Genomic DNA, 230686 nt, shown 5'->3' with positions numbered 1-230686 from the left:
GTCAGTCGCGACGAGCACGGCCGCCGGGTCGCCAATCCGATCCTCGGCAAGGCCTCGCTGCGGCTGGTGCACTACCGCGGGGCCGCGACCGCGACGATGGTCTACGACAAGCACCCGATCTTCGATCACTTCCGCAAGATCGACGACGATTCCGTGCTCGGCGTCATGGACCGCAAGGGCGACGCGGCGCCGCTGTTCTTCTACCTGCGCCGGCTGCCGTCACCGTAGAGGAGGCCTCGACATGACCACGATCTCGTCCGTGATCCGTACCCACGCCGCCGATCGCCCTGACGCGGTCGCGCTGGTGTGCGGCGACCAGAGCCTCACCTGGGCCCAGCTGCATGCGCGCTCGAATCGGGTCGCCGACGCGCTGCGAAAGGCCGGGGTCGGCTTCGGCGACCGGGTCGGATTCCTCGACAAGAACTGCAACGAGTACTTCGAGCTGCTGTTCGCCGCCGCCAAGCTCGGCGCGGTGTTGGTCGCGGTCAACTTCCGCCTGACCGCGCGCGAGGTGGGGTTCATCGTCAACGACGCCGAGGCGCGGGTGTTCGTGGTCGGCGCCGAGTTCATGCCCTTGGTGGCGGAGCTGGCCGGCGCGCTCGAGACGGTGCAGACGCTGGTGGTGATCGGCGGCGACGCATCGCAGCAGTCGTACGCGGCCTGGCGCGACGCCGGCGCCGACGTCGACCCGGGCGTGGCGCCCACCGGCAGCGACGTCGCGTTCCAGTTCTACTCATCGGGCACGACGGGCAACCCGAAGGGCGTGCTGCTGAGCCACGACAACGTGTTCGGCCTGCTGCCGACCTCGGCCAAGATGTGGGGCGTGACCGGCGATTCGGTCAACCTGGTCGCCCTGCCGCTGTTCCACGTCGGCGGCGGCGGCTGGGCGATGGTCGGCATGTTCCACGGCTGCAAGTCGGTGGTGGTTCGCGACGTCGATCCGACCGGTATAATAAAGCTGATCGGCGCGCACCGGGTCACCCACGCCTTCCTCGTGCCGGTGCTGCTGCACTTCATGCAGCAGGTGCCTGCGGCGGCCACCGGCGACTTCTCGAGCGTGGAGCTCGTGGTCTACGGCGCGTCGCCGATCAGCGAGCCGGTGCTGGCCGGCGCGGTGCGCTTGATGGGCTGCAAGTTCGCGCAGGCCTACGGGCTCACCGAGACCACGGGGGCGATCGTCACGCTGCCGCCTGAAGACCACGACCCGCAGGGTCCGCATCGCCACCGCCTGCGCGCGGCCGGCAAGCCGCACGAGGGGGTCGAGCTGAAGATCGTCGGGCCCGACACGGGGGCTGAATTGCCGGTCGGCGTGCCCGGGGAGATCTGGACGCGCTCGAGTCAGAACATGCTGGGCTATTGGCGCAACGCCCAGGGCACGGCTTCGTCGGTCACGGGCGACGGCTGGCTCAAGACCGGCGACATCGGCTACTTCGACGACGACGGCTATCTCTACATCCACGACCGCGTGAAGGACATGATCATCTCCGGCGGCGAGAACATCTACCCCGCGGAGGTCGAGAACGTCCTGATGAAGCACCCCAGCGTCGCCGACGTCGCGGTGATCGGGATCCCCTCCGACGTCTGGGGCGAGTCGCCGTTCGCGGTGGTGGTCGCGCGGCCCGGCGCGACGGTCGAACCGCAGGAGCTGCAGGCGTTCGCTCGCCAGCACCTGGCCAAGTTCAAGGTCCCCGTCGGCGTGTCGGTGGTCGCCGCGCTGCCGCGCACGCCGACCGGCAAGCTGCTCAAGCGCGAGCTGCGGGCGCCGTTCTGGCAGGGTCGCGAGCGGGCGGTCAGCTGAGGCGCCGGTGCATGCCGGCGACGAACAGGAGTTGAAGTCGTGGCGGCGGCGCGCGACCATGAGCGGCCATCTCGGCGGCCCGAGTCGTCGGACCACGAAGCAGCAGCGAGGAGAGCACCATGGAGAACCAGCAGGCAGCGAGCGATGAATCGACCCTGGCGCACATGCGCGACGTCCTGCGACGCCAGCGGGAGGCGTTCACCGCCGAGCTGCCGGTGGGCGCGGCGATCCGCAAGGACCGGCTGCGGCGGGCGCTCGAGCTCGTGATGAACAATCAGGACCGACTGACGCAGGCGCTGTCGGCCGACTTCGGCCACCGCTCGGCCACGCAGTCGACGATCACCGACATCATGTCGTCGGTGAAGGCGCTGAAGCACGCGCTGGCCCACGTCGACCGCTGGATGCGGCCCGAGAAGCGCAAGCTCGACTTCCCGCTGGCCCTGCTGGGCGCGCGGGCCCACGTCGAGCACCAGCCGAAGGGCGTCGTCGGCATCATCTCGCCGTGGAACTTCCCGGTCTACCTGACCTTCGATCCGCTCGCGCAGATCTTCGCGGCCGGCAACCGGGCGATGGTCAAGCCGTCCGAGCACACGCCGCGCACCGCGGAGCTGATGCGCGAGCTGGCGGCGCGGTTCTTCCCCGAGCACGAGCTGGCGTTCATCCTCGGCGGCGCCGACGTCGGCAAGGCGTTCGCCGGCCTGCCGTTCGACCACCTGATCTTCACCGGCGGCACCGGCATCGCGCGCCACATCCTCCACGCGGCCGCCGACAACCTGGTGCCGACGACGCTCGAGCTCGGCGGCAAGTCGCCGGTGATCGTCGGCGAGAGCGCCGACGTCGCCCGCGCGACCGAGCGCGTGGTCGCCGGCAAGCTGCTCAACGCCGGCCAGGTGTGCCTCGCGCCCGACTACATGCTGGTGCCGCGGGCCAAGGAGCAGGCGATCGTCGCCGCGCTGCAGGCTGCTGTCGCTCGCCTGTACCCGACGATGCTCGCCAACGACGACTACACGTCGATCGTCGACGGTCGCCACCGCGAGCGCCTGCAAGGCCTGCTCGAGGACGCGAAGGCCAAGGGCGCAGAGGTGATCGCGATCAATCCGGGCAACGAGGACTTCGCGGGCGCGCGCAGCAACAAGATGCCGCTGCACCTGGTCCGCAACACGAAGCCGGAGATGCGAGTGACCCGCGAGGAGATCTTCGGGCCCATCCTGCCGATCGTGCCGTACGACCGCACGGAGGAGGCGATCGCGTACGTGAACGCGGGCGAGCGTCCGCTGGCCCTCTACTACTTCGGCGACGACTCGGATGAGGAGCGCCGCGTGGTCGAGCGCACGGTGTCCGGCGGCGTGACGCTCAACGACGTGGTCTTCCACGGGGTGCCGGAAGACCTGCCGTTCGGCGGCATCGGCCCGTCCGGCATGGGCAGCTACCACGGCTTCGACGGCTTTAAAACGTTCAGCCACACGAAGGCCATTTACAAGCAGCCGAAGCTCGACATCGCGGGGCTGGCGGGGCTGAAGCCGCCCTATAACGAGAAGACCCGCAAGACGCTGAAGCGCGAGATCGGCGGATAGTTCGCAGAGGTGGTGCGCGGGCCCGACCGAGGCCCGCGCGTCGGCGAAGCGCACGGGTGCGCGGGCCAGCGGCTCACCGATCCCCGGGCGCACGGACAGCTGTACGTCGTCGGGGTCGCCCGCTGGTATGAATGCTGGACGGAGCACACTGATGAGTGCGGCGCTCGCTGCGCTGCCGATCGCGGTGGCTGCATTCAGGCCGTGGCCGCGGTCCCGTGAGTGGCGGATGTCGTGTACGCTTGCGACCACACCGTAGGAGAGGACGGCCTGCGATCATTGGCGTGCGGGTCCGTCCGGCTCACCGCGGGGCCATGAAGCAATCGATGCGCATTCGATGGGCCTGCGCGACGGCGGCGAACGAGGCTCGTACCGAGATTCGCCGCGCCGGCACTTCATGAATTCTTGGTGCCCGCGGGGTGCGGCCCGAAGCACATCGCCGTATCCGCGAGGATGGCCGGGTGTGCCGCGCCCGACCTTGCGCCTGGCTCGTCGCTGGCTGTCTTGCACGATCTCGCCATACCTGGACGGAGCCCTCGAACGGGCGGGAGACAGGTATGAAGATCACGGGATTGTGGTGGGTTGGCGTCTGCGCGGGCGCGTTCGCGTGTGAAGCGAGCGAGGTGGTCGAATTGGAAGAAGTGTCGGCCGTCACCGACGACGCGCGGGGCCTCTGCGAGGACGAGACCGAGGCCTGCGAGCTCGAGGCTCTGGACAGCGCGCCGGGGCATGACGGCAGCTGCGGCAATCACCCGACTGCCGCCGAGGTCGTCGCGCTGGAGGCGGAGTTCCGCGAGCGCATGGCAGTCGCGCCGCCCGCTGCCGAGGTCCGGGCGGCGATCCCGGTGTATGTCCACGTGATCAGCGACGACAGCGGGGTGGGCGACGTAACCGAGGTCCGGATCGATCAGCAGATCGCGGTGCTCAACGATGCCTTCGCGGGCACAGGTTTCAGCTTTGCCCGCGCCGGTGTGACTCGCACCCGCAAGACCGCCTGGTTCAACATGGCCCAGGACAGCGCCGCCGAATCGGAGGCGAAGAGCGCTCTCCGGGTCGGCGGCGCCAAGACCCTCAACATCTATGTCGTCAACGCCCTGAACCTGCTGGGGTGGGCCACCTTTCCGTGGTGGTACGGCCTCGATCCGGACGACGACGGCATCGTCGTCGACCACGCCACCTTGCCCGGCGGCGCCGCTGCGGGCTTCAACAGCGGCAAGACTGCGGTCCACGAGGTCGGCCACTGGCTGGGCCTCTATCACACCTTTCAAAACGGCTGCTCGACCTTCAATGACTTCGTCGCCGACACGCCGGCCGAGTCGACCCCCGCCTCCGGCTGCCCCGCGACCCGCGACACCTGCAAGGCCTCCGGGGTCGACCCGATCCACAACTACATGGATTACACCAATGATAGTTGCAGGGACCGGTTCACCCCCGGACAGCGGAGCCGCATGTCCGGGCAATCGCGTTCTTCCGCTGAGCCGCGCCGCCGCTGCCGTCATCCGGCCTGAAACAGCGCTCGGCCGCTGCCGGCGACGTAGATCGCGCCGTCGCCGAAGCTGAGGCCGATCCGGTCGAGCAGCTGCATGAGGAAATCGTCGAGGTCGACCTCGGCCTGGACGCCGATCGGCCCGCCGAGGCACCAGCCGGCCCGCTGCCACAACAGCCGCCGCGCCGCCTGCACCGGCGGCGCATCCCCGCGGCCGCCGTCTTGGCGGGGGCTTTCTTGCGCGGCTGGGGGTCGCTCACGCGGGGAGACAACTGCGAGGGCAGGCGGATGTCAAGCGATCCGCCGCTCCCATGGACAATGCCCCGATCGACGCTTCAGGTCGACAGGCGGTCGATGCCGGCGCGGAGCAGCGGCAGCACTGCGTCGCCGGTCGTAGCGAAGCCGTCACCGACGGTGAGGCCGGCGCAGAAGCGTTGATAAATACCCTCGGCGATCACGGCCAGTTTGAAGAAGCCGAGCGCCACGTAGAAATCGAGGTCGGCGAGGGCCCGGCCAGACTGTTGTGAATAGCGCGCGACCAGCTCCTCGGCCCCCGGGAAAGAATTCTCCGAGCTGCGAATGTGGCGCACGCCGAGGACCGGCTCGGTGAGCGGGTCCCAGTAGACCAGCGCGAGGCCGAGGTCGGCCAGCGGGTCGCCGAGGGTGCACATCTCCCAGTCGACGATCGCCGCGACTTCGATGCGGTCGGGCGCGAGGATCACGTTGTCGAGGCGATAGTCGCCGTGGACGATGCTGCGATCGGAGCGCTTGGGAAGGGCCAGGCGCAGGCGGCCGGCCAGCTCGACCGGCTCGGGGACGTCGCGGGTGTGGACGCGCTCCCACTGGTCCATCCAGCGGCGGATCTGCCGCTCGAGGTAACCCTCGGCGCGGCCGAAGTTGTCGAGGCCGACGCTGCCCGGATCGACCGCGTGCAATTGGCACAGGCGATCGATCAGCTCGAAGCCGCACTGGCGCTGCTCGTCGGGGCCGAGGCGCGCCGCGTCGTCGGCGCTCTGAATCACGCGACCGGGCACGAACGCGGTGACCGCGAACGGTACGCCGAGCACCGTGGTGTCCTCGCACAGCAGCACCGCCGGAGCGACCGGCACGCGCGTCGGCCCGAGCGCGGCCACGACTCGATACTCGCGGGCCATGTCGTGCGCGCTGGGGGTCAGCGTGCCGAGCGGCGGCCGGCGCAGCACCCAGTCGTGCACGCCGTCGCGCAGGCGGTAGGTGAGGTTCGACTTGCCGCCTGCGAGCAGTTGCGCGTCGAGCCGGCCGCCGTAGTCCGGCACGCGCTCGCCGAAGAATCGATGCAGCGCCGCGAGGTCGAGGCCGGGGGGTTCATGCGCGGCCTCGCTTCTTGAACGAGGAGACGGCTCGCTTGGCGATCGACCAGCGGTGCGTCTCGCTCGGGCCGTCGTAGATCCGGAACGGCCGCACCTCTCGCCAGTAGCGCGACAGCAGCCGATCGCCCGAGGTGCCGACCGCGCCGGTCATCTGCATCGCGCGGTCGACGATCCGTCCGACCGCCTCCGACACGAAGGTCTTGGCGATCGACGAGGCGGTGCCGGCGTCGCCGCCGGTGTCGAGCACCCACGCGGTATGCAGAATCAACGCGCGGCTGGCGGCGATGTCGATCTCGTTGTCGGCGATCTGCTGCTGCACCATGCCGAGCTCGGCGAGGCGGCTGCCGAACGCCTCGCGCGCGGTCACGTGGGCCAGCGCGAGGTCGTGGGCGCGGCGGGCGAGGCCCAGCCAGCGCATGCAATGGGTGAGGCGCGCCGGGGCCAGACGCACCTGCGCGTATTCGAAGCCGCGGTCGACCTCGCCGAGGATCGCGTCGTCGGTGACCACGCAATCTTCAAGAGGACCTCGCTGTGGCCGGCGAACAGGGCGTGGTCGAGGGTGTCGAGGTCGCGGACGATCTGCATGCCCGGGTTGCCGCCGTCGACGAGGAACATGGTCGCGCCGCCGCGGTCGCCCGGCGCGCCGGAGGTGCGCGCCATGACGATGGCGAACGCGGCCCCCCGCGCGCCGGTGATGAACCACTTGGTGCCGTCGATGCGCCAGCCGCCTTCGACTCGCGTCGCGTGGGTGGCGAGCGCGCGCGGGTCGGAGCCGGCGCCGGGCGGGGGCTCGGTCATGGCGAAGCAGCTGCGGACATCACCGGCCGCGAGCGGCGCCAGGTACTTCGCCTGCTGCGCCAGCGTGGCCACGCGCTCGAGCAGGTGCATGTTGCCCTCGTCGGGCGCCGAGATGTTGAGCGCGAGCGGGCCGAGCAACGAGTAGCCGGCCTCCTCGAACACTGCAGCCTGGCCGCGCACGTCGAGGCCGTGGCCGCCCCAGCGTTCACCGACGTGCGGCGCGAGCAGCCCCGCCGCACGCGCCTCGGCTTGCAGGCGCCGGCGGATGTCCTCGGCGTCGGGCGCGTCGTGCAGCGAGCCCTTGCACGCGAGCTCGACGGGGATGACGACGTCGCGGACGAACTCGCGGATGCGCTGGACCAGCGCGGCGAGCTCCGGCTCGAGGTCGAAGCGAATGGCCATGCGTCACCTGCCGGGGCCGCGGAGGAAACGGCGCCCCGAAACTGAGGGTCGCCCCGGGGCCGCCCGTGAGTCAAGTCTGCGGCCGTTCTTTTAATTCGTTGTAAAATTTTCGTCGCCGGGCTAGCTTGTCGACCATGGTAAGGAGCGCGTTCATCTACGACGCGATGCGGACCCCCCGCGGCAAGCTGAAGGGCGGGGCGCTGCACAGCATCAAGCCGGTCGACCTGGTCGTCGGGCTCATCGACGAGCTGGTGCCGCGCAACCCCGGGCTCCGGCTCGACCGCATCGACGACATCGTCCTCGGGGTGGTGTCGCCGGTCGGCGAGCAGGGCGGGTGCATCGCCCGCACCGCGGCGCTGGTGGCCGGGCTGCCGGAGACGGTCGCCGGCGTGCAGCTCAACCGCTTTTGTGCATCTGGGCTCGAGGCCGTCAACACGGCGGCGGCCAAGGTCGCGTCGGGGTCGGACGACCTCGTGCTGGCCGGCGGCGTCGAGTCGATGTCGCGCGTGCCGATCGGCGCCGACGGCGGGGCCTACCATCAGGATCCGACCACCGCGTACGACGCCTACTTCGTGCCGCAGGGCATCGGCGCCGATCTCATCGCCACGCTCGAGGGTTTCAGCCGCGAGGACGTCGACGCGTTCGCCGTCGGCTCGCAGCGCAAGGCCGAGCAGGCGTGGAAGAACGGCTGGTTCAAGCGCTCGGTCGTGCCGGTCAAGGACATGAACGGCGTGCTGGTGCTCGACCACGACGAGCACCGCCGCCCCGATTCGACGGTGCAGTCGCTGGGGGCGCTGCCGGCCTCGTTCGTCAAGATGGGCGAGCTCGGCGGCTTCGACGCGGTGGCGCTGCAGAAGTACCACCGGGTCGAGAAGATCCACCACGTCCACACGGCCGCCAACTCGTCGGGCATCGTCGACGGCGCGGCGCTGATGCTGCTCGGCAGCGAGGAGGCCGGCAAGCAGCTCGGCATCAAGCCGCGGGCCCGGGTCGTGTCGATGGCGGTGACCGGCAGCGAGCCGACGATCATGCTGACGGGGCCGACGCCGGCGACGAAGAAGGCGCTGGCGCGCGCGGGCCTGCAGATCGGCGACATCGACCTGTTCGAGCTCAACGAGGCGTTCGCGTCGGTGGTGCTCAAGTGGCAGCGCGACCTCGAGGTCCCGCCCGAGAAGGTCAACGTCAACGGCGGCGCGATCGCCATGGGCCACCCGCTCGGCGCGACCGGCTGCATGGTCCTGGGCACGCTGCTCGACGAGCTCGAGCGCCGCGACCTGCGCTACGGCCTGGCGACGCTGTGCGTCGGCGCCGGCATGGGCATCGCCACCATCATCGAGCGCGTGTGAGCGCGTACTCCGAGGGCACCGAGATGACCAGCGAGTCGAACACCAAGGCCTCTGCGATCCACTGGAAGCGCGACGACGACGGGGTCGTGATCCTCACGATCGACGACCCGAGCTCGAGCGTCAACACGATGAACGACGCCTACACCGAGTCGATGGCGGCCAGCGTCGAACGGCTCGAGGCGGAGCGCGAGTCGATCACCGGGGTGATCGTCACCAGCGCCAAGAAGAGCTTCTTCGCCGGCGGTGACCTCAATCGCCTGCGTCAGTACGACACGTCGCGCGCGGCCGAGCAGACGGCCCACATCGAGCGCGTGAAGGACCACCTGCGCCGGCTCGAGAAGTTCGGCCGCCCGGTGGTCGCGGCGATGGGCGGCACCGCGCTCGGCGGCGGCCTCGAGGTCGCCCTGGCCGCGCATCACCGCGTGGTCGCCGACGTGCCGGGCTGCCAGATCGGCCAGCCCGAGGTCACTCTGGGCCTTTTGCCCGGGGGCGGCGGCATCACCCGCATCGTCCGTATGATCGGCCTGCAGAAGGCGCTGACGCAGGTGATCCTGCCGGGCACCAAGTTCAATCCGCGCGAGGCGCTGGAGCTCGGCCTGGTCGACGAGCTGGTCGCGTCGGTCGATCAGCTGATCCCGCGGGCCAAGGCGTGGATCGCCGCGAACCCCAATGCGGCGAAACCGTGGGACAAGAAGGGCTTCGAGATCCCCGGCGGCAGCGCGGCGAGCCCGGCGATCTCGAGCGTGCTGCCGGCGATGGCCGCGAACCTGCGCAAGCAGCTCAAGGGCGCGCCGCTGCCGGCGCCGCGAGCGGCCCTGGCCGCGGCGGTCGAGGGCTCGCTGGTCGACTTCGACACCGCGTCGCTGATCGAGACCCGTTACCTCGTCAGCCTCACGACCGGCCCGGTGGCGAAGAACATGATCGGCGCGTTCTTCTTCGACCTGCAGAAGATCAACGCCGGCGCGAGCCGCCCGGCGGGGTTCCCCAAGTTCCAGGCCAGGAAGGTCGGCGTGATCGGTGCCGGCATGATGGGCGCGGCGATCGCCTACGTCGCGGCCAAGGTCGGGATCGAGGTGGTGCTCAAGGACGTGTCGCTGGCCGGCGCGCAGAAGGGCAAGAACTACGCGGTCAAGCTCGAGCAGAAGGCGGTCGAGCGCGGCAAGACGACGCAAGAGAAGGCCGACGCGCTGCTGGCACGGATCCACCCGACCGAGGACCCGAAGGACTTCGCCGGGGTCGACTTCGTGATCGAGGCGGTGTTCGAGAGCGTCGAGCTCAAGCACAAGGTCTTCAAGGAGATCGAGCCATACGTGGAGCCGACGGCGGTGCTGGGCTCGAACACGTCGACGCTGCCGATCGCGCTGCTGGCCGAGGGGGTGCAGCGCCCGGCCGACTTCATCGGCATCCACTTCTTCTCGCCGGTCGACAAGATGCAGCTGGTCGAGATCGTCCGCGGCAAGAACACGTCCGACGCGGTGCTGGCCAAGGTGTTCGACTTCGTGCTGCAGATCCGCAAGACCCCGATCGTGGTCAACGACGCGCGCGGGTTCTTCACGTCGCGGGTGATCGGCAAGTTTATCAATGAGGCCGTGGCGGCGGTCGGCGAGGGCGTCGAGCCGGCGACGATCGAGCAGGCGGCGCTGCAGGCCGGCTACCCGGCAGGCGCGCTGCAGCTGCTCGACGAGCTGACGATCACGCTGACGCAGAAGATCCGCCAGGAGACGCGCAAGGCCGAGGAGGCCCAGGGCAAGACCTGGGTCCCGCACGGCGCGGAGGCGGTGGTCGACCGCATGATCGAGGAGCTCGGTCGCAAGGGCCGCTCGACCGGCGGCGGTTTTTACGAGTACGACGAATCGGGCAAGCGCATCGGCATCTGGCCGGGGCTGCGCGCGGCGTTCAAGTCGGGCAGCAAGGAGATCCCGTTCATCGACATGCAGGAGCGGATGCTGTTCGCCGAGGCGATCGACACCGTGCGCTGCGTCGACGACGGGGTGCTGACTTCGGCCGCCGACGCCAACATCGGGTCGATCTACGGCATCGGCTTCCCCGGCCTGGACGGGCGGGGTGCTGCAGTACATCAATCAGTACGAGGGCGGCCTGCGCGGCTTCGTGCAGCGGGCGCGCCAGCTCGCGGCGGCCTACGGGCCGCACTTCGAGCCGCCGGCGTCGCTGGTGGCGAAGGCCGAGCGCGGCGAGCGATACGAGTGAGGTGAAGCGCTGGGCCGGGTCTGCCAGGTTTCATGAACGGCTCGACCCAGCGTCTGTCGCCTCACCCGGCGAACAGCGCCGGGTGGCCCATGCCGTATCTGACAAAATCTTGCGTCGCCTTGACCAGGTCGGCGAGCGAGCGCATGCGCGGGTTCCACCACTCGGCGGCCCAGTTCATCGAGCCGAGCAGCAGCAGGCGGGAGACGTTGATGTCGAGGCCGGGGCGGAGCTGGCCTGCGGCCTGGGCCTGGGCGAACAGGTCGCGCCACAGCCGGCTGTAGGTGGCCTCCTCGGCGGCGGGGCGGACCCGCAGCTGCTCGGGGACCTGGTTGGCGTTGCGGATCGACGCGGTCGTGTAATCGGAGATGTGGAGCTCGTAGCGGAGGTGCGCGGCGACGGCCTCGAGAATTTTCTCGAAGGGGCTGGTGCCGGCCGGCAGGGCGGCCAGGACCTCCTCGACGTGCATGCGCACGCGGTGGGCTCCGACCCACATGACCTCCTCGATCAGCGCGTCGCGCGACTCGAAGTAGTAGTAGATCGCCGGCGCCTGGACCTCGGCGGCCTCGGCCACGTCGGCCAGGCGCGTGCCGGCGTAGCCCTTGCGGCTGAGCACGTGCGCGGCGGCGTCGAGGATCCGCTCGCGCGTCCGGGCCGACTTGGTGTCTTCGCTCGCCATGTGCGCCGCCGAGTATAACCGCTCGCGCCCGCGGGCGCAGCCGGCGAGCTCGTGCGTCCGCGCGCGCAGCAGGGCGGCTGTCTCTTCGCGCATGCCCCCGAGGGCATGTGCGAGAGGACAGGTCACGGGCTGTCGGTGCTGACGTAGACCATGCCGAGGCACATCTCGTCCTCGGTGCCCTCGCCCCACTTGAGCGAGGAGTCGCCGGCGGAATTATCGAAGTGGCACTCGAGGCGGACGCTGTCGGTCGGCTCGATCGTGATCGGCGCGGCGAACTCGTAGATGCCCTGCCAGTTGAAGTCCCAGCGGGGCACGTCGATGAGGCAGGCCTCGGGAGCGCCGCCGCTCTGGACGACGAGGCTGGCCCGCGCGCCGCGGGTGTGCATGTGGACGCCGGCCATGTGGGCGAGCAGCGGCTTGCCGACGCCGATGGCCTCGTCCTTGTAGAGGTACTGGATCACCGAGCCGAGGTCGATGGTGAACGAGTGGGTGACGTCGGCCTCGCCGGCGGGGATCGTCATCGCCGGCGCGTCGACCATCCAGCCGGGGTGGGCGATCGGCAGCAGCAGGGCCGGGCGCGCGACGGTCTCGGCGGTGCGGACCATGATCGTCGACTGGTCGGCGACCGGCGCACCGTTCGGGTGGTAGTGCATCTGCATGGCGATCTTCGAGCCCGGCTTGACGCGGATGCCGGTGCCCTCCGGCAGCGCGCCGGAGCTGGCGCCCGGCACCCACGCGCCGAGCCACTGCGCGCGCGGGCTGGCCTCGCCGCCGGGGCCACCGTAGCACGGGTAGCCCGGCCCCGGGTCGGCGGCGTCGAGCGCCTCGAAGTCCTCGAGCTCGTCGGGCGGGATGATGAAGGCGATCACGTGATGCACGATCTCCCGCGCCCCGGGCTCGATCGTGAAGGCCGTCGCGTAGGCCTCCTGGTCTTTGGGCCAGTCGAGCAGGAAGCAGCGGTAGTCGTCCGCGACGCCCTGCGCCGGCGTGAAGGGCTCGGGGATCCCGATCTGCACGTCGTAGGCGATCGGCGGGGCGTCGTCGTCGGGCGGCGGGGGCGCGTCGTTCGGGTCGCCCGCCGGCGCGTCGGCGGCGATCCACGCGAGCACGAGCTCGCGCTCGGCGTCGGTGAGGCCGCGGTCGTGGGCGAACTGATTGCAATCGGCGCCCGGCGGCCACGGCGGCATGGTGCGATCCTCGATCGCGGGAGCGAGGATCTTGGCGAACATGCCGGCCTCGTCGTAGTTCGTCAGCGAGAACGGGGCGATGTCGCCGGGGCGGTGACAGGTCGCGCACTTGGCGTCGAGGATCGCCTTGATGTCGCGATAATAGGTCGGCCCGACGGGATCGCCGGTGGTGCCCGTCGGCGCGCCGGTGGTCGGCTCGTCGCTCGTGGTCGTCGAGGTGGTCGCGGGCGCGTCGGTGCTGGCGTCGGTGGTCGCGGGGCCGGGGTCGGTCGCGGCGGTGGTGCTCGAGTCGGTGCCGGACGTCGGCGTGTTCGACGAGTCGTTGCAAGCGGTGAGGGCGACCAGCGTGAACACGAACGAGCGCGCGCGAGACATCGCGGCCAGGATATCCCGCGCGGCCGGGGCGAGGGGGCCCGGTGCGCGGAGGAGTGACGGCGGCGGGCTCACGCGCCCGGTCGGGCGGGCCGCTCCGGCCCTTCGGCCGGGGTCGTGAAGCCGCGCGAGGCGCGGGGTGGTGAAGGCGGGGCGCGGCGACGGTCCGGGGTCTGCCGGCCATCGCCGCAGTGCGACGTCTTCATGGCTGCTCCCCGATCTGCGCGCACGTTCTCGTCGACCGCCCCCGTCGCCCCGGGGTCGCGGGCCCGATCCGGCGGTTCGCGGACGACCCGAGGCGGCGGGGCCTCCTGCGCGCGTTCACGGGGCTGCGCGGGTCGGGGCGCGGCGCAGCCACCCCGCGAGCAGGCCGACCAGCTCGTCGACGAGGGCGCCCGAGCGGGTGTCGTTCGGACGCTCGAGCACGCCGTGGTAGACGACCTCGCGGCAGATCGTCGCCAGCATCCAGCCGGCCAGATCGAGCCGCGGGGAGCGCACGCCGGAGGCGGCGAGGAACTCGACGACCCCGGTCGCGCAGCGCTCGCCGGCGGTGGCCGGCCGACGACCGCGGAGGCGCGGGACCTCCTCGGTGAACACCCGCTGCAGGGCGGGCTCGATCGACTGCGCGGCGACGTAGGCCTCGATCAGGGCGCGCAGGGTCGACTCGAGGTCGCCGCCGCGCGGGCGCACGAGCGCGGCCATCATCGCCGCGTCGGTGCGCTCGCCGTGCCGCCGCTCGAGCTCGACGACGATCGCCTCCTTGTTGGGGAAGAACTGGTAGAGCGAGGCGATGTTGACCCCTGCGCGCTCGGCGATCCGGTTGGTCGTGAGGCGGGCGTAGCCGTCGCGCACCAAAATGTAAGCCGTGGCTTGCAGAACGGCCTCGACCGTCGCCTGCGAGCGGCTCTGAACGGGACGACGGCGGGGCTCTACGCGACGCTTGACGGCCATGCGGGGGATGCTCGCGTCTCACACGCCGGCGATGCAAGCAATTGCTTGTGTTTTGCGGAGAGAGCGGGCGCCGCCGCCATTCGGCGGCCTGCATGCGCCGTGATGTTCGAGAGCGTCGCTCGTGCAACATCCGCCAGCGCAGCGCGTGCAGCCGCACCGCCCGCGGGCTCCGCTGCAGCGCCGCCTCGCATTCTGGGGCGAGTCGAGAAGGCGCAGAACTTGGGGCGGTCGCGGCCTTGCTCGACACGAACAAGCGTCAGGCGGTCGCGGCGGAGCCAGAGCCGCTGGAGGCGTCGTTCCGCGAGCTCGAGGAACTGTCGGAGGAGGACTCGGCCGCGCTGCTGGCCGAGTCCTCCAACACCTCGGCCTGAGCACCGGCGCGGCCGTTCACTTGCTGAAGTACTTCATGCCGGTGTCGCACATGAGCGTGACGACGGTCGCGTCCGGGCCGAGCCGCTCGGCGACCCGCAAGGCGGCGAGGACGTTGCTGCCGGTCGAGGTGCCGGCGAACAAGCCTTCCTCCCTGGCCAGTCGCTTCGTCATCGCGGTCGCCTCCGCGGTGGATACGAGCTCGATGTCGTCGACGATGTCGGGCCGCCACAGCGGAACCACAAAGCCGGCGCCCACCCCGTCGATCTTGTGGGCACCGGACGGACCGCCCGACAACACGGCCGACTCCGAGGGCTCCACGGCCACGATGCGGACGCCGGGATGATGGCGGCGCAGGGTCTCCGCGGTTCCGCGCAGGGACGCCGCGGTCCCGACGCTCTGGACGAAGGCATCGACGCGCCCGCCGGTCTGGGCCCAGATCTCTTCCCCCATGCGGTGGTAGGCGATGACCTGATCGGCGTTCTTGAGCTGATCGGTCCAATAACAGCAGTGCTTCTCCGCGATCACCCGTGCCGATTCGATCATGTCACGCGTGAGCTTCTCGGTCATACGCCCGTCATCGCTGTGGATGACCTCGAGCTGGGCCCCGAACGCCCGCATGTGCTCGAGCTTCTCGCGGGCGAAGGCGTCGGAGGTTACGATGTGGAGCGGGTAACCCTTGACGGCGCAGACGAGGGCCAGGGACACGCCCGTGCTGCCGCCGGTGTACTCGACGACGGAGCCGCCCGGCTTGAGCCTGCCGTCGGCCTCGGCTGCCTCGATCATGGCGAGCGCCATGCGGTCCTTCATGCTACCGGTCGGGTTCTCGCTCTCGAGCTTCACGAGGATGCGCGCTACCAGCAGGCACGACATTTCGCAGATGCAACAACGATGTGTTGCCGATACGGTGAAGAATGTTCGGCGTCAGTTCCGGCAAAGCCTCGCTCGGCATGCTTCAGGCTAGGTGCTGGTCCCCGTAGGTGTCAAGGTCGCGCATGCACTCGAGCGGCGGCGAGGAACAGAGTCAGGCGGGCGTAGGCGAAGAGACGGGCGATGTTTCGCCGGCGACGACGACGTCGCAGACGCGCCCCAGGTTCGCCCGGCTCGAGCGTCGAGTCGCGGTCGACGGACGGGGTGTCGTCAAGGCGGACGCGACGGCCCTGCTGCACGAAACAATGCCTGCGGTGGCGACCGAAAGCAGCTCGCGATTGCGAGGTGCTACTCGCGATCCACCGGCGGCGCCCGACTGACCTGGTACAAGGGACAGCATGCCCAAGCCTCGCACCGCACCGCGTCGTCGAGCGCCGCGATGTCGTGCTCGACGTATCCGAGCGTGTGCCCGATGACCTGGACGCGATGAACGAACTGTGTGCGGCGTACGAGCGAGTTGCGGATGTCGCGCGCGAGCAGGGAGACCTGACCCGGTCCCTCGAGATGGCCCAACGGAGCCTCGAGCTCAGCCGCGAACTCGTGGAGCGCGCCGGCGACGAGCTCGGTTTCAGCGGGGTTTGGCCATGCCTGCGAGAAGGTGGCCAACGTGCTGGGCAAGCATCGCGTGCACGAAGCGTTGACGCTGACCGAGCAAGGTCTGGCGATCCGCTTGCGGCTCTGCGAGCGACTGAGATGCGTCGACGACATCGTCGACGTCAGCGCCATCGAGGCGGGTCACCGAGTTCGACTATCGAGCTTTGGCGCACCGATCGAGGAAGAAGACCTTGACGGAGTCGTTGACGAGAAGGCACATCACGGCCGCGTAGCCGAAGACGAAGAGGCTCTGCCACCATGGTAGGGAGGAGCGCCGGCAGGCCTGCGAACGGCAGGGCCGCGCCCAGGGCCACGTCGGCGGCCAGGGCCGCGAGCAGGGGCATGCTCGGCGCGCTCGCCCAGAACCTCCGCCGCTCCCTCGCGGACAGGAGCGAGAACACGGCGAAGAAGAGCAGCAGTTGGAGGCTGAACGTGGCGACCGCGCGGTCGTCCACCGCCAGCCCGAAGTGCGACCAGGCGACGTACAGGAGCCCGAGCGACTCCGCGACCATCATCACCCCGACTGTCACCGACATGGCGACGAACCCGCCGATCTTCCATGTCTCGGGCGCGCGCGACGGGCGCACGCGATCGGTGGCCAGCGCGATCTTGGCGAAGTCCGTCATGAAGACGAGCAAGAGCATGGCGAACGCGGAGATCACGAACTCGCCTGTCACGACGTACGCGACGGCCACGAACGACGCCACGAGGATGGTCCAACTGATCTTGTTGATGATCCACGTCAAGATCCGCTGGTAGGTCCGCCGTCCCTCGTCGACCAGCGCGATGATGTCGATGAGTCCGGGCTCCGTCAGCACGACGCTGGCTGCCGCCTTGGCGACGTCGGTCGCGGTGCTGACGGCGATGCCCACCTCCGCTTGCCGCAGCGCGGGCGTGTCGTTGACGCCGTCGCCCGTCATCCCTGTGACGTGCCCCGCGGCCTGCATCCGCGCGACGATCATGTACTTGTCCTCCGGGTAGACCTCGGCGAACCCGTCCGCCGCGAGCACGGCGCTCGCCACGTCGGCGTTCGCCGCCCTCAGCTCGCCGGGGCGGCGGATCTCCTTCAGCCCGACCTCTCGCGCGAGCTCGCTCGCCACCTCGAGCGCGTCCCCGGTCACCATCTTCACCGTCACCCCGAAGTCGCGCAGCGTGGCGATCCACTGGCGGGCGTCGGGGCGCGGGGGATCGTAGAGCGACACCAACCCCAGCAGCTCGACGGGTCCGTCCTCGGGGCCCCGGGCGACGGCCAGCGTGCGATGGCCTCGCTGCGCCGCGTCGCGGACACGAGCCGCGAGCGTATCGAGCGCATCGGCTTCGATCCCGCACTCCCGAGCGATCGTCCGGACCGCGCCCTTCATCACGCGGAGCCGGCGACCGTCCACCTCGACGACCGCCTCCGTGCGCCGGCGCTGCGCGTCGAACGGCGCGAACGAGACGACCGTGGGTGCGGAGGTCGCGTCGAACAGTCGCCGGTCCTTCGCCGCGGTCAGGAAGGCGAGGTCGATCGGGTCCTGGTTGGCCTCCTGGGACGCGAGCGCGCCGGCGGCGAGCACGTCGGACTCCGTCGCACCGCCCCACGGGCTCACGCCGGCGACGTTCAGCCGATTCATCGTGATCGTGCCCGTCTTGTCGACGCACAGCACGTCCATCGTCGCGGCGTCCTCGACGGCGCTGAGGCGCACCACCAGCACCCCGTGCTCCGCGAGGTGACGCGACCCGAGCGCGGTGCTGACCGTGAACATGACGGGGAGAGCGACCGGGATCGCGCTCATCAACAGGACCAGCGCGAGCGGGGCCAAATCGAGCCGCAGCTCGCCGCGCACGAACGCCAGCACCAGCACGACCCCGAGCAGCGTCCCGACGATGATGAGCAGCCGGTGCACCAGGCTGGCGACCACGGCCTCGATGTGGAGCCGCGGTCGGGCCATGCGGACCAGCTCCGCCGTGCGACCGAAGGACGTGCGCGCCCCGGTCGCCAGCACGATGCCGTTCCCCTCGCCCTGGCGGACGACGGAGCCCGACGCCAGCACCTCGCCGACGACCCTCTCGACCTCGGCTGTCTCGCCGGTGAGCACCGACTGATCGACGCGCAGGGTGCCGTCGAGGAGTTCGACGTCCGCCGGGGCGATGTCGCCGGAGCGGAGCCGGACGATGTCGCCGGGGACCAGCTCGCGCGCCGAGATGATCCGCCAATCGGCGTCCCGGAGCGCGCGGGCGCGGACCTGCAGTCGGGTGCGCAGCGACTCGACGATCCCGGTCGCGCGCCGCTCCTGCACGAAGCCGACGATGGCGTTGACGACCAGGAGCCCGCTGACCACCGCGACGTCCGCATACTTCCCGAGCGCGGCGGAGAAGACGATGACGAGCTCGAGCATCCAGGCCGAGGCGCCCCAGAACTTCGCCAGCAGGGCGAGCGCCGGGTGCCGCTTCTTCTCGATCACCTCGTTGTAGCCGTATGTCCCCCGGCGCGCCTGGACCTCCGCGTGCGAGAGGCCGCGACGTGGATCCACGCGCAACTCGGCGAGCGTGCGGCGGAGCGACGCGGCTGCGAGGTCCCGCGCCTCGCGGGCCTCCGCATGCTGGCCGTCCTCGGGTCCCGACATGAGGACTTTGTAACTCTGACGGCGTGTCGTGTCGGAGCGAGCGGCTCGACGCTCCTTGTCGTGGGCCGTGGGACTGTGGCGGCGCACGCGCCCGCGAGCGGCGCCGCTGGCCCCGCGCTGAGCTTGCCGCTCATCAGCAAGCTTTGGGGACCGCGGGTGCGCGGCCCACGGGGACAAGGACGGCTGGCCGCGTTGACCTACGAGATGCAGGCGGGTACGTTGCAGCATGAACGAGCAGCCCGCACGGCCCTCGGGTGTGTCCCTCGCTAGAATCTGCGGGGAGTGCTCCTCCTCGGTGCGGCATTGCTGGTCTTGATCGTGATGCTCTTTTTCCCGGGCCGCCATTCAAAACCTGGCGAAGCCGCGTCCGAAGATGCGGCGGCCCCACCGTAGAGCCGAACAGGTTGCCGTGGGCGAGGCCGAGCGCCCCGAGGACCGGGATGTGCGTAGCGACCCACGCAAAGTCGGCGAGGATCGTGGCGACGGCAAGCGCCCCCCGCTTCTGCGAGGGGCGCTGCGAATGGCGTCGGCGCGACGATGAGTACTTCAGTCCGTTCCACCCTGACTCTTCTGTTCCTCCTTTCCGGCGTCCCAGCGATGACCGATACACCAGAGGTTCGATCCAGCGATGAGGCATTCTGCGCACACGGCGGAGCTCAAGATGCTGAGCTCCTGTATAGGGCCGTCCTTCAGGCGCCTTCCCAACACCGGCGAGCCATCTTCGCACTTTCTCCCGAAGCGAAGAGCTCGCTCTGGAAGAGCCATCTGGAGCGGTACAAGGCAGCACACCCACGGTTAACCGATGGTCAATTGCACGTCCTGTGGCCTGTGACGGAGAGTGCAGGTGACCGCGTTCACCAAAGGTCCCAGCGAGTTTCAGGACGGGCCGACTGAATCAGGGTCGGCCCTTCCTGCACACTGAGGCGAGCGGGGATGGTCCCCGCGCCGGCGGTCGCCCAGGCGTCGAGACGAGCGGACCCGGCTGCGGTGGGAGGCAATATGTCTCGAGGGACATGTTGCTCCCCTTTCGAGGCCCGCGCGGCGAGCCTGAGTGCCAGACCTCGACCCGGCAGGTCCCAGGGGCGCGTCGGGAGCGTCATCGCACCGACGCGCGAGCTCTTCCTCGTCGATTGCAGGGGGCCGAGGCTCTGACCACACGTGATAACCTGGGCGCCGCGGTGAACGGCCGACTGTGCGCGCATGCCCTCTGCCATGAGCTCGCATGAGACGGCCGTGACCGTCAGCGCGCACGCGGGGCAGGACGGCCCGCCCTGCGCGGCGCCCGAGCGGATCGGCCGCTACGCGCTCGCGGGTCCGATCGGCCGCGGTGGCATGGGCGTCGTCTACCTGGCGCGCGACGAGGTGCTCGGACGGCGCGTTGCGCTCAAGCTGCTCGACAGCGGCGCGGCCTCGGCGACGCAGCAGGCCCGGCTGCTGCAGGAGGCGCAGGCGCTGGCCCGCCTGGCCCACCCGAACGTCGTCACCGTGCACGAGGCGGGCGAGCACGAGGGGCGGATCTTCCTGGCGATGGAGTTCGTGCCGGGCGACACGCTGCGGGCCTGGCAGCGCGAGCGCGTGCGCGACCGGGCCGAGTTGCTGGCCGTGGCCGTGCAGGCCGGGCGCGGGCTGGCCGCGGCGCACGACGTCGGGCTCGTGCACCGCGACGTCAAGCCCGAGAACATCATGGTCGGCGCCGACGGTCGCGTGCGTGTGATGGACTTCGGGCTGGCGCGACAGGCCCGCACGTTCGCGGGCGACGACGACCTGACGTCGCCGCTGTCGACGGCCCCGCTGACGCAGGCCGGCGCGGTGATCGGTACGCCGGGGTACATGGCGCCGGAGCAGCGGCGCGGCGCCGTCGTCGACGCGAGCGGCGACATCTACAGCTTCTGTGTGGTGTTGTACGAGCTGCTGGCCAGCGAGCGTCCGAGCGGCGAGGCGGCGCAGGCCGTGCTGGTGCGGCGGGGTGTGCCGGCGTGGCTCGCGGCGGTGGTCGCACGCGGCCTCCTGGACGACCCCGCGGGGCGCTGGCCGACGATGCACGCGCTGCTCGTCGCCCTCGAGCAGGACCCGGCCCTGCGCCGGCGGCGGCGCCTGCGGATCGCCGGCATCGTCGCGCTCACCGGGCTCGTCGCGTCGGCGCTGGTGCTCGGCGGGCTGGCGTGGCGGGCCTCGATCCTGCGGGTCCGCGCCGAGCAGCTGGCCGCGGACCGGCTGGCGGCGATCGGGCAGGTCGAAGATCCGGAGGCGGCATTCGCCGCGTTCGTCGCCGATCCGGCGCACCGCGGCACGCGGGCGGTCGCCCACGCGTGGCAGCGGCGCGGCGACCAGGCGCGGGCCGCCGGGCGCGGCGACGAGGCGATCACCGCGTACGCGCGGGCCTACGTCGATGCCGTCCACCCTGACGACGCGACCGCGACGCTGCGCTCGCTCGCTGCGACGTTCCACGCCGACAGGGACGGGCCGGCGCTCGCGCCCGTGGTCGCCGAGCTGCACGCCCGCGGGGTCGACGACGACGAGCTGCGCGCGCAGTCGGTGCTCGCCGCCCTGGCCCTGCGCGATCTCCCGGGTGCGCTCGCCGACACGCCGGTGGACAGTCCGTGGCGTCCGCTGCTGGCCGCCCTGGCCGCCGGGCACCCGCTCCCGACGGAGGTGTTCTGGCCGGTCTACGCCCTTCCATCCGGGGGCCCGGCCGCGTACGCGTTCGGGTCGGCGAGCGGCGAGACGGTGCTGCTCGACGACCGGCTCGTGGAGGTCGGCCGCCGGCCGTTCGGCGCGGCGCCCCCTTCGGGACCACACGCAAGCTGGTCCGCGGGACCGACCTCGTCGACCTCGACGCCCCCGACGTCGTCCTGTGGCGCGCCGAGCACCCCGTCGCCTACGGGGAGATCCTGCGACCCGGGCCCGGCCGACCGCCGGTGAGCCTGTTCCAGTACATATGGCCGCACCTCGGCTTCTACCGCCTGGTCGAAGCGCCAGGTCAGCCGCTCTCCACCGCCGTCGCGCACACCGGCACCCACGCCGCGGAGGCGGCGTGGTCGGCGGCGTGGTCGGGTGATCTCGACGGCGACGGGCGCGAGGAGTTGGTCGCCAGCTTCGAGAGCCCCACCTACGACCTGCGGGTGTTCGACCTGGATGACGACGGCGCGCTGCGGCTGCGCTGGCGCGGGCCCGCGGGGTTCGTGAGGGGGATCGCCGGGGCGCGCCGCGGCGACGAGCGCCTCGTGGTCGTCGTCCGCGACGCCCTGGACGCCGCGCCGGACGTGTTCCCCGAGCCGCCGCACCTCGGCGGGCCCCCGGGGTTCGAGCTGCTGCGCTGGGACGGCGAGGCGCTGCGCCGGGTCGCGCACGTGCCGTCGCCCCACCCGGACCTCCATGCCTTCTCGCGCACCCTCCTCGCCGCCGACCTCGACGGCGACGGCGACGACGAACTGATTCAGCGCTTCCGTCTCGGCGAGGATCACGGCGTGCTGCTCGCGCGGGTGACCGGCGACGGCGGCGAGGCGCGGATGATCGGCGGGATCGATGCCCTCCTCGTGGTCGAGCGCGACGACGATCCCGCCGACGAGCTCGTCGTCCGCCTGGAGCCCGGGCACGGCGCGTGGGTCCTCGGCGACGGCGAGGCCGCGATGCCGGCCCTGCCGCCCGCGCTCGGCCCGGGCGCGACCTTCCCCGTCGACGACCCGTGGCTCGCCGAGCGCACCGTTCACGCCGAGGCGCTGGCCGGCATGGGCCGCGCCCGCGAAGCCGCCGGGGCCTACGCCGACTTCGCCCGCACGACCCCCGACCCCGACGTCCGCGGTCGCCTGCTCGCCCGCGCCGCCGCCTTGTGGTCCGCGGTCGGCGACGACGAGCAGGTGCTGGCGATCGACGCGCGCCTCGCCGACGACCCGCGACTCGGCGCGACCGCGCTGGCCCGCAGCGTCGCGGCGCTGGACCGCCTCGGTCGCCACGTCGAGGCCCACGCCGCGGCCGTCCGTCTCGCCGCTCACCCGGCGCGCAGCGACGCCGAGGCCGCGCAGGCGGCCGCCCAGATCGCCCGCCTGGAGCCGCTCGTCCGCCCGGGCGCCCGCATCGACGTCGACTTCGCCGACCTCGGCCGCTGGCACGTCGAGCGCCCCGCCGGCCTGCGCCGCGGCCCCGGGCGCGGCGAGCTCGCGCTGACCGCGGTCGGACCTGCGCCGGCGGCCTGGTTGCCGCTCGAGTGGGACGGCGAGGCGCTGGCCCTCGAGTTCGAGCTCGACGCCGACCGCCTGGAGAGCGGCGCGTGCCTGTCGGTCGAGGTGCAGGACGAGGCCGGCGCGGTGCTGATCGGCGCCCGCGTGTGCGGCGGGGCCCGTCCCAGCGCGCTGAACCGCAACCTGAGTTGTCGGTCCGGCGGCGGCCTGCCGGTCGTCATGTCCATACGAGATGTCCCTTCGGCCAGGTTCGCTAGCCGCCATGTCGTCCGCGTCGGGTGGTTCCGCGGCGGCGAGGCTGGGTGCAGCGCCGAGGGCCGTCGGGCCGTCCTTCCGGCTCCACCCGGGTCCGGACCGTTGCGGCTGGCCATCGGCGCGATGACCGACGTCCGCCCGACCCCCGCCGAGGGCACGCTGCGCCGCTTGACGGTCCACGGTGCCCGGGCCGGCGCGTCCGCGGCCGACGACGCGTGGGACCGGGCCGCCCGTCACCTCGCCGCGGACGACGCGGTCGCCGCGCGGGATGTCCTCGGGGACAGCCAGGCCCGGACCTCGCGCGAGCGGCTGCTCCTCGTCGACCTGCGCGACCGCCTCGGTGACGTCGACGGCCTGACCGCGGCGATCGACGCCGCCGCCGCCGACCTCCTCGCGCCCGCGCACCGGCCCGACCTCGCGCTCCTGATCCGCACCCGCCCGCTCGCCGCCGCGATCCTGCTGCGCCGCCTGGGCGGCCGCCTGCTGCCCGCGCTCACCGAGGTGTGGTCGGTCCTGCCCGTCCACCGCGACGACCACGAGACCCGCCAGGCGGCGCTGCGCGAGCTCGCCGGCATCGGCGACCTCGCACCGCAGAGCCCTGACGAGGCCGCAGCGCTCGCCCACCTGCTGCTCGTGCGCGGCCTGCTCGCCGCCGTCGAGGGTCTTCCGGACATGGCCGAGCGCGATCTCTCGGCGGCCCTCGCGCTCGCGGACGGCGCGCCGACCGACGTCCTGGTGGATCTACACCTCGCGCTCGCTCGCCTGTGGATCGCCGAGCGCTCCGAGGTCGCACGCGCGCACGCACGAGCGGCGCTCGCCAGCAGCCGCGAGCCCGAGCTCACGCGCGAGCGCATGCTCCGCGAGCCCGCGCTCGCGGGCTTGCTGGCAGGTCCGACATAGACGGGGCCGTCCGCGTCCCGGCATAGTGATCGACGCCATGGCGCGGCTGCGAAAGACCGACGGCAGCTTCGGCTGGCTGCTGCGCAGCCGCGACCTCGTCGGCCGCTCGCGGGCCTGCACGATCCGCCTCGACGAACCCGAGGTGTCCGGCGAACACGCCGTCCTCCGCTGGACCGGCGCCGGCTGGGACATCAAGGACCTGCACAGTCGCAACGGCGTCCACGTCGACGGCCGCCGGCTCGAGCCGGGCGTCCCGGCCGTGCTGACCGCGGGCAGTGTCCTCGGGTTCGGTCGCGCCGACGGCTACACGCTCGTCGACGCCGAGGAGCCCGTCGCGTTCGCCGAGCCGCAGGACGGCGGCGAGCCGATCGCGTCGCTCGGGGGCATCCTCGCGCTGCCCGACCCCGACGCGCCCGCGGCCATGATCTTCCGCGCCGGCGCGACCTGGTCGATGGACCAGGCCGGCGAGGTCGTCCCGATCGCCGACGGCGAGACCGTCCACATCGGCACCAGGGCCTTCCGCGTCCATCTCCCCGAGGCGCTGCCGCCGACCGCGAACGCGGCGCCCTCGGCCCCGCAACTCGACGACCTGCACCTCCGCTTCGCGGTCAGCCGCGACGAGGAGTACGTCGAGCTGATCGCCACCCACGCCGACCGCGTGTTCGACCTCCAGGCCCGCAGCCACCACTACCCGCTGCTCTTGCTGGCGCGCGCGCCCTACGCCAGCGAGACGTCCCGCCCGCCTACCAGGGCTGGGTCCACCAGCACGCGCTGCTCGATCAGCTGCGCATCGATCGCAACCAGCTTCACCTCAACATCTTCCGCGCGCGCCGCCAGTTCGGCGAGGCCGGCATCGGCGACGCCGCCCGCATCATCGAGCGCCGCTCCAACACCGGTCAGCTGCGCATCGGTGCGCAACATCTGCAGATCGTCGCATACGACGACGGTTCGGATGAGGCGCGCCGTCGCGTCGCGCGCTCACCTCGGTGACGGGGCCACGGCCGCGTCCGGCGGACCCGGCCTCGACCGCTGCGTGCGAACGGCCGCGTCGCCGACGCGACCGCTCACCGCTGAGCCGCGCGCCGCCCGGATCACCGGCGACGGCGCCTGGTCACGAGCCCGGCGACGCCGAGCAGCAGCAGGCCCCCCGCGTCGGGCCCGGGGGCGTCGCAGCCGCAGCCGCCTTCGCCCACACCGCTCGGGTCCGTGCCGGTATCGTCGCTGTCGCTCGCGGCCCCGCTCGAGCCGTCGCTGCCGGGGCCGCCGGTCGGGCCGTCGCCTCCGGTCGACGAGTCGCCGCCGGACATCGAGTCGCCGCCGGACATCGAGTCGCCGCCGGAGGCCGAGCCGCCTGTCGGGATGTCGCCGCCGGTCGACGCCTCGCCGGTCGACGCCTCGCCGGTCGTCGTGTCGGACGCGCACTCCTCGTCGATCTCGTCGTCGCAGTCGTTGTCGAGACCATCGTCGCACACCTCGGCGCCGGTCGGCGTGCACACGCAGGTGTGGGCCGCGGGGTCGCAAGTCGATCCGGCGGAGCAGTGGCCGTCCTCGAGGCACTCGACGCAGGCGCTGGGCTCGCTCGCGGCGTCGCAGTGGGGCAGGCTCGGGTCGGTGCACTGGGCGTCGGTCTCGCAGGGCACGACGAACACGGAAGTCGGCGCGCCCGGGAAGTTGCCGTCGCCGGTCGGCGTGTCGGTCGCCGCGGCGCCGAGCATGCCGGCCGCGTTGATCAGCGCCTGGTTGTCGATCTGCCCGGGGCTGTCGGCGGCGACGCTCACGCGGAACTTCACCGTCGAGGACGCGCCCATGGCGAGCGTCCCGCCGGCGGAGTCGCTGGCGTTCATGCCGAGGCGGACGACGATCGCGTTGCTGTTCATGTCGTACTCGCCCTGGTCGTCGCTCGCGGCGTCGGTCTTGGCGCCGGCGTTCGCGCCCGTGGTGATCTCGAGCGAGCCTGGCACGTAGGTCACCCCGGCCGGCAGCGGGTCGGTGAGGACGACCTCGATCGCGGTGTCGCTGCCGGTGTTCGTCACCTCGATCGTGTACTCGACCTCGTCGCCGGGCACGAGCTTGCCGCCGTTCACGTCGACGGCCGACTTGACCGACGTGGTGAACTCGGGCCGGAGGTCGGAGATCGAGGTGATGAAGCCCGACACGAAGAACTGGTCGCCGGTGGTGCTCGCCTGCAACATGGCCTCGGTCTGGCCCGCCGTGAGCTTGTCGGTGACGTCGACGGTGTCGAGGTCGATGCCCGACATCGAGTGGGGCTCGCCCGTCAGCTGCGGGAGGTCGCCGGCGACCGACAGCGCGCTGCCGAGGTGCGAGCGCGTGCTGTTGAAGAAGTTGTTGCCCGGGTTGAGCGGGTTGGCGAGCGGCGGGCCGCCGCCGAAGGTGAACTGGTCGCCCGAGAGGCCGATGTCGCCCTCGAACGCGACCAGGCCCAGCTTGCCCTCGATGCCGCCGTCGGGGACCTTGAAGCCCGAGAGGAGGATGTCGAGCGACATATCGGTCTCCACCAGGTCGAAGCCGTCGAACACCGCGAGGTTGCGGACCGGCTGGGCCGGGTCCTGGTAGAGGACGACCATCCACCAGCCGGCGAACAGCCCCTCGCTGTTGACATTCGCGAACGCCGCGGTGTCGACGCCGCCGACGCGGTAGGACCCGGGGCCGTGGGCCTGGACCAGGCCCGTGACGTCGGCGCTGCACTGGTAGGCGCTGAAGTCGGTGGTCACGCAATTCGCCGCGCCGTCGACGTCGGCGGAGAACCCGCCCGGGCGGTCGAGCGTGACCGTGCCGTCGGCCATACGGGCGTCGACGGAGGCGGCCCAGTAGAGGAAGGCGTGGGTGACGACGGCCTCCGCCGGCAGCCCCAGGACCGCGGAGGTGCGGGCGTCCGCGGCCGTGAGGGCCACGTTGGCCTCGGCCTGGTCGGGCTCCGGCGAGTCGGCGCGCCAGTAGACGTCGACCGACCCGTCGGCAGTGTTGGAACCGCACATCCCGACGGCGCCGACGACCGGCTTCGGCACGGCCGCCGTGCAGTTCTGTGCGAGCGTGTTGCCGATCAGCGCGAAGTCGCCGCGCTGGGTGACCTGCACCCGCAAGGTCGGCGCGGCCGAGACCTCGGCCGCCATCCACAACCAGCCCGCGATCGCGGGCAGACCCACTCCAAAACCAAGTTTGCGCATGACGATGACTCCGGGAAAGACCCGGCGACAGTAGCGTCAGCGGGGACCGACGAAATTTCAGCCGACTTTCACCGACGCGCGCACGCCGGCGCGCCAGCGCCCGTCTGCGAGCGGGCTGCAAGACTCGCTCATCGTGCCCGAAGACCGTCACGGGTGGGGAGATCCAGGAGCTTCGGAAATGGAGGGACGGTTCCCTACCGCTTCCCGTGGATGAGCGTCCGCACCGCGTCGTCGAACTCGACCTCGATCTTTCCGTCGACCGCGCGGATCACCGAGCCGGTGCGAGTCCGTCGAGGAACACGTGGGCGATGAATCGCGCCGGCCTCAACGAACCGGTGACGTCCGCCTGCCACCGCGGGGATGATCTGGCACTTGAGTCATGGTCACTGAGACATGACCTGTCGGACAGATTATCGCCACTCCCCGATAGAGCTCTGAGGGGTAGGTCGTCGCGGGCGTGTGGTCGACACTTGCCTGGCGAGATCGACGTTGACGCGATCGCGCCGGATCGCTACGTATCGCAGTGCATGTACGACCACGAGGAGCACATCGCGGCGTGGCGCTCGTTCCGGTCGCTGTGGCTCGCCGTGGCGATCGCAGTGATGTCGTGGCCGTTTCTCTGGCTCGGCTGGGAGGGGATAGACGGGCGCGCGCCCGGCGGGAGTCCGCGGGCCACGCTCGGCTTTGGCCTCGTCGTCCTGGCGGCGGCGGTCTTCGTCGGGGCTCCGCGGCGCCTGCGGACGTTACGCATGACACGCACCGCGTTTCTGGTCGACGGTCGGCCCCGGGAGCTCGGGCGATGGACGGACGAGGTGTTGACCGCGGGGATCTTGCGAGCGGGTGGTCAGCACGCCGACGCGCGGCGCTTCGTCGCGGTCCGACAGGCCCGCCTGCACCTCGCTGCCGCTCCGGCGGTCGAGTATACGGAGGAGCTGCGGCGCGGCGCGGACGCGATGGCGCACGCGGTGGGGCCGTCGTCGCAATGGCCATATGCCGCGCTGTTGGTGGAGCCGGGAGCGCCCGCGCAGGTGTGTCTCACTCCGGAGGCCGCGCGGGTGGCCGCGGCGAGCTCGTCGACGGCGTCGGTGTTCGTGCTCGCGGGTTACCTCTCGGGGCACGAGCATGCGCTGGCCGAGCGCGGGGCCGTGGTGCGGTCGCTGGCGCTCGTGAAGGACGATCCATTTCTGCGAAAGGCAGCGAGCAGCGCTCACCACGGCGGGCCGCTGGCCGCACTGGACGGCGGAGACCTCGACGATCTGGCCGGGGGGGTCGACCGCTTTCGGTCGCGGTCGGGTGCCGCGAAGGCGGACCGGGAGGCGGTGCCGGAGGTCGACGTGTGGCTCGCTCGACGCGGTCGGGCTAGCGACAGCGAATGGCCTGCTCGCCTCGCGGCACTGTTCGCCTATCGCGCGGTCGCCGGGCCCAGGACGGATCTCGAGGCGCGGGTCTTCGCGGTGCTGCTGCGCTGGAAGGCCCGGGATTCGGATGACGCCCTCGACACCTTCTTTCGGGCCTGGCGCGTGTTGATGGCCCAGCCGGCGGTCGAAGAGCCCTGTCAGTGCGTGTCGTGGCCCGAAGGACTCGCGCCTCCGACGTGAGACGCGGCGGTGCGCCGGGCCGGACGGAACGACAGCCGAAGTCGTCCGACCGTCTCTCCCGGAGCCGCGGAGACCTCGGTGAGCACGGCGAACACCTGGCTCGACGCCGGACCGTCCGTCAACGACATGCGCCGCCTGATCGTTGTCGATGTCGGCGACCTTCGATGGTGATTAGTCCTCCTGCGATCAATGGCGTCAGGGCTCGAACGTCACGCAGCCGTCGACCGAGCCGCGTGGGCTTGCGATGGCGCGGAGTGGGTCCGCGCGCGAGTCGGCAGCTCCGTTCGGCGCGGCTCTCGACCATGCACGCCGGCGCGTCACAGCCCTGTATCGCTCTGGTAGAGCAGCTCCGGCGGCGGCCCGTCGCGTGGCAAAATGTAAGCTGGAGCTCGCCGGAAGGCCTCGCTCGACGCCCGCGATCCGGCTTCGATAGGACTCGGTGCGCGGCTGCACGGCCGCGCGCACAGGCGGCGAACACAAGCTGACGAAGCAAGTCTTTGCTCATATTTTAAAGAAAGAGAAACGTGATGGACGGGACGCACGACGAACGGCCGCTCCGCGGCCTCAACTTCGCATTCAGCGGTGGGACCGCGGGGATCGGCCTGGCGGCGGCGACGGCGTTGGCGCGCCGCGGGGCGGCGCTCCTGCTGCTCGGGCGCGACCGCGATCGCGGAGACCGGGCAGTCGCGGCGGTGCGCGAGGCGGGGGCCGCCGAGGCGGTGTTCTGCGCGGCCGACCTGACGACGATGGCCGGGGTGGGGCGCGCGATCGAGGCGATCGGCGCTGGCGCCCGGCGCTGCACGGGCTGGTGCACACCGCGATGACTGCATCGATGCGGCGGGTCGACACTGCCGACGGGTTCGAGCGGGCGTTCGGGTTGCAATACTTGGCCCGCTACGCGCTCAACCGCGGGCTGCTGCCGGCGCTGGCGCGCTCGGGCGACGGGCGGATCGTCCACGTCGGCGCGAAGGCGCCGGCGGGCCTGGTGCCCGAGCTCGACGACCTGCAGTTCGAGCGCCGCCGCTGGTCGCTGCTGCCGGCATTGATGTCGTCGCAGGTGCTGGGCTACCTGCACGTGCAAGAGGCGACGCAGCGCTGGCGCGAGCTGCCGGTCAGCGCGAGCGTCGTCTGCGTCGGCATGACCCGCACCGACACGGCGCGCGAGTGGCCGTGGTTCATCCGTGGGCTCTACCGCCTGCTCGGGACCTCGCCCGAGCGATCGGCGGCGAACGTGATTCGGCTGCTCACCGCGGCCGATGTCCGCGGCGCGGGTGGATCGATCTTGTTCGACCCGCGGCGCTTCGAACCGACGCCGCTGCGCCTCGACGCCGAGCTGGCGCGGCGGACGTGGGAGCTGTCCGAGGCGCTGGCGCGGTCGCGCGGGCTGGTGCTGCCGGACTTGGCGAGCCAGTGACTGCCTTGGATCCGGTCATGTCTTGAGAGACATGTTGTCGCATTGGAGCATGTCGGCGAAGTCGAGTTCGTGCGGGTGCGGTGCGCTCGCGGCGTCTGCCTGGCGGGCGAAGAGCCTCGCGGGCACGCGTCGTGCTCCGGGGCGACCTCTGCAGGGGCGGGGTGCGGGCGTGCGCGCCTGGCGGGGTTCGGGCTGGAGGAGACCCCGGGAAATGTTGGCGGGACGTAACCGGGAGCCCTGCGCGGAAGCGCGCAATCGGCCTGAAACGCGCGGCAAGGGGGTGCTACGGGCTCCGCCTCCGGGGCGGGCGAGGGCCTCTGTAAAGCGACGGTAATCCGGCGTGCAGGGAGTCCGGGGGCGACCAATATCTGGATGCGAGCCGGGGCCCTGACCCGCGCGGCGATGGCCGCCCCCCGGTGCGAGGAGACACACCATGACACGCATCACCAAGGCCGCCTTCCTGTCCCTTTCCCTCCTGTTCGTCGCCTGCGACAAGGAGGAGACCGAGGAGCCCACCGAGCAGGAGCTCGCGGAGGTCGAGGGTGGTCACCACAAGGGCGGCTTCATGGCCAAGTTCGACGCGGACGGCGACGGCGCCATCTCCCGCGAAGAGGCCAAGGGCCACCGCTTCGAGGCGAAGTTCGCCGAGCTCGACGCCGACGGCGACGGCAAGCTGACCCGCGAGGAGATGAAGGCGATGAAGGGCCACCGCGGCGACCGCGGCATGCACAAGGACCCGGAGGCGCGGGCGAGCAAGCTGCTGGCCAAGTTCGACGCCAACAGCGACGGCGCGCTGTCCCGCGACGAGGTCACCGAGGGCCCGCTGGCCGAGAAGTTCGCCCAGGCCGACACCGACAGCGACGGCAAGCTGACCCGCGAGGAGCTCAAGGCGCTGAAGGGCCGCGGCGGCAAGCACGGCGACGGGCCCAAGGACCCGGCCGAGCGCGCGGCGATGATGATGGCCAAGCTCGACGTGAACAGCGACAACGCGCTGACCGCCGACGAGGTGGCCGGACACCACAAGCTGGCCGAGAAGTTCGCGGAGGCCGACAGCAACAGCGACGGCAAGCTGACCCGCGAGGCTGGTGGCGTTCAAGCAGGCCCACCACGGCGAGAAGCACCGCGGCCCGCGCGGCGAGTGAGCCGAACCTCCCGCGACGCCGGGTCAGGAACCCGAAGCGCCGCTGCCCCTCACGGGCGGCGGCGCTTCTCTCATGAGCCCGCTGCCGCGGCGCCCCTCGCAGCTGAAAGCGCGCGACGGTTCTCGCGGCCTGTCGTCGCGCGCGCTCGAGGCAGGCCCGTCTCTACCAGCGAGGTCCGTCTGCAGGGGCCGAGAGCCGAGCGATCTGCGCTTCGTCGCCTCTGCGCGGTCGGCCGCAGGTCCGCTCAGGACGGCTGTCCCCGCATGGCGATCGGGACATGTCTTAAATGGCATGCCCCATCGGACATGTCTTTGGATGGGGATTCGGCGACGGCGCGGCGAGCGGCGTCGACCTCGGCGAGGATGGCCCGGGCGTGGGCGAGGAAGCGCTCGCCGGCGGGCAGGAGGCGGACGCCGCGCGGGGTGCGGTCGAACAGGCGAGTGCCGAGCTCGTCCTCGAGCTGGCGGATCTGCCGGGTCACCGGCGGCTGCGAGACGTGCAGCCGCTGCGCCGCGCGGCCGACGTGCTGCTCCTCGGCGACGGCGACGAAGTAGCTGATCTGGGTCAGGCTCACGCACCCAGGCTACGCGCGAGCGGCCGCGGCAGGCAAGCGTGCGCGGTCGCGCCGGCGCACACGGGAGGAATCCGCGTCAGGGTAGGCGCACGGCGCTTCAGCGGCGGACCACGGGGACGCCGCCCTTGGGGCCGATGGTGGCGGCGCGCACCCCCGTCCGCGCCGGCGCGGCGGCGAGCTCGAGCTCGAACTCGAGGATCAGGGTCGCCAGCACGATCTTCATCTCGTGCAGCGCGAAGGCGGCGCCGAGGCAGCGCCGCGCGCCGCCGCCGAACGGCAAGTACTCGTGCGGCGGGGGATGCTTGCCGTCGAGGAAGCGCTGCGGGCGAAAGCTCAGGGGCTCGGGGTAGCGGGCCTCGTGGAGGTGGACGAGCAGCAGGCAAGCGCCCAGGCCGGCGCCGGCGGGCAGGAGGTAGCCGCCGAGCTCGAACGGCCGCAGCAGCTTGCGCGAGACCAGCGGGATCAGCGGGTGCAGCCGCAAGGTCTCGGCGCACACCGCGTCGAGCAGCGGCGACTGGGCGAGGCGGTCCGGATCGTCGCCGAGCGGCCGCAGCTCGTCGCGCAGACCGCCGAGCAGCTCGGGTTGCCGGAGCAGCTCGTCGACCGCCCACGCGAGCGCCGTGGCGGTGGTCTCGTGGCCGGCGATCACCATGGTGAACAGCTGCTCGACGATCTCCTGCTCGTCCATGGCGGCGCCCGACTCGTCGCGCGCGGCGACCAGGAGGCTCAAGATGTCGTCGCCGGGACGGGCCGGATCGCGGGCGGCGATCTCCTGACGCAGGAGGTCGTGGACGCCGCCGAGCAGCCGGCGCAACCGGGCCCACGGACCGAAGCCGGCGAATTCGCGCTGCAGGGCGCGGAAGGTGGCGATCAACGGGCCGAACGCGGCGATCGTGTCGCGCACGCCGCGGGCGCAGGCGGCGAGCCGCTCGCTGGTCGAGACGCCGAAGATCGTGCGGATGATGACGTCGAGCGAGATGTCCCGAAAGACATCTTCGATCGGGACCGGACGGTCGCGCGGGACGGCCGCGAGGTGGGCCCGCGCGCTGTCCCGCATGGTGGCGCCGTAGGCCCGCATGCGCGCGCCGTGGAAGGGCGGCTGCATCAACCTGCGGGCGCGGCGATGGGCGGCGCCGTGCTGCAGGAGGACCGAACCGCGCCCGAGCACGGGGGCCATGGCGTCGGCGGCGAACGGGGCGAAGGTGTCGGGCTCGGCAGAGAAGATGGCGCGCACGGCCTCGGGGGCGCTGGCGACCACGATCGCGCCGCCGAGGATCGGCAAGGTGAACAGATCGCCGTGCCGCCGGCCCACGTCGCGGATCGATCCGACCGGGTCGCGCAGATAACGAAGGGTCTGCCAGACGGCGCTCCTGGGCCCGGGCGGGAGTTGCGTGGGCTGATGCATCGGCGCGATTCAGTGTGCCCGCGGGTCGAGGTGCGCGCGAGGGGGTGCGGCACAGGAACATCGATACAATTCGGGCCCGTGCTACGAGCATTTCTCCCGAGCAGATCATCGTGACTCCAGACTATGGACATTCGCGGATCCTCGACGCGAACGTCGCCCGGTCCATGGACGTTGTTCTTCGCGGTGATGTCGCCGCGCCTCGCGCCATACCCAAATGGTATTGGACCGGTCGCGGCGGTCCGGCGCACGCTCGCGGCATGTCGGTGACGATCTACGGGCCGCGCGAGATCGCGGCGATCGAGCGCGCGGGAGCGGCGGCGGCGGGGACTCTGGCGTACGTGGCGGAGCGGCTGCGCGCGGGGGTGACGACGGGGCAGATCGACGCGTGGGTGCGCGAGGACACGGCGCGGCGGGGCGGGCGGCCGAGCCAGCGGGTACCGCGGGGCGGGGCCGGGGCCGTTTCCGGCGAGCGTGTGTACCAGCCGCAACGAGGTGGTGTGCCACGGGGTGCCGCGGGCCGACGTGGTGCTCGCCGACGGCGACATCGTCAACGTCGACGTGACCACCGAGCTCGACGGCTTCCACGGCGACACGTCGGCGACGTTCTGCATCGGGGCGGCGTCGGAGGAGGCGCAGCGGCTGGTGACGACCACGCGGGCGGCCCGCGACGCCGGGATCGCGGCGGTGCGGCCAGGGGCGCGGCTCGGCGACATCGGGGCGGCGATCGTCGAGGTCGCGCGGCGCGGCGGCTACGGGGTGGTGACCGACTTCGGCGGCCACGGGATCGGCCGCCACATGCACGAGGCGCCGCACGTGCCCCACGTCGGCCGCGCGGGCACCGGGCTGCGCCTGCGCGAGGGGATGGTGTTCACGATCGAGCCGATGCTGACGATCGGGACCCCCGAGGTCGAGGTGCTGAAGGACGGCTGGACGGTGGTCACGGTCGACCGCAAGTGGAGCGCGCAGTTCGAACACACGGTGTGCGTGACCGCCGACGGGGCGCGCGTGCTGACGTGAGCGGGCGGAGGAAACGGTCGCGGTGGCGCAGCCGCTGCGAGCAAGCGGGCCCGCGACAGCACGCGCGCTGACGTGGACGGGCGAGGGATACGGTCGCGGTGGCTCCGCGCTGCGAGCAAGCGGGCCCGTGACCGCGCGCGCGGGCGAGGGACGGCTGCCGCTGCGAGCAAGCGGGTCCGTGGCAGCATTGGCGCTGACGAGGAGGCCCGGGTGCAGCGGCGCAGTCTCATGTTTCAAGGGACATGCTCGGAGAGCAGGTCCTCGAAACAGTTGCGTTTCGCTCAGCCCCGGGCGAGCAGGGCGGTGAGGTCCTTTGTAAGATTCTTCTGGTGGGCCTCGATGGTGCCGCCGCCGATCTCGAGCAGCTTGGCGTCGCGCCACAGGCGCTCGACCGGGAACTCCTTGCAGTAGCCGGCGCCGCCCATGACCTGCATGGCGTAGTCGGCGACCTGCTTGCCGACGGGGGCGGCGAACAGCTTGGCGGCGTCGGAGCCGACGCGGTTGCGGACGTCGGGGCCGATGTCGCGGGCCACGTTGTAGACCAGGCACTTGGCGGCCTCGGTCATCGCGAAGCCGTCGGCCAGGTAGCGCTGGATCTGCCCGAAGCGGTTGATGCTCTGGCGGAACGCGTGGCGCTCCTCGGCGTAGCGGACCATGATGTCGACGCAGCGGTCGGCGATGCCGACGCTCATCGCCGCCAGGGTGGTGCGCTCGATCTCGAGGTTGCGCATCATGTGCGTGAGGCCGCTGCCGACCTCGCCGAGGACGTTCGCGCCGGGCACCTTGCAGTCCTCGAAGATCAGCTCCGACATGGTCGAGGCGCGCATGCCGAGCTTGTCGATGTGGTTGCTGGAGCGGAAGCCGGGGCAGTCGCGGTCGACGACGAAGGCGGTGATCCGGCCCTCGACCTTGGCGTAGACGAGGAAGCAGTGGCCCTCGCAGCCGTTGGTGATGTACGTCTTGGTGCCGTTCAGGACCCAGCCGTCGCCGTCGCGCACGGCGGTGGTGGTCATGCCGAGGACGTCGGTGCCGGCGCCCGGCTCGGTCATGCCCATGCCGGCGACCCACTCGCCCGACAGCACGCGCGGCAGGTAGCGCGAGCGCTGCTCGGGGTTCGAGCAGTGGTAGAAGTTGTTGACGAACAGCATCGAGTGGGCCAGGTACGCCAGGGTGAAGCCGGGGTCGTACTTGGCGAGCTCGTGGTGCACGATGACGGCCGCGACCGCGTCCATGCCGGCGCCGCCGTCGGCCTCTGGGATGGTGATGCCGAGCAGGCCGAGGTCGCCGAGGCGGCGGAACAGCGGGACGTTGAGCTCGCCCTTGTGGTCGTGCAGGGCGGCCTGCGGCTCGACTTCGCGCGCGGCGAAGTCGGCGACCATCTGCCGCAGCATGCGGTGCTCTTCCGTGGGGTTGAACAGCAGGTCCGAGGCGAGTCGCTCCATGTCGAGTCAAGGGTGGCACCGCTCGGCGCCGGCGCAGAAGCCCGCCGGACGTGCGATGGCTCATCGCTGCGGCTGCTCACCGGGCTCGGCAGTCGCGCCGCCGGGCGCCTGGCGCTACGACTCGACCAGTTTGGCCCGCACGTAGGCCTCGTAGTCGGCGCGCATCGGCAGCTCGAGGTCGGGGGAGATCCACGGCCTGTCGTCGGCGTCACGCGCCCACGCCAGACCGACGCCGCGGCGCTGCCACAGCGGGAGCTCGGCGAAGTTGGTGCCGGCGCGGAACAGCAGCTCGTGGCGCGCGTCGGGCCCGAGCCCGGCGAGCTCGGCGGTCGCTTCGCCCTCGCTGCGGCCCGCGGCGCGCAGGTCTCGGCCCTACCTTCGCGCTATTCAGGCGCTGCCGCCGCCGCCGACGACGCGATGGTCGGGAGGCTCGCAAAGAGGTCCTCTCCCGCAGCGAAGCGCTCGCACCTGTCATCGCCCGCCGCGAGCGCGAGTTCCAGGGCCGCCATGAACTCGAGCAATCTCATGTCGAGCTTCAGCGCCGCGAGCGCGACATTCGCGCTGGCGACGATCAACTTGTCGTACTGCCTGCGGACGCGGTCGATCGGGAGGCCTCCGCGCGCCTGTCCGTCCTCGCGGATGCTCTCGCACGCGTCCGCATCGAAGGAATGGAACATCCGGCAATTGAACGGCCTGAACTCGTAGACCGAGCAGTTTCCGCCCACATTGAGCGGGCACAGGTACCCTCGCTGCGGGTCGCCATGCTGCAGCGCAGCCTTGCGATCCTCCATCCGCCGCGCGAGCTCGAGCCGGTCCTGGGCCGAGAAAGTGCGGGCCACGACATGAGCGACGAGCACCGCCTCCGCGCCGACTACGCCGACCGGGGAATGACAACAGTGGTTGCAGCCCGGCTTGCACGCGAGCTGCATCTCCGTATCACCGAAGCGCAGCGCGCTCGGCCGAGATGCGGCGAGCCCGTCGTGGTGCTTGTGCCAGGTCTGGGTCGCCCAGAGCGCCCCGATCGACTTCGGGTGTCTGTCGTGGCCGGCGAGCACGTCGGTGAGGACCTTGAGGTGGAATTCTTTGTCTCGCCCGGGAGGTCGGAGATTGGCTCGACCCCGTATTTGACGAGCAGTTGTTCCGGGCCCGTGTCACGCACGCTCGGCGCCGCAGGGCTGACAGTGGGCGCCGCTCGCTGTTGACGCCCCCGCGCCCGTTCTCGGCGAGCCCTGGACTCCTTGCCCACGGCCCGAGGGTACGCGTGTGCCTCCAAGCGCGCAAGGCGCTCACTGTAGCGCTAGCGCCGCCTTCCGAGGGCCATGCGCGCGAACAGGGTAGCCTCGCGGTGGGTGCGGCGGTCACGAGACGAGCCTCCGGTCGGTGCTCTCGAAGATCTTGTCGGCCGAGCCCTCGATGAAGCCGCGGAACTGCCGGCCGTCGGGGCCGGGCCAGCGGCGCGCGAACTCGTAGTAGCAAGCGGGCACGGCGAAGGTGCCGTCGGTGAATTCGACGTCGACGACGTCGGCCACGGTCGACGATTGCTCGAGGCCCTGCGCGGGCGAGCCCTTGATCTCGCCGCCGGCGCCATTGAGGCGCAGGCCGCGGGCTTTGAGGAATTCGTCGAGCGCCGCGAGGTCGCCGAGGCGCGCGAGGGCGTGGACGGCGACGGTGAAGTGGTTGGCCCGCCAGCCGAACGCGGCCAGCCAGGCGGCGTACTCGCTCTCGCGCCGCAGCGCCTCGACGTCGGCGTGGGCGACCTGCCACGGGCGGCCGCGCGCGCACAGGTCCGGCGCGGCGAACGTGGCCTCGGGGACCTGCGCGAGGAGGCTTCGGACCATGTCCTGAAGGCCAGGTGAGAACGGGTCGAGGACGAGCTCGCTGACGAATACGAGCGGGAGGTCGGGGTCGTCGTGGGCGAAGTGACGGGCGACGAGGCGCTTCTCCGCGAACCGGTAGGCGCCGGCGGCGCGGTAGCCGGCGCGCACGAACGGCCGCGCCAGGACGTCGATGTCACAGCGTGGATCTCCCCAGGTGCGCAGGGCGATGTGGTCGTGGACGACGTGCTCGCCGGCCTCTGCCAGGAGCGCGTCGATCCGCTCGACCTGCGGGTTCAAAGCGGCGTAGTCGCGCCTCAGGCGAACGAGGAGGTCGTGGATGGCCACGGCGCCAGGATAGCGCTTGCGGCGGCGGCGCGGACGCGCCAAGTTCGCGCGCGTGGATTTCCGTTCGTTCAAGCTCCATCGGCCGGATCGGCACGTGCGCGCGGTGGTCGTCGGCGCCCGCGGCGAGCAAGGCCGCGACCTCGAGGGCGAGGCCTACGCGCGCGTCGACGCGGTCGCCGAGCCGATGTGGGCGGCGTTCGGGCGCCACGCAGGCGCCCCGGTCCGCGCGGTCGCGGTCGACGCATTCGCCCGCCACGCGACGCTGTCCGTCGACGACCCGGCCCGTCCGGGCTGCGGCTGACGCCGGCCGAGTTCGAGGCGTTCGTCGACGTGATCGCCCCGGTGGCCCGGGCGATCCGCGCCAAGCTGTTCGTGCGCACGCCCGACGCCGCCGGCGCAAACCCGGGCGAGGCGAGGTTCTGGGACCCGCTGTTCGCCGCCGACGCCGGCGGCTGGGAGCTCGGGCGGGCCGCGCCGCCGCTGGTGGCATGGTTCTCGGAACATGTCCCGAAGGGCATGCAGGCGCTGGTCCCCGGCTGCGGCCGCGGGCACGAGGCGCGCCTGCTGGCGGCGCTCGAGGCGACGGTCACGGCGATCGACCTGGCGCCGACGGCGATCGCGCAGGCGCAGGCGATGACGCCCGCGGGCCTGGCGATCACGTTCGCGGTGCAGGACCTGTTCGCGCGGATCGGTCAACCGCCGGCGTTCGACCTGGTGGTCGAACACACCTGCTTCTGCGCGATCGACCCGGCCCGCCGCGACGACTACGTGACGGCGGTGGCCGACTCGCTGCTGCCCGGCGGGATGCTGGTGGGCCTGTTCTACGCCCACGGCCGCCCCGGCGGGCCGCCGTTCACGACCGACCGCGCCGAGGTCGAGCGCCGCTTCGCGCCGCGCTTCGCCATCGAGCAGCTCGAGGTGGCGCACGGGTCGACGCTGATCCGCCACCGCCAGGAGCTGTTCGCGGTGATGCGTCGCCGGTGATGCGATTTCGCGCGGCGGCGCGGGGCTGCGCCGCGATGGCGGGACTTGCCACGCGCGCCGCGGGCTGGCAATCGTGCGCCATGTCCAGCCGCCCGCAGTACCTCCTGTGTCTGTTCCTCGCCTCCGCGTGCGGAGAGCGGCGACACGACGACCGCCGCCTCGACCGGGACCGAGACGACGAGCCCCACGACCGACCCCGCGACCACCGGCACCTCCGAGGCGCCGACCACCAGCGGTGATTCGAGCAGCAGCACGACCACGAGCGGCGAGTCGAGCAGCAGCACGAACGGCGAGGCGAGCAGCGGCACGACCGGCAGCGGCGAGGACCTCGAGATGCAGGCCGAGGACTTCACGTGCATCCTCGAGTGGGAGAAGGTCCGCAAGTTTCGCATCACCAACCTGCTCGGGCACACGGACGAGGCCCTCGAGGTCGCCAACAACCCGGCCGGCGGCACGTATCCGGTCGGTACCGTGATTCAGCTGATCCCGGGCGAGGCGATGGTCAAGCGCGCGGCCGGCTGGGCCCCGGACAACTCGGACTGGGAGTTCTTCGCGCTCGATGTCACGGCCGAGGGCACGACGATCATGGCGCGCGGGACCCAGGACGTGGTCAACGGCTTCGGCGGCAACTGCTTCGATTGCCACGCGAAGGCGGCGCCGCAGTGGGACCGGATCTGCGAGGAAGGCCACGGCTGCGACCCGCTGCCGTTCACGCCCGAGCAGATCGAGATGGTGCAGATGGCAGACCCGCGCTGCCCGTGAGGTGCAGGGCGCGATCTCGCGGCGATCTCGCGTCCTCGGCCGACGATGCTAGCGGCCCGCGGCCATGTCGCCGCGGAGGATCATGCACGTGCTGGCGAGGCGGGCGACGAGGCTCTGCTTGTCGTCGACGACGTCGCACTCGATATAGCAGATCGTGCGGGTGCGCTTGACGATCCGCGCGTTCGCGGTGAGCAGCTGATTCCACACCGGTTTGAAGAAGTTGGACTTGAGCTCGAGGGTGGTGAACGATTCGCCGCGCTCGAGGATCGAGCCGACCGCGGTGCCCATGGCGAGGTCGGCGAGGTCGCAGAGGACGCCGCCGTGGAGGGTGCCCATGGGGTTGGCGTGGCGCTCGGGGTCGGCCTGCAGTTCGGCGGCGGCGACGCCGTCCTCGGCGCGGAGCATGCGAATGCCGAGGAGGCGGGCGATCGGAGGGTGGGGAGCTCCCCGGCCATCACCCGCGCGAACCATTCGCGCGGGTGAATGACCGGGGCGTCGCTCTTCGGCGGAGGATTGGTGGCAGTCGAAGACATGACGGGGAGCTCCTATTTTGTTCAGACGCGCTCGACGATGACGGCGATGCCCTGGCCGCCGCCGATGCACATGGTCACGAGGCCGGTGGCGAGGTCGCGGCGCTCGAGCTCGTCGACGACGGTGCCGAGCAGCATGGCCCCGGTGGCGCCGAGCGGGTGGCCGAGGGCGATCGCGCCGCCGTTGACGTTGACGCGCCCCGGGTCGACGCCGAGGCTGCGGGTGGTCTCGAGCACGACCGCCGCGAAGGCCTCGTTGATCTCCCACAGGTCGATGTCACCGACCTGCATGCCGGCCTGCTGCAGGGCCTTGCGCGACACCGGGGCCGGCGCGGTCAGCATGAGCACCGGATCGCTGCCGATCGTGGCGATGCTCTTGATCACGGCCCGCGGCTTCAGGCCGTGGGCCCGCGCGTACGCCTCCGAGCCGATCAGCACCGCGGCGGCGCCGTCGGTCAGCGGGCTCGAATTGCCGGCAGTGTGCAAATGCTCGATGCGCGCGGTGTCGGGGATTGGGCCAGGGCGATCTGGTCGAGCGTGCGGCCGTCGGGCGTGACGGCCGTGTTGCCCAATTCGACGAACGACGGGGCGAGCTTGGCCAGGCCGGCCAGGCTGGTGTCGGGTCGGACCAATTCGTCGCGCGCGAGCACGACCTGGCCGGTGGCCGGATCGACGACCGGGACGAGGGCGCGGTGGAAGCGGCCCTGCTCGACGGCGATTGTGGCCTTGCGGTGCGAGTCGGCGGCGAAGCCGTCGAGCTGCTGGCGCGTGAAGCCCTCGCGGGTGGCGATGAGGTCGGCGCTGATGCCCTGGGGGATCTGGAACACGCGCTCGCGTAGGCGGGCGTTGTGGCCGTCCTGGCCGCCGCCGTCGCTGCCCATCGGCACGCGCGACATGCTCTCGACGCCGCCGGCGACGATCAATTGTTGAAAGCCCGAGGCGGCGCCGTAGGCCGCCATGGCGATGGCCTGCAGGCCCGAGCCGCAGAAGCGGTTGAGCGACACGCCGCTGACCTCTTGCGGCCAGCCGGCGGCCAGCACCGCGTTGCGGGCGATGTTGGCGCCCTGCTCGCCGACCTGCGACACGCTGCCGACGACCACGTCGTCGACCTCGGCGGCGGTGATGCCGGCGCGCGCGACCAGACCATTGAGGGCCTGCGCGAGGAGCTCTTGCGGGTGAATGGCGCTGAGGCTGCCCTTGCCGGCCTTACCGCGACCGCGGGGGTGCGAACAGCGTCGAGGATGAGTGCCTTGCCCATGATACATGTCCTCCGGGACTAATCGTTGCGGAACGCCTGTCGCGCGAAATCGCGGCAGGACTTGAGGATCTCGTCGGAAACAGGGGTGCCCTTGAGGGCGCGCGCGAGGCTGAGGCCGCCGTACATGAGGGACAGCAGGGCGAGCGCGCGCTGGCGGCTGGGCGCCGATCGGTCGGCGATGCATTCGGCCAGGGCGTCGGCGTAATCGCCGAGCTCGTGGGCGAGGCCCTCGCGCACCGGTTCGCCGGCCTGCGCCACGTCGGCGACCACGGCCGGCAGCGGGCAGCCCTCGCCGGGGTTGTCCCGGTGGCTGCGCGAGAGGTAACGGCGGACCACGAAGGAGACCGCCTCGACGCCGCGCAGCTTGCCGGCGCCGGCGACCAGGTTGCCCCACAGCTCGCGCAGCGACTGCCGCAGCGAGGCGGACACCAGCGCCTCCTTGGATCTCGAAGTGGGCGTAGAAGCCGCCGACGGTCAGGCCGGCGCCCTTCATCACCTCGGCCACGCTGGCCCCGCCGATGCCGCGCTCGCGCAGCAGACGGGTCGCCGAGGCGAGGATGTCTTGCCGGGTGCGCTCTTTCTGTTCGGTTCGGACGGTCACGGCGGGCCTCCTGGCGGACGGTTCGAGATGACGCCTGTAATATTACGGCCGTCATTCGAGATGTCAAGCGGGGAGGCGCCAGGGGCGCTTGCGCGGTGGTGCGCATGTAGGCGTAGGGTGTACTCGGAGGACCCCTGCGGCCGCCGGGGTGGCGACGGATCACGGGCGCGCGGGGCCGTTTCGTCACGATGCTGAAGTGAGGCGATTGGCTTGCGGCGCGGGTCTCATCGCATAGAACCTGCGGAGTTCGCTCGTCATGCGCGTCGCATTGGGGATAGCCTGCGTCCTGTCGTCGCTCCTCGCGTGCGGTCGGCTGGCGCCGCCGAAGGGCAGCGCGGAGGTCGACGAGACGGCGGCCAGCGCGCCCGATCCGGAGTCCTTCTATCGCGTGACCCGTCGTGACGACCGCGAGTGCGAGGGGCTCGTGTGCGGCGGCTTCTCCGCCCGACGCGTGGATCATGACACCGCAGTATGTGGTGATGGATCGCGGCGGCGGGAGTGCCCCGTCGGTGTGATCGATCTGTCGGCGCTCGGGCTCGAGGCCGGGCGCGAGCAGGAGCTGCGCGTGGCGATCGAGGACGGACGGGGGCTGGTCCGCGGCACGCTCGCGCGCCAGGGCGCGCTGATCGTCAGCGAGGGCTGGTTCGGGCGCACGGGGGCCGCGCCGAGCGGCGCGATTTATCGCCTCAACGGGATCTACGCCGGCTGCGCGCGGAAGCCGTGTCCGCTGGCGCACGCGTATCGCCTCAATGCGGGGTGGGACACCGTGATCGGGGGGCTCGACCTCGCGGGCACGGGGGTATCGCCGGGGGTCGAGGCGCTGACGCGGCGGGCGATGCACGCCACGCCCGACGGGGTATTGGTGGCAGGGACGACGCGGCTCGTCCGCGGGCCGGGCGGCAGCATGCAGGAATTGGTGGCCAGCGAGATCTACACGCGGGCGATCCCCGCGGGCGGGGTCGCGTGCGCGGGTGGCATGTGCGCGCCGGGGGAGTTCTGTCAGACGCCGCCCGGGCAGTGCGCGGCGATCGATCGCGGCACCTGCAGCGGGCCGGTCGGGGCGCACACCGTCGAGTTCGCGCCGGTGTGTGGTTGCGACGGCAAGACCTATCAAAATGACGGGGCGCGCTGGCTCGGTCGCACGGGCCGGGCCCACGAGGGCGCCTGCAAGTCGCCGGCGAAATCACCGCACACGCGCGGCGAGGGCTCGCATTGAGGGGCGCGGGAAGACCAGACGTCGACATGTCCTGATCGACATGTATCGAGTGCTTCGATGCGCTTCGGCGCAGCGGGGGTGCTTTCGCCGGCCCTGGAAGGGCCGGTCGCTTCTCCAGCCGCGGCGGTGCGTCCGCAACGAATTTCCGGGCGCGCGGCAGGCGGCGGAGCGAGCTGTCCCGGGGGACAGGCAGGCAGCCCGGCCTCGGGTCTCGCGCGAGCGACGAGGCGGAGGCGCGGCGCGGTCCCGGCCTCGACGGTGAGTGGGTGTGCGGCGGCGCGAACAAAGATGTCCCGAGGGACATGTCGGTGACAGGCGTCCGGGACGACCGCGACGGCGCCCCGCGTGTGTGAACCCTCGCGGGGCGTTCGTGCCCGCGCGGCCCGGCCCGGCCGCGCTGCACCTTCAAAAAACATTCACGTGACATGTTTGGGAGGACATGTCACGGCGGCCATGGGCCCGTAGCACCGACTTGTGGGTCGGGCGTCGCAAGGTGGGCGATGGATCGCGGAGTCGATGCCTCGTTACGTCACGAGCGGTCGCGGCGCCGGGGCTATTGCATCACGGGGGTCTTGGCATAGAACTCCCGCGCCTCCGCCGAGGCCCTTCATCACCATGCGCCATTCATCGTCTGTCTTGTTGGCCTGTGCCGCTGTTTTGTCGCTCTTCCCCGCTTGCGACGGTCCCGCCCCGAAGAATCCGGAGGAGGACCACGACCAGAGCGGGCCCAGCGATCCCGAGCAGGAGACGTTCTACGTGGTGACCCGTCGCGACGTCCGCAAGTGCGCGGCGCCGGCCTGCGGCGGCTTCTACGTCCAGCGCGTCAATCAGGGCACCACCACCTGCGCCGACGGCAAGGCGGACAAGGAGTGCTATGTCGGCACCGTCGATCTGGCGGCGCTGAAGCTCGACGCGAACAGCCAGAACACGTTCCTCGCCGCGTTCGCGGAGGGGCACGCGCTGGTCCGCGGGACGATCGGGCGCGAGGCCGATCCGAACTTCGCCGACGTCGGCGTGCTGCAGGTCAGCGAGGGCTGGGCCGGGCGTGTCGGCACCAAGCCGAACGGGGACTTTTATCGGCTGCGCGGGATCCATGCCAAGTGCTCGGCGATGCCGTGCCCGATGGCGCACGCGTTCCGCCTCAACACCGGCTGGGACATGATGGTCTCGGGCGTCGACTTCGCGGCCAGCGGGGCGTCGCAGGAGGTCCAGGACGCCGTCCGCCAGGTGATGTACGAGACGCCCGAGGGCGTCCTCGTCGCCGCCACGTCCTCGGAGGTGACGGGGCCCAACGGGACGAAGCCGGCGCTGGTGACCAGCGAGCTGTACACGCGCGCGGGCACGCCGGCCGCTGCCCCCAATCCGGAGTGCGGCGGGATCCGCGGGCTCTCGTGCGGCGAGGGCCAGTTCTGCGATCCGAGCCAGTGCGGCGGCGCCGACATCGGCGGGACCTGCCGCGCCAAGCCCGAGGCGTGCACGTTCGACTACAACCCCGTGTGCGGCTGCGACAGCAAGACCTACGGCAACGACTGCGCGCGTCTGTCGGCCGGGGTCGGGCTCGCGAACCCGGGCGAGTGCGAGAAGAATTGAGCTGTCCGAAGGGACAGGTGAAGGGCTGGTCGGTGAACCTCGCCCGCGGCACGGATGACTGAGGACATGTCCCGAAGGACATGTCATCAGGCGCCGGGGCGGAGCCGAAGCGCTCGCGGCCGAGCTCAGGGGCGGGCGGGCCATCCGTCAGGCCGCGCGGCCGGCGAACCTCGCGCGGCGAAGCGGGATGGTCTCCATGTCCCGAAGGACATGTCCTCAGGCGCCGGGGCGGAGGACGGTGCCGAAGCGCTCGCGGCCGAGCTCGGGCGCGAGCGCGCCGTCGTGCCAGGCCGTGCGGCCGGCGACGAGGACGCGGCGGACGGCGGCGTCGTTGCGGCGCACCAGGCGGCGCAGCTCGCTGAACGGGCCGGCGGCGGCGGGCGGGGCGACCGGCTGCTCGTGGAGGGCGTCGAGGCGGTCGTCGAGGGCCTCCGGGTCGACGACGACGAGGTCGGCGCGGGCGCCGGGGGCGAGCCGGCCGGCGTCGAGGCCGAACCATTGCGCGAGCTCGCCGGTGACGCGGTGGACCGCGCGCTCGGGGCTCATGATCGGACGGCCGCGCGCGCCGCGGCCCGCACCATTCGCAACAGGCGCAGCGGGAAGTTGTAATAGGCCATGTTGCGCAGGTGCGCGCCGGCGTCGGAGAAGCCGATCTGGGCGTAGGGGTGGCGGACGATCCACTCGAGCCGGTCGGGGCGGTCGTTGGCGACGATCGTCTGCCAGCGCAGGGCGGTGCCGTGCTCGGCGACGAGGTCGAGGAGGGTGTCGATCGGGTCGCTCCTGCGCGCCGCGGCGACCTCGGCGAACGACTTGCCGACGAGCTGGTCTTCAGGACATGCGAGGATCTGCGTGCGCCGGAGGTCGCGGTGGTAGGCGCGGCCGCGCAGGCGATCGCGCCACTGGCGGCGGAACCGCCGGCGATACGCGGGATCGCGCAGGAGGGCGGCGCGGGCCCCGGGCTCCTCGAGGTGGAGCGCCTCGGTGCCGGCGCCGAATTCCTCGAACACCGGGACCTCGATGCCGTCGACCCACATGTCGAACGGATTGGGCAGGGCCTGAAACCGCAGGTCGCCGCCGAGCAGGTGATTGACGAGTCGCGTCAATACGCCGGCGACGCGGTGGACGCCGCGGGCGGGCGGGGCGTCCATCATGGCGATGAGGGTGGTCTTGAGGGCGGCGCGGGCGATGCCGGTGCTGAGGGCGGCGAACAGCAATACGTTGAGCTTGGTCGACACGTCGGGCACGCCCTGGAGGACGCGGCCGCGGGCCCGCAGGACCGCGGCGAGGGCCCGGTACTCCGACCAAGAGGCGAACACCGAGGGCGTCGGGCGGCTGCGGAATTGCTGGCCGTCCATCTTGTCCCACGGCAAAGTGTTGATCGACAGGCCGAGGAAGCCGGCGTCGAGGGCCTCGTGCAGCAGCGCCTTCATGCGCGCGAGCTCGTCGGGGCGCGGGGCGGCGCGCGCGTCGAGGCTGCGGCCGAGGCCCATCGCGGCCGCGCGGATCGCCGAGTGGCCGAGCAATGCGGCGACGTGCGGCCCGAGCGGCAGCCGCTCCAGGTGCTGCAAATAGCTGGCCGGCCCGTCCCAGTCTTTCACGCGCGCAAGCATCGGCGCGACGCAGGCGCGGGGGATCCCCTCGACCCGACAGAACATGTCGGCCAGCTCGTCCGGCTCGCCGACCGCCAGGCTCAATCCGCAGCTGCCGAGGAATACGGTCGTGACGCCGTGGCGCACGGATTCGCCGAGTGCTGGCCATAGCTCGAGCTCGGCGTCGTAATGGGTGTGGATGTCGAGGAAGCCGGGGGTGACCCAGCAGCCGCGGACGTCGACCGGTTCGACGGTTTCACCCACGGTCGAGCCCGGTGGCAGAAGGGCCGCGATCGCGCCGGCATCGACCAATACGTCGAGCTCGCGGGCCGGGTTGCCGAGGCCGTCGAACACGAGGCCGCCGCGGAGGACCTGGGGGCGCATGCCTCAGCGTAACAGGCGGCGCGGGGGCCGGACAGCGCGCGGGGGCCGCGAATCGACGGATGTCTCGAGAGGCAGGTGCTGATACGGCGGGGAATCTACCGAGCGGCGAATCGTGCGAGGCACGTCGGCCGCGACTGGGTGCTGGGGACGACGGACGGGCCGTGACAGGGTTTGTTCGAGCTTTGTACTCTCCGCGTCGCGCGGCGGTGTCTATTCGCGGCGAGGGAGCCGCGAGGGGAACTGCTAGGCCAGCGGGGCGGCCGCCTCGGCGGAGGCGGTGAAGACCTGATAGACGGTGTCGGGGCCCTCGCCCTCGCGGCGGATGGCGCCGGCCTTGACCAGGCGATTGAGCACGGCCCGCAGATCGTCGGGCTGCAGGCCGACGCGCGGGCGCAGGTCCTTGGCCCGGATCGGCTCGCTGGTGGTGCGCAGGGCGTTCATGACCAGGGTGTCGGGATCGAAGCGATTGTGCTGGGCGAGCGTGCGAGACATGGCGCTGCGCACGACGTCGACATTGCTGCGATCGGAGACCGGTGCGATCTCGAGCTGGGCCGGCTCGGGCCGCGGGCGCCGCTGCGGGGCCTCGCTGCGCGCCACCCTGGGCGTCTGATTGGCGGCCGCCGGCTCGGGGCGGACCGCGAGCGCGGGCGCGGGCGCCTCGAGGGCCCGGGCGGCGGCGTCGGCGGCGGCCTGGGCCTCGGCGAGGTCGCCGGCGGAGACCGGCGATTGCGGAGCAGAGACCGGCCGCAATCGCGGGCGGGGCTCCTGCGGCGAATCGACGGACTTGTCGACGACACGCCCGGCGGCGCGGCGCGGGCTCTTGGCGGCGGCGGGCCGGGTGACCTCCGGGGCCGCGGTGCCGCCGAGCAGGGAAGACACCGGGAGGGTGCCGACGCTGCGTGCGGCGGGGCTGGTGAGGATCTCGCCGAGCTCGCGCAAGGTGAGACTGGGTAGTTCGTCCTGAATGAGCTGCAAGAACACCCGACGCTCGTGGTCCATCAGGGAGTCCCAGAGCTGGCGTTGAATCTGCTCGAACGTGGTCACACTCCGAGGTTACACGATCCGTGTAGAAACATCCATCGCAATCGTACGAGACAGTGATGCCGATGGCCGTCGGCGGACACCTGCGGCGAGCATGTGTCCGCTGCTGTCCGATCGGCCAGACGAGGCCGTCCAGGCCCTGCAGCGAATCGGCCGCCGCCCGTGTGTCCGCGAATGACTCCATTGTGGTCAGCGGCCCATTCGTCCATTGCCGCGCCGCATTGCCGGCGCGGTTCCGCCCCGGGGCGAGGTATGACGATTGCCGACCTGCGATCAGAAAGCGGTCCGCTCGAGCTCGAAGTCGGCGAACGCCCACGCGTCGAGGTAGTCCCGCTCGGCCTTCCGCGCGGCCGACTTCTTCTTTTGCGCCGCCAGCGACTTCCACAGGCCGAAGTAGGACCAGCCGTTGTTGGGGTTTCTCGCCAGGTCGGCGCGGTAGACGGCCTCGGCCTCGCGCGCGCCCGGCGTCGAGGAGGGCGGCGCCGAGGTAGTGACGGACCGGATAGAACCAATCGGCGGGCTCGTTGTAGGCGAGGGTGTCGGCGAGCGCGACGGCCCGCTCCCACCGCGCGACCGTCTCCGGCGAGCGCTCCGCCTGGGCGGCCCGCGCCTCGACGATGTCGGCCGCGAGCTGCAGCACCCGCCTGCCCTGATTGAGGCCCGCGAGCTGATCCTCGGGCAGCTGGCGCATGATGTCGCGGATCTGCATCGCCTCGGCGTAGGCGCCCTCGATCTCGTCGGTCGCTGCCAGCGCCATGCCCCGCGCGTGGTGCCACAAGGCGACCAGCGTCCGGTACTTCGGATCGGGCTTGGAGGCGCCGAACACCTCGTCCCACCGGCCGAAGCGGACCATCACCAGCAGCGGCTCGGACAGAAAGAAGTCCATGCCCGGCATGCCGCACACGATGTCGCGCGGCATGTGCTCGGCCGACTTGCGCGCGGCCTCGAGCGACTCGGCGCTGCGCCCCTGCATCGAGGTGGCATAGGCGAGGAAGCCGTATTGTGGGCGAGGTAGAGCGGATAATAGCCGATCGGCTCGACGCGGGCCAGGTAGCGGGCGTCGACCTGGATCGCGCGCCGGTTGGCCTCGGCGGCGTCGCCGTAGCGGCCGACCCGCTGATAGACGTGGGCCGGCATGTGGACCATGTGACCGGCGCCCGGCATCAGCGCCGGCAGCCGGTCGGCGGCCGCGATGGCCCGCTCCGGCCGCGGCGAGGCCTCGACGGCGTGGATGTAGAAATGATTGGCGCCAGGGTGCGATTCGTCGCGCGCGAGCACCGATTCGAGGGTGTCGACGATCTCCAGCGTGCCCGGCGCAGCGACCCCGTCGTCGCTCCACAGCCGCCACGGGTTGACGTTCATCAGCGCCTCGGCGAACAGGACCTGGACGTCGAGGTCGTCCGGGAAGCGCCTGGCGACGTCGCGCATCTCGGCGGCGTAGATCCGGTTATAGGCCTCCATCTCGGGCGGCGGCGCGTACTCCGAGCCCTTGAACCGCCGCGCCAGGGCGGCCACCAGGGCGACCTCCACCGGCTGACCGTATTGCGCGTGCTCCTGCGCCCGCGTGACCGCGTCCCAGGCGGCGTGGGCCCGGTCGGGCAGCATCGGGATGTTGTAATTGGGGCCCAGGGCGTAGGCGACTCCCCACAGACACATCGCGCAGCTCGGGTCGAGCTCGACCGCGCGGGCGAACGAGCGCGCGGCCTCGTCGTGGTTGAATCCATAGAGGAGGTTCAGGCCCTGGTCGAAGAAGGCCTGCGCCTGTGGCGATTGCGTGGTGACCGGCCGCCTGTGTTCGCCGAGGTCGTCGAACAGCACGGCGCCGCGCGCCAGCGACTTCAAGGTCCACGACTCGCCGCCCCCGGGGTCGCCCGCGCCGCCCCGGGCCGCCAGCGGCGAGCCGCCGCCCGGCGGTACGGACGCCGGGTCGCCGACCTGCCGGCCGCAGGCGCACAGGGCCATGACGGCGATCGTTCGCGCTCGAGACATGACAGTCAGGCTCCGCAGCTCAAGGTACGCCGAGTCGCAAGCCGCGCCCGAGAGGTCGCCGGGCCCCTCGCAGACGCTCGCCGCAGTGGGCTGGCGGCGACCGATTCGGGCGGTCGGCGGCCGGCGTCGGCGCCCTCCTGCGGGGGCGCGCTCGACCGCGCCGCGGCGCCTTCCTCATTCAGTGGCTGCAGCGGCCGCGGCCGCGACGACGCAGGCGTGACGCGGGTCGCACGCCGCCAGGAGGACGTGACGCGCGAGGCACGGACGTCACAGACGAAGGGCAATCCGTCGGTTCGCCACCTACGAACCGAGGTTCGCGCGCGCGACGGGCGGTCGCGCGGGACCGCCGCGCGGACCGCCGACAGTGTCAGATTCTGCCGCGCGGCCGGTGAGGGAATCGCCGCCGGCATCGCTCGCGGCGGTTGTGTCAGATTCTGCGGCGCGAGCCGGCGACCGATTCGCCGCCGAGCGCACGCCATGGACGAATCACCCTGTCGTCAATTGGCGCCGCCGCCATTGCTGCCCTTGGGATACTGCATGTACACGTCCCCGGCCTTGAGGTTGCTACGGACCTTGATTGTCTGCTTGCGATCGTTCATCCACCGAGCTTAGGGGACGGCCCGCGGGCCGCCAACGCGCGGCGGCGCGAGGGTGCCGGACACCAGGCCCGGGAGCAGGTGATCGCGCAGCTCGACCAGCGCGCGCGACTCCTGACGGGCGTGGTCGATGCGCGCCAGCAGCGGGCGCGTCACCTCGATGAAGGCGAGCCGCAGCCGCTCCGGCGGGAGGGCGATCACGTGGTCGAGCACGGCGTCGCGCGGCAGCGACAACACGGTGGTGCCGGCCGCGAACCCGGCCGCGCGCGCGCGGAACTCGGGCTGCTGCAGGGCGAAGTAGACGAACTCGCGCCAGCACTCGCGCCCGGGCAAAAACCGCACCGCGAAGGCGTGGTGGGAGAACAGCATCGGACTTTCGCCCAGGTCCGGGACCCGCAGCGGCGCACCGAGCAGCTCGCGGCGCTGGGTGAGGTCGGTGTTGGCGATCAGCAGATCGCCGGGGACGATCATGTGCCGCGGCTGGTGACGACCGGCGTAGCGCCGCGGGAAATCGTCGACGTCGAGCTCGGGCCGCGCGCCGAAGTCACCGAGGCCGAGCAAGCGCATGCCGCTGTCACCGAGCAGCTCGCCGCGGTACGACAGGCCCTTGTCGAGGTCGAGCAGCTCGCCGAGACGGACCCGCTTCCAGTCGCTCGGCGGGGACACGTCGACGAATTGCGCGCGGAAGCGGGCGCCCGCGATCTCGGCCAGCGTGTCGCACAGCCGGTGGTTGAGCTCGACCTTGTCGTCGAGGGCGCCGAGCGCCTCGACGATCGCCTGCTGCCGGCGCGGCGGCGGCAAGACGATCGGGATCCGCACCAGCCCCGACTTGGTGAGGAGCGGCTGGGCCGATCCGCCGGCGGCCGACCGCAGCTCGCGCTGACGCGACCGCAGATCGTAATAAACATAGCGCGGACAATTGGGCGGGTCGACCACGAGCGCGGCCAGCTGCTGATTGATGGCCGCGTCGACGCCGGCGCAGGCGGTCTTGCCGAGATCGGCGCCGATGCAGGTCAGAAGGACGCTGCCGTTGGGCACTCGCGAGGCGCCGACCAGGCGGGCGCCCAGCTCGGTGAGCGTGCGGGCGGCGCTGTCGATGGTGCGCCGGCCGTCGAGGTCGGTCGGGGTGATGAAGGGGATCGAGCCGCCGAAATGCGCCGGGTCGTCGGCGGGCGGGGTGCCACCGATGATGATTCGCCCGAGCGCGCCGAGCGTGCTGAGCCGCCGCTCGTTCGCGGCCGGGCCCGCGAACGCGGCGGCGCCGGGGAGGAGGCTGAGGGTGGTGCGCCGATCATTCATGGTCGAGCTCCCGGACGAGGTCGCGGAGCTTGCGGTCGAGCTCCGCGGCGGTGACGAGCTGGGCGTCGAGCGTCTCGGCGAGCCGACGCATGCGCTCCGCGTACGGCTCGGCCGGCGTCGGCTCGGCGGCGGCGCCGACGTAGCGCCCCGGCGTCAGCACGAACTCCTGCCGCGCGATCTCGGCGAGGTCGACGGCCCGCGAGAAGCCGGGGACGCTGGCCGCCCGCGTCGTCGCCTCGGCGGACGCCTCGACGTCCGACTCGCTCCGCCAGGCGCGATAGGTGCCGGCGATCGTGGCGATGTCGGCCCGCGACAGCTCGCGCATGGTGCGGGTGATCATGGTGCCGAGGTGACGCGCGTCGACGAAGAGGACCTCGCCCCGGCGGTCGCGGCCGTCGCCGCCGCGCTTGTCGTCGGCGAAGATCCACAGGCACGCGGGGATCGAGGTGGCGTAGAAGAGCTGCGACGGCAAGGCGACCACGCAGTCGAGCTTGTCGGACTCGACGATCGCGCGGCGAATCTCGCCCTCGCCCGAGCGGCGCGAGCTCAGGCTGCCGCACGCGAGCACGACCCCGGCCGAGCCGCCCGGCGCGAGGTGGTGGAGGACGTGCTGGACCCACGCGAAGTTGGCGCAGCGCGACGGCGGCAGGCCGTAGCGCCAGCGCGGATCTCTCGGCTCCGGCTCGCCCCACGCGCTGGCGTTGAACGGCGGGTTGGCGAGGATGTACTCGGCGCGCAGGTTCGGGTGGAGGTCGCGGCGCAAGGTGTCGCCGGGGCCCGGACCGAGGTCGCCCTGCAGGCCGCGCAGCGCGAGGTTCATCTTCGCCAGGCGCCAGGTGGTCGGGTTCGACTCCTGTCCGAAGAGACAGATATCGGCGTGGGCGCTGTGCACGAACATGCCGCCGCTGCCGCAGCACGGGTCGTAGACCCGGCCGGACCGCGGCGCGAGCATGGCGACGAGCAGCTGGACGACGCCGCGCGGGGTGTAGAACTGGCCGCCCTTGCGGCCCTCGGCGCTGGCGAACTCGGCGAGGAAGTACTCGTAGATCCGCCCGAGCAGGTCGCGGTCGCCGGCGATGTCGACGCTGCCGACCAGGCCGACCAGCTCCTTGAGACAGGCGGGGTCGAGGCCCGAGCGCTCGTACCTCGGGGTGAGCACGCCCTGCAGCGCCGGGTCGCTGCGCTCGATCGCCAGCAGCGCGGCGTCGAGGCGCGCGCCCAGGTCAGGGCTGCTGCTCGCGGCCGCGATCGCCGGCCACCCGCTCGAGGCCCAGCGCAAGAACACGAGCCCGAGCACGATGTGCTTGTACGCGGCCGCGTCGAGGTGATGGCGGAGCTTGTTCGCCGCGAGCCAGAGCTGGCGCTCGAGGGTCGTGTCGTCGCGGCGCATTCGCGGCTGCATCCGAACGCGAGGATACGCGAATCCGAACGCGGGAGGAGCGCAATCGCGCATGAGGCAGAACACGCGCGAACGGCCGCGGACGCCGGCGGATGCTGGGGTGAACTTGCCGATGCAACGACCAGAGCGGGTGTTCAGGTCGCGGCCGGACCACGGCCCCCAGCCCCACCCACGCGCGCGTTCGTGGCCGCGCGTCGGCGATCGCGGAGGCACGCTCCGCGAGCAAATCGTGTGACGGGGCATACATGCGCGGCAATCACCGGGGCGCTGACATTGGTCATTCGAGCCGCAAAAAATCGCGGTCATTTCTCGCGGTCCGAAGAGCGTGATCGCCGCCGCGCATCTGTCCTTCGAGACAGGAAGACGTTCACTCGCGTCGGCGCCGCCCCCGCATTTGCGAGCACGGGGGATCGCGGCGTCCCGGCGCGGTGAACCCCGCGGGCGAATGGAGCCGGCGCGAGGGATGCCCGGATGCGAGTCGGCGTCCGCACCGCCGTTTTTGATGGCTTGTTGATGGCGCTTCGTGACGCCGATCGCATGAACGGACCATGGCGAAAAAGATGGTCATCGTGGTGGGGCTATTGTTCGCGGCCTGCGGTCAGGGCGGGAACGCGGATTCGGCGACCGTGAGCGACAGCGGTACGACGATTGGCGCGAGCGGCGGGACAGCCACCGATACGGCGGCGGACCTCCCGACGTCGAGTGCGTCCAATTCGAACGGGCTGACGACGACGGCGGAGGGCACCGATTCGATGACGGGCGACTCCAACGGCGACAGCCTGACGGCGTCGGCCAGCGCGACCGACAGCGGCGCGACGGCGAGCGCGACGGACGGCGCGAGCGCGTCGAACGGCGCTTCGGACAGCGCGAGCGCGCCCGGCAGCGCTTCGGACAGCGCGAGCGCTTCGGACAGCGCGAGCGCGCCCGGCAGCGCATCGGACGGCGCGAGCGCTTCGGACAGCGCGAGCGCTTCGGACAGCGCGAGCGCGTCGGACAGCGCGAGCGACACGGAGGGGGCGGGCGACGATCCGCCGGCCTGTACCCCGCGGGTGTGCGAATACGACGGCAAGGTCCATCAGTGCGGCGATTGCCTCGACAACGACGGCGACGGCGGGGTCGACTGCGGCGATATCGAGTGCTTCGGGCCGTGCGACGACAGCGAGGCGGAGTACGGCTCGCCGCTGGAGGACAAGGACCCCTGCAAGCAAGACTGCTACTTCGACGGCAACGGCGGCCAGGGCGGCGGCGATTGCCAGTGGAACCTCAAGTGCGACCCGCTCGAGCCGGGCGGTCCGAACTGCAAGTACAACCCGACGCTCGACCCCGACGATCCCGACGACATGACCGACAACTACGGCAAATGCGTCGACGGCGACCGGGACAACTGCGCCGGCAGCTGCGTGGCGCCGAACGGGTGCGACTGCTTCGGCTGCTGCACGATCGAGGGCGTCGATCGCTTCATCGGCAGCCCCGGGTGCAAGGCCGACGACGTCGAGGCGTGCAATCCGTGCACCAAGCAGAACGAGCTGTGCGGCAACCCCTGCGAGGACGGCGAGACCTGCTACCCGGACATCGAACCGTCGCAGTGCTGAGTCGAATCGTCGTTCCGGCGGCGGGGTGCGATTTTATGTCCGTAAAGACATGTCGTAGGAGGCATGTGCAAACGGTCGGACGATCGCGGGGCGCCGGTCGCGGGTGACGCGAGGGCGGAGTGCGACATCGCTCGGGCGCGTCGGATACGCGCGCTGCGTGCCGGTCGAGGACCGACACGCTCGCCGTTCGCCGCGCTCGCCGCGGAGGCCAACAGCGGCGCGCGGGCGGTCCACGCTCAGCTGCCGGGGATCCGCAGCGACAGCAGGTGCTCGACGAGCGCGCTCTGCTCGGCCGGGGTGAAGCCGGCGCCGGGGTCGACCCAGAACTCGTGGCCGACGCCGCGCACGTGCAGCTTCCAGCGCGCGGTGTCGGCGTGGTTGGCCGCGATCACGCGGGCGCGCAGCTCGCGATCGACGAGCGCGCGCAGGCTGGCCCGCGGGTCGAGCGGGGTGTCGCGGGCGCGCAGGTTGCCGACGCCGACGACGCTCTCGCCGGGGCCGACGGCCACGCCGCCGTCGTGCAAGTACGGGGCGCTCCACCACAAGCCGACGAGGCCGGGAATTTTATAGCCACTCTGGCCATTGGCGCGCGCCGGGTCGGTGCCGACGCGGGCGTGCGGCAGCACGGTCTGCGTGGTGTAGGCCGGGCCCGCGTGGCAGCGCTCGCAGCCGGCGCGCGTGAACACCTCGCGCCCGCGGGCCGCGGCGGCCGCGTCGACGACGACCTCGGGCGGGCGCAACGCGTCCTGCCAGGCGGCCATGGCGACGATCCGCTCCCACTCCGGCGGCTCGACGTACGGCGCGCTGACGGCGTGCAAGGCGGTGGGCCCGTTGATGTAGAGCGCGAGACCGGACAGCGGCCCCGCGCGCGAGGAGCCGGTCCAGCCGAACGGCGCCTCCTCGTGGACGAAGACGTCGGGGATCCGCGTCGGATTGGCGGCGCCGTCGAGGGTGGCGTCGAAGCTGCCGGGCGGCCAGGCCGCGAGCGTGCGGTCGACGGCGGCCTCGACCTCGGCGGGCTCGGGGCCCGGGGCGGCGGCGGTGTGCAGGCGGAATGCCGCGCTGTTCGGCGCCAGAGCGAGCAAGAGGCCGGCCTGCAGGTCGCTGTTGGCGGCGCCGTGGATCACCTGCCGCGTCTCCGGGTCGACGGTCGAGTGACACAGCGCGCAGGTGATGCCGACGCGGATCTCGTAGCGCGTCATGTGAACCACGACGCCGAGCGGCAAGAACGAGCCGGCGGCGACGTCGAGGCCGGTGCCGAGCTTGCTGCCCTTGGCGTAGGTCTGGCCGGCGATCGTCACGTCCTCGGCGAGCTCGATCTCGAGGTCGGTGGTGCCCGCGCCGCGCAGCTTGAGCAAGGCCCGCGCCGCCGGCCAGGTGCGCAGCGGGCCTTGAAGCACGCCCATCACGTCGCTGAAGAACACCTCGTTGCCGAAGTCCTCGCCGTAGAAGTCGCGCCGGCCGCGGGCGAGGTCGGCGACGTCGACGGCGGCCGAGGCGACCTCGCCGTTCAGCGAGGCGCGGTCGCCCGGGCGCGAGGCGCATGACCACGGGATGAGCCCGACCAACGTGACCGCGGCGGCGAGCGCGATCGCAGCGATGGTGAGGGACGGCGCCAACGCGGCCGACGGACGTGAAATACGCGAACTGCGGCCATGACACCTCCCTTCTCGTCGCCTGTCCCCGGGGACTGGTGACGCACGGTAGAACCATGGGGCAGGCCCCCGGGCGTTCAACCACACCGGGCCAGGCGTAGAAGCCGCCTCGTGCGGGCGCGGAGGATCTCCGCGGTAGATGTACGCGTCGCGACGCGACGCGACGCGATACGCTCGCGGCGGGGCCTCCGCCCGCGCACGGCCTCGCCGCGAGCCCCGCTGCCGCGAGCAGGCCCGCGCTCCGGAGCCCTCAGCGCCGCTGCAGGGTGGCCCGCATGCCGCCCGCGGGGCGCAGCGTGATCGAGAATTGCGGGCGCGGGCGGTCGGCGGGGCGGACGACCGGGCGCCAGCGCCGGGCGAGGGTGGCGAGTACCAGCACGAGCTCGAGCATGGCGAAGTTGTTGCCGATGCACAGGCGCGGGCCGCCGCCGAACGGGAAGTAGGCGAAGCGGGGGATCTTCTTCAACAGGTCGCCGTCCCACCGCTCGGGCTCGAACGCCTCGGGCCGCGGGAAGTACCGCGCGTCGCGGTGGGCGGCCCACTGGAACATCCACAGCTGGGCGCCGCGCGGGACGGCGACGCCGCCGAGCTCGAGGTCCTCCAGCGCCTCGCGGCCGATGCTCCACGCCGGCGGGTACAGGCGCATGCTCTCGTGCGCGACCCAATCGGTGTAACGCAGCGCCGGCACGTCGGCGAGCGTCGGCGGCCGGTCGCCGAGCACGTGGTCGAGCTCGGCGCGCAGCTTGGCCCACGCCTCCGGGTGCTGCGACAGCAGCATCCACGACCACGACAGCGCCAGCGCGGTGGTCTCGTGGCCGGCGACGAACAGGATGAAGGCCTCGTCGCGCAGCTGCTCGTCGGTCATCTGCCCGCCCTCGTCGTCGCGCGCGCAGCAGCATCGACAGCAGGTCGCCCTCGTCGCGGCCGCTGGCGCGCCGGGCGGCGATGATGCCGCGGATGGCGCCGTCGATGCGCGCGCGGGCCTCGTGGAACCGGCGGTTCTTCGGCAGCGGCAGGCCGGCGAGCCACGGCAGGAACGCGTAGGTGTAGTCGGAGAAGCGCTCCATGATGACGTCGAGCGCGCCGCCGATGGTGTCGGCGATGGCCCGGTCGACGCCGGTGGAGAACAGGGTGTCGGCGACGATGTCGAGGGTGAGCCGCATCATCGCCGCGTGGATGTCGAGCACCTGTCCTTCGCGCCAGGTCGAGGCGAGGCGCTCGGCGTGGTCGACCATCACCGTGGTGTAGGAGGCGATCCGCTCGCGGTGGAAGGCGGGCTGGGCCAGCCGCCGCTGGCGGCGCCAGAAGTCGCCGTCGCTGACGAGCAGGCCGTTGCCGGTGACGAGCGAGAGGTCGCGGGTGAAGCGGTCCTTGATGAACAGCTTGCTGCGGCCGACCAGCACCTCGTCGATGAGCTCGGGGTCGGCGACCAGGTAGGGCGAGAACCAGGGCAGGACGACCTGGTGGATCGGCGCCACCGCGGTCTGCCGGGCGATGAACTGCTCGGGCCGGAAGGCCAGCTGCAGCATGTTGCCGGGGCCCTGCAATCGCCGGGGGAGCGGGATGTCGAGCATACGCGCCAGCGACGATAGCGGAGAGATCTCGACGCGTCCACGCGCGGGCCTCGGAAGCCCGACGTCGGGCCGCGCCGAACGCAGGGCCCGGCATGGTCCCAAGGCCATGTGCGGACGACCGTCCGCGCTCCGCCGGCTCGCTGCGCTCGTCGCCAGTCGGGGCGGTTTGGACATAGGATGCCGCCATGGACCCACTCCACGCCGCGTCCCTCGCGTGCCTCGGCGCCGCCACCCTGTGCTGGCTGCTCGGCGCGCTCACCCGCGAGTACTCGTGGGTCGACCGCTTGTGGTCGATCCTCCCGCCCGCGTATGTCGCATGGTTCGCGGCGCACTCGCACGGCGACCCGCGCCTTACCGTGATGACGACCCTCGCGGTGCTGTGGGGTGTGCGCCTGACCTTCAACTTCGCGCGCAAGGGCGGCTACGCGCCGGGCGGCGAGGACTACCGCTGGGTCGAGCTGCGCCGCCGCCTGTCGCCGCCGCTGTTCGCGGCGTTCAACCTGGTGTTCATCGCGTTCTTCCAGAACATCCTGTTGCTGCTCCTGGCGGCGCCCGCCTACGTGGCCGCGTCGCCGGAGGCCGCGCCGTGGGGCTCGCTCGACACGCTGGCGACGATCGTGTTCTTGCTGCTGCTCGCCGGCGAGACGATCGCGGACCAACAGCAGTGGCGGTTCCAGAACGCCAAGCGCGACCGCGGCGAGGCCTACGGGCCCAAGTTCCTGACCCAGGGGCTGTTCCGCTACTCCCGCCACCCGAACTTCTTCTGCGAGGTGTCGATGTGGTGGACGTTCTACGCGTTCTCGGTGGCGTCGGGGGCCGGCCTCGTCAATGTGGCGATCGTCGGCCCTGTCCTGCTGACGCTGCTGTTCCACGGCTCGACGACGTTCACCGAGCAGCTGACGCGCGCGAAGTACCCGACCTACGCCGACTATCAGCGGAGCACGTCGCGGCTCGTCCCGTGGTTCCCGCGTCGCTGAGCGCGCGAGCAAGCGGCCGCCGCGGCAGCCCGAAGCAGGCGCGCCCGGCGAGCGGCCGCGTGCATGCAGGCCTGGCCAGGGGCCGCGCGCGTTTGCGCCGCCGAACGAGCGCGCGAAGTGATAGAGTCCGGCCATGTCGGCCGTCCACGCGTGGGGGGATTGACGGTCTCGTGCCGGCCGAAGCTCCCGCTCGTGGGACACAGAGGTGATCATCGTGGCAACCGCGCTCTCTGTCCTCTTTGTCGGTCGTCTCCTGCTCGCCGCCTCTACTCCCGCCGTGCAGCCCGCCTGGGTGTCACGACCAGGTCCGGGCCCCGACGCAGCAGGCGTGCTCGTTCGCGTCTCGAAGCGAGACGTCCTCGCCCTGGCGGCGAGCGAGACGACGCGAGGCCTCGCGCGACGGGATCCCGAGACCGGCGCATGGGCGCCGCGCGCCTCCCTGCCGCAACCGCGGATCGCCTACGACGCCGTCGTCCTCCGTGGCGGCGACATCCTCGTCGTGGGCGGCGGCGAGACCAGCACCTACGATCGCAGCACGAGCGAGACCTGGCGCTACGATCCGGGCCGCGACACGTGGGATGTCGCCGCTCCGCTGCCGGTCGCCCGCCTCGGGCAAGCCACCGCACGCCTCGCGGACGGCCGCGTCCTCGTCGCGGGCGGCGTGGACGCGACGGGCGCTCCCCTCTCGCGCGTCGACGTCTATGATCCAATCACCGACCACTGGACCCAGGCGGCCGATCTGACGCACGCTCGCAGCGGGGGCGTCGCGTTTCCGCTGGCGCGCGGGGGGGTCATCGTGCACGGCGGCGACGGGAGCGACCCATCCGGTCGAGCATTCATCGTCTCTCGCTTCGAGCGCTGGGATCCACGGCGTGACCGCTGGCGCGCCGGCGACGTCCGGGGCCGGCACGAGCACGTCGCGGTGGCCCTGGCCGGAACCGGCCTCGTGATCGGCGGAAACGGCGACTATCGCGAAGGGTGGGGTATCCGCGAGATCGAACGGTTCGACGCCCTGGCGAATGCGTGGACGACCATGGGCCAGCTCCACGACGAGCGCTCCCTGGGACCTGTGGCCGTCGTGTTGCCCACGCGCCGCAAGATCGTCGTCGTCGGCGGCCTGGCCGAGACGGTCGAGGTGGTCGACCTGCGACGCGGGAGGTCCTCTCCCTCTGTCCCGCTTCCACCAGAGTTCGGCACGGCGGTCGCGGGACTCGCCATCGACGGTCGGGCGTTCGTGGTCAACATCCGCGGCGAGGCGATGTCGCTCGAGCCGTAGGCAGCGAGCCGTGCCCGAGCAGGTGCGGACGGCGAGCGACGGGCGAAGGTGAAGGTCGCCGAGGAAGCGCGTCAGTCGTCGGGGCGGCAGTCGGGGACGCAGCGCCGGGTGCTCGGGTCGCAGGTGCCGAATAGACAGGGGTCGCAGGTTTGGAACATGCAGGCGTCGTCGTCCGTCGCGACGGGCGAGCAAGGTTCGCCGAGGTCGAGCTCGGGCCGGCAGGTGCCGCTGGTCGGGTCGCAGAAGAGCGTGTCGCCGCAGTCGTCGTCGCTCTCGCAGGCCGAGCCGGTGTCGCGGCGCGCGACGCAGACGCCGTCCTCGCTGCAAAGCATGTCGGCGGGGCAGCGCGTGCCGTCGGCGGTGAATTCGCAGGCACTGCCCTGGTCGGCGACGGGGCGACAGACGCCGGGCCTGACCACCGCGCGCACCTCGTCGCGGCGGACCATATGGCCGATGTCGGAGACGGTGGAGCGATCGGCGAGCCAGAGGCCGTCGCAACGCAGGCCGTCGGCACACGCATCGACCGAAGGACACGCGGCTCCCGCCGGCAGCCGCACGCGGCATACGGGCACGGCAAGACCGAAGTCACAGAAGTACTCGACGGCGCAGTCGTCGTGGTCGAGCACGGTTCTCCGGCACGATTGACCGAGGCCGCGCGGAGGCTGGCACGTGCCGGGTCGTGCAAGCCGCGGTTCGTGCGGGCCGCCGTCGGGCGGGTATTGACATAGGAGGCCAGGTCGACAGCCCTCCCCGGTGCCCCCGATGCCGCTGCAAGCCGCGCCGAGGTCGCCGCGCGGGCGACAGGTCTCGCCGCCGCAGAAGAGGTGCTCGCTGCACGGTGTGTCCCGATCGCAGCGCCCGCCGACCTCGGACGTGTGCGCCCGGCAGACCCCCGGGCAGCCGATCGTGCCGGTGCAGGTGCCCTCGATGCACTCATCCTTGTGCTCGCACGCGCCGCCGGGCGGCACCGCGGGGTACAAGCCGGCGTCGCTCAGACAGCCGTCCGGGATCACCTCGTACGCGACGTGGCATGGCGCCTCGGCGAGGAATTTCAGGCAGTCGGCGGCGAGCGCCGGATCGAAGCGATAGCGGCCCGCCTTCAGGGCGCGCTCGGTGCCGTGGAGGACGCTCTTGCGCCGGGTCACGCGCAGACATCGCTCCCGCTCGGAGGCCCCGATCTCGCCGCAACGGATCGCGCGATCGCAGCGCAGCGGAGCCTCCCACGCGGCGGACTCGGCGGCGTCGCGCGGGCGCGGGTGGGTCGTCACGGGCGGCACCACCCGTGCGGCCGCGAGAGCGCCGGCCGGCGCCGCCGCCGAGACCGGACCGGTGGTGTCCGGGGTGCAGGCGAAAGTGGCGAGCAGCGCGAGCAGGCCGTGGCGCATCGACAAGAACCGTACCTTCGTTCGCAGCGTCCCACGGACGCCCGACCGCGAGGTTCCCGGCCCCGAGATCTTTCTCGGGATTTTTAGGAAACGAGCCGGTCCTTGCACGCGCGCCTGCGCGCCTTCTCGTCGCCCACTCGCGGCATTTGGAGATGGCGACGCCCAGCGGGCGCTGGGACCCACCTTCCCGGCTCCAGTGACGATACGCTTCGGCGTGGTCCGCAACCCCGTCACGCTCGCCGTCGGTTTGAGTATGGCTTGCAGCCCCGCAGCTCCGGTCGAGCCGCCAGCGGCCTCGTCGAACTCCGCGCCGCCGTCCGCGAACAACCCCCCGAAAAGCCCGTGGCCGACGAGTTCACGGCGACCGTGCGCGTCGACGCCGAGCCGGGCGACAAGAAGTTCCAGGGGGTGTGGCTCGAACGCGACGACGGCGTGCGCTGGGTCGTCGCGTACCGCCCCGAACCATGGCTCGCGGCCTTCGAAGGCCAGCGCGTGCAGGTGACCGGCGCCGTGTACCAGCCGGAGGGACAGGCGATCCTGGCGCCGCACTTCCGTGTCGAGACGCTCCGGCTCGCTCCCGGAGCGACGACGGACGCTCCATTCGTCGCCGTCCTCGCCGAGCGCCGACTCGCGGGGACGTTCCAGGAGCGCGTCGGTGGACCGGGCACCAAGCTCGAGGGTGAGCGCTACCTCGTGTTCGAGGCCGACGACGGCACTGCCTACCTGCTGGCGAACGCTCCGGCGGGCGGCGATTCCGGACGCGCGGCGACGGTGAAGGCTCGGGTCATCGAAATGTCGCCGTACGTCGCCCGTCGCGGCGGCCCATATTTGTGGGTGCTCGACGTCGAGCCCGGGCGAGCCAGCCCATCACGCGACGGGCGTCCATGAGCGTATCGAGGCGCGCGGCGCGAAGGTCCAGCGCCGCGGTTCATCAGGAGCACCTCCTGCTCTCCAGAGACTCCGCAGCCGTGTCGACGGCGAAGTCGAGATGCTCGCGCCGAAGCCCGACTGGGCGGCACCACCTGCATGGGGGTCGGCGCCAGCCTCAGGACGAGGCAATGACCATCAGAAGCTGCGCTCTGGGGTCGGAGCCAGCCGCTTCGCGCCATTCAGCGACGATCGCGCTCAAGCTGGCCCCAGCGATATTCTTCCCGAGAACCGGCGGGGGATTTGCTTTCCCGTCCGGGCCAATCGTGACAGTCCCGCTTCGAAACAAGTAAAATCCCTGCACCCCGGCGCCGTAGCTCGCCCTCACGGCCCCGATGTACGCGCCCGCGAGGGCGGCCTCAGAGGGTCTTGAGGTACTCGAGGATCGCCAGTCGTTCGTCGTCGGTGAGCACCGACGTGAACTCGTGGCCCTCGTTGCCCTGGCCGTGCATGTGGGTGTTGTAGATCTTCCGCTCCTCCATCTGCTCCTCGGTGAGGATCGGCGGATAGAGGATGTTCCACACGCCGATGAAGTTCGAATAGAGGGTGCTGAGGAGCAGCTGGGCCAGCGGGTCGTTGTCGCTGCCGGGAGAGCAATCGATGTACGGCGTCACGCCCACACCGGCCTCGCAGGCGAGCTCCTGGTAGTACCAGCCGACCTTCTCGGCGTCGTAAGCGGAGAGGCGGGTGTCGTAGCCCATGACGACGTCGCCGGCCTGGTCGGGCCGCGGCGGGGTCGACAGGCGCAGCCAGATGTTCTTGCGCTCCGACGGCTTCAGGATCTCCCAGACGTTGGGCACCGAGCCGTTGTGGAGGTACGGCGCGGTGGCCCACACGCCGTGGAGCGGCGGCGCGAGGTAGCCGAGCTCGCGATCGCCGCGCAGGTCCTCGCGGTTCTGCGGGCCGCAGTCCTGGTCGGTGCCCGCGGTCTCGGGATAGCCGAAGAAGTTCTTGGCGCCGGCGACCTGCACCGCCTCGTTGTTGGTCTCCATGCGCACGGGGTCGGTGCCGATGACGTCCAGCGGGGTGATGTAGCTGGCGACGCCCTCGAGCTCCGGCCGGGCGAGCCAGGCCGGGTCGTTGAAGAACCGCGGCGAGTACGCCCCGTGGCAGCTCGAGCACGAGCCGTTGCCGGCCTTGGGGTTCTTGACCGGGTTGTTGCGCTCGGGCGCCCACAGGTCGAGCGTATGAAAGAAGACCGCGCCGCTGCCCGCCAGGCCCTCGTCGATCGCAAACGGGTACCTCGGCGCCTTGAGCGTGACGATCCAGTCGTTGGCGTCGGGGCCGTGCTGGCGCATCCAGTCCTGACCGGACTCGCTGAGCTGACCGAGGATGCCGCCGAAGAGGCCGAAGAAGGGGGTGTAGAACACCATGTCGACGCGCGGGGCGTCCATCGGGAAGGTGCCGTCGACGAACTTGAGCGCGCGGTGGCCCATGTTCCACCACGACGGCGTGTTCATGCCCGCGGTCGAGCCGGAGGTGAGCACGCCCCACAGCGTCTGGAGGTCGTAGCCCTCCTCGTCCGGGAACAGGAAGGCGAGGTTCACGTCGCTGGCGTTGTTGACCCCGCGGGTGCGGTTCAGGTTGGCGATCGTGGCCGCCGAGGCGAGGTAGCCGAGCGGGAGCATGTCGCGGAGGAAGAGGTTGTGATCGGCGAGCGGGCTGCCGCTGCCGAGCATGAGGCCGAGGCCGGGTCCGTCGTCCGGCGTGCCGATGCTGCCGGAGTGGCAGCCCTGGCAAGTGATGCCGATCTTGCCGGTCCAGGTGCCGTCGGGCTCGCGCAGGTGGGTGAAGAATTGCGGGAGCCGGCCCGAGCCGCCGTCAGTGAGGTTGGGATCCTCGCCGGGCAAGGGATAGGGGTTCGGCGTCGGGCCGAAGGGCGCGCCGTAGCGCTGCGAGACCAGTTCATCGAAATTGTCGGGTCGCGACTGGAAGCCCCAGATCTGCCACAGCTTGTTGTATTGGGTCGCAGGGAAGGTGGCGATGCCGAAGCCGGCCGAGATGTCCTGCGGCTCGGTGCCCGAGAACAGCGCGCCGGCGCCGATCGAGCTCGGGGTGAGCAGGGCGCTGCCTCGCTTGGCGCGCTCGCGCAGCTCGCCGCACTTGGGGGCACCGACCTCCTTCACGAGCTCGGGATCGACGTGGCAATTCTTCCAGAAGGCGTTGAAGGCGACGGCCCGACCGTCGCCGACGCCCGGCTGGACCATGGCGCGCGGGTCCTCGGGCAGCACGGTGTCGTCCGGCTTGCACTGACAGAAGTCCCACAGGGCCCAGCCGCCGTGGCTGCTCCACAGCAGTTCGTCGGGCGCCGGCGGGGTCGGGTCGAAGTAGGGCTCGACGTAATAAGGGCTCGAGGCGTCGCAGCCGACCGGCTCGCCGCCGCTGCTGCTGCTGCTGTCGCTGGTGCCTTCGCTGCTGCTGGGGTCGCCGCTGGTGGGTTCGCCGGTGGTCGGCAGGGCGCCGTCGGTGGTGGGGCCGCCGCCGGTGGTGGGGTCGGTGGCGGGGCTGTCGCCGGTGCCGGTGGTCTCGGCGGGCGGCGTGTCCCCGCAGGCGAGCGCGGGGAGCAGCAGCGCGGCGAGAGCGAGCGAACATCGTGATGCGGTGGGTCGCGGTCGAAGCATCGAGGGCCTCCTCAAAGGTGCGAGTGATGGGTGCGGGCGAACGGAGCGGCGCATCACGTCAGTCCGCGATCGACGCGCCATCGGGCCATCGCTGCACGGTAGAGGGCATCCAAAATTTTTACAACGGATTAAAAAAAATGGACCCGATGTGGTCTTCAGGACCCGATTAACCACGATGGATGCTTCTTTTTAAACATGAGTTAAAAAATGAAAAGACGGGTCCCTGCGAGCCGAGGGAGCCGTCGAGGCCGCTCCACGCCGCTCGGGCGCGGTCGCCCTTGCCGGGGGCGATGCATGCGGAGGCCGGGGCGAAGGAGCCAGTGAGGACCTGGCCCGGAGGACGGCTCGGAGACCGAGGTCGAGCGCGTCGCTTCAGCTCGAGGAGCGGCGAGCGCGGCAGCGCGCGAGCGGCCCGCAGCGAGGACGTCCGAACCTCTTCGGCGAGGCGACACGTCGCTGCGAGCTCACTGGCGCGTGTGCGCAGGACAAGATGGCCCCCTCGTGGGGAGCACCGAGCCAGTGGGAGGGCATGGCGAGAGCGAGCTGGTCGAAGGGACGGACGTCCGAAAGGCCAGATGCGAGCGGATCAGTCCATCGGCCAGGCCATCGCGGCGGCCCGGCTCCCCATCATCAGGGCGGCGGCGCCGAGGATGCGGACGCCGTCGCTGGCGTGGAGCGCGGAGCGGGTGATGGTGCCCTTGTCGTCGAGGATCGGGACGCGGGCTCTGGCATCGCCGGTCTCCGGGATGCGAGCCGGTCAGGTCGGAGACCGTGGGTGCGGTCTCTTGCCGGGGCGCCGCGGGCGAACCCGGCGGCGACCGGGATAGACGTCGCGGATGCAAGCATTGAAGAATTGCCCCTGCGAATCGGCGCGGCATAGCCCGTCGAAGACGGCGGACGGTACTGCGGGATAATCGTAGGGGTCGCCGTTGCCGACGAACCAGATCGTCAAAGTTCGGGTCGACGGCTCGTACTCGGCCCGCCGGATCGCCGTCGAGTCGAAGTACGGCATCGTGCGCCTCCATGACCATGATTGCGCGTGATTTCGCCACCGACAAGCGGACCTGGCATCGCCGCAGAGCCCTGTTTTTTGTTGCTGCGAAGGCCTCTCCTGCGAGCTGCGCCGTGCGGAACGGGCGCAGGACGCTCGTCGTCGGGCCCGGTGAGCAGAGTGGCGAGCACTCAGGAGTCGCACGCCGAGCTGATCGGAGTGAAGCCGGCTCGCCGCGAGCTGCACGGTGCGAGGCCTGCGAATCGGCGATGCCGCGACCGAACGCGAAATTCAGGGCACATGACCGATTGGGCGATGGTCGCGCTGAATAGGATGTCGCGTGGTCAGCAATCCGAGATGTGGAGGCCGGTGAACCAGGCGACGTCCGCGAGGGCAGCACAGGCGAATCGACGGCTCTCCGGCGAATCGAGGTAGCGCCGCACCCGTCGTGAGACCTCGGCCAGCGAGCCCTGGGCGGCGAGGTCGTGGAGCTCGCGCGCGGCGGTCTCGTCCTCGGCGAAGGCGAACGCCGCGAGCCGGCCGGCTCGTGACAGCGCAGGATTGGCGGGCAGGGCGGCGGCGCCGTGGATTGCGGAGCACGTGAAGAGCTCGACGGGAGCGCCCTCCGAGAGCTGCACCGGCCACACGTAGGCCGCGAGGTACGGGAAGAACCCGGCCCAGCGGGCCGTGACGGAGGTGGCTCGCGGGGTCGTGGACAATCGCCGCAGGCGAGGCCGCGGACGGCGAGCTCGAGGGCGAGGGCCTGCCCGATCGCGCCCGCGAGCAGGCGATCGGACCACACTGCGGCGTCGGCGAGGCGCTGGGCCTCCTCGTGCGACGGCGGCGGCGAGCGGGCCGTGTATTCATAAAAGTGATCGTGGGCCGATTCGGTGAGGAGGAGCAGCGGTCGCAGGCGGCCGACGGCGGCCTGCGCGAGCACCTGGACAGCGCCGGAGGCCGGCGCGGGTTCGCAGCTCGCGTCGAACAGGAGCAGGCTCCACTGCTTCACCTCCGGCTCCCAGCGCGCGCAGGTGTGGCGATCGAGCTCGGCGCGCAGGGCTGCCGCGGTCAGCGGCGGTTCATGCGGTCGGCCGGCGCAGGCGGGTGAGAGCAGGGTCGCGGTGAAGAGGAGCCGTGTCGCGCGGGACATGCCGCGCGGTCGGAGGGCGCGAGCCGCCGAGAGCAGGGTGGCGGCGAGGCGTCGTGTCGCGCGTGACATGGAGAGCTGCGAGGACTGCGTCGCGGGCCGGATTATTTCGGGGAACACTCGCTTATTTCTTATAGTCAGTGGCGGGGAGTGACCGCGCTTCTTCTGTCGTCGCGTCGCAGGCCGGAGTGATATGTCCTTTCGGTCATATCAACGAAACAACAAACCTCAGTCGAGGAGCTCGACGATCTCGCCGGTGGCGACCGTCGAGTGGGCGTCGCGGAGGATGAAGCCGGGGGCGCCGGCGAGCACGGTCGGGACGTCGAGCACGAGCTCCGCGGCGACGCGCTCGCCTGGTTCGGCGCGGGAGGCGTCCGGCAGCATGATGGTGCAGGTGATGTCGGCGGTGCGGACGTAGAGGTGCGGCCGGTAGCCGCTGGCGATCGCGGACGGGCCTCGCCAGCTGCTGCGCGGGCGGGCGGAGGTCCGCGGCGGCAGCGACAGGCGAGCGATGACGCGGCGGTGGGTCGTGAGCGCGTCGGGGCTGGTGAGGACCATGCCGGGAGTGACCTCCCACGGCGGGACCTCGCCGAGCTGGCATCCGGCCGACTCGCCGGCGGCGAGCTCGTCGACCACGCGGTCGAACGCGCGGAGCTGTACACATTGGCCGCGGCGGGTCGGGGCGTGGCCGACGAGCTCGAGCATGTCGCCGGTGCGCAGGGTGCCGCGCTCGATGCGGCCGGCCAGCACGGTGCTCGGCACCTGCGCCGCGCCGGCGCGGCGGCCGAACCACCGGCTGTAGGTGCGCACGACCGGCAGCAGCAGCGCGCCCGCGGCATCGTGGATGCGCAAGGGCGCGGCGTCGAGGGCGTCGCGCAGGGCGTACAGCGGCTCGCGCCATTCGTCGCGGTCGGCCTGCGCCGCCGAGCCGCGGATCACGGGGGCCGTGTCGCCGTCGAAGCCGCACGCGTGCAGGAGCTCGCGCGTCTCGAGCTCGACGAGGTCGAGCAGCTCGGGCGAGTCCAGCAGGTCGCACATGTTCAGGAACACGATCACGTGGGTGACGGCGAGGGCCCGCGCGTACTGCAGGTGCTCGCGCGTCTGCTCGCGCGGGCCGGCGGCGGCCGAGACGACCAGGATGACGACGTCGACCTGCGACAGCGCCTTGATGGTGTTCTTGCAGCGGTCGGGGTGGCCGGGGCAGTCCCAGTGGACGATCCGCCGCCGCTCGGTGCAGTACTCGATGCACTTGGCGAGGACGGTGATGCCGGTGAGGCGCTCGCAGTAGTCGAGCAGCTGCTCGTGGGTGCGCGGCTGGCCGGCGGTGATGCGGGTGAGCGCGGCGGTGAGCGCCGTCTTGCCGTCGTGCACGTGGCCGATCACGCCGACCGCGAGGGTCGGCAGGCGCGGCGGTGCGGGCGGGGCCATCGCAATCAGGGTAGCACCGGCGGGGCGCGGGGTGACGTGGTCTTCAGGACATGCGGAGGCGGGGCGCCGGCGCGTCAGAAGACGCAGAGGTGGGCGCCGGCGGGCGCGCGACGCTTCGAGCATGCGGAAGCGGAGCGACGGCGGGGCGTGAGGCGACGTGGGCTTCAGGACATGCGGAGGCGGGGTGCCGGCGGGGCGGGTGGTGACGTGGCCTCAGGGACATGCGGGGCGCGAGTCGATGTTTCAGGACATGCGGTGGCGGGCGGGAAGTGACGTGACCTTCGGGACAGGCGTGGGCGCGAATCGACGCTTCAGGACCTGCGGAGGCGGGGCGTCGGCGGGCCCGGATCGACATGTCCTTCAGGATATGCGTGGGCGCGAGTCGACGCTACAGGTCATGCGGTGCAGGGCGCCGGCGGCCGCGGCTCGATGGGGCCTTCAGGATGTGCGGCAGCATCGGCGTGGCCTTGAGGACATGCTTTCAAAGACATGTCCTTAAAAATATGTCGATTTGCGTTCACTCGCGGCCGGGCAGGGCGATCGTGTAAAATCCGATCCACCGGCTGATCTGCTTGCGGTCGCGCTCGTAGTGCTTGGCGGTCGCGCGGATGCTCCACTCGTGCTCCTCGAGCACGCGCAGGAGCTCCTCGCGCGGGGGGCGGGGGCGATAGGCGCGGGTCTCCCTGGCGGCGGCGGGGGGCGGGGCGACGGCCTCGGCGGGGGCGGGGGCGGAGCGTCGGGGGGCGTCGGGGTGGTCAGCCACGCCGGCAGCTGGCCGGGGCGGATCGGGGCGGTGAGGCTGCGGCAGTCCATCACCAGGCGATGCAGGCCGCGCAGGTTCTCGGGCCAGGCGTGGAGCAGGATCGCCTCGGCGGCGCTGGTCGACAGCGCGGCGGCGAAGGTGCCGTTGACGGAGCCGAACAGGCGGTCGAGCCAGTCGAGCAGGTCGGCCCGGCGCTCGCGCAGGGGCGGCACGCGCAGCTCGGCGAGGGCGAGGCGGGCGTAGAGGTCGCGGCGGAACCGGCTGGCCTCGACCTCGCGGCCGAGGTCGCGGTTGGTGGCGCCGACGACCCGCACGTCGACGCTCTGCGCCCGCGACGAGCCGACCGGGATGATTTCGCCGTACTCGATCGCGCGCAGCAGCTTGGGTTGCAGCTCGAGCGGCAGCTCGCCGATCTCGTCGAGCACGAGGGTGCCGCCCTCGGCGGCGCGGAACAGGCCGCTCGAGCGCTGGCTCGCGCCGGTGAACGCCCCGCGGTCGTGGCCGAACAGCTGGCTCTCGATCAGCGTCGGGCTGAGGGCGGCGCAGTTGGCCACGATCAGCTCGCCGCGGCGCTTGCTGAGGCGGTGGATCTCGGCGGCGATCCGCTCCTTGCCGGTGCCGGTCTCGCCGATCACCAGCGCCGGGCTGCGCTGACCGGCGACCCGCAGCACGGCGCTGCGCAGGGCCGCGATCGCCAGCGAGTCGCCGGGGATGGCGGCGCGGTCGACCTCGGGCGGGTCGACGCGGCCGCGCGGGTCCTGGGCCATCTCATAGATCAGCAGGACGTCGCCTATGCGGATGACGGCGCCGTGAGCGAGGGCTCGCGGCAGTTCGCTTATCGCCTGTCCTTGCAGACAGGTGCCGTTGCGCGACTGCAGGTCGCGCAGCCAGTGGGCGCCGCGGTCGAAGCGGAGCTCGGCGTGGACCCGCGACAGGGTCGGGTGCGCGACCGCGAGGCCGCTGGGGGCCGGCGGCTGGCGGCCAAGCGTGACCGCGGCGGGGCCGAGGTCGACGACGCGCCGGAGCTCGGGCGGGTGGACGATCACGAGCCGGGCGGCGCCCGTGGAACCCCGTTCGGCCGCGACCTCGGCCGTGCGCGAGCGCTCCAGTGTCACATCGTCGTCGGGGCGCTGGCGCGATACCATGGGACATCCCGGTGTCCCCGGGGACATCGCCGATGTTGTCCCATGCGCCCTCGCGGGGTCAACCAGGGCAAATCTGTCCGGCGGCGCGTAAGCTCGGAGATTGACTGAGGAAGTGCGGGTGGAACGGGCGGTGCTCCAAGGACCTCCGAGGCGAACGACGGCGATGGAATTCATGAAAATGCGTATGATTACGATGATTTGTTCGGTCGGGCTGCTGGCCGGGGCGTGCGCGCCCGAGGACGACGAGCTCGCGTTCCGCGACACGACGACCGGATGCACCAACTGCGGGAACGGCTCGAATTCGGCCAAGGCCAACGGCTACCCGATCGACCAGCTCAACCTGTACGGGTGGCCCAACGACGCGGGGATCACCGTGACCGCGATCAAGAGCCCGCTCGGCTCGAGCTACACCCTGCGGACCTCCGGGCAGGAGCTGGGGGCGTGGGATACCACGACCGATACCTTCGTGGCGGTGGGCGAGGACCTGGTCGGCTGGACGATCAAGCTGTACGAGGAGAAGGCGGGCCTGATCGAGATCGAGATCGTCGATTACGGCACGGTCGCGTCGCTGGCGACGGACGGGCCCGACGTGTCCATCTACGAGCTCGCGTACCACAACCCGAAGAATCCCGGCGAGCTGCTCCCGATCTGCCCCGACCCGGAGGAGGACGGCGACGACATGATCATGGCCACCATCGTCCGCGGCGAGCTGTACGACGACGAGACCCATGACATCACGGTGAACGGCGAGTGGATCACGATCGCCTGCGAGCTCAACGCGGTCTACAAGCTCAAGCGGCTCGGCTACGGCCCCAACCAAAACTTCCCCGGAGCGAGCGCCCCCGCGACCCTGGACCAGCGCCAGGCGACGCTCCGCATGATCACCGCGGATTACTGCGGCACCGGCTATTCGTTTACCGAGTTCGGCACCCACGTGGGCTGGGTGAACGACGCGGAGACGGTGCCGTCGGCGTACGGGACGGCGTGGGCGGACGTCGAGGCGCTGTGGGACGAGGACGGGGCGATCTGCCTCAGCAACCCGCGGTTTACGACGCTCGGCGTGGTCCAGAACCAGTGCACCCTGCCGCTGTGCACGACGCAGATGGCGGCGACGGTGCCGCACGAGTGGACCACCTGGAGCGTGCCCTGAGCTGTCCGAAAGAGCAGGAACCGTGGCGAGCGTGACGACGAGGAGGAGATGGGGTCATGAAGATGCGTATGATCGAGAAAGTCGGGTTTGTTCTCGGGGTGACGGCGATGTTCGGGGCTTGCGCGAGCGAGCCGGAGGGCGAGCTCGAGCTCCGCGACGACACCGGATGCCCCAACTGCGGGAACGGCTCGAATTCGGCGCACGCCAACGAGTACCCGCTCGACAAGCTCAGCCTGTCCGGCGAACCCAACGAGGCCGGCATCGCGGCTGGCGACGCTCGCCGAGGTCGCGGTCCGCTGCACCTTGCCGACCTGCACGCCGCAGATGGTGACGACGGAGCAGCACGAGTGGACGAGCTGGCGCCTGCCCCTGGCTGAGTGAAAGGACAGGTCACTGCGTGAACGACGACGAGATCACCCGCGCCGGCGAGCGCCACAACCCGGCGACGCCGTCGCTCGATCGCAGCCCCTCGGGGACCGCCGACACCGAGGCCTCGGGCCGCACGGCCCAGGCCAGCGACGCGGCGCTGCAGCGGGCGGTGCCGACGTCGGGCCGCGTCGGTCGCTACGTGGTGATCGACCGGGTCGGCGCCGGCGGCATGGGAGTGGTGCTGGCGGCCTACGACCCGGAGCTCGACCGGCGGGTCGCGCTCAAGCTGCTGGCCGCCGGGCCCGAGTCGAGCGTCCGACTGCTGCGCGAGGCCCAGGCGCTGGCCCGGCTGTCGCACCCGAACGTGGTGCAGATCCACGACGTCGGGGTGCACGACGGCCAGGTGTTCCTGGCGATGGAGCTGGTCGCGGGCCAGACGCTGCGGGCGTGGCTCGAGGCCGGGCCGCGGCCGTGGCGGACGATCGTGCGGGTGTTCGTCGAGGCGGGGCGCGGATTGGCGGCGGCGCACGCGGCGGGGATCGTGCATCGCGACTTCAAGCCGGACAACGTGTTGATCGGCGCGGACGGGCGGGCCCGGGTCGCCGACTTCGGGCTCGCGCGCCAGCTCGAGGGCGGTGATGCATCTGCAGCGAAGGGCGCGGCCGCGGCGGCGCCGTCGACCGCGTTCGCGGTGCCGTTGACGCAGAGCGGGGTGCTGCTCGGGACGCCGGCGTACATGTCCCCGGAGCAGTTCGACGGCGGCCGCGCCGACGCGCGCAGCGACCTGTTCTCGTTCTGCGTCGCGCTGTACGAGGCGCTCTACGGCCGCCGCCCGTTCCGCGCCGACGACCTGGCGACGCTGCTGGCCAAGATCCGCGCCGGCGCGCTGGCCGAGCCGCCGGCGGCGAGCCCGGTGCCGCGGGCGATCTTCGAGCAGCTGCGGCGCGGCCTCGCGTTCGCGCCCGCGGACCGACCGGCGAGCCTGGAGCGGCTGCTCGCCGACCTGACGCACGACCGCGGCGCGCGACGCCGGCGCTGGCTGCTGGCGGGCGGCCTCGTGGCGCTCGGCGGGGGCGCGGCCGCGGCGGCGCTGACGTGGGCGATGCCGGCCGGCGAGGCGGCCTGCAGCGGCGCGGAGACGGGGCTCGCCGAGCTGTGGAACGACGGAGTGAAGGCCGCGCTGGCGAGCTCGCTGGCCGAGGTCGTCCGCCAGCCGGAGCAGCGCGAGCGGGTGCAGGACGGGCTGCAGCGCTACGCCGACGCGTGGTCGGCCGCGCGGCGCGAGGTCTGCCTCGATCACCGGCGCGGGGCCGACTCGGAGGCCGTCCGCGAGCTCCGCAGCCGTTGCCTCGACCGCCGCCGCAGCGCCTTCGAAGGGGCCGTGCAGCTGGTCCGCGCGACCCGACCCGGCGACGACGTCGTCCGCGTGGTCGCCGGCTTGCCGGCGATCGCCGACTGCGCCCGCGTCGACGCGCTGCTGGCCACGCCCGCGCGCGACCCGGCGCGCGCGAGCGAGGTCGCGGCGGTGGAGCGCCGACTCGACGGCGCGCGCACGCTCGCGGACGCCGGGCGCCTTGGCGAGGCCGACGGCGAGATCGCGGGGGCCCTGGCCGACGCCGAGGCGCTGGGCGAGCGCGGGCTGGTCGGGCAGGCGCGCCTGGCCGCGGCGCGGGTGGCGATGGTCCGCGGGGCCTGGGTCGACGCCGTGAGCGCTCTGCGGCTCGCCCTCGCCGACGCGCTGGCTGCGGGCGACGATCCGACGGCCGCCGAGGTGGTCGCGCGCCTCGTCTACGGGCGGGCGCAGACCGGTCACGAGCGGCCGGCTGAGATCCTCGGCGACGTGCCTGTGGCGCAGGTGCTGGTCGATCGCCAGGGCCCGCACGCGTTCGCCCGCCGCCGCCTGCTGGCCAACCTCGCCACCGTCCACCTGGCGGCCGGCGACGTGGCGGCGGCGCGCAGGACCGTCGTCGAGGCGACGAACGATCTCGAGTCGGTGGTCGACGCCGACCCGTTCGAGGCGGCCAACTTCCTGCGCCTCCTCGCCGTGCTCACCGACGACCCGGCGCGTCGGCGCGACGGGTTCACGCGGTCGGAGGCGATCTTCCGCGAGCTGCTCGGTGAGGACCACCTCGACCTGCTCAACCTCCGGCTGTATCGCGGACGCACCGCGCTCGACCTGGCGGAGGCCGACGAGCAGCTCACCGATGCGTGCGCCGGCTACGACCGGGTCGTCGCTCCCGCGGAGCGGCGCGACCCGTCGTGCGCCGAGTGCGGGCTGTTGCTCGGCGGCATCGCCCGCGAGCGCGACGACCTGACTGCGGCGCTGGCCCGCTACGGCGAGGCCGCGACCTGCGAGGCCGGGGCGCCGCGGGTCGGCGTCGACGCGCGCCGGCAGCTGGCGCGGGCCCACGAGGCGCGGCTGCGCGGCGAGTTCGCGGAGGCGATCGCGGCGGCCGAGCGGGCGGCGGAGATGTGGGCGCCGTACGCGACCGCGGACCGGCCGTGGATCGAGCTGCCGCGCGCCGAGGCCTGGCTGGTGCAGGGCGAGGCGGAGCTCGGGCGCGGCGACAAGGCGGCGGCGCGTGAGCGGTTGAGGCTGGCGCACGAGGTGTTCGCGCGCCAGGCGGAGCGGCAGATCGACGCGCTGCCGCGCTTTCACCGGGCGCGGGCGGCCGAGCTGCTGGCCGAGCTCGAGTGGGAGGACCCCGCCGGCAGGGTCCACGCGCGCGAGCTGGCCGGCGAGGCGCGGGCGTTCCACGCCGGTCGCGGCGAGGCCGGGGCGGCCCGCGTCGCCGCCCTCGACGCCTGGCTCGCCGCTCACCCGCTCGCGGCGCGGTGAGCGGACCGATTGATCATAGGTCCTTCAGGACATGACCTTCAAGCCACTCGTATGATACGCGGCGGGCTCAGTTGGTCTTGCGGATGATGAGGATCGGGTCGAGGACGATCTTCTTGCCGAGGCGCTCGGTGGCGTCGATGGTGACCTCGACGCGCCAGGAGTAGTCGGTGGTCAGGGTGGCCGGGAAGTTGGCCGTGTAGACGCCGGCGCTGCCCGTGAACGAGACCGACGGGGCGCTGCCGATCGGGGTGGCGGTGACGCCGGTGACCGAGGGGCTGCCGCCCGTCGAGTCGACGGTGCACTGCACGGAGCTGGCGGTGGTGGTGGCGGTCACCTCGTCGCGCGGGTTCATCTGCGGCGGCACCGCGGCCGAGGCGTCGGACTCGAGCAGCAGCACATAGCCGGCGGCGTCGCTGGCCTCGCTGAAGTGGACGGGAATCGTCGATGTGTAGTTCGCCATCGAGGCGCGACTCTATAGCAAGTGCGCGCGGCCGGGCTACCGCGCGGGCGCGACTTTCACGGCCGGTCGCGTGATCCCGCCCTCCGTGAGGACCTTGTCACGCCGCGGGCCGCGTGTTACCGGCTTTATGCAGGAGATTCGCACGCTTCGAGGCGAGGCGGTGACGTGGAGGCGACCACCCGCGAGAGCAAGGCGCTCGTCGACCGCGACACCGTCGACGCCGACGCGTGGCCGCGGGACGAGCTCTTGCCCGAGTCGGACGAGCCGCAGCAGATCGGCCGCTATCGCGTGCTGGGCCGGATCGGCGCCGGCGGCATGGGGACGGTCTACGCGGCCCACGATCCGATGCTCGGGCGCGAGGTGGCGATCAAGCTGGCGCGCGTCGACGGGCCCGCGTCGCTCGAGAGTCGGCTGTTGCGCGAGGCCCGGCTGCTGGCGCAGGTGCGCCACCCGAACGTGGTGGAGCTGCACGACTTCGGCAAATTCCGCGGCCAGATCTTCATCGTGATGGCGCGGATCCACGGCCAGACCTTGCGGGCCTGGCAGCGCGAGCGCGAGCGGCCGTGGCGGCACACGGTCGCGATGTACGTGGCCGCGGCGCGCGGGCTGCAAGCGGCGCACGCGGCCGGCCTGGTCCACCGCGACTTCAAGGCCGACAACGTGCTGGTCGGCGACGACGGCCGCGTCTACGTGGTCGACTTCGGCCTGGCCCGGCCCGCGGTCGAGGTCACCGGCGACGCGCCCCCGGCCACCCCGCCGATCGCCTCGTCGTCGCTCGACTCGCCGCTGACGCGCACCGGGGCGGTGGTCGGCACGCCGGCTTACATGGCGCCGGAGCAGCGCGCGGGTCGGCCTCCCGATGTCCGCAGCGACATCTACAGCTTCTGCGTGTCGCTGTACGAGGCGCTGCACGGGCAGCGGCCGGAGTACCGCAGCGACCCGACGAAGACGCGCGCGGGCAAGGGCGACGTGCCGCGGCGGATCGATCGCGCGCTGGCGCGAGGCCTGGCGCCGGCGGCGGCGCAGCGCTACGCGACGTTCGAGCCGCTGATCGCGGCGCTCGAGCGCGACCCGGCGCGGTGGTGGCGGGCCGTCGCGGTGGCGGTGGCGTTGCTGGTGACGGGCGGCTTCGCCGGCTTGATGGCGTCCGAGAGCGAGGGGCCGCGCGCGGCCTCGTGCGAGGCGGCGGCGCGCCGCATCGACGCGGTGTGGGGGACGTCGCAGCGCGAGGCGCTGGTCGCCGGCTTCGCCGCGCCGGGCGAGTACACGCGCGCTCGGCCGGCGCGTGACCGCGGCGCTCGACGACTACGCGGACGCATGGCAACAGGCGCGCCGGCGGGCCTGCGAGGCGACGACGGAGCTGTCGGCGGACTCGGCGGCGCGGCTGCACCGGCAGATCGGCTGCCTCGAGCGCGCGGCCCTGGGGCTCGGGCGCGCGATCGAGGTGCTGGCGTTCGCCGGCGGGGCGGACGCGGAGCAGGCGATGGGCGTGGTCGAGGCGCTGCCGCCGATCGACGGCTGTCGCGCGCCGGGCGACGACGACGGTGACATGGTCGAAAAGACAGGTCTCGTCGACGCCCTGCGGCGGGCGCTGATCGCCGCGCGGGTGCAGGCGGCGGCGGGCATGCGGCGCGAGGCGCTGCGGCTGGCCGAGCAGGTGCGGGCGCGGGCCGAGGCGGTCGGCGATCCGGGGCTGCAGGCCGACGCGCTGCTGACCGTCGGGCGCATGCGGGCCGAGGACGGCGAGATCGCGGCGGCCGAGAGCAACTTGCTGGCCGCGATCGACGTCGCCGAGGCGCGCGGGCTCGACGACACGGTGGCCAGCGGATGGGTCGCGCTGGCGACGGTGGCGGCGCGCCTGCAGGTCGACCCCGAGCGGATGCGCGAGCGGGCCCGCCGGGCCCAGGCGCTGCTCGACCGGATCGGCGACAGCGGGCCGCGGCGGGCCACGCTGCTCAACGCGCTCGGGGTCGCGGCCGTGGCCGAGGGCCGCCACGCGGAGGCGGTGCGGCTGCACCGCGAGGCCTTCGAGCGGCTGCGCTTCGCCGGCGGTCCGCCGCTCGAGTCGATCCGCACGCTGCAGAGCCTGGCCAACGCGCTCGAGGCCCTCGGTCGCCACGACGAGGCGCTGGCCCGCTTCGGCGAGGCGCAGCGGCTGGGCGCGGAGCACCTGGGGCCGCGCCACCCGCAGCGCGCCCGCGTGGCGCACGACCTCGGGGTGCTGCTGCTGGGGTCGGGCGAGCCGGGGCGGGCGCGCGAGCTGCTCGAGGCGGCGCTGGCGATCTGGACCGACACGTACGGCTCGGTCTGCGTCGAGTGCGGGCGGGCCCACTCGTCGCTGATGGGCCAGGCGAGCGCGGAGGGCGAGCTCGGTCGCGCGGAGCACCATGCCCGCCGGGCGCTGGCGATCTACCGCCAGGTGCTGCCGGGCGACCACCCGGACCTGGCGGCCGCGCTGGTCAACCTCGGGGCGGTGCTGCACTGGCGCGGCGACTTCGCGGGGGCGGTGCCGGCCTACGGCGAGGCGCTGCGGCTGCAGGAGCGCATCTTGCCCGAAGGACATCTGCATCGCGCGATCACCGAGAGCAACCTGGGCGAGAGTCTGGTGGCGCTGCAGCGCCACGCGGAGGCGCTGCAGCGGTTCGCTGCGGCGGAGCCGGTGGCTCGCGCCGCCGGCCAGCCCGGCGAGGAGCTGCTGCTGCTGGTGCTGCGCAACAAGGCGAAGGCGCTGCAGGGCACCGGCGAGGTCGGGGCCGCGAGGGTGGCGCTCGAGCAGGCGCGCGCGCTGCTGAAGCGCGACCCGGGCCGCGCGCAGGAGCTCGCCGAGGTCGAGCAGGCGCTGGCGCAGCTGCCGGTCCGCGCGGGCTGAGGGCGCCGGGGCCGTCATTGTGAGGATGTCTCGGAGGACAGGGCCCTTCGGACATGCACCGTGACCGCGGGTGCGCCGCGGCTTCGTGCCCGCCGACGCGGCGTGCTACCGTCGCGCGTGCTCTTCTTTCGTATCGCGCGCTACCTCCTGGCCATGGCGGCGCTCGTCCCGATCGCCGGTCTGCTCGGCGTGCCGTTCGCGTATCCGCTGCTCGTGCTCGCCGCGACCGCGCTGGTCTACCGCCTCGAGCGCGAGCCGATGTCCGAGCTCGGGCTGACTCCGACCTTCGAACGGATGGGCCTCGGCCTGCTCGGGCTCGTCGTCGGCGCGGCGATGGTGGCGATCCGGTCGTTCACGGTGAGCGGCGTGTTCGGCGGGCGCGTCGACCTCGACCTCTCGGTGCTCGTCGTGGCGATGCTGCGCGGCCTGCCGCGGTCGCCCGCCGCACCCGCGTAGGAGGGCGACGCGCGCGAGGTGTATTGAAGGACATGCTCTCGAGGACATGCTGCGAAGGACATGGCCTCGGTGACACGTCTCCTCTTACAGATTCGGGGCGCGCCCTCACGGCTCGCTGTAGCCGAGCACGCGGGCGCGGAGCTGGCCGGGGGCGGGGTCGGTCTGCAGGGTCGAGGCGCCGGCGCGGCTCGAGCGGCGGGGCACCTCGGGCAGGGTCAGCTCGGTGCGCTCGACGGGGGCGCCGTCGCGGACGAGGGTGACCTCGACGTGGACGTCGCCGACGGTGCGGTCGCCGTGGTTGGTGACGGTCACCGGGACCACGTAGTGCGGGGGCTCGACGTCCTCGGTGCGCGACGCGGCGCCGACGTGGACGCCGAGCCGCGGCGGCCGGTCTTCGTGGCGCACCGCGAGGATGACGAGGTAGCCGACGATCCCGAGCACCAGCGCGAGGCCGACGGCGAACACGGTCCATTCGAGCCAATTCTGCGGATGGTCATCGCGCTTGGAGGAGCAGGCGCCCGGCGGACGCGCCGATGGCGGTGGGGAGGCCGAGGACGATGACCTGCGCGAGGCAGGCCGGGAGGTCGCAGCCGTCGAAGCGGCCGAAGAACCACAGCAGGGCGACCGAGGCGAGGACGGCGGCGACGTAGCTGGCGAGCGAGCCGCTGAGCACGGCGATCCGCGGCGGCTCGTCGCCGTTGCGGGAGGTGTTGACGAAGTCGCTGAAGTGGAGGACGAGCGCACCGACGGCCAGGGTGACGCCGGTGAGGCCGAGCAGCGACCACTCGTGGAGGGTGCCGGCGATCTCGGGGATCTCCTCGGTCGGGGCGATGTTGGCGGCGACCAGCACCGCGCCGCACAGCGACAGCGACATCTGACCGACGAAGCTCAGGTCGTCGCGCTCGTCGCTCATGCCGCTGTCTTCGTCGTCGCCGCCGCCGAGCTGGGCGGTGCCGACCGAGACGCCGATCGCCACCGCCAGGCCGCCCACCAGCACCTTGCCGAGCAGCTCGGGCCCGGCCATGTCGGCGTCGATGCGCCCGAGCAGGACCAGCAGCGCGGCCGAGAGCAGCAGGCCGAGGCCGAGCTCCTCGATCGAGTCGAGCACGACCTCGAGCGCGCCGGCGTCCTGCCGCAGCCCGGCGTAGCGGTTGTAGCCGAGCAGGAGCACGAACACGCCGCCGAGGCCGAGCAGCAGCCGCTCCGGCGGGAGCAGCTCGCCGGCGCGCCAGATCTCCCCGGTGTAGAGCAGCGGCAGGCTGAACAGCAGGCCGCCGGCGACGCCGCGCCCGTACTCCCGCAGCGACTGGTCGACCGTCGGCGAGCGCCGACGATCGCCGGGGCGTCGCTCGAGGTCGTCTTTCGCGGCGGTCATGTTCGGCTCTTTCTAGCACGTCGGCGCGGCGTGCGAGCGCAGGGGCCTCGGGCTCCGGCGGCGCCCGGCGCGAACCTCGAGGGGCGGGCCAGGATTGCGGCGCGGCGGCGCGCGGCGTAGGCGCTGCGACTCGTGACATTGGCATCCGGCGAAAGCACGCACGCGCAGGGGGTCACCGGCGCGGCGGCGCGCGGCGAGGGCGCTGCGACTCATGACATTGGCATCCGGCGAAAGCACGCACGCGCAGCGCTCACCGGCGCGGCGAGGTCGCCGCGACTCGTGACATTGTCATCCGGCGAAAGCACGCACGCGTAGCGGTCACCGGCGCGGCGAGGGCGCCGCGACTCGTGACATTGACATCCGGCGAATGTGGGCACGCGCAGAGGGTCACCGGCGCGGCGGGGCGCGGCGAGGGCGCTGCGACTCGTGACATTGACATCCGGCGAATGTGGGCACGCGCAGAGGGGCACCGGCGCGGCGGGGCGTGGCGCGGGCGCTGCGGCTCGTGACATTGGCATCCGGCGAATGCACGCACTCGCCGTCAGCGCGGCGCCGGGTCTGCGCTCGCCGGCTTGCGCAGGCGCAGGACGTATTCTCCGTCAGCTCCGCGACCTCCTCCTCGCGCACCAGCTCGAAGCCGTCGGCGAGCAGCTCGGCGAGGAAGACGTCCTTGCCGGCGCGGACGTGGTCGAGCATCGCCGGGCTGGTCTTGCCGGGGATCCGCTCGAGCTCGACGAGCACCAGCTCGCCGCCCGGGCGCAGGGCGGCGCGCAGCGATCGCATCATGGTGCGCGGGTACTCGAAGTGGTGATAGGCGTCGCACATGAACAGGAGGTCGATCGAGTCGGGCGGCAGCGGCGTGCGATCCTCGGGGGTCACCATCGTCTCGACGTTGCCGAGCCCCGCGGCGCGCGCCTGGGCGGCGATGTTGTCGAGCAGGCCGCCGTTGATGTCGAGCGCGTAGACCTTGCCGCCGGGGCCGACGGCGCGCGCGAGCAGCAAGGTGAGGAAGCCCGAGCCGGCGCCGACGTCGGCCACCACGGCCCCGGGGCGGGCGGCGACGACGTCGACGACGCGCTCGCGCTGGACCCAGATCTCCCGCGACTCGGACTGCAGCCGCCGCACCAGCCGCCGGGTGTCGCGCCGACGCCAGTCGTCGTTGATGCCCGGCTTGACGCTGACCTCGGAGACATCGGCGGTCGGGACGGTGAGGGGGTCGACCGGGGCGGGGACGGGGTCGGTGACGGGTGCCGGCCGGGGTGCGCCGGTGCGAGCGACGGGCGCGGCGCAGGCGCCCAGCAGGAGCAGCGAGAGGCCGAGAGCGAGTCGCACGGCCGCAGTCTACAACGCCGCGGCGGGGCATGGGAACAGGCGCGGGCGCCGGGCGCGGGAGATGGTCTTTGGGGCATGTTCACGGGGGCAGGCTCGAAAATCGGCGCCGCGAGAGGCGCGGATCTCCTGGCGTCATGCAGGCGTGCGAGCGGAGCGCTCCGGGGCCGGCATGTACCGAGCCTCGCCCGGCCATCGAACCCGCGTCTCCGCGCCGCGAGGTCGGCGCTTCACCGGGTCACGATGGCCTCACGACATGTTCTTCAGGAAATGTTTTTTAAGACATGTCTCTTCAAGAATGTTTTGAAGAACATGTTCATGAGGACATCATCGAAGTCGAGCCGCGCGCGAGAGTGCCGAGGCCGCGGCGCGCCGCGCCCAGGCCGGTGAGGGCCCACGTCAGCGGGCGGGGCGCGTCGGGCAGGCCGCAGGCGCGGCGCACCGGCGGCTCGAGCAGCGCGGACAGGGCGGTCCGGCCGAAGGGCGCGAGCGAGGGCGGGAGGCGCTGGAGCATCGCCGACAGCGCGCCCTCGGCGACGACGCGGTTGGACTCGGCATCATGAAGGTGTTCGGCCTCGTAGGCGCGGGCCAGCTCGACCATCGCCGCGAAGCTCTCGGGGATGTCGCGGATGCCCATGCGCCGGCCCACGTCGCGCCAGAAGCGGCACGCGGCCTCGCGCTCGACGGGGCGCAGCGGGCGTCGACCGTACCGATCGATCACCCGCGCGGGCTCGGTGACGAAGGTGGTGAGGACGTACAGCATGTCGTCGTTGGCGAGCCCGTGAGGGGCGTGCGCGGCGTTCATGCGCGCCAGCGCGGCGGCGCCGTGGGGTCCGTCGGGGCCGTCCGCGACCAGGATGCTGAGCAGGTCGACCGTGCGCCCGAGGCGGCGCGTCGGCGTGTGCGTCCATCGGCCGGTGCGGGCGAGCAGCGCCGAGAGCCGCGGGATCGCAAACACCCGGAACAGGGCGAGGCCCGCGCCCAGGCGGATCTCCGGGGCGAACTCGCGGAAGAAGGCCCGGCGCATGATCGCCAGGTGGTCGTGCGCGTCGTCGGTCCGCGGGGCACGCGGGCGGTGGGTCAGCAAGTCGAGGAGGTCCAACATGTGCTTTCGCTCGGCTACGGGCAGCCGTCGCGCGCCGAGGTGGGGAGCGAGCGTCGCGACCTCGGGCTGCGGGGCTACGAGGCCCGGATTGCACGCGTCATGCCGCGGCGCCGTCGCGGCACGAGCCTGGCCTTGCGCGCCTCGTGGCAGGGACCGCGCCGCCGCTCTGCGGAATCTGCCGGCAGGACCGGCCGGCCACCGCGGCGGGGCTGCTCACGAGCGGGCGCGAGCGATCGTGCGGGTCAGCGTCGTGGCGATCTTGGCGGTCCTGCGGCGGGCAGCCGTCGCGCCCGCGGGCTCACGGGCGCATGCCGAGCGTCTGCCGCGAGGCCCACGTCCACGGCGCGTCCGCGGACTCCCAGCGGAAGCGGCCCCAGGTCGCGAGTACGGCTGCTCCTCGCGCCAGGTCGTGTACTCCGGCGCGCGGCCGAAGGCGACGCCCTCGAACGACCAGGCGTGTGCGAACAGCTCGGCGCCGTCGGTGCAGCGCAGGAACACCGCCGCGATCCTGGCCTCGCGCAGGGCCGCGTCGTCCTCGGCGATCAGCTCGAGCGCGGCGATCGGGGCGGGCTCGCGCGCGCGGTCGAGCGTGAAGCCCTCGCCGCCGAGGATGCACATGTCCTCGGCGCTGTCGCGGTCGATCCGGTCGGGTAGCTGCAGCCGCGCGGCAGGGGTCGGCGTCAGGACGCCCTGATCGTTGTCGAACCAGACGACACCGTCGGTGAGTTCGAGCCAGAACCCCGCGAGCAGGTGCGGCCGGTAGTACGGCAGCGGGAGCTCGTGCGAATGGCGGAGTCCGAGCACGAGCACGTCGCTCAGCCCCCGCGCGCGAGCGCGGCGAGGGTGCGGTCGAGAGGCGCGTCGTCGGGCATCGGCGCGGCGAGCGTAGCATCACTCCGAGGCTGCGTATCCGGCGGTCCGCGGCTCGTCCGCGCCCGTGAGGAGCGGTTCGGGCGAGCTCGCGGTCAGTGCCGGTCGAGCGCTGCGAGCCGGTCGCCGAGGTCGCCGTAGTCGCGCTGGGCCTCGAGGACGATCGTCTGCGCGTCGCGATCGCCGCGCTCGGGGAAGAACTTCTGCGCGAGCTCGGCGATGGCGGGCTGCGGCGACTCGCTCTCGGTCGATCCATATTGCACGACCTCGTACGGCCCGACGCCGGCGGCCAGCAGGTGCAGGAAGTCGGCGAGGTCCTTGGCGACCGGGCCGACCTCGCCCTCCGAGCCGAGGAACACGACGGGCTGCTCGACCAGCGGCCGCGCTGCGCCGCCGTCGTGGTGGACGACCCAGAACGCGACCAGGCCGCCCGAGCCGTCCTGCGCGAACACCCGGAACTCGTGCTCCGCCGCCGGGTTGCCGGTCCACGCCTTGGGTCCGCCGGCCTCGATCTCCGCCAGCAGCTCGAAGTCGATGTCGCCGAGGCCGTCGCCGTCCTGCAATTCATGAAGGGCCGCCAGCGCGGGGGGCAGCGGCTCGTTCTCGGGGGCCCGGCTGCCGTGTTTCGGGAACACGCGCGCTGGCGTCGGGGCGGCGTTCGCCTGCGCCTCCGCGGCCCACTGCTCGAGCGCCGGATCGGCGTCGTCGAGCTCCTCGAGCTGGAGGCGCACCTCGACGAAGGTGTCGTCGTCGCTGTCGTAGACGAACACGACCTCGTGGCCGTCGGCGCGCCGCACGACGTAGCCGCGGTACATCGACGTGTCCCACGTGCCGTCCTCGAGCCGCAGGGCCAGCGCCTTCGCGTCGGCCTCGGGCAGGGAGACGGTGAACTCGCCGGCGATCTGCCCGGCGAACGACGGGCGGAACTCGACCGACGACAGATAGGCGACGTACTTGCCGCCCTCCTTGCGCGGCGGATAGAAGCCGGCGCGCCGCACCTCCGCCTGGTAGTTCAACACCATGCCGGCCTGCTTGTCGCGCACGTCGTAGAGCATGTCGGTCTTGGTCACGACGGGCGGCGGCTTGAGGCCGCGCGCCGCGTGGAAGGCGATGACCGCGGGATCGTCGGTGCGTCGGCCGAGGAGCGGGAGGACTTGCTCGAACAGGTCGTCGGGAGGGGTCGCCATGCGGGCGAGGAGGACACGGCATCGCGGCTGCGCTGTCAAGCGCGCCGGCGCGTCGGGGCGGGGTGGATCCCCGGACCTGTCTCGAAGGACATACCCATGGACGGCCCCGGCGAGCGCCGGACGCGGGCGAAGTCGCGGAGGTCCCGCCGCGTGCTGCGTCGCGGCGGAGCGTGTGATTCACGGCGCAGCAGCGGCCGCCGCGAGGATCACGAGGTCGCCGTCTTCGAGGAAGAGGACGGAGTTCGGCGCGATGGTGAGGCCGCGGGGCGGGTCATCGGCTCGTCGCAGAGCATGATCGAAGGCGAGACGACGCGCGTGAATCGGCCGACGGAGCCTCTGACAGTCAGGGCAGCCAGGCGAAGGTCGCCGCGATCGCGGCGCGCGTGCGCCTGGAGGTCACGTCGCGCACGAACGGATCGGCGGACGGGGCGATCGTCACGAGGGCGACCACGCCGGCGTAGAGCACGGCGGTGATGAACCACTGGCGGCGGCTGCCGAGCTTGAGCGCGGTGCCGAAGGATCTTTGATGCGCGCGCCGACGAGGTCGACGCTGAACAGCTCGTCGAGCGCGAGGTGGACGAGAAAGCCGCCGGTGAGGAACACGCCCGCGAGCCAGGCGGGGGTCGGCGCGAGGTGGAAGGCGCGCGAGGCGACGAGCACCGCCGCGACGCCGACCAGCGCGGCGAACGGGAGCGAGTGCACGAGGCCGCGGTGGACGCAGAGCCAGGCGGTGAAGCCACGCAGGCCGACGCGGACCAGCAGGAAGGCGGCGACGGCCGCGAGCGCGACGAGCCACGGCGCGAGGTCGTCGTGGAGCGCCAGGACGACCGCCGCGGCCGCGGCCACGGCGAGGGCGCCGAAGATGATGCGGGTCGGCACGGAGCTGTCGGCGTCGATGTCGGGGAGCATGCCGCCGAGCACGCCGAGGCCGAAGCAGACGCCGCCGACCAGAGGCGTCGCCAGGCCGCCCGCGACCGCCAGACCTGCCGCGAGCGCCGAGGGGATCGCCGCACCGAGGACGTGGACGCGAAAGTTGGCCATGAAGCGGCGCGAGCTTAGGCCGGACCGCGCCTCGCGTTCGAATCCATGGTCGCGACGGATCGCGCGGTGCTGCGCGCTCGCGCGTCGCTGCGCTCGCGTCCACGGCTCGCCCGCGAGCGCAGCGACGAATGGAGCTCACGCCAGGAAGCCGCCGTCGACGGCGAGCGTGGTGCCGGTGACGAAGGACGCGTCGTCGGAGGCCAGCCACAGCACGGCGCGGGCGATCTCCTCCGGCGCGGCGAGGCGCCCGAGCGGGACGCGCTGGGCCATGACCTCGGGGTGGCCGCCGGTGAAGCGGTCGAGCATCGGCGTGGCGACGGGGCCCGGCGCGACCGCGTTGACGCGGATCTTGTGCGGCGCGAGCTCGAGCGCGGCGGAGCGCGTGAGACCCTCGACCGCGAACTTGGTCGCGGCGTAGACGCTCGCGCCCGGCATGCCGCGCATGCCGGCGACGGAGCCGAGGTTGACGATCGCGCCGCCGGGGCCGCGCAGGAGCGCGGGGATCTCGGCCCGCAGCGCCCGCCACACGCCCTTGACGTTGGTGTCGAAGGCGCGGTCGAAGGCGGCCTCGTCGCCGCCGTCGATCGCCCCGGTGACCTCGACCCCGGCGTTGTTGACGGCGACGTCGAGGCGGTCGAAGCGGCGCAGGCCGGCGGCCACCAGCGCCTCGAGGCCGCCGGAGGCGGTCACGTCGGTGGCGAGGAACAGCGCCTCGGTGCCGCGCTCGCGCAGCTCTGCCGTCAGAGCGTCGCCGGCGCCGGCGTCGCGGCTGCCGAGCACGAGCCGGGCCCCGGCGGCCGCGAAGGCCCGCGCGGTCGCGCGACCGATGCCCGAAGAGATGCCGGTGATGAGTACGACCTTGTCGGTGAAGTTGGCCATGGTTTGTGCCTCGCTGTCTGCGGCAGAACATGGCGGCAGGCGGGCGCGCGCAGTAGACCCGACGGGCACAAGGGACTCTTGCGTCGCGCGCAACAATCGGAAAAGCTCGCGGCATGGACCTCCTGAGCCAGATGGCGACGTTCGTGCGGATCGTGGAGGGCGGCAGCCTGTCGGCCGCGGCCCGCCGCCTGCGCCTGTCGACCCCGGCGATCAGCCGCCAGCTGCGCGCGCTCGAGGAGGAGCTCGGCGCGACGCTGGTGCTGCGGACGACGCGGCGCCTGACGGTGACGGAGGTGGGTCGGGCGTACTACGAGCGCTGCGTCCAGATCTTGCGCGAGGTCGAGGAGGCCCAGACGGCGGCCCGCCGCAGCGACGCGGTCGAGGGCCGGCTGGTGGTGGCGGCGTCGGTGACGTTCGGCGGGCTGCGGGTGGCGCCGACGCTGCCGGCGTTGTTCGCCGCGCACCCGCGCCTGCGCGTCGACCTGCGCCTCGAAGACCGCCTGACGGACCTGGTCGGCGACGGGGTCGACGTGGCGATCCGCGCGACCACGCTGCTGCCCCAGGCCTCCGACGCGCTGATCGCAGTGCCGCTGAGCACGGTGCCCCGCGTGGCAGTGGCGGCGCCGAGCTACCTGCGCCGCCGCGGCGAGCCGAAGGAGCCGGCCGCGCTGGCCCGCCACGACGCGCTGGTGCAGGTCTACGGCTCCGGGCGCCCGCGACCCGCTGGCGCTTCTCCCGGCCGCCGCGCGAGGAGACGGTGTCCGTGCGCGAGGTGCTGGCCTGCAACGTGCTGGCGGTGCTGCGCGACGCGGCCGTCGCCGGCCTCGGCGTGGCGCTGCTGCCCGACTGGCTGGTCGCCCCCGAGCTGGCCGCGGGCAAGCTGCGGGCGATCTTGCCGCAGTGGACGACCGCAGGCGCGTCGGTGGCCGCGCTCTACCGCGTCGAGCTGCGCGGCACGCCGCGCGTGCGCGCGTTCGTCGAGCACCTCCGCGGCGCTCTGGCGTGAATCATTGAAATGGCCAAATGGTCATTTCCTATGAGGCATGTCGAAAGCAACGCCCGCAGGCCTGGGTTCGTCCCGCGCCTGCGAGCGCGGGGCGAAGAAATGTCATGAATGTCCCATAGGACATGTGGGTGCTATCAGGAAGATGTCCCCGAGGACATGTCGATGGAGCTCGCGGCGCTCACTCGAGCGCGACCGCGAACAGGTGTTCGCCGTCTTCGGCCCAGACGATCCCGGTCAGGTAGATCGTGCCGGCCTCGTCGAGGGAGACGGTCATGCCGAGGCTGGTGGGGTCGCAGGCGTGGACCGCGACGACCTCGCCGCTCGCGTCGAGCCGGACGGCGGCGGCCACGTTCGTGTCGCCCAGGAGCGCGGGGACTGCCAGGACGATCTCGCCGGCCTCGTTGGTCGCCAGCCCGGAGACGGCGCCGTGGGCCAGCTGCGGCAGCTCGATCACCCTGTCCCATTGCACGCTGCCGTCGGCGGCCAGGCGGATCATGTGGGGCGGCCAGCTGTACGACGCCGCCACGACCTCGCCGCTCTCGGCGATGTCGGCGTGGCCGCGCGGATCGGTGGCGAACGGGTGCTCCCACAGCACGGAGGCGTCGGGCGCGAGGGCGATGACCGCACCTTCGGCGCCGTGGCGCAGCGCCACCACAACCCCGGCGGTGTTCATGGCGAACGGGTCGTCGAAGCGCTTGTCGGCGAGCGTCTTGTCCCACACCGTCGCGCCGGCGGCGTCGTAGCGTTCGACGCGGTCGTGCTGGCGGCCGCCGACGAGCGTCGTGCCGTCGGGCGCGACCGTCACCCGGCCGGCGAAATCCTGCGGGTCGGACGCCGGGCCGCGATCGATCTCCCACAGCGGCGCTCCGGTCGCCGCGAACTTGCGCAGCCCCTTGCGACCGCTCGCCTCGTCGTGGAACGACAGGTACACGTTGTCGCCCGCGTCGAGGCCGCCCCAGCCCCACGGCGGCGAAGCGTCGAGCTGGCCGACGAGCTGGCCGGTCTCGTCGAGGTCGAGGATCGACCACGAGCTCGTCACGCGCAGGTGCCCGCGCGAGTCGACGGCGGCGGCGCCCGGCAAGCTCGGCGTCGGGTCGACGAAGCGCCAGCGGGCGCCGGCGCAGGTGAACTGCTCGAGCGGGACGCCGGGGTCGGGCGGGAGCTCGGTGTCGGCGGTGTCGAAGCCCGTCGCGCCGGTGTCGTCGGGCTCGCCGGTCTCGCCGGAGGTCGCCGAGGTGGCGGGTGGGAGCGAGGTGGTGGGGTCGGGGTCGAGGGTGCCGCTGCCGGGGCTGCCCCCGGTGCCCTCGCTCGAGTCGGAGCTGGACTCGCCCGGCGCTCCGGGCCCGCAGCATGCCAGCAGGCAGGCCGTCGCGCCCCAGATCGTCATGTTTTGCCGCGTAAACCAAGCCATGGATGAAGGATGCACGACGACCGCGGGGGCTGCCAGCGACCCGACGTCGTCGCCCGTGCGTGTGTCCACGACGTCGATGTCGCGGGGTGATGGCGCTGTCGCGGCGGAGCGTGACCGAGATGTCTCTTGGGACATGCGACGTCCGTCGCGAATGCGCAGACCGTGGCGCCGCGATTGGTGGCACCGGCGCGGCGGCGACGCGGCCGCCGGCCGGGCGTGATCGCGCGTCGGGGCGGCGGGGCCTGCAGATGCACAGGTGGCTGCGCAGCGGCGAATTCGCGCGCCTTGAGGGTCTCAGGCCCCATCTGATAGCGTCCTGCGCCGTGAACCGCTTCGTCGCTCCGTGTCTCGTGGTCGCCGCGTCGTGTTTGGGTGCCTGTGCCAGCGGCGAAGATCCGTCGACCGGGTTCGGAACGTCGTCGGCGACCGCGACGATGACCTCGCCGTCGACGATGACCTCGCCGACGGAGGTGTCGACGAGCGCGCCCACCACCGGCGGTCCGGGCGACGACATGGGCGGCGGCGCGACGGAGCCGCCGATGCCGGAGTGCGGCGACGGCAAGGTCGAGGGCGACGAGGAGTGCGACGCCGGCGGCGACAACGACGACGCCGGCGCGTGCACGGCGGGCTGCAGGCTGGCGGTGTGCGGCGACGGGCTGGTGCAGACCGGGGTCGAGGCGTGCGACGACGGCAATCCGGACGACGGCGACGACTGCACCAGCGCGTGCGAGGCGGCCGGCTGCGGCGACGGGATCGTCGGGCCGGGCGAGGCGTGCGACGACGGCAACATGACCGACAGCGACGACTGCACCAACGCGTGCGCGCTGGCAGTGTGCGGCGACGGGATCGTCGGGCCGGGCGAGGCGTGCGACGACGGCAACGACGACGACGCCGACGCGTGTACGGCGATGTGCAAGAGCGCCACCTGCGGCGACGGGGCGCTGCAGCCGAACGAGGAGTGCGACGACGGCAACCAGGTCGACGGCGACGCCTGCCTCAACACCTGCTTGAACGCCGAGTGCGGCGACGGGGCGGTGCAGGCCGGGGTCGAGGAGTGCGACGACGCCAACCTCAGCAACCTCGACGCGTGCACGGTCGAGTGCAAGAACTCGAGCTGCAGCGACGGCATCCAGAGCGGCGACGAGACCGACATCGACTGCGGCGGGTCGTGCAAGACCTGCAACAAGGGCAAGAACTGCGCGGCCGACACCGACTGCTCGACGGGGGCCTGCGTCAACGGCTCGTGCAACCTGCCGATGAACTGCAAGCAGCTCAAGAGCGGCCTGCCGAGCACGCCGAACGGGGTCTACCAGATCGACGTCGACGGCGACGGGCCGCGCATGCCGTTCGACGTGTACTGCGAGATGACGATCGACGGCGGCGGCTGGACGCTGGTCGGCCGCTCGCGCAACACCCCGTCGGCGCCCGGCTGCGCCGACACCGACGGCGGCGGCAGCTTCGGCTGGCGCGCGGCCCAGGGCTCGCTCGCCGACGACGGCAACGCGTACGCGCTCGACGTCGCCGGCAAGGCCGTCGCGTTCACGCAGGTGCTGTTCGGCAACCACGCCGGCAGCAAGGCGTTCGCCGGCACGATCTACCGCCACACGGTGGTCGCCAACTTCGTCGACGTCCACCAGAACACGCACTACTACATCGGCGAGCCGACGGCGATCCAGGGCGCCTGCCCGAACGGGGCGTCGATGCTGGCGTGGATGGGCTTCACCAGCAACGTCGACTCGTTCCACATGCGCGACGTCGACGGCAACGGCTTCGGCCTGACCGCCAGCGGCTGGCGCACGTGCTACGACACGTGCGTCGGCGGCGACCTCAACGGCAAGCCGGGCCAGATCTTCGTCCGCTGAGGGCGGCGCGCCGAGGCGCGCATGGACATGTCTCGTGGGACATGTCTGAAAGGCCCTTGACGCGGGCGGACCGGGGGCTCGCAGCGCGCCGCCTCGGGAGGTCGCCGGCGCAGGGGCACGCGCACGCGGGGGCGGCCGCCGCGGGGCTCGCCAGAGATCTCGCAGGCGCGAGGTCGGGTCGCATGAGTCCGCTGCTCCGCCGGGAAAAGTTTCACGGGCAGCGACCCGGGGTCGCGGGCCGGACGACTGCACGGGTGCGGGCGCGAGTCGCTGTCCATTCCTGGGGTGACGACGCGCTCGCCGGCGCGGGCAGGTGCGGAAGCTCCAGGTGCGCTGCGGCCGCGAGCGTACCGCGACGCGCGGCGCGGGCGGGGGGCACCTGCTAAGCTCGCGTCCGTGTCCAGGCCGCTTTTCGAGGTCGATCCGACCCTGCGCGGCGACGAGGCCCCGCACGAGACGCCGCGCGGGGAGCTCTACGCCAATCGCTACCGGATCGAGGCCCTCGCCGGGCGCGGCGGGATGGGGGCGGTGTACCGCGCGGTCGACGTGCTGGTCGGCGACGTGGTCGCGCTCAAGGTGCTCGGCCAGTCGGTGACGCCGAAGCTGCTCGAGGGCTTCCGCCGCGAGGTCCGCCTGGCCCGCCGCATCAGCCACCCCAACGTGGCCCGCACCCACGACATGGGCGAGCACGGCGGGGTGCCGTTCTTGATCATGGAGTTCGTCGACGGCACGACGCTGCAAGAGCTGCTGCGCGACGACACGGGCGCCGCCGGCCTGGCCCCGGCCCGCGCGGCCCGCATCGCCCTGTCGGTGTGCGAGGCGCTGACGGCCGCCCACGCGGCGGGGGTGGTCCACCGCGACCTCAAGCCGGCCAACATCCTGCTCGAGGCCGAGGGCCGGGTGGTCCTCACCGACTTCGGCATCGCCCGCCCGCTCGACGGCCAGCACACCCAGGGCCTGCTGGGGACGCCGGTCTACATGGCCCCGGAGCAGGTCGCCGGCGCGCCGGTCGACGCCCGCACCGACCTCTACGCCGTCGGCCTGGTGCTGTTCGAGATGTTGACGGGCCGCCTGCCGTTCGCCGGCGACACCGCGTTCGCGGCGGCGGTGGCCCGCCTGAACGAGCCGCCGCTCGACGTGCTGGCGGTGCGCCCGGACGCGCCCGAGCCGCTGGCCGAGCTGGTGCGGCAGTGCCTGTCCCAGGAGCCAGATCGAAGGCCGGCCAGCGCGGCGGCGATCGCCGAGCGCCTGCGCGGGTGGCTGGTCGGCAGCGGCGAGACGATCTCGAGCGGCGCCGGGCCGCTGGCGACGCTGTCGACCCAGCGCCACCACATCGGCGCGACCACGCCGACCAGCACGCTGCAGGCGCCGATGGTCGCGGTGCTGCCGCTGCGCTACCAGGGCCCGCCGGCGACGGCGTACCTCGGCGAGGCGCTGACCGACGCGGTGATCGACGTGCTGCAGCAGACCGGCGGGATGCGGGTGCTCGGCAGCGGCGCGACGGCCCGCTACCGCGACGCCCGCGACCCGCGCGCGGTCGGCACGGAGCTCGGCGCGGCGATGGTGGTCGACGCGACGCTGCAGGTGACGCCGACGCTGCTGCGCGTGCAGGCGCGCCTGGTCGAGGTCCAGACCGGGCTGCAGGTCTACAACGAGCGCTTCGAGGCCCGCGCCGAGGACCTGCTCGACGCGCAGGAGATCGTCAGCAAGAAGATCGCCGAGGGCCTGCGGGTCGAGCTGACGACCTACGCCCACCGCCGCACCGGCACGCCCGAGGCGATCGCGCTGTACCGCCGGGCCCGCCGCAAGATCATCGGCAGCCACATCGTCGGCCCCGACGGCGCGATCGAGCTGCTCGAGGAGGCGCTGCAGGCGGCGCCGATGTTCCGCCCGGCGATCGCCAGCTACGCGGTCGCCCTCGCCCGCGCGTGGTTCTTCGCCGACCGCGTGGGCTCGCCGCGCGACTTCGCGGCGCTGTCGCGCCAGGCGGTCACCCGCGCGCTCGAGGTGGCGCCCGACCTGGCCGAGACCCACTTCGCCCGCGGCATGTACGAGGTGCAGGTCGGCGAGTGGCGCGACGCGGTCAAGGCGTTCGTCAAGGCGCTCGAGCTGGCGCCGACCTACGCGCACGCCCACGAGTACCTGTCGCAGCTGCAGTGCGAGGCCGGCAACATCGAGGACGGGGTCGGCCGCGCCCGCCTGGCCGCGGCGCTCGAGCCGAGCCTGCTGCAGGCCTACGCCCACGTGGCCCGCGTGCACGCGCTCCGCCGCGACCTGGCGGCGATCCACGAGTTCATCGACAAGCTCGAGCACCAGCCGCACTTCCAGTTCCAGGCCCTCATCACCCGCGTGCGCGTGGCCGGCTGGTTCGGCGACCTCGACACCGTCCGCACCTGCCTCGAGCGCTCGCGCGCGCTGGTCCACGGCGAGCGCGAGAACGCGGTCAGCTTCTCGGCCCACGGCCTGCTCGGCGACTACTCCCGCGAGCAGATGTGGGCCGGCTTCGAGGAGTTCATGCGCGGCGGGCCCAGCCCCCGCATGCTGACGTCGACCTGCCAGGTCAGCGCCGAGATCATGGGCATCCGCGGCTTCCACGACGACTGCCTGGCGCTCATCGAGCGCGCCTGCGAGGCCCGCCTCATCGACCTCGAGTGGCTCGACCTGTGCCCGGCCCTGGCCTCCGTCCGCTCCGACCCGCGGTTCTTGAAGGTCCGCCGCATCGTCGCCCAGCGCGTCGAGGCGATGTGGCTCGTCTGACCTGAAGGGCATGCCCGAAGGGGCATGCTCGAAGGGGCATGCTTGTAGGGGCATGTCCCGAGGGGCATGCTCGACGGGCTCGCGGGTCGGTCGAGCGGCGGGCTGGACCGCTCAACTCGAGCGGCCCCGGGTAGCCGTCGCCATTCCGGTGTGACTTCCATGATCGCGCTGTCCGCCGGCGGTCCTCCGGCGCCCGGCCGCGCTCGGGCCCGGCAGCGACAGGTGCAGCCGCTCGCTCGGCGCGGGGCCCTTCGGGAAATTTCAGCCCGCGCTCGGAGCAGGCGGGCCGGCGAGGCGGAAGAAGCGGAAGCCGCCGCCGCCGCGCCAGCCGGTGGCCGCGGTCGCGCCGCTCCTGTCGGCGCCGTCGACGACGGCGCGCAGGCGCGGCAGGCAATGGGTCTCGGCGTGGGGGCCGAGCTCGACGGCGAGCCAGCGGCGCCGCATCTTGTGGGCGACGGCGGCGGTGGTGCCGGAGCCGGCGAAGCAGTCGAGCACGAGGTCGCCGGGGGCGGTGGCGACGTCGAGGCAGCGCTTGAGCAGCAGCTCGGGCTTTTTGCCGTGCGAGAACTCGACCCCGCCCTCCTTGTGCAGGTTGTTGGGCAGGAGGTCGTCCCAGATCGTCGACAGCGCCTGGGCGGTGACCCGCCGGCCGTCGACCTCGCGCACCTTGGCGGAATAGAAGATCAGCTGCTCGCCGCCGAGGAAGTACATGTCCTCGCGGCCAGGTCGCTCGGCGCGCAGGACGACCCCGGGCTCGGCGGCCGAGCGGGCCAGGACCTGGCGCGCGGGCTCGCCGACGTCGCGGGCGGCGATCCGCGCGGTGCGGACGACCCGGTGCGGCGCGTCGAGCACGAAGGCCTCGAGCTCGGCCTCGCGGGCGCCGCCCCGCAGGCTCCTGGGGTCGAGGCCGCAGGCCCGCGCGAAGGCCTGGCGCAGCGGGACCAGCCGCCAGCGCTCGGGCGGGTCGTCGATGTTGTCGATCCACCGGGTGTAGCGAGCGTCGCGGGCGGTCGCGGCGTGGACCCGCCCGGGCCGCCAGGCGGCGCGCCGGCGGGCGTAGACGACGATGAAGCTGGCGGTGCTGACGAACCCGGCGTTGACGGCCTTGGGCCCCGAGACGGAGCTCTGTTTGAAGGTGATGACGGCGATCCGGTTGGCCCGCCCGAACACCTCGTCGGCGACGGTGATCAGGTAAGCCAGCTCGTTGTCGTCGATGTGGACGAACAGGGTGCCCGAGTCGGTGAGCAACGGGTGGAGGAGGAGCAGGCGCTGCCGCATCAGCGCGAGCCAGCGCTCGTGCTCGAGGCCGTCGTCGTAGTGCGCGAACACCTGGCCGGTGTTGTACGGCGGGTCGATGTACACGCATTGCACCCGCCCGGCGAACTCCGGCCCGAGCGCGCGCAAGACGGCGAGGTTGTCGCCGCGGATCAGCCGGTTGTCGAACAGGTCGTCCGCGCCCGCCTGCGCGGCGCGATGACCGAGCGCGAGGTCCTCGAGCAGCGCCGGCGCGGGGGCGTCGTCGGCCTCGATGAGCTGCGGTCGGCCGCGTGCAGGCATCGCTCGCGCGAGGGTAGCATCGTTCTCCGCGGGCCTGGCGGGCCGCGCGAGCGAGTGGGCGAACACGGCGCAGGCGAAGGCGAACGGGCGCCGCCGTTGCCGGAGATGGCGCCTGCGTGTAAGTTCGAGGCGCATGACGCCCGAGGACGTCGAGGCCCTGTTCCGCGAGGAGACCGCCCACGTCGAGTGGAAAGAGTCTGCCGAGGCCAAGGACGTGCTCGACGCCGTGTGCGCCTTCGCCAACGACCTCGCCGACAGCAAGCGCGAGGGCTACGTGGTCCTCGGCGTGCACGCGCGGACCGGCAGGCCGTGCGGCAAGTACCCGCGAGCCACCAGCAACGCCGACGAGATCCAGCAGCGGCTGGTGAGCCTCATCAGCTCGACGAAGATCATCCCGCACCCGGTGGTGCAGATCGAGACGCTCGAGCGCGAGGACCAGCTGGTGTTCGTGTTGCGCGTGCAGCCGTACGCCGTGCCGCCGGTGGTGAAGGTCAACGGCACGCCCTACGTGCGGGTCGGGACGGTGACGCAGCGGGCCAACGACGCGCAGCTGCGCCGGCTCGAGGAGCGCCGGCCGATCCATCACCAGCCGTTCGACGTCCGGCCTTGCGAGGGCGCGGTCGCCGACGACCTCGACGTCCCGCTGCTGTCGGCGAAGTACCGCGCCGCCCGCGAGCTCGACGGCGACCCCGACACGTTCCTCCCGTTCGAGCGCTGGCTGACCCAGCGAGAGCTCGGCCGGCCCGTCAACGGCACGTGGACGCCGAACAACGCCGCCGTGCTGGTGTACGGCCTCAGCCCGCAGAGCTTCTACTCCGGGGCCTATATCGACATGGTGCGCTACGCCGGTGACGACTACGACGCGCCGATCAGCGTGCGCCAGACGATCACCGGGCCCCTCATCGAGCAACTGAAGCAGGCGTGGACGGTCCTCGACGCGCTGAACCTCGACGTCGCCGGCGAAGAGCGCGGCATCCAGACCTCGCTGACCGCGATGTTCCCGGCGCCGGTGCTCAAGGAGTTGATCCGCAACATGGTCCAACACCGGGACTACGCGGCGACACGCGCGCCCAGCCGAGTGGCCTGGTTCGACGATCGCATCGAGCTGTCCAACCCCGGCGCGCCGTACGGACAGGCAGCGCTCGGCAAGTTCGGTGAGCACTCGGAGTACCGCAACCCGAAGGTCACGCAGTTGCTGCTCGAGGAGGGCTATGTCGAGCGCGCGGGCCGCGGAGTGCGTCGCGCAGAGGCGTTGCTCGCCCGTGAGGGCCATCCTCCGCTCGAGATCGAGACGAACGGCTTCACGACCGTGACGGTGCGGAGGCGCCGCGGATGAAGCGGCCTCGCGTCGCGCGCGGGCCGAAGAGCCTGGTCCTGTTCAACAACAAGGGCGGGGTCGGCAAGACGACCTTGACCTTCAACCTCGCGCACATGTTCGCCAGGTTGGGTCGGCGGGTCGCGTTGATCGATCTCGATCCGCAATGCAACCTGTCGGCGCTCGCGCTGCCGAATCAGGTCCTGGAGGCGATCTGGGACGACGCCGAGCTCGGACGAACCGTCGCCAGCTGTCTGGAGCAGGTGCGCGCCGGCAGAGGCGACCTCGTCGAGCCTGTCGCTTACGAGCTCGCCGACGATCTCTACTTGCTTCCCGGCGACTTGCGCCTGAGTCGTTTCGAGTCGCGGTTGGCGCGCGAGTGGCCCCAGATCCTGGCCGAGGATGCGGAGGCGGCGCTCCATGTCGTCACGGCGCTCGACCGCCTCGCGGTCCGGTTCGCCAACCAGGTCGAAGCAGAGCTGGTGCTCTTCGATGCCGGTCCGAGTTTGGGAGCCCTCAACCGCACCGTCCTCCTCGCCTCGGACGGGGTCGTGGTCCCGCTCGCGCCCGATCTGTCCAGCCTGCGTGGCCTACAGAACGTCGGCGAGGCGCTCCGAGAGTGGCGAGACGAATGGGACGACGCGCGGCTGAAGATCTTGCGCAGCGCGTCGCTACGCAAAGAATCGCCGCCGCTGCTGCCGCAACACGCGATGCAGCCGCTCGGCTACATCGTCCAGCAGCACCTCGCCGTCGCCGACGAGCCGGTGCGCGCGTATCAAAGGTGGTTGGAGCAGATACCGGCGTCCTTCGCCGCGGACGTGCTGCAGGGGCAGGCTCTGGCGCTGGATTCGGTCCAGGACGACCCGCATTGCCTCGGATTTCTCCGTCACTTCGCCAGCCTGGTGCCACTGGCGCAGGCTGCCCACAAACCGTTGTTCGAGCTGGCCCATGCCGACGGTGTCGTCGGATCACAGTATCAGACGGTCGCTCGCGCGACGAAGGCGTTCGAGCAGTTGGCCGCAGCGATCCTGGTCAAACTCGACGCGCTGGGCGTCGTGACCGCCAAAGAGTAGTCGTCCACGGGTTCGTCATGGAGCGCATGACCCTTCGGACAGGATCTCCATGCCGCGGTCATGGAGCCGGGCGGGGACACGTGGCGGGGGCGCACAGCCGCGTCTGCGCGTGCGGGGCGGGCGCCGGCGGAGGTGTCGGCGCTGGTGCGGACGCGTTTACTTGCGCGGGTGATTGATGCAGCATCGCGACCGATGCAGCGGCTGGTGGACGCGTTCCGGGCCCGGATGAACGACAACGTGGCGGAGTCCGCGGCCCGGATCCGGGCCGCCAAGCTGCCGTTCTACGAGGGCCTCACCGACGCGCAGCTGTCGGCCACGCTGGCCCGCGCGTTCGAGGCCGCGGCCGCCGACGTCGCGCGCGGGGAGCCGCACACGCTGCTGCAGCGCATGCGAGAGATAGCGATCGTCCGCTCGCAGAGCGGGGTCGCGGTGATGGACGTCGTCACGGGCCTGAACCTCGGGTTTCAGGCGGTCTCCGACGACTTCGCGGCGCTATGGCCCGACGACCTCGAGCTCCGCCTCGGCTGGGAGCAGGCGCGGGCGAAGATCGCCTACGCCGGCGCGGCGATGCTGGCCGACACGTACCTCGAGGCCCGCGAGGCGGTGGTGCGCGCCCAGTCCGAGGCGCTGGTGCGGCTGTCGCTGCGCGTGCTGCCGCTGTACCCGGGGGTGGTGGTGCTGCCGCTGCTCGGCGAGCTCGGGGCCGAGCGCGCGCAGCAGATCACCGAGGCGCTGCTGGCGGCGGTGGCCCATCACGCGGCGACCTATGCGTTGATCGATCTGTCGGGCGTGCCCAGCCTCGACACCGACGAGGCGGTGCAGCTGCTGGCCCGCGCGACGCAGGCGATCGAGCTGCTCGGGGCAACGCCGATCCTGGTGGGGATCCAGCCGGCCGTGGCGCAGTCGATGAGCGCGCGCGGGTGTCGGTCCGGGCGCCGACGCTGGCCGACCTGGCGAGCGGCCTGCGCCACGCGCTGCGCGGCCTCGGCGTCGAGCTCGCGGCGACGCGTCAGGCGTGATTCGCCCGGAATTTTCGAGGCTGTCCCCGGGGACATCTCAGGAGCGGCGCGCAGTGTAAACATGTCTGAAGGGACATGTCATCCGCGGCGGCCATGCCGCTCGTCGGCCTCGGCGGCGAGCGCGGCGAGCAGGCGGTCGGGGGTGAGGGGGAGGTCGCGCAGGCGGACGCCGATCGCGTGGTGGACGGCGCTGGCGATCGCGGGGGCGACCCCGGTGATGCCGATCTCGCCGACCCCGCGGCAGCCGATCGAATTGAAGGCGAGGTCGGGGACGTCGGCCAACCATTCGACGTCGATCTCGGGCACGTCGACGTGGGTGGGCAGCAGGTAGCCGGCGAGGTCGGCGTGGACGGGCAGGCCGTGCACGGAGTCGTGGACGAGCTGCTCGAGCAGGGCCTGGCCGACGCCGAACACGATCCCGCCGATCAGCTGGTTGCGGGTTGTGGTGGCGTCGACGACCTGGCCGACGTCGAAGACGCCGACGACGCGGGTGACGCGGATCCGGCCGAGCTCGGGGACGACGCGGACCTCGACGAACTGGGCCCCGAACGAGTGATGGGCGTGCGCCTCGCCGGCGTGCCGCGCGTCGGTGGTGCCGACCGCCTCGACGTGCCCCAGGCCCGCGCGGACCAGCAATTCGTGCCAGTCGACCGATTCGTCGGGGGCGCGGCGGAATGCGAGCAGTCGCCGGCGCAGCTGGACGCACGCGGCCCGGGCGGCCGGGGCGGCGCTGGCGGTGAGGTTCGAACCGCCGGTCATCGGGCACTGCGGCAGCCGGGTGTCGCCGAGCTCGACCGTGACCCACTCGATCGGCAGGTCGAGGGCGTCGGCGACGACGACGGCGAGCATGGTGTACATGCCGGTGCCGAGGTCGACGCCGGCGGTCGAGACCGTGGCGTGGACGCGGCCGTGCTCGCGGTCGAGGCGCACGCACACGCCGGCGGGGTCGCGATTGGCAGGGTGGGCGGCCGTGGCCACGCCCCAGCCGAGCCAGGCGTCGCCGTCGCGCATGCTGCGGGGCCGCGGGTCGCGGCGCGCCCAGCCGAATCGCTCGGCGCCGCGCTCATAGCATTCGCGCAGGTGCTCGCTGGCGTACGGCTTGCCGGTGTGGGCGTCGCAACTGCTGTGATTGCGCAGGCGCAGCGCCAGCGGGTCGAGGTGCAACGAGCAGGCGAGCTCGTCGAGGGCGCCCTCGAGCGCCCACAGGCCGGTGGCCTCGCCGGGGGCGCGCATCCACCCGGGCTTGGCGAGGTGCAGCGGGACGACGTCGTGGACGGCCTCGTATTGGGGCAGGCGTAGAGCCTGCGCGTGACGTCGCTGGTCGGCTCGTAGAAGGGGTCGCGGTCGGCGACGCCGTGATCGACGGCGCAGTGGCTGCGGGTGTGGTGGCGCAGCGCGAGGAGCCGGCCGTCGGGCGCGGCGGCGAGCTGGATCCGCTGGCGCGTGGCGGCGCGCGGGCCCACCGCGGTGAGCACCTCGGCGCGCCGCAGGACGACCTTGACCGGGCGCCCCAGGCGGCGCGCGGCGACCGCGGCCAGCAGGGTGTGGGCGGCCGTGAAGACCTTGGCGCCGAAGCTGCCGCCGACGAACGGCGCGAGGACGCGGACGCGCTCGCGCGGCAGGCCGAAGGCCTGGGCGAGCACCGCCTGGTCGCCGCCGACCCATTGCGTGGAGTCGTAGACGACGAGGTCGTGGTCGACCCAGTGCGCCACCGTGGCGTGCGGCTCGAGCGGGCAGGGGTGCTGGATCGGCGTCGAATAGAGGACGTCGAGCGTCACCGGGCCGGCGCGCAGGGCCGCGTCACAGTCGCCGCGGCGCGGCGCGTCGGCCAGGCGGGTGCCCTCGCCGTCGTCGATGTCGACCACGAACGGGGCCTTCTCGTAAAAAACCTCGACCTGCGAGGCGGCGTGGGCGGCCTGCTCCGCTGATTCGGCGACGACCATGGCGACGAGCTGGCCGCGGTAGTGAATGCGATCGTCGGCGAGCGGCGGGCGCGGGTCGGCGGTGAGGCCGGTGGCGTCGCCGTCGGGGAGGTCGCCGAGCGGGCCGCGATTGTGGTGCGTGAGGATCAGGAGCACGCCGCCGGCCTGCTCGGCGCGCGCGGTGTCGATGGCGAGGATGCGGCCGCAGGCGACGGGGCTGCCCACGAGGGCGGCGTGGGCGAGGCCGGGGAGCGCGACGTCGGCGGCGTAGCGGGCCTGGCCGGTGACCTTGATGCGGGCGTCGATGCGTTCGGCGGGTCCGCCGATCCGGGGGCTCGTGGTCGACATTGCGAGGACTCCTGCGAATGTCGTCACCCGGGGCGGGCCGCCAGCTCGGTCAGGGCGCGGGCGACGACGTGGCGGGCGAGCTCGATTTTGAAGCCGTTGTGGGCGCCGGCCACCGCGCCCGCGAGCGCGAGGTCGGCGGCGGCGCGGAAGGTCGCGGGTTCGGCCGGTCTGCCGCGCAGCGCCTGCTCGGCGGCAAGGCAGCGCCACGGGCGGGTGGCGACGCCGCCGAGGGCGATCCGGGCGTCGCGGACGAGGCCGCGCTCGACGTCGAGGGCGACCGCGGCGGAGGCGAGGGCGAACTCGTAGCTGGCCCGGTCGCGCACCTTGAGGTAATGCGAGCGGCGCGAGAGGGCGAGGTCGGGCAGCTCGAAGTGGGTGACGAGCTCGCCGTGATCGAGGACCGTCTCGCGCTCGGGGGAGCGTCCGGGCAGGCGGTGAAACCCGTCGAACGGCAGGCGGCGGGCGCCGCCGTCGCCGCGGCGGGTGTAAATAATGGTATCGAGGATCGCCAGGGCGGTGGCGAGGTCGGAGGGGAACACCGCGATGCAGTGCGGGCTTTGGCCGAGGACCGCGGCGTCGCGGTCCCAGCCGGTCCGGGCGGCGCAGCCGGTGCCGGGCTCGCGCTTGTTGCAGGCGCTGTGCGGGTCGCGATAATAGGGGCAGCGCGTGCGCTGGAGGACGTTGCCGGCGACGGTCGACATGTTGCGCAATTGCGGCGACATGCCGGACAGGAGCGCCTCGCCGACGACCGGCCAGCGGGCGCGGATGTCGGGGTGCTCGGCCAGCTGGGCGTTGCGCACGCAGGCGCCGATCCGCGCCCGGCGATCGTCGAGCTCGATGTCGTCGAGCGGCAGGCGGTGGACGTCGACGAGGGCGGCGGGCGCGAGCACGCCTGACTTCATGAGGTCGACGACGGTGGTGCCGCCGGCGAGGAACATCGCCGTCGGGGCGGCGTGCACGGCGGCCGCCGCGTCGGCGACGGTGACGCCCTCGACGTAGGCGAACGGCCTCATGTGCGCACCCGACGGATCGCCGCGACGATGTTGGGGTAGGCGCCGCAGCGGCACAGGTTGCCGCTCATGCGCTCGCGGATGGCGACGTCGGTGAGCTCGCGGCGGTGGTCGACCTCGGCCAGCAGGGCGACCGCGGACATGATCTGCCCCGGCGTACAGAAGCCGCACTGCAGGGCGTCGCACTCGATGAAGGCGAGCTGCATCGGGTGCAGGTGAGCGCCGAGGGCGAGGCCCTCGATGGTCACGATCTCGCGGCCCCGCTGGGCCACCGCGAGGGCGAGGCAGGACAGGACGCGCCGGCCGTCGACGTGGACGGTGCAGGCGCCGCACTGGCCGTGGTCGCAGCCCTTCTTGGCGCCGGTGAGGCCGAGGTGGTCGCGCAGGGCGTCGAGCAAGGTGGTGCGGGGGTCGAGCTCGAGCTCGTGGTGCTCGCCGTTGACGGTCAGGCGGACCATGCGTCAGCCCGCCCGGGGGAAGCGCGCGGCGAGGGTCATGGCCGCGAGCAAGGAGTCGAAGTCGAACGGGCCCTCGTGGCGGATGCCGTTGATGAAGAAGGTCGGGGTGCCGACGACGCCGCTGATGGCCCCGCTGTGCAGGTCGCCGCGGATCTTCTCGAGGAAGCGGTGGGCCTGCAGGTCGGCGACGAAGCGGTGCATGTCGAGGCCGAGCTGCTCGGCGTAACGCCCGAGGTGCGGGACCTCGAGCGCGTGCTGGTCGTCGAACAGGAGGTCGTGCATCTCCCAGTACTTGCCCTGGGCGCCGGCGGCCTCGGCGGCCTCGGCGGCGATCTGGGCGTTCGGGTGGGCGCCGACGACGGGGAAGTTGCGGAAGCCGAAGCAGAGCTGATCGCCGAGGGCGCGCGCGAGCGCCTGGACGACGATCTGCGCCTGGCCGCACAGGGGGCACTCGAAGTCGCCGAATTCGACGAGGTGGATCGGGCGCGAGAGCTCGCCGCGCAGGTGGTCGCGCGGGCCGAGCGGCGGCTTGAGGGTGCTCATGATCGGTCTCCTTCCTGCGGCCGCGGCCGCGACGACAATTCTCCGAGGCGCTCGAGCGCGGCGAGGATGCCGGCGGCGCCCGGGTTGATGCCCTTCGAGAGAGGTAGCTCCAGGCGATCCGTCCGTCGCAGTCGACGACGAACAGGGCCCGGCCGCTCATGCCCTCGGCCTCGTCGTAGCAGCCGTAACGGCGCGCCACGCCGCCCTTGGGCTCGAAGTCGGCGAGCAGCGGGAAGCTCAGCTCGTAGTGGCGAGCGAAGGCGAGGTGACACCAGGCGCCGTCGCAGGCGATGCCGAGCAGCTGGGCGCCGTGGGCCCGGAACTCGTCGATGACCAGGCTGTAGACGGCCATCTGCTCGGTGCACACGGGGCTCCAGTCGGCCTGGTAGAAGGCGAGCACGACCGGCTTGCCGCGGAAGTCGGAGAGGGCGAGCGTGTGGTCGGGCGTGGTCTTGAGCGCGAACTCCGGGACGCGTGCGCCGGGCTGAAGCATGGACGACGCTTCCACCCGCCAAGGCTGGCCCGAGGGCCCCCGCTGTCAATCACGAGGGCGAGGGTCCGCGGCCCGCCGGCCGCGTTGGCGAGCATCGCCGGACGTCCGCCTGGGGCCGCTCGCCGCAGACGCGAGGCCGGCGCCGGCGGGCGCGCTGGTGGCCGCGCGCGTGAATTGGTACGAGGTGTGGCATGAGCCTCGAGGAGTTCCTCGCGTGGGAGCAGACGCAGGCGCAGCGGTACGAGCTCGTCGACGGCGAGGCGTTCGCCATGGCCGGCGGCTCGACGTTCCACGCGCACATCGGCGTCAACCTCGCCGCGACGCTGCGCCAGCAGCTGCGGCCGCGCGGCTGCTTCACGTTCCACGAGGGCATGAAGGTGCGCGTCGGCGCCGACGTGCTCTACCCCGACGTGGTGGTGAGCTGCGATCCACAGCAGCTCGAGCGCCCCTTCGTCGAGCGGGCGGCGCTGATCGTGGAGGTGCTGTCGCCGTCGACGGAGAGCTTCGATCGCGGGCGCAAGTGGGCGCTGTACCAGCAGCTCGCCAGCCTGCAGGCGTACCTGCTCGTGAACCAGGACGCGCTGTCGGTCGAGGTGTTCGTGCGGGCGGCGCAGGGCTGGCATTACCGGCGGGAGGCCGGGGCCGCGGCGGTGGTCGAGCTGGCCGCGCCGCCGTGCCGCTTGGCGCTGGCGGACGTGTACGACGGCCTGCTGGAGCGCCTGGGCTGAGCGGGCTCAGGGGATGATGGTGCGCAGGCTGTCGACGGCGTGGACGGGGGCCATGTCGCCGGCCATGAGGTGGGCGATGGCGCCGTAGACGAGGCGTTGCTGGGCGACCATGGACTTGCCGGCGAACTCGGAGGAGACGACGACGATCGTGTAGTGGCCGCCGCCGCCCGAGACCTGGACGTCGTCGGCGGCCATCTTGGCGAGGATGGCCTCGCGGATCGCGTCGGTGACGGAGCCCTGGAAGTTGGTCGGGTGGTGACTCATGGGCCGGAGTTATACCGCCTCGCCGGCGATCTTGACCTCGAGCTCGAGCTGGGTGCCGGTCTCGGTCCGCACGCGCTCGCGCACGAGGTCGATCAGGGCCAGGAGGTCGGCGGCGCGCGCCTCGGGCACGCCCGGGCCGGGGCGCTCGACGACCAGCCAGTTGGCGTGCACCGGGCTGACGACCGCGGCGCCGACCCGGGTGCCCTTGAGGCCGACCGACTCGATGATGCGGCCCGCGAAGTCGCCCGGCGGGTTCTTGAAGGTGCTGCCGTTGTTGGCCACGCCGCTCGGCTCGCGCTGGCGCCGACGCTCGCGCAGGCCGGCGACGTCGAGCTCGATCTCCGCGCGCGGGCGCGGCCAGCAGCGCAGCTCGGCGCCGACGACGATCTCGTCGGGCGGCAGGTCGGAGCCGCGGTAGCGGAAGCCGCACTCGGCGTGCTCGCGGGTGCGCGCGCGGCCGTCGCGGTGCAGGCTGTGGACGCGGGTGACGACCTTGGTGAACTCGCCGAGGTAGGTGCCGGCGTTCATGATGAGGCCGCCGCCGACGCTGCCGGGCACGCCGCCGAGGAACTCGAGGCCGCCGAGCTCCCAGGTGGTGACGTGCTGCAGCAGGCGGCCGGTGGTCGCGCCGGCCTCGACTTCGACGCGCGCGGGGTCGGCGGGGTCCGGGCGCTCGACGCGGTTCATGCGCGCGAGGTTGATGACGACGCCGCGGATGCCGGCGTCGCGCACGAGCAGGTTGGAGCCGCCGCCGACGAAGCTGACGGCGATCGACTTTGTGTGACAGGCGGCCAGCAGCCGCTGCAGGGCGCGGGGATCGGCCGGCCTGGCCCAAAGGTCAGCCGGGCCGCCGAGCCGCAGGGTGGTGTGGCGCGCCATCGGCTCGTCGAGCCGCAGCTCGAGCGCGCCCGGCGGGAGGTCGAGGTCGCCGAGCTCGGCCAGCAGCCGCTGCCCGCGGGTGAGGCTCATGGCGGTCACGCCGCGGTGGGCTCGCCGCCGGCGTGACGCGGGGCCTCGAGGTGGGCGGCGAGCTCGCGGCTGACGTGGGTGACGCTGCCGGCGCCGAGGGTGATGATGAGGTCTCCGGGACATGACTCTCGGGCCAGGTACTCGGAGAGGCCGGCGACCGGCTTGTGGAGGACGACCGGGCGGTCGGGCCGGCGCGCGCACGGCGGCCGCGAGGGCCTCGACGGTGGCGCCCGGCAGCGGCGGCTCGCCGGCGGCGTAGATGTCGGTGAGGACGACGAGGTCGGCGGCGTCGAGGCTGGCGGCGAAGCCGTCGAGGTGGGCGCGCACGCGGGTGTAGCGGTGGGCCTGGAACACGGCGACGAGCCGGCGCTCGGGGTAGCTGGTGCGCGCGCCGGCGAGGGTGGCCCGCACCTCGGTCGGGTGGTGGCCGTAGTCGTCGACGACCATGACGCCGCCGGCGGTGCCGCGCACGGTGAAGCGCCGCTGCACGCCGTCGAAGCCGGCCAGCGCGTTGGCGACGGCCGCCATCTGCAGCTCGTGGAACTCGCACACGGCGATGGTGGCGAGCGCGTTGAGGACGTTGTGCACGCCCGGCATGTGCAGGGAGAACGGGCCGAGGTCGCGGCCCTGGCCGACCACGCGGAAGTGGGTCGTGGGGCCGTCGTGCACGACGTCGACCGCGCGGTAGTCGGCCTCGGGCGAGAAGCCGTAGGTGACGTAGCGCTTGTGCAGCCGCGGCAGGATGGCGGCGGCGTTGGGGTCGTCGAGGCAGACGACGCACAGGCCGTAGAACGGGACGCGGTTGGCGAACCCGACGAAGGCGTCCTGCAGCCGCTCCATGCTGCCGTAGTGGTCCATGTGCTCGTCGTCGATGTTGGTGACGACGGCGACCGTGGGCGTGAGCATGAGGAAGCTGCCGTCGCTCTCGTCGGCCTCGGCGACCAGCAGGTTGCCGCGCCCGTTCTTGGCGTTGCTGCCGAGCGCGTTGAGCTTGCCGCCGATGACGACGGTCGGGTCCAGGCCGGCCGCGTGCAAGGCGGTGGCGACGAGGCTGGTGGTGGTGGTCTTGCCGTGCGAGCCGGCGATGACGACGCCCTGCTTGAGCCGCATCAGCTCGGCCAGCATCTCGGCCCGCGGAATCACCGGAATCTTGCGCGCCCGGGCCGCGACGACCTCGGGGTTGTCGGACCGCACCGCCGAGGAGATGACGACGACATCGGCGTCCCCCAGGTGGGCCTCGTCGTGACCGCGGTGGACCGCCGCGCCCCGCTCGCTCAGCCGCCGGGTGGTCTCGCTCTCGGCCAAATCGGTGCCGGTGACGCGGTAGCCGAGGTCCAGCAGGATCTCGGCGATCCCGCTCATCCCGATCCCGCCGATGCCGACGAAGTGGATGTGTGTGTCGCTCTTGCGGAACATGCGGGGAAACGCTGGCCGGCGAGTGTACTGGTTCGCCGGTAAAAGGACACAAAAAGACCCGGCAGCGGCGGAGCCGCGCGCGGGCGACCCAGGCGTCAACGTGCCGACGATGGGGGCTTATTTCCGGCCCGGACATGCTATAGGAGCGCCGTGCTCGATCTCGCGCATCGCCTCGCCAAGCTCCTCGAACCCTGGTTCCTCCAGCACCAGCGCGACCTGGCGTGGCGGCGGACCCGCGACCCGTACGCCATCTGGGTCAGCGAAATCATGCTGCAGCAGACGCGGGTCGACACGGTGGAGCAGTACTACGGGAAATTCCTGGAGCGCTTCCCGGACATCGGCACTCTGGCGGCGGCCGACGAGTCGGAGGTGCTCGCGGCGTGGAGCGGGCTCGGCTACTACCGCCGCGCTCGCCTGCTGCACGCGGGGGCCCGCCACGTGGCCGCGTCGCACGGCGGCAAGGTGCCCGACGACCCGGAGCTGCTGCGCCAGATTCCGGGCGTCGGTCGCTACACCGCCGGGGCCATCGCCTCGATCGCGTTCGACCGGCCGACCGCGCTGGTCGACGGCAACGTGGCCCGGGTGCTGTCGCGGTTGCAGGCGATCGAGGACCCGAAGCTGCAAGAGGCGGGCGCGCCCGGCCACTGGACGATGGCGCAGCAGATCGTGCAAGCAGGGCCGCCGCGGGTGCTGGCGCAGGCGCTGATGGAGCTGGGCGCGACGGTGTGCACGCCGCTGGGGCCGCGCTGCGAGGGCTGCCCGGTCCGCAGCGAGTGCCAGGCGCTGGCGAAGGGGCTGCAGACGACGATCCCAAAGCCGAAGCAGCGCGCGCCGTCCCCCCGCGACGACCTGTGGGCAGTGGCGGTCCGCCGCAACGGCCGGGTCCTGCTCGAGCAACGCGCGAACGACGGGCTCCTGGCCGGGATGTGGTGCCTGCCGCTCATCGAACGCAAGATCACCGACCGCGCCGGAGCGCCGCCGCGAGCGATCGCAGAGGTCACCGGGGTGAAGGTGAAGTCGGTCGAGGCGCTCACCGAACCAGTGAAGCACGTGTTCACCCACCGCGTGTGGATGCTGTGGCCGTGCCGCGGCGAGGCGGCAGTCGTGGATGTGTCGCATATGTCGGGGTATGAGGACGGCCCCGGCCGCATGTGGATCGCGCCGGGCGAACGGCCGCGCGGGGAATTCCGAAGGTGACGGAGAAGGTGCTCGAGCGGCTCGGGTATTGAGCCCGGGTTGCAACCTCGGCTCGGTCGAATCGCGTCGCAGCACGGTGTTTCGCGGCCCATCGCCGATCTCGCTTGAACCGAGTCGGGGATCGGCGATTCTCATGCGCATGAAACTTCCCCTCGGATCTGCGTGCCACCCGGCGCCTCGAGCCCGGTATCGTCGTTTGTCACAAGAATGCCATAGGGGTCGAGTCCTTCGGCGTGATCGTCAGTGAGGTCGCAGGAACCTATCAGGTCGCCTATCCGTCGCGCCTCAGCCGTAAGGTCGTGGTCGTCCCGCTCGCGGACTTCGCACCGCTCGACCAAATCGGCGTACCGCAGGACCCGGAGCTCCAGCCGCGGGACAGGCTCCTCACGGCCCGTCGCGCGCTGGCCCTCGAGGGTCAGTCGCTCTCGCTGCTGGGCTCCAACACGGCCGAGTTCCTGTCGCTCTGTCTACACGGCGGCAAAGAGACTCACGTCGTCGACAAGCTCACGATCTCGCTCGGCCGAGGAGTGCTCGCATTGGGCATTTTCAGCGTCGTGCGTGATATCGGCGCGACGATCGGGGCAGGGGTCCGCCGGGCGCGTCGTCGTCGCTGAACGGACTCCGCTCATTGCGCCTCGGCGACCAGCCGGGGCAGTTTGACGACGAACACCGAGCCGGCGCCCGGGGCGCTGGTGACGCTGATGTGGCCGCCCATGGCCTCCGAGACGTGGCGGGCGACCCACAGGCCGAGGCCGAGGCCGCCGTAGTGGCGCTCGGACACGGCGCGTTCGAAGCGCTGGAAGATGCGGGCCTGGTCGCCCTTCGAGATGCCGATGCCGTGGTCGCGGACCGACAGGGTGATCGTCTCGCCGTCCTGCACCAGCGCCAGCTCGATCGGTTTGCCGCCGCCGTACTTCATGGCGTTGGCGAGCAGGTTGCTGACGATCTGCTCGAAGCGGGTGCGGTCGGTGCGGCCGGAGGCGTACAGCGGGGCGGTGAGGTGGACGTCGCAGCCGGCGCGGGCGAGCGGCTCGGTGAAGTGCTCGACGATGGCGCGCAGGAGCTCGGCGTAGTCGACGTCCTCGACCTCGATCTTGAGGCGGCCGCCGGTGATCCGCGAGACGTCGAGCAGCTCCTCGATGAGGCGGTGGAGGCGGTCGGCCTGGCGCTGGATGACGCCGAGCTTGGGCAGCGCGGCGGCGGCGGAGAACTCGTCGTCGCCGCGGGCGTGGCGGATCAGGCGGTCGACCTGGAGGACGATCGGGGTCAGCGGGGTGCGCAGCTCGTGCGAGGCGACGGCGATGAACTCCTCGCGCTTGGCCAGCGCCAGCTCCATCTCGTGGTAGAGGCGGGCGTTCTCGACCGCCTGGGCGGCGCGCAGGGCCAGCTCGTCGATCAGCGACAGCTCGTCGGGGCCGAGGGCGCGGCCGCGGGTGGCGAGGAGCATGACGCCGAGCGGGCGGCCGCGGGCGACCAGCGGGACGAGGGCGATCGCGCGGTAGCGCAGGCGCGGGGCCAGCCAGGCGTCGGTCTCGGGGACGCCGGGCAGGGTCAGCAGCGGGGCGTCGGGCCGCGCGGACGACAGCCGCACCTCGTCGCGCTGCAGGACCTCGTGCAAGGGACAGTCGGCGGGCAGCGGCAGGCGTCGGCGCAGGTCGACGTAGCGCGCCTCGAGCTCGGGGTCGCCGGCGGCGACGGTGACGCGGCGCGCGAGGCCGAAGCGGCCGTCGTCGTCGAGCAGCTCGACGGCGGCGAGGTCGGCCGGCTCGGGCACGAGGCGGCGCACGAACTCGGCCAGCGCGGCGTGGACGTCGCGCTGCGAGACCAGCAGCTTGCCGGCCTCGGCGAGGATGACGGCGCGCCGGCGGGCCCGCTGCTCGTCGCCGAGCAGGCGCTCGCGCTCGGCGTCGGCGCGCTTGCGGTCGCTGATGTCGAAGAACGAGGCGACGACGGCGTAGGGCGCGGCCGAGCCGGCGTGGTAGAGCGGCTGGGCGTTGATGGAGATCCAGGCGATGGCGCCGTCGGGCCGGTAGATGCCCATGATGACGCCGACCTGCGGCTCACCTGTCCTCAAGGCCAGGACGGCGGGCCAGCTCTCGAGCGGGAACGGGGCGCCGTCCTCGTGGATGGCGCGGAACGGGCTGGCGAGGCCGATCGGGTCGTGGAGCTGGGCGCGGGCGAGGCCGAGGATCCGCTCGGCGCTGGTGTTGCAGGTGACGACCCGGCCGTCGACGTCGACGACGACGATGCCCTCGGCGAGGGTGGCGACGAGCGATCGGTAGCGCTCCTCCTCGCGCCGCAGGGCCTCGTCGGCCTGCTTGCGGGCGGTGATGTCGACGACGCCGCCCACCATCTTGACGACGCGGCCGCGGTCGTCCTTGACCGGCTTGCCGCGCACGAGCAACCAGGCGATCTGCCCGCCCGGCTTGATGATGCGGTACTCGAAGTCGACGAAGTCCTCGACGCTGGCGACCTGGCGGGCGCGGGCGGCCAGGCCGGCGCGGTCGTCGGGGTGGAGGGTGTCCACGAGGTCGGCGAAGTTGCGCGGGACCTGCTCGGGGACGAAGCCGTGGAGCTGGCGCATGACCTCGTTCCACACGACGGTGTCGCTCTCGACGTGCCACTCCCACAGGCCGAGGCCGCTGGCGGCGACGGCGACGGCGAGCTGCTCCCGGCTCTCGCGCAGCTCGGCCTCCATGGCCACGCGCGTGGTGATGTCGTGGGCGATCAGTAGGAGGGCGACGACCCGGCCGTCCTCGCTGATGGCGCCGATCCGCGACTCGAAGCGGGTCGGGCGGCCGTACGCGCCGGTGCCGACGCACTCGTAGGACTGGGCCTCGCCGGTGGCGACCACCTGCTCGATCGCGACGCGCGCGACGGCGTGCGACTCCGGGGCGATGTATTCGAACACGCTGCGGCCGGTCGCCTCGGCCATCGAGGTGCCGGCGGCGGTCCGGTTCATGTGGCGGATGACCCCGGTCGGCGACAGCAGGAGGACGAACTCCGGCGCGTTCTCCATCAAGGCGAACAGCAGCGGCGCCAGGCGCTCGAGGTCGTCGAAGCGGAAGCCGCGAGGGCCGCTGGCGCTGGGGGAAGTCATGGCCGCCCCCTCGACTATGCGCCGGCAGGGCGGGCGTCCCAGCGGCGAGCGGCGCAGCGGCCCTGACCCGGGGCGCCGCCGTCGTCGCGGCCGCTCCGCCGCGCGCGGCGGACCGGCCGCCCGGGCGTCAACGCAGCTTCTTGACGAAGGCGGCGACCGCGTCGATCTCCTCCGGCTTCATCTTGGCGGCGAACGACTTCATCATCGTCCCCGGGATGCCGGCCTTGATCGCCCGCGCGACCGCGGCCTTGCCGTTCTTCTTCTGCCAGTTCTTGTCGGTCATGTCCGGGATGCCCTTGCTCTTGAGCCCCGGCTTGCCCTTGCCGCTGGCGTCGTGGCAGGCGGCGCAGTGCTTGACGTAGAGGCCGCGGGCGTCGATCGCCTTGGCCGGGGCCGGCTTGGGCTTGGCGGGCGCGGGCGTGGGCGCGGCGGCCGGCGGGGCGTCGTCGAGGACGACGTCGGGCTCGGCGGCCGGCGGCGGGGCGGCGGCGGGCTTGCTGTCCGCAGGGACAGGCTTGCTGTCCGTGGGGACAGGCTTGCTGTCCTCCGGGACAGGCGGTGCGCTGGCCACCGCGACGGCCGCCTGGACCTCGGCGCCGACGGCCGCGCCGAGGGTGGCGGGGGCGCTGGCGACCTCGTTCGGCGCGTACTTGCGGACCATGAAGGCGTAGCAGAGGTCGAGCTCGCCGGGGGGCGCGGCCATGCCGTTGTCGGCGACCATGCGCTCGATGACCTCCTTGACCTCGCGGGCCGAGGTCGGCGGCTTCTTGTCGACCTCGGCGAGCTCGTGGCACTCGCTGCAGCGGGTCTCGAAGGCCTTCTGCGCGGCGGCGGCGTCGTAGGCGGGGGCGGGCGCGGCCGGGTCGACGGGGGCGATGGCCTGCTGCTGCTTGAGCTTCTGCTCGCGCTGCTGCCGGGCGGAGCGCTGGAGGTCGCCGGTGATGGCGATGAGGTACGCGGTGACGTCGTAGAGCTCGCGCTCGGTCAGCGGGTCCTCGAAGGTCGGCTTGTCGGCCATGCGCTCGACGGTGCGCCACCAGCCGGCCGGGGCGCGCGGCTGGACGAGCACCGTCTTGAGGTCGTGGCAGACGACGCACTTGGTGGCGAGGATCTCCCGCCCGTGGCGCAGCGCGTCGATGGTGGTGAGCTCGGCGAACGGGGCGTCAGCCGGCATCTCGGCCAGCGGCAGCAGGCGGGCCACGCGGTCCCGGTTCTCGACGCTGTAGACGCCGCCGCCGACCTGGCCGCGGGCGAGGCCGTACTCGCGCAGGGCGCTCGGGACCGACAGGCCGAGCAGCAGCACGGCGCAGCCGACCGTCGCGGTGGCGAGCGGCGGGACCCAGTCCTGCAGGTGGCGGAACACGCGGTAGAACGCGAGCTCGACCAGGAGCAGTACGCCGAGCAAGAAGCCGAGGCTGACGTGGACGGCCGAGCGCGGCGGCAGCTCGACCTGGTAGTTCCACAGCCGCGGGACCATGACGGCCATCATCACCACGTAGAGCGCGGTGAAGACGACCTTGAAGATGTCGTGGAGGCGCACCAGATGCGACGGCGCCTTCGACATGCCCGGTTGATGCCCGTCCGGCCAGCCCCACAGCTTGAACATCAAGAAGAGGGACGCGAAGCCCGAGATCAGGAACAAGAGTCCGAGGGTGACGCTCGCTGCGATTTCCATGGCCGTCCTGGCGCTCGCGACCGTATCGCAACTCGCGCGGGCCAGCCAGAGCGCGGTTGACCCGCGCGAGTGGTGTCGGTACACCAGGTCGGGTGGCGGAAGGCCCCACGCCGTCTCGCGCCGACCCCGCGGCCGCGGTGCCACGGGTGGAACTGCTGGCCGGGCTGCCCGACATCACGGTGTCGCGGCACGTGTGCCACGCGGGGCCCCGCGACCGGCCGTTCCCGGAGCAGCATCGCCAGGCGTCGCTGTCGTTCGTGCTCACGGGCAGCTTCTGTTACCGCTGCCGCGATCGCACCCACGCGCTGGTGGCCGGCTCGGTGCTGCTCGGCGAGGTCGACGAGGCGTTCGTGTGTTCGCACGAGCACGGGGTCGGCGACGTGTGCCTGAGCCTCGCGCTGTCGGAGTCGCTGCTGGCGGCGGCGGCGTCGGCCCACGCGGCCCCGGGCCGGCTGTTCGCGGCCCCGGCGCTGGCCCCGCGCCCGCGGATCTCCGCGCTCGCGCGGGCCCTCGCGGCGGCGACCGACTCGCGCGACCCGACCCGCGCGCCCGAGGTCGAGGCGCTGGCGCTGGCGCTGACCGCCGCGGTGCTCGAGGAGCTGGCCCTTCAGACAGGTTCGCCTCGGGCCCCGCGGGCGAGCGCGAGCGCGAGCGACCGCGAGCGGGCGGTGGCCGGGGCCCGCTACATCGCCGCCCGCGCGGCCGAGCCGCTGCTGCTGGGGGACGTGGCCGAGCACGTGGGCCTGAGCCCGTTCCACTTCTTGCGGCTGTTCCGCGCGGTGTTCGGGGTGACGCCGCACCAGTACCTCGTGCAGACCCGCGTCGAGCGGGCGGCGGCGCGGCTGTGCGAGAGCGAGGTGCCGGTGACCGAGGTGGCGTTCGAGGTCGGCTTCGGCGACCTGTCGAACTTCGTGCGCACGTTCCATCGCCTGGTCGGGCTGTCGCCGGGGCGCTGGCGCCGGCAGCATCAGATTCGCAAGATCCGCCAAGTGTAGGGGCGGGGCCCCCGGCTACACCGGGCCCATGCTCGACCACCTGAACCTCAACGTCCGCGATCTCCCCCGCAGCGCCCGCTTCTACGCGGCCGCCCTGGCCCCGCTCGGGGCCGTGACGGCCTACGAGGACGCCTCCACCGCCGGCTTCGGCCTGCCGGGCGCGCCGCAGCTGTGGCTCGCGCCGGCCGGCGAGGCCCAGCCGCTCCACCTGGCCTTTCGCGCGGCGAACCGCGAGCAGGTGCGCCAGTTCCACGCGGCGGCGCTGGCCGCCGGGGCCCGCGACAACGGCGAGCCGGGGCTGCGCCCGCACTACCACCCGAACTACTACGCGGCGTTCGTCCTCGACCCCGACGGCCACAACGTCGAGGCGGTGTGCCACACGCCCGAGTGACGTGGCTGTAGGGACATGCCTCGAAGGGCATGTCCAAATGAGCAGATGAGGCGACCGCGCGCACCACGAGCGCGGGCGGCAGGCGCCGTCACGACCGCTCGCGCTGACCTGCGAGGTCGGGGCCGGCGTCGCCCGGAGGGGCGGCGTCGCCGGGAGAGGCGGGCTGCGCCGTCATGCCCGCGCGAAGCTCCGGCGGCCTGCTCGCGGCGACGTCGTCATCGAACCGGGCCTGCGCCGTCATGCCCGCGCGAAGCTCCGGCGGCCTGCTCGCGGCGACGTCGTCATCGAACCGGGCCTGCGCCGTCATGCCCGCGCGAAGCTCCGGCGGCCTGCTCGCGGCGATGTCGTCATCGAACCGGGCGGCCTGCGCTTTCCGGCATGTCCGAAGAGACATGGCTGGCGACGCCGACGGGGCCCGAAGCGACGAGCGCCGCCCGGGGTCCGGGCGGCGCTCGGGCTGGCGCGCGTGGCAGGAGTCGAACCTGCGACCTTTGGCTTCGGAGGCCAACGCTCTATCCAACTGAGCTACACACGCAAGTTGGGGACGGGATCTCTACCCCAGGAGGCCGCGGCTTGCAAGCCCCTCGCCGGGTGCGCGGGCGCCGGGTCCTCGCCGCCCGCGCCCGTGGCCGCGACCTTGCCCGTGGCTTCGGGGTGGTACACTGGTCCTCGATGCGCCCCGCGTTCGCGCTGCTCCTCCCGCTCGCCGTGTTCGGCTCCACCCTCCTGGAAGGCCTCGACCGGGCCTTCGGCGGCCTCGACCGTCTCCGGGAGATCTTCCGCCGCGCCCAGGAGCTGCTGGTGCTGGGCGGGGTGGCCCTGGCGCTGCTCGGCACCCTGGTGTTCATCGCCTCGTGGGCGCTGGCCCACGCCCGCCGGGCGAACGACCACTCGCGGCCGTGGCTGTCCCGCGCGGTCCTCGCGCTGGCCTACGTGCCGCTGCTCCTGACGGCCGTCGCCGCCGCCGGCCTGTTCGTCCCCGGCATGGCGCCGTTCATCCTCAAGGCGTTCGCGCTGGCGGTGGCGATCGCCGCGGTGGTCTGGTGCCTGGCCCTCGGCCTGCTGATCGCCGGCGGCTCCCGCCGCGACCTCAGCCGCGGCCGCAAGGCGATCATCCTCGCCGGCACGCCTTGGTACTGCCTCGTGGTCTACATGGCGACGTTCCTGTGAGCGCCGACCGGCGATGCGGATGCCGAGGTGGTGGGGTTGCCTGATCCTGGGGCTGGCGTGCGGGCCGTCGACGCCGGGAGGTTCGACGGGCTCGACCGGCGCGAGCACCTCCGCGAGCTCGGGCGGCACGACGAGCTCGGGCACGAGTTCGGGAGATCCGGTCACGACCGCCGGAGGGACGGTGATTACCCCGACGGGGGAGGCCACCGGCACCACGTCCTCGACCGGGGATGCGACCACTGCGGTCGGCGAGTGCGTCGTCGATCCGGCGCACGACCTGTGCTCCGAGGGCTGCGACGCGATCGAGGATTGCTGCAAGTGCAACCGGCCGACGCCGCTGCCCCCGGACGTCGGGGGCTGCGCCATTCCGTCCGGGATCGTCGCGACCCTCTGCCCGTGGTCGATCGACGAGGTCCGCCTCGACGGCGAGCCGCTCGCCGAGGGCGAGAGCGAATGCGGCGAGCCGCCGGGGATGTGGGTGCAATACGAGCAGAACGGCGATCGCATCGTCAAGCTGTGCGGCGAGGCCTGTGCGACCTACCTGAGCGGATCCTTCGCTGAACTGGTGATGGAAGTGGCGTTCTGCGAGGCCGCGTAGGCTGACTGGCGGTCACGCGGGGCGACGCGAGCGCGGGCGTCTGCACGGCGGTTCGCGGGCGCGCGGGCGCTCGAGTCCAATTCGGACCACCCGGTGTCCACGTGTCGCCATCGCGGCGCGGCAGAGTTCGCTACGCTGGCGGGGTGATGGACGGACGACGCGTTGTATTCCTGGGTGCGATCTTGCTGATTGCCTGCGACACGCGGGCCGAGGGCCGGACCACGGCTGCGCCCGATCCGGCGCCGGTGCAGGCGGCGCCGACGACCCCGTCCCCGACGGCGGCGGCGGCGACTGCGGCCAGCGCGGGGGAGCTCGACCCGAGCCGCGGGGCCCAGATCGGCGCGGTCTACGAGGCCTTCTTGACGCCGCACCAGGAGGGCGACGAGGAGGAGAACACCCCGGCGACCACGCCCAAGCAGTTCCGCTCGAGCACGCCGTCGCAGAGCCGGGCCGCGCGCGAAGCCGCCGGCCACCGCGCGCACGGGCAGGTCCGCTTCTCCAACGATTTCAGCCGGGCCTTCATCGACGTCAAGATCGAGGGCATCGATCCGAAGACGATCAACATGTTTCATATCCATTGCGGCAAGCCCGGGATCCTCGGCCCGATCCTCGTCGACTTCGCCCACGCCACCGACCTGCAGAGCAACCTGGCCGACAGCCTGTTCTCGGTGGAGATCCGCAACGAACACCTGGTCCAGACCGTCGAGCACGCGCACGGCCTGGTCGGGGCGTTCACCTCGGGTTGCGTGATCCCGAGCCCGTCGCTCGGCAGCGTGGCGCCGGTCAAGGTGTCGACGGTGGCCGGGATGGCACAGCTGGCCCGCGACGGCGAGCTCTACTTCAATCTGCACACCACCGGGCAGACGTATTACGGCGACATCCGCGGACAGCTCCACCCGGCCACGCCGCGCTGATCGATGCTCGCGCCAAATCCGGCTGTGAGCGCAAGATCCAGCATTTGCAGCGAGTGGGCGGATGCAGCGAAATGCGCAGACTCGGATCTGCAACATTTCGTCGGACCGAGCCTGCGTGTGCATCGGCCGAAATCGCTCGACCGGCGGTGGCGCGTCCGCCGCTCATGGTCGAGGGCGCCGGCCGAGAGTCCGGGGTGGACCGTTCGTCGACCGTGAGTGACCATCGCGGCGCCGGGACCTCCGGGACAGTGTTCGCCCTCACGAGACCGGCACCTTCTGCTTAACGTACGGACGCTGTCGTCGCCGTTGTCCGCGCCCGCGTCGCAGACCTCGAACTCGTCGACGACGCTGTCCCCCGCAGATCTTTGATACCCCTCCACGCACAGGTTGTCGTCGCCGCAGGCGAGTCCGACATCGTAGCAGCAGCAGTCGGTGCAGGGCAGGGCGCAGCCCACGCAGAGCCTCAAGCTCGCAGGTGAGGCTGGCGTCGCAACCCCCACCGGACGTGCAGGCGCACCCAGCGCGCCCGCTGGGCAGGGCTCGCCGGCCGTGTCCCCGGGTCGAACCAATCGCGGTCTCCGTGGCGGGGCCGCCCGGATTGCAGGCGATGGCGACGAGGAGGAGGGCGATAGTGATTGCGGCGAGATACACGCCCGCGACGGAACCCGCCGCGGGGCGCGCGCATCTGCGCACGGGCTCAGGGGATCTGACTCTCAACTCAGGGTTTCTCCCTCCGCTGAGGGCGCTGCGCAAATCTATCGGCGGCGGCATCTGCAGAGCAGGGTTGGCACGAACTTAACCTGGACATCCGAACATAATTTTTCGGTCAGATTGATCTTGAGCACCGCTATCCTTGTTCCAGATAAAAACCCTGGTTACAGGTGCGAAATGCAGAACGCCACGATCGCTTGCGGACCCGCGCAGCGGGCGACGCGCTTTCACCCTGAGGAGAGGGGCGCTACACTCTCATGACCTTGACGCGGCGCATCTATCCCCGCCCCCCATTATCGAGGCCGTGATCGAGCTTCGCTTCCTCGATGATGTTCCGGGAGCGAAACTTCATGCAGCTATTCAAAGCAAGCTGGGCGAGGAATATCCTGACACTCCGTCTGCATCCATCAGTGCGGATGACATGACCTTCGTTGCCTCGCGAGACCAAAAGCGCATGCTTGGTTTCGGAGCAAACCTCCTGTCCATTCATGTGCTTGAGCCATACCCTGGATGGGAACAATTTATCCGGCAGGCTCAGGATGCTCTCCAGGGTGTGCTCTCTGTTGTAAAGGGTCCGTTACAGGCGGTCGCGGTCCGATACGTTGATCGTATTACGCTCCGTGCCGTCGGTAGACCGTTTCATGATTTTGTAAGGATCATGCCGTTTCGCCCAGAGGCGATGCCGGAGAATCTGCAAACTTTCTACCATGCGTCGACCTCAATCCACAAGGATGGGTGCACTACCGTTACCCTGGTCCTGGCGAGCACGACGCCGGATGGTAACTTTCCTCGCATGATCATAGATATAGGCGCCAGAAGAGAGCGAGAGGCCGAACCGTTGTGCGACATTCGTACATCGGACTGGCTGCAGGTCGTCGACGAACTGCATACGATGCAGCGAACGATCTTTGAAGACTCCATTACCGATGCGATGCGGGAGCTTTTTCAATGAAGGCCACATATCCAGCTCTTCAGCTGCCGCCGATACACTCCGACGCTGATGCTGCGTTTTTGCCCTCCGTTGAGCGGCCAAGCTCTTCAGAGCGGAAAGCCCTCGTAAGCGCTGCGAAGCTCGCAGGTACGAAGGTTTCGGGCGCTAACGTTATTGCAGGCGGCGCGAAGTTGACGCGCTTTGATGCCGTGGTAATAGCAAGCACGACGGCTCGCCTCGTAGACCGGTACGTCTACGAAGTGAAAGTGTCGAGATTGCTAAGCCCTGGCGCAGCAGTGACCAGGCGCGCCGAGCCAAATGTCGTTGAAGCGACACCGGCTTGGGTTCAACACATCTACGAACTTGTAAAGACGGACGAGCTCGATGATGCTCTCGATGTACTCTTCGAGAACGTCGACGATTTGTTGCGCCAAGGACGCATGGCGTTGGTTGACGATGTGCTGCAGCGCTTCGACCTGGAACGTCTCGAGCCGACGTTGCTTACAGGACTTCTGGCAATCACAAAACGCGCATCCTCCAGGCTTAAAATGGTCTTCGCTGCTGAGGCGTGTTGAGGCGCGCTTGCGCAAAATCGAGCCGGACAGCGTTGAGAAACTGCTGCGGGGTCTTTGGTAACGAGGTCTGCTGTGGGCAAGGCTGTATTCGAATGCAATACTCCATTCCTGTCGCAACCTTTTCCAGCGGCTGTGGTCGTGTGCCGCTCAGAACACGGTCTTCTGCACTCCGGGGTTTTATATCGCGCAAAAAGGGAGACGCAGCTGTTCTTCACTTGGGTTGGGAGAATCATCTCTACAACACATGGAATGAACTGCGGCTTTGGGCCGTCCCCGACACTGAGGACCCGCGGCGGGTGCGGCACATTGGCGCGCTCTGTCGGTTGATTTGGAAGCGGTTTACGGAGTCGAAGGTGTTTCCCTATGCGATTCCGTTCTCGTCTCAGTCGAGCTTTGATCTCGACACAGGAGACCTCATTCCTGGACCAGGCTGTGTTGGATTGACGTGCTCAACATTCGTCCTTGCGGTTTTTCAGTCGATGTACGTGACCTTGATCGATGACGAATGGCCCGTCCGCCAAGAGGAAGACAGAGCTTTTTTGAAGAGATTGCGTGAAATAACTGGCCCGAAGTTTGATCGACTCCACGCCCAGTTGGAGGCTCAGGTTGAGGCTGGATGCAAGCGTGTCCAGCCTCAGGAAGTAATAGGGGCGTGTGGCAGCTGTGATCTTCCGGCAAAATTCGAAGCATGTTACGAGTTCGGCCAGCAGGTGATTCAGATGCTTAGTCCGCCCCCGGATTGTTGTCCCGCAAGTACCGACGGGGCCACGGCGGCTCAAAGTTAAGGGTCGTCGGGCGAATGCTGGTGCCCATAGAACGGCTCCGTGAAGCCCTCCAAAGAGCTTCGGGATGGCGGTGACCGACCTGTCGTTCGGTCCCCGCCCGCCCGTCCTGGCGCTGTGGGACGGCGCGACCTGGACGACGCAGGAGGTGCAAGACCCGCATACCGCGGTGGTGCTGGTCGACGCCGAGCTCGGCTTCGTGGTCGGCTGGGGCGACGACGACGGGGCGTTCGTGCAGCGGTGGAAGGCGGGCGAGCTGACGCGGCTGCCGACCGACAGCTCGGCGACGGCGCTGTGGGGCGTCGACGGCATCCGTCTGCAGTGAGGCCGATCGCCTGTCCCGATGGACATGGGACAGGTGCGAAGGGACAGGCGCCGTGAGGCCGATCGCCTGTCTCAGGAGACATGTGATAGGTACGAAGGGACAGGCGGAGAATCAAAGGCGCGCGGCGAAATGTTCGTAGGCGCGGCGCAGGTCGGCCTCGCGGTCGCAGCGGTCGAACGGCGGGATGTAGGGGCCCTGGGCGTCGCGGGCCCAGGGCGGCAGCGCATCGCCGGCGCGGGCATCGGCGATCGGCTGCCACTGGCGACGGCCGAGGCCGAGGTCGGCCAGCAGGACGTTGTCGGAGAACACGACCTTGCCGCGGCGGTCGTACCAGGTGCCGCGCTCGTTCTGCTGCAGCACGGCGAATTGCAGGCGGTAGATCGCCAGGAGCTCGGCGAGCGAGAGGCCGAGGGCCAGCGCGGCCAGGACGTCGAGCTCGACCAGCGCCTGCCGGCGCGCGAACGGGGTTCGCAGCGGCGTGTCGGGGGTCCAGCGCGGGCCGAGGTTCACGAGGGCGGGCAGCCGCGGATCGGCGGAGGCGAAGCCGTCGCGGCGGAACGCCTCGACGAACAGGTCGCGCCATAGCCCGGTGTAATGTTCGGTGAGGCAATTCAGCAGCAATGTGCGCAGGACGATCGCGGCGCGCCCGGCGGCGGGCAGCGGCAGGAATTTGATCACGTCGTTGCTGAGGTTCGACTTGCCGGTGATCTTGAGCCAAAAATCGTAGGGCAGCGAGGCGGTCAGGCCGGCGAAGTGGACGGTGGTGGCGTCGTCGCGGCAAGCGAGGCTGACGCTGGCGCCGATGTGGGCCGGTCCGGGCGGGAGGACGGCGGAGATCAGGGTCCGCTCGCCGGAGGGCGACAGCATCTTGCGGCCGATCCACCGGTGGCGAGCGGCGAGCGGGACGTCGCGCCAGCGCGGGCTGCGGGCCGCGTATTCGTCGGCGGCGCAGGCGGGGAGATAGTTGGTGCGCGGGAGGAAGTCGGGGGCGATCGCGGTGAGGTCGATCGTGGTGTAGTCCATGTGGCTGCGACAGGCCTCGTTGGGGTCGCGGGCCAGCGGCGTGGCGACATAGTAATGCGGGCCGGAGACGATCCACTGGGCGAGGTCGTCGGGCCGGCGAGTGGCGCGACGGATCGTGCCGTCCTGCTGCTGGTAGGTCTCGTGAAAGTGCTCGCTGACGGTGTAATCGTCGGCGAGGTCGAGCATGCGCCGCGGCGCGGCGGCGAACTTGCGCAAGATCGCCAGCAGCGTCGCGCTGTGAACGATCGGCAGGCGCGCCTCGGCGAGCGGTGTGTCGGGGGCGTCGAACACCGCGCGGAACAGGGCGAGGGCGTCGGCGTCGACGCGCACGAGGCGGTCGCGGTGGCCGCGGAGGTCCCACGCGCCGTCGTCATCCTTGATCCCGGGGACCTCACCGCTGCCGTCGTGTTCGAGGCAGGCGTCGATGGTGCGCGGGTGGTACAGGTTGGCGAGGTAGCGGAACTCGGGGTCGTCGCGCCGGCCGGCGCAGATCGTGAATGCATAGGGTCGGGTGTGCAGGACCTCCGGGAACAGCATGAGCTTGTTCTGGAAGCGGGCGGCGAAGCGCAGGCGGCGGTGCAGCTCGGCGCGCAGCGGGCCGCCGGCGGGGTCGTCGAACACACCTGTCTGATGGAACAGGCCGACGACCGCGCGTGGGCCGGCGAGCGACCAGGCGCGCACGAGGAAGGCCTTGTATAAGTTGGAGGCGGTGCCGCCGAGGAGGGCGTAGAGGCGGCTGCCGAGGAAGTTGCGGGTGCCGACGTCGGTGGTCAGCTCGCGGAAGTAGAGGCCGCGCGCGGCGGGGTCGGCGAGGAGGCGCTGGCGCTCGGCGGGCGAGACGGTGGCGGCCGACCTGTCGATGCCGAGCCGCGGCTGCAGCTCGGCGAGCACGCCGGCCTCTTCCCACACGACCTTGGTCCACGGCGGGTTGCCGAGGACGATGTCCATGCCGCCGGCGGCGAAGACCTCGGGGAAGGCGACCTCCCAGTGGAAGAAGCGCTGCTCGCGAGCGACGCGGCGCGCGACCGCGAGGGCAGGGCTGGCGGGGCCGCGGTCGAGGTCGTCCGTGGCGAGGAGCTGCTCGACGTCGGTGAGCCATTGCTCGCGGGTCGGCAATGCATCGACCTGGTCGATGGGCCAGAACCACAGGGCGCACCAGTAATCCATGATCGCGGCCAGCCTGCGGCCGGGGGCGTCGGCGCGGGCGAGGGCGGCGGCCTCGGCGACGGGGACGGGCGCGCGGCGGTCCGATGATTCGGCGGGCTGGCCCCACAGCGCTGGCGGCTGACGGACTGCCTGCAGCGCGGCGCGGCGCTCGTCGAGGTGGGCGCGCCACAGGGCGTCGATGCGGGCGCAGATCGCCGCCAGGCGCGCGCTCGGGGGCCGGGTCGACTGCGAGGAGCTGCCGGCGCCATGCGTGGATCCGTGCGGCTGCCGCGGGCGCGAGCGACTTCAGCGGCCGGTCGTCGTCGAAGCCGACCATGCCGGGCTCGGCGACGAGGAAGTGATAGACGCAGTCGTCCGGTCGTGCGTCGGTCAGCGGAATCGGGGTCGGTTCGCTGCGGGGCCCGCGGCCGGGCGCGAGCGTATCGAATGCGAACACTGCCCGCCGGGCGCCGATCAGGCTGTTGCCCACGGCGATCCGCAGTCCCAGCTCCGGCGCGACCGCGCCGGCGTGGAGGACATTCAGCCACAGAGAGACCTTGCCGAGCTCGGCGGCCTGCGGGTCGAGGTCGACGCCGTAGCAGTTGTGGACCGCGAGGTGGTACTTCACCCGCTGGCGCTCGTGGGGGTATTGCTCGGCGGCGATCGTGCGGCCGAGCTCGGCCTGCTTGCGCTCGAGGTAGGCGTCGGCGAGCTGATCGATGGCCTCGTTGAGGAAGGCGCCCGAGCCCATCGCCGGCTCGCAGATCGTCCATTGCAAGATGTCGTCGGCGCGGGCGCCGGGCAGGCGCTCGGCGAGGCTGTAGCGGGTGAGGCAGCGGGTCAGGACCTCGGGCGTATAGTAGGAGCCGCTCCGCTCGCGGTCGCGGCCGGCCAGGCGATAGAGGAACTTGCCGGGCGGGTGGACGCGGACGATCTCGTCCGGCGAATAGGAAGAGATTTGCGAATGGCCGACGAACCAGGTGCGGGCGTCGTCGTCGTCGCGGTCGGCGGCGGCCCGCACCTCGTACAGGTCCTCGCGGGCGAAGCAGCCGGTGAAGCTGAGCAGGCCCTCGTGGACGGCGCCGAGCTGGTGGATGCCGAGCTGGGCGTAGGAGATCCGTCCGCCCCGCTGCTTGCCCTGCGGACGCGAGTGGGACAATCGCCGCAGGATCGTTTGTAAGACGTGATTGCGCAGAGGAGCGGCCGACAGCAGCGGGGTGCGGGCGTCGTCGAACAGCTCGCTGCGCAGGCCAGACAGGGCGAAGCCGGCGGAACGATCGGAGTGCGGAGGGACAGGGGCTTCGGGGTAGCCGCGCTGGATCAGGCGAAACAGGAGCTTCAGCGAGGTCGCGAAATATTGGCCGTCGCGCTCGGCGAGGGTCTCGAGGGGAGCCAGCTCGAGGTCGCGCAGGGCCGCGAGCGAGTAACCGCGGCGATAGGCGTCGGTGTGCATCGGCACGACGCCGAGCTCGGCGCCGCGGGCCTCGATGTAGAACAGGAACAGCAGGCGGTGGAGGAACACCACGCATTCGCGGGTGAGCCGCTCGGCGAACTCGGGGTGATCGAGGATGGACGGGTCGGCTTGGCGGCAGTGATGGACGAGCTCGTCGGCGAGCTGCTCGATCGCTTCGCGGGCGCCGCGCTTGAGGTCGGTCGTGACGGCGAAGGCGTGGCGGAGTGGAGCGGGGCGAGAGGTCGCGCCGCCGTGGCCGAGGTGCAGGGGCGCTTCGTGGTGCGGGCGGCCGCGGTGACAATGCGAGGAGTCGTCGAGGTCGGTGTCCGCAGGCCGGGCCTCGTCGATCGCGTCGAGGTCGTCGAGGAACACGGCCTCGCGGCCGCGCACGAGCGAGGAGAGGCCGACGACGTGGAGCTCGGCGGCGCCGGCGGGGTGGTCCGGACCGCGCGCACCCGCCATTCCTCGTCGCGGATCACGACGCGCGCGCCGACGACGTGGGTGCGAGGCTCGGTCATGCGAGCCGGGGCAGGGTAGCGAGGATGAATCGAGGGTCCAAGCCGCGCGTGCTGCGCTCGGGCGAAACCGCGCGAGACTCCGGCACTGTAGACTTTTTCATATCGAGCCGCACGAGGCCGGCGAGCGGCGGTGAATCATGCCTGCGCGGCGTTGCGCATTGGCCCGATCGGGGCATCTTTTTATACATGGGGTGCCGGACGCTCGCTCTGTTGCTCGCATTCGTGGCGCCCTGGCGAATCGCCAGCGCCGATTCGGCTGAGCCGCCGTCGTTCGAGCCGCCGCCGCGGCCGGCTCCATTCCGCCGGTGACCCCGATGGCGCCGCTGCCGGAGGCGCCCGAACGAGAGCCGCCGCCGAAGCTGCTGCCGGTGAAATCTCCCGTGACTCTGCCGCGATCGCTGCCGACGATTCCGCCGCCGCCGACGATGCCGCCGCCGGCCCCGATTCCGCCGCCGCCTGCGATCCCGCCGCCGCCCTCGATCCCGCCGCTCGTGCTGCCGCGGTGAGCCCCGCGTCCCCCGATTTTTTTATAAGAGCTTCTTCTTGAAGCGGACGGCGGCGGCGGCGATGAAGACGGCGACGATGGCGGCGAGCCAGGCGATCTCGTGGTTCATGTCCTCGGCGTGGGCGCCCTTGAGGAGGATCCGGCGGGCCACGCGGAGGAAGTGAGTGAGCGGCAGGGCCTGCGCGAGGTGCTGTACGGAGAGCGGCATCGACTCGAACGGGAACACGAAGCCGGTGATGAGGATGTTGGGCAGGAGGAAGAAGAAGGACATCTGCATCGCCTGCTGCTGCGTGCGGGCGACGGTCGAGAACAAGAGGCCGAGGGCGAGGTGGGCGGCGATGAACAGGGCGGCGAGCAGGTAGAGCAGCGGGAGCGAGCCGGCGGTGGGGACGTCGAAGAACCACCAGCCGGCCAGCAGGACCAGGGTCATCTGGCCGTAGCCGATGGCGATGTAAGGCGCGATCTTGCCGCCGACGATCTCGAGGCGGGTGGCCGGCGAGACGATGAGGGCCTCGAGGGTGCCGCGCTCGCGCTCGCGGGTCAGCGCCATGGCGGTGAGCATGACCATGGTCATGGTCAAGAGGACGCCGATGAGGCCGGGGACGATGTAAACGGCGGTCCGCTGCTCGGGGTTGTAGAGGATGATCGGCTCGAAGCTCAGCGGCGCGGAGGCCGGACGCGGATGGGTCTGCGCGAGACCGGGGGTGGCCAGCTCGGCGGAGCGGGCGGCGGCGAGGCCGGTGGCTGTGTCGATCGCGGTGCCGAGGATCTGCGGGTCCGAGCCGTCGACGAGCAGCTGCAGGCGGACGGGTCGGCGGCGCGTGAGGTCGGAGGAGAAGCGCGCGGGGACGACGAGGCCGACGGTGGCGCGGCCGCTGCGGAGGGCGCGGGCGATGTCCTCGTAGTTCTCGACGTCGCCGACGATGTCGTAATAACCGGTCGCTTGCATCTGCACGACCAGCCGGCGCGAGGCGGCCGAGCGGTCGCGGTCGAGGACGACGGTCTGGATGTGACGGATGTCGGTGTTGATGGCGTATCCGAGCAGCAAGAGCTCGCTGACGGGCATGCTGAGCATCATCGCCAGGGTGAGCCGGTCGCGTCGGAGCTGGCGCAGCTCCTTGAGGCTGACGGCGAGGAGACGTCTCATGCTCGTCGCTCCCGCCGGACCATGGCGACGAAGGCGTCCTCGACCGTGGCTCGACTCTCGCGCATGTCGTGGACGGCGAGGCCGGCGCGATCGAGGCGAGCGCGGGCGGCGGCGACGGGCTCGCCGCCGTGGACCGCGAGCCGGAGGACGCGGCCGTAATGCGCGCACTCCTCGACGCCGGGCAGGCCCTGCAACAAATAGGTGGCCTGGTCGACGTCGTCGACGATGAACTCGGCGATCGCCAGGCCGGCGCGGGCGACGATGTCGTCGGGGCGGCCGCTGTCGAACACCTCGCCGTGGGAGATGAAGGCGAGCCGGTGGCAGCGCTCGGCCTCGTCCATGTAATGGGTGGTGACGACGACCGTGGTGCCGGCGGCGGCGAGGCCGTGGATCCGCTCCCAGAACTCGCGCCGGCTCAGCGGGTCGACGCCGGCGGTCGGCTCGTCGAGGAAGATCAGCGGAGGCTGATGAATGGTGGCGCAGGCGAGCGCGAGCCGCTGCTTCCACCCGCCGGAGAGCTCGCCGGCGAGCTGGCCGGTGCGCGCGGCGAGCTCGGACTCGTGAAGGACCGCGTCGATCCGCCGGCGTCGCGCGGCGCCGGCGAGGCCGTAGAGGCTGGCGTAGAAGCCGATGTTCTCGGCGACGGTGAGGTCGGTGTAGAGGCTGAAGCTCTGGGTCATGTAGCCGATGTTGGCCTTGACGCGCTCGGGCTCGCGGGCGACGTCGTGGCCGACGACGACCGCGCGGCCGCCGGTGGGATCGAGGACGCCGCACAGCATGCGCAGGGCGGTGGACTTGCCGGCGCCGTTGGGCCCGAGGACGCCGAAGATCTCGCCGCGCCGCACCTGCAGGCTGACGTCGCGCACGGCCACGTGGGCGCCGAAGCGGCGCGAGAGGTGCTGGGCGTCGACGACGAGCTCGTCGGAGTCGGGCATCAGACGTCCTGCAAGGTGACGAAGGCCGGGGCGCCGGCGCGCAAGGTGGCGTCGGGGTCGTCGATGCGCACGCGCACCGGGATGACGAGGTTGGGCAGCTCGCGCTCGCTGAAGAGGAAGCGCGGGGTGAACTCCATGCGATTGCCGATGTACTCGACGCGGCCGCGCAACGGCAGGGCGGCGGCCTCGACCTCGACGCGCGCGGGGCCGCCGAGCACGGCCTCGGCGATGCGGGCCTGGGGGACGAAGATGTCGACGTAGGGCCGCCGGACGTCGCCGACGGTGACGACGGGGGTGCCGACATTGGCGAACTCGTAAGGCTCGAGGTGGACGTCGAGGACGAGGCCGGGCCGGTCGGCGCGCAGGACGTGGCGACGCAGCCGCTCGTCGGCCGCGCGCACCTGAGTGGCGGCGGCGGCGGCCCGGGCCCGCGCCGCCTCGCGCTCCTGCTTGCGCGCGCCCTTGCGGAGGGCGGCCAGCCGCGACTCGGCCCCCTGGCGGCGCGCGGTGGCCTGATCGGCGACCGCGACGGACCGCTCGAGCTGGGCCGGAGGAATGGTGCCAGTGGCGGCCAATCGTCGCTGGCGGTCGAGCTCGCTGCGTGCGAGGGCCTCCTCGGCGCGCGCGGCGGTGACTGCGTCGCGCAGGCCGGCGATGTCCTCGGGGCGGGGGCCGACGCGCAAGAGCTCGAGCTCGGCCCGCGCGGCGCGAGCCTCGGCCTCGCGCGCCTCTCGCTGCAAGCGCTCGAGGGTGTCGTCGAGGCGGGCGATCTCGTCGCCCGCCTCGAGCCAGCGACCCTCGGTGACGGCGACCGCGAGCACGCGGCCGGGGATCTCGAAGGCCAGGACGCGCTCGTCGAGCTCGACGACGCCCTGAAACTGCCCGGCGTGCGGGTCCCGGCGGGCGCCGTCGCAGGCCAGGGCGGCCGCGAGCAGGACGATCCGCGCCGTGACGAGGGGGTCGCGACTCATCATGGTCGAGCTCGCCATCGAGGTCCCCGCAGCCGCCGACTCTCATGAAAATTAAGAGGCACGAGGGGCCCGGCCGCAAGCGAGCGGCCCCGAGAGGGGGGCCACGCTTCTAATCAAATATAGATGGCAGGCTCCGCGGACAAGAGGCGAGCGGGCTGACGGTATGTCCTCGAGGTCATGCCATGACGAGCAGCCTGGCGACGATGACATGTCCCCGAGTTCATGCGGCGGGCGTATCGAATGAGATGTCCTTCAGGTCATGCGGAGGGCGGACGAGGGGCGATGGCATGTCCCTGGGGACATGCGGAGGGCTGGCGGGCGGCGATGGCATGTCGCTGGGGACATGCGGAGGGCTGGCGGGCGGCGATGGCATGTCTCTTGAGCCGTGCGGATGGCGGGCGGTCGGCGATGGTATGTCTCTTGGGACATGCGGATGGCGGGCGGGCGGCGATGGCATGTCCTCGGGGACATGTGGATGCGGACGGGCGGCGATGACATGTCTCCGGGGACATGCGGGTCGGGGGGTCGGCGGTGATGACATGTCTCTTGGGACATTCGAGGAGCAGGCTGAGCGGGTGCTTCGGCCGCGGCGCGGTGACATTCATTTCAAGAGAAAAGCAGATCACGCTCGGGCGGACGGCGGCGCCGCGTGGGCTGCGCCGTTTGCCCGTGGAGTCGTCGCTGAGCGGCTGCGGGGCCGCTGGACGGGCCGGCTGGCCGGGCGGGGGCGAGGCGCCATCCTTCGCCCGCGATGCGGGAGATCCGTCTGACCGTGCCGCGGGGCTCCGCGGAGGCAGTGTTCGCCGTGGCGCGCGCGGCCGGGATCGCGGAGGCGAGCGTGCACGAGGTGCGGGTGCTCGGCGGCGAGGTGGCGACGGCGGAGGAGCTGACGCTGAAGTCGTCGGCGCCGAAGATCCGGGAGTTCTTGCGCTCGCTGCTGTGCTCGCCGCTGTTCGACCGCCGCACGGTCAGGTTCTCGGCCCACGAGGTGCTGGCGCTGGTCAACGAGGAGTCGGCGCAGCGCGTGACGATCCCCGCGGGCGTGCCGCTGACGGATGTCCACCACGATCTGTGGCGCTACTGCCACGTGACCGCGAGCCTGGTGGCGCGCACGTGCGTGTCGGCGGCGCTGCTCGCCTACGCGATGCTGCGGGCCGACACGCTGCTGGCAGTGGGGGCGCTGATCTTCACGCCGTTCTCGCCGCTGGTGCTGAGCGCGGCGCTCGGGGTGGCGGCGAAGCGGACCGAGCTGACCCGCCAGGCGCTGCTCGTGTTGCTGGTGGCGCTGGTGCTGTCATTGTCGGCGGCGGCGCTGACGGGGGCGCTGGTCGGCGGGACGATGCCGGCGCAGGACTTCGGCGGGCCGACCCGCAACTTCGTGGCGTCGGCGCTGATCGGGGTGATGGCGGCGCTGGCCGACTCGGACGAGGTCGGCCGCCGCCAGCTGCTCGGGCTGGCGATGGCGTACCCGTTCGTGCGCCTGATCGTGTGGCTGGGGCTGACCCTGGCGCTCGGCGAGCCCGAAGGCGGCGATCGCCTGCACGACGCGCTGCTGCTGCTCGGCAACGCGGTGGTGATGACGGCGGCGGCGGCGACGACGTACCGGGTGCTCGGCCGCGACGGCGAGCTCGCCGGGCTGCCGGGGTGAATGATGGCTCTTCCATGGGAGGAGCGGCTCAGGCGGGGAATAAGCGCAGAGGCGCGGTGACGGGGCCGCGGACGGTCATGGTGCGGTTGTAGGCGATCGGGCCGGGCAGGGGCTCCAGGCGGGCGAAGCGGCGGACGAGGGCGCCCAGGGCGATCTGGGCCTCCATGCGGGCGAGGGCGGCGCCGAGGCAGAAGTGGACGCCGTGGCCGAAGTTGACCCCGCCCGAGGCGCCGCGGTCGAGGTCGAAGCGGTCGGGGTCGGCGAAGCGAAGCTCGTCGCGGCCGGCGGAGCCGACCAATGCGAGGACCAGAGAATTCGCCGGAATGGTGACACCGGCGAGGGCGACGTCGCAGGTGGTGAAGCGCGGCAAGGATTGACTGGGGCCGTCGAAGCGCAGCATCTCCTCGACGAAGGCGGGGATCGTCGCAGGCTCGCGGCGCAGGCGGGCCCACAGGTCGGGGCGCGCGGCGAGGAACAGGGCCGAGGTGGCGAGCAAGTGGGTGGTGGTCTCGAGGCCGCCGAGCAGGACGGCGACCATGAACTCGAGGATCTCGGCGTCGCCGAGGCGCTGGCCGTCGAGCTCGGCGCGGATCAATTCGCTGACGGTGTCGTCGATCGGGGCGCGGCGACGGTCGGCGATCACCGCGCGCAAATAGGCGGACAGCTCGGCGATGGTGGTCTCGACGCGCTCGGCGTGGGCGACGTCGAGCGGCTCGGGGGTGACCGAGAGGAGGTCGTCGGCCCACTGCTTGAAGCGAGCGCCGAGCGAGTCGTCGAGGCCGAGCAAGGTGGCGATGACGTGGGCGGGCAGCGGGGCGGCGAAGGCGGAGACGAGCTCGACGTCGCCTTCGAGGCCGGCGAGGAGCCGTTCGGCGCGGGCGCGGATGGCCGGCCCCGTGCGGGCGACGGCGCGCGGACCGAGGGAGCGGCTGGCGAGCGCGCGCAGGCGGGCGTGCGCCGGACCGTCCATCGCCAGGATCGAGCGCGCGAGGGGGTTGTAGCCGAGCCAGGCCGGCTCCCACACGGCGCGGAAGCCCTGCGAGGAGAAGCGAGTCGGGTCGCGGAGGACGGTCATGATGTCGTCGTGCCGGCTGACGAGCCACATGCCGCCAGGCTCGGCCAGGCAGACGGGGAAATCGCGGCGCAACCGGGCGTAGTACGGGTAGGGATCGGCGCGCACTTCCGGGGCGAGGATGTCGATGCTGGTTCGCATACGCCGCCACTGGCAGGCGGCGTGCCAGCGAGAGTGTCCGCGGACTTGCGCGGCCGGGGCGGGGCGGTCCGGTCAGACTGGCGGGTCGCGCTCGGTCACAATGACCGGACCATGCGCGCCGAAGACCTCGACATCGATACGCTGCTCCTCGCCGACGCGGAGGTCGGAGCGCTGCGCTTCGCGGGGCACCGCGCGGTCATCGTCGACGCGGTCGCCCTGGGGACGCTGCGCCGCGAGCTGATGACGGCGCTCGGACCGGCGGGGGCGCGAGCGCTGCTGGGTCGGTTCGGCCAGGTGCAGGGCTGGCGGGCGGCGGAGGCGATGCGCGGGCGGTTCGAGTGGGACAGCGAGCTGGCGATCCGCGACGCAGGCGGGCGCGCGGCGATCTTGCAAGGGATGCTGCGACTCCTGCCGGGGACAGGGCCGATGACGCCGGAGGGGGCGACGGTCGGCGATTCGTACGAGGCGGAGCAGCACCTGCTGCACTGCGGGCAGTCGGAGGAGCCGGTGTGCTGGACTCTGGCGGGCTTCGCCAGCGGGTACCTGAGCTGCGTGGAGCAGCGCGAGATCGTGGTGATCGAGGATCGCTGCGTGGCCCGCGGCGACGCGACGTGCCGGTTCATGGCGCGCCCGCGCGAGGCGTGGGGCGATTCGCTGGAGTCGCCTTCGCGCGAGGGCGCGAGGGCGCCGGCGGAGGCGTGGGAGACGCAGAGCCCGGCGATGCTGCGAGCGCTCGAGCTGGCGCGGCGGGCGGCGGCGGTCGACAGCAACGTGCTGGTGCTGGGCGAGAGCGGGGCGGGCAAGGACCGGCTGGCGCGCTTCATCCACGCGCGCTCGAGCCGGGCGCGGGCGCCGTTCCTGGCGCTGCACTGCGGGGCGATCGCGGAGCCGCTGCTGGAGAGCGAGCTGTTCGGGCACGCGCGGGGTGCGTTCACGGGGGCGACGCGCGACCGCGTGGGGATGCTCGAGGCGGCCGGGCGCGGCACGCTGTTCCTCGACGAGGTGGGGGAGATGTCGCCGGCGATGCAGGTCAAGCTGCTGCGCGCGCTGCAGCAGCGCGAGCTGCGGCGAGTCGGCGAGAACCATGCGCGGCCGATCCACGCGCGCGTGATCGCGGCGACCCATCGTGACCTCGCAGCGGCGGTGGAGACGGGCAGCTTTCGCCGCGATCTTTATTATCGCTTGCGAGTGATCGAGCTGCGGCTGCCGTCGCTGGCGGCGCGGCGCGAAGACATTTTGCCACTTGCGCGCGCGCTGCTGGCGGACGCCTGCGGGCGGGCGGGGCGAGATAAGATGTCCCTCGGGACAGCTGCAGAGGAACGCCTGCTGCACCACGCGTGGCCCGGCAACGTGCGCGAGCTCGAGAACGCGATGGAGCGAGCGGCGGCGCTGGCGGCCGGTCCGGTGGTCGCGGCGAGCGACTTGCCCGACGACATCGGGCCGCCGCCGCCGCAGTCGCGCGGCGGGTCGCTGCAGCAGCTCGAGCGGGCGGCGATCGCGGCGGCGCTCGAGCGCCACGGGGGGCATCAGCAGCGGGCGGCGGCGGAGCTGGGGATCAGCCCGTCGACGCTGTACCGCCGGCTGCGGCGTGGCGGGTGAGACCCGGCGAATCGAGCAGTTCCGCGTGGCCGACGAGGTGAGCGCCGCGACGGCGAAGTGCGGGCCGCCGGCGCCGCTGTCGTGTTTCCAGTGCTGGGGCGGCGGGCCGCCGCACGAGCCGCAGGTGTTGCCGCCGCCGCCGCGGGCGCGCACGCGGAGCGGATGCGACGTCGGGGCGGCGGGCGCTCCGGAGGCCGCGGCGATCGGCGGGCTCGCGCTGCTGCTGGGGCGACGGCGCCGACGCGTCCGTGCATGAGCCGGCGCGACGGTGGGCTGGCCTTTGGGACAGGTATGACGAGCGATCGGTCGCAGCCGCGGCGGTTGCCCGGCCTCGGCGATGACGTCAGCGGTCGCCGCAGCCGAACGCGCCTCCGCTGACGTCCTTGCGAGTACACCTCACGGCGTGCTCATGCGAATGACCGCGAGGACATGTTCATCGGAGCATGTCTGAATGAGCATGTCCATTTGAAAAGGAATCAGTCGTCGCCGGCGGGGACTGCGTAGCCGGTGAAGGTGATCCAGGTCGGGGCGTGGTCGCTGGTGCCTTCGAGGCCGCGGACCCAGCGGTCGACGCCGGCGCTCTGGAGGCGCGGGGCGAGCTCGGGGTTGAGGAGCAGGTGGTCGATGCGGAGGCCGGCGTCGCGCTGCCAGTGCTGACGGAAGTAGTCCCAGAACGTGAACATCGGCTCGTCGGGGTGGAGGTGGCGCAGGCTGTCGAGCCAGCCCTGCGACAGCAGCTTGGTGTAGCGGGCGCGGCTCTCGGGCTGCAGCAGGGCGTCCTTGCGCCACGACTTCGGGTTGTAGATATCGGCGTCGGTGGGGACGACGTTGAAGTCGCCGGCGAGGACGGCGGGGATGCCGGCGTTGCACAGGGTGGCGGCGTGGGCGATCAGGCGGTCGAACCAGGCCAGCTTGTAGTCGAACTTGGGGCCCGGCTGCGGGTTGCCGTTGGGCAGGTAGAGGCAGCCGACGAGGACGCCGTGGACGGCCGCCTCGAGGTAGCGGCTCTGGGTGTCCTCGGGGTCACCCGGGAGGCCGCGCCGGCTCTCGAGCGGCATGCCGTCCCGCGCGAGGATCGCCACGCCGTTCCACGAGCGCTGGCCGTGCCACAGCGCGCCGTAGCCGGCCTTGCGCAGCTCGGCGACCGGGAAGTCGGCGTCGACGGCCTTGAGCTCCTGCAGGCACACGATGTCGGGCTGCTCCCTGGCGAGCCATTGCAGCAAGACCGGCAGGCGCGTGCGGATGCCGTTGATGTTGTAGGTGGCGAGCTTCAGCGCGGACATCGAGGTGGCCCAGCTTGACCGCCGTGCCGCCGGGCTGCAACCGACCTCGGCCGACGCGCGATCGCGCGCGCGGACGCGCGAGGCCGGCGCTGCTCGCCGCAGAGCGGGATGCGTTCCCTGGCGATCACGGTCGGCTCGCGCGAAGAGAGCTCGGAAGTCCCGTCGCGTTCGACGGGGTCATGTGCCGGGTTTTGATGCGGATGCACCCCGAATCGCGACGATTGGCGGGGCCGAGCGAGTGCTGCGAGCGCGGCAGTCCGGAGGCTGGGCAGGAGGTCGAGAGATGATGTCCTCACGGGCAGGTTCTTTCGAACATGTCCTTGTAGACAGAATTAGTCGAGCTCGGGCAGGCCGGCGGGGCGGGGCGGGGACGGGGGCTTCGGGCCGCGCGACTGGGCCAGGGCCACGCGGTGCTGGATCTCCGTCAGCTCGGGAGCAGCGCGCGGTTGGTGGCATTGAGGTCGCGCAGGAGCGACTCGGGGAACGGCTTCTGCGCGGCCACGCCGGCGTAGAGGTCGTCGAACACGCGGGCGAGGGCGGGCTTGACGCTGTCGGAGCTGGGGCGGGTCTGGGTGCGGTAGGCCGGCTGGATCGTCGGCAGAGCGGCGGCCAGGTCGCCGCGGCCGAGCCAGGCGAGCACGCCGGTGAGGGTGCCGACCGGGTCGTCGAGGACCTGGTCGTAGGTCATCAGGCGGGCCGGGTAGCGGCGCAGGCTGATGTCGCGCACGAGGGCGAAGTTCTCCATCCACCACTCGTAGGCCGGCGGGAAGTACGAGCTGGCTTCGGGGACAGGTTGGCCGGCGGCGGCCATGCCCTCGCGCTCGAGCGCGTAGAGGCGGAGGATCGAGGCCTCGTACTCGCGCCACTCGCGGACGTTGGCGATGAGATGGGTGATGTAGGCGCGCTCGCTGCGGATGACGCCGGGGACGAACACCTTGACGACGTAGCCCTCGACCTGCTCGGGCAGGAAGTACTCGCCGGTGACCGGGTGCGGGTTGGTGCGGAAGTAGATGCCGTGGCGGAGGATCGACTCGTAGAAGCCGGCGGGGTTGGCCTGGTGGAGGGCCTCGGTGAAGCCGCGCGGGAAGGCCTCGCCGAGCACGGGGAAGCCGGCGGCCCGCAGGACCTGCATCCACATCGAGGTGCCGCTGCGCTTGGTGCCGGAGACGAACAGCATGGCGGCCTCAGAAGTCCTTGCCGGTGACGGGGCAGAACTCTTCGATCCACTCGAGGTGGATCGCGCAGAACGAGGGCTGGCTGAACTCGAACTCGAGCTGCTGGCAGTCGAGGCCTGCGAGGCAGGCGTAGAAGTCCTCGAACGCCTGGCCGCACGTGGCGCCGTCGACCTGGTAGCCCTCCTGGACGGCCATCTCGCAGTATTCGACGATCGTCTCGATGTACTTTTCGGCTCGCGGGTAGCAGCCGAGGTACGTGGCTCCGTAGTGCATGCACACGTCGCCGTCGGGGCCGGGGCCGGTGGTGGCGGTGGTCGTGAGGTCGGTAGTGGCCGCGTCGGTGGTGGTGGTGTCGGGGCCGGTGGTGGTGCTCGTGGCGGGCTCGGTGGTGCCCGTGGTGTCGACCGCGCCGGTCGTGGTGGTGGTGTCGTCGGCGTCGGTGGTGGTGGTGGTGGTGCCGGGGTCGACCGTACCGGTGGTGCCGCCGGTGGTGCCGCCGGTCGACTCGCCGGGATCGGTGCCGCTGCCGCGCGGGCCCTCGTCGTTGAAGCACGCCGCCGAGAGGCCGCCGAGCGACATCAGGAAGGTCAGGTTGCGCAAGCGGTGGACGTCCATCGCCGGGCCATCGTAGTCGAGTTGCGGCGCGGCCGCGAGTGCGCGACCCGGTGCGCGGCGCGTCGGGGACGGTGTTCGCGGCGGGTTTGCGGGCGAATCGAAGGGTGGCGGGCCGCGGCCCCCGGGCCCCGCACCGGCTCACGTGTGCAGATCAGGGGCGGATGGATGGCTCAAGGGACAGGTGCGCGGCCGAGTTCGGTCGGGGCCGGGGAGGAGCAGGTGGCGGCCGTCGTCGCGGCCGAGCGGGCGCGGGCGGCTGAAGGCTTCGAGCTCATGCCGCCAGCCGAGGGTTTGTGGCCTCCATCTTTCGGACATGTCCTCAAAGACATTCCGGCCCCGCGCGGGTGAGGCAGACCGGCGGGGCCGCGGGCGTCACGGTTCGCTCAAAGACGTGCCACGCCCCGCGCGGGCGAGGCAGACCGACGGGCCGTGGGCGTCCACGGCTCGCCGAGCTTCGTCCGCAGGCGGGCCAACAGCAGGCCATTCGGACATGCTCGAATGAACATGTCTCCAGAGGCATAGGATGAGAGTCGCGCGGCCCGCGGGAGGTCGCTATTCGCAGTTCGCGGCCTCGGCCGTGGCGGCGCGGGGTGCTACGAATGGGTGTTCGCGCGGTCGGCGGGGGCGCCGGCGTAGTTGTCGCTGGACAGGACCGGGCGGGGGTCGCCGGTGATCACGCCGAGCAATTCGTCCCACAGGCGCTCGGGGGCGCCGGCGCGGAACGGGCCGAAGTGGCCGACGCGGCGGAGGCCGAGGTCGGCGGGGGCGATCACGCGGTGCGTCGACTCTGCGCGGTTGTACCAGCCGCGCAGCGCGGCGGCGGCCCGGGCGGGGGCGTAGCTGTCGTCGGTGAAGTCGTAGAACCACATCGGCGCGGTGACGCGGTGAAAGAAGGTCGACTCGGTGCCGAGAGCGCCGCGGACGTAATCGGGGGTGTCGCACCATTGGGCCCACTGGCGGACGACGCCGGCGGGCAGGTCCTCGCCGAGGCCGAGGCGGCCGGGGACGTAGCCGAACAGGGCGGCGATGACGTTGGTGGCGATGCCGAGGCGGACCTTGAAGCTCTGGCGCTGGCGACCCGGATACAGCGACATGTCGCCCGAGCCGGCGGCGACGACGAAGATGCCGGCGAGGTCGAGGCCGCGCGCGGTGAGGCCGAAAGCCTGGCCGCCGAAGCTGTGGCCGAGACCCCAGACCGGGACGCCGGGCCAGCGCTCGCGCGCGAGGTCGATCGCGGCGGCGGCGTCGAGGCGGGCCCAGTCGAGCAGGACGGCCGGGTCCTTGCGCAGCGGGACCGAGCGCGAGCCGCCGACGCCGCGGTAGTCGAAGGTCAGGACGGCGATTTCGCGCTCGGCCAGCCACGCGGCCAGCGGGGCGTAGTAGCGGCGCGGGACGCCGAGCGCGCCGAGCACGACCAAAACCGCCTGCGGGGCCTCGCGCGGGGCGTGCAGGGTGGCGGACAGCGGGCGCCCGTCGAGGGCCTTGAGGGTGATGTCTTCCGACGGCATGCGTACCTCCGGGGCCCGCTAACCGTAAGGGCTACCAGCGGCTGCGCCAACGCAGTATGATGCAGTCTCCAACTGCATCCATGCAGCACCTCCTCGACTGGCGCGACCTCCGGATCGCCCTCGCGCTCGCCCGCCACGTCTCGCTCGGCGAGGCCGGCAGGGCGCTGCGGCTCGACCCGACCACCATCAGCCGCCGGATCACCGCGCTGGAGGCGATCGTCGGGGCCGCGCTGTTCGTGCGCGACGCCGAGGGCTGGCGGCTGACCGAGGCCGGACGGCGGGTGGTCGAGGCGGCCGGGCGCATGGCGACCGAGGTGCGCGAGCTGGCGCGCGACCTCGAGGCGGCGTCCGAGCGGGCCGTGGGCACGGTGCGGCTGACGACGCTCGATTACATCGCGTCGTCGTTCCTGGCGCCGAAGCTGCCGCTGCTGCGCGAGCGCCACCCGGAGCTGGTGCTCGACCTGCGCTGCACGGAGCAGGTGCTCGACCTGACGGCGGGGCAGGCCGACGTGGCGCTGCGGGTGATCCGGCCGACCGAGGCGGGGATGCGGGTGCGCCGATTGGTGCAGGTGCCGCTCGGACTGTATGGATTGCGCAACTACGTCGAGCGCCACGGGCTCGACCCGCTGCCGCCGGCGGCCGAGGCCGACCTGGTGATGCTCGGGCCGCCCGACAGCCGGCTGGCCGAGATGCGGTGGATGCGGGCCCTGGTGCCGCGCGGCCGGGTGGTGGCGGCGACCGGCAGCGTGCCGACGTCGTACGCGCTGGTGCGCGCGGGGGTCGGGCTCGGCGTGTTGACATTGGCGGCCGCGGAGGGCCACCCGGAATTGGTGCGACTCGACCGCGACGCGCCGCCGCTGGAGCGCGCGCTGTGGCGCGTGGTGCCGGAGGCGCTGGCCGATGTGCCGAAGATCCGCGCGGTCGTCGACTGGCTCGACGAGGTGGCCGAGGCGGCGCTCGATTAGCCGGCCTCGATCACGAACTCGACGCGCCGGTTCTTCTGGTGGCACTCGTCGGTGTCCTCGCTGCAGAGGTGCTGCGATTCACCCTTGCCGACGGCGTCGATGGTCTGCGTGGCGCCGCGGCTGCGCAGGGCCTCCATGACCGCGTCGGCGCGCGCGTCGGACAGCTTCTGGTTGTGCTCGGCGCCGCCGGCGCTGTCGGTGTGGCCGATGATGTGGAGCTTGACGATCTCCGGGTGATTCTTCAAAAGCTGGGCGACGTGGTCGAGCAGATCGAAGGAGTCGGCGAGGATCTCGCTCTTGTCGAACTCGAAGTTGATGTGACGGTCGATGACGAGGTGGTCGCCCTCGATGTGAACGTCTTGCGGATCGGCGACGGCGGCGGGCGCGGGCTCGGATTCGACTGCGGCGGGCTCGGGCGGGGGCTCGGCAGGGGTCGCGGGCTTGCAGGCGAGGACGGCGCTCACGAGGCCGAGGGTCGAGAGGATCTTGGAATTCACGATCGTGGGTCTCCTGTCGGAAAAGACGTCCCGCGCCATTCGTCGCAGGGCGGCGGGCGGTCGTCGCACAGGTCCGCGCGGGTCGCAATCGGGGAATGTGCACAGCGCGGCGCGGCGACGCACCGGGGCGCGGTCAACGAGGTGCTGGGGCGGGTTCGGAGCGCGTCTGTCCATGACGACAGAAGGGTGGCGTCCGAATCGGGTTTCCTCAGTGGATGGGCCATTCGGGATCTTCACGACCCCATCCGCGCTTCACGAGGTCGGATTCTGCAATCGAGATGATGGCAATGATCAGGCGCCGAGCAGGACCTCGAGGGCGCTCAGGTGATCGGCGCCTTCCGGCTGCTTGTCACGGCGCCAGCGGAGGATCCGCGGGAAACGGACGGCGACGCCGGACTTGTGGCGGCGCGAGCGGGCGATGCCCTCGAAGCCGATCTCGAACACCAGCTCGGGGGTGACCGCGCGGACGGGGCCGAAGCGCTCGAGGGTGTGGGCGCGGACGAAGCGGTCGACCTCGGCCAGCTCGGCGTCGGTGAGGCCGGAGTAGGCCTTGCAAAACGGGACGAGGGCGCCGTCGTGCCACACGGCGAAGGTGTAGTCGGTGAACAGGCTGGCGCGCCGGCCGGAGCCCGACTGGGCGTAGACGAGGACCGCGTCGACGGCCAGCGGGTCGAGCTTCCACTTCCACCAGTCGCCGCGCACGCGGCCGACGCCGTAGGGGCGGCGCGGCGCTTGAGCATCAGGCCCTCGACGTTGCGGGAGCGGCTGTCCTTGCGCAGCTCGCCGAGCTGCTGCCAGGTGGCGGCGTCGACGAGGGGCGACAGGCGCAGGACGTCGCCGACCAGCGGGGCCAGCAATTGCTCGAGGATCGGCCGGCGCTCGCCGAGGGGGCGCTCGCGGATGTCGCGGCCGGACGCCTCGAGCACGTCGAAGGCGAGGAAGGTGACGGGGACCTCGGCGAGGATCGTGCGCGACAGATTTTTCTGCCGATCCGCCGCTGCAGCTCGGCGAACGAGAGGATGTCGCCGTCTTTCCACGGGAGGATCTCGCCGTCCAAGACTGTCCCTTCGGGCAGGCGGCCGGCGATCGGGGCGAGCTCGGGGAAGCGCTCGCCGATCAGCTCCTCGCCGCGCGACCACACGAACAGCTGGCCGCCGCGGCGGACGAGCTGGGCGCGGATGCCGTCGAACTTCCACTCGGCCTGCCACGCGTCGCGCGGGCCGAGCTCGGCGGGGTCGCCCTCGAGCGGGTGCGCGAGCAGGAACGGGTAGGGCCGCGAGGTGGTCGGCTGGTCGGACTCGGCGGCGACGAGGCTGCGATATTGCGCGGCGGAGGGCTGCCAGGCGCCCATGAGCCGGTGGGCGACGGTGGCGGGGGCGAGCTCACCGAGCTCGGCGAGGGCGGCGATGACGAGCCGCTGGGAGACGCCGACGCGGAAGGCGCCAGTGATCAGCTTGTGGAAGACGAGCCGCTCGCCGCGGTCGAGCTCGTCCCAGGCGGCCCGCAGGTCGGTCTTCTGCGCGGCCTCGTCCTTGCCGGCGAGCGGGAGCAGGCGATCCGCGACCCACCGGTGCAGGGGCAGGGTGGTGGTGCGCGTCGGCGGCGGGAGCAGCAGGGCCGCGGTCTCGGCGAGGTCGCCGACAGCCTCGTGACACTCGTCGAACAGCCACTCGGACACGCCGGCGGCCTCGCTCACCCAGGTGCGGAGCTTGCGGGTCGAGACGGCCTGCCGCGGCTTGCGGCCGATCAAAAAATAGACGGCCCAGGCGGCGTCCTCCGGCGGGACGGCGGCGAGGTAGGCGCGAATGGCCGCGACCTTCTCGCTGGTGCGGGTGGTCTCGTCGAGCGCGGCGTACAGCGCGGCGAAGGCCCTCATGACGCGGCTCCGTGACAATGTGAAGACATGGCCGAGAGGACATGCGAGGCGCGCCTGGGTTCGGATGGCGCATGGGACATGGCGAAGAGGACATATGACGACCGGCCGCGGGTGAATGGCGACATGGCGAAAAGGACATGTTCGGAGAGCGCTCGACCTCGTCGAGCGCATGTCGCAGGGGACATGGCGCGAGGGACATGCGGCGCCGCGGCGGGCCGGAACGGCGGGGCGGCGGTCATGCCGGCTCTCCCTCGGCGTCGGGCAGGTCGTCCTCGGGTGAGTCGGGCCCCTCGGAGGCGGCGGCCGGGTCCTCGTCTGGTCGTTCGGGCATGTCCGAAGAGGCAGGAGATGCTGCGAGCTCCTCCCCGCCGGCTTCGCCGACGAAGCGGGTCGCCAGCGGGTGGGCGTCGAGGCCGCGCTCGCGCAGGTGGCGGGCCATGGCCTGGGCGTAGCCGTGGGTGAGAAACACCCGCTCGGCGCCGGTGCCGGCGATCGCCGCGAGCAGCTCGTTCCAGTCGGCGTGGTCGGACAGGACGAAGCCGCGGTCCACGACCTTGCGGCGGCGGGTGCCGCGGATCTGCATCCACCCGGAGGCGAAGCCGCGGACCGGGCGCTTGAAGCGGCGGGTCCACGGCGTGCCCTGGGCGGAGGGCGGGGCGAGGATCAGGGCGCGCTCGAAGTCGGCGCCGCGGGCCGCCTCGAGCACGGGCGGCGCGGGAAGCAGGCGCACGCCGGCGGCGCGGTAGGCGGCGTTCATGCGCTCGACCGCGCCGTGGACGTAGATCGGGCCGATCTCCGGATCGACGCCGGCGAGCAGGCGCTGGGCCTTGCCGAGGGCGTAACACAGGAGCAGGGAGGTCCGGCCGCTCTGCTGATTGGTGCGCCACCAGGCGGCGACGTCCTGCATGGTCGCGGCCGGCGGGGCCCAGCGGAAGATCGGCAGGCCGAAGGTCGATTCGCTGATGAAGCAGTGACAGCGCACCGATTCGAACGGGGCGCAGGTCGGATCGGGGCTCAGCTTGTAGTCGCCGGACACGACCCAGACCTCGCCTTGGTGCTCGATGCGGACCTGGGCGGAGCCGAGGATGTGCCCGGCCGGGTGCAGGGAGACGCCGACGCCGTGGTGGACGATCGGGTCGCCGTAGGCGAGCGGCTGGATGTCGGCGCCCTCGCCGACGCGCAGGGCCAACAGGCCGCGACCGGGCGCGGCCGTGAGGTAATGTTCACACTCGGCGACGGCGTGGTCGCCGTGGGCGTGGGTGACGATTGCGCGGTCGACCGGCTGCCAGGGGTCGATATAAAAGTCGCCGGCCCGACAGTAGAGGCCGCGCTCGGTGAGTTCGACGAGGGGGTCGCGCATCGCGGCGAGGGCAGCGTAGCGCGCGGAATCGCGGGGGCTCGCTGGGGCCGCCGAGGACGGCTTGATTTCGCGCGGCGGCCGGTGGGCCGTGGCGGCGGCGGAGAACGCGTGGCGGGCTCGGCCTTGAGAGACGAAATAAAAATGTCCGAAGGGACAGGTGGCGCGAGGGCGGGCGGACGGGGCCGGATGTTGGGAAGGACAGGTGTCGAGGGCGGGCGCTGGGGAGCGGCGAGGTGCCGGCCGCGGTTCGCGGTGGATGTCCCGCGGGACAGGTGGACGTCGCCGGTCGGTATGGTTTTTTAGAAGACGTCGTATTCGGCGTGGTCGAGCTCGCCGACGAAGGTGGCGAGGCAGTCCTCATAGACGGTGGTGGCGACCCACACATGGCCGACGTAGGTCTGCTGCGAGTGATAGCCGCCGGCGTAGATGGTGGCCTGGAACCGCCGCTGGCCCTCGAGGTCGAGCCAGTAGAGGTAGATGTCGGCGGCGCTGTGATTGGTGACGCCGAACGAGGTCGGCTCGGTCTCGGGCGGCGAGGCGCGCTCGTCGGGGCAGACGGAATAGGCGAGGGCGGGCGCCGCGGCCAGGAGCACCGCGGAGGCGAGGGCGCACGACAGATGCAGGTTCCGGTTCACGGGGACACCTCGGTCGGCACGGTCTGGGCCGGGAGCCGGGCGGCCGCAGCGAGGCCGGGAGAGCGGGACCCGGGCCGCTGAGCTTCGGCGATGTGCGGCCGTGCGCGCTCCAGCCGCGGGAGCCGCCGGGAGGGACGGGCGAGCCCGCCGCGTGTGGAGGTCGCGGCGCCGGCTGCCATCATTGCGAGAGATGGCCGCGATCGACCGCCGAGGTTCGCGTGGACGGTCGAAGGCGCGGGGTTTTTTTCGGGCCTCGCAGAGCGGCGCGGCGGAGCGCTGATCGGCTCGCGCCGAGCTCGGCGCGGTGATGCGCTGCGAGCCGATGCGACGGGCTCGCGGGCGCGAGTGCGACGCGCTCGCGCTCGGTCAGGGCGTCGGCGGCTCGGCGGGCGCGGGGGTCTCGCTGCCGGCGGTCTCGCCCGCGGGCTCGGGGCACGGCGCGATCCGCATTGGGGCCGGTGCGACCGACGGTGGTGCCGTCCGGGCAGATCTTGGCCTCCTTGGTGCAGGCCTGCGGACCGTCGGGGTTCTCGGCGGGCGGCTTGTCCGACTTGCCGGCGCAGGCGCCGACGAGGCCGGCAGCGATGAAGAGGAGCGTTCGGGCGGTGTTCATGAGCAGGGCAAAGATGCCGGGTCCGCCGCCCGGGCGGTAGCTCTTTTCAGGCGACGTGGATGAGGTCGGTGCTCGAGGGCGCACGCGTTCGCGGCTGCGAGCGCGCGGCGACCTGCGGCGTGCGCGAGCGGAGGGGCAGAGACGCTTTGGGTCATGCTCCGAAGAACATGTCGTGATGGACATTTTCCGGCGCGAATCAGCGCGGACAGAGCGAACTCGGGGCGCAGTGGGACGTCGTCGAATATGTCCCGATGGACATGTTTTAAAACATGGCCACGCAGGCTTGTTGTCTCGGTGAGGTCCTTGCCGAGAGAGCCTCGTGGTGCGCCGGGCGCCTGTACCGGCGCGCTGACGAGCAGGGCGTCGCCGCCGGCGGGGTCGACCGTCGCGCCGGCGACGGTCGGTAGCTCTCGTCCACGCGCGACGGACAAAGGTTCGCGTGGCGAAGGCGCGATCAGGGGGAAGGCGGGGCGGCGTTTTGCGGCTCGCCGGGCGGCGGTGCGGAGGCGTCGCTCGCGGGGGCGTCGCTCGCGGGGCCGGGGCACGGCGCGAACTCACAGTTGGGGCCGGTGCGGCCGACGCCGCTGCCGTCGGGGCAGAGCTTGGCCTCCGTGGTGCAGGCCTTCTGGCCGTCGGGGTTCTCGGCCGGCGGCGGGTTCGACTTGTTGGCGCAGGCGCCGAGGAGGCCGGCGAGAGTGAGGAGGAGCGCGCGGGAGGTGGGCATGGCGGAGAGGATGCCGCGGACACGGACCGGAGCGATAGGGGGGCGCGAATAATAAGACGATGCCGGCGCGAATGATGGCAGCGACGAACATGCTGCGATCCGCGGTCGCGCGTCGCAGCGGGACAGGAGGGTCGCGTCCCCGAGGTCTGAGGGATCACGGGACGCGGCCGCGCAGGGCGGCGTCGCAGCGGGACAGGAGCGTCGCGTCCTCGAGGGCCTGGGCGATCGTGCGGGCGCGGGCGAGGGCGTCGTCGGCCTCGGCGGTGCCGGCGGCGATCCGCACGACCATGAGGAGGGCCATGGCGCGCAGGCGGACGTGGCCGGCGTCGCCGGCGTGGCGCGCGGCGAGGCGGGCGTGCGCGAGGGCGGCGGCGAGGTCGCCGTGGCGGAAGCGGGCGTAGGCGAGGCCGTTGGCGCGGCGGCTGCGGGCGAATGGGTGAGTCGCGCCGGTGTCGGGCAGGGCGAGGTGCAGGGCCTCGGCCTCGTCGATGCGACCGGCGTGGTTGAGGGCGTGGCTGACCTGGCCGACGTGGCGGGCGCGCAGGCAGTCGGCGTCGGAGCCGGCGAGAGATCGCAGGAGCGCGGGCACGTGGGCGAGCGCGGCCGAGACCGACGTCGGTCGGGCCCGGCTGTCGAGCAATGATTCGCCGAGGGCCAGCTCGATCTGCGCGGCGGGGTCGTCGGAAGCGAGCTGCTTCGCGGTGCTCAGATGCGTGGCGGCCTCGTCGGGCTGGCGCGCGCGCAGGGCCAGGGTGGCGCGCGCGAGCGAGAGCCACAGGCGACCGCCGCGGCTCTCGCTGGTGGGCGGCCGATCCCACAGCTGCACGAGGTCGGTGCACAGCGGCACCGGCAGGTCGACGAAGCGCGAGTGATAGCTGCCCATGAAGCGCAGGCGGGCGTCGACGCTGGCCGGCAGGCCGAAGGTCCGCAGCAGGCGGTCGCCCCACTTGCCGCCGGGCAGGCTGCCGCGCAGGCGCAGGCGGCGGAGGGCGCGGGTGATGCTGTCGACGTCCTCGCGCCAGCCGTGCAGCGCGGCCATCCGCTCGCCGACGGCGGCGAGGGAGCCGTGCTCCTCGACCAGACCGTCGAGATAGACGGCCCACGTCGGCTGTCCGGATTTGTCCTCGCGCGGGCACGAGGCGGCTCTTATACCCGGACGCGACGCGGCGGCGGAATTTCGCCGCGCGGTTTTGATGCTCAGGCGCGCGTCGGGGAGCCGGCGGCGCAGGGCGAGCGCATCGGCGCGCGCCCGGAGGAGAACGTGTCATGCAGTCCACGCTCATCATCGGCGACATCCACGGCTGTCACGCCGAATTGCTCGACCTCCTCGATCGCGCGGGGATCGGCGACGACGACCTGGTGGTCAGCGTCGGCGACCTCGTCGACCGCGGGCCCGACCCGACGGCGGTGGTCGAGCTGTTCCGCCTCCGCGCCAATCCGCTGGCGCTGTGCGGCAACCACGAGCGCAAGCACATCCGCGGGGTGCTGTCGTATTCGCAGCAGGTGGCGAAGCTGCAGCTCGGGGCGGATTACGAGGACCACGTGCGCTGGATGGCGACGCTGCCGTACCACTGGGAGCGCGAGGACGTGCGCGTGGTCCACTGGGGGCTCTACCCCGGGGTGCCGCTCGACGAGGTGCCGGAGGACGTGCGCGCGGGCACGACGTCGGGCGACGCGCGGCTGCGCGAGCGCTACGGCGACAGGCCCTGGTACGAGTTTTACACGGACGACAAGCCGGTGGTGTTCGGCCACTCGGTGGTCGGGCCGGAGCCGCTGGTGCTGCGCGACCGGATCTTCGGCCTCGACACCGGGGTGTGCCACGGGATGCGGCTGACGGGGCTCCTGCTGCCGCAGTTCAAGCTGGTGTCGGTGCCGGCGCGCGCGGATCACTGGGAGCGGGTGCGCAGCGAGTGGCAGGCGCCGGTGCTGCGCACGCTGCCGTGGCAGACGATGACGTTCGAGCAGATCGAGAAGAAGGTCCGCTCGCTCCGCGACCCGGAGCTCGACGGCGCGGTGCTCGACCGCGTGAAAGAATGGGTGACGACGCTGCGCGGGGCGCTGCCGCAGCTGCGCGAGCGCGTCGACGCGGAGGTGGCCCGGATCGCCGAATCCGCCGGCGAGGCGTTCGGACGGGTCGCCGCGGACCACCCCGCCGGGTCGTGGCTGCTGCGCCGGCGCGCCGGGAAGCTGTCGCCGGAGCACCTCGGCTGCTCGTCGCCGCAGCAACTGCTGGCGCTGGCGTCCGCGCTGGGGGTGACGCTGCCGGCAGATCCGGTGTGAGGCGCGCCCGGGACCGGGGCCCGGGCGCGCGCTCGCGGGGAGTCGGGGCGGCGCATCAAGGTATGTCTCTCAGGACATGCTTTTAAAGGAATGTCCAATGGGGCATGTTTATGAGAACATGCCCTCGAGGACATGTAAAATCATCAACTGTCGATGCCGCGGGCGCGGAGGACGAGGACGCGGACGTCGCCCTGGGCGCCGAGCGGGGCGAACTTGAGGCCCTGGGCGTCGCCGATGTCGGCGACGAGGTCGTCGGGGCCGAGGCGGCCGTCGGCCGGGCCGCCGCCGGGGCCGCGGTCGACCGCGAGCACGACGATGTGGTCCCACGGGCGCGGAGCTCGGCGCTGCCGATGTAGTCGAGGGCGAGGATGTCGCCGGGGCGGGGCACGTAGGTGGCGGCTTCGAGGGCCTCGCCGCGGGCGCGGACTTCGAGCGGGGTGGTGAGGCGCTGCAGCGAGCGCACCAGGCCGCCCACGCTCGAGTAGGCGAGGTCGCGGCGGCCGGCGCGGCGCAGGCCGGCGACGATGAGGTCGGCACAGTCGGCGCCGACGCGGCGCTCGGCCTGGCTGCGCGCGCCGACGCCGGCGCTGCCGAACACGTAGGGGACGTTGAAGTAGGAGGTGAGCCAGCCGAACAGGCCGTCGCCGCTGCGCACGCTGTAGCGGAACACGTCGTCGCCGATCTGCCCGCGCGGGGCGTCGTCGGCGTCGGGGGTGGCGCGCGCGACGGCGTCGGGGCCGGTGACGGTGGCGGCGAGGCGCATGGTGCCGAGGTCGCGGTACTCGGGCAGGCGCGCGTCGGCGAGGGCGGCGTCGCTGGGCCTGGCGTCGCGCACGGTGAAGGTCCAGCGATCGTCGCCGGCGGGCAGGGCGGTCTCGAAGTACTCGAGGCGGTCGTAGCCGAGCCAGGTGCCGTGCGAGGGGCCGAAGACGACCGCGTTGGCGTAGATGGCGATCGCGGCGTTGGGCGCAGGGGTGGTGACGTGCTGCATGCGCGGCTCGACGCGGCGCCAGCGGACCTGTACTTCGGGACATCCGGAGCCGGACCACGAGACGTGCCGGGCGGCGCCGGCGTCGGAGAACAGCACGGGCTCGCCGTCGAGGCGGCCGGGGGCGACGAGGTGGACGTCGATGGCGTCGCCGCGGCGGACGTCGAGCTCGCCGGCGAGGCCGTCGCTGCCGGCGACGCGGCCGAGGAGCGCAGGCGGGCCGGTCAGCTCGCAGCGCGCGGCGGCGTGGGCGAGCCGGGGCGCGGCGAGGAGGACGGCGAGCAGCGCGAGCGAGGTCGACGGCGAGAGCATTTCTTTTCTCGATCTCGCTCATGAGGGTGACGGGCGGGCGAGCGCGCGGCAAGCGGGCTTTTGATCGGCGCTTGAGGCCGCGCGTGCCATGATCTTCGGCGATGACGGCGGCCGCCCACAGGCGCTCCGGCGCCGGTGAGATCTTCACGCGACGGTGGAACGATCCCGCGCACCGCGGGGACGGGACCCGGATCCTGGTGTGCCGCTACCGCCCTCGCGGGGTCCGGCGCGAGGAGGCGACGTGGGACGAGTGGATCAAGGAAGTGAGCCCGAGCCCGGAGCTGCTGCGGGCGTTCCACGGCAAGGGCCAGGCGCCGATCGGCGAGCGCATGTTCCGGCGGCGGTATCTGAGCGAGATGCGCAGGGAGCCGGCGCACGCGCAGGTGGAGGCGCTGGCGGAGCGGGTGGCACGCGGCGAGACGGTGACGCTGCTGTGCTCGAGCGCGTGCGTCGACGAGAGCCGCTGCCACCGGACGATGCTGCGCGAGTTGCTGCTCGAAGAGACAGGTTGAGTGATCGAGCGCGTGCGTCGACGAGAGCCGCTGCCACCGACGATGCTGCGCGAGCTGCTGCTCGAGGAGACAGGTTGAGGCACGGCGCGGTGATGCTGGTCGAAGAGACATGTCGGCGACGAAGCGTCGCTCCGCGAAGGAACCGGCCGGGGCCGCGGTGAGTTCTGGTCGAAGGGACAGGCGATGGGCGCGCGAGCGCGGCGGGGGCTGCGCGTGGCGGGGCGTGGCGTGGGAATCGAAGAATGGTCGCGACGGCGGGAGGTCGGTGGCGAGGCGGGGCACGCGCTGGCGGAGGCATGAAATGAACTCTCGTCGATGAGGTCGATCGACGCGCACCCGGCCACGCCGCGCCAAGTCTTGCTGCACCTGCTCCACGGGAAGTTCGTCGCCCGCTGCATCGGCCTGGCGGCGGAGCTGGGGATCGCCGACCGCCTGCGCGACGGGCCGCGGGCGATCGAGCAGCTCGCGGAGGACACTGGATCGCACCCGTGGGCGCTGTACCGGGTGATGCGAGCGCTGGCGGGGATCGGGGTGTTCGCCGAGTCCGGGGAGCGCACGTTCGCGTTGACGCCGCTGTCGCAGGCGCTGCGCAGCGACACGCCGGCGTCGATGCGGGGCATGGCCCGCTGGCTGGGAGCGGAGCCGGAGAGCTGGCGCGCCTGGGGCGATCTCGGCCTCAGCGTGCGCACCGGCGAGCCGGCGTGCCCGGAGGTGTTCGACTACTTCGCGGCCAACCCGAGGGCCGGCGAGATCTTCGACGAGGCCATGATCTCGAACTCCGCCTCGACTGCGCAGGCGGTCGCTACGGCCTACGATTTCTCGACGGCCGGGCACGTAGTCGATGTCGGCGGCGGGCTCGGTGCGCTGCTCCTGGCGATCCGCGCGGCCCACCCGACGCTGCGCGCGACGCTGTTCGAGATGCCGCACGTGGTCGCGCGCGCGAGAGCGACGCTGGCGGACGAGGCGGACTGGCTCACGCTGGCGGCCGGAGATTTTTCGAAGGGACGGTGCCCGCGGGCGACACGTACCTGCTCAAGCACGTGATCCACGACTGGAGCGACGAGCTGGCGGCGACGATCCTGCGCCGCTGTTGCGAGCAGCTCCGGCCCGGAGGGCGGGTGCTGGTGATCGAGCACCTGCTCCCCGCCGAGGCGTCGCCGGTCCACTGGATGGATCTCGAGATGCTGGTGATGACGGGGGGCGGGCAGGAGCGGACGGTCGGCGAATTTTAAATTGTTCGCCCGCGCCGGGCTCACGCTGGCACGGACGATCGAGACGACCGCGTCGGTGGTGATCCTCGAGACGGTGGCCGCAAGGGCTTGATTTTCGAAATAGACATGTTCTTAGAGACATGTCGTATAGAAAATGTCTTTTAGAACATGCCCTGTCGGTCATCGACCGGGATCACGGCTCGATCAGCGCGCCGATCCTGGGGCCGGACTCGTCGCCGGTCGAAACTGCGGCGTACAGCCATGGTGCGCCGCCGGCGGGGGCGAGCGGCAGGTGATCGCGCAGGGCGGCGACGGTGGCCCGCGGGGTCAACAGCAGCCGCTCGCCGGGCCGCAGCGGCGGCCACTCGACGAGCTCCGGGAGCGAGGGGCTGTGGACCGTGGGGCCGAGGCTGCGGACGATGCAGTGGCCGAAGCTCTGGGCCATGCCGGCCAGCGCCGCCGTCTTGTGGCCCTCGGCGAGCAGCTTGCGGATCAGCGTGTGCGGCTCGGACTCGCGGACGACGCGGCGGTCGTCGAGCACGCAGGCCGTGACGCCGCCGAGCCAGCCGATGAACACGCCGGCGGGGGTGACGACGGCGCAGGTGAGGCTGGTGACCGGCGTCCCTTCGGAATCCTCGGGCTGCGGCAGGCGATCGAGGTGAGTCGCGGCGACCGCGAATGCGCGTACCAGCGCGGCCCGCCAGTCGGTCTCGCCCGCGCGCGCGTCGGCGGCGAGAGAGGTCTGCGCGCCGTCGACCGCGGGGCACTCGGCCTCGAGGCCCGACCACGAGCCCCAGGCGTTGGCGACTGCAGCGACGGTGACGTCCCCGTGGACTTCGGCGGCGACGGGGCTGCCGAATCGAGGATCGCGCAGCGAGAGGACGTGGGCGGGCATGGACTATGACGATACCAAACCGCGGCGCGGATCCGGGGGCCCGTCGAGCGCGGGCGCGCCTTGCAAGGGAAGATCGCGTCGGCTAGCCTTCTCGGGTCTTTACGGGAGGATTAGCGATGCAGCAGAAGAAGGGTGTCAAGGGTGGGGTGAAGGTCAAGACGAACGTGCGCGCGGGCTCCTGCAAGGGCTAGCGGTACGATCGAAGACGATGCCGCGGGTCCGCCCGCGGTATGATCATTTTAATTAAAAGAGACGAGCGATGAATGCGAGGATTCCCGACGGCGGGGTCGGCGTGTTGCTGCTGCACGAATATGCAGAGGCGCTGCTGGCGGCCGATCCGTCGCTCGACTTCATCGAGGTGATGCCGGAGAACTGGGCCCGCTTCGGCGGCAGGCGCCGGCGCTTGTTCGACGCCTGCCGCGAGCGCTGGCCGATGGTGGGACACAGCATCTCGCTGTCGATCGGCGGGCCCGAGCCGCTCGACGAAGAACTTTGGCGATGATCGCCGCGCTCGCGCCGGGGCTGGCGTGGTGGAGCGACCACCTGTGCTTCGGGCGGATCGGCGGCGCCTACACGCACGCGCTGCTGCCGTTGCCGCACAGCGAGGAGGCGGTGAAGCACGTGGTCGGACGGGTGAAGGAGGTGCAGGCGCGACTCGGCCGCGAGCTGGTGCTCGAGAACGTGGCCACCTATGCGCGCCTGCCCGACGACGCGCTGGCCGAGCCGGCGTTCGTGCGTACGGTGGTCGAGGAGGCCGATTGCGGGCTCCTGCTCGACGTCGGCAACGTGGTGGTCAACGCGCACAACCACGGGCTCGACCCGGAGGCCTACGTCGACGCGCTGCCGCTGGCGCGGGTGCGGGAGATCCACGTGGCCGGGCATCGACCGCGCGGGCCGTTGCTGCTCGACGATCACACGGGGCCGGTGCCGGAGCGCGTGTGGTCGCTGTATCGCCGGACGATCCGCAAGGCGGGGCGGGCGATCCCGACGATCGTGGAGTGGGAGACGGATGTGCCGCCGATCGAGGATTTGTTGGTTGAAGTGGCGCGGGCGCGCTGTGAGTCGGCGCGGGCGCTGGAGGGGCTCGGATGCGGTTGATGGCGCTGTTCTCGGCGTTGCGGCCGCTCGTGGAGGGGCGCGCGGAGGCGACGGCGGTGGCGCGATCGCTGGACGAGTCGTCGCCGGGTCTGGCGCTGGGGCTGCAGGTGTACGCCGAGACGTGTCACAAGCTGCGGCGCGACGCGATCGATGTCATCCACGCGGGGACGCGCGCGGCAGTGACGGCGCGCTCGGGCGAGGCGCGGTGGGACGCGCTGGTGGAGGCGTACTTCCGCGAGCACCCGGCGCAGAGCTTCGAACTCAACGAGAATGCGGCCGGGTTCGGCGAATTCTTGGCGAGGCAAGCAGGGCTGCCGGCGTGGCTCGGCGAGCTGGCGGCGCTCGAGTGGGCGACGTGGCGGGCCGAGAGCACGCTGGACGAAATTTATAAAAGAGAGGATGAAAGCGACGGCTCGGAGGGGCCGCTGCGGGCGGATGCGTCGGTGGTGGTGCTGCGCGGGGCGTGGGACGTCGCGGGCTGGCTGGCCGAGGAGGTGTGGGCGGAAGAGCCGGTCGCGGGCGAGAGTGCGGTGGTGGTGTGGCGCGACCGCGAGCTCGACGCCTGCCGGGCGACGCCGACCGACGAGGAGCTGGCTGCGATCGAGGCGGCGCTGGCGGGGGCGCCCGGGCCGTGGGGGGACGACGAGGTGGTGGGAGACCTGCACGCGGCGGGGATCTTCGTCGGCGCGTTGATTCGATGATCTTCGGCCGGGGTGCCGTGGGGGGACCGCACGGCTCGCAGGGCTTCGTCGGCGCTGTTCGGTCGCGGGCGATCATCCTGGCCGCGGGCGCGACGCGGCACAGGCTGAACGAAGGGACATGTTTTAAAAACGTGGACGATCGGGCATGTCGTGAACGACATGTCCTTGGCGCCATGCCTCAGCGGGCGCGGGCCTCGGCGACCTGGCGGCCGCCGGGGAGCTGGAGCTGGGCGGCGAGCTGGAGCGCGGGCGGGTACTCGGGGCCGAACGCGAGGGCGCGGGCGCTGCTGCGGCGGGCCGCGTCGACGTCGCCGAGGCGCAGCTCGATCTCCCCGCGGGTCGTCCAGAGGTGCGGGTCGTCGCGGTCGTAGCGGAGCGCGAGGTCGATCTGCTGCAGCGCGCGGCCGAGGTCGGGCGGCTCGGCGTCGAGGGCCAGCCGGGCCTGCACGTAGGCCCCGTACGCGCGGTGGTCGACCGGCGGGCTGGTGACGAGGGTCTTGTCGATGTAGTGCAGGGTCCGCGAGCTCGGGCCGGTCTGCGCGCAGGCGCCGAGGAGCGCGAGGGCGAGGACGGCGCGGGGCGGCGACATGCGGAGAGCTTGACACATTTCGCGCCGAGCCGGGGATCCAGCGCGGCGTGGGGCGCCGCGCGCGGCCGCAGGTGCGATGAGGCTGGCGCGTCGGCGGCGCTCGTCAGGAGACGGGGGCGGCGTCGGGGGCACCCTCTGCTCGCTCGCCCGGGCCGCGCCTGTGTCTACGTCGGCGTCACCAGCGGAGCCGCTGCGCGCGCTCGCCCGGGCGCTCGCCGGAGCCGTGCGCAGCGATGACGACAGCGCGGAGGCCGGTGCCGGGCGAGGGCCTGTCTTTTCGAGCAGGTCGCTAGCGCGGCTTCGTGCGAGCGGGCGAGGGCCTGGCTTTTGGAGCAGGTCGCTCGCCGGTCGCTCACAGCGGGATGTTGCCGTGCTTGCGGCGCGGGTTCTCCTGGCGCTTGTTCTTCAGCAGGGCGAAGGCGCGGGAGACGTGGCGGCGGGTGTCTTCGGGGCGGATGACCTGGTCGATGAAGCCGAGCTCGGCGGCCTTGTAGGGGTTGGCGAACAGGTCGCGGTAGTTGTTCAGCAGCTCGGTGCGCTGGGCGGCGGGGTTCTTGGCCTCGACGAGCTCGCGGCGGTAGATGATGTTGACGGCCCCCTCGGCGCCCATGACGGCGATCTCGGCGGTCGGGTAGGCGAGGTTCACGTCGGCGCGGATGTGCTTGCTCGCCATGACGTCGTAGGCGCCGCCGTAGGCCTTGCGGGTGACGAGGGTGACCTTGGGGACGGTGGCCTCGACGAACGCGTAGAGCAGCTTGGCGCCGTGGCGGATGATGCCGTTGAACTCTTGCTCGGTGCCGGGGAGGAAGCCGGGGACGTCGACGAGGGTCCACAGCGGGATGTTGAAGGCGTCGCACATGCGCACGAAGCGGGCCGCCTTGACCGAGGCGTTGATGTCGAGGCAGCCGGCGAGGACGAGCGGCTGGTTGGCGACGACGCCGACGCTGCGGCCGTCGATGCGGCAGAAGCCGATCACCATGTTGCGCGCGAAGTGCTCCTGCACCTCGAGGAAGGCGCCGTCGTCGGCGACGGCGCGGATGATGGTGCGGATGTCGTAGGGGCGCGAGGCGTCGACGGGGACGAAGTCGGCCAGCTCGGGGGTGGCGCGGTTCGGGTCGTCGGCGGTCGGGCGGTGCGGCGGGTCCTCCATGTTGTTGGAGGGCAGGTAGCCGAGCAGCTCGCGCGTCATCGCGGCGGCGGCGGCCTCGCTCGGGCAGGCGAAGTGCGCCACGCCGCTCTTCTCGTTGTGCGTGGCGGCGCCGCCGAGCGCCTCCTTCGTGACCTCTTCGTGGGTGACGGTCTTGATGACGTCGGGCCCGGTGATGAACATGTACGAGCTCTGCTCGACCATCAGCACCAGGTCGGTGAGCGCGGGCGAGTAGACGGCCCCGCCGGCGCATGGGCCGAGGATCAGCGACAGCTGCGGGACCACGCCCGACGCGAGGACGTTGCGCTTGAAGATCTCGGCGTAGCCGGCCAGCGAGGCGACGCCCTCCTGGATCCGCGCACCGCCGCTGTCGTTGAGGCCGATGACCGGCGCGCCGACGGTGGTGGCCATGTCCATGACCTTGCAGATCTTCTGGGCGTGGGCCCAGCCGAGGCTGCCCCCGAAGACAGGTGCCTGCTGGGCGAACACGAAGACGGGGCGGCCCTCGACGGTGCCGTGGCCGGTGACGACGCCGTCGCCGTAGACCTTCTTGCTCGGCATGTCGAAGTCGGGGCACTGGTGCGTGACGAAGCGGTCGAGCTCGACGAAGCTGCCGGGGTCGAGCAGCAGCTCGATGCGCTCGTGGGCGGTCTGGCGCCCGCTCTTGTGCAGGCGCTCGACGGCCCCGGCGGCGCCCTTCTCGGCCACCGCCAGGTCCTTGTCGCCGCCGGACACGAGGTTCGGACCGGCGAAGCTGTCGGCGAGACGCTCGCGGTGTTCGAGGGCTGCGCGCGGATCGGGGTGCTCGGCCGCTTGGGTGCGTCGGACATGGCGGGCGGAAAATAGCAGGAATCGCGGCGGGCTCGCGCGCAGATGTGCTATGGGCGCGGCATGCGAGAAGAGCGCAAGAGCACCCCCAGGGCGTCCGTGTTGTGGCTGGCGACCTGCCTCGCGGCCTGCGGCGGCGGCGGCGGCAGCGAGGCGGCCCCGAGCCAGCCGCAGGGCCCGAAGACGGAGTACCGCTGCAGCATTCAGGTGGCGAAGAAGTCGTCCGGCGAGCTCACCGGCAAGGGCAACGGCGAGGACCCGGCCAAGGCCGACGAGGCGGCCTGGGCGGACGTGTGCGCCAAGCTGCCGGAGGCCGAGCGCGCGACCTGCCGCGACGAGACGAAGTGGTCGGTGTCGAAGTCGTCGATGTCGGCCAGCGGCGGGGGGCCGACGACGCACTCGACGACGCTGACGCTGGTGGCCATCGCGCCGATGTTCGACGGCGAGGCGTCCTCGGCGGCCAGCAGCGACGAGGCCTGCGAGGCGGCGCTGGCCGACGCCTGCACCAAGGCCGGCTCGCCCGGCGATTGCCTGAGCGCCGGCTACGAGAAGAAGGGCGAGGCGCGCACCAAGAAGACGCAGATGAGCAAGACTAACGCTAGCCGATCGTGCCCTTGGTCGAGGGCACGCCGACGTAGGGGTCGGGGGCGCAGGCCTGACGGAGCGCGCGCGCGAGACCCTTGAAGCTGGCCTCGACCAGGTGGTGGGCGTTGCCCCCCTCGCGCTGGTGGATGTGCAGGTTCATCCGCGCCTGCACCGCGAAGGCCTGGTAGAACTCGCGCACGAGGTCGCAGTCGAAGCTGCCGACCCGCTTGCCGGCCACGCCGGGCAGGTCGTAGACGAGGTAGGGCCGGCCGCCGAGGTCGAGGGCGACGTCGACCAGGACCTCGTCCATGCACAGCGAGAAGTGGCCGTAGCGGAAGATGCCGAGCCGCGCGCCGAGAGCCCGGTCGAACGCGCTGCCGAGCACGAGCCCCACGTCCTCGACGGTGTGGTGGTCGTCGATGTGCGTGTCGCCGCGAGCCCGCACCTCGAGCTGCATGGCGCCGTGACGCGCGAGCGCCTCGAGCATGTGCGACAGGAACGGCACCGGCGTGTCGATGTGGTGGCGCGCCGGGGCGTCGCACGGGAGCGTCAAATCGATGGTGATCTGGGTCTCGCGGGTGACTCGCTCGACGCGGGCGGTTCGGACTGGGTTCACGAAGCCTCGCTTACATCCGGGTCTCGGGCACGAACACGATGTCACCTGGCCGCAAGACCAGGTCCTCGGCGCGGCCGTCGACGATGGCGGAGAGGGAGATCTCGAAGGTCACGGTCTCGTCGCCGCGGCCGGTGCGGCGCGTCAGCTTGACCCGCGCGGGCGCGGCGAACGGGGTGAGGCCGCCGGCCAGCGAGACCGCCTGCACGAGCGTGAGGCCGTCGCGCCAGCCGAGCGAGCCGGCCTCGTTGACCTGGCCGAGGATGCTGATCTCCCGGTTGCCGCGCTCCTTGATCTGGACGACCACGTGCGGATGGTTGAGGTAACCGTCGGCGAGCCGGGTCTCGATCTGGCGGGCGACCTCGTCCTTGGTGAGGCCGGTGACCGCCACGCCGCCGACCATCGGGAAGTCGATCGTGCCGTCCTCGGCGACCGCGTAGGTGCCGTTGAAGCGGTCCTCGTCGAACACGCGGATGTCGAGCTCGTCGCCGGGGCGCAGGCCGGCGCTCGGGGCGATGATCGGGGCCTCGACGCGGGCGGGGCGGTCGCAAGCTGTCCCGAAGGCCAGCACGAGGCCGAGCCAGGAGAGCCTGCTGCGGGGACGGGCAGACATGAGCAGACGCCGCGGACGGCTAGAATCTCACGGCGCCGAGGACCATGGCAACATGCTTGGCGAAGCCGCCGAAGTCGGTGAGGCCGCCGGGGTAGTGGGCGATGAAGTCGGTGCGGTCGACGATCATGTCGTAGCGCGCGCCGACGACGAACAGGCGGCCGAACGGCTGTTCGACCCTGGCGCTGAGGGCGATCAGGGTGTCGGAGCGGACGAAGCCGGGCGCGTTCTCGTACGACTCGATGCGGGTCTCGCGGCCGGGGATCGGCAGGCCGGCGTAGCGGCGACCGACGACCGAGAAGCCGAGCTCGGCGTACATCTTCCAGCGGAAGGTGTGCAGGCCGCCGATCCGGCCGGCGATGTCGTGGAAGTAGTTGCCGAACAGCGAGTCGCTGAACTGACGATCGATCTGGGCGAAGAACTGGGTGCGCAGCGTCGGGTAGTAGGCCGCACGCACGCCGCCGATGAAGCCGCGGAAGTTGGGGCCGTTCTCGTCGTCGTAGTAGAGCCCGGCGCCGTAGCCGGCCATGGCGTCGAGGGTCCAGCGCTTGGCGATCTGGCCGCGGAAGCCGAGGTAGACGCGGTGGGCGTTGTTGTCCTCGTTGCAGTCGGGATCGACGTTGGCGTTGCAGCTGAAGTAATACGTGTGGCCAAACGAGTAGTTGACGAGCAGCGCCGAGCGCGGGGCGATGCGCCACTTGACCTCGGCGGCGGCGCCGTGGATGTAGCGGTCGCCGCTGTAGACGTCGGGCGCCTCGAAGAACAGGACCTCGTTGAGGTAGTTGGCGCCGATGCTGAAGCGGCCGCCGCCGGGCCGGTAGATGAAGCCGAGCGAGAGGCGGTGGTCGATGCGGTTGTAGTTGTAGCCGACGCCGGCGTCGTAGTTGCGCGGGTCGGCGAAGCGCGAGAAGAACTCGGTGATGTTGAAGCTGAAGCGGCGCCCGGGCGCGATCACGAGGTGCGCGTTGAGGTCGACGCTGAAGCGAGGAGGCGACGGATCTCCTCGGCGCGGGCCATGAAGGCGCGGTAGCCCGCGGTCAATCGGATGTTGTAGTCGATCTTGCGGTCTTGCTGCGCCTCGACCTCGCTCTGCAGCACGCCGTCGCGGACCTCGCGGTTGCCGATGCCGAGCCAGGCGACCGGCATGACCAGCGCCGCGGGCCTGACCCCGCCGTGGTCGCCCCTGCGGTTCCAGAACACGTTGCTGTCGCCGCCGACCATCAGCGCGAAGCCGGGGTGGAACGTCGAGCGCGGGCCGAGCTTGATGCCTGCGCCGTCCTCGGTGCGTGGCACGCCGCCGATCAGGTTGCCGGTGGCGTTCGAGCCGGCCGCGTGCGCGAGACGGATCGAGAGGGCCATGCAGATCGTCCCCACGGCGACGAGGCAGTGGAGCGCCCACCTGGGGGCTGGCTGGTTAAGTCGGCGCAAGGGAAGGCGAGAGGGTACAGCCTAGCGAATCTCAGCCCAGAGGCGAGATGTGAGCGCCAAGTCCGAACCGCGAGCGTCGTGTGCCTTGTCCGCTGCGCGAGGGCCGGGCGGCGAGACAGACCGACGCGCGAGTGGCCAGCGGCTCCGGAGGCCGCACCGCGCGGGCGAGGTCAAATCACCGGGCTGGCGACGGGGGGACGCGGGTCGATGCGCGGCGGCAAGCGCTGGATGCCGGCGCTGCTCGACGTCGGGTCGGTCGGGATGACCGTCTTCGGCTGATTGGCGGTGTTCTGGGCGTCGCTGCGCTTCTGCTCCTGATCGCCCTGACACGCTCTGGCCTGGCCGACGAGGCCGGAGATGCGCTCGGCGGCCTCGCCCAGCTTCTCGCCGGCGAAGGCGCGGCTCTGCCCGTCGGCCGAGGAATCTTGCAGGACCAAGAGCTCGCCGGTCGCCACCTCGAGCACGATCTCGGCGCGGTCGTGCTTGTCCTGGACGCACGCGGTGCGGCCCATGTCGCCGCTTTGCCGGGCGCGGGTGAGGAGCGTGCCGAGTTCGGTCATGCCGCGTTCGATGGTGCCGCGAGCGCTGCCGACTCCGGCCGAGGTGCTCGATGATTCGGTGGCAGCGGCGCCAGCGGCGGCCGCGGGATCGGTCGCGGCGGAGTCGGCGGTGGGCGTCGATGCAGCAACGCCCGCGTCGGTCGACGCGGGCGCTGGAGCGGGGCTGGCCGAAGGGGCAGCTCCGACGGGGCTCGCCGCGAGCAACGTGGCGGACCCCCAGGCAAGGACGACGCGCTTGGAAAACGTGCTCATGACCCTCCAGAAAATACCACGGAGAAGGTCACGTCCGAAGCCTGCTCGGCTCCTGGCGTGGTGGGGAACCGCCACCCCTTGATCTTGGCGACAGTGCACGTCTGTACACCACCGTCCTGGAGGGTGTCCTCGTTGATCCGGACCTCGGTGACGGTGCCCATGACACTGATGGTGATCGTGTAGGAGATCTTGCCCGCGAGGCCAGGATTGGTCTGCAACGCCTTGTTATAACAAGCCTGCAGCGCGCCGGTTCGCTGGCGGATCGTGGCTTGCACGGCCTTTTTGTCGGCGTCGCCGTAGACATCCGCGCCGGAGCTCTTCACCGAGGAGTTGATCTTCCGCTCCTTCTTCTCGAGCTCGGCGAGCTCGGGCCCTGGGCCTCGAAGCCCTTGGTGCCGACGATCGCCCCCTGCGCGCTGATGCCCTCGCCGCCGGGGACGTACGGGCTGACGACCGTGCCGTCGGGCAGGACGGTGGCGGTCATGCCGGCGGCGAACAGCTCGCCGAGGTTGTTCTCGGTGCTCTGGATGACGTCGAACACGGTGCCCGGACCGTCGCCGCCGTAGGTGCCGAGGACCCGCGCGATGCCGACGCCGCGCGCCTTGTCCAGCGACTCCTTGGAGTAGGTCTTCTGGGTGATCACCGGCTTGTCGATCACCTTGTCCGGCTTCGGCGTCAGCTTCTCGTCCTCCTTGGCGAGCACCTCCTCCTCTTCTTCCTTCTTCTCCTCCTCGGGCTCCTTCTTCTTCGGCTTGTCGAGGTTCATCACCCGCAAGAAGCGCTCGTCGATCTCCGGCTCGATGGCGTAGTCGATGTGCTTGTTCGAGGCCCAGATGAAGTACGGGCCGAACAACAGCACCGCGGCCATCAGCGTGGCCATGTCGGAGCGCGTCCACATGTTGGACGGACGCGCCTTGAACTCGACCGGGAACGGCGGCTTCGGCGGGACGGGCTGCGGCGCCGCGAACTGGAACAGCAGCGTGGTCTCGCCGACGTCGAGCTTGCCGCGCGCGCTCGGGTCGAGCACCACCCGCAGGCTGCGCGCCCGCGGGTCCTCGCGCAGGCGCTTGCGCCACAGCTGGCCGAGGTTGACCGAGCGGCCGCGCATGACGAGCTGACCGCCCACGCGCGGCGGCAGGTCGAGCACGTAGCGGCCCTCCTGCACGATGAACAGGACGTGGCGCTTCGGCACCGCAGGGCCGAAGCAGAGCAGCTGATTGCCGACGTCGGTGCCGGCGGTCACCGCCTCGGCTGCGCTCTGATGCAGCTCGTCGCAGACCAGGCCGTCGATGATCGAGGCGATCCGCAGTACCTTGGACCGGGCAACCACGCGTAGGAAGTCTAGCGGATGTAGTTGATTTGTGGCGCCTGCGCCAATTTTCCCGGACCCTGCCGCGATCGGACCTGGGGACAACGACAGGGCGCGCGAGGTCGCTGAACTTCTCGCGACGCGCTGACGGATTCCGCGGGCCGCGGCCAAGCCAATGCTCAGACCCGATCCGCGAGCAAAAACGAAGGGCCGGCGCCTCCCGCAGGAGTTGCCGGCCCTCGTCAGGCTCAGAGCTCGATCAGCTCTTCCGGATCACGCAGAACGAGTACTCGGAGAACTCGGCGCGACCGGTCGTGTACATGACGTCGACGAGGACGCTGAACTTGAGGTCCTGGTCGCCGACCAGGATCACGCGGCCGGTCCACGGCTTGCCCTGTCGCTCGGCCAGCTGCTTGGCCTTGTCGACCTCCTCGGCGAGCTGGTCGTACAGCGGCCCGATCAGGTGGTTCTGCACCTGCGACGGGTCGATGTCGCCGTCGGGCGTCATCGTCACGATCTTCTTGCTGTCGAACGTGATGCCGCGGGTGGTGACGAAGATCGGGATGCCGTCCTGGATCGGCGCGTCGGCCGAGGACATCGGGATCTTCTGGCCCGCGGTCGGGTTGATGACGATCGGATCGGACGCGTAGCTCTTCAGCAGGTACACCACGAGAATGGACACGATGTCCATCAGCGAGGTGATACCGAGGACGCCCTTCTCTTCCGGCTTCGCCCGGCGAGCCGCGGCCTTCTCCTTCTTCCGGGCGAGGAACGCCTGTTGCTCGGGGGTCATCAGCTCGCACCCCTTCCACGATCGGCTGCCAGAACAGGCACTCGTCGGGGATCTTCTCGCCGCCCTTGAGCGCCTTGGCGAGCTTGCAGGTGCGGCCCGCCAGCGCGTCCATCGTCATGATGATGGCCTGCATCGGGATGTTGGCCTCGGCGCTGATCGTCACGACCTGCTCGTTCGGGAACAGCTGCTTGTAGCTCTTGGCCTTGGCCTCGAGCTGGGCGTAGTCGAAGCGCTCATAGTCCGTGAGCGGCGCGCCCTGCTTGGCGAGGCCGATCGTCGGAGCCTTGGAGTCTTGCGACTTGCCGGCCTCGGCGCCCTCCTGCTGGCCGTCCGCGCTGACACGGAAGCCGTCCTCCATGACGAAGACCTTGAGGTTGAGCGGCTTCTCGTCCTTCTTCTCCTGCTCGTCCTTCTGCTGAGCAGCGGCCGCGAACTTCGGCGGCGAGACGTTGATCGAGGCCATCTGGGCGAATTCCATCGCCATCAGCAGCGCCGGGATCATCAGGAACATCACGTTCATGACCGGCAACATGTTTGCCTCGATCTCTTCTTCTTCCATCTTCTTACGTGGCATCGCTCACCTCCTTTCTTTCGCTCGGGTGGAGAGTTGGTCGTGCGGTCGGCTCGCTGTCTGTCTCAAGGGACATGTCCCCGGCAACAGGCATCGAGCCGGGCCGCGTTACCCCTGACGCACCCGCGCGGCGAGGAGGTTCTCGAGCTTGACCGCGTACAGATCGACCTCGTCGGCGATCTTCTTGGCCAGGCCCTGGATGAACACCTGCGCCGAGAGCAGCGGGATGGCCACCATGAGGCCGAAGCCGGTGGTGTTGATGGCGATCGAGATGCCCTTAGCGAGCGCCTGCGACCGCTGGTCGGCGGCCGCCACGGCCACCGCGGTGAAGGCGTCGATCATGCCGAAGATCGTGCCGAGCAGACCGAGCAGGGTGGCGATGTTCGCGACGGCCGCGATCATCGAGATGCGCTTGGTGATCGCCGGCGAGACCTCGAGCATCGCCTCCTCGATCGCCGCGGCGATGTCCGCCTCGCTCTTGTTGGCGCGGGTCAGACCGGCCTTCATCACGCGGGCGAGCGCGGCCTTGTCAGCCGCGTTGCACAGCTTGATGGCGCGGTCGATGTTGTTCGCCATCACCAGCTTCTGGATCTGGTTGAAGAACTGGGCGCCGTTGATGTTGAAGCGGAAGAACAAGAAAATGAAGCGCTCGATCATGACGCCGGCGCCGAGCACGGCGCAGACCGCGATGGGGTGCATCCATGCGCCACCTTCCTGATAAAACTGCGCGAAATCCATGGCCGCTTATCCTCCTCAGAGACCGGGGTGTGAGTCCCGACTGTGTCGCTCGTCGACCGGGTTCATCCCGGCTGTGGTGGTTGTTGTTGGGTTCGGACTCGGGTGCGGGAGCTTTCGCGCGCGGAGAGCGCCCGACCCGCGTTGTCTTCTCAGGCCCGCAGGCGCCTGAAGCTTTTTCAGGGTCGATTAGAACAAAGGATCCCAGACACTTTCAAGCACCAGCGGCGTCATGGTCGCGTCGAGACGCGCCCAGTCGTAGTCGGTGGACGAGCGCCGCAGCACGTAGAACGCGCTCGGCTTCTCCAACTGGCCCTCGACGAGGAACTCGTCGTCGAGCGAGATCACCTTCTTGCCGCCGGGGTTGCTGGTAGTGGTGGCCGGGGCCTTGGCCGACTTGGCGCCCGACCCTGATGCGGGCGCCGGTGGGGGTGCAGCGAGCGCGAGAGCGGGCGCCGAGACGGGCGCCAGCACGAGCAGGAACACGAGCAGCCGCCACATCCGCGCGCGGCTCGAGCCCGAAAGGGGGCGAGCGGCGGCAGAACGGCGTGAGCGGAGCACGACCGCGTTATACAGTGAATGCCGCGGAGAATTCCACCAACGAGTTGACGGCGTCCCCCAGGCCGAACAGTGGGTGCCAGGGCGAGCGGCGGCGCGGGGGAGGGCCGGGCGGATGGCGTCCACGACCGCGAGGCCCGTCGATTCGCCGGCCGTCGTCTCGCTGCGAGGGTCCATCGCCACGGTGGACGGCAAACGGGCGGGGTGGAGCGGCGGTCTCGAACGGCGACACCGGTTCGCGAATGTTTCCGGCGGCCGGAGATCACTCCCGCCGATTTTCTCATGGGGCGCTCCCGCCCCCGCCGCCGCCCGGTTTCTGGGTGGGCGATGCCGCACTGCCGGGCTTTTGAGCCGACGGCGGCGGGGCGGCGCCGGGCTTGCTCGTCGGAGGCGGAGAACCGGTGTTTCCACCGGGTTGAGCGGCCGCGGGCGGGGTCGCGCCCGGCTTGGCGGTAGGCGGCGGCGCGGAGGAGGGCGGAGGCGCGGCGCCCGGCTTGGCGGTGGTCGGCGGAGGCGTGGTCGCGTCCGGTTTGGCAGGGGTCGGGGCGGGCGAGGAGCCGGGGCTGGCGGCCGGAGGGGTGCCCGGCTTGGCGGTCGCGGGCGGGGTCGCGGGCGAGCCGGGGCTGGCGGCCGGAGGGGCGCCCGGCTTGGCGGTCGCGGGCGAGGAGCCGGGGCTGGCGACCGGAGGGGCGCCCGGCTTGGCGGTCGCGGGCGAGGAGCCGGGGCTGGCGGGCGGAGGGGCGCCAGGTTGGGCGGTCGCGGGCGAGGAGCCAGGGCTGGGCGGAGGGGCAGAAGACGGGCCCGGCGGGGTCGTACCGGCGGGCGGAGTGGTGCCGGGTTTGGCGGTGCCGGTGCCGGTCCCCGGGCTCCCCTGGCCCATGCGCGCCGGCGGGCGGGGTCGCTACGGGGCTGTCCTTCGGGCCAGGTGAACCGGGGCCGGCGGCGGGCGTGGCCGCGGTGGACGGCTGGCTGTCCTTCGGGCCAGGTGCTCCCGCGGCTCCGGGGCTGGCGGGCGGGCTGTCCTTCGAGGCAGGTGGAGCCTTGCCCTCGCGCTCCAGGCGCCGCTTCTCGCGCTCGAGGCCCTTCTTGGCCAGGTCGATGTAGAGATCGGCCTGGGCGACGCTCACCGACTCCTTGCCCGGGGCAGAACGGGGTTTGTTGGCGCCGGTTTCGCGTTTGACGCGGGCGAGATCGTCGGTGAAGCGATCTCCCTTGGCCGTGCTGCCGCCGGCGGCGAGGGCGAGGTCGCGGTACTTGCCGAGATGGATCAGCGCGCGCTGCAGCCGGGTGGTGACGTCGAGGCCGGGGAACTCGGGCGCGTCGAGGTAGAGGACGCCGAGGTCGAAGTGCGCGTCGGGGTAGTCGGCGCGCAGACGGAGCGCGGTCTGATAGGCCTTCTCGGCGCCGACGACGTCGCCGAGCGCCCGCAGCGAGCTGCCGTGGTTGAGGTGGGCCTTGAAGAAGTTGGGGTCGAGCTTCAGCGCGTAGACGAAGCACTCGGCGGCGGTCTTGAAGTTGCCGGTGCGGAGGTACTGCGCGCCGAGGTTGTTCCACGCGGTGGCGTTGCCGGCGTCGGTCTCGGCGGCCTTGCGGAACGACTGCGTGGCGAGGGTCGGCTTGTCGGCGGCGAGGTAGGCGAAGCCCTTGAGGTTGTAGGCGCGCGAGGTCTCTTCGGGGGTGATGATCTTGGCGTCGACGGCGAGCGCCGAGCTGGTGACGGTCTGGGTCAGCTCGTGCTTGCCCTGCTTGAGGAAGGCCTCGGCCATCACGAGCATGGCGTCGACGTTCTGCTCGTGGATCCGCAGGGCCTCGCGCGACAGGTCGAGGGCGCGGGAGAGGTCGCCCTGGCGCAGCGACTGCCCGGCCTGCTGGCTCTGCTGGTGCGACGCGGCCAGCTTGCGCCGCTCCTCCTCGGGGTCGCGGTCGCGGTTCTTCTTGGCCGGCGCCTTGTCGTCGGCGGCGGCCTCGGCCGGCTTGTCGACGGCCTCGGGCTGCCAGTCGGCGTCGGGCTCGCCGGCGGCGGTCTTGCCCGGCGGCGTCGACTCGCCGGCCGGCTTGTCGCAGGCGAGGACGAGGAGAAGCCCCGTGAGACAGGTGCGAAGGGACATGTCCCGGAGGGCAGTCATCGGCGCCGGTCCTCCACCTGCAGGTCGACGCTGGCGTCGTGCAGCAGCGGGTACTGGTCGGGCTTGTAGATGTTCATGCGCTCGAGCGCCTTCTTCGTCCACTCGCTGGCGACGCCGTACTCCTTGCCGCGCTTGATCGTCTCCTCGTACAGCTGGATCGCCTTGGCCTCGAACTTGCCCGCCTCGGTCTCGACGATGTCCTTGTAGGCGAACCAGGGCTCGCTGTACTCCTTGAGCTCGCGCGGGACCGGGGCCTCGCGGATCTTGATCGCGGTCACCTCGAAGGCGTAGCCGCGGCGGAACATCGCCGCCAGCACCCACTCGATCCGGCGGTAGGGGAACACGGAGTCGTACGACTTGCTGGCGGCGACGACCTTGTCGAACAGCACCTTGGCGCTGTCGGCGAACTTCTTGCCGGTGCCGGTCAGCTTGAAATCGAGCAGGTCGGACAGGCTGTACTCGGACAGCAGGAACTGCGCCTCGGACGGGAAGTCGGCGGCGTCGGAGGCGGCCTGCAGGCCGCGCGCGGTGTAGAGCGCGACGCACTCGCGGTAGGCCGTCTCGGCGCCCTTGCGGTCGCCGCGGGCGGCCCGGGCCTCGCCCATCCGCAGGTGGGCCTCGACCGACTTGGCGGCCTGCGTCGGGTCGGCGCCGAACTTGGCGAGGAAGGCGGCGAAGGCGGTCTCGGCGGCCTTGTGGTCGTCGGTCTTGCCGAGCACCGAGGCGGCGCGGAAGCTGGCGTCGGCGGCCTCCTTGGGGTCGGTGGTCTGGGCGGCGTAGCGGACGAACAGGTCCGACGACTTCTTGTACTGCTGGAGGTTGTCGAGCAGGTCGGCGGCGTTCTTGAGCGCGAGCAGGCGGTGCTCGCTGGCCTTGTAGCGCTCGTCCTGCGCGAGCACGAGGTAGCTGGCGACGGCGTCGTCGAACTCGAAGAAGCGCACGTGGTTGAGGCCCGAGCGCAGGAGGGCGTCGTCGGCGAACTCGCTGTCGGGGTACTGCTTGTAGATGCGCTCGTAGGTCTTGGAGGCGCTGCCGAAGCGGCCGATCTTCTCGTAGGCGACGGCGGCGTTGTTGAGCGCGCGGTCGGCGTTGGGGTCCTTCGGGGCCTGATCGACGAGCGCGGTGTAGCGGTCGGCGGCGGCCTCGAACTCGCCGGCCTCGAACAGCTGGTTGGCCTCCTGGAAGCGGACCGCGTTGCCGAGGGTCTTGAGGTCGCCGGCGAACTTCTCGCTCTGCTCGGCGTCGCCGCAGCCCTTCTGCAGCAGCTTCTCGGTCCACTCCTGCGCGGCCTTGAGGTCGCCGCGGATGACCTTGCCGTCGATGATCGAGAAGCCGGCGTTGATGGCGACGTTCTCGCCGCAGTAGTCGTCGATGACGCGGGTGAAGCGGGTCTCGGCCTCGTCCCAGTGCATGTAGCGCTGGCTGATCGCGCCTGACTTGAAGGCCAGGCTGCCGGCGGCCTTGGCGTCGGGCTTGATGGCGACCAGCTTGTCGTAGGCGGACTGCAGCGCGACCAGGGCCTCGGGGATCGGCTTGGGGTCGAACGGCGGCTTGACGGCGTCCTGCTTCGGCATGTCCGGCAAGGTCAGCTTGCCGGCCTTCTGCTCGTCCTCGACGTAGGCCTCGAGCGAGAACACCACGCCCTCGGCGGCGTCGACCTGGCGGCTGGCCGCGGTGTTGCTGTCGCGCACGGTGATGTACTCGCGCGCGGCCTCGAGGTACTGGCCGGAGTAGTAGAGGCTCTCGGCGTAGTCGTAGCGGTATTGATAGGAGGACGGCGTGTCGGGGTAGCGCAGGAGGTAGGCGGCGTAGGCGGCGGCGGCCTTCTTGTACTCCTCCTCGGCCCGCGGGTCGCCGGCGGCCCGCAGGCTCTGGGCGTAGGCGTGGCGCTCGACGGCGCTGGCGACCAGGGCCTCCTCGACGAGCTTCATCGCGGCGTCGATCGCCTCGGTGTCGGCCTCGTTGGCGTAGAACCACGGGGTGCCGCGCAGGTAGTTGTTGGCGAGGGCGTCGCGGGCGGTGCGGGCGCCGGTCTTGTCGCCGAGCGCGACCTGGGCGTCGAGGATCTTCTTCTGCAGCAGCGGGGCGGCGGCGGCGGTCGGCCAGCGGGCGAGGGCGGAGTCCCAGATCTTGATCGCCAGCTTGAAGTCGGTCTGGAAGGCGTAGAGGTCGCCGAGGGCGGCGTAGATCTCGGGGACGTGCTTCTCGCCGCCGCGGGCCTTGTAGTCGCGCTCGAGGCGGGCGAAGCCGACGGCGGGATCGGGGTTGCCGTCGAGGTCCCAGTCGTCCTCGATGTAACACTTGGCGATGTAGCGGATGGCGTCGTCGCGCAGCGCCATCGCCGAGTCGTCGCCGGCGGCCTTCATGCTCTCGGCCAGGCGCACGTACTCGTCGAGGCGGGCGGCGGCGCCGGGGAAGTCGCGCTGGAGGTAGAGGGTCCAGGCGATCCGGATCGTCGCCTCGTCGAAGTAGGGGCCCTGGGTGTCGCGCGCGGCCTCGGTGTAGGCCTCGAGCGCGGGGCGCATCTCGTCGAGGTCGTAGTGGATCTCGCCGATCCGCAGCCAGGTCTCGGCGACGTACTTGCTGCCCGGCTTGCGCGGGTTGCAGCCGTTGTAGTCGCCGGCGCGGAAGTTCCTGGCCGGGACGACGCCGCTGCCGTCGGGGCCGGGGACGCCGTAGCGGCCTTCGCACACCAGCGCGAGCATGGTCTGCCGGCTCTCGTCGAACCGCTCCTCCTCGAAGCGCAAGATCGCCATCAGGTACAGCGCGGCGTCGGCGTGGACGTACGTCGGGAAGCGGGCGTTGAGATCGTGCAGGAGGGCGACGCTCTTCGAGTAGTCGACCTTCGGCGGCTCGGGCGGGACGTCGCTCTTCTTCTTTTCCTTGCGATCCTCGAAGGCGAGCAATGCCTTCTCGTAGTCGGACTCGGCGCGTTGGAACCGCTCGTTGTCGGCCTCGAAGTGGAGCTCGGCCAGGCGGAACAGGATCTCGGGGGTCCAGCTGGGGTCGGACGGGTTCTGCTTGAGGAAGCCGTCGTAGCGGGCGATCGCGGCCTCGCGCAGCTGCAGGGCCTTGGCCTTGTGGGCGGCGATCTCGGCGTCGAGCTGCTTCTGCAGCTTGCCGCGGCCGCGCTCGGCCTCGACGACGGTGACGACCGCCAGGGTGTCGGCGGCGACGGCGGCGGCGCGGCGGTAGCGGGCGAAGATCGTCTCGAGGTCGGCGAGGGCCTTGTCGTCGTCGGCGGTCCTGGGCAGGCGCGCCGGCGGGACCGAGAGCGCGCGCCGATCGACGGCGCCGGTCGGCTCGCGCGCGGTGCCCGAGCCCGGCTCGCCGAGGATGCCCTGCCAGCCCGACGGCGGCGGCAGCTCGCCGCGCGGCAGGGCGGCGGCTGGAGCGGATGTCGCAAGAGACAGGGCCCATAGGGCAGGTGCCAAGAGCCATGGCCGGAGGGACAGGCGCGTCATCCGCGGACCTCCGCGGCGGCTTCGCAGGCGCGCGAGAGTGACATGTCCCGAGGGTCATGTTTGAAAGAATATGTCTGGGAGGACAGGCGCTTCACCCGCTGACCTCCGCGGCGGCTTCACGGGCGCGCGAGCATGACATGTCCCGATGGGCATGTTTTAAAAGATATGTCTGGGAGGACAGGCGCTTCACTCGCTGTCCTCCAGCGCCTCGTTGACGGCGCGGTCGAGGTTCTTGACGCTGCGGTCGCGGGTGCGCTCGAGGTCGCGGGCCAGCTCGAGCTCGGCCTCCTTGGTGGCCCAGGCGACGTCGAGCAGGCCGACGTCGGCGCGGATCGTCCAGTAGCGGAGGTCGGCGGCGACGTCGCGGACGCCGGCGTGGACGGCCTCGGCGGCGGTGACGTCGGCGCGCGGGCGCAGGGCCTCGAGCTCGTCGCGGTAGCGGGTGAGGTTGTCGCGCTCCTCCTGGAGGACGACGACGGCGCGGGCGAGGCGGGCCTGGGCGGCGGCGCCGAGGCGCTTGCGGGCGGCGTCGAGGCGGATGAGCAGACGCTGGCGGCGTTGCCACTGCTCGCGCACGCCCTCGCCGCCGCCGCCGGGCCACAGGTTGCCGACGAGGACGTTGTGGGCGGCGATGGCGTCGCGGCGGGTGCCGGGCAGCGGGTCGGTGAAGCGGAGGGTGGCGCGGGCGGTCTGCAGGCCGCGGTGGGCCTCGGCGAGGCTGTCTTCCAGCGCGCCGAGCTCGCCGCGCAGGGCCGCGGCCTCCTGGAAGAACGGGCCCTGCGAGCCGCGGCGCGACGACTCGCGTTGGGCGTACTCGAGACCGTAGAGGCGCGCGCGCACGGCGGTGGTCTCGGCGCGGGCGGAGGCCAGCGGGTCGGCGAGCTCGGTGACGCGGCGGAGGTGCTTCGACGGCCGCTCGAACAGGGCGTCGACGGCGCGGCGCATGTCGGCGAGGCCGCGGGTCGGGCTGCGGCCGACGGCCGACAGCAGCGCCTCGCCGGCCTCGCCGAGGTCGCGGCCGGCGCGGTCGAGGGCCTGCCAGTGCGCGCCGAGGTCGGTAAACAGCAGCGCGCGCTCGGGCGAGGCGGCGGCGATCTCCATGCGCTCGAGCAGCGCCATCGTCTCGCGCAGCAGGTGCTCGGTCTCACCTGTCTCTCGGGCCAGGCGTTCGGCCTGCACCGCGCGCGGCAGGTTGCGGGCCAGCGGGATGGCGGCGCGCGGGACGAGGGTGTCGAGGCTGAAGTGGCGCGGGTCGGAGCGGATGACGGCGCCGACGTAGTCGAGGGCGTCGCTGCCGACGGCCAGGGCCGGGGCGACCGCCTTGTACTGGTCGTCGAAGTGGCGGCGCAGGGCGGCGAACTCGTCCTCGGCGGCCTTCCAGTTGCGGCGGCGGATCTGCAGCTTGCCGCGCAGCGACTTGGCCTCGGCCGCGGCGGCGCTGTGGGGCGTCTCGCGCAGCAGCTGGTCGAGCGCGGCGAGGGCGGCCTCGTGGCGGTCGGCGCGGAGCAGGGTCCAGGCGATCTCGTAGAGCGCCGAGGCGTACAGCGGCGAGGCGCGGCCGATCGAGCGGTACGACAGCAGCGCCGCGTCGTAGTCGCCGCGGTCGTGGAAGATGCGCGCGCGGGCCATCCACGCGAGCTCCCGGATCTCCTGCTCCGCCGCGCCGGGCAGGCTGCGGGTGGCGACGATCCGGTCGAAGCGGACGATCGCGTCGTCGAGGCGGCCGAGGGCGGCCGCGGCGGCGCCGGCGACGTAGGTCGCGCGCAGCAGGCTGCGCCAGGCCGGCGCGGATGTCCCGAGAGGCAGGTCGGCGGGGACGAGGCCGTCGAGCTCGACCAGCGCCTCGGCGTACTCCTTCGACAGGAACAGGAAGCGGCCCCAGGCGTAGCGCAGCTCGGCGATCCGCTGGTCGGGCGGGACGGCGGCGACCCAGCCGCGCAGGCGGGTGACGTCGAGCGCGCTGAGCTCGCTGCCGGGGCCGCGGTCGCCGTCGAGGCCGACCGACTGCATGCGCGCGCGCAGCTCGGGCATGACCGACAGGCCCTGCTTGCGCGCGTGTCCGCGGGCGCGCGCCGGGGCGGCGAGCTCGAGCAGGCGGGCGACGCTGCGCTGGTGGAGGCGGCGCGCCTCGGGGCCGGCGTCGGCGAGGGTCAGGGAGAAGCACTCGCTGGCCCACCGGCGCATGCGCAGCAGCAGCAGCGCCTCGCCGAGGTAGTAGCGGGCCTGGACCGCCGCCGGGGTGCCGGGGGCGTTCTCCAGCAGGTCGAGGAAGACGATCGCGGCGCCCTCGGCGTCGCCGCCCTCGAGCTGGACCTGACCGGCGACCAGGCGCTCGGCCAGGTCGGAGGCGCTCGGGCCGGCGGGGGTCGGCGTCACCTGCTCGGCGGCCTTGATCGCGTCCTCGGCGTCGCTGAGCAGGCGGGCCGCGTCGCCGCTGGGGGCCGCGTCGGCGGCCGGGGCCGCGACGCGCGGGCCGGGGGCGGCGAGCAGGGGTGACCGCAGGGCGGCGGGGAGCGGGGCGGCGGATGTCCGGAAGGACATGACGCCCGGGACAGGCGCGAGGGCGGCGGGGAGCGGGGCGGCGGATGTCCGGAAGGACATGATACCCGGGACAGGCGCGAGGGCGGCGGGGAGCGGGGCGGCGGATGTCCGGAAGGACATGACGCCCGGGACAGGCGCGAGGGCGGCCGGGAGCGGGGCGGCCGCGAGCAGGGCGAGCTCGGATGACCGCAGGGACATGCCGGAAGGGACAGGTGCGAAGAGACCTGCCCTCACGGGCATGTCCCATGGCGCAGCCGAGGCCGCCGCGGGGGCGAGCAGGGCGCAGGCCAGGGCCAGGCGGGCGAGGGCGCGCGACATGGCGTCACTTGGCGGGCGCGGCCGCAGGCTCGGCCTTGGCCGCGGGCTCGGCCCGGGTCTTGGCCGCGGCGGCGCCGTCTTGGCCGACGACCTGGAACTCGACGGCGGGGCGGTCCTTCATCTCGGTGGTGAGGTTGCCGCGCTCGTAGCCCTTGCTGACCAGCTTGAAGCTGCCGCCCTCGGTGACGTTGAAGTTATGGGTCTGCGGCGACTTGAAGGTGTAGCCGCGCAGGTAAGTGAAGACGCCGTAGCCCTGGCCCTGGTAGGTGAGCTCGACGCGGGCCTCGTGCGGGCCGGGCGGCAAGGTGCCGTCGAACACGAGGATCTCGTCCTCCGCGTCGAGGCCGCCCGACTCGTCGCTGCGGGCGAAGATCTGCGCGCCGTCGAGGGTGTAGACGATCCGCACCAGGCGAAAGCCGACGCCCATGAGGTTGCGGTGGGCCAGGACGACGCGGCCGCCGGCGGCGACGCCCGCCATGACCGTGTCCCGAAGGACAGCCAGCCGCGCCTTGCTGCGGAAGATCTTGTCCTTGAGGCTGTTGACCTCGGCCTCGATGCCGTCGAGCCGGTCGCCGTAGAGGTCGGAGGTCCGCGCGCTCGCGGCCGGGTCCTCGCCGAGCAGCCCGCCCTCGCTCTTGCTCGGGGTGGGGGTCTGCGCCGCCGGCTGGGTCGGTGCCGGATCGGCAGACGCAGGCGCCGCGGTCGGGGCCGCCGGGGCCGCTTCCTTGGGCTTCTTCGGGGCAGGTGCGGCGTGGGCCGACATGCCCGCGCCGGCGAGGGCGAAGATCAGTGCTGCTACGGAGAGCCGGCGCGACGGCGAGGCGACCATCGAAGACAGGCTACCAAGGCGCGTAAAACTGAGCCAGTCGGGAGACAATTCGCGGGGCTCCGAGGGTGCGTGGAGGATGAGGGCGGGATCGAACCAGCGGCGACCGCGCGTGGAGATCGTGCTGGAGTGATGAGTGAATCGCTCGTGGTGCGGCGACTCTGATGAGTAAGTGGCCAGTCGGCGGCGGTCCTGCTGAACTGGAGCGATGGACGAGCGGTACGAGCCGGACTGCCCCGATCCGCCGACCCAGGCCGTGCTCGACGCGGCGCTGGCCGGGACGACGCGGGTGCGCGTGTGGCCAGGGGGAGCGATCGGACGTCCCGAGGTGATGCTCGCGGAGCTGGAGGACGCCGCCGAGCTCGCGGCGCTGCGCGAGGCGCTGCAGATCGTCGAGGGCCCGGCCTGGAGCTGCCTGTGCTCCGGCGGGCCGACGATCGAGCTGTTCGCCGCCGACGGGCGCCCGATCGCGTCGTTGATGGTGCACAAGAAGGTGGTGCTGCGCACCGCGCTGTGGGACGGCGACGCGCCGCTCCGCGACCCCGCGGCGGTGTGGCGCTGGCTCGACCGCTTCGGCCTGTCCGCCGTGCTGGCGCGCCGCGAGGCGGAGCTGGAGCGGATGGTCGAGGCGTTGTTCGAGGATTGACGGCGTGACCGCCGTGCGAGCGCGAGAGGGCGGTGCTGTTCGGGGGGCTGGAGCGGACCTGATCGCAGCGGCGCCCGACTCGCGGTTCCATCGATAGGACCGGGTGCTCGCGCCGGGGGTCTTTCCGTGGCCGTTCGGACATGCGCGAAAGGACATGCTCGCTCGGCGGCCGCGGAGAGGTCTCGGCAGGGGCTCCTGTCGGTGAGCGAGAATGAACGGACATGCTCATGTGGACATGCTCTTAAGAGCATGTCCATTAAAACATGTCCGAAACGACGAAGCGCGACCGCGGCACGGGGCCGGGGTCGCGCTGCGGTCGGGAGCCGAGGGGGGCTCAGCGGGCGGCGGCGGCCGCGAGGGCCTCGGCGCGGTCGGTGCGCTCCCAGCTGAAGTCGGGCTCGCTGCGGCCGAAGTGGCCGTAGGCGGCGGTCTGGGCGTAGATCGGGCGCAGCAGGTCGAGCTCCTGGATCAGCTTGGCCGGGCGGGCGTCGAAGTGGGCCTCGACCAGCTGGGCCAGCTTCTCGTCGGGGAGCTTGCCGGTGCCGAAGGTGTCGACGGCGATGCTGACGGGGCGGGCGACGCCGATCGCGTAGGCCAGCTGGATCTCGGCGCGGCTGCACAGGCGCGAGGCGACCAGGTTCTTGGCGATGTAGCGGGCGTAGTAGGCGGCGCTGCGGTCGACCTTCGACGGGTCCTTGCCCGAGAAGGCGCCGCCGCCGTGACGGCCCATGCCGCCGTAGGTGTCGACGATGATCTTGCGGCCGGTGAGGCCGCTGTCGCCCATCGGCCCGCCGACGACGAAGCGGCCGGTCGGGTTGATGTGGAACTTGGTACGGGCGTCGAGCAGGTCGGCCGGGACGACCTTCTTGATCACGCTCTCCATGACGAACTCGCGCAGGTTGGCCTGCGAGACCTCGGCGCTGTGCTGGGTGCTGATGACGACGGTGTCGACGCGGACGGGGCGGCCGCCGTCGTACTCGACGGTGACCTGGCTCTTGCCGTCCGGGCGCAGGAAGCTGTTCTTGTCGGCGCGGCGGACCTCGGTCAGCTGACGGGTCAGCTTGTGCGCGAGGCTGATCGGCATCGGCATCAGCTCGTCGGTCTCGGTGCAGGCGTAGCCGAACATCATGCCCTGGTCGCCGGCGCCCTGCTCCTTCTCGCTGCCCTCGTCGACGCCCATGGCGATGTCGGGGCTCTGACCCTCGATGGCGACGAGCACGCCGCAGCTGTCGGCGTCGAAGCCCATGTCGGAGCTGGTGTAGCCGATGGTGCGGACGGTGGCGCGCACGATCCGCGGGATGTCGACGTAGGTGCTGGTGGTGATCTCGCCGGCGACGTTCACGTAGCCCGTCTTCACCAGCGACTCACAAGCGACGCGCGCGCGGGGGTCCTGGGCGAGGATCGCGTCCAAGATCGAGTCGCTGATCTTGTCGCACATCTTGTCGGGGTGACCTTCGGTGACGGACTCACTGGTGAACAGTCGGCTTGCCATTTTGACTCTCGGTGCCGTGAACGGCGGTTGACGTAAGGATGGGCACCCGCGGGCGCGGCGCGAGCATATGCGCGCCTTTTGCGCAGGGCAAGCGCTTTGCGGCCCATTCGCGACGATCTCACGCGGCCCGGCTCCGCCGATCACGCGACTCGTGGTTCAACCCTCACACGCCCGCGACGAAGCGTCACGGTGCACCAGGCACGCCCCAGGGCGTCGGTTCGGGCACGAGGCGCAGGTTCAGCGTGAAGGCCGGGTCGCGTTCGCTGTCGGGCGGCAACTCGATGAACAGATAGGGCGCGACGCCGGCGGCGCGCAGGCTCCCGAGTCGACCGATCACGACCTGCGCGGGGGCGCCGGTGCCGGCCGCGCACGCCAGTTCGTCGGTGGCGAGGCAGCCGGGCGCGCGCACTGCGAGGCCGACGTCCGGACGGCTGACCGTGATCTCGAGCGCTCGCGCCGGTGGTGCGGCCGGCAGGTCGAGCTGCAGGACCCGCTCGCGCAGGCCGGCGCCGCCGCACGTATGGGCGTGGGCGTCGGTCTGCGGCAAGGCCGGGTCGACGACCAGCGCGGCCTCGCCGCCTTCGCTCAGCACCACCGGCGTGTGCAGGGCGGTGCTGCAGGTGTCGGCCGGCAAGGTCGTACATTCGGGCGCGTCGCCGGGGGCGCTGGCCATGCACAGGGTGCCGGCGACGCAGCGCCCGCGCGAGGCGGGCTCGCACACCTCGCCGGCGCCCAAGACCCGGGTCAGGCCGATCTCGAGGTCGTAGCTCAGCGGGTCGGGGGCGTCCTCGGGGGCTGGCTTTTGGTTCAGGTCCGAAAAGACAGCCGGGTCGATGCCGACGGCGAGGCGCAGGACGGTGCCGGCGGCCAGGTCCTGCAGCGCGAGCGGAGCGTCGACGGCGCAGGCGATCTCGCGCCCGCCGAGGCAGTCGTCCGGGGCGAACGAGAGCCGCGGGGCGAAGCCGACGCCGCGGGCCGCGACGGTCAGATCGGCGCGCACCGGGACCTCGACGCGCAAGAAGCCGTCGGCCCCGCCGCCCCCGCAGACGCCGCGGATCGCCTCGTCGGCCGTCATGGTCCGCAGGTTGCCGCGGTAGCGCCCGTGCGACACCAGCAGGGCCTCGGCGCAGGCGTCGGCCGGCGCAGGCGCCTCGGCCCACACGCCGGTGGTGGTGCTGTCCTCGGTGGCGGCGCCCTCGGTCGTCTCCGCGCCCGGGGCGGTGCAGCCGACGTGCGCGAGCGTGAGCGCCAGCCCGAGCCCGGCCGCCACCGGCACGCGGAGGCCGGCGCGGGCAGGCGCGAGGACGCGAGCTGTGCGGTGCGCGGCGGGCGACATCTGCGCAGCAGACAGGATAACCAAGAACCGGGCGGGTTTCACTTCCGTCAGGGCCGTGAGCGCTGTACCTTGCGAGCCATGCGAGACCTCGGCTTTCGCACGCTCGACCTCCGCGGCGGGGGTAGGGCCGAGGACCCGTCGACCTGGCGGGGCCTCTGCTCCCGCGCGGCAGGGCTCGAAGGCGAGGCCGACGCGGCCGCGCGCGCAATCATCGCGGACGTGCGGGCGCGCGGCGACGCGGCGGTCTGCGAGCTCACGAGCCGCTTCGAGCAGCGCACGCTGACGCCGGAGCAGTTCGAGATCTCCCGCGAGGCGCGGGCGGAGGCGGCCGCGCGCGTGTCGCCCGACCTGCGCGCCGCCCTGGTCACCGCGGCCCACGGGATCCGCGTGTTCCACGAGACGCAGGCCCACGCCGACACCGGCCTCGAGATCGAAGATGTCTCTTTGTACAGCCGCGTCGCGCCGCTGCGCCGGGTCGCCGTGTATGCGCCGGGCGGCACGGCGGCCTATCCGTCGTCGGTGTTGATGGCCGGGATCCCGGCCAAGGTCGCCGGCGTGCCGGAGGTGATCCTGGTGACGCCGCGGGCGCCCGACGTGGTGCTGCTGGCGGCCGAGATCGCGGAGGTCGACCGGGTGTTCCAGATCGGCGGGGCGCAGGCGATCGCCGCGCTGGCGCTGGGGACGGCGACGGTGCCCCGGGTCGACAAGATCGTCGGGCCCGGCAACGCCTACGTCACCGCGGCCAAGCGCCAGGTGTTCGGGCTGTGTGCGATCGACGGGATCGCCGGGCCGAGCGAGATCGTGGTCGTCGCCGACGCGACCGCCGACCCCGAGCTGGTCGCGGCCGACCTCATCGCCCAGGCCGAGCACGACGTGCTGGCCTGCGCGATCCTCATCACCGACAGCGAGCCGCTGGTGCCCGCCGTGATCGCGGCGCTGACCCGCCAGCTCGGCGACCTGCCGCGGGCCGAGATCGCCTCGCAGGCGCTGCGCGAGCACGGGGCCGCGGTGCTGGTCGACGACGTCGCGGCGATGGTCGCCGCCGTCAACGCCTACGCGCCCGAGCACGTCGAGCTGCTGCTCGCCGACGCCGACGCGGTGGCGAAGCAGATCACCTCGGCCGGGGCGATCTTCGTCGGGGCGTTCACGCCCGAGGCCGCCGGCGACTACACGGCCGGCCCCAGCCACGTGCTCCCGACGGCCGGCGCGGCCCGCTTCGCCTCGCCGCTCGGGGTGTGGGACTTCGTCAAGCACACCAGCGTGCTGCGGCTCGGCCGCGACGCGCTGGCCGCCCAGGCGCCGGCGATCGCGCGCCTGGCCCGAGCCGAGGGGCTCGAGGGCCACGCACGCGCGGCGGAGCTGCGGCTGCGCGAAACGACATAGCTTTCAAGACATGACGCGGAGGACATGTTCATGACGACATCTGAGTGGACTCGCCACCTGCGGCCCGCGCTGGCGGGACTCGACGTTTACGACATCGAGCCGGTACCGGTGAAGGCGCGCTTGGCGGCGAACGAGCTGGCGGAGCCGTGGCCCATGGAGGTGGTGCAGGAGGTCGGCAAGCGAGTGGCCCAGCTCGAGCTGAACCGCTACCCCGACACGTCCGGGCGCAAGCTGCGGGCGCTGCTGGCCCAGCGCCACGCGGTCGACCCGGAGGCGGTGGTGCTCGGGTGCGGCAGCGACGAACTGATCGGCTTCCTGCTGACCGCGCTGGGCGGGCGGCCGAGCGAGCCGAGCTTCATCGTCGTGCCGACGCCGACCTTCCAGATGTACGGCCATGCGGCCCGCTGCCGCGGGATCGGCGTGCTCGAGGTGCCGCTCACCGAGGAGCTCGAGCTCGACGAGACGTTGATGCACGAGGCGCTCGGGGTGGCCACCGGCGCGGCGCTGTGCTTCCTGGCCCGCCCGAACAACCCGACCAGCAGCCTGTGGGACGCGGCGGTCATCGAGCGGCTGATCGCGCAGCACCCGGCGACGGTGTTCGTGCTCGACGAGGCCTACATCTCGTACGCGCCGGGGGCGACGCTGTGGCGGCAGGGCCTGCCCGACAACGTCGTGTACATGTCGACGCTGTCGAAGATCGGGCTGGCGGCGCTGCGGATCGGCTACCTCGTGGCCCCGCCGGCGCTGCGCCGGCCGCTCAACGTGGTCCGCAACCCGTACAACGTGTCGGCCACCAGCCAGGCGATCGCCGAGCTGGTGCTGACCAAGTTCGACGGCGTGCAGAAGGCGATGCTGACCCGCAGCCTCGCGGCCCGCCAGAAGCTGGTCGGGCTGCTGGAGAAGATCCCCAAGGCCAGGGTGTTCCCGGCCCACGCCAACTTCGCGGTGGTCCGCCTCGACCCCGCCGGCGAGGCCGCCCGCGTCGCCGAGGCCCTCGCCCAGCGCGGGATCCTCGTCAAGGACGCCTCGGCCCTGCCGCGCCTGGCCGGCTGCCTGCGCGTCGGCGTCGGCACCAACGCCGAGCTCGACCTGCTCGGCAAGGCGCTCGCCGAGGTGATCCCCGGCTACCCCGCCGCGGCGACCTGAGCCGGGTCGAAGGGACATGCGCGAAGGGACATGCCCCCGGGGGCATGTCCCTTGCACATGCCCCCGAGAACATGCTCGAAGGGCCCGCTCACTCGCGCGGCGGCTCGCGCGGCAGCAGGCAGTGGAAGCTGGTGGTCTCGCCGGGGGCGCTCTCGACCCACATGCGGCCGCCGTGGGCCTCGACGATGCCGCGCGAGATGTAGAGGCCGAGGCCGAGGCCGGGGACGGGGCCCTCGCGGGCCTCGCGGGTGCGGGCGAACCGACAGAACAGCGAGCGCTGCTGGTCGGGCGCGATGCCGGCCCCGTGGTTGACGACGGCGAGCTCGACCGCGCCCTCGCGCGGGCCGACGTCGACGCGGATCTCCCGGCCCGGCTCGCCGTACTTCACGGCGTTCGACAGCAAGTTGTCCAGGACCTGGTGGATCCGGTCGGGGTCGACCCACGCCGGCTGCGCGCCCTCGGCGACCACGCGGATCGGCGCGCCGGGCAAGGTCTCGCGCGCCTGCTCGACCGCGCCGGCGGCCAGGGCCGCGAGGTCGACGACGCGCGGCTGGACGGTCAGGCGGCGCGACTCGATGCGCGAGGCGTCGAGCAGGTCGTCGATCATGCGGTCGAGCCGGCGGCCGGCGGTCTTGATCCGCTCGAGGCCGCGGAGGGTCCGCTCCGGGGGCGCCCGGGAGGCCGCGCAGGAGCGCCTCGACGGTCAGCTCGACGACGGCGACCGGCTGCCGCAGGTCGTGCGCGACCACGGAGGTCCACTCCTCGCGCAGGCGCTCGAGCTCCTTGAGCGCGCTGATGTCCTGGAACACGATCGCGGCGCCGGCAGGCTCGCCGACGGTGACGAGCGGGGTGGCGCTGACGAGGACCGGGAGGACGCGGCCGTCGGGGCCGACGATGACGTACTCGACGCCGACGAGGGCCTCGCCGCGCAGCGCGCGGTTCGCCGGCGTGCGCTCGAACGGCACCGGCGCGCCGGAGGGCTCGCGGACGTCGTAGAGGCGATCCTCGGGGTGGCCGACGAGCCCCGAGCGACGAGCGAGGGCGGCGGCGACGCGGTTGCGCAGGACGATGGTGCTCTCGCTGTCGACGACGATGACGCCCTCGGGCAGCTGGTCGAGGACGGTCTGCAGCCAGGCGCGCTGGAAGGCCTCGCCGACGTAGCGGGTGGCGATCTCGATCGCCGCGCCGGCGCGGGCGGCCAGCAGCTCGATGAGGCGCTGGTCCTGGACCGAGAACTCGTCGGCGCCGATCTTGTCGGCCAGGAACAAGTTGCCGACCGAGCGGCCGTGGAAGCGGATCGGGACGCCGAGGAAGCTGCGCATGTCCGGATGGCCAGGCGGGAACCCGCCGAAGGCGGGGTGCCGGTGCAGGTCGCGGGTGCGGATGATGCGGTTGTCGCGGGCGACCGCGCCGAGCAGGCCGATCGGCCGCGGGTTGCGGGCGATCCGGCGAGCCACTTCGTCCGAGACGCCGAGGGCGATCCACGGGTCGAAGGGGACCGCGGGGTCGGTGCCGATGCCGAGGCCGACGTAGCGCGCGTCCGTCAGGGTCTGGGCCTGGCGCGCGATGACCTGCAGCACCGTGGCGAGGTCGGAGCGCGGCAGGTCGGCGACCGCCTCGGACACCGCCGCGGCGGCGCGCGTGAGGTCCTCGAGCTCGCCGCGGAGCCGCCGCTCGGCGTCGTGGGCCCGCCGCAGCGCCTCGTCGGCGCGCTTGCGCAGGGTGATGTCCTGGGCGGTGCCGATCCCGCGCAGCGGGACGCCGGCGCCGTCGAGGTCGACCTCGGCCTGCTCGCGGATCCACTTCACCTCGCCGTCGACGACGATCCGGTGCTCGACGTCGAAGGGCGCGCCGGCCAGGGCGGCCTGCCACGCGCGGTCGACGTGCGCGCGGTCGTCCGGGTGCAGCAGGTCGAGGAAGCCGTGATAGGTGAGCGTGGTGCCGCGCGGGACGCCGAAGATCCGGTAGGTCTCGTCGCTCCACTGCACCTCGTCGCGCCGCAGGTCGAGCCGCCAGCTGCCGACGCCGGCGACGGACTGGGCGCGATCGAGGTCGGACTGCCGCTCGCGCAGGGCCTCCTCGACGCGCCGGCGCGCGGAGACGTCGCGGACGAAGGCCTGCCAGCGGCCGTCGGTGAGCAGTCTGGCGCGGAGCTCGACCGGCAGCCGGGTGCCGTCCTTGCGCCGCACGCTCGACTCGAAGGCGGCGGGCAAGCCGCGCAGGAGGTCGGCGGGATCGGTGGCGTCGAGGGAGAGCAGGTCGAGCAAGGTCAGGCCCAGCAGCTCGTCGCGCGAGTAGCCGAGCATGTGACAGACGGCGTGGTTGACCTCGGTGAGGCGACCTTCGAGGTCGGCGATGAGGACGCCGTCGGGCGCCTGCTGGATCAGAGAGGTGGCGAGGTGCCGAGTGGCGTCGGCGACGGCGCGCTCGGCCCGGCGCAGGCGCTCGTGGAAGGCGCTGACGGCGACGCCCATGCCGACGAACACGGTCATCGGCAGGAGCGCGGCCGGGTCGTGCTTGACGAGCTGCTGCGCGGGCGGGACGAAGAACCACCACACCAGGACCGCCGAGAGGGCGGTGGTGCTCAGGCCGGCGCGCAGGCCCGCGAGCGCGCCGGCAGTGAAGACGGCAGGGTAGAAGAAGAGGAACCAGGTGCGCGGGATGAGGCGCCAGAGCAGCAGCTGAAGGACGAGCGCGAGGAACGGGAGCGCGAGCGAGACGAGCAGGCGCGAGGAGTGAGGACGGGGCGTCGCGGATGGGCCCGCGGGCGCGACCGCGTGGGAGCTCCGCGAGCCGCGAGGAGCGGCGGGTGCGTCGCCGAGCTCTCCCCGCCCGTCCGTGCTGTCGTGCTCGTCGGCGGCGCCGCGGCTCACCATGAGCGAAGGTGTGAACCCGGTGACGCGCGAGCGCCCGGACGGCGATGCGTGCGCGGGCGGTGTCGCGTTCCGCGGGCGCGCCGCCGGGGGTGCTGCGGCGGAGAGAGGGTCGGTGCGCGGGGATCGTGGAGCGGCCGAGCCGCGGGGGAAGGCTGTCGCGGGACGGCGGCCTGCCGGGAGGGGCGGCGGTCGTCGGCGCCGGGCGGCCGCGGGCGCGCCGGCCCGCCCGCAGGGGACCGAGGGCGACGGCCCTGGCCGAACCGACCCCGGGGAGCGCGGAGGGGATGATGGTGTCCAAAAGGACATGTTCTCGAGGTCATGTTCTTCGGGGGAGCGTCGAGCCGCGCGCTTCACCGGAGCGCGAGGAGGGCGTTCCCCAGGATCTGCGAGAGGTCCATCTCATGCCCTCGAGGGCGTGTCCGCGGAGTTCACGTCGCGCTCCACCGCGGCGCGCGAGTCGAGGCCTCGAGAAACGGGCAGGAGTTTATGTCCGGGAGGACATGCTCTCAGGAGCACGTCGCTCGCGAGCTCGCGCGCCGCGGTCGCGGGCGCCGGCGGAGCATGATGAAGAGTGTCCCCAGGGACATGGCGAAGAGGCCGTGCCCTTCGCGGCTCGCCGCGCAGCCGCAGCCTTCGTCGGCGGTCGGCAGCAGGTCGGGGAGGCTGGAGTCGGGGGTGGCAGTAACGACGCGGGCGAACGCGCGGGGGTTGCCAGCCAGGTCGTAGGAGACCAGGACGAAGTTGTAGGCGGTGCCGTTGGTCAGGCCGCCGACGACGACCGAGTCGTCGCTGAAGTCGACGTGCGCGCTGCAGACGTGGTCCCACGCGAGGGCGTGGAGGCCGGGGCCGACGCGCAGGCGGCAGTCTCGGTCGCACAGGCCGCCGGGGTCGTTGTCGGGGCCGTCGTCGCAGGCCTCGCCGGCCTCGAGCAAGCCGTTGCCGCAGGTGTCGGGGTCGGTGGCTGCGGCGGGCTCGAGACGGACGGTCGAAAACGGGTGGTCGCCGCACAGGTTTCCGGCGGTGAAGTAGTGGGTGCCGTCGTGCTCGGCGGTGAGGTCGGGCGGCGCGAACGCGTGGCCCGGGGCGGCGCCCCCGTCGGCCTCCTCGCACAGCACGCGGAAGCCGGCGATGTCGCCGGCGCCCGGCGGCTCCCAGCGCAGCAGGACGGCGCCGTTCCCTGGCTCGACGGACAGGTCGATCGGCTGCATGAGCGGCGGCTCGTAGTCGAAGGCGAGCGGGGCGATGCCCGACAGGAGGGACAGGGCGTCGTCGGGGGCGACGAAGAATTCGCTCTCCTGGCAGTTCGGAGTGTTGTTCTCATGCGGCATGCACATCCACAGGCCGGCCTCGCCCGCGCCGTCGCAGCCGCTGGCGAGCCACGCGTCGGCCTCGTCGGTGAGGCGAGTGGGAGTCATGGGCACGAGCCCGTGGGCCAGGAAGGCCGGGTGGAAGGCGGCGCGGATGCCCGGGACGTAGGTGGCGACGAGCTCCACGGCGAGCTGGCCGCAGCGGGCGTATTCGCCGGTGAAACTCGTCTCGGCGACCGCGCACTCCTGGCCGATCATGGCCTGGAGTTGTTGCGCGAGGTCGGCCGGGGGTCGAGTCATCCGGATGTCCGCGCCGACCTGCTGGCCGCACTCGCAGCGGGCGCGGTTCAGGAACTGTCGGTGATCGCGATCTGTCATCGGCCTGATCACTTCGCCGGCATCGTCGGTCACGTGCCAGGCGACGCTGAAATCGGACGGCTCGGGCAGCTCGGCGCGCGCTGCCGGCGAGGCAGGGGGAGGCGAGCAGGACGGATAGCGGGAAAAGGCGCGAGCGATACGGCGCGTCGAACATGACTGTCGAACTTTGCCGGCTTCGCGGTTGTTCCGCGAGCGCGTGTGCGACAGAAGGACGGGGAGGGGGTAGGCGGCCGTCCGAGCGACGGGCGGGCGAAGCTCCCAGAGCTCCATGCGCGTCGCTCGGACCCGTGCCTCGCCTCGGCTCGTTTGTCGGCGAGCCTCACGCGGTGTGCGAGCGAACGGCGGCCGGGTCGGCGGGGCTCGCCCATCTCTCCCGGGGCGGGCGGTGGACATGTCTTCATGGACATGTCTTATGAGGCATGATCACCGACGGGCCCTGCTCGCACACCGGCGAGCCCCGTGAACTCAGCGGCGACGGCGGCGCAGCGGGCCGAGGAGGAACGAGTAGAGGGCGATGCCGGCGAGGCCGAGGCCGGACACGCCGGCGAGCCACTTTGCATAGTCGGTGTGCGGGCGGCCGGTGACGGTGTACCACTCGTCGCCGTCGTCGGGCAGCTTGACGGCCGTGAACGAGAAGTCCTCGTCGAAGTCCTCGGCGCACAGGTACAGCCAGCGCGTGTGGCCGGTGATGTCGGTGGCCTCCACGTGGCACTTGCCGTACGTCTGGTGCATGCTCGTGCTGACGTGGGTCTCGGGGGTGAAGGCCGCCATGATCACGGCCAGGCTGGTGAAGTAGAGGACCACCGCGGCGTGGAGGATCCGGTCGGCGCGGCGCGGCTCGGCCGGGTTCGCCTGCTTGCTGCCGCGCCAGAGGAGCAGGCCGTAGACGGCGATCACGGTGACGAGGCCGATCGGCCCCGGGACGCCGCCGTCGAGCTGCTGGAGGACGTTGAGCTGCAGCATCATCAGCAGCGTGCTGAGGCCGCACACCAGCGCGAGGCCCTTGGCGACCGTCTTGCCGGAGACGCCGGGGTCGCGGTCGGTGGCCTTGCCGAGCAGCCACGAGAAGGCGGCGACGAAGGTGATGACCCACATGGTGCTGCCGATCGGGGCGCCCAGGATTCGGCTGGCGATCGGGGCGTCGCTGTCGTGCCAGGTCCACCACAGGAACTTGGCGCCGGTGATGTCGTAGGGGGCGTAGAACAGGCTGCCGGCCAGGCCGGTGAGGGCGGCGCGGGCCAGCGGCGGCAGGCCGAGGCGCCACACCGACACCGTCGGGAAGTACATGAAGCAGACGTAGACGCAGGGGATGTACAGCGGCAGGCGCGGGGTGATCATGATCGTGCCCTGCGCCTGCCAGAAGTTGTCGACCAGCGGCAGGGCCATGAAGATCATGTCGTTGGCGGTGCCGGCCAGCAGCGCGCCGAACCACGCGAGCAAGTGCTTGCGCCGCTCGGCGCCCTGCTTCCACGCGTGCGTGAAGGCCAGCGCGGCGCAGGCGTAGAACAGGTACTCGCCGAGCAGGAACGACGGCATCACCGACCACTGGTCGGCGGGGCTGGAGAAGACGTGCCAGGGGAGGTGCGGGGCGAGGTCCCAGGGGGCGTGCATGCGGTGCCGATCGGGGCGAGGAGAGTCGCGCGGACGCGGTCGTCGGGGAGATCCGCGGCGCACGAGGTCGCCGCGGCGGATGGATTACTTGTAGCTGACGAAGTCGTCGTCGCTGCTGCCGCCGGAGCCTCTACCGCCGTAGACGTCGGCGCCGTAGCGGCGGTTCTTGCGGCGCAAAGTGCCGTGCAGGCGGTCCCACAGCAGCAGGCACTGGCCGAAGTTGCAGTGGAAGTGGGCGTGGTGATCGTCGTGGAAGCTGGTCGGGCCCTGCCACGGCCAGCGCGAGCTCAGCTTCACGCCCGAGTGGTCGATGATGTTGAAGACGAGGATGTAGACGAAGACGGCGATCGCGGTGCCGAAGTAGATCGGCAGGAAGAACATCGGGATGAAGGTGACGGCCTGGAAGGTCAAGAACTCGACCGGGTGCATGGCCGTGACCACGAACGGGGTGGTGGCGACGTAGCGGTGGTGCCACGAGTGGATCTGGCGGAACACCAGCTTGTGGTGCATCGCCCGGTGGGCGTAGTAGGCCAGCAGGTCGACCAGCAGGAAGAAGGCGACGCTGCTGAACAGGAACCACGCCCAGCCGCGCTCGGCGAAGTCGAAGTAGAGGCCGGTCGGCAGGCCGCGGTCCAGGCTCCAGATGAAGGTGCCCGACAACAGGCCGCCGACCGTCATGTTCATGGTCGTCAGCCGCATCGCCTGCCGCTGCTGCTCGGGCCGGAGCCAGCGCCTCGGCTGGCACTTCCAGGTCTCGGGCTCGTGGCGACGGAGGACGTAGTAGCGGAGGTGGTAGTAACCGGCGACGCCCCAGACGATGACGAGGCCGCCGACGATCGACCAGAACGCGAGGACGAGCCAGCGAAAGAACTCGTCCATGTTCACACCGCGGCTTCGAGGGGGAACAGGCGCTGCATCTTCATCGCCAGGCGCACGGGGCCGCGCAGCCGGCCGCGGCCGGTCGAGAAGGCGCGGGCGCCGTTGAGCTCGCCGTTGATCATGAGCAGGTAGTCCTCGGCCGACATCTCGATGGTGATCGTCGGCGCGGGGTGCGTGCCGGCGACCCGCTGGACGCTGCCGCCCTTGATCTCGGCGAAGTAGGCGCAGGCCTTGTCGCCGGTGAGCACCCACTGGATGACGGCCTGCAGGTCGCCGGCGGCCGCCGGGTCGAAGCGCCGCTCCAGGGTCTCGAAGTAGTCGCCGACCGAGGCGAACTTGCTGGTGACCGCGACGGCCCGCGGCTTGCGCGGGCCGAGGTCGATCAGGTGGGCGTCGAGGCCGGCGTCGTTGTTGTTGCTGTCGTGGCCGTTGGCGCCGCCGTTGCTGTTGGCGGCCGGGGCCTGGGCCAGGGTGCGCAGCCAGCCCTTGAGCTTGCCGAGCGCGGTGGTCGGCGCGGCGGCGGCCGCAGGCGCGGCGGTCGGCTGAGCGGCTGCGGCCTCGGGGTAGTCGTAGAACTGGCGGCACCAGCGGCGGTAGCGACCGATCGGGCCGTCGCCGCCGGCGAGCATCGGCTTGTCGAGGTAGGCCTTGTTCTCCCAGATCGGGAAGTCCTTGGGGAAGTCGACCAGGAACGCCTTGTAGAAGATGTCCTCGATCTCGCGGGTGTAGCCCTCGTCGGCCATCTGCTTGATGTTGCTGACGCCGAAGATGGCGATCGTGTCCTCGTCGATCGGGGTCGGGTAGATGCGCTGGCGCGTGCGCATGTCCGAGGTCAGCACGGTGGTCATCGAGACGATGTGGCCGATGCCGTACAGCTTGACGTCGAGCTGGACGTCGTTGAACTCGTCGGGCATGTCGATCGGCGCGCCCGAGGCCTCCATGTGGAGGACGACGCGCATGAAGTGGCCCTCCTGCTCGACCGAGAGCACGTCGGTGCGGCCGACGTGGTGGACCGGGCCGAGGTGCGAGCAGTCGACGGTGTTCTCGGCGACCTCCTGCGGGTGCGAGCGCACGACCCATCGCACCGTCTTGTTGCCGGTCCAGCCCTCCTCGTCGAGCACCGGGACCTCGTAGGCCGGGGCCTCGCCCTTGGGGCAGTACCAGGCCAGGATCACGCCGTTCTGCTCGCGGATGTGCCAGGTCTTGACCGCGGCCTTGGGCGGGATCTTCGGGGCGTAGGGCACGTCGACGCACACACCGTCGGTGCGAAAGCCCCAGTCGTGGAACGGGCAGCGCAGGCACTCGCCCTTGACGTGGCCGCCGCCGAGGTGCGCGCCGAGGTGCGGGCAGACCTTGTCGACCGCCGACAGCACGCCCGATTCGGTGCGGAACACGACGATGTCCTGGCCGAAGTATCGGAGGGTCTTGACCTGCCCGGGAGCGATGTCCTCGGGGAAGCCGATGACGAACCAACCACGCGGAAACGAAGGGAAAGGAAAACGAGCGCCCACGGCCGCACACGGTACCGGCGCGTGTCTCGCGAATCAACGAGGGGGGACTCCGGGTATTGGGCGTGGGCCCGGACCCCCAGCCGCGAGTCGATAACTGCCGCTGCGGCAGCATGGCTCGCGGCGCTCGCGGCCCTGTGGGCTCGGACGCTCACGGGCGGCGCTCGTGGACCGCTCGCTCTCGCGGGGGCCGGCGACGTCCGCCGCCCTGACGCGAGCGAGGGGCGCGTTCGCACATGTACAAAGGGCCAGGTCTCGAAAGACCTGGCCCCAAAAACATGGCTGAAAGGTCCGGCGCGGACCGGGCGGCTGTTCAGGCGCGGAGCCAGCGGGCGAGCGGGCGGGCGAACGCGAGGGGGACGAGCAGCATGAGCGAGGCGAGCAGGGCGAAGCCGGGCCCGTGGAGGATCAGGCTGCCGCTCGGGGTGGTGAGGAAGTAGCCGTGGGTGGGCGCGCCGAACAGGCCGAGGCCGTCGCCCAGGGCGATCGCGCCCGCGCCGGCCGCCGCGAACAGGCCCCACGTGCGCCCGCGGACGAGGCCGACCAGGGCGGCGACGCCGAGCGCCAGGGCGGTCAGGTGCAGGGCGTCCTGGCGCGGGGCGAGGGTGAAGAGGATGAGGAAGGGCAGCGACATGCCCGCCGACTTGATCGAGCGGCGCAGGAGGATCAGCGACTCCTCCTGGAAGTTGTAGCGCTCGACGCACGCCTCGCTCCGCTCGTAGCGGGCCGCCATGCCCTCGCCGCCGAGGAACAGCGCGACCAGGACGTGCGAGATGCCGAACACCAGCAGCGACGGCTCGGGCCCGGTCTGCGGCAGCGCCAGCAGCGAGAACGCCCCGAACTGGCCGAGGCCGATGGCAAACCACCGGGCCCAGAACCACTCGGCGGCGACGCCGACGAAGGCCACCCCGTAGACCGCGGCCAGCGCGGCGTAGCAGGCGTACAGGTCCTCCGGGCCCACCAGGGCGACGAGCAGGAAATTCCAGAAGTAGAGGCTCAGCAGGAGGAGGGAGATCGCGCGTCGGATGCCGAGAAACATGGTGGAGTGTCGCAAAGCCTACGCCCGCCCGGGGGCCGGCGCAACGACGGCGGAGGCGCGCGCGCGGCCCCGGCTGCAGCGCGGCTCCAGGCGGGCGCCGGCGGGGGGCGAAAGGCTGTCTCTTCGGACATGTCGGCGGCCGGGCGCGCGGCCGCGCAGGTCGCGAGGCCGAGGCCGGTCACCCCGGAAAGGGCCGGCCCCGCCTGGCTCGACGCCTGGCGCGTGTTCTGGACGGCGCGCCTGCGCGGCCTCCGGGACCTCGCCGGAGCTCGCCCGACGACGCCCCCCGCGCTGGCCCGCACGAGGTCCCACGGGCCGCGGGCGCGTCACGAGCGGCGCGTTGGCCGATCCTGGCCCCGTTCGGGCGGGCCGTCGCGTGGCTGTAAGGACATGCCCTTTCGGACATGTTTTAAAAGCATGTGACAGCGAGGCGGCGGAGACGGCGAAAGGCCGCGCCGGAGGGGTCCGGCGCGGCCTTCGCGGGGGCAGCGGGGCTCACTGGCAGGCGAGGTGGACGTCGACGACCTCGCCGACGCGCTCGCGGCCGAGGGCGTCGCGGTAGGTGAACGCGGCCCGCTCGATCTCGCAGTTGGAGCGGCCGTCGCAGCGCGAGTCGGCGCGGTAGGTCAGGCCGATGGCGACGATGCCCAGCGAGGTGATCGGGGTCAGCTCCCACGAGGTCGAGCGGCGGTCGGCGTCGTGGTCGGCCCACAGGAGCAGGCGGGCGAAGGCGGGGTCGCTGGCGGAGATCTTGCCGTCGCGGTCCTGGTCGAGCTCGGCGAGGGCGCTGAAGCCGTTGTCGGCCAGGTCGCCGCTGCGCATCACGGTGGCGCTGCCGAACAGCTCGCGGCCGGCCTCGATGGCGCCCGAGTCGTCGCGGTCGAAGGCGAGCCACGGGGTGACGGCGGTCGGCCAGTCGGTGGCGCCGCAGGCCGGGCCGAGGTCGAAGCTGGCGGCGGTGCTGTGGTAGCGCACCGGGTCGGCGCCGAAGTTGAAGACCAGCGGCGTGGTGGTGCCGCCGTCGTCGCAGTAGTCGACCCACGCGGGCAGGCCGTCGGCCTGCAGCTCACAGGTCAGGCAGCCCTGCTCGTCGCCGGGATTGCACGTCGGCTCGGCCAGGCACGGGCCCCAGAAGTACTTGGCGTTCGGGTAGTTGTAGTCGGTGGCACAGTACTGGGTGCCACCCTCGCAGGCCCGCGCGTCGCCGACGATCTCCGGCGTGCACGGGGTCTCCTCGACGGGCCCGCTGGTAGTCTCGCTCTCGCCGGCGGTGCCCTCGGTCGGATCTTCGGGGCTCGCGGTGCCGGTGCCCTCGGTGCCCTCGGTGCCTTCGGTGCCCTGGGTGCCCTCGGTGCCTTCAGTTCCGTCGGTGCCCTCGCTGGCGACGATGTTGCCGGTCTCGTCGCCCGGCTCGGGCTTGCTGTCACAGGCGATCAGGGCGGGGCTGAGCAGGAGCGCGGAGAGGGACAGGACGGTGCGGGTCAGCATGCCGGCCCCTAAAGCGAGGCTCGTGCCACGGCGAGATCATTGAGGAATTGGGACGAAGCCGGATCTGGGGCGCTCGCGGCGCGACAGCCCTGTCGTGCGCGCAGTTCAGGATCACGGCCGGCATGACGCTGGAGCCGCAGTGGGTCCAGAAGACCCGGACTGCGAAGGTAGCGAGCGAACGCGAGGTCGTGGATCACGAGGTCGACGTCGAGGTCGAGGCCGCGGAGCACGAGGCCTCGACGTCGTCGCTTCGACCGGCCGCGCGCGAGGGCGCGGGTCGAGGCGGGCCGTCCGGCGATCTCAGCGCTTCAGCGGCAGGAGGGCGCGCAGGCGAGGGTCGCGGAGGTAGAGGCCGCCCCAGGCGATGGCGCCGAGGATCACGGGGAAGAGGATCTTGCCGAGCTCGTCGCCCATGCGCGCGTGGACGTCGACGGCGCCGCCGAGGTAGCCGGTGACGAGGATCGCGCCGAGGACGCTGGTGGCCGGGATGGCGTAGAGGATCGTGACGATCAGCTCGACGATGCCGATCTTCAGCAGCGCGCCGTCGGGGTAGCCCATCGCCTTGAAGCCGGCGACGGCCTCGGGGTTGGAGCCGAGCTTGGCCGAGGCGCTGAAGAGCAGCATCGCGACCGGGAGGACCGAGAGGCCGATGCCGATGCGTCGCGGCCAGGGGTTGGAGGCTTGGGACTGGGTCATGGCCCGAGCAGCTTGACCAGCGAGCGCCGGCCGCACAAGCAGGCACACGCGTGTGACCGCCGATTCACGGGCCCATGTCCGGCAGCTCGCCGCCCTCGGCGACGACGAGGCCCGGCGGCAGCTCTAACTGTTTGATCTCGCGGCGGACCGCGTCGCCGTCGGCCGCGCTGCGCAGGCGGACTTCGACGGCGGCGGCCGGGACGCGATCGATTCGGTCGAGGGGTCCGCCGGAGGAGGCCTGCAGCTCGACGAGGTCGCTCAGCGGGATCGGGCCGGACGGGGCGGCGACGTGGAGCTCGCGGACCAGCGGGTCGAGGGGACCTGTCCGATCGAGCAGGTCGATGTCGACGGCGAGCTCGGGCCAGGGGCGCAGCCCGAGGGCCGGGAGCGGGCCGCGGACGGTGAGCGGGCCGGCGGCGAGGCGCACGGCCGTGACCGTGGCGTCGAGCGGGACGCCGCGGGCCGCCAGAGCTTCGCGGCGCAGCCGGATCGCCTGGGCGTCCGGGTCGGGCGCGAGGACCCGCAGGCCGGTGACGCCGCGCAGGCCGGCGAGGCGCTCGGCGAGGCGGCGCGCCAGGCCGGCGCGCAGGTCGGGGTCGGGCCCCTGCACGGCGAAGCTCACGACGTGGTCGGCGTGGGCCCGCGGGGCGAGCACCGCGACCTGGGCGGCAGCTGTGCATTTGGACAGGGCGCTTCGGACATGTTCGATGGGGAAGGTGGAGGCGAGGCCGGTCAGCAGGCGGACGCGCGCGAGCGGCTGGCCGGGGCCGGGCGCGGTGACGGTGAGAGCCCAGGCGGGCAGGTCGGGGATCGCGGCGAGGCAGGCGGCGACTCTGCTGCCGAGGTCGTCGCGGGGCGGCAGCGCGGCGCCGAGGACGGCGAGCTCGCCTTCGCCGGGGACGGGGTCGGCGAAGAAGTCGACGGGGGGCGAGACGAGGTCGACCGCGTGCGGGCGGGCGCGGGCGGCGACGTCGCGCGGGTCGGCGCCGGACTGGGTGAAGGCGGTGACGAGGGTGACGGGGCCGCGGGCGGCGTAGGCCCGGCAGGAAGGCGGGCGCGGGCCGTCCTGCAGCACTGCGACGTCGCGCAGCTGCAGGGTGGCGGTGATCGGGCGGGTGACGAGGCGCTCGAACAGGGGCGCGGCGTCGGGCTCGGCGAGGGTGTTGCCGACTGCGGTGACGAGGGCGTCGATGGGGACACCGGCGAGGCGGGAGCGATCGAGGACGACGGCGAGGCGCCGCTCGCCGACGCCGCAGACGTCGACGTGGCCGACCCCGACGGTGCGCTCGAGGCCGCTGCGGACGGCGTCGGCGGACTCGGGGAGGGTGGCGATCGCCAGCGCCGGCTGGAGGCCGTCGAGGCGATGGAGCTGCGGGGGCTCGGCGGCGGGCGGGAGGTCCGCGACGACGCTGCCCAGGGCGTCCCGCACCGCCGCGATCGCGCCGGCGTCGGTGAGGGTGGCGACGACGTCGACGCGGCCGTCGACGCTGCGGGTATGGAGCCGCCGGACCGCGGGGACCCGCGCCAGGGCGTCCTCGAGCGGGGCGGCGACGTGGACCTCGAGCTCGCCGGCGGCGAGGCCGGGGACGGCCACGTCGACGCGGACCTGCACCGGCGGGGCCGGCGGGGCAGGTTCGGCCTGGGGCGGCGGGGGCGGGGCGGTGCAGGCGGCGAGGGCGAGGATGACCGAGAGGACAGGGCCGAAGCGACAGGGCCTTCGCGCCATGTCCATACGGTCAGCCCTCGACGGCCTCGTCGGTGATCGCGAGGCCGCGGTCGATGATGGCGAAGCCCTCGCGCAGCTCGGCCTCGGTGATCGACAGCGGCGGGTTGCACATCAGGGTCCACCAGTGCGAGATGGTGAAGAGGCCCTCTTGCTTGAAGAAGGCCATCATGCGGTCGATGGCCGGGTGCGAGCCGTTGTAGGGGGCCATGCGGGTGCCCTGGCGGTCCTTCTGCAGCTCGATGGCGCCGAACAGGCCGATCGCGCGGAAGTCCCGGACGCTCGGGTGCCGGGCCTTGAGCGCGGCCATCTCGGCGAGCATGACGTGCTGCATGCGCGCGGCGTTGCCGACCATGTCCTCCTCGAGCATGACGTCGAGGACGGCCTCGGCGACGGCGAGGCAGAACGGGTGGGCGTTGTAGGTGAGGCCGCCCCAGAACACGTTGTCGCGGAAGTGGGCGGCGATCTTGTCGGTCACGCCCATGGCGCCGAGCGGGACGTACGAGGACGTGAGGCCCTTGGCCATCGTGAGGATGTCGGGCTGGGCGCCGAAGTGTTCGAAGGCGAACAGCTTGCCGGTGCGGCCGAAGCCGCACATGACCTCGTCGCACACGAGGAGGATGCCGTACTTGTCGAGCAGCGCGCGCAGGCCGGGCAGCCAGCCCTCGGGCGGCGGCTGGATGCCGTTGGTGCCGATGACGGTCTCGACGAACATCGCCGCGATCGTTTGCGGGCCCTCGTACTGGATGATCTCCTCGAGGTAGCGCAGGTGGTTGGCGGTGCGCTCGGCGTCGGTAGTGCCGAAGGAGAAGTCGTAGGGGATCGGGTCCATCACGCGGATGAAGCCGGACGCGCCGGGCTCGTTGGCCCAGCGGCGCGGGTCGCCGGTCATCTGCATGGCGGCGTGGGTGGCCCCGTGGTAGCTGCGGTAACGGCTGAGGATCTTGTGCCGCCCGGTGTAGAGGCGCGCGGCCTTGATCGCGTTCTCGTTGGCCTCGGCGCCGCCGAGGGTGAAGAAGAACGAGTTGATGTCGCCGGGCACGAGCTCGGCCAGGCGCTGGCCCAGGCGCGCGCGCACGGGGGTGGCCGCGCTCGGGGCGGCGAACAGCATGTGGCCGTCGATCGCGTCCTTCATGCGCGCCAGCACCTTCGGGTGGCTGTGGCCGATGTTGACGCTCATCAGCTGGCTGTTGAAGTCGAGGTAGCGCTTGCCCTCGGGGGTGTAGAGGTACACGCCCTCGGCCCGCTCGAACGCGAGCGGCTGCAGCGGGCCGCTCTTCGACCACGACCACATGGTGTGTTGCTTGCAGAGTTCGACGATGGTGCGGCTGTCCATGGCGAGATCCTCAGGAGGGTCTTTCTTCCCGAAAAGAAACATGTCCCTCAGGACATCCAGGTGGCGTCCTTGCTGAGCTGCCAGCGGGTGGTCAGCTTGCGCGCGGGTCCAGAAGCGCAGGCCGTCCCAGCCGGTGAGGTCGCCGGCGCCGAACAGCGACTGGTTCCAGCCGCCGAACGAGAACGGCTCGCGCGGGACGGGCACGCCGATGTTGACGCCGCACATGCCGGCCTCGAAGCGCTCGACGCAGTAGCGGGCGACGGCGCCGCTCTGGGTGAAGATCGAGGCGGCGTTGCCGTAGGTGCTGGCGTTCTCGATGGCGATCGCCTCGTCGACGGTGCGGGCGCGGACGATCGAGAGGACGGGGCCGAAGATCTCCTCGCAGCCGGCCGGCATGTCGGGCTTGACATGGTCGAGGATCGTCGGGCCGACCCAGTGGCCGACGCCGCCGGGGCCCTTGGCGCCGCGGCCGTCGAGCAGGACCTTGGCCCGCGCCGCTCGGCGTCGGCGATGTAGTTGGTGATGCGCTCGACGGCGCCGCCGTGGATCACGGGGCCCATGTCCTCGCCGAGGCGCAGCTTCTTGGCGTGGGCGACGATGGCGTCGATGATCGGATCGACGTCGCCGACGGCGATCATCAGCGAGGCGGCCATGCAGCGCTGGCCGGCGCAGCCGTAGGCGGAGGCGACGACGGTGGTGCTGGTCAGCTCGAGGTCGGCGTCGGGGACGACGAGGAGGTGGTTCTTGGCGCCGCCGAGGCACAGGGCCCGCTTGCCGGCGGCGGCGCTGCGCGAGTAGACGGCCCTGGCGACGCGGGTGCTGCCGACGAAGCCGACGGCCTTGATGTCGGGGTGGTCGGCGATCGCCTCGACCGCAGGCTGGCCGCCGTTGACGGTGTTGAACACGCCCGCCGGCAGGCCGGCCTCGCGCAGGAGCTCGGCCAGCTTCATCGCGCCGTAAGGGACGACCTCGGACGGCTTGAGGATGAAGGTGTTCCCCGAGACCAGCGCCTGCGGGAGCATCCACAGCGGGACCATGATCGGGAAGTTGAAGGGGACGATGCCGGCGCACACGCCGAGCGGCTCGTAGGTGATGCTGCAGTTGATGCCGCGGCTGACGTCGAGCTGCTCGCCGGCGACCATGTTCTGCAGGCTGATGCCGTACTCGAGGCACTCGATGCCCTTGAGCACGTCGGCCCGCGCCTCGCCGATGACCTTGCCGTTCTCGTGCGAGACGAGCCAGGCGAGCTCCTCGAGGTCGCGCTCGAGCAGGGCCTTGAGGCGGAACAGCACCTGCACGCGCTCCTTGATCGGCGTGTCGCGCCAGCCGGGGAAGGCGGCCTTGGCGGCCTCGACGGCGCGGGCGACGTCGGCGGCGCCGGACATGGTGACCTGCCCGAACGACTTGCCGTGGCGCGGGTTGTCGACCGAGAGGCTGTCGCCGGCGGCGGAAGGGGTCCATTCGCCGCCGATCCAGTTGTTGCACTGGACGTAGGGCGTGAAGTCGTAGCTGCGGGCAGGGAAGCGCAGGTCGTTCGTCATGGCGCGGTTCAAGGTGAGGGATATCCCAGGCCGCGCCGCGGCGAAAGGGGGCCCGGGGGCGCAAGCGGGCCCCGGAACGTGGATCTGGCCGGCAATTCGGCGGTGCGGGGGTCGCGGGCCGGGAGGTCGCGGCGAAAATCGCGGGCGGGCGCCGCGGCGGAGGTCGGCGCGAGCGGCGGGCGGGTCGCCGCGGGCGTCATGGGCGGCGAGGATCCGCGGACACGTCGAGGTCCGGGGGCATGCGGAGTGATGTGTTCTTCGGGACAGGTCGATGCTCACGCCGGTCGGGCGCGAGTCGGGCCTCGCGTGCGCGGGTCGGCGCGGCCCCGGGGCGGACGCAGCCGGGCGACGGGGTTTGCAAGAGGCGAGCGTCGCTACGGCCTCTCGTGTCGCGCGCGATCGAACCCCGTGCGTGGCGGCGCCACGACACGACGGTCCGATGGCCGAAATGTATGGCCGAGGCGTGTTCGCCGCAGGGCCGAGCGAGTGATACTCTCGGCAGGGAGGTGCCACGTGAAAGAAAACATGGGCACAACGATGTTGGTGATCTTCCTCGCCATCCTGGCGTGCGCCGGGCTCGCTCACCTGGCGCGCAGCCGTGGGTGGTTCCGCTAGCGTTGCCAGGTCGTCCTTGCGCTGCGCGGCGGTGACGGTGTCCGCGCATCGACCGGCGGCGAGTGCTGCGGTCGTGGTCGCGGCTGAGGCGAGGGGGTGGCAGGCGAGTGCTGCGGTCGTGGTCGCGGCCGAGGCAGGGCGGTGGCAGGCGAATGCTGCGGTCGTCGTCGCGCCGAGGCGGGGCGGTCGCAGGCGAGTGCTGCGGTCGTCGTCGGGGGCGAGGCGGGGCGGTCGCAGCGAGTGGTGAGGCGATGGGCGGTGGCAGACGAGTGACGGGCGAGCGGCGAGGCGTCGTCGCGGTCGATGCGAGGGTGGACGCCGGCGAGCGGCGAGGCGGGAGATGCGGGTGGCGGGGCGCGAGGGACTGGACGGGGAATGCTGGATGTGGTCTTTGGGACAGGTCACTGCGCGCTGGTTCGTCGCGCCTCGGGCGATGGCCGGTCCTCGCGTGCGAGCGTCGGCGCGGAGCCGCGTGTGACCCGGGGCGGACGCAGCAGGACCACGGGGTTTGCATGAGGCGAGCGTCGCTGCGGCCTCTCGCGATGGCGCGCGATCGAGCCCCGCGCGCGGCGGCGGCAGGCTATGGTCCGATCATGCTCGCGCGAATGTTGGTCCTCTCGCTCACCTCGTGCGTCCTCGCGGCCTGCGGCGACGATGGCCGCCCCGGAGGCGAGGCGTCGGCGACGACGACGGCGTCGACGACCAGCGCCACTGCGAGCACGACCGCCGAGGCGCCGACCTCGAGCTCGACGGCGGGGGACGCGACCGGCACCGGGACGACGACGACGAGCACGGGTGAGGCGCCGACCGGGACCACCGCGGTGACGTCGTCGACGACGACGACGACAGGCGAGACGAGCACGAGCGAGCCGTCGACCGGCACGACCGAGCCGAACTTCTGCGACCCGCAGGCGGTGGCCGACACGACGGCGTTCACCTACGTCAAGAAGTTCGACACGGGGATCCCCGACAAAGTGCTGCAGGCGTCGTTCTACAACGGCGACGCCGACGAGGTGATGATCATGTCGTTCAGCGGCAAGGCGCGCCGCTTCACCACCGACGGCACGCCGAAGGGCGAGGTGTTCGACGTGCCGGCCGAGGCGCTGCCGCAGCTCGACGGTGCGACGTACGACGCGAAGCTGCAGCGCGGGCTGCTCATCAATCAGAGCTGCGTGCTCGTCGAGGTCGACCCGATCACCCTGGCGGTGCTGGAGCCGCCGCAGCAGCTCGGCTTCGGCATGAGCGTCTGCGCCGGGCTGGCGCTCGGCCTCGACGACAACCTCTACATCGCCAGCTACGGGACCGACGAGCTGGTGGTGCTGGCGCGCGACGGGCTCAGCGAGGTCCGCCGCGTCGACATGCCGGTCCAGGTCGGCCTGACCGGCTTCGACGGGATCGCGCTGATCGCCGGCAGCGAGATTTCTTGGTGATGAGCACGGCCCCCGACGCCCGCGCGGCGATCATCGACCCGCTCGGCGGCGTGGTCGCACCGGCCACCAAGCTGGGCCTCGCGGAGGCGCCCCTGCTCGGCGGGGCGCCGATGCTGCCCGACGCGGTGCTGACGCTGTGCGGCAACGGCCACGCGTGGCTGTGCGAGGCCTACGACGCGACCTGCTTCGACTACGCGCCCGACGACGGCGACAAGGACGCGTGCGGGTGCCTGATCCCGCAGTGACGCGGGGGAAGGGCGAATGTCTCGCGGGACATGTCCCCCGAGACATTGACGAGACGGGCGTCGAAGGCTCTGGCTAGGACTCGCAGTACTTGTCCTCGAGGATGCAGACCTGCAGCTCCTCGCCCAGGCCGTCGGTGAGGCAGTCGAAGCGCTCGCGGCCGGTGGCCAGGGCGAGGCAGTCGGCGAAGTAGGCCGGCTCCTGGAGGGCCATGCGGGTGTCGGGGCCCGAGTAGTTGCACAGGTCGGCGCCGCCGGCCTGGGTGACGATCGCGTTGCCGTCGGCCTGGATGTACACGCCGGTGTTGTAGGCGTACTGGCCGAGGCTCTCGTGGATGAACCACGAGACCTTGCCGGGCTTGCGGTCGCGCAGGGCTTCGAGGGCGCACGCGAGGGCGGCCTCGTCGTTGACGGGGTGGTCGGGCTCGCACGACGGCTCCTCGCAGGAGAGGCCGACGCCGTCGCACAGCGTGGCGCCGCAGGTCGCCTCGTCCGCGAGGCAGGCGCACTCGGGCGCGAGCGGCTCGCCGTCCGTGTCGGGCGGCATGGTCACGCTGTTGGCGGTGGTGTCCGGCGCCTCGGTCGGGTCCTCGGTGGCGAAGCCGGTGGCGGCGGTGCCGTCGTCGCCGCTCGCCTCGGTGGCTGCCGTGGCAGTGTCGTCTTTGTCGGTGCCGCAGGCGAACAACATCAGGCTCATGGCGCAGCTCAAGCGACGTATTGCATGCAGCGGAAGGTGACACGGCGGACGGGGGCGAACAAGTCACGCGAATGCGCGTGAAAGTATGCGCTGGAAGGGGAGATGGCGGGCCATTGGATGGCGTCGGCGGGACAATGTGTTCGCCGAGACAGGTGGCCCCGACGGGCCGGAGGCGACGTGGTTTTTCGCAATCGCGGGCGACTGTCAGTTCTCGCCGCGAGGCGGCAAGGAGGTCGCGAGGACGTGGAGAGGTCGGCGCGGTCAGGTCCGCCGAGGCTCGCCCTCGCGCCGGGCGAGCGGCCGACCACGTGTCGCAGAGGACATGTCGAGAGGGACAGTGTGGGGGCGGGTACACGTTCGACCGGTGGCGCCCGCGCAGGCGCGGACGGGCGCGAGGGGGCGCGGGCGCGAGGGGCCCGGCAGGGCGAGCACGCGGAGGAGGGCCGCGCGCGGGCGGCCCGGGCCAGGCTGTCGGTATGTCGATGGGCAGGTCCGTTGTCGTGGTGGTGATGCTCGCGGTCATGGCGGCCCCGGCTCGGGCCGCGCCCGCTCCGGCGCTCCCGGCCGCGGCGTTGCCGAGCCCGCCGGCGTCCGACGCCGAGCTGCTCGGGGTGCTGGCGACGATCCACGCGGTCAACCGCGAGGCGGCGGCGCCGGGGCGCACGCGCGGGACGGATCGCCGGGTGCGAGCGCTGGCCGAGACGGTCACGCGCCACGCGATCGCAGGGCAGCGGCGCCAGATGGCCCTGAGCCAGGAGATCGAGCAGCGCGCGGTGGACGGCGACACGGGCGACGGGCTGCGCTTCGCGGCCCGGCGGGCGTCGCCGGGGCTGGCGGCGCTGGGCCGCGGGCCAGAGTTCGACGAGGCCTGGCTGAAAGGACAGATCGAGACTCTGATGCTGGTGATCGACGCAATTAATAATAAGTCGCGGCCGTACGCGCAGGCGCCGGCGCTGCAGCAGGAGCTGGTGGCGGTGGTGGAGCAGGCAGCCGCCGATCTGGCAGCCGCCCAGGCGCTGCAGGCAGCGCTGGCGAAGCCGGTGAGCTGAGGCGGAGCGGTCGCCGATCGCTCGGGGCCGCTGCCCGAGCGCGGCACGACGCCGGCGGAGCGGGCGGTCGACGATCGCCGAGCGCTGGAGGGCCGCTGCCCGAGCGCGGCACGACGCCGGCGGAGCGGGCGGTCGACGAGCGCCGGGCGCTGGAGGGCCGGTGTCGAGGTGGAAGGGGAGGGCCGGCGAAGTCCGCGAGCCCTGGCGGCGCGCGGCCGGCAAAGCCCGCGGCGCGCGGGTGTAGGCGAGGGGCGAGGCGTGCCGGCGAAGTCCCTGGCCGGGGCGGCGAAGCCCGCGCTCCGCGGCGAGCGAGGCGAGATGTATGAAAAGACAGCTCCGGTGAACGGATGACCTCGCCGTCACTCGCTCGCGACCGTCGGGGATCGTGGACGAGAGGGCAGAGCTCGACACACACGGCCGAACAGGCCGTTCTGCGGCTCTCCCGGGGGGTCGTTGCCGATGCAGCGAGGCGCCTGACGAGGCCGAAAGCAGCGGAGGGACGTCGAGGCCGACAAGCCCCACGTCGATCATGAGGCCTGCGCCGAGGGACGTGGGCGCGGGGCGGCGGTCGTGCGATGCTCGCCGCGGATGCGACCGCGTGCTGCGTCGCTCCCTCTCACCCCCAGGAGAATGTCATGACCCTGTCGATCAAGCTCTCGCTGGCCGCGCTGTTCGTCGCGGCGCTCGTCGCTCCCGCCTGCTCCGGCGGCGACGAGGACTCCCTGTGCGCCAAGGCGGCCGGCCCGCTGGCGGGCATCGTCATCCTCGAGGCGAAGGAGACCGGCGATTCGCCCGAGATCATGAAGACGTTGAAGTCGGAAGTGAAGGCCGAGTGTCAGGCGCAGAAGCTCGAGGAGAAGCACAAGGACGTGCTCGAGTGCTACGACAAGAACCGCTCGGCGATGGGCTACCGGCTGTTCAAGACGTGCGCCGAGGAGCCCGGCAAGACGCTGATCGCGGCGGTGGTCGCCAAGCACGGCGGCAAGAAGCCGGAGTGACGCCGGCGTGACGCGAGGAGAGGGCAGTCGCCGGCCGGCGGCTGCCCTCGCGCGCGATCAATCCGCGTGCGCGACGGCGCGGATCTCGATCAGTTGATGCGGAAACGCCAACCCAGACACGCCGACGAGGGTGCCCGCCGCACGATGGCTCCCCATGTACTCCTTGTAAAGCGCGACGCACCGGTCGAAGTGCTCGCGCGGGTTCGTCAGGTAGACCACGATCTCGGCGAGGTTGGAGCGCGTGACGCCGAATCCCGCGAGCACCCGGTCGAGGTTCTCCAGCGTCTGTCGGACCTGGGCCTCGAAGTCGCCCTCGCCCACGAACGTGCCCTGCATGTCGTGGGAGAACTGGCCGGAGATGTAGATGGTGCCGTTCGCGCGGTACCCCTGGGTGACGCCGAAGCCAGCTTCCCAGGGCACCCCGTGGTCGTAGGTGGTGGCCGTTGTCGTCATGCTCGACTCCGTCTCGTATCTCGAAGATTCGCCGCGGCGACATCGACGCGGCGCCGAGGAATGTAGCCGGCCGATTGACGAACGGTTTTCTACACAGCGGCGAAGAGCCGGCTTACAAAGATCGGGCGCCAGGGCCGGCGCCGGCGCCGGCGCAGGGGAGTGGCACGATGCTGCGGGCAAACTTGAGCGAGATCCTCGTCTTCATGGCGGTCGTCGACGAGGGCAGCTTCGTCGCCGGGGGCCAGGCGATGGGCTTGACCCGCTCGGCGGCGGGCAAGGCAGTGAGCCGCCTGGAGGACCGGCTGGGTGTGCGCTTGCTGAACCGCTCGACGCGCGCGCTGAGCCTCACGGACGAGGGGCGGGTGTTCTACGAGCACGGGACGCAGATCCTGGCGGCGGTCGACGACGCCGAGGCGAGCGTGGCGGGGCGCGACGGGGCGCCGAGGGGCATCTTGCGGCTCACGGTGCCCGACGCGTTCGGGCGGCGGGTGGTGCTGCCGCTGATCGAGCAGTATCTCGAGACCTGGCCCGAGGTTCAGGTCGAGGTCAACCTCAGCGATCGCCAGGCGGACATCATCGAGGAGGGCTTCGATCTGGCGGTGCGGATCGGTGAGGCGCCGCCGGACACGCGGCTCGTGTCCCGGGTGGTCGCCAAGTACAGGGCCCTGCTGTGCGCGTCTCCGGCCTACCTCGCCAGGCGCGGCCAGCCGCGAGACATCGATGCGCTGGCGGCCCACGACTGCCTGTACTTCAGCAGTCGCAATCGCCGGCAGAGCTGGCGCTTCCTCGGCGACGACGGGGCGTGGGTCAAGGCGCAGGGTCGCAGCCGCTTGCGGCTGGATAGCGGCGAGGCCCTCCGCGACGCCGCCGTCGCAGGGTTCGGCATCGCGTTCTTGCCGGACTTTCTGGTCGCCGAGGACCTGGTCGCCGGTCGTCTCCGGCAGGTGTTACCCGGGCTCGAGGTGGGGGACGTGAAGATCGCGGCGATCTATCCGAGCCGACGTCACCTCGAGCCTCGCGTCCGGCGCTTCATCGATCTCATGGTGAAGGAGCTCGGGGCGTGACGCGCTCGCCCACGAGTTCATTGCGGCGGGCGCTCGAGGCTCGTCGCCAGCTCTCGGATGAGCGCGCCGCCGTCGCCCCGCCACGCGCTGCCGTGCATGCAGGCGAGCGTGGTCGGCTGCGTGCGGGCGAGTCGCTCGAGCAGCTCGCCCTGGCGGCGGCCGTGGGCGAAGTAGTCCATCTCGGCGCGGAAGGCCTCGCTCGGGCCGAGGATGTCGGACTCGGTGAGGGGCACGTCGCTGCCGCCGCTCTGGGTGAACAGGTCGCCGCACAGCAGGGTCCGGGTCTCGTCCTCGAACAGGTAGCCGCACTCCCAGCCGTGCGGCACGTGCGGCGCGTCGAGCCAGGTCACGCGGCGCCGGCCGAGCGCCAGCGACTCGCCGTCGGCCAGGGCGCGCGGCGGGCGATCGGCGAGGTCGGTCATCGAGACCATCGCCGCGACCTTGCTGCACAGCGGCGAGGCGAGCGGCGCCGCGGCCAGGAAGTGGTTGAGCGCGCCGCACTCGTCGGCCTCGACGTGCGAGAAGCCGATCCAGCGCAGCCGATCGAGCCCGATGACGCGGGCGATCGCCGCGCTCACGCTCTCGAACAGGCCGCGCGGCCCGGTGTGAAACAGCAGCGGCTCGTCGTCGACGATCAAGTACTGATTGAAGTTGAACCCGGGCACCTCGGTGTTGAGCCGGTAGATCCCGTCGGCCACCTCGTCGACTCGCGTCTCCATCGCGCACCTCCGGGGCTCAGTCTAGCCCGTGCGCCGGCGCCGTGCGCGGGCGGCCTCACTGCGCGTGGACGGCCAGCGCGTCGTACGTCGCGTCTTCGACGAGCCGCGCGCCCTCGCCGCTCACCGCAGGGACGGTGGGCCACGGGCCTCGCGGGGTGCGCGGCACCACGAGCTGTTGCACGGTGTGCGTCCGCAGCGAGAGGGCCGCTTGCATGCGGCTGCCGACGTTGATGCGCTGCACCCGGAGCGTCCCGTCGGTGACGCTGCCGAGCACGGTCCCCTGCGGGTCGCGCACGCTGAGCTGCCCGGGGCCCACACGAGCTCGATGAACGGGCGCTTCGTCAGACCCGGCCCCGGTTGATCGGTCTTCACGATCAGCACGAGGAGCGTCACGATCGCGACCAGAGGGACCGCCGCCAGCGCCGCGAACATCAGCGACTCGGCGCGAAAGCCCGTCAGCAAGCCCAGGCCCAGGGTGAGCACGGCGCCGGCGCCGACGGTGATGGCGGCCCACCAGGCGAAGAAGGCGAGGCGGTTCGTGCGGTGCAGCAGCGTGCGATGCAAAGCGGTCCTTCTTACCACGCGGCTCGGTGCGGAGGTGACACGCGGGCGTGCTCGGCAGAATTCGTGCTCGTCTCGCGGCGCGTGGCGTGCGGCGGCGTGTCAAGCGATTTGCGAGCCGCGGCGACGCGCGTCGACGGCGAAGGACGCTCGCACGCGCGGCCCGCGGGTCGCTCGCGGGCCCGGAGTCCGGATCCCGAGATCCCCCTCAGGAGGCCCGCCGCTGCCCGGCAGGGGCGGTTTCGCGGGTGATCCGTTGCGCGGCCGGCGACACTATCAGGCGCCGCCGCGACGGGGCGTGGCCGAGGCCGAGGCGGAGCTGTCTGGATCGTCAGAGACGCTCCGCGCGACGGGGGGATGGTTCATGGGGGATTTACAGAGGTCGCTGCCGGGGCCCGAGCTCAAGCTCGGGTCGTTCTCGATCACGGGGGTGCAGATGATCGTCGCGGCGGCGGCGGCCCGCGGGCTCGACACGCAGGAGCTGCTGGACCGCGTCGGCCTGCCCGAGGCCGCGCTGGTGGAGTCGGACGGCTGGATCCCGGAGGTGGTCGAGTGGCGGCTGTGGGACGAGGCCGCGCGGATGCTGCGCGACCCGCTGTTCGGCCTGCACGTCGGCGAGGCGGTGGTCGACAGCCAGTGTCCGGAGATCCTCTATCACGCGGCGCGCGTGTGCCCGACCGTCGGTCAATCCTTGCACCGGCTGGTGCGCTTCTTCTCGGTGTTCCACCGGCGCACGCGCGTGTGCCTCGAGACCGACGGGGCGCTGGCGCGCTTCGTCAAGGACGGCGGGACGCGGGTGGTGCCGTGCCCGCACGGCACGCTGGCGGTGCTGGGCAACGTGCTGCTGCGGCTGCGCGGGCTGCTCGGCGGGCCGTTCCCGCTCCGCGAGGTGTGGTTCACGCATTCGCGCCCGGCCGACCTCGACGAGTACGAGCGCATCTTCGCGGCGCCGGTCCGCTTCGATAAGCCCTGCAACGCCCTGATCTGCGACCGCGCCCAGCTCGACTGGCCGCTGCCCACGCGCTCGCCGAAGCTGCTCGAGCTGCTCGACCGCCACCTCGCCGACATCGCCGGGCTGCCGGCCGACGACTTCCTCGACCTCGTGCGCCGCGACCTGACGGAGCACCTGCACGAGGCCGCGCTCAACGTGGCGCACACGGCCAAGCGCCTCGGCATGTCGCAGCGCACGCTGCAGCGCCGCCTGCAGGACGCCGGCCGCAGCTTCCAGGACCTGTTCGACGACGTGCGCCGCGAGCTCGCGCTGCGCCACCTCGCCGCCGGCAACCTGACGATCTGCGAGGTCGCGAGCCGCGTCGGCTTCACCGACCTGCGCGCGTTCTACCGCGCGTTCAAGCGGTGGACCGGGACCGCGCCCGGGCAGTACCGGGCGCACGCGCACGCGATGGCGTGATCGGCCCAATCATCGGCACGACCGGCCATGGTGGCGCCGGCGGTCCGCGCCGAATATCCGCGGTGCAGACGCAGCGGCGACCACCAGGCGCCGCGAGTCGGCTCGGTCGCGCGATGCAGTGGCCCGTGGGACGGGTCCGCGTCGCGTCGTCCGCTCGCTCACCCATCGCGGCGCGGGCTCGCCCCGAGGACCGCCGCGGATTCGGAGGACCTCGTGCCGCTCTCCCGGTATCTCGACAAGTTCATCATCCTCGGCAACAACGCGCTGGGCAAGCAGCTCGGCGCCGACACCAACGGCAACATCTACACCCACGAGAACAAGCTGTGGTGGGAGACCTGGGCGATCGAGGTCGCCGGCGACGACGGCCGCGTCTTCCTGCGCAGCGACCACGGCAAGCTGCTGACCTCGACGGCGGAGGGGACCCTCGGCAGCTCCACCAATCGCGGCGAGGCGGAGCAGTGGCGCGTCGAGCCGGCGCCGGGCGGCGGCGTGTTCGTGCGCTCGGTGCAGCACGGCAAGCTGCTCAGCGTGCTGCCGAACGGCACGCCGACGACGACGACGAACACGAGCGCCGCGGAGATCTGGCGCGTCGAGGAGATGGCGCCGGCGCTGAAGTTCGACGGGACCGACGGCCACGTGGCGCTGCCGCCGATGAACCCGGACTTCAGCCAGGGCTTCACGATCGAGGCGTGGGTGCGGCACGAGGCGTTCGCCAACTACTCGCGGATCGTCGACCTCGGCAACGGGCCGGCCAGCGACAACATCGTGTTCACCAACACCGGCACGAGCCCGGACCTGAACCTGAGCGTCTTCCGCGGCGATCAGGTCAAGGCCCTCACGGCGCCCGGGGCCCTCCCGCTCAACGCGTGGACCCACGTGGCCGCGACGGTCGACGCCGGCGGCTTCGGGCGCCTCTACAAGAACGGCGTGCAGGTGGCTCAGGGGCAGCTGTGGCTGCCGAACAACACCCAGCGCTCGCGCAACTACCTCGGCAAGAGCAACTGGCCCGACGCGCTGCTGCGCGGCCTCGCGTCCGAGGTGCGGCTGTGGACCTACGCCCGCAGCGCCGAGCAGATCCAGGCGGCCATGAATCGGCGCCTCCACGGCGACGAGGCCGGGCTGTTCGGCTACTGGCCGCTCGACGCCGCGGCCGGCCTGGTCGCGCGCGATCACAGCGGCAACGGCCGCCACGGCGCGGTCGTCGGCGAGGCCAGCTGGGTGGCGCCGCGGCTGACCGGCCGCACCTACGCGGCGCCCGGCGAGGAGATCAAGGTCAGCTCTTTCAGCGGCACCTCGCGCGTGCGCCTGCCCGCGATGACCCTCGACTTCAGCAGCGGCTGCACGGTCGAGGCGTGGGTCCGCCCGCAAGCCGCGGCGGCGTGGTCCCGCGTGTTCGAGATGCACACCACCTACGGCGGCGACCACGTGATGCTGCTCGCCAACGGCGACGGCACCGGCTTCGGCTTGTTCGCGATCGCCGCCGACGGCGGGGACAAGGGCCTCTACGCGCCCGCCGGGACCCTGCCGACCGGCCGCTGGACGCACATCTGCGGCGTCCTCGATCCGGCCGGCCAGGTCCGGCTCTACGCGGGCGGCAAGCTCGTCGCCTCCGGCCCGGCCCAGCTGCCGAAGGCCGCCGCGCGCCCCAACGTCATGATCGGCAACAGCCCCGAGGGCAGCCCCTTCGCCGGCCTCATCGCCGAGGTGCGGGTGTGGACCTGCGTGCGCAGCGAGGCGCAGATCCAGGCCGCCATGGCCCGCGGCCTCACCGGCCACGAGCGCGGCCTGGCCGGCTACTGGAAGCTCGACGAGGACTCCGGCGCGAGCGCCCGCGATTCGTCGGCGTACGGCCGCGCCGGCACGCGCGAGGAGGGCTGCGTGCAGGTCACCTCGCTGCTGCCGATCGAGGCCCGCCGCGCGCTCGTGACGACGGTGACCCACGAGGGCAAGGTGCTGGTGTTCGCGACCCGCGCCGACGGCCGCGTGCAGTACACGGTCAAGCAGTCCGGGTTCGAGGACACGGTCGCCCTGACCGGCGACGCCCGGCCGGGCTGGGAGCCGTGGCGGGACCTCGAGCTGCCGGCGCAGGCCGACGACACCTCGGTGATCGCCCGCGAGGCCAAGACGCTGACCTACGACGCCGACACCGCGAGGTACGTGCTGTGCTCGCGCTACCACACCGCCGCCGACACCGCGATCGCGCCGGTGCAGGTGGTCTCGGGCTTCGGCTTCCTCTACGTGTTCCGCCAGTCGACCGCGGGCACGCTGCTGGTCGACCGCTTCGTCCTCGACGGCATGACCAACCAGCTGGTGCCCAAGGTCGAGGTCCGCTTCAAGCGCTCGCGCAAGCGCCACGAGCCGCTGCTGCCGACCAGCGGCGCCGCCGACCAGACCTTCGACTCGCTCGACTTCTCCGACACCGCCGGCGTCCCGTTCTACGAGCCCTCGACCGAGCTGAGGCTGATCGCCGGCGTGCACGACGGCCTGTTCGCGGTCGTGCTCCTGCCGACCCGCGACGTCGACCGCCAGCGCTGGCACTTCTTCGTCCACGGCGCCGGCAGCAAGGTCGAGGTCGTCTCGATCCTCTCGTCCGAGACCGGCCTGTTCGACCCCCAGCAGCGCACCTCCAGCGCCGACGGCTCGCTGCTCCCCGGCGTCGAGCGCACGGTGATCGACCTCGGCGCCGCGCTGCAGGGCCCGGTCCGCAGCCTGTGCGCCGTCCGCTACGACCTGCAGGAGGAGCAGGCCACCGCGTCCGGCGCCCGCATGCTCCTGCGCACGGCCGTGCGCGTGATGCTGGTGGCCGCGGGTTCGCAGGGCACGCCGGTCCTGTCGTTCGCCGCGGCCACCGACGGCACCCTGTCGCGCCTCGCCGACGCGCCCACCAGCCAGCGCGTGCTGCACAGCGAGCGCCGCGAGCTGCTGCTCCCGCTCGACACGCTCGAGAACGTGGTCGCCGCGCAGGTCAACCAACCGATCACCGGCGCCATCGCGGCCCTGCGGCGCGGCAGCGGCGACAAGGTGGCGGTCCAGACCAGCGGCGCGGACAAGCTGAAGATCGGCGACAGCGTCGAGATCCGCGGCACCCGCAACTACAACGGCCGCTTCCTGGTCAAGGCCACCGGCGGCGACACCTTCGAGATCGAGGTCGACTTCGCCGGCCTCGAGGACGGCATCGGCCGCTGGGAGAAGGTCGTCACCCGCGAGACCGGCCTGACCTTCGACGGCGCGGTCACCTCGTACCGGCGCACGCCCGAGGGCAAGCTGATCGTCACCGCGCCGAACCACGGCCTCGTGGTCGGCGACGCCGTGCAGATCACCGGCACCGCCGAGTACAACAGCATCTACCCGGTCACGCCGATCGACGCCGGTCAGTTCGCGCTCGAGGCCCCGTGGGCGCTCGGCAGCGCGATCGGGGTCAAGCGCCTGGCGTCGCTGAAGCGGCGCGGCGTCGACTTCGACGGCGTCGACGAGTACGTCGCGGTGCGCGACGCGAAGGTCCCGACCGGCGCGGCCAGCTACACGGTGGAGGCGTGGATCCGGCCGCGCTCGATGACCGCGGGGGCATCCTCGCGTGGGGCGAGCACGGCGCGGCCAACCGCGTCACGAGCCTGAGCCTGACGCCGACCGGCCTGCGCCACGAGTGGGGCGGCCAGGACATGGCGTGCAACACGGCCCCGCTGCAGGACGGCTGGCACCACGTCGCGGCCAGCTACGACGCCGCCACCAATACGCGCCGGCTCTACCTCGACGGCGCCCCGATCGCCACCGACGCGCCGGCCGCGGCCCACGACGTGCCGACGCCGGTGACCAACTTCACGATCGGCCGCGTCCGCGGCGAGCACTTCGCCGGCAGCATCGCCGACGTGCGCGTGTGGAGCGTCGCCCGCAGCGACGCCCAGATCGCCAGCGGCATGTTCGAGCCGATCAACGGCCAGGAGGAGGGCCTGTGCGGCTGCTGGAAGCTCGGCGCGCTCGAGGAGGTCGACCCCACGCCGTGGGCGCTCGCCTTCGCCGGCGACGGCGACTGCGCCCTCGTGCCCGACACCGCGGCGCTGCGCGTGCAGAGGTACACCGTGGAGGTGTGGATCAAGCCCGAGCGACCGACGCAGGAGTGGGTCGGCCTCGTCGGCAAGCCAGGCCGCAACTACAACATCTGGCTACACCGCGACGGCTACGTCCACCACCGCTACCACACCAACACCGGCACCACCGAGGGTCCGCCCGACACGCCGCGCGGGACGATCCGCTGGGGCGAGTGGAACCACATCGCCATCACCAACGACGGCCAGACCGCGCGCACCTTCCACGACGGCATCGAGCGCGCGAGCGGCTCGCTCGCCGGCAAGACGCTGATCGTCGACAACACGCCGCTCATCATCGGCCGCAGCCTCGACGACAGGAATGTCGAGTACTTCACCGGCCTGCTGACCGAGCTGCGCCTGTGGAGCCGCGCCCGCACGGCGCCGGAGATCGCGGCCGACCGCGGCCGCAGCCTGGTCGGCGACGAGGCCGATCTGGTCGCGTACTGGCGCGGCAGCGAGGGCGCGGGCGCGGGCCTGGTCGACGTCACCAGCAAGCGCCTCGATGCGACCGTCACCGGCGGCGCGCGAGCGGTGGCCTCGGACGCGCCGGTGCGCGCGAGCACGCTGCGCGTGCAGCGGGCCTACGACTTCTCGCCGAACGGCAGCCACGGCCTGGTGGTCGGGACGCCCTCCGTGTCGAACGTGCAGATCCAGCGGGCCGAGAACGCCCAGTACCGCAACGACGACCTGGTCGCGGTGGTGCGCGGCGGGGTCTACGAGGAGAGCGTCGAGCTGCGCCCGCTCGGCGGCACGCTCACCGGCCTCAAGTTCGCCCCGTGGTTCAAGAAGAGCCAGGAGTCGGCGGTCCCCGACGCGACCCTCTCGCCGATCGCGGCCCCGCTGGTCGACATCGGCGGCGGCTGGTTCCGGGCCTCGTGCCAGTTCGCGGTGCCGCCGACGACCAGCCTGATGCGGGCCTTCAAGCTCGTCGACGTCGCCGGCACCTGCACCGCGATGGAGCTGCGCCGGCACCGGCTCGTCGAGCTGCCGGCCGCGATCACCGAATGGGAGTACGCGGCCACGCCGACGCTCGCGCCGACCTCCGCCGCGCCGACCGACCTCGGCGTCAAGCTGGCCGCGCTGGCGGCGAGCGAGCGCAGCGAGGGCGCGCTGCTGGTCGAGAAGCGCGTGCTCGAGGACAAGCTCGCGTTCGCGGTCGACCCCAACCGCCCGGCCCGCATCGCCGCGGTCCAGGCCGAGGTCACCGCGCTGGAGGCCGAGCACACGCGCCTGTCCGCCGTGCGCGCGCAGCACCAGCAGATGCCGATGTTCTCCTACTGCCGGATCACGCCGCGCCACAGCGGCATGGCCCTGGCGATCGACGGCGCCAGCAATTCGCCCGGCGCCGACCTGATCCAGGTCAGCTATCGCGGCACCGACAACGAGCTGTTCTACGCCGACCCCAACCAGGCCGCGGGGCAGGTCACGGTGCCGTCGCTGAACGACTGGTTCCTGCTGCGCCCCGGTCACAACAACGGCATGGTGGTCGACGTCGAGGGCCCGAGCCACGACAACGGCGCCCGGCTGCACCAGTGGATCTACAACGGCGGCGACAACCAGCGGTTCCGCTTCGAGGCGGTGGCCGGGGTCGCCAACACCTACGTGATCCGGGCCAAGCACAGCGGCAAGGTGCTGGACGTGTACGACGGCAGCAGCGATCAGGGCGAGATCGTCATCCAGTACGACCCGAACAACGACGCCAACCAGCAGTTCACGCTGCAGGTCGTGCGCGACTCGCCGATCACGATCGCCAGCCGGGTCGCGCTCGAGGACTGCAACCGCCGGCTGGTCGCCAAGCGGGCCGAGCTCGAGCAGCTGCGCGCGGCCCAGCAGGCCTCGCAGGCGCTGCGCGACGCCTGGCAGGCCCGCTTGACCGCGATCGACGGCACCGAGCTGCCGGCGGTCCGCGCCGCGATCGACGGCGTGAACGGCCCGGTGCTCGCGGCCATGATCGCCGACCAGGCCAGCGCGCCGCAGCTCGCCACGCTGCGCAAGGAGCCGAAGCGGGGGCTGACCACGCTCGGCGCTCAGCTGGCCTTCGTGCGCCCGCCGGGGCGCATCACCGCCGCGCAGACCTGCGACGGCGACGTCCAGCTCGGCTGGCTCGACGTGCGCGGGCGGATGCGTGAGCTGCGGTACCAGGCCACGCGCGACGGCAAGGGCGCGAGCTTCGACGCCTGGCGTCCGACCCTCGGGCGCGCCGGCCTCAACTTCCGCAACCCCGGCGACATCGTCCGCCTCGACCGCCCGGTCGCGCTCGGCGACGACTGGACCGTCGAGGCCTGGTTCCAGTTCCCGCTGCCCAAGACCGGCTACTGCAACACCCTGTTCGGCGTGATCGGCGAGTGCGAGATCCTCGTCAAGGACAACATGCTCGGCATGTGGCTGCGCGGCATCGTCGACTGCGGCTTCGACATCTCTCGCCTCGCCACCGGCTGGCATCACCTCGCGGTGGTCGCCAGCGGCAGCGGCTCGGCGTCCACGACCGCCTTCTACATCGACGGCCAGCGCGTCGGCGACCTGCGGTCGATCGCGCAGATGCGGGCCGGCAACCAGGCCCGGCTCGACGAGATCAAGAACACCGTCTACAAGTCGCCCCTCACCGTCGTCACGGTCGGCAACCACGGCGGCGGCGGCAAGCAGTTCGGGCGGGTCGCCGAGGTGCGGCTGTGGTCGCTCGCGCTCAAGGACGACGAGATCGCGGCCAACAGCCGCACCTTGCTCACCGGCCGCGAGCCGGGCCTCGTCGCCTACTACCCGATGACCGAGGCCCAGGGCGGGCAGCTGCGCGACGTCACCGGTCGCGGCAACCACGGCGCGATAAGCGGCGCGGCATGGGTCGCCCTCGACGCGCCGATCGGCCGCCAGGCGGGCGAGCCGCGCGGCGAGGCGATGGTGGTCGCCGAGTACGACACGATCGGCCAGCGCCCCGGCGGCACGGCGATGATGGCGTTGATGCGCCGCGCGTTCGCGGTCGAGACGGCCCGCGGCGTGCGCCTGTTCGCCGAGCAGCGGGTCGAGGAGCTCGACCTGCGGTGGGTCGGCAACGCCCAGTTCCAGCCGACCCTGCTCGGCTACATCGAGGGCCCGCCGCCGGTGCCGAGCGAGAACCTGACGATGTCGGCCAGCTACAACGGCGCCGCCAGCGTCGAGCTGTCGACCTCGGACGACGTCACGTTCCAGTGGAACCGCTCGAAGGACGAGAAGCTCGGCAACACCACCGACCTGTTCCTCGGCTGGGAGACCAACTCGAAGTTCGCCGCCCTGCCGCTGGGCATCGGCACCATCAACGACCTCGCCAAGGTGCGGCTCGGCTTCAAGGGCGCCGTCAGCCACACCACGGGCAGCACCCGCGCCAGCACGATCAGCGCCCAGTCGAGCCTCAAGATGATCGACCGCCTCGAGCTGCGCGGCACGCTCGAGGACCAGCCCCGGTTCCCGCAGCTCGGGAGCCGCTTCATCCCCAAGAACGTCGGCTACGCGCTGGTCGTGTCCGGGCTGGCCGACGTGTTCGTCACCAGCCTGCGCGGCAGCGGGCGCATGGTCGGCTACGAGGTGGTGCCGAACGCCGACATCCCGCCCGACGTCAACACCGTCTCGTTCCTCATCAACCCGGCGTACACCATGGCCGGCAGCCTCGACGGCATGACCGGCTCGGCCCCGACCAGCGACCGCTTCTTCGCCCACGTGCCCGAGCTGCGGGCGCAGTACGGCTCGCGCTACCCGGCCAGCTACTACCGGCTGCAGGAGGCCTACGACCTCAAGCGACAGATCGCCGAGCAGGACAAGCGGCGCGAGGCGTACTTCTTCAACTTCAACGCCTCCATCAGGGTCCTGGGCCCGGTCGGCGACGACCTCATGGCGAAGGAGATCGACAAGGGCGAGGCGCCCGGGGCGGTGACGGTGCGCCGCCAGGAGGACACGCCGGTCGCCGGGACCCCGGCGGCGGCCGCCGATTCGGAGGCGCTGATCGAGGCCGCCGGCGAGCAGCAGGACGAGTACGAGGGGCGCGCCGCCGAGCGCCGGGCGCAGATCGAGCAGGCGTTCGCCGACCGCGAGCAGCTGTTCACCGCCAACCGCGGCCTCGAACAGTGGCAGAGCCGCATGGAGGACCTGCGGATCCGCGCCGGCAAGCGCAACATCGTCAACACGTACGTGTGGGACGCCAACGGCGGGCTCCACACCGAGCAGCAGCAGTTCGCCAACAGCGTGCAGCACACCATCGGCAGCTCGGCGTCGGTCAACTTCAACTTCGGCCTCGAGGCCAAGTTCTTCATCGGCGTCAAGGGCGTCGAGCTCACCACGATGGCGACGATGCAGATGAGCCAGACGCTGTCCAAGACGGTCACGAACAACCGCGGCTTCGGCCTCGGGGTGTCGCTGTCGGGCGTGGAGAGCCGCGGGGTCACCGACCACAAGGACCGGCCGCTGGTCCCGGGCGAGAAGGTGGGGCGCTACCGCTTCATGAGCTTCTACCTCGAGGGGGCGACGCAGCACTTCGACGACTTCTTCGCCTACGTCGTCGACCCCGAGTGGCTGAGCAGCAACTCGGAGAACGCCCGCGCGCTGCGAGACACCCGCGGCCGCACCAACAAGGCCTGGCGCGTGCTGCACCGCGTGACGTACGTGGAGCGCCCGGCGCTCGCCAACTTCGGCGCCGACCTGCGCCCGCTGCCGGCGGCGCCGGCGGCCCCGACGGTCGACAAGCGCGTCGAGGGCCTCGAGCAGAAGGTCGACCTGATGCTCAAGCTGCTGCAGGCGCCGAAGAGCCCGTAGCGCCGACGGCGGCGCGGCCCGCTGTCGCCTCGAGCTTCGAGCGCAGTCGGGCCGGGCCGCTCGTGCCCGCCCTGCGTGCATTGGGAAGGCAGGGCGCGACCGTCGACATCGCACGCACCCGAGCCGGCCCGCGCCCAGCGGGTCTGCGGTGACCGCTCGCGCGTCGCGAGCAATGCAGGGCCGGCATCGCTGCGACGACGCGGTCGCGACGGTCTGTGGATTTTATCGAGCAGAAAGGAGGCGGCAATCGTGGCAGTCACGCGAGACAGCGAGCGCGTCGAGACTCTCTATATTCGCATCGGCCGCGGCTTCGCGGTGGAGAGCCGGCTGGAGGGGCGCGAGCTCCCGGCCGGCGCCCTCGACCCCGCGGCGCTGGCGGCGGTCGCCGAGGTCGGCCCCGACGAGCAGGGCGCGCGCCTGTTCGCGGCCCTCGACGCGCCCGCGCGCGAGGCCTGGCGGCTCGCCGCAGCCCTCGCGCCGCGCCGGCGGATCCGCCTGCGCATCGACGACGACGCGCCCGAGCTGCACGCATTGCCGTGGGAGGCGCTGCGCGACACCTCGGCGGCCGCCACCGCGCGCGTGCCCGCGGCCGACCGCGACACGCCCTTCTCGCGCCAGGTGCCGTGGTCGTGGGCGCTGCCCGGGCCGGTCGCGGCGCGGCCGCTGCGGGTCCTCGGCGCGGTCGCGGCGCCCGCCGGGCTCGACGCCTACGGGCTGCCGCCGATCGATCGGCCCGGCGAGGAGGCCTGCCTGGCCGAGGCCATGGCCGCGGCCCCCGCAGGGCTCGTCGAGCCCACGGCCCTGGCCGGCCACTGCAGCCTGGTCGCGCTCGAAGCGGCGCTCGAGGGCGGCTACGACGTGCTGCACCTGGTGGCCCACGGCGTCCTCCGCGACGGCGAGCTGGCGCTGTTCCTCGAGCGCGAGGGCGGCGGAGTCGAGCGCGTCGCCGGGGCCAGCTTCGCGGCGATGCTCGAGCGGCTCGACCGCCGGCCGCGCCTGGTGGTCCTGATGGTCTGCAGCAGCGCGACCCGCAGCGTCGACGACCCGCGGCGGGGCCTGGCCCCCGCGGTGCTGGCGGCCGGCGTGCCCGCGGTGCTGGCGATGCAGGACCTGATGCCGATCGACACCGGCCGCGCCTTCACCCGCGCGCTGTACGGCGAGCTGTGGGCCGGCGGCGAGGTCGACCGCGCGGCCAACCGGGCGCGCGCGACCCTCCTGACCGGCGGCCTGCGCGGCAGCGCGGTGCCGGTGTTGTACAGCGCGCTCGCCGACAATCGATTGTTCACACCGCGGGCGCCCGCGTCGGCCGGCGGCAGCGACGAGCCGGCGTTGTCCAGCGCGCTCGCCGACGAGCAATTGTCCACACCGCGCGCCGGCGGCAGCGACGAGCCAAACGTGTACAGCGCGCTCGCCGACGACCGATTGTCCACACCGCGCGCAGGCGGCAGCGACGAGCCGGGCCGCGACGCGCGGCGAGGATTGTCCATACCGCGGAACGACCTCGCCGCCGGCGACGATCCGGCTCGCGGCGCGCCGCGAGGATTGTCCACACCCCGATCCGAGCCGGACCGCGGCGCATGGCAGGCGCTCGGCGGGCCGTTTCACGGCGTCTGCGCGGCGCGCGGGCGCGACGGTCGCGTCGAGCTGTTTGCGATCGACGCCGCGGCCGCGCAATTGCATGTGCGCAGGCAACAGCAGCCCGGCGGCCCGTGGGGCGCGTGGGAGGCCGCGCAGCCCGGGGTCGTCGATGCGTGCGCGGCGGTCGACGAGCGCGGCGTGGTGTCGCTGTTCACGGTCGGCCCCCGCGGCGAGGTGACCTGGCGCGAGCGCCACGACGCCGGCGGCTGGGCAGGGCGACAGCCGCTCGCCGGCGAGGCGACGCAGCTCGCGGTCGCCTGCGGCCTGCGCGGGGCGTTCACGGCGCTCGCGGTCGACAGCGGCGGCCTGCTGCAGTCGTGCGCGCAGCGCCAGGCCGGCGGGGCGTGGGACGAATGGGAGGGCGACTGGGAGGACGACGACGAGCAGCACCTGCAGATCGGCCTGGCCCGCGACGGCCGCGGCCTGCTGTCGGTGTTCACCCTGCGCACCGATCACAGCCTGTGGCAATCGTCGCAGGACGCGCGCGGCGAGTACCGCGATTGGCGGCGGCTCGCGACGGAGCTGCGGCGCGTGCACGTGCTAGCGAACGCCGGCGGCCGCCTGCGGCTCACTGCCATCGGCGAGGACGGCGCGCTGCTGCACCGCGTCGAGCGCGAGCCCGGCGGCCCCTGGGGCCCGTGGCAACGCATCGTGGGGGCGTATCGAGACGCGATCGCCGCGCCGCGACAGGCCGACGTCGCGTTGCTGGCGATCGACGGCGAGGGCGCGGCCTGTTGCCTCACCGGCGCGGGCGCTCGCGTCGCGCTCGGCGGCCCCGCGCTCGTCCGCCTCGTCGCCGCCGAGGACGGCGCCGGCGCGCTCCACGTGTTCGGCCTCGACCCGACCGGCACCCTCCATCACCGCCCCCTGCCATGATTTATTTTTAAAAAATGGAGAACGTCCTCAATCGTCGCAGGCGAGCCGGCGGCGCGGGTGGGTGTCCATTGTTTCGACCCAATCCGGCCGGCGGTCTCCATCCCTGCATTTTATAAAAATATGTCCTGAAAGACATGTTTTGATCGCTGCGGACGAACCCGTGCTTCGCGTCGTATCATGATATGTCGTAAAAGACATATAGTCCTTCGCCGCGGGCGGGGCCGACCGGCGCGGGTGACGTCGGGCTCGACGCAGAGCGCCGCGGCAGCGGACGCCCCATCGCCCCGACGCGACGCCGCCCCGGGCCCGCCGTCAGCCGGCGCTGCCGGACCGGAGCGCGGCGAGCAGCGCCCGCAGCAGCTCGCCGCGCTGGACCTGGGCTTGCTTCGCCAGCTCGAGGTGGAGCCTCACGAGCTCGGCGTCGAGCCCTTGCCGTCGCCAGGGACGAGGTTGTCGACGTCGCCGCCCGGGCCGATGCGCGTGACGATTCGCAGCTCCGCCTGCGCCGGCAGCTGCTCGCGGCCCGCGGTGACGATCGCCTTCGAGTCGGCGGTGACGAAGGTGCGGACCTCGAGGTCGCCGAGGCTGCACGCGGCCTGCTCGAGAGCGTCGCGCAGGGTCTTCACCGCCGACTGCGACTCGTCGATCGGCGCGGGCGCGGCGTCGGAGCCGGTGAACTCCTGGGCAGCCTTCGTCCTGGGCGAATCGACCGCGATCGCGGGCAGCGGCACCCGGCGGGCGGGCTCGCCGGCGGGCGCGAGCGGGAGGCGCACCGCAGGGTCGCCGACGATCGCGAAGGCGCGGGCGTCGTTGTTGGCGGTCCACATGTCGGCGAGCTCGCGCGGGTCGTACTGGCGCCCGTAGCCGATCTCCTCGAGCTCGCCGCTCAGGTCCGACGCGAGCTCGGCGTAGCGCTCGTTGAAGCACTCGAGCGCCGCGCCGACCCGGGCGCCGCGGAGCAGCTCGCGCATGGCGCCCTCGAACACCGCGAGCTGGGCGCTGGAGCCGGTCTTCTTGCCGCTGCCGGGCCACAGGAAGCTGCAGCCCCAGGCGCGCTCGACGTGGCCGATCGTCGCCAGGGCGCCGCCGTTCGGGTGGGCCAGCAGGCGCCGGGGCAGCGCGGCGAGGAACGCGGCGTCGGCGATCGGCGTGCGGGCGCTGCTGGCGGCGCGCTGGCCGTAATCGTCGTACATCGGCGTGCCCGCGCCGTAACAGGCGAAGTTGAACATGACGAGGCCGTGCGGCCGCGCGTCGGCGCGGAGGTCGTCGCCCGCGAAATAGAAGTCCTGCGGCAGCGGCTCGCGCCACTGCGCGGGGCCGGGCCAGTCCTGACAGATCAGCGCGCCCTGGTGCGCGCGCTGGCGCGGGTCGCCGCGCGAGAAGCCTGCCCCGTGGCTCGCGGTGAACAGCAGCGCGGGCGTGGCGTCGCCGCCGAGCAACCGCGCGAGCGTCGCCTTGCTCGCGGCCTCGCCTTCGTGGCGGCGAATGACCCAGTCCGGCGCGTGCGGGGCCAGCAGGTCGGCGAGCGGCGCGACCAGGTGCTTGCTGCTGAGCTGCGTCGCGGGGTCGTCGGGGTTGCTGACGGCGAACATCGCCAGCTCGCGCGCGAGCTGCAGGCCGCCGGTCTCCGCCGCGACCACGCTGCGCGCGTACGCGGCGTACTCGGCGACCTCGTCGAAGTGCAAGCGGCCGACCGCGTATTGCACGTCGAGCTGGTATTGCACGAAGAACGGCAGCTCCTCCGGCGAGGCGACGAGCAGCAAGTAATAGGGCACCTTGACCGGATCGGCCGGACCGGGCCCGGCGCCGAGGCGCGCGAGGAACTTCTGCTTGCTCTCGCCGGGCCGGTAGCCGTCGGGGCCGCGGTAGATCTTGAAGAGCCGCCCATCCTGAGCGCTCGCCTGGGCGCTGCGCAGGGCCAGCAGCGGCTGCAGTGCCTCGACAATCGCTTCCTGGCGCGCCGCCTCGGGGTGTCCGGCCGCGCCGCGGGGAACACCGCGGCCCAGCCGGCCTGGGCGAGGTCGTTCGCGTCGAGCCCGGGCTTGATGCCGTAATGACCGGTGGCGTGCGCATCGACGCGGGCGCGCAGGTCGGCGAGGTGATCGGCGTGCTGCGGGTCGGCCGGCGCGGCGGCGCGGCCGAGCTTTCGTCCGAGCTCGTCGGCGCTGGTCGGCGGGAACAGATAGGCGCCGGTGCCGACATCGATGCCGTTGAAGTACAAGGGGCTCTGCAGATCCATGGTGCGACCCTACGGCCCCATCGCCGCGGTTGCAATGTTAATTGCGGACGACGTCGCGGTGCGACGATTCCGCGCCGCGTTCGCATCACCGGACCTCCACCTGCACGCAATCGACCATTCTTCAGAATCATGACCAGACGACGGAGAGCGCGGAGTTTCGACGCGCTCGCCGCAGGAGTGCATCATGCCGACAATTGTTCCCCGACCCCATGACCCCACCCTGGAGATCGCCGACACCACGCCGCCGGGGGTCGACCCCGACGGGCTCTTGAGCTTCGAAGCGCCGGCCGAGGGCGACGCGCTCGACGCCGCGGCCTTCGCCGACGAGCCATGGGCCGACTTCGACCCGGAGGCCGAGCAGGATGACGACGGGGGGCCGGTCAGCTTCGGCGGCACCTCGCTCGCGCTCGCGGACACCAGCACGCGCGAGCGCTGGCTGCAGAGCGCCCTCAAGGCGCTGGTCGCCCCGGCGCTGACCGTCGACGGCCAGATCGGGCCGCGCACGATCCGGGCGGTGCAGCTGTTTCAGCGCCGCTCTCAGGCCCTCGGCGGCGGGGCATTGACCGTCGACGGCCAGGTCGGACCGCGCACCCTCGCCGCGCTCGAGCGGCTGACCGGCCGCAGCGCCCCGGCCGCGAGCGCGGCCCTACAGCCGCCCGCGAGCCCGGCGACGCAAGCTTCCGCGGGCGCGCTGCAGGTGAGCGAGCAGCAGGTCGACGGCGTCACCGAGTACACGATCCGCGGCGGCGGCGACGAGGTGCGGTTCTCGTACTGGACCCCGGACTTTCGCAATACAAGCCCTACAACGTCAGCCGCTACAAGGGGGCGCGCAAGGGGCTGCTCAGCGATTCGCAGATCCTGGCGACCGGCTATTCGAGCAGCGAGCTCAAGATCTTGCAAGCCAACGCACTGAAAGAGTCGGGCGGGGCGTTCGGGGCGATCAACACGTGGGACGACCAGATCGTGTCGTGGGGGATGGCGCAATTCGCCGGGCAGGCGGGGACGCTGGCGGCGCTGCTGGCCGAGCTGAAGGAGAGCCCGGGCAGCCGCGCGAGCTTCCTGCGGTGGTTCGCCGCCAACGGGCTCGATGTGGCCCGCGGCGAGTACCCGTGGAAGAACGGTCAGACGAAGGTCGGCTGGCACGTGGTGGTCACGACCCGCGAGGGCCGGACGCTGCAGGGCAACGACGGCTGGAAGCACGTGCGCACCGATCCGCGGCTGCTCGGGGCGTTCATGCTGGCCGGCAACGACCCGGCGATCCAGCTCGGGCAGGTCGAGTTCTGGCGCCGGAGCTTCCTGTCGCGCGCGATCGCCAAGCACGTCGCCAGGCGGGCCGACGGCTCCGGGGCGGAGCGGTGCGCCGCTTCATCACCTCCGAGCGCGGCCTGGCGGTGCTGGTGCGCCTTCACAACTGGATGCCCGGCTACGTGACCACGTGGGCGAATCGCTTCATCGCCGAGCTGCAGGCCCGCAACCCGAAGCTCGACCTCGCAGATCCCTACCACTGGAACCAGCAGCTCGAGGATGCGTTCGTCGCCAGGGTCTGCGACGAGCGCAAGCGGGTCAAGTCCGGGAGCTATGACACCTACGCGCTCGACCTGTCGCGCGCGCGCGGAAGCTTCGTCGTCGGCCGCGAATCGTGAGCCGCGGTGCCTTGAAACAACGAGGGTCGTGCGAGCGATTCGCACGACCCTCCCTATTCGCGCTCCGCGGCCGACTTGGCGGTCAGTCCCACGGGGGACGGCGCCTGCGGCCGCACGACGGTGCGGGCGTCCCACAGCTCGCGGACCGTCGCGTCGAACTCGAGCGGGGGCGGCGCCTCACCTCGGGCTTGTAGAACGCGACGAGGTCGACCAGGTCGCCGTGTCCGGAGGGTTTGTCCTCCTCGAGGGTCACGGCGCCCCAGCGGCGCACGAGCCCGTGCACGTTGCGGGTCTTGCGAACGGCGCCCGTCATCGCGGTGGCAGACGACTCGAGGAAGCGCTCGAGGCACAGGCCCAGGAGGACGTCTTTAATGAGAAGCCGGGGGCCGCGCGGCGGGCGTTCGCGTGGACCGTGAAGTTGCCGTTGACCATCACGAGGTTGCCGTCGCGGGCGAGCGAGGTGAGGGCCCGATCGGACCAGTTGTGGAAGTACGAGTCGGCCCGCGCGATCGGGTACTCGAGGTCCATCGGGGTCATGAAGCTCAGCGCCACGCACTGCTCGCCGAGGAACAGCGCGCACATCTCCTTCTGCCGGGTGAAGGCGTCGGAGTGGAGCGGCCCCGGCTTGCCGAGCTCGCGGAAGGCCTCGCTCCACGACTCGTACCAGCAGCGATAGGCGGCGGCGTGAAGGTCCACGCCGGAGGGCTCGGGGCGGAGCCCGGGAGCAGCACACATAAGCTCGGGTCATGATGATCTCCTCCACGATAAAAAGGGCCGGCTCGCGCGAGGCGAGCGAGCCCCGTCAGGACGCGACCTGGCTGCGCGCCTGCGTCTCGGCGGACATGCCGAGCGCGAGGGCGAGCGCGTCGCCCAGGAATTGATCGTAGGCCGCGAGCGCCTCGGAGCCGGCCGTCACCAGGTCGTCCAGCGCTTCCGGGCGCTGCTTCAGGAATTGGTCGAGCTTCCGGGCGTTGAACTTCGTGTGTCCGACGTCCAGCTCGACGTGGTCCTGGACGAAGCTCAGGCATTGCTTCACGTCGCCCCCGAGGTCGGCGAGGCAGCGGGCGATGAAGCTCGGGCCGTAGGTCACCGAGAGCCGCTCGATCTCGTACTCGATGGCGATCTGGGCGTACGGCGCGGGCCCGGCGATCACGTCCTCGTGCACTCGCACGTAGCGCTGGATCCCCGGCGTCGGCGGGTGCGCGAGCAGCTTCTCGGGCGCGGGCACGGGGCGGCCCGCCTGCTCGCGCCGCGCCGCGAGCGAGCGAGTGTCGTCCACCATCATCGCGTCGTGCCCGGCCTCGTGGCGGGCGTGGGCGACCAGGGCGTTGCCGATGTCATTCAGCCCGGCGGCGAGGCAGCGCTCGCCGGCGCGGCGGATCCACCCTTCGACCGGGGCGGTCATCTGCACGCCGAGGGCGCAGAAGGAGAGGAGGAACAGCTCGAGCGCGTCGGGGGTCAGCTCGCCGCCGATCACCCGCGTCACCCATTCGCCGGCGGCGAAACGGGCGCGCGCGGCCTGCACGCTCTCTTCGTAGATTTCCAGGCTAACAGACAAATTAGGGGTGCTCATGGTTTGCGCCTTGAATAGCACAAGTCGACGACGAATGGATTGAACCACGGCGATATGCCGTGACTCGAGGGCGACGGATTCGACCCTGGAACTCTTCCCGGTGTTTCTGTCGGGACAGTGGAAACCGACCCACGATCAATTGCGCTGCCGCGAAAAATCGGGGGCCGCCTTATGGGCTCGTACCGGCCGAGATGCGAGCCGGCGCGGCGATGGCCGGCTGCGTGATGCTTCTTTCGCGGCGGCCTCCGATCTGCGCGATCGATTCGGCGTGAGCGTTCGATGGGTCACAGTGCATCGTTCACGACGCGCAGCGCCCCGGCACGTGACGGCGGGCGGCCGACGGGCCTGTGCGCAATTGCCGGACCGGGCATTCCGCGCAGGCGACTCGTCCTGTGCTCGAGACGTGCCCGCCGGGGCGCCGCGGCGCTCGATTCGCAGCGGGTGTCATAAAGGACTGCCATCATTGCTCGCAGACGGCGGGCTCGGAGTCCGCCCGGTGTGAGAGCGGGCGGCGCGAACGCGGGCGCATTCGTGCGCGCAGGAGACGGTGACGGGGGCGCGCGGTCTCGCCCGGCGATTTTTTTTGCGAGGCCCCGAAATTTCGTGAGCCGGTTCCATCGCACTTCTCGCCTTTCCCGGTGAGGGCGGCGATCGAGGCGACCGCCGCCATGACTCGGAAAGTGAGAGGCGAGATGCGACGCATGTTCCTGGGTTCGGTATTGCTGATGAGCTGGGCGGGCTGTGACGTGGAGCCGCCGACGCGGGAGGAGCTCGCGGAGGTCGACGAGGCCGAAGGCGAGCTGGCGGAGGGCGAGGCGGCGGAGGACGCCGGGGGCGCGGAGGACCAGGGGGTCTTGCCCGGTCTCCCCGATCTGACCACCGGGCCGCGGTCCTCCGCCGCCAACTATTTCACGCCCGTCGGCACCCACGACACCTTCAATTGCAGCAAGATCGCCGGGTGGGTGAAGGACGGCGACACCACTGCGCCGACCTGGGTGACCATCGACCGCTACGCGCCCTATCCGTATGGCGAGCACGTGGCCACCGTCCTCGCCGACCTCTATCGCGCCGATCTGCCGTTCGCCGACAAGTATCACGGGTTTTCCATCAACACCCCGGCGTCGCTCAAGACCGGCGAGGTCGAGACCATCTATATCCACGGGATCAACGTCGACGGGGACGGCAACTGGGACGTGAACGCCAACAGCCCGCTGCTCAGCGGCACCGGCAAGAGCTTCTGCTGCGGCACGAAGTGCCTGAAGCCGGACGTTCAGAACCCGTAGCCCGCGCCGCGGAGCCGGGTGAGCCGTCGCGGCCGCGACGGGTCGCCCGGCCCCGTGGACCCCCCTGGGATGGCGTGATCTTTTGCAGCAAGATCGGGGATCGATGGCGGACCACGAGTCTTCGGTGGACGTGACGGGCCTGCTCAAGGCGTGGAGCTCCGGCGAGGCGCGAGCCCGCGAGGCGCTCATCGTCGTGGTGTACGGCCAGCTGCGGAGCATCGCGCGCCGCCAGCTCCGCGGCGAGCGCATGCATCACACGCTGCAGCCGACCGCGGTCGTGCACGAGGCCTACGCGCGGCTCATGGCGCACGACCGCATCGAGTGGCAGGACCGGCGCCACTTCTTCGCGGTCGTCAGCCAGGCCATGCGCCGCGTGCTGGTCGACCACGCGCGGGCCCGCCTGGCCGGCAAGCGCGACGGCGGCACGCTGACGGGATGGGACGACGTCGAGACCGAGGTGGGAATCGTGCGGGCGCCCGAGCTGCTGGCGATCGACGACGCGCTCACGCGGCTGGGGGCCATCGATCCGCCCAAGGCGCAGCTGGTCCAGCTGCGCTTCTTCGGCGGCCTGTCGCTCGAGGAGACCGCCGAGCTGCTCGGCTGCTCGCGCGCGACCGTGGTCCGCGACTGGCGAATGGCCCGCGCGTGGCTGTTCCGCGAGCTGGGAAGGTGAGCCGTGACCGATCGCTGGAAGCTGCTCGAGGAGCTCGTACAGGCGGCGCTCGATTGCCCCGCCGAGCGCCGCGGCGCGGTGGTGGTCGCGCTCTCCGATGATTTGTCGCTGCGCGCCGAGGCGCTCGAGCTGGCGGCGGCGCACGACCGCGCCGGCGACTTCCTCGAGCGTCCGGCCGAGCCGCTGCCCGAGCACGACGAGCCGACCTCCATCGGGCCGTATCGCGTGATCCGCCGGCTCGGCAGCGGCGGCATGGGCGACGTGTACCTGGCCCGTCGCGACGACCAGGAGTTCGAGCGCGAGGTGGCGGTCAAGCTGCTGGCGCCGGGGCTGTACGGCCGCGACTTCGTGCGCCGCTTCCGGGCCGAGCGGCAGATCCTCGCGCGGCTCGATCACCCGAACATCGCCCGCCTCTACGACGGCGGCACGCACGTCGACGGGCGGCCCTACCTGGTGATGGAGCCCATCGAAGGCGCGCCGCTGCACCGCTTCTGCGAGGAGCGCCGGCTCGGCCTGTCCGAGCGGCTGGCGCTGGTGCTCGCGGTGTGCGACGCGGTCGACTACGCCCACCACCGGCTGGTGCTGCACCTCGACCTCAAGCCCGAGAACATCCTGGTGATGGCCGACGGCACGCCGAAGCTGCTCGACTTCGGGGTCGCCAAGCTGCTCGACGCCGGCGGGGCGTCGACGCTGCAGACCACCCGCGCGGGACCGCGGCCGCACACGCCGCATTACGCCAGCCCGGAGCAGCGCGCCGGCGAATCGCTGACGACCGCGAGCGACGTGTACTCGCTCGGCGTGGTGCTGTACCGGCTGCTGAGCGGTCGGCTGCCGCACGCGGACGCGACGGTCGTCGACGTCGAGCACGGCAGGCCGCCGCCCGAGCCGCGCCGGCCGAGCGCGGCCGATCCCGCTGACGCGAGCCGGGGTACGCGCGAGGAGCAGCGCGAGGCGGCGCGGCTGCGGCGACAGGTGGCCGGCGACCTCGACGCGATCGTGCTCAAGGCGCTGCGGCACGAGCCGGCGCGGCGCTACGACACGGTCGACAAGCTGGCCGAGGACATCCGCCGCTACCAGCGAGGGCTGCCGGTGCAGGCTCGCCAGGGCACGCTCCGCTACCGCGCCGGCAAGCTGCTGCGCCGACACGGGCGCGCGCTCGTGGTGGCGACATTGGGGCTCGCGCTGCTCGTCGGTTTCTCGGTGGCGATGGCGGTCCAGGCCGCCCGCCTCGAGGAGGAGCGTCGCATTGCCGAGACCATCTCGGCGTTCCTCGTCGACCTCGTCACCCACGCGAGCGCCGACGGCCTCCGCGCGCGCGAGCTCACCGTCGGTCAGGTCCTCGACTACGGCCGCAGCCTGCTCGCGCAGGAGCGCGTCTACGAGGACCCCGAGATCGACACCGAGCTGCGGGTCGTGCTGGCCCGCCTGTTCCGCGGCGCGGGCGAGTCCAAGGTGGCCGAGGCGCTGCTGCGGCGGGCGCTCGCCGAACGCATCGCGCAGAAGGGCGAGGATCACCGCGAGGTGGCCGAGGTCAGGCTCGAGCTCGCGTGGGCCGTCGGCCCGCCCGAGGACCTCGACGCCGCCGCGCGCTGGCTCCTCCCGGCCCTCACCGTGCGAGCGCACGAGCTGGACGAGGGGGCCCGGACGAGTGTCACGACCCGGCTCGCGGTGGCGACCCTCGCGGCCCTGCAGCGCGGCCAGGCGGGCGCCTCGTTGCTCGGCCAGGCGGACGCGCTCCTGGGGGCGCGCGCCTCGACCCTGCGCGAGCAGATCGATCTCATGGCATATCGTCAGTTCCGCGCCGAACGGCTGTGGCACCGCGACCGTGCCGCGGCGGTCGTGGAGCGCGAGCGCATCGCCGCCGAGTTCGCCGGGCGCGGGCTGCCGGCCTATCCCGCGCTCATGGACCTCGGCACGGCGTATCGCCGCGTCGGTCGGCCGCGCCAGGCGATCGCCACCTTCGAGCACGCGCTGCGGCTCCTCGATCGGGAGACGGACCTCCCGCCGTGGTACCGCCTGTCGTTCGAGGTCGGCCTGGCCCGGGCGCACCGCGCCGCCGGCGACCGCGCCGCCACCGAGCGCATTTTTCTGCGCGCGCTGAAGCAGTCGATCGCCAGCCTGGGCGCGGAGCACTTCGGGACCCGCATGATCGCCAGCCACCTGGGCGACGAGTACCGCGAGGCCGGCCGCACCGCAGAGCTGGCGGCGCTCGAGCGCCGGTTCCCGCCGCGATACTAGTTAGTCGCGCGGCCGAGCCTGCAACTCAGCGACCACGGAGAGCCGTGCCTCCCGCGAGCGCACCTGCAGCGCCTCGGGGTGGGCGTCGGCCAGCGCGATCGCGTCGTCGGTGCGCTCGAAGCCGAGGAGCCCGCGCGCGCAGGCGGAGGAGTGACCGGTCGGCGCGGTGTCGATGATGATCGGCGGAGATCCCGGCGAGCGTCCACGACATGTCCCTTGGACGGTCGAGCGCGGCTCAGGGGGCCCCGCGCAGGGGAGCTCGACGATGAATGTCGCACCGGCCCCCGGCCGGCTGTCGCATCGGATCGAGCCGCCGTGGTCCTCCACGATCCGCCGGCAGATGTACAGGCCGAGGCCGAGCCCACCGTAGTGCCGCTCCGACACCGCGCGTTCGAAGCGCTCGAAGATCCGCTCGCACTTGTCCGGGTCGATGCCGATGCCGTGATCCCTGACGGCCAGCCGTGCCACCCCGCGCTCTGCCCCGAGGAAGATCTCGATGGGATGCCCCGCCCCGAACTTGATGGCATTGGCGAGCAGGTTGCTGATGACGCGGTCGATGCGGGACTGATCCCACCTCCCCACGACCGGGGCGCCGTCGTGGATCGAGACGTCGCAGCGGGCCAGTGAAAGGTCGGCCTCGAAGCGCTTGACCACCTCATGGACCAGGGCGCCGAGGTCGACGTCCGTGAGCGCGAGCGGCAACGGACCGGTCTCGATGCGCGAGATGTCGAGCAGGTCGTTGATGAGTCGGGTGAGCCGCTCTCCCTGCCGTGAGACCAGCTCCAGCATGCGATTCGCGGTCTGCGGATCCATCGGCCGCTCCGTCCGGGCCCGGCGGTGCAGGGACTGGATGGCGAGCATGAGCGAGGTTATCGGCGTGTTCAGCTCGTGGGATGCGACGGTGAGGAACTCGCTCCGCACGCGCACGGCCTCCTGCGAGGCCCGGTAGAGCCGCGCGTTGTCGAGCGCCATGGCGGCGCGGCGCGCCACTTCCTGCGCGAGCTCGAGGTCGACGGGCCCGTAGCGACGTCCCGGCGCGGCGGAGGCGAGGCTGAGCACCCCGAAGGTTTGCCCGCGGGCGATGAGCGGCACGGAGAGCCCGGTCCGCGTACCGAGCGCGCGGACGAGACGCAGGTGCTCTTCGTCGTGGCAGATCGCGCGCAGGGCCTCGTCGGGCAGTTCGGGTGTGAGGCGCGGTTCGTGGGTGCGGAGGACCGTGACCGCGGGGTGGGGCGAATCCCAGCGCGGCGGATAACGCCGCTGAATCTCGCGGAGCATGGGCTCCATCGCGGGATCGCGGTGGGCCACGACGAGGCGCCGGATCTCGCCCTTCCACGACGTCGATCGTGCACCAGTCGGCCAGACCTCGCACGCACAGCTGGGCGAGGTGGGCGAAGGTCTTCTCGTAATCGAGCGACTCTGCGAGCAGCGCTCCGGCCTCGGCGAGGAAGGCGGACCGCCGCTTCTCATCCTCGGCCGCGTCGCGTGCGGCCCGCTCCTTGGCGAGGAGCTGGGCGTTGTCGAGGGAGATCGCCGCCTGCGTAGCGAGCAGCGAGAGGGCGGCGAGCCTCTCGGGTGTGAACGCGCCGGCCAGGAGGTTGTTCTCGAGGTAGAGCAGGCCGGCCACCGCGGTCTGCCGCAGGATGGGCAGGCAGAGGACCGATTTTGGCCGGTGCCGGGCGAAGTAGGCGTCGCCGGCGAACTTGCCCGCGTCGGCCGCGGCGTCGCTCAGGATGACGCGCTCCTTCGTCCGCTCGACATAGCGGACGAGCGACACGGGGACGTGCCCGGATGAGGCCAACGGCACCGCCTCGATGACGGCGGTGACGACCCCTCTCTTCGAGGGTCGCCTCCGCCTCGATCGAGAGGTTCCTGTCGCGACACAGGACGAGGCAGGCTCGCTGCGCCCCGCCTTGCTCGAGCACGACCTCGAGCAACGTGCGCACCAGCTTGTCGAGCACGATCTCGCTCGAGATGGTCTGTGACGCCTTGGTCACCGAGTAGAGATCGAGCTCGACGGGCCGGACCGCGACGGTGGCGGTGGGCGCGAGGGCCCTCGGCTCGAAGAGGCGAGGATGCTGCTGGTCGATCTGCTTCACCTTTCCGTCGGCGCCCCAACGGGCGTAACCGGCGCGTGCGTTGCGGAGGTACGTGTCGGCGATCTCGTCGAACCCTCGCGCCCGGTAGAACCGAGCCGCGAGCTCGTGGGCGAGCGCCTCGTTGTGGACGAAGCCGTTGTCGCGGGCGGAGCGGATGGCCTGCTCGTAGAGGCGCATCGCGTCGAGCTCCCGGCTGCCGATGCGCGCGATCTCGGCGGCGCATAGCGCCGCGCGGTTGGCGAAATTTTCCGGGCAGTTCTCCGCCCAGACCTCGATTTGCTGGTGGTGGGCAGCGAGCGCCGCCAGGTGCCGGGGCCGCTCGTCGGACGATGTAGCGTCGTATTGGGCAGCGTGCGTGAGCGCGCTGAAAAAATGGTACTCCGCGACCTCGAGCTGGGAAGGCTGTGACCACAACAGCGGCTCGGCCTTCAAGGCCGCGGCGGCGGCAGAACCGTGGTCGCCGGAGAAGTAGCGCGCTTGCAGCTTGTTGGTCCAATACAGGCATGTGGCGAAGGCCAGGCGCAGATCACCCTCCAGATGCCGCTCGAATCGGCCCTCGTCGAACTCCGCGTCGTCGAAGGCGCCGAAGTCCGGGGTCAGCCCGCGGAGGGTTCGGACGAGCCCGAGCTGTCCCATGATGCTGTCGACGATGAGGCCGAACCTGGCCTTGCGCACGAACTCGAGGCCTCGCTCGGCTTCTCGCTGGACGTCGCCGAGGGGCTCGCCGGCGAAGAGAAGGTCGGTGAGCGAGGTCATGCAGACATAGGCCGCAAAGGTGAGATCACCGGCTTCCTGCGCCGCGTCGAAGGCGCGTCGCATCCACTCGAGGCCGGTCCGCACGTGCCTCGTCCACGGGTTGACGGAGTGCCAGAAGGCCATATAAACGCGCGCTTTGAACCGGTCCAGCCCGCGTGTTTCGACGAGATCGAAGCCGAGCTTGCCGAAGCGAAAGGCGGCCCGATAATCGCCGAAATGCGTTCCGAGGATCATGCCGAGCCAGACATAGGCGTAGCTCGATGCGTCACAGTTGCCGTGCTCGAGGCTGAGGTTCCCCATGCGACCGATGACGAGGAAGAGCAGGTTATTGTCGGAGAACATGGCCGGCGGCAGCGCCTCCATGAGGACGTCCATGGTCGCGCGAATGGCCGGATCGGTCAGCGGCGGCAGATCGATGAGCTCCTCGAGCGCGCGGCTGCCCAGCTTGCGCCACAGCCGCTCGTACTCCTGCCGCACCTCGTCCTCCGCGGGGTGCGGCGACCACTGCACGTCGATGCGCCGCAGGTATTCGAGGCAGACCTCGATGGCCCGGTCACTCCGATCGAGAGTCAGGTAGAGAGCCATGCGCACGCACGTGACAGCGGCGCTGTCGACGAGGTTGCCGGCGCGGGGTGAAAGCGTCGAGAGCCGCTGTTCCGCCGCCGTCAACTCGCCCGTCAGGAACTCGCATTCGGCTCGGTGGAACTCGAGCGCGAAGGCGAGGTCGTACCGGCGCTCCCAGCTGTCCTCGAGCAAGAGCGCCGCACCTGCGGCGAAATACGTGAGCGCCGAGGCGTACGCGGTCGACCCCTTGGCGCGCTTGCCCGCGATGAGGTTGAGCTCGGCGACCCGCTCTCGCTCCGCCGGCGAGGTGATCAGCGCGGCGCCCCGGTCGAGCTGGTTCACGATCTCGAAGATCTTCTCCGCGAGCTCTTCAGGGGGCGTGCGCGAGGCGAGCTGCCTGCCGATCCCGAGGTGCATCGCCGCCCGCTCGCCGGCCGGGATGAGCGAATAGGCCGCCTCCTGGACGCGATCGTGGAGGAATTTGTACGCGCCGGGCATGCGGAGGACGAGCCCTGCTTGAACGGCCTCCGCGAGGGCGGCCTGCGCGTCCTGCTCCGAGCCGCCCTGGACCAGCGTCAGGTGGGCGTCCTCTGCGGTGTTTCCCAGACACGCGAGCTGCTTCAGCGCGTCCTGGGTCGCCGGCGACAGCCGCTTGAGCTTCCCGACCATCAGCTTGACCACGTTGTCGGTGAAGCTCTGCTTGCGGATCTCCGTGACGTCCCAGCGGAACGCTCCCGTGCCCCCGTCGAACCGGATCAGGCCTTCTTCGTCGAGCGAGTCGACGAACTGGATGGCGAAGAAGGGGTTGCCGGCCGTCTTCTCGTGGACCAGCGCCGCGAGCGGCGCGGCCTCTTCCGGTCGACAATGGAGCGCATCGGCGAGGAACATACCGAGGTCCTCCTGCGCGATCGGGCCGAGCACGATGTCCGTGACGCGGACTCCCGCCCTCCGCGCATCGTCGACGGTCAGCAGGAGCGGGTGGGAAGGAGTGACCTCGTTGTCGCGGAAAGCTCCGACGACGAGGATGTGGCGGACTTCCGCGTGAGTCACCAGATCCGCGAGCAGCCCGAGGCTCGCCGAGTCGGCCCATTGGAGGTCGTCGAGAAACAGCACCAGGGGGTGCTCCTCCTGGGCGAACACTCCGATGAAGCGACGGAACACCAGGCGAAACCGATGCTGCGCCTCGGCCGGCGGCAACTCGGGCGCCGGCGGTTGCCGCCCGATCACGAGCTCGACCTGCGGGATCACGTCTGCGATGAGCTGGCCATGGGCTCCGAGCGCGTCGTGGAGGCGCTGCCTCCACGCGGCGATCTGCGGCTCGCTCTCGGCGAGGATCTCGAGCACGAGCTCCCCGAACGCCTGGACGAGCGTGGCATAGGGGATCTCGCGCTTGTACTGATCGAACTTCCCCGAGATGAAAAAGCCTCGCGCCCGGGCGACGGGCGCTTCGAGCTCGCGGACGAGAGCGCTCTTGCCAATCCCGGAGTAGCCGGAGACGAGCAAGAGCTCGGGCGTCCCTGTGTCGATGACCCGACCCAGGGCCTGAAGCAACAGCGCTCGCTCCGAAGCCCGCCCGTACAGCTTCTCCGGGATCTGGAGACGGCCCGAGGCGTCGCGCTCTCCCAGCGGGAAGGGATCGATGATTCCGCGCTCCCTCCATTCCGCGAGGCACCGCTCCAGATCGCTCCGCAGCCCGCGCGCGTGCTGATAGCGGTCCTCGGGCATCTTCGAGAGGAGCTTCAGGACGATCCGCGCCAGCGTCTCGGGCACCTCGGGGACGCTCTCTGCGACGGATGGTGGGGCGCGGGCCACGTGACAGTGGACCCATCCCACCGGATCTTTCGCCGCGAAGGGCAGCTCCCCCGTGAGCATCTGATGGAAGGTGACGCCGAGAGAGTAGAGATCGGCGCGACTATCGATCGCTCGGTTGGTGCGTCCCGTCTGTTCTGGCGACAGATAGGGCAGCGAGCCCTCGATGAGGTCCGCAGGCTGCGGGGGTCGGTGCTCGCGCGGGAGGCGGGACGCGAGCCCGAAGTCGGCGATCTTGATCTCGCCGGTGGCGAGATTGACGAGGATGTTGTGCGGCTTGAGGTCCTTGTGGACCACGCCCTGCTCGTGGAGATCCGCGAGCGCCCTCGCCATGCCGATCGCCAGCGGGAGGAACCGGTCCACGGCCAGCGGCGCGCCGAGCAACGCATCCAGCGGTTGCCCACCGAAGTCTTCCATGACGAGGGCCGGCATGCCCTGATACGCGTCGAGGGCGAGCGCCCGGACGACGGCTGGCGTGTGGAGCTGCTTGCCGAGCTCGTACTCGTGCTTCAATCGCTCGCGGTCCTCCGGACGGCTGCGCCGCACATCGAGCACCTTGAGGACGACGCGGCAACCATCCGCGTTCCTGACCGCGCGATACAGGACGGTCCTGCTCCCCCGCGAGAGAAGCTCGGTGATCGTATACGGGGCGGAGGGGAGCATGATGGCGGTCCGAGCCGCACCAGGGCGCCGCGCCCGCGTCTCCCATAGGGCGGCGAAGACGACGATGCCACGAAGAGGGTAGCCCAGGCCGCCCGCCCGCGTTCGGCCCCGTCGTCATTGAGGCTGTGGCGCCGCCACGCACACGAAGTGCCCCTGCAGAGGCCGATGTCGTGTCGACGCTCCTCGCCCCGGCGCCGGGGGAGCGGTTCGTGGTCGGAGCGGGTTTGGTCGAGTTCGGTGGCGCTCGTCCCTCAGGCGCATATCGACCATCTCGCGGCACTCGACGCTTGCCCGTCGGGCGAGATCGCCGCGCGCGAGCATGGTCGCGGTGGAGACGGCCGAACCTTCCGCTCGTTCGTTGCATGCCGTCGACCGAGAAGTGCTCGTTGCTCATCAGCCCGGCGGCCTTCGCCTGGCCCACGACCAGCGCGAAGAACTCGCGTCGCCTTTAGCAGCGACTCCGGTGGAATCGACGGCCGCCCGGAGCGCTTCCCGCAGGAGCGCCAGCTCCTCGGGCGGCGAGACCCGCGAGACCGGCCGCACCGCGGAGCTGGTGGAGCGGTTCCCGCCGCGACCCCGGGGTCGGTGCTCTTGTGATATGTCCGAAAGGTCATGTGCAGCTATACACACTTCATTTCGGCGGAGTCGCGTTCACGCGGAGTCGGAGCAGCTCATCGGCCCGAGCTCGCTTCCTCTCCCGCCGCGTCCAGTTCCGGCAGCGTGAGCCGGCGCAGCCAGTAGGGCGCTTCCGGCCAGCGCCGCTCCTCGGCGTGGATGAGGCGCCTGCGCTCGCGGTAGACCTCGTGGATG

179 protein-coding genes, 1 tRNA gene and 20 pseudogenes (2 of these 200 running past the window's edge) are annotated in these 230686 nt (G+C 71.9%); 81 read left to right on the top strand and 119 right to left on the bottom strand.

The genetic code is table 11. The annotated features are described in order from the left end of the window. From OV079_RS30525 to OV079_RS30510, 4 genes are all read left to right on the top strand, one after another. Positions 1-228 carry the 3' portion of a DUF4334 domain-containing protein gene (locus OV079_RS30525; protein WP_267772534.1) on the top strand. 243 nt of this gene lie to the left of the window's left edge, so 228 of the gene's 471 nt are visible here — the last part of the coding sequence; its start codon lies beyond the left edge, outside the window; its stop codon occupies positions 226-228. 13 nt (positions 229-241) lie between these two features. After that, positions 242-1798, top strand: a complete 1557-nt coding sequence (locus OV079_RS30520) for a long-chain-fatty-acid--CoA ligase (RefSeq protein ID WP_267772532.1) — start codon at positions 242-244, stop codon at positions 1796-1798. A gap of 119 nt (positions 1799-1917) precedes the next feature. Then, the gene (locus OV079_RS30515; RefSeq protein WP_267772531.1) at positions 1918-3372 is read left to right on the top strand and encodes a coniferyl aldehyde dehydrogenase; all 1455 of its coding nucleotides are present in this window, start codon (positions 1918-1920) and stop codon (positions 3370-3372) included. 554 nt (positions 3373-3926) lie between these two features. Then, the gene (locus OV079_RS30510; protein WP_267772530.1) at positions 3927-4877 is read left to right on the top strand and encodes a zinc metalloprotease; all 951 of its coding nucleotides are present in this window, start codon (positions 3927-3929) and stop codon (positions 4875-4877) included. Here OV079_RS30510 and OV079_RS30505 read toward each other — a convergent pair. The 3 genes and pseudogenes from OV079_RS30505 to OV079_RS30490 all read right to left on the bottom strand — a co-directional run bounded on the left by OV079_RS30505 (position 4865) and on the right by OV079_RS30490 (position 7404). Further along, positions 4865-5050 carry a hypothetical protein gene (locus OV079_RS30505; RefSeq protein WP_267772528.1) on the bottom strand — a complete coding sequence of 62 codons (186 nt, stop codon included), beginning with the start codon at positions 5048-5050 and terminating at the stop codon, positions 4865-4867. The genes OV079_RS30510 and OV079_RS30505 overlap by 13 nt on opposite strands. 140 nt (positions 5051-5190) lie before the next feature. After that, positions 5191-6150: a phosphotransferase family protein gene (locus tag OV079_RS30500; RefSeq protein WP_267772527.1), complete on the bottom strand. Its 960-nt coding sequence runs from the start codon at positions 6148-6150 to the stop codon at positions 5191-5193. Positions 6151-6199: 49 nt separating this feature from the next. Then, positions 6200-7404, bottom strand: a pseudogene (locus tag OV079_RS30490) (acyl-CoA dehydrogenase family protein). Between the two features lie 134 nt (positions 7405-7538). Between OV079_RS30490 and OV079_RS30485 the strand changes: the two are divergent. Further along, positions 7539-8750, top strand: coding sequence for an acetyl-CoA C-acetyltransferase (locus OV079_RS30485; protein ID WP_267772524.1), 1212 nt, complete (start codon positions 7539-7541; stop codon positions 8748-8750). Between the two features lie 23 nt (positions 8751-8773). Beyond that, positions 8774-10958: pseudogene (locus OV079_RS30480) on the top strand (3-hydroxyacyl-CoA dehydrogenase NAD-binding domain-containing protein). Between the two features lie 61 nt (positions 10959-11019). On the opposite strand, the gene OV079_RS30475 reads toward OV079_RS30480, so the two are convergent. The 3 genes from OV079_RS30475 to OV079_RS30465 form a co-directional block, all read right to left on the bottom strand. Continuing rightward, on the bottom strand, positions 11020-11634 hold the full coding sequence (locus tag OV079_RS30475; protein ID WP_420829549.1) for a TetR/AcrR family transcriptional regulator: 615 nt from the start codon (positions 11632-11634) through the stop codon (positions 11020-11022). A gap of 122 nt (positions 11635-11756) precedes the next feature. Continuing rightward, entirely contained in the window at positions 11757-13196 is a 1440-nt protein-coding gene (locus OV079_RS30470; RefSeq protein WP_267772522.1) for a monooxygenase, read from the bottom strand. 318 nt (positions 13197-13514) lie between these two features. Next, positions 13515-14144, bottom strand: coding sequence for a TetR/AcrR family transcriptional regulator (locus OV079_RS30465; protein ID WP_267772521.1), 630 nt, complete (start codon positions 14142-14144; stop codon positions 13515-13517). A gap of 236 nt (positions 14145-14380) precedes the next feature. Between OV079_RS30465 and OV079_RS30460 the strand changes: the two genes are divergently transcribed. Beyond that, positions 14381-14515: a hypothetical protein gene (locus OV079_RS30460; RefSeq protein ID WP_267772519.1), complete on the top strand. Its 135-nt coding sequence runs from the start codon at positions 14381-14383 to the stop codon at positions 14513-14515. A 16-nt stretch (positions 14516-14531) separates the two neighbouring features. Here OV079_RS30460 and OV079_RS30455 read toward each other — a convergent pair. The 3 genes and pseudogenes from OV079_RS30455 to OV079_RS30445 form a co-directional block, all read right to left on the bottom strand. After that, positions 14532-15465, bottom strand: a pseudogene (locus OV079_RS30455) (PLP-dependent cysteine synthase family protein). 266 nt (positions 15466-15731) lie between these two features. Beyond that, positions 15732-16049 (bottom strand): hypothetical protein, encoded by a 318-nt coding sequence (locus OV079_RS30450; RefSeq protein WP_267772516.1) that lies wholly within the window; start codon positions 16047-16049, stop codon positions 15732-15734. A 110-nt stretch (positions 16050-16159) separates the two neighbouring features. Then, the gene (locus tag OV079_RS30445) at positions 16160-18643 is read right to left on the bottom strand and encodes a plasma-membrane proton-efflux P-type ATPase (protein WP_267772515.1); all 2484 of its coding nucleotides are present in this window, start codon (positions 18641-18643) and stop codon (positions 16160-16162) included. A gap of 1233 nt (positions 18644-19876) precedes the next feature. On the opposite strand from OV079_RS30445, the gene OV079_RS30440 reads away from it, so the two are divergent. The 3 genes and pseudogenes from OV079_RS30440 to OV079_RS58885 form a co-directional block, all read left to right on the top strand. Next, positions 19877-21565, top strand: coding sequence for a serine/threonine-protein kinase (locus OV079_RS30440; RefSeq protein ID WP_267772514.1), 1689 nt, complete (start codon positions 19877-19879; stop codon positions 21563-21565). Beyond that, complete coding sequence (locus OV079_RS30435) at positions 21562-23976, top strand: hypothetical protein (RefSeq protein ID WP_267772512.1); 2415 nt, start codon at positions 21562-21564, stop codon at positions 23974-23976. The genes OV079_RS30440 and OV079_RS30435 overlap by 4 nt, the downstream gene beginning before the upstream one ends. Positions 23977-24013: 37 nt before the next feature. Next, positions 24014-24208 (top strand): annotated as a pseudogene (locus OV079_RS58885) (FHA domain-containing protein); the annotation flags it as partial. 485 nt (positions 24209-24693) lie between these two features. Here OV079_RS58885 and OV079_RS30425 read toward each other — a convergent pair. After that, on the bottom strand, positions 24694-24897 hold the full coding sequence (locus OV079_RS30425) for a hypothetical protein (RefSeq protein ID WP_267772510.1): 204 nt from the start codon (positions 24895-24897) through the stop codon (positions 24694-24696). A 170-nt stretch (positions 24898-25067) separates the two neighbouring features. Next, positions 25068-27161, bottom strand: coding sequence for an isopeptide-forming domain-containing fimbrial protein (locus OV079_RS30420; protein ID WP_267772509.1), 2094 nt, complete (start codon positions 27159-27161; stop codon positions 25068-25070). A gap of 206 nt (positions 27162-27367) precedes the next feature. On the opposite strand from OV079_RS30420, the gene OV079_RS30415 reads away from it, so the two are divergent. From OV079_RS30415 to OV079_RS58880, 4 genes and pseudogenes are all read left to right on the top strand, one after another. Then, positions 27368-28759, top strand: a complete 1392-nt coding sequence (locus tag OV079_RS30415) for a hypothetical protein (RefSeq protein WP_267772508.1) — start codon at positions 27368-27370, stop codon at positions 28757-28759. Between the two features lie 527 nt (positions 28760-29286). After that, the gene (locus tag OV079_RS30410) at positions 29287-29583 is read left to right on the top strand and encodes an SDR family NAD(P)-dependent oxidoreductase (protein ID WP_267778683.1); all 297 of its coding nucleotides are present in this window, start codon (positions 29287-29289) and stop codon (positions 29581-29583) included. After that, on the top strand, positions 29580-30173 hold the full coding sequence (locus OV079_RS30405; protein WP_267772506.1) for a Rossmann-fold NAD(P)-binding domain-containing protein: 594 nt from the start codon (positions 29580-29582) through the stop codon (positions 30171-30173). Before OV079_RS30410 ends, OV079_RS30405 begins: the two co-directional genes overlap by 4 nt. 433 nt (positions 30174-30606) lie before the next feature. Next, positions 30607-31065, top strand: a pseudogene (locus OV079_RS58880) (EF-hand domain-containing protein); the annotation flags it as partial. A gap of 494 nt (positions 31066-31559) precedes the next feature. Here OV079_RS58880 and OV079_RS58875 read toward each other — a convergent pair. Both OV079_RS58875 and OV079_RS30390 read right to left on the bottom strand, forming a co-directional pair. Beyond that, positions 31560-31889: a LysR family transcriptional regulator gene (locus tag OV079_RS58875; RefSeq protein ID WP_267778681.1), complete on the bottom strand. Its 330-nt coding sequence runs from the start codon at positions 31887-31889 to the stop codon at positions 31560-31562. A 97-nt stretch (positions 31890-31986) separates the two neighbouring features. Then, on the bottom strand, positions 31987-33294 hold the full coding sequence (locus tag OV079_RS30390) for a cytochrome P450 (protein WP_267772505.1): 1308 nt from the start codon (positions 33292-33294) through the stop codon (positions 31987-31989). A gap of 257 nt (positions 33295-33551) precedes the next feature. Between OV079_RS30390 and map the strand changes: the two are divergent. Then, a pseudogene (gene map / locus OV079_RS30385) lies at positions 33552-34311 on the top strand (type I methionyl aminopeptidase). A gap of 281 nt (positions 34312-34592) precedes the next feature. On the opposite strand, the gene OV079_RS30380 reads toward map, so the two are convergent. The 3 genes from OV079_RS30380 to OV079_RS30370 form a co-directional block, all read right to left on the bottom strand. Next, positions 34593-35753: an acyl-CoA dehydrogenase family protein gene (locus OV079_RS30380; RefSeq protein ID WP_267772503.1), complete on the bottom strand. Its 1161-nt coding sequence runs from the start codon at positions 35751-35753 to the stop codon at positions 34593-34595. Between the two features lie 383 nt (positions 35754-36136). Then, positions 36137-36808, bottom strand: coding sequence for a hypothetical protein (locus OV079_RS30375; protein ID WP_267772500.1), 672 nt, complete (start codon positions 36806-36808; stop codon positions 36137-36139). Between the two features lie 303 nt (positions 36809-37111). Then, positions 37112-37915: a DUF1338 domain-containing protein gene (locus OV079_RS30370; RefSeq protein ID WP_267772498.1), complete on the bottom strand. Its 804-nt coding sequence runs from the start codon at positions 37913-37915 to the stop codon at positions 37112-37114. 52 nt (positions 37916-37967) lie between these two features. On the opposite strand from OV079_RS30370, the gene OV079_RS30365 reads away from it, so the two are divergent. Genes OV079_RS30365 through OV079_RS30355 form a run of 3 tightly spaced genes read left to right on the top strand, consistent with a single transcriptional unit; the run spans position 37968 to position 39661 of the window. Beyond that, positions 37968-38216: a hypothetical protein gene (locus tag OV079_RS30365; protein ID WP_267772496.1), complete on the top strand. Its 249-nt coding sequence runs from the start codon at positions 37968-37970 to the stop codon at positions 38214-38216. Positions 38217-38245: 29 nt separating this feature from the next. Continuing rightward, positions 38246-38899 carry a methyltransferase domain-containing protein gene (locus OV079_RS30360; RefSeq protein ID WP_267772494.1) on the top strand — a complete coding sequence of 218 codons (654 nt, stop codon included), beginning with the start codon at positions 38246-38248 and terminating at the stop codon, positions 38897-38899. Between the two features lie 45 nt (positions 38900-38944). Beyond that, on the top strand, positions 38945-39661 hold the full coding sequence (locus tag OV079_RS30355) for a hypothetical protein (protein ID WP_267772493.1): 717 nt from the start codon (positions 38945-38947) through the stop codon (positions 39659-39661). Positions 39662-39709: 48 nt separating this feature from the next. On the opposite strand, the gene OV079_RS30350 is transcribed toward OV079_RS30355, so the two are convergent. The 4 genes and pseudogenes from OV079_RS30350 to OV079_RS58865 form a co-directional block, all read right to left on the bottom strand. Next, positions 39710-40066, bottom strand: coding sequence for a PaaI family thioesterase (locus OV079_RS30350; protein WP_267772492.1), 357 nt, complete (start codon positions 40064-40066; stop codon positions 39710-39712). 149 nt (positions 40067-40215) lie between these two features. Continuing rightward, positions 40216-41449: pseudogene (locus tag OV079_RS58870) on the bottom strand (acetyl-CoA C-acetyltransferase). 18 nt (positions 41450-41467) lie between these two features. After that, on the bottom strand, positions 41468-41878 hold the full coding sequence (locus tag OV079_RS30340; protein ID WP_267772490.1) for a hypothetical protein: 411 nt from the start codon (positions 41876-41878) through the stop codon (positions 41468-41470). A gap of 70 nt (positions 41879-41948) precedes the next feature. After that, positions 41949-42050 (bottom strand): annotated as a pseudogene (locus tag OV079_RS58865) (TetR/AcrR family transcriptional regulator); the annotation flags it as partial. A 256-nt stretch (positions 42051-42306) separates the two neighbouring features. On the opposite strand from OV079_RS58865, the gene OV079_RS30330 reads away from it, so the two are divergent. Beyond that, entirely contained in the window at positions 42307-43266 is a 960-nt protein-coding gene (locus tag OV079_RS30330; protein ID WP_267772489.1) for a DUF6748 domain-containing protein, read from the top strand. Between the two features lie 657 nt (positions 43267-43923). Next, complete coding sequence (locus tag OV079_RS30325) at positions 43924-44856, top strand: Kazal-type serine protease inhibitor family protein (protein ID WP_267772488.1); 933 nt, start codon at positions 43924-43926, stop codon at positions 44854-44856. Between the two features lie 216 nt (positions 44857-45072). Here OV079_RS30325 and OV079_RS30320 read toward each other — a convergent pair whose 3' ends face one another. From OV079_RS30320 to OV079_RS30290, 7 genes are all read right to left on the bottom strand, one after another. Next, positions 45073-45402: an amidohydrolase family protein gene (locus OV079_RS30320; protein WP_267772486.1), complete on the bottom strand. Its 330-nt coding sequence runs from the start codon at positions 45400-45402 to the stop codon at positions 45073-45075. Next, a complete protein-coding gene (locus OV079_RS30315; RefSeq protein WP_267772484.1) occupies positions 45399-46829 on the bottom strand; it encodes an N-acyl-D-amino-acid deacylase family protein in 1431 nt (476 codons plus the stop codon). The genes OV079_RS30320 and OV079_RS30315 overlap by 4 nt, the downstream gene beginning before the upstream one ends. Positions 46830-47072: 243 nt before the next feature. After that, positions 47073-47873, bottom strand: a complete 801-nt coding sequence (locus OV079_RS30310) for a hypothetical protein (protein ID WP_267772482.1) — start codon at positions 47871-47873, stop codon at positions 47073-47075. Between the two features lie 849 nt (positions 47874-48722). Beyond that, positions 48723-49859 (bottom strand): tetratricopeptide repeat protein, encoded by a 1137-nt coding sequence (locus OV079_RS30305; RefSeq protein ID WP_267772480.1) that lies wholly within the window; start codon positions 49857-49859, stop codon positions 48723-48725. 608 nt (positions 49860-50467) lie between these two features. Further along, positions 50468-51754: a restriction endonuclease subunit S gene (locus OV079_RS30300; protein ID WP_267772478.1), complete on the bottom strand. Its 1287-nt coding sequence runs from the start codon at positions 51752-51754 to the stop codon at positions 50468-50470. Next, on the bottom strand, positions 51747-53156 hold the full coding sequence (locus tag OV079_RS30295; protein ID WP_267772476.1) for an N-6 DNA methylase: 1410 nt from the start codon (positions 53154-53156) through the stop codon (positions 51747-51749). The genes OV079_RS30300 and OV079_RS30295 overlap by 8 nt, the downstream gene beginning before the upstream one ends. Before the next feature lie 595 nt (positions 53157-53751). Next, positions 53752-54162, bottom strand: coding sequence for a hypothetical protein (locus OV079_RS30290; RefSeq protein ID WP_267772474.1), 411 nt, complete (start codon positions 54160-54162; stop codon positions 53752-53754). Between the two features lie 40 nt (positions 54163-54202). Between OV079_RS30290 and OV079_RS30285 the strand changes: the two genes are divergently transcribed. Further along, on the top strand, positions 54203-54745 hold the full coding sequence (locus OV079_RS30285) for a hypothetical protein (protein WP_267772473.1): 543 nt from the start codon (positions 54203-54205) through the stop codon (positions 54743-54745). A 236-nt stretch (positions 54746-54981) separates the two neighbouring features. Here OV079_RS30285 and OV079_RS30280 read toward each other — a convergent pair whose 3' ends face one another. The 3 genes and pseudogenes from OV079_RS30280 to OV079_RS58860 all read right to left on the bottom strand — a co-directional run. Beyond that, positions 54982-56364: a hypothetical protein gene (locus tag OV079_RS30280; protein ID WP_267772467.1), complete on the bottom strand. Its 1383-nt coding sequence runs from the start codon at positions 56362-56364 to the stop codon at positions 54982-54984. Between the two features lie 286 nt (positions 56365-56650). Beyond that, a complete protein-coding gene (locus OV079_RS30275; protein ID WP_267772466.1) occupies positions 56651-57265 on the bottom strand; it encodes a cytochrome P450 in 615 nt (204 codons plus the stop codon). An 82-nt stretch (positions 57266-57347) separates the two neighbouring features. After that, positions 57348-57929 (bottom strand): annotated as a pseudogene (locus tag OV079_RS58860) (cytochrome P450); the annotation flags it as partial. 230 nt (positions 57930-58159) lie between these two features. Here OV079_RS58860 and OV079_RS30265 point away from each other — a divergent pair. Both OV079_RS30265 and OV079_RS30260 read left to right on the top strand, forming a co-directional pair. Continuing rightward, positions 58160-58951 (top strand): DUF1295 domain-containing protein, encoded by a 792-nt coding sequence (locus OV079_RS30265; RefSeq protein WP_267772464.1) that lies wholly within the window; start codon positions 58160-58162, stop codon positions 58949-58951. Positions 58952-59279: 328 nt separating this feature from the next. Next, positions 59280-60227: a Kelch repeat-containing protein gene (locus OV079_RS30260; protein ID WP_267772462.1), complete on the top strand. Its 948-nt coding sequence runs from the start codon at positions 59280-59282 to the stop codon at positions 60225-60227. A 71-nt stretch (positions 60228-60298) separates the two neighbouring features. Here OV079_RS30260 and OV079_RS30255 read toward each other — a convergent pair whose 3' ends face one another. Then, positions 60299-61612 (bottom strand): hypothetical protein, encoded by a 1314-nt coding sequence (locus tag OV079_RS30255; protein ID WP_267772461.1) that lies wholly within the window; start codon positions 61610-61612, stop codon positions 60299-60301. Positions 61613-61870: 258 nt separating this feature from the next. On the opposite strand from OV079_RS30255, the gene OV079_RS30250 reads away from it, so the two are divergent. Then, positions 61871-62500 (top strand): hypothetical protein, encoded by a 630-nt coding sequence (locus tag OV079_RS30250; protein WP_267772459.1) that lies wholly within the window; start codon positions 61871-61873, stop codon positions 62498-62500. Between the two features lie 398 nt (positions 62501-62898). Here OV079_RS30250 and roxB read toward each other — a convergent pair whose 3' ends face one another. The 5 genes from roxB to OV079_RS30225 all read right to left on the bottom strand — a co-directional run bounded on the left by roxB (position 62899) and on the right by OV079_RS30225 (position 70634). Further along, a complete protein-coding gene (gene roxB / locus OV079_RS30245) occupies positions 62899-65160 on the bottom strand; it encodes a rubber dioxygenase RoxB (RefSeq protein WP_267778892.1) in 2262 nt (753 codons plus the stop codon). Between the two features lie 757 nt (positions 65161-65917). Next, positions 65918-66172 (bottom strand): KTSC domain-containing protein, encoded by a 255-nt coding sequence (locus OV079_RS30240; protein ID WP_267772458.1) that lies wholly within the window; start codon positions 66170-66172, stop codon positions 65918-65920. A gap of 323 nt (positions 66173-66495) precedes the next feature. After that, positions 66496-66870 carry a hypothetical protein gene (locus OV079_RS30235; RefSeq protein ID WP_267772457.1) on the bottom strand — a complete coding sequence of 125 codons (375 nt, stop codon included), beginning with the start codon at positions 66868-66870 and terminating at the stop codon, positions 66496-66498. Positions 66871-67526: 656 nt separating this feature from the next. Then, complete coding sequence (locus OV079_RS30230; RefSeq protein ID WP_267772455.1) at positions 67527-68726, bottom strand: GTP-binding protein; 1200 nt, start codon at positions 68724-68726, stop codon at positions 67527-67529. 495 nt (positions 68727-69221) lie between these two features. Beyond that, positions 69222-70634, bottom strand: a complete 1413-nt coding sequence (locus OV079_RS30225) for a sigma-54-dependent Fis family transcriptional regulator (RefSeq protein WP_267772454.1) — start codon at positions 70632-70634, stop codon at positions 69222-69224. Between the two features lie 193 nt (positions 70635-70827). On the opposite strand from OV079_RS30225, the gene OV079_RS30220 reads away from it, so the two are divergent. The 3 genes from OV079_RS30220 to OV079_RS30210 are packed head-to-tail and all read left to right on the top strand — an operon-like array spanning position 70828 to position 74992. Continuing rightward, the gene (locus OV079_RS30220) at positions 70828-71784 is read left to right on the top strand and encodes an ADYC domain-containing protein (RefSeq protein ID WP_267772453.1); all 957 of its coding nucleotides are present in this window, start codon (positions 70828-70830) and stop codon (positions 71782-71784) included. Between the two features lie 56 nt (positions 71785-71840). Further along, positions 71841-72161: a hypothetical protein gene (locus OV079_RS30215; protein ID WP_267772452.1), complete on the top strand. Its 321-nt coding sequence runs from the start codon at positions 71841-71843 to the stop codon at positions 72159-72161. A 20-nt stretch (positions 72162-72181) separates the two neighbouring features. Continuing rightward, a complete protein-coding gene (locus tag OV079_RS30210; RefSeq protein ID WP_267772451.1) occupies positions 72182-74992 on the top strand; it encodes a protein kinase domain-containing protein in 2811 nt (936 codons plus the stop codon). 67 nt (positions 74993-75059) lie between these two features. Here OV079_RS30210 and OV079_RS30205 read toward each other — a convergent pair whose 3' ends face one another. After that, the gene (locus tag OV079_RS30205) at positions 75060-75452 is read right to left on the bottom strand and encodes a hypothetical protein (protein WP_267772450.1); all 393 of its coding nucleotides are present in this window, start codon (positions 75450-75452) and stop codon (positions 75060-75062) included. Between the two features lie 165 nt (positions 75453-75617). On the opposite strand from OV079_RS30205, the gene OV079_RS30200 reads away from it, so the two are divergent. The 3 genes from OV079_RS30200 to OV079_RS30190 all read left to right on the top strand — a co-directional run bounded on the left by OV079_RS30200 (position 75618) and on the right by OV079_RS30190 (position 78777). Beyond that, positions 75618-77000, top strand: a complete 1383-nt coding sequence (locus tag OV079_RS30200; RefSeq protein WP_267772449.1) for a serine/threonine-protein kinase — start codon at positions 75618-75620, stop codon at positions 76998-77000. Further along, positions 76936-78321, top strand: coding sequence for a tetratricopeptide repeat protein (locus OV079_RS30195; RefSeq protein WP_338089106.1), 1386 nt, complete (start codon positions 76936-76938; stop codon positions 78319-78321). Before OV079_RS30200 ends, OV079_RS30195 begins: the two co-directional genes overlap by 65 nt. Positions 78322-78438: 117 nt before the next feature. Beyond that, positions 78439-78777 (top strand): hypothetical protein, encoded by a 339-nt coding sequence (locus tag OV079_RS30190; RefSeq protein WP_267772448.1) that lies wholly within the window; start codon positions 78439-78441, stop codon positions 78775-78777. Between the two features lie 105 nt (positions 78778-78882). Here the strand turns inward: OV079_RS30190 and OV079_RS30185 are convergent, their stop codons facing one another. The 9 genes from OV079_RS30185 to OV079_RS30145 all read right to left on the bottom strand — a co-directional run bounded on the left by OV079_RS30185 (position 78883) and on the right by OV079_RS30145 (position 86563). Further along, complete coding sequence (locus OV079_RS30185; protein ID WP_267772446.1) at positions 78883-79242, bottom strand: hypothetical protein; 360 nt, start codon at positions 79240-79242, stop codon at positions 78883-78885. A gap of 28 nt (positions 79243-79270) precedes the next feature. Then, the gene (locus OV079_RS30180; RefSeq protein WP_267772445.1) at positions 79271-80152 is read right to left on the bottom strand and encodes a TIGR02587 family membrane protein; all 882 of its coding nucleotides are present in this window, start codon (positions 80150-80152) and stop codon (positions 79271-79273) included. A 387-nt stretch (positions 80153-80539) separates the two neighbouring features. Then, complete coding sequence (locus tag OV079_RS30175) at positions 80540-81484, bottom strand: class I SAM-dependent methyltransferase (protein WP_267772443.1); 945 nt, start codon at positions 81482-81484, stop codon at positions 80540-80542. A gap of 313 nt (positions 81485-81797) precedes the next feature. Further along, positions 81798-82586 (bottom strand): oxygenase MpaB family protein, encoded by a 789-nt coding sequence (locus OV079_RS30170; RefSeq protein ID WP_267772441.1) that lies wholly within the window; start codon positions 82584-82586, stop codon positions 81798-81800. Positions 82587-82799: 213 nt separating this feature from the next. Next, entirely contained in the window at positions 82800-83396 is a 597-nt protein-coding gene (locus OV079_RS30165; RefSeq protein WP_267772439.1) for a hypothetical protein, read from the bottom strand. 155 nt (positions 83397-83551) lie between these two features. Further along, positions 83552-84643, bottom strand: a complete 1092-nt coding sequence (locus OV079_RS30160) for a hypothetical protein (protein WP_267772437.1) — start codon at positions 84641-84643, stop codon at positions 83552-83554. Positions 84644-84986: 343 nt separating this feature from the next. Further along, entirely contained in the window at positions 84987-85109 is a 123-nt protein-coding gene (locus OV079_RS30155; protein ID WP_267772435.1) for a hypothetical protein, read from the bottom strand. Further along, on the bottom strand, positions 85079-85684 hold the full coding sequence (locus tag OV079_RS30150; protein WP_267772433.1) for a metal-dependent hydrolase: 606 nt from the start codon (positions 85682-85684) through the stop codon (positions 85079-85081). The genes OV079_RS30155 and OV079_RS30150 overlap by 31 nt, the downstream gene beginning before the upstream one ends. Positions 85685-85819: 135 nt before the next feature. Then, positions 85820-86563 carry an SDR family NAD(P)-dependent oxidoreductase gene (locus tag OV079_RS30145; RefSeq protein WP_267772430.1) on the bottom strand — a complete coding sequence of 248 codons (744 nt, stop codon included), beginning with the start codon at positions 86561-86563 and terminating at the stop codon, positions 85820-85822. 113 nt (positions 86564-86676) lie between these two features. On the opposite strand from OV079_RS30145, the pseudogene OV079_RS58855 reads away from it, so the two are divergent. Next, a pseudogene (locus tag OV079_RS58855) lies at positions 86677-87216 on the top strand (LysR family transcriptional regulator); the annotation flags it as partial. 104 nt (positions 87217-87320) lie between these two features. Continuing rightward, the gene (locus tag OV079_RS58850) at positions 87321-87569 is read left to right on the top strand and encodes a LysR substrate-binding domain-containing protein (RefSeq protein ID WP_267778679.1); all 249 of its coding nucleotides are present in this window, start codon (positions 87321-87323) and stop codon (positions 87567-87569) included. A 178-nt stretch (positions 87570-87747) separates the two neighbouring features. On the opposite strand, the gene OV079_RS30130 is transcribed toward OV079_RS58850, so the two are convergent. Continuing rightward, a complete protein-coding gene (locus OV079_RS30130; protein WP_267772427.1) occupies positions 87748-89049 on the bottom strand; it encodes a PQQ-binding-like beta-propeller repeat protein in 1302 nt (433 codons plus the stop codon). 254 nt (positions 89050-89303) lie between these two features. On the opposite strand from OV079_RS30130, the gene OV079_RS30125 reads away from it, so the two are divergent. Then, positions 89304-90842, top strand: a complete 1539-nt coding sequence (locus OV079_RS30125) for a DUF4215 domain-containing protein (RefSeq protein WP_267772426.1) — start codon at positions 89304-89306, stop codon at positions 90840-90842. A 396-nt stretch (positions 90843-91238) separates the two neighbouring features. Next, positions 91239-93599 carry a protein kinase domain-containing protein gene (locus OV079_RS30120; RefSeq protein WP_267772424.1) on the top strand — a complete coding sequence of 787 codons (2361 nt, stop codon included), beginning with the start codon at positions 91239-91241 and terminating at the stop codon, positions 93597-93599. A 261-nt stretch (positions 93600-93860) separates the two neighbouring features. Here the strand turns inward: OV079_RS30120 and OV079_RS30115 are convergent, their stop codons facing one another. After that, on the bottom strand, positions 93861-95156 hold the full coding sequence (locus OV079_RS30115) for a site-specific DNA-methyltransferase (RefSeq protein ID WP_267772422.1): 1296 nt from the start codon (positions 95154-95156) through the stop codon (positions 93861-93863). Positions 95157-95289: 133 nt separating this feature from the next. Here OV079_RS30115 and OV079_RS30110 point away from each other — a divergent pair, with 133 nt between their 5' ends. From OV079_RS30110 to OV079_RS30100, 3 genes are all read left to right on the top strand, one after another. Beyond that, the gene (locus OV079_RS30110; protein ID WP_267772421.1) at positions 95290-96492 is read left to right on the top strand and encodes an RNA-binding domain-containing protein; all 1203 of its coding nucleotides are present in this window, start codon (positions 95290-95292) and stop codon (positions 96490-96492) included. Then, positions 96489-97544: a ParA family protein gene (locus tag OV079_RS30105; RefSeq protein ID WP_267772419.1), complete on the top strand. Its 1056-nt coding sequence runs from the start codon at positions 96489-96491 to the stop codon at positions 97542-97544. Before OV079_RS30110 ends, OV079_RS30105 begins: the two co-directional genes overlap by 4 nt. Positions 97545-97736: 192 nt before the next feature. Then, positions 97737-98894, top strand: a complete 1158-nt coding sequence (locus tag OV079_RS30100) for an STAS domain-containing protein (RefSeq protein ID WP_267772418.1) — start codon at positions 97737-97739, stop codon at positions 98892-98894. A 29-nt stretch (positions 98895-98923) separates the two neighbouring features. Here the strand turns inward: OV079_RS30100 and OV079_RS30095 are convergent. The 5 genes and pseudogenes from OV079_RS30095 to OV079_RS58845 form a co-directional block, all read right to left on the bottom strand. Continuing rightward, a pseudogene (locus tag OV079_RS30095) lies at positions 98924-100710 on the bottom strand (xanthine dehydrogenase family protein molybdopterin-binding subunit); the annotation flags it as partial. A gap of 146 nt (positions 100711-100856) precedes the next feature. After that, a complete protein-coding gene (locus OV079_RS30090; RefSeq protein ID WP_267772417.1) occupies positions 100857-101846 on the bottom strand; it encodes an FAD binding domain-containing protein in 990 nt (329 codons plus the stop codon). Next, complete coding sequence (locus tag OV079_RS30085; protein ID WP_267772416.1) at positions 101843-102301, bottom strand: (2Fe-2S)-binding protein; 459 nt, start codon at positions 102299-102301, stop codon at positions 101843-101845. Before OV079_RS30085 ends, OV079_RS30090 begins: the two co-directional genes overlap by 4 nt. A 3-nt stretch (positions 102302-102304) precedes the next feature. Next, a complete protein-coding gene (locus OV079_RS30080; protein ID WP_267772415.1) occupies positions 102305-102844 on the bottom strand; it encodes a DsbA family protein in 540 nt (179 codons plus the stop codon). A 112-nt stretch (positions 102845-102956) separates the two neighbouring features. Continuing rightward, positions 102957-103337 (bottom strand): annotated as a pseudogene (locus OV079_RS58845) (redoxin domain-containing protein); the annotation flags it as partial. 191 nt (positions 103338-103528) lie between these two features. On the opposite strand from OV079_RS58845, the gene OV079_RS30075 reads away from it, so the two are divergent. After that, a complete protein-coding gene (locus OV079_RS30075; RefSeq protein ID WP_267772414.1) occupies positions 103529-104065 on the top strand; it encodes a Uma2 family endonuclease in 537 nt (178 codons plus the stop codon). Positions 104066-104071: 6 nt separating this feature from the next. On the opposite strand, the gene OV079_RS30070 is transcribed toward OV079_RS30075, so the two are convergent. The 3 genes and pseudogenes from OV079_RS30070 to murC form a co-directional block, all read right to left on the bottom strand. Beyond that, positions 104072-104329, bottom strand: a complete 258-nt coding sequence (locus OV079_RS30070) for a BolA/IbaG family iron-sulfur metabolism protein (protein ID WP_267772413.1) — start codon at positions 104327-104329, stop codon at positions 104072-104074. Positions 104330-104338: 9 nt separating this feature from the next. Then, positions 104339-105298 (bottom strand): UDP-N-acetylmuramate dehydrogenase, encoded by a 960-nt coding sequence (murB, locus tag OV079_RS58840; RefSeq protein WP_267778678.1) that lies wholly within the window; start codon positions 105296-105298, stop codon positions 104339-104341. Between the two features lie 5 nt (positions 105299-105303). Continuing rightward, positions 105304-106714, bottom strand: a pseudogene (murC, locus tag OV079_RS58835) (UDP-N-acetylmuramate--L-alanine ligase). Between the two features lie 150 nt (positions 106715-106864). On the opposite strand from murC, the gene mutY reads away from it, so the two are divergent. Both mutY and OV079_RS30050 read left to right on the top strand, forming a co-directional pair. Beyond that, positions 106865-107911 carry an A/G-specific adenine glycosylase gene (mutY, locus tag OV079_RS30055; RefSeq protein WP_267772412.1) on the top strand — a complete coding sequence of 349 codons (1047 nt, stop codon included), beginning with the start codon at positions 106865-106867 and terminating at the stop codon, positions 107909-107911. Positions 107912-108144: 233 nt separating this feature from the next. Next, positions 108145-108525 (top strand): hypothetical protein, encoded by a 381-nt coding sequence (locus OV079_RS30050; protein WP_267772410.1) that lies wholly within the window; start codon positions 108145-108147, stop codon positions 108523-108525. A gap of 11 nt (positions 108526-108536) precedes the next feature. Here OV079_RS30050 and OV079_RS30045 read toward each other — a convergent pair whose 3' ends face one another. Together OV079_RS30045 and OV079_RS30040 are read right to left on the bottom strand one after the other, a co-directional pair. Next, positions 108537-111011, bottom strand: a complete 2475-nt coding sequence (locus OV079_RS30045; protein ID WP_267772408.1) for a sensor histidine kinase — start codon at positions 111009-111011, stop codon at positions 108537-108539. Between the two features lie 127 nt (positions 111012-111138). Beyond that, on the bottom strand, positions 111139-112686 hold the full coding sequence (locus tag OV079_RS30040) for a c-type cytochrome (RefSeq protein WP_267772407.1): 1548 nt from the start codon (positions 112684-112686) through the stop codon (positions 111139-111141). A gap of 146 nt (positions 112687-112832) precedes the next feature. On the opposite strand from OV079_RS30040, the gene OV079_RS30035 reads away from it, so the two are divergent. Both OV079_RS30035 and OV079_RS30030 read left to right on the top strand, forming a co-directional pair. Beyond that, complete coding sequence (locus OV079_RS30035) at positions 112833-113681, top strand: helix-turn-helix transcriptional regulator (protein WP_267772406.1); 849 nt, start codon at positions 112833-112835, stop codon at positions 113679-113681. A 28-nt stretch (positions 113682-113709) separates the two neighbouring features. After that, positions 113710-114072, top strand: coding sequence for a VOC family protein (locus tag OV079_RS30030; RefSeq protein WP_267772405.1), 363 nt, complete (start codon positions 113710-113712; stop codon positions 114070-114072). Between the two features lie 458 nt (positions 114073-114530). Here the strand turns inward: OV079_RS30030 and OV079_RS30025 are convergent. After that, positions 114531-114607, bottom strand: a tRNA-Arg gene (locus tag OV079_RS30025). Between the two features lie 137 nt (positions 114608-114744). On the opposite strand from OV079_RS30025, the gene OV079_RS30020 reads away from it, so the two are divergent. From OV079_RS30020 to OV079_RS29995, 6 genes are all read left to right on the top strand, one after another. Beyond that, complete coding sequence (locus tag OV079_RS30020; protein WP_267772404.1) at positions 114745-115242, top strand: hypothetical protein; 498 nt, start codon at positions 114745-114747, stop codon at positions 115240-115242. 13 nt (positions 115243-115255) lie between these two features. After that, the gene (locus OV079_RS30015) at positions 115256-115840 is read left to right on the top strand and encodes a hypothetical protein (RefSeq protein WP_267772403.1); all 585 of its coding nucleotides are present in this window, start codon (positions 115256-115258) and stop codon (positions 115838-115840) included. A 182-nt stretch (positions 115841-116022) separates the two neighbouring features. After that, positions 116023-116754, top strand: coding sequence for a CHRD domain-containing protein (locus tag OV079_RS30010; RefSeq protein ID WP_267772402.1), 732 nt, complete (start codon positions 116023-116025; stop codon positions 116752-116754). A gap of 853 nt (positions 116755-117607) precedes the next feature. Continuing rightward, positions 117608-118417 (top strand): TIGR04255 family protein, encoded by an 810-nt coding sequence (locus OV079_RS30005; protein WP_267772400.1) that lies wholly within the window; start codon positions 117608-117610, stop codon positions 118415-118417. After that, entirely contained in the window at positions 118414-118971 is a 558-nt protein-coding gene (locus tag OV079_RS30000) for a hypothetical protein (protein ID WP_267772399.1), read from the top strand. Before OV079_RS30005 ends, OV079_RS30000 begins: the two co-directional genes overlap by 4 nt. A gap of 855 nt (positions 118972-119826) precedes the next feature. Continuing rightward, entirely contained in the window at positions 119827-120078 is a 252-nt protein-coding gene (locus OV079_RS29995) for a hypothetical protein (protein WP_267772398.1), read from the top strand. 111 nt (positions 120079-120189) lie between these two features. On the opposite strand, the gene OV079_RS29990 is transcribed toward OV079_RS29995, so the two are convergent. After that, the gene (locus OV079_RS29990) at positions 120190-122268 is read right to left on the bottom strand and encodes a hypothetical protein (protein ID WP_267772397.1); all 2079 of its coding nucleotides are present in this window, start codon (positions 122266-122268) and stop codon (positions 120190-120192) included. 178 nt (positions 122269-122446) lie between these two features. On the opposite strand from OV079_RS29990, the gene OV079_RS29985 reads away from it, so the two are divergent. From OV079_RS29985 to OV079_RS29975, 3 genes are all read left to right on the top strand, one after another. Next, complete coding sequence (locus tag OV079_RS29985; protein ID WP_267772396.1) at positions 122447-123427, top strand: hypothetical protein; 981 nt, start codon at positions 122447-122449, stop codon at positions 123425-123427. A gap of 3 nt (positions 123428-123430) precedes the next feature. Continuing rightward, a complete protein-coding gene (locus OV079_RS29980) occupies positions 123431-124237 on the top strand; it encodes a hypothetical protein (RefSeq protein WP_267772395.1) in 807 nt (268 codons plus the stop codon). 286 nt (positions 124238-124523) lie between these two features. Then, positions 124524-124724 (top strand): hypothetical protein, encoded by a 201-nt coding sequence (locus OV079_RS29975; protein ID WP_267772394.1) that lies wholly within the window; start codon positions 124524-124526, stop codon positions 124722-124724. A gap of 21 nt (positions 124725-124745) precedes the next feature. Here the strand turns inward: OV079_RS29975 and OV079_RS29970 are convergent, their stop codons facing one another. The 3 genes from OV079_RS29970 to OV079_RS29960 are packed head-to-tail and all read right to left on the bottom strand — an operon-like array spanning position 124746 to position 127794. Further along, positions 124746-125870, bottom strand: coding sequence for an ABC transporter permease (locus OV079_RS29970; RefSeq protein ID WP_267772393.1), 1125 nt, complete (start codon positions 125868-125870; stop codon positions 124746-124748). Further along, positions 125867-126805, bottom strand: coding sequence for an ABC transporter ATP-binding protein (locus tag OV079_RS29965; protein ID WP_267772391.1), 939 nt, complete (start codon positions 126803-126805; stop codon positions 125867-125869). The genes OV079_RS29970 and OV079_RS29965 overlap by 4 nt, the downstream gene beginning before the upstream one ends. Continuing rightward, positions 126805-127794, bottom strand: coding sequence for an HlyD family secretion protein (locus tag OV079_RS29960; RefSeq protein WP_267772390.1), 990 nt, complete (start codon positions 127792-127794; stop codon positions 126805-126807). The genes OV079_RS29965 and OV079_RS29960 overlap by 1 nt, the downstream gene beginning before the upstream one ends. 733 nt (positions 127795-128527) lie before the next feature. Between OV079_RS29960 and OV079_RS29955 the strand changes: the two genes are divergently transcribed. Continuing rightward, positions 128528-129424, top strand: a complete 897-nt coding sequence (locus tag OV079_RS29955) for a hypothetical protein (RefSeq protein ID WP_267772389.1) — start codon at positions 128528-128530, stop codon at positions 129422-129424. A gap of 28 nt (positions 129425-129452) precedes the next feature. On the opposite strand, the gene OV079_RS29950 is transcribed toward OV079_RS29955, so the two are convergent. After that, positions 129453-130637 carry a cytochrome P450 gene (locus OV079_RS29950; protein WP_267772388.1) on the bottom strand — a complete coding sequence of 395 codons (1185 nt, stop codon included), beginning with the start codon at positions 130635-130637 and terminating at the stop codon, positions 129453-129455. 111 nt (positions 130638-130748) lie between these two features. Between OV079_RS29950 and OV079_RS29945 the strand changes: the two genes are divergently transcribed. Both OV079_RS29945 and OV079_RS29940 read left to right on the top strand, forming a co-directional pair. Continuing rightward, positions 130749-132236 carry a sigma 54-interacting transcriptional regulator gene (locus OV079_RS29945; protein ID WP_267772387.1) on the top strand — a complete coding sequence of 496 codons (1488 nt, stop codon included), beginning with the start codon at positions 130749-130751 and terminating at the stop codon, positions 132234-132236. Continuing rightward, on the top strand, positions 132226-132492 hold the full coding sequence (locus OV079_RS29940) for a hypothetical protein (protein WP_267772386.1): 267 nt from the start codon (positions 132226-132228) through the stop codon (positions 132490-132492). The genes OV079_RS29945 and OV079_RS29940 overlap by 11 nt, the downstream gene beginning before the upstream one ends. A gap of 220 nt (positions 132493-132712) precedes the next feature. Here OV079_RS29940 and xth read toward each other — a convergent pair whose 3' ends face one another. From xth to OV079_RS29920, 4 genes are all read right to left on the bottom strand, one after another. Beyond that, positions 132713-133519 (bottom strand): exodeoxyribonuclease III, encoded by an 807-nt coding sequence (gene xth / locus OV079_RS29935; RefSeq protein WP_267772385.1) that lies wholly within the window; start codon positions 133517-133519, stop codon positions 132713-132715. A 424-nt stretch (positions 133520-133943) separates the two neighbouring features. Next, the gene (locus OV079_RS29930; RefSeq protein ID WP_267772384.1) at positions 133944-134696 is read right to left on the bottom strand and encodes a hypothetical protein; all 753 of its coding nucleotides are present in this window, start codon (positions 134694-134696) and stop codon (positions 133944-133946) included. A 7-nt stretch (positions 134697-134703) separates the two neighbouring features. Then, positions 134704-135309 (bottom strand): hypothetical protein, encoded by a 606-nt coding sequence (locus OV079_RS29925; protein WP_267772383.1) that lies wholly within the window; start codon positions 135307-135309, stop codon positions 134704-134706. A 593-nt stretch (positions 135310-135902) separates the two neighbouring features. Beyond that, entirely contained in the window at positions 135903-136817 is a 915-nt protein-coding gene (locus OV079_RS29920; protein WP_267772382.1) for an alpha/beta hydrolase family protein, read from the bottom strand. 80 nt (positions 136818-136897) lie between these two features. Between OV079_RS29920 and OV079_RS29915 the strand changes: the two genes are divergently transcribed. Next, positions 136898-137782: a LysR family transcriptional regulator gene (locus OV079_RS29915; RefSeq protein ID WP_267772381.1), complete on the top strand. Its 885-nt coding sequence runs from the start codon at positions 136898-136900 to the stop codon at positions 137780-137782. Here the strand turns inward: OV079_RS29915 and OV079_RS29910 are convergent. The 6 genes and pseudogenes from OV079_RS29910 to OV079_RS29880 all read right to left on the bottom strand — a co-directional run bounded on the left by OV079_RS29910 (position 137779) and on the right by OV079_RS29880 (position 144526). Beyond that, positions 137779-138279 (bottom strand): OmpA family protein, encoded by a 501-nt coding sequence (locus OV079_RS29910; RefSeq protein WP_267772380.1) that lies wholly within the window; start codon positions 138277-138279, stop codon positions 137779-137781. The two genes, OV079_RS29915 and OV079_RS29910, sit on opposite strands and share 4 nt — an antisense overlap. Before the next feature lie 291 nt (positions 138280-138570). Further along, positions 138571-140155 (bottom strand): annotated as a pseudogene (locus OV079_RS58830) (ATP-dependent DNA ligase). A gap of 235 nt (positions 140156-140390) precedes the next feature. Further along, the gene (locus tag OV079_RS29895) at positions 140391-141515 is read right to left on the bottom strand and encodes a ligase-associated DNA damage response exonuclease (protein ID WP_267772379.1); all 1125 of its coding nucleotides are present in this window, start codon (positions 141513-141515) and stop codon (positions 140391-140393) included. A 299-nt stretch (positions 141516-141814) separates the two neighbouring features. After that, positions 141815-142150, bottom strand: a complete 336-nt coding sequence (locus OV079_RS29890) for a hypothetical protein (protein ID WP_267772378.1) — start codon at positions 142148-142150, stop codon at positions 141815-141817. A 1067-nt stretch (positions 142151-143217) separates the two neighbouring features. Next, positions 143218-143487, bottom strand: coding sequence for a hypothetical protein (locus OV079_RS29885; RefSeq protein WP_267772377.1), 270 nt, complete (start codon positions 143485-143487; stop codon positions 143218-143220). Between the two features lie 154 nt (positions 143488-143641). After that, on the bottom strand, positions 143642-144526 hold the full coding sequence (locus tag OV079_RS29880) for a hypothetical protein (RefSeq protein ID WP_267772376.1): 885 nt from the start codon (positions 144524-144526) through the stop codon (positions 143642-143644). 227 nt (positions 144527-144753) lie between these two features. Here OV079_RS29880 and OV079_RS29875 point away from each other — a divergent pair, with 227 nt between their 5' ends. Further along, complete coding sequence (locus OV079_RS29875) at positions 144754-145767, top strand: metallophosphoesterase (protein WP_267772375.1); 1014 nt, start codon at positions 144754-144756, stop codon at positions 145765-145767. A gap of 82 nt (positions 145768-145849) precedes the next feature. Here OV079_RS29875 and OV079_RS29870 read toward each other — a convergent pair whose 3' ends face one another. Next, complete coding sequence (locus OV079_RS29870) at positions 145850-147067, bottom strand: hypothetical protein (protein WP_267772374.1); 1218 nt, start codon at positions 147065-147067, stop codon at positions 145850-145852. A 101-nt stretch (positions 147068-147168) separates the two neighbouring features. On the opposite strand from OV079_RS29870, the gene OV079_RS29865 reads away from it, so the two are divergent. Both OV079_RS29865 and OV079_RS29860 read left to right on the top strand, forming a co-directional pair. After that, on the top strand, positions 147169-147579 hold the full coding sequence (locus OV079_RS29865; protein ID WP_267772373.1) for a DUF488 domain-containing protein: 411 nt from the start codon (positions 147169-147171) through the stop codon (positions 147577-147579). 315 nt (positions 147580-147894) lie between these two features. Next, a pseudogene (locus tag OV079_RS29860) lies at positions 147895-148811 on the top strand (methyltransferase). A gap of 172 nt (positions 148812-148983) precedes the next feature. Here OV079_RS29860 and OV079_RS29850 read toward each other — a convergent pair. Next, on the bottom strand, positions 148984-149685 hold the full coding sequence (locus OV079_RS29850) for a hypothetical protein (protein ID WP_267772370.1): 702 nt from the start codon (positions 149683-149685) through the stop codon (positions 148984-148986). 259 nt (positions 149686-149944) lie between these two features. Here OV079_RS29850 and OV079_RS29845 point away from each other — a divergent pair, with 259 nt between their 5' ends. Genes OV079_RS29845 through OV079_RS29835 form a run of 3 tightly spaced genes read left to right on the top strand, consistent with a single transcriptional unit; the run spans position 149945 to position 151484 of the window. Then, positions 149945-150187 carry a multinuclear nonheme iron-dependent oxidase gene (locus OV079_RS29845; protein ID WP_267772369.1) on the top strand — a complete coding sequence of 81 codons (243 nt, stop codon included), beginning with the start codon at positions 149945-149947 and terminating at the stop codon, positions 150185-150187. Beyond that, on the top strand, positions 150184-150783 hold the full coding sequence (locus OV079_RS29840) for an MbnB/TglH/ChrH family RiPP precursor modification enzyme (RefSeq protein WP_267772368.1): 600 nt from the start codon (positions 150184-150186) through the stop codon (positions 150781-150783). Before OV079_RS29845 ends, OV079_RS29840 begins: the two co-directional genes overlap by 4 nt. Next, positions 150774-151484: an HvfC/BufC family peptide modification chaperone gene (locus OV079_RS29835; protein ID WP_267772367.1), complete on the top strand. Its 711-nt coding sequence runs from the start codon at positions 150774-150776 to the stop codon at positions 151482-151484. Before OV079_RS29840 ends, OV079_RS29835 begins: the two co-directional genes overlap by 10 nt. 178 nt (positions 151485-151662) lie before the next feature. Here the strand turns inward: OV079_RS29835 and OV079_RS29830 are convergent, their stop codons facing one another. Both OV079_RS29830 and OV079_RS29825 read right to left on the bottom strand, forming a co-directional pair. Next, positions 151663-152073 carry a tetratricopeptide repeat protein gene (locus OV079_RS29830; protein ID WP_267772366.1) on the bottom strand — a complete coding sequence of 137 codons (411 nt, stop codon included), beginning with the start codon at positions 152071-152073 and terminating at the stop codon, positions 151663-151665. A gap of 352 nt (positions 152074-152425) precedes the next feature. Continuing rightward, positions 152426-153934, bottom strand: a complete 1509-nt coding sequence (locus OV079_RS29825) for an acyl-CoA carboxylase subunit beta (protein WP_276603802.1) — start codon at positions 153932-153934, stop codon at positions 152426-152428. Between the two features lie 177 nt (positions 153935-154111). On the opposite strand from OV079_RS29825, the gene OV079_RS29820 reads away from it, so the two are divergent. Then, the gene (locus tag OV079_RS29820; protein ID WP_267772364.1) at positions 154112-154732 is read left to right on the top strand and encodes a hypothetical protein; all 621 of its coding nucleotides are present in this window, start codon (positions 154112-154114) and stop codon (positions 154730-154732) included. Here the strand turns inward: OV079_RS29820 and hisB are convergent. From hisB to OV079_RS29780, 8 genes are all read right to left on the bottom strand, one after another. After that, positions 154647-155249 (bottom strand): imidazoleglycerol-phosphate dehydratase HisB, encoded by a 603-nt coding sequence (gene hisB / locus OV079_RS29815; protein ID WP_267772363.1) that lies wholly within the window; start codon positions 155247-155249, stop codon positions 154647-154649. The genes OV079_RS29820 and hisB overlap by 86 nt on opposite strands. A 10-nt stretch (positions 155250-155259) precedes the next feature. Continuing rightward, on the bottom strand, positions 155260-155859 hold the full coding sequence (locus tag OV079_RS29810; protein WP_267772362.1) for a polysaccharide biosynthesis/export family protein: 600 nt from the start codon (positions 155857-155859) through the stop codon (positions 155260-155262). A 19-nt stretch (positions 155860-155878) separates the two neighbouring features. Then, a complete protein-coding gene (locus OV079_RS29805; RefSeq protein WP_267772361.1) occupies positions 155879-156811 on the bottom strand; it encodes a TonB-dependent receptor in 933 nt (310 codons plus the stop codon). Then, positions 156808-157215 carry a hypothetical protein gene (locus OV079_RS29800; protein WP_267772360.1) on the bottom strand — a complete coding sequence of 136 codons (408 nt, stop codon included), beginning with the start codon at positions 157213-157215 and terminating at the stop codon, positions 156808-156810. The genes OV079_RS29805 and OV079_RS29800 overlap by 4 nt, the downstream gene beginning before the upstream one ends. A gap of 239 nt (positions 157216-157454) precedes the next feature. Then, on the bottom strand, positions 157455-157844 hold the full coding sequence (locus OV079_RS29795; protein ID WP_267772359.1) for a hypothetical protein: 390 nt from the start codon (positions 157842-157844) through the stop codon (positions 157455-157457). A gap of 248 nt (positions 157845-158092) precedes the next feature. Beyond that, the gene (locus OV079_RS56340; protein WP_267772358.1) at positions 158093-158419 is read right to left on the bottom strand and encodes an AgmX/PglI C-terminal domain-containing protein; all 327 of its coding nucleotides are present in this window, start codon (positions 158417-158419) and stop codon (positions 158093-158095) included. Continuing rightward, positions 158416-159426 carry a hypothetical protein gene (locus OV079_RS56335; protein ID WP_267772357.1) on the bottom strand — a complete coding sequence of 337 codons (1011 nt, stop codon included), beginning with the start codon at positions 159424-159426 and terminating at the stop codon, positions 158416-158418. Before OV079_RS56335 ends, OV079_RS56340 begins: the two co-directional genes overlap by 4 nt. Positions 159427-159664: 238 nt before the next feature. After that, positions 159665-160198, bottom strand: a complete 534-nt coding sequence (locus OV079_RS29780; protein ID WP_267772356.1) for an ExbD/TolR family protein — start codon at positions 160196-160198, stop codon at positions 159665-159667. Positions 160199-160263: 65 nt separating this feature from the next. Here OV079_RS29780 and OV079_RS29775 point away from each other — a divergent pair, with 65 nt between their 5' ends. Beyond that, positions 160264-160392 (top strand): hypothetical protein, encoded by a 129-nt coding sequence (locus tag OV079_RS29775; protein ID WP_267772355.1) that lies wholly within the window; start codon positions 160264-160266, stop codon positions 160390-160392. A 242-nt stretch (positions 160393-160634) separates the two neighbouring features. On the opposite strand, the pseudogene OV079_RS29770 reads toward OV079_RS29775, so the two are convergent. The 7 genes and pseudogenes from OV079_RS29770 to OV079_RS29740 all read right to left on the bottom strand — a co-directional run. Next, positions 160635-160757, bottom strand: a pseudogene (locus OV079_RS29770) (ExbD/TolR family protein); the annotation flags it as partial. Positions 160758-160877: 120 nt separating this feature from the next. Further along, complete coding sequence (locus tag OV079_RS29765) at positions 160878-161507, bottom strand: MotA/TolQ/ExbB proton channel family protein (protein ID WP_267772354.1); 630 nt, start codon at positions 161505-161507, stop codon at positions 160878-160880. 186 nt (positions 161508-161693) lie between these two features. Then, positions 161694-161852: a hypothetical protein gene (locus OV079_RS29760; protein WP_267772353.1), complete on the bottom strand. Its 159-nt coding sequence runs from the start codon at positions 161850-161852 to the stop codon at positions 161694-161696. After that, entirely contained in the window at positions 161849-164188 is a 2340-nt protein-coding gene (locus tag OV079_RS29755) for a tetratricopeptide repeat protein (protein ID WP_267772352.1), read from the bottom strand. The genes OV079_RS29760 and OV079_RS29755 overlap by 4 nt, the downstream gene beginning before the upstream one ends. Further along, positions 164185-167652 carry a tetratricopeptide repeat protein gene (locus OV079_RS29750; RefSeq protein WP_267772351.1) on the bottom strand — a complete coding sequence of 1156 codons (3468 nt, stop codon included), beginning with the start codon at positions 167650-167652 and terminating at the stop codon, positions 164185-164187. Before OV079_RS29750 ends, OV079_RS29755 begins: the two co-directional genes overlap by 4 nt. Before the next feature lie 186 nt (positions 167653-167838). Further along, a complete protein-coding gene (locus OV079_RS29745) occupies positions 167839-170511 on the bottom strand; it encodes a tetratricopeptide repeat protein (protein ID WP_267772350.1) in 2673 nt (890 codons plus the stop codon). 4 nt (positions 170512-170515) lie between these two features. After that, positions 170516-171340 carry a dihydrolipoamide acetyltransferase gene (locus OV079_RS29740; RefSeq protein WP_267772349.1) on the bottom strand — a complete coding sequence of 275 codons (825 nt, stop codon included), beginning with the start codon at positions 171338-171340 and terminating at the stop codon, positions 170516-170518. Positions 171341-171545: 205 nt separating this feature from the next. On the opposite strand from OV079_RS29740, the gene OV079_RS29735 reads away from it, so the two are divergent. After that, positions 171546-171983: a hypothetical protein gene (locus tag OV079_RS29735; protein WP_267772348.1), complete on the top strand. Its 438-nt coding sequence runs from the start codon at positions 171546-171548 to the stop codon at positions 171981-171983. Between the two features lie 334 nt (positions 171984-172317). Here the strand turns inward: OV079_RS29735 and metK are convergent, their stop codons facing one another. Together metK and OV079_RS29725 are read right to left on the bottom strand one after the other, a co-directional pair. Continuing rightward, positions 172318-173475, bottom strand: a complete 1158-nt coding sequence (gene metK, locus OV079_RS29730; protein WP_267772347.1) for a methionine adenosyltransferase — start codon at positions 173473-173475, stop codon at positions 172318-172320. Between the two features lie 184 nt (positions 173476-173659). Next, positions 173660-174811, bottom strand: coding sequence for a hypothetical protein (locus OV079_RS29725; RefSeq protein ID WP_267772346.1), 1152 nt, complete (start codon positions 174809-174811; stop codon positions 173660-173662). Between the two features lie 78 nt (positions 174812-174889). On the opposite strand from OV079_RS29725, the gene hisD reads away from it, so the two are divergent. Continuing rightward, positions 174890-176194: a histidinol dehydrogenase gene (gene hisD / locus OV079_RS29720; protein ID WP_267772345.1), complete on the top strand. Its 1305-nt coding sequence runs from the start codon at positions 174890-174892 to the stop codon at positions 176192-176194. Positions 176195-176224: 30 nt separating this feature from the next. Continuing rightward, positions 176225-177340, top strand: coding sequence for a pyridoxal phosphate-dependent aminotransferase (locus OV079_RS29715; RefSeq protein ID WP_267772344.1), 1116 nt, complete (start codon positions 176225-176227; stop codon positions 177338-177340). A gap of 88 nt (positions 177341-177428) precedes the next feature. Here the strand turns inward: OV079_RS29715 and OV079_RS58825 are convergent, their stop codons facing one another. From OV079_RS58825 to mmsA, 12 genes and pseudogenes are all read right to left on the bottom strand, one after another. After that, on the bottom strand, positions 177429-177947 hold the full coding sequence (locus OV079_RS58825) for a sensor histidine kinase (protein WP_420829548.1): 519 nt from the start codon (positions 177945-177947) through the stop codon (positions 177429-177431). A 175-nt stretch (positions 177948-178122) separates the two neighbouring features. Continuing rightward, positions 178123-180216 (bottom strand): annotated as a pseudogene (locus tag OV079_RS29710) (PAS domain S-box protein); the annotation flags it as partial. Between the two features lie 506 nt (positions 180217-180722). Continuing rightward, positions 180723-181901, bottom strand: a complete 1179-nt coding sequence (locus tag OV079_RS29705; protein ID WP_267772342.1) for a hypothetical protein — start codon at positions 181899-181901, stop codon at positions 180723-180725. A 465-nt stretch (positions 181902-182366) separates the two neighbouring features. Beyond that, positions 182367-183512 (bottom strand): DUF7802 domain-containing protein, encoded by a 1146-nt coding sequence (locus OV079_RS29700; RefSeq protein ID WP_267772340.1) that lies wholly within the window; start codon positions 183510-183512, stop codon positions 182367-182369. An 84-nt stretch (positions 183513-183596) separates the two neighbouring features. Continuing rightward, positions 183597-184391 carry a sterol desaturase family protein gene (locus OV079_RS29695; protein ID WP_267772339.1) on the bottom strand — a complete coding sequence of 265 codons (795 nt, stop codon included), beginning with the start codon at positions 184389-184391 and terminating at the stop codon, positions 183597-183599. A 2-nt stretch (positions 184392-184393) separates the two neighbouring features. Continuing rightward, positions 184394-185902, bottom strand: a complete 1509-nt coding sequence (locus OV079_RS56330; RefSeq protein WP_267772338.1) for a Rieske 2Fe-2S domain-containing protein — start codon at positions 185900-185902, stop codon at positions 184394-184396. Positions 185903-186212: 310 nt separating this feature from the next. Continuing rightward, entirely contained in the window at positions 186213-186938 is a 726-nt protein-coding gene (locus OV079_RS29685; protein WP_267772337.1) for a hypothetical protein, read from the bottom strand. Between the two features lie 495 nt (positions 186939-187433). Further along, positions 187434-188426 carry a calcium-binding protein gene (locus tag OV079_RS29680; RefSeq protein ID WP_267772336.1) on the bottom strand — a complete coding sequence of 331 codons (993 nt, stop codon included), beginning with the start codon at positions 188424-188426 and terminating at the stop codon, positions 187434-187436. 300 nt (positions 188427-188726) lie between these two features. Continuing rightward, on the bottom strand, positions 188727-189122 hold the full coding sequence (locus tag OV079_RS29675) for a DoxX family protein (protein ID WP_267772334.1): 396 nt from the start codon (positions 189120-189122) through the stop codon (positions 188727-188729). Between the two features lie 64 nt (positions 189123-189186). Continuing rightward, entirely contained in the window at positions 189187-190848 is a 1662-nt protein-coding gene (locus OV079_RS29670; protein ID WP_267772332.1) for an efflux RND transporter permease subunit, read from the bottom strand. A gap of 10 nt (positions 190849-190858) precedes the next feature. Further along, positions 190859-192181 (bottom strand): aminotransferase class III-fold pyridoxal phosphate-dependent enzyme, encoded by a 1323-nt coding sequence (locus OV079_RS29665; RefSeq protein ID WP_267778675.1) that lies wholly within the window; start codon positions 192179-192181, stop codon positions 190859-190861. Positions 192182-192337: 156 nt separating this feature from the next. Then, positions 192338-193722: pseudogene (mmsA, locus tag OV079_RS29660) on the bottom strand (CoA-acylating methylmalonate-semialdehyde dehydrogenase); the annotation flags it as partial. A gap of 1208 nt (positions 193723-194930) precedes the next feature. Between mmsA and OV079_RS29655 the strand changes: the two are divergent. Beyond that, positions 194931-195767 (top strand): hypothetical protein, encoded by an 837-nt coding sequence (locus OV079_RS29655; protein WP_267772330.1) that lies wholly within the window; start codon positions 194931-194933, stop codon positions 195765-195767. Then, complete coding sequence (locus OV079_RS29650) at positions 195767-196012, top strand: hypothetical protein (RefSeq protein ID WP_267772329.1); 246 nt, start codon at positions 195767-195769, stop codon at positions 196010-196012. Before OV079_RS29655 ends, OV079_RS29650 begins: the two co-directional genes overlap by 1 nt. A gap of 73 nt (positions 196013-196085) precedes the next feature. On the opposite strand, the gene OV079_RS29645 is transcribed toward OV079_RS29650, so the two are convergent. After that, positions 196086-196706 (bottom strand): hypothetical protein, encoded by a 621-nt coding sequence (locus tag OV079_RS29645; RefSeq protein ID WP_267772328.1) that lies wholly within the window; start codon positions 196704-196706, stop codon positions 196086-196088. A gap of 482 nt (positions 196707-197188) precedes the next feature. Between OV079_RS29645 and OV079_RS29640 the strand changes: the two genes are divergently transcribed. Both OV079_RS29640 and OV079_RS29635 read left to right on the top strand, forming a co-directional pair. Next, positions 197189-197755, top strand: coding sequence for a DUF4142 domain-containing protein (locus tag OV079_RS29640; RefSeq protein WP_267772326.1), 567 nt, complete (start codon positions 197189-197191; stop codon positions 197753-197755). Positions 197756-198390: 635 nt separating this feature from the next. Then, positions 198391-198753, top strand: coding sequence for a hypothetical protein (locus OV079_RS29635; RefSeq protein WP_267772324.1), 363 nt, complete (start codon positions 198391-198393; stop codon positions 198751-198753). Positions 198754-198810: 57 nt separating this feature from the next. On the opposite strand, the gene OV079_RS29630 is transcribed toward OV079_RS29635, so the two are convergent. Continuing rightward, positions 198811-199206, bottom strand: coding sequence for a RidA family protein (locus tag OV079_RS29630; RefSeq protein WP_267772322.1), 396 nt, complete (start codon positions 199204-199206; stop codon positions 198811-198813). Between the two features lie 167 nt (positions 199207-199373). Here OV079_RS29630 and OV079_RS29625 point away from each other — a divergent pair, with 167 nt between their 5' ends. Beyond that, positions 199374-200270 (top strand): LysR family transcriptional regulator, encoded by an 897-nt coding sequence (locus tag OV079_RS29625; protein WP_267772321.1) that lies wholly within the window; start codon positions 199374-199376, stop codon positions 200268-200270. 17 nt (positions 200271-200287) lie between these two features. On the opposite strand, the gene OV079_RS29620 is transcribed toward OV079_RS29625, so the two are convergent. Further along, positions 200288-200989, bottom strand: coding sequence for an oxygen-binding di-iron domain-containing protein (locus OV079_RS29620; protein WP_267772320.1), 702 nt, complete (start codon positions 200987-200989; stop codon positions 200288-200290). Between the two features lie 55 nt (positions 200990-201044). Next, positions 201045-201305 carry a hypothetical protein gene (locus OV079_RS29615; RefSeq protein WP_267772319.1) on the bottom strand — a complete coding sequence of 87 codons (261 nt, stop codon included), beginning with the start codon at positions 201303-201305 and terminating at the stop codon, positions 201045-201047. A gap of 609 nt (positions 201306-201914) precedes the next feature. On the opposite strand from OV079_RS29615, the gene OV079_RS29610 reads away from it, so the two are divergent. The 4 genes from OV079_RS29610 to OV079_RS29595 all read left to right on the top strand — a co-directional run bounded on the left by OV079_RS29610 (position 201915) and on the right by OV079_RS29595 (position 214336). Then, positions 201915-202961, top strand: coding sequence for an AraC family transcriptional regulator (locus OV079_RS29610; protein WP_267772318.1), 1047 nt, complete (start codon positions 201915-201917; stop codon positions 202959-202961). A 213-nt stretch (positions 202962-203174) separates the two neighbouring features. Then, positions 203175-206576, top strand: a complete 3402-nt coding sequence (locus tag OV079_RS29605; RefSeq protein ID WP_267772317.1) for a LamG-like jellyroll fold domain-containing protein — start codon at positions 203175-203177, stop codon at positions 206574-206576. Next, positions 206495-211822: a LamG-like jellyroll fold domain-containing protein gene (locus OV079_RS29600; RefSeq protein ID WP_267772316.1), complete on the top strand. Its 5328-nt coding sequence runs from the start codon at positions 206495-206497 to the stop codon at positions 211820-211822. The genes OV079_RS29605 and OV079_RS29600 overlap by 82 nt, the downstream gene beginning before the upstream one ends. Positions 211823-212071: 249 nt before the next feature. After that, a complete protein-coding gene (locus tag OV079_RS29595; protein ID WP_267772315.1) occupies positions 212072-214336 on the top strand; it encodes a CHAT domain-containing protein in 2265 nt (754 codons plus the stop codon). 407 nt (positions 214337-214743) lie between these two features. Here OV079_RS29595 and OV079_RS29590 read toward each other — a convergent pair whose 3' ends face one another. After that, positions 214744-216111, bottom strand: coding sequence for a hypothetical protein (locus tag OV079_RS29590; protein WP_267772313.1), 1368 nt, complete (start codon positions 216109-216111; stop codon positions 214744-214746). 648 nt (positions 216112-216759) lie between these two features. On the opposite strand from OV079_RS29590, the gene OV079_RS29585 reads away from it, so the two are divergent. From OV079_RS29585 to OV079_RS29575, 3 genes are read left to right on the top strand one after another with little or no spacing between them, the layout of a single operon-like run. After that, positions 216760-217488 carry a peptidoglycan-binding domain-containing protein gene (locus tag OV079_RS29585; RefSeq protein WP_267772312.1) on the top strand — a complete coding sequence of 243 codons (729 nt, stop codon included), beginning with the start codon at positions 216760-216762 and terminating at the stop codon, positions 217486-217488. Further along, the gene (locus OV079_RS29580) at positions 217470-218006 is read left to right on the top strand and encodes a hypothetical protein (protein ID WP_267772311.1); all 537 of its coding nucleotides are present in this window, start codon (positions 217470-217472) and stop codon (positions 218004-218006) included. The genes OV079_RS29585 and OV079_RS29580 overlap by 19 nt, the downstream gene beginning before the upstream one ends. Further along, positions 218003-218218 (top strand): hypothetical protein, encoded by a 216-nt coding sequence (locus OV079_RS29575; RefSeq protein ID WP_267772310.1) that lies wholly within the window; start codon positions 218003-218005, stop codon positions 218216-218218. The genes OV079_RS29580 and OV079_RS29575 overlap by 4 nt, the downstream gene beginning before the upstream one ends. Positions 218219-218300: 82 nt before the next feature. Here OV079_RS29575 and OV079_RS29570 read toward each other — a convergent pair whose 3' ends face one another. The 3 genes from OV079_RS29570 to OV079_RS29560 form a co-directional block, all read right to left on the bottom strand. Continuing rightward, a complete protein-coding gene (locus tag OV079_RS29570) occupies positions 218301-218531 on the bottom strand; it encodes a hypothetical protein (RefSeq protein ID WP_267772306.1) in 231 nt (76 codons plus the stop codon). Next, positions 218528-218914, bottom strand: coding sequence for a hypothetical protein (locus OV079_RS29565; protein WP_267772305.1), 387 nt, complete (start codon positions 218912-218914; stop codon positions 218528-218530). The genes OV079_RS29570 and OV079_RS29565 overlap by 4 nt, the downstream gene beginning before the upstream one ends. Before the next feature lie 106 nt (positions 218915-219020). After that, positions 219021-219791: a hypothetical protein gene (locus OV079_RS29560; RefSeq protein WP_267772304.1), complete on the bottom strand. Its 771-nt coding sequence runs from the start codon at positions 219789-219791 to the stop codon at positions 219021-219023. 701 nt (positions 219792-220492) lie between these two features. On the opposite strand from OV079_RS29560, the gene OV079_RS29555 reads away from it, so the two are divergent. The 3 genes from OV079_RS29555 (at position 220493) to OV079_RS29545 (ending at position 223985) form a co-directional block, all read left to right on the top strand. Beyond that, complete coding sequence (locus OV079_RS29555; RefSeq protein ID WP_267772303.1) at positions 220493-221074, top strand: hypothetical protein; 582 nt, start codon at positions 220493-220495, stop codon at positions 221072-221074. A gap of 103 nt (positions 221075-221177) precedes the next feature. Next, positions 221178-221747, top strand: coding sequence for a sigma-70 family RNA polymerase sigma factor (locus OV079_RS29550; RefSeq protein WP_267772301.1), 570 nt, complete (start codon positions 221178-221180; stop codon positions 221745-221747). Positions 221748-221750: 3 nt separating this feature from the next. Beyond that, positions 221751-223985, top strand: coding sequence for a protein kinase domain-containing protein (locus tag OV079_RS29545; RefSeq protein WP_267772299.1), 2235 nt, complete (start codon positions 221751-221753; stop codon positions 223983-223985). Here the strand turns inward: OV079_RS29545 and OV079_RS29540 are convergent, their stop codons facing one another. The 4 genes and pseudogenes from OV079_RS29540 to OV079_RS29525 form a co-directional block, all read right to left on the bottom strand. Beyond that, on the bottom strand, positions 223986-225263 hold the full coding sequence (locus tag OV079_RS29540; RefSeq protein WP_267772298.1) for a GAF domain-containing sensor histidine kinase: 1278 nt from the start codon (positions 225261-225263) through the stop codon (positions 223986-223988). It lies immediately after the preceding gene. Between the two features lie 301 nt (positions 225264-225564). After that, positions 225565-225762: pseudogene (locus tag OV079_RS58820) on the bottom strand (GAF domain-containing protein); the annotation flags it as partial. 2716 nt (positions 225763-228478) lie between these two features. Further along, positions 228479-229876: pseudogene (locus OV079_RS58815) on the bottom strand (serine/threonine protein kinase); the annotation flags it as partial. A 671-nt stretch (positions 229877-230547) separates the two neighbouring features. Continuing rightward, positions 230548-230686, bottom strand: partial view of a LodA/GoxA family CTQ-dependent oxidase gene (locus OV079_RS29525; RefSeq protein ID WP_267778674.1) — the end only. 2042 nt of this gene lie beyond the right edge of the window; the window shows 139 of its 2181 coding nt (coding positions 2043-2181); its start codon lies beyond the right edge, outside the window — the gene reads right to left on this strand; the stop codon is at positions 230548-230550.

The sequence above is a fragment of the Nannocystis pusilla genome (assembly GCF_026626665.1).
GTDB lineage: Bacteria > Myxococcota_A > Polyangia > Nannocystales > Nannocystaceae > Nannocystis > Nannocystis pusilla.
The sequence above is the reverse complement of the archived record's forward strand: the minus strand, read 5'-3'. Positions and strand labels throughout refer to the sequence as shown.

Excerpts from the sequence above, each read along its gene's own strand:
- OV079_RS30470 (WP_267772522.1), bottom strand. The coding sequence starts at position 13,196 with ATGTCTCGCGCGCGCTCGTTCGTGTTCACGCTGGTCGCCCTCACCGCT.
- OV079_RS29950 (WP_267772388.1), bottom strand. The coding sequence starts at position 130,637 with ATGCGAACCAGCATCGACATCCTCGCCCCGGAAGTGCGCGCCGATCCC.
- OV079_RS30040 (WP_267772407.1), bottom strand. The coding sequence starts at position 112,686 with ATGGAAATCGCAGCGAGCGTCACCCTCGGACTCTTGTTCCTGATCTCG.
- OV079_RS29970 (WP_267772393.1), bottom strand. The coding sequence starts at position 125,870 with ATGAGACGTCTCCTCGCCGTCAGCCTCAAGGAGCTGCGCCAGCTCCGA.
- OV079_RS29680 (WP_267772336.1), bottom strand. The coding sequence starts at position 188,426 with ATGCTGACCCGCACCGTCCTGTCCCTCTCCGCGCTCCTGCTCAGCCCC.
- OV079_RS30205 (WP_267772450.1), bottom strand. The coding sequence starts at position 75,452 with ATGGCGAACTACACATCGACGATTCCCGTCCACTTCAGCGAGGCCAGC.
- metK (WP_267772347.1), bottom strand. The coding sequence starts at position 173,475 with ATGGCAAGCCGACTGTTCACCAGTGAGTCCGTCACCGAAGGTCACCCC.
- OV079_RS29685 (WP_267772337.1), bottom strand. The coding sequence starts at position 186,938 with ATGTTTCTCGGCATCCGACGCGCGATCTCCCTCCTCCTGCTGAGCCTC.
- OV079_RS30085 (WP_267772416.1), bottom strand. The coding sequence starts at position 102,301 with ATGGTCCGCCTGACCGTCAACGGCGAGCACCACGAGCTCGAGCTCGAC.
- OV079_RS30405 (WP_267772506.1), top strand. The coding sequence starts at position 29,580 with ATGACTGCATCGATGCGGCGGGTCGACACTGCCGACGGGTTCGAGCGG.
- OV079_RS29955 (WP_267772389.1), top strand. The coding sequence starts at position 128,528 with ATGCGGGAGATCCGTCTGACCGTGCCGCGGGGCTCCGCGGAGGCAGTG.
- OV079_RS29715 (WP_267772344.1), top strand. The coding sequence starts at position 176,225 with ATGACGACATCTGAGTGGACTCGCCACCTGCGGCCCGCGCTGGCGGGA.
- OV079_RS30115 (WP_267772422.1), bottom strand. The coding sequence starts at position 95,156 with ATGCCTGCACGCGGCCGACCGCAGCTCATCGAGGCCGACGACGCCCCC.
- OV079_RS30265 (WP_267772464.1), top strand. The coding sequence starts at position 58,160 with ATGGACCCACTCCACGCCGCGTCCCTCGCGTGCCTCGGCGCCGCCACC.
- OV079_RS29640 (WP_267772326.1), top strand. The coding sequence starts at position 197,189 with ATGGGCAGGTCCGTTGTCGTGGTGGTGATGCTCGCGGTCATGGCGGCC.
- OV079_RS30330 (WP_267772489.1), top strand. The coding sequence starts at position 42,307 with ATGCGCGTCGCATTGGGGATAGCCTGCGTCCTGTCGTCGCTCCTCGCG.
- OV079_RS29885 (WP_267772377.1), bottom strand. The coding sequence starts at position 143,487 with ATGCCCACCTCCCGCGCGCTCCTCCTCACTCTCGCCGGCCTCCTCGGC.
- OV079_RS29840 (WP_267772368.1), top strand. The coding sequence starts at position 150,184 with ATGATCGCCGCGCTCGCGCCGGGGCTGGCGTGGTGGAGCGACCACCTG.
- OV079_RS30445 (WP_267772515.1), bottom strand. The coding sequence starts at position 18,643 with ATGTCGGGACCCGAGGACGGCCAGCATGCGGAGGCCCGCGAGGCGCGG.
- OV079_RS29695 (WP_267772339.1), bottom strand. The coding sequence starts at position 184,391 with ATGGACGAGTTCTTTCGCTGGCTCGTCCTCGCGTTCTGGTCGATCGTC.
- OV079_RS30180 (WP_267772445.1), bottom strand. The coding sequence starts at position 80,152 with ATGACCGCCGCGAAAGACGACCTCGAGCGACGCCCCGGCGATCGTCGG.
- OV079_RS30305 (WP_267772480.1), bottom strand. The coding sequence starts at position 49,859 with ATGTCTCGAGCGCGAACGATCGCCGTCATGGCCCTGTGCGCCTGCGGC.
- OV079_RS30145 (WP_267772430.1), bottom strand. The coding sequence starts at position 86,563 with ATGGCCAACTTCACCGACAAGGTCGTACTCATCACCGGCATCTCTTCG.
- OV079_RS29830 (WP_267772366.1), bottom strand. The coding sequence starts at position 152,073 with ATGTCGCCGCCCCGCGCCGTCCTCGCCCTCGCGCTCCTCGGCGCCTGC.
- OV079_RS29865 (WP_267772373.1), top strand. The coding sequence starts at position 147,169 with ATGACGGCGGCCGCCCACAGGCGCTCCGGCGCCGGTGAGATCTTCACG.
- OV079_RS29645 (WP_267772328.1), bottom strand. The coding sequence starts at position 196,706 with ATGAGCCTGATGTTGTTCGCCTGCGGCACCGACAAAGACGACACTGCC.
- OV079_RS30410 (WP_267778683.1), top strand. The coding sequence starts at position 29,287 with ATGGACGGGACGCACGACGAACGGCCGCTCCGCGGCCTCAACTTCGCA.
- OV079_RS29920 (WP_267772382.1), bottom strand. The coding sequence starts at position 136,817 with ATGCCGTCGGAAGACATCACCCTCAAGGCCCTCGACGGGCGCCCGCTG.
- OV079_RS29625 (WP_267772321.1), top strand. The coding sequence starts at position 199,374 with ATGCTGCGGGCAAACTTGAGCGAGATCCTCGTCTTCATGGCGGTCGTC.
- OV079_RS29725 (WP_267772346.1), bottom strand. The coding sequence starts at position 174,811 with ATGTCGCCCGCCGCGCACCGCACAGCTCGCGTCCTCGCGCCTGCCCGC.
- OV079_RS29925 (WP_267772383.1), bottom strand. The coding sequence starts at position 135,309 with ATGGACGTCCACCGCTTGCGCAACCTGACCTTCCTGATGTCGCTCGGC.
- OV079_RS30090 (WP_267772417.1), bottom strand. The coding sequence starts at position 101,846 with ATGAGGCCGTTCGCCTACGTCGAGGGCGTCACCGTCGCCGACGCGGCG.
- OV079_RS29555 (WP_267772303.1), top strand. The coding sequence starts at position 220,493 with ATGTTCCTGGGTTCGGTATTGCTGATGAGCTGGGCGGGCTGTGACGTG.
- OV079_RS29870 (WP_267772374.1), bottom strand. The coding sequence starts at position 147,067 with ATGCTCTCGCCGTCGACCTCGCTCGCGCTGCTCGCCGTCCTCCTCGCC.
- OV079_RS29750 (WP_267772351.1), bottom strand. The coding sequence starts at position 167,652 with ATGACGCGCCTGTCCCTCCGGCCATGGCTCTTGGCACCTGCCCTATGG.
- OV079_RS29795 (WP_267772359.1), bottom strand. The coding sequence starts at position 157,844 with ATGACCGAACTCGGCACGCTCCTCACCCGCGCCCGGCAAAGCGGCGAC.
- OV079_RS29650 (WP_267772329.1), top strand. The coding sequence starts at position 195,767 with ATGAGCACGGCCCCCGACGCCCGCGCGGCGATCATCGACCCGCTCGGC.
- OV079_RS29800 (WP_267772360.1), bottom strand. The coding sequence starts at position 157,215 with ATGGCCCTCTCGATCCGTCTCGCGCACGCGGCCGGCTCGAACGCCACC.
- OV079_RS29895 (WP_267772379.1), bottom strand. The coding sequence starts at position 141,515 with ATGCGCGACCCCCTCGTCGAACTCACCGAGCGCGGCCTCTACTGTCGG.
- roxB (WP_267778892.1), bottom strand. The coding sequence starts at position 65,160 with ATGCTTCGACCGCGACCCACCGCATCACGATGTTCGCTCGCTCTCGCC.
- OV079_RS30220 (WP_267772453.1), top strand. The coding sequence starts at position 70,828 with ATGATTTGTTCGGTCGGGCTGCTGGCCGGGGCGTGCGCGCCCGAGGAC.
- OV079_RS29930 (WP_267772384.1), bottom strand. The coding sequence starts at position 134,696 with ATGCTGTTCGTCTCCGGCACCAAGCGCAGCGGCACCTCGATGTGGATG.
- OV079_RS29670 (WP_267772332.1), bottom strand. The coding sequence starts at position 190,848 with ATGGCGCGAAGGCCCTGTCGCTTCGGCCCTGTCCTCTCGGTCATCCTC.
- OV079_RS58825 (WP_420829548.1), bottom strand. The coding sequence starts at position 177,947 with ATGATCGACGACCTGCTCGACGCCTCGCGCATCGAGTCGCGCCGCCTG.
- OV079_RS30075 (WP_267772414.1), top strand. The coding sequence starts at position 103,529 with ATGAGCCTCGAGGAGTTCCTCGCGTGGGAGCAGACGCAGGCGCAGCGG.
- OV079_RS30070 (WP_267772413.1), bottom strand. The coding sequence starts at position 104,329 with ATGAGTCACCACCCGACCAACTTCCAGGGCTCCGTCACCGACGCGATC.
- OV079_RS30350 (WP_267772492.1), bottom strand. The coding sequence starts at position 40,066 with ATGCTCCGCGCCGAGGACGGCGTCGCCGCCGCCGAACTGCAGGCCGAC.
- OV079_RS30020 (WP_267772404.1), top strand. The coding sequence starts at position 114,745 with ATGCGCCCCGCGTTCGCGCTGCTCCTCCCGCTCGCCGTGTTCGGCTCC.
- OV079_RS30510 (WP_267772530.1), top strand. The coding sequence starts at position 3,927 with ATGAAGATCACGGGATTGTGGTGGGTTGGCGTCTGCGCGGGCGCGTTC.
- OV079_RS30520 (WP_267772532.1), top strand. The coding sequence starts at position 242 with ATGACCACGATCTCGTCCGTGATCCGTACCCACGCCGCCGATCGCCCT.
- OV079_RS29630 (WP_267772322.1), bottom strand. The coding sequence starts at position 199,206 with ATGACGACAACGGCCACCACCTACGACCACGGGGTGCCCTGGGAAGCT.
- OV079_RS29765 (WP_267772354.1), bottom strand. The coding sequence starts at position 161,507 with ATGGATTTCGCGCAGTTTTATCAGGAAGGTGGCGCATGGATGCACCCC.
- OV079_RS30195 (WP_338089106.1), top strand. The coding sequence starts at position 76,936 with ATGGGCGTGGTCGAGGCGCTGCCGCCGATCGACGGCTGTCGCGCGCCG.
- OV079_RS30150 (WP_267772433.1), bottom strand. The coding sequence starts at position 85,684 with ATGGCCAACTTTCGCGTCCACGTCCTCGGTGCGGCGATCCCCTCGGCG.
- OV079_RS29965 (WP_267772391.1), bottom strand. The coding sequence starts at position 126,805 with ATGCCCGACTCCGACGAGCTCGTCGTCGACGCCCAGCACCTCTCGCGC.
- OV079_RS29875 (WP_267772375.1), top strand. The coding sequence starts at position 144,754 with ATGCAGTCCACGCTCATCATCGGCGACATCCACGGCTGTCACGCCGAA.
- OV079_RS29620 (WP_267772320.1), bottom strand. The coding sequence starts at position 200,989 with ATGGAGACGCGAGTCGACGAGGTGGCCGACGGGATCTACCGGCTCAAC.
- OV079_RS29655 (WP_267772330.1), top strand. The coding sequence starts at position 194,931 with ATGCTCGCGCGAATGTTGGTCCTCTCGCTCACCTCGTGCGTCCTCGCG.
- OV079_RS30045 (WP_267772408.1), bottom strand. The coding sequence starts at position 111,011 with ATGACTTCCCCCAGCGCCAGCGGCCCTCGCGGCTTCCGCTTCGACGAC.
- OV079_RS30030 (WP_267772405.1), top strand. The coding sequence starts at position 113,710 with ATGCTCGACCACCTGAACCTCAACGTCCGCGATCTCCCCCGCAGCGCC.
- OV079_RS29665 (WP_267778675.1), bottom strand. The coding sequence starts at position 192,181 with ATGGACAGCCGCACCATCGTCGAACTCTGCAAGCAACACACCATGTGG.
- OV079_RS29990 (WP_267772397.1), bottom strand. The coding sequence starts at position 122,268 with ATGGATTACTGGTGCGCCCTGTGGTTCTGGCCCATCGACCAGGTCGAT.
- OV079_RS29945 (WP_267772387.1), top strand. The coding sequence starts at position 130,749 with ATGCGCGCCGAAGACCTCGACATCGATACGCTGCTCCTCGCCGACGCG.
- OV079_RS30105 (WP_267772419.1), top strand. The coding sequence starts at position 96,489 with ATGAAGCGGCCTCGCGTCGCGCGCGGGCCGAAGAGCCTGGTCCTGTTC.
- OV079_RS30170 (WP_267772441.1), bottom strand. The coding sequence starts at position 82,586 with ATGTTGGACCTCCTCGACTTGCTGACCCACCGCCCGCGTGCCCCGCGG.
- OV079_RS29850 (WP_267772370.1), bottom strand. The coding sequence starts at position 149,685 with ATGCCCGCCCACGTCCTCTCGCTGCGCGATCCTCGATTCGGCAGCCCC.
- OV079_RS30320 (WP_267772486.1), bottom strand. The coding sequence starts at position 45,402 with ATGAGCCCCGAGCGCGCGGTCCACCGCGTCACCGGCGAGCTCGCGCAA.
- OV079_RS29560 (WP_267772304.1), bottom strand. The coding sequence starts at position 219,791 with ATGAGCACCCCTAATTTGTCTGTTAGCCTGGAAATCTACGAAGAGAGC.
- OV079_RS29985 (WP_267772396.1), top strand. The coding sequence starts at position 122,447 with ATGCGGGCGCAGATCGCCGCCAGGCGCGCGCTCGGGGGCCGGGTCGAC.
- OV079_RS30390 (WP_267772505.1), bottom strand. The coding sequence starts at position 33,294 with ATGCATCAGCCCACGCAACTCCCGCCCGGGCCCAGGAGCGCCGTCTGG.
- OV079_RS29915 (WP_267772381.1), top strand. The coding sequence starts at position 136,898 with ATGCAGCACCTCCTCGACTGGCGCGACCTCCGGATCGCCCTCGCGCTC.
- OV079_RS29675 (WP_267772334.1), bottom strand. The coding sequence starts at position 189,122 with ATGACCCAGTCCCAAGCCTCCAACCCCTGGCCGCGACGCATCGGCATC.
- OV079_RS30255 (WP_267772461.1), bottom strand. The coding sequence starts at position 61,612 with ATGCGCCACGGCCTGCTCGCGCTGCTCGCCACTTTCGCCTGCACCCCG.
- OV079_RS29755 (WP_267772352.1), bottom strand. The coding sequence starts at position 164,188 with ATGACTGCCCTCCGGGACATGTCCCTTCGCACCTGTCTCACGGGGCTT.
- murB (WP_267778678.1), bottom strand. The coding sequence starts at position 105,298 with ATGAGCCTCACCCGCGGGCAGCGGCTGCTGGCCGAGCTCGGCGACCTC.
- OV079_RS30015 (WP_267772403.1), top strand. The coding sequence starts at position 115,256 with ATGCGGATGCCGAGGTGGTGGGGTTGCCTGATCCTGGGGCTGGCGTGC.
- OV079_RS29740 (WP_267772349.1), bottom strand. The coding sequence starts at position 171,340 with ATGGTCGCCTCGCCGTCGCGCCGGCTCTCCGTAGCAGCACTGATCTTC.
- OV079_RS29960 (WP_267772390.1), bottom strand. The coding sequence starts at position 127,794 with ATGGCGAGCTCGACCATGATGAGTCGCGACCCCCTCGTCACGGCGCGG.
- OV079_RS29820 (WP_267772364.1), top strand. The coding sequence starts at position 154,112 with ATGCGAGAAGAGCGCAAGAGCACCCCCAGGGCGTCCGTGTTGTGGCTG.
- OV079_RS30425 (WP_267772510.1), bottom strand. The coding sequence starts at position 24,897 with ATGTTGCGCACCGATGCGCAGCTGACCGGTGTTGGAGCGGCGCTCGAT.
- OV079_RS29540 (WP_267772298.1), bottom strand. The coding sequence starts at position 225,263 with ATGCTCCGCGAGATTCAGCGGCGTTATCCGCCGCGCTGGGATTCGCCC.
- xth (WP_267772385.1), bottom strand. The coding sequence starts at position 133,519 with ATGTCCGCGCTGAAGCTCGCCACCTACAACATCAACGGCATCCGCACG.
- OV079_RS30380 (WP_267772503.1), bottom strand. The coding sequence starts at position 35,753 with ATGGAGCGACTCGCCTCGGACCTGCTGTTCAACCCCACGGAAGAGCAC.
- OV079_RS29735 (WP_267772348.1), top strand. The coding sequence starts at position 171,546 with ATGGACGAGCGGTACGAGCCGGACTGCCCCGATCCGCCGACCCAGGCC.
- OV079_RS29705 (WP_267772342.1), bottom strand. The coding sequence starts at position 181,901 with ATGACAGATCGCGATCACCGACAGTTCCTGAACCGCGCCCGCTGCGAG.
- OV079_RS29835 (WP_267772367.1), top strand. The coding sequence starts at position 150,774 with ATGCGGTTGATGGCGCTGTTCTCGGCGTTGCGGCCGCTCGTGGAGGGG.
- OV079_RS30465 (WP_267772521.1), bottom strand. The coding sequence starts at position 14,144 with ATGGCCGTCAAGCGTCGCGTAGAGCCCCGCCGTCGTCCCGTTCAGAGC.
- OV079_RS29610 (WP_267772318.1), top strand. The coding sequence starts at position 201,915 with ATGGGGGATTTACAGAGGTCGCTGCCGGGGCCCGAGCTCAAGCTCGGG.
- OV079_RS30225 (WP_267772454.1), bottom strand. The coding sequence starts at position 70,634 with ATGGTATCGCGCCAGCGCCCCGACGACGATGTGACACTGGAGCGCTCG.
- OV079_RS30300 (WP_267772478.1), bottom strand. The coding sequence starts at position 51,754 with ATGAATGATCGGCGCACCACCCTCAGCCTCCTCCCCGGCGCCGCCGCG.
- OV079_RS30160 (WP_267772437.1), bottom strand. The coding sequence starts at position 84,643 with ATGGCGACCCCTCCCGACGACCTGTTCGAGCAAGTCCTCCCGCTCCTC.
- OV079_RS29745 (WP_267772350.1), bottom strand. The coding sequence starts at position 170,511 with ATGTCGCGCGCCCTCGCCCGCCTGGCCCTGGCCTGCGCCCTGCTCGCC.
- OV079_RS30315 (WP_267772484.1), bottom strand. The coding sequence starts at position 46,829 with ATGCGCCCCCAGGTCCTCCGCGGCGGCCTCGTGTTCGACGGCCTCGGC.
- OV079_RS29570 (WP_267772306.1), bottom strand. The coding sequence starts at position 218,531 with ATGACGGGCGCCGTTCGCAAGACCCGCAACGTGCACGGGCTCGTGCGC.
- OV079_RS30080 (WP_267772415.1), bottom strand. The coding sequence starts at position 102,844 with ATGAGCACCCTCAAGCCGCCGCTCGGCCCGCGCGACCACCTGCGCGGC.
- OV079_RS30475 (WP_420829549.1), bottom strand. The coding sequence starts at position 11,634 with ATGGCGAGCGAAGACACCAAGTCGGCCCGGACGCGCGAGCGGATCCTC.
- OV079_RS30295 (WP_267772476.1), bottom strand. The coding sequence starts at position 53,156 with ATGCAGCCGCGAATGCGCCGCGACGACACGACCCTCGAGCGCCAGCTC.
- OV079_RS29810 (WP_267772362.1), bottom strand. The coding sequence starts at position 155,859 with ATGTCTGCCCGTCCCCGCAGCAGGCTCTCCTGGCTCGGCCTCGTGCTG.
- OV079_RS30000 (WP_267772399.1), top strand. The coding sequence starts at position 118,414 with ATGAAGGCCACATATCCAGCTCTTCAGCTGCCGCCGATACACTCCGAC.
- OV079_RS29635 (WP_267772324.1), top strand. The coding sequence starts at position 198,391 with ATGACCCTGTCGATCAAGCTCTCGCTGGCCGCGCTGTTCGTCGCGGCG.
- OV079_RS30230 (WP_267772455.1), bottom strand. The coding sequence starts at position 68,726 with ATGGCCCCGCCCGCACCGCCGCGCCTGCCGACCCTCGCGGTCGGCGTG.
- OV079_RS30275 (WP_267772466.1), bottom strand. The coding sequence starts at position 57,265 with ATGACCGACGAGCAGCTGCGCGACGAGGCCTTCATCCTGTTCGTCGCC.
- OV079_RS29700 (WP_267772340.1), bottom strand. The coding sequence starts at position 183,512 with ATGCACGCCCCCTGGGACCTCGCCCCGCACCTCCCCTGGCACGTCTTC.
- OV079_RS30110 (WP_267772421.1), top strand. The coding sequence starts at position 95,290 with ATGACGCCCGAGGACGTCGAGGCCCTGTTCCGCGAGGAGACCGCCCAC.
- OV079_RS30485 (WP_267772524.1), top strand. The coding sequence starts at position 7,539 with ATGGTAAGGAGCGCGTTCATCTACGACGCGATGCGGACCCCCCGCGGC.
- OV079_RS29845 (WP_267772369.1), top strand. The coding sequence starts at position 149,945 with ATGAATGCGAGGATTCCCGACGGCGGGGTCGGCGTGTTGCTGCTGCAC.
- OV079_RS29550 (WP_267772301.1), top strand. The coding sequence starts at position 221,178 with ATGGCGGACCACGAGTCTTCGGTGGACGTGACGGGCCTGCTCAAGGCG.
- hisD (WP_267772345.1), top strand. The coding sequence starts at position 174,890 with ATGCGAGACCTCGGCTTTCGCACGCTCGACCTCCGCGGCGGGGGTAGG.
- OV079_RS30420 (WP_267772509.1), bottom strand. The coding sequence starts at position 27,161 with ATGCGCAAACTTGGTTTTGGAGTGGGTCTGCCCGCGATCGCGGGCTGG.
- OV079_RS30100 (WP_267772418.1), top strand. The coding sequence starts at position 97,737 with ATGCAGCGGCTGGTGGACGCGTTCCGGGCCCGGATGAACGACAACGTG.
- OV079_RS30215 (WP_267772452.1), top strand. The coding sequence starts at position 71,841 with ATGAAGATGCGTATGATCGAGAAAGTCGGGTTTGTTCTCGGGGTGACG.
- OV079_RS29780 (WP_267772356.1), bottom strand. The coding sequence starts at position 160,198 with ATGACCCCCGAGCAACAGGCGTTCCTCGCCCGGAAGAAGGAGAAGGCC.
- OV079_RS30515 (WP_267772531.1), top strand. The coding sequence starts at position 1,918 with ATGGAGAACCAGCAGGCAGCGAGCGATGAATCGACCCTGGCGCACATG.
- OV079_RS30240 (WP_267772458.1), bottom strand. The coding sequence starts at position 66,172 with ATGCCGTACTTCGACTCGACGGCGATCCGGCGGGCCGAGTACGAGCCG.
- OV079_RS29585 (WP_267772312.1), top strand. The coding sequence starts at position 216,760 with ATGCCGACAATTGTTCCCCGACCCCATGACCCCACCCTGGAGATCGCC.
- OV079_RS29880 (WP_267772376.1), bottom strand. The coding sequence starts at position 144,526 with ATGGCCGCGCTGCACGGCTGGCGCGAGGACGTCGACAGCATCACCCGC.